Raw genomic sequence first — 230,686 nt, forward strand, 5'->3', positions numbered from 1 at the left:
CCGAGCCCGGACAACCTCGTCTACTCGGATCCGAACCTGATGCCCGGCGGGCCGGGCGGAGTCCCCCCCATCCCGACCGATCCACCCGCAGTGTCGGCGTACACCGGCGCGGGCGACATACCACCCCCTCCGGGATGGGAATTGCCTCCGGGTCCCCCGGGAATTTACGCCCCCAACGGATTACCCGCGGACCCTTCGCCAGCGCTGTTCCCCCGTGCGCCAATCCCACCGGGAGTGCCCCGGCCAGCCGCAGCGGCCCCCGGCCCGGCCAACCTGCAGGACATGCTGCTGCCGGCTGGTCCGCAACCACCGCTGCCGGCCGCACCGCAGCCCGCCGGAGGCACACCATGATCGACTTGCGATCAACGCGTCGTCTCGCAGCGATCGCGTCATGGGTGGTGTTGACGGCAACCGGATGCGCCTTCGATGGCCTCAATTCACTGCCTCTGCCCGGCACTGTCGGACGCGGCCAGGACGCGGTGACCTATCACGTCCAAATCGCTAACGTCGGTACCCTGGAATCCAATTCGCCGGTTATGATCAACGACGTCGTCGTTGGCAGCGTGGGCAAGATGACGCTGCGCGACTGGCACGCCGACGTGGATATCTCGGTGCGTCCCGACGCCGTGGTGCCGGCCAACGCTATCGCCAGGATCGGCCAGACAAGTCTGTTGGGCTCGATGCACCTGGAACTGAACCCCCCACCGGGCGTGCCCGCGGCCGGCAGGCTCGCACCCGGGGCGACCATCGGTCTGCAACGCTCCTCGACCTATCCATCCACCGAGCAGACCCTGTCTTCGCTGTCGGTTGTCGTCAACGGTGGGGGACTGGGCAAGGTCGGAGGCCTCATCAATGAGTTCAACGCGGCACTGGGCGGGCGCGAGGACAAGATCCGCGATCTGCTGACGCATTTGAACGACTTCGTCGGTGTTTTGGATTCCCAGCGTGACAACATCAACGCATCCATCACGGCACTGAACGCGCTGGCCGGCACCCTGGCCGGACAAAGCGGCGTCATCACCCAAGCACTGCAACGGATTCCGCCCGCACTGGACGTTCTGATCCAAGAGCGGCCCAGGATCACAACCGCGCTGGAAAAATTCCGGGTGTTCAGCAACACCGCCACCGGATTGATCAATGCCACGCACGCCGATCTGGTCGCCAACCTGAAAAACCTGGAGCCGACCGTACGCGCACTCGCTGACGTCGGCCCGAGCCTCGACACCGTCCTGGCCTTCGCGCCGGCCTATCCGTACCCGCAGAACTTCATCGACCGCGCGATCCGGGGTGACTATTTGAACGAGTTCATCACATTCGACTTCACCATCCCGCGGCTCAAGAGGGGACTGCTGCTGGGCACGCGATGGGGGCAGGAGGGAGCCACGCTGGTGCCCGCTCCGGGTGACCCCTGGTATGCCACCTTCACCAAAGATCCGCTCAACGCCCCCCTCACGGCCCCGCCCAACGCGGTAGCCACGCCCCCCATGGCCGCTCCGCCAACGCCAGCCGGCGCCCCGGTGATCAGCCAGCAGCTCAGCCAGCCACCGATCCCGGCGCCGACCGATTTCGTGCCACAGGATGTGGGGGACCGCTGATGTTGACGCGCTTCGTCCGAATTCAGCTGACCATCTTCACCATCGCGTCGGTCATCGGGATGACCGTGATGATCGTCGAATACCTGCAAGTGCCCACCCTGCTGGGCGTCGGCCGCATGCGCGTCACGCTGGAATTGTCGGGCACCGGCGGACTCTACCGGTTTTCCAACGTGACCTATCGAGGAGTGGAGGTCGGAAAAGTCACCGACGTGCGGCCCACCCGCGCCGGCGCCGTGGCCACACTGTCGTTGAACACCAGCCCGAAAATCCCGGCGGATCTGCGCGCGGAGGTGCTCAGCGTGTCGGCGGTCGGAGAGCAATATGTGGACCTGCAGCCAGCGACGGCGGCAGGACCTTACCTGCACGACGGCTCCATCATTCCCGCGGCGCACACCTCGATCCCACAGGCCGTCGGACCGATGTTGGATCAAGTCAGCGCACTGATCGACAGCGTCCCCAAGACCAAGATCAGCGGCCTGCTCGACGAAACGTTCAAGGCCTTCAACGGATCCGGGTACGACGTCGGGTCACTGCTGGACTCCTCGTCACAACTCATCGGCGACGCCAACGCCAACGCCGAGCGGTCACGCACTCTCATCGACGACAGCCGGCCCCTGCTCGACGGCCAGGCGCAATCTGGCGACGCCATCCGCACGTGGGCACGCAGTCTCGCCGGCATCAGCCAACAACTTGTCGTCGATGACCACCAGACACGGACGCTGCTGCGCGCGGCACCAGGGGCGGCCGATGAGGCGTCACGCCTGTTCAACCAGGTAAAGCCGACGCTGCCGATGCTCTTGGCGAACCTCACCACGCTGGGCCAGGTCGGTGTCACCTATCACCCCTCCCTCGAGCAGCTGCTGGTGTTGCTGCCGCCCACCATCGCCGCCACTCAGTCCTACGGCGCACCCAAGAACAATCCCACCGGATACTCCCTGGGCGACTTCACCCTTACCATCGGTGACCCGCCCGCATGCACGGTAGGGTTCTTGCCGCCGTCGTCGTGGCGGTCACCAGAGGACACCACGGTGATCGACACTCCCGATGGCCTGTACTGCAAACTGCCGCAGGATTCACCCATCGGGGTGCGCGGCGCCCGGAACTACCCGTGCATGGGCCATCCCGGCAAGCGCGCGCCCACGGTCGAAATCTGCAACAGCGACAAACCTTTCGAGCCGTTGGCGATCCGCCAACACGTCCTGGGTCCCTACCCCCTCGATCCGAACCTCGTCGCGCAGGGCGTCCCGCCCGATGACCGCGTCAGCTTCGGAGACCAAATCTTCGGACCACTCGAGGGCACCCCGCCGCCAGGACCGCTGGCGCCAGCGGCCGGCCCCGCGCCCGCGCAGCCGGATTCGCCGCCGCCCGCCCCGGCCCCAGCGCCGCCACCCGACGGTTCCGAGGGGCCAGCACCGGCTGCCGCGCCGAGTGCCTACACACCCCAGCGGCCCGGCCCATCGGTTGCCGTCGCAACCTATGACCCGCGAACCGGGCGGTACGCCGCCCCCGACGGCACCGTGTATCGGCAATCCGACCTGGTCCCCCACGCCGGTACGCGGTCCTGGAAAGACCTCTTCCCCACATGAGCAGCCGCTCACGCCGACGTCTTCGGATCGCAGCCCTCATCGGCGCCGTCGTGGTCGCGATGCTGGGCACCGCACCCCCCGGCAGCGCGACCGGCGACTGGGGCCTCAACGGCACCTACACCGCGACGTCCAACGGGGAGTGGGCCAAGACCAACGAAATCTTTCACAACGAGGCCAGCATCCGAAGCATCTGGACGATCAACACGACCTGCAGTTATCCCACCGAATGCACCGGCACGGTAGTCAGTGACTGGGGCTGGCGGGCACCGATCTATCAAACCGGCGGTGTCTGGTTCGTCAAGCACATCGTCGACAACTGGCAGCCCTGCCCGGACGGAACCGCGGTTCAGGGATTCCAGGTCTTCAGATTCGCCCCCACCAACCCCGACGGAGATGCCGTCGATCCAACCTCGGCCGTTCTCACCGGCGCCGACGAGACGACCGGCGTCAGCGGCGCCTGCGGACGAAGTAAGACATGGTTCATCAGCATGCCGTTCAAGCTCGTCAAGACGGGGTGAGGGGTCGAGAATGAAACCGTACATCCCCTTGCAGCATTCGGGTCGTCTTGCACTCCCACGCCTCAAAAGCATCGCGACGCAAGCGATCCTGCCCACAGCCATGGCGGTGACGGCCCTCGTGGCGTGCACACCCGTCCACGCGTGGGCCGAACCGTCCGCATGTGACAACCCATCCTGCGTCCCGGGTATCACCGGAGGTGTCGTGCTGGGCGCGCCGTGCCCGGACACCACCCACTTCGTGTTCGGCACCACCTCGTGGGGCCGGTTGGTCTTCTGCGGATCTCCGCGGCGTTATGAACCGCGATACTTCCGTTCCCCCTCGATGTGGGGAATCAAAGATGAGAACTCGAACTGCGAGGGCTTCGAAAACTCGGTCGCACAAGCCCCCGATGGCCTGTTCCTCACCTGCGTGTCTGTCGACGGTGCACCCCGGTGGGTTCGTGGCGACACGTAAATCACCCCACGTGACCGTGGCGAACAATATGCTCAGGCGCCCCGCGCAGTCCCTCGCCGGGCTGGCCGCGACAATTCTCGTTGCGGCGGCCGCAGCCGCAACGCCGGTCACCCGCGCTGACGAGCCGGTGCTGCACCACGTCACCTACACCGTCACCGCGCAGCGCCGCGTCACCGCAGACATCTACTTCCGGGACGCCGATCCACCCGGCTGGGCCGAATATAGCCACGACCCCTACCAATTCAGTCCCAAGGTCGAGGCCGACGTGGGTCCAGGCACACGGTGGACGCGGGACGTCTGGTTGGCAACTCCCGATGAATGGGCCATGGTCATCGCCACCAGCGGGATGTCGCCGGCCACGCCGGACTTTCACTGCGAACTCGCCGTGGACGGGACAGTCGTGGCCACCAACAACGGCGCCAAAGGCGCGCTGTGTTCGGTGCGTCACTGGTAACTCGGCGGCCACCGGTACCCAGGTGAATGCTCACTGAGCGGGAACTACAGTCCACGACCGTTTCGCCGAGGCCTACCGTGTGCTCTATTAGCCGCTGGTATCAACCAACCGCCGGGTCGGCTTCCCTCATACCCGGTGGAAACGGAGAGAGGACGGCAATGCCCGCCACGAATTCATCCCCGAAACGTGACGCCGGCCCTCTCGATGTCACCTCAGAGCGGGCCGATGATGCAGACCTCATCGAAGCAGCGGAGGCAGCAGCTGCCGAAGCCGAAGCACTCGCTGCGGCTGCGCGCGCCCGCGTCCAGGCCATCCGGCAACGCCAACAGGCCGAAGCAACCGACACCGCATCGGCAGAAACCGCTGAGACCTCCGGCGAGGATAGGGCAGCAACCCCCACTGACGAAATAACCTGCGCTGCAACCCTACTCGCCGATCCCGAGCGCACCTATGGCACCGAACCGCCTGATCAAGGCGGGGCGCCACCCCGACGGCGCAGGAAGACACACTTTCGCCGCCCGAAACTACCCACAATGGTGGCTGTCATCGGGATACTGAGCACCGCGGCGCTTCTCGCAGCAAGCGCGGTCATGGTCCGACACCACGATCAGCTGCTCAGCAAGCAACAACGGGCCGCGGAATTCACGGCTGCCGCGCGACAAGCCGTCGTCACCCTGATGTCGATTAGCGCCGACAGCGCTAAAGACGACGTACAGCGCATAATCGACAGCTCGACCGGCCAGTTCAGAGATGACTTCCGCGGCGCGGCCGACGAGTTCGTCAAAGCCGCGCAGACTGCGAAAGTCTCGACCAAGACAACCGTGCAAGCCGCGTGCCTCGAGTCCATGACCGCGGACACTGCGGTCGTGGCCGTTGCTGCCAGCTCCACGCTCACCAATACCAACGACGCCGCCGAGCAGCCACGCTCGTGGCGGTTGAGCGTCAAACTGGCCCGCGACGGTGGGAAAATCAAAATGTCGAGCATGGAGTTCATCCCATGACCATCGGACAGCTCGAACACCACAACCCCACTGACCTTGAACTCACCCTCGCAGCGGCCGGCGACGACCAGCGCGACGACATCACCGGTGACGATCAACGGACGACCGCGAACGACGCCACCAACACGCGCCGCAGCCCGATACGAACCGCACTATCGCACTGGCCACTACTGATCATCGGCCTGCTGTTGGTCGCGGCCGCCATCGCAGCCGCCACCCTGTACTTCGGTCAATATCGACACGACCAGCAAACCAACGACGCCACAGCCAAGTCGGTGATCAGTGCGGCAAGCGAGGGAACCGTCGCGCTGCTGTCGTATACGCCCGACAAACTCGACAGCGACCTGGCCGGCGCAAAGTCACACCTGACCGGCGACTTCTTGACGTACTACAGCAAATTCGCCGACCAAATCGTAGCGCCCGCGGCCAAGCAGAAAGCCGTCAACACCCAAGCCGCGATCCAGCGCGCCGTCATCAGCGAATTGCACCCCGACACCGCCAGGGTATTGGTCTTCCTCGACCAAACCACAACAAGCAAGGATGCACCTGAGCCGGTTCAGACCGCCAGCAGTGTCATGGTCAGCTTGACCAAAGTCCGTGGCGCATGGCTTATTTCGGAATTCGACCCCATCTAGAATTGCCGTCGCTCCACCGGGGCGGGATTGATTCCGCTGAAGGAAACATTCATCATGCATAAGTTATCGGCCACGAGACAATGACCGGTGTCGCATTCTCATTGAGGAGATGATTGATGGCCACCCCTGAGACCCCGTCCCGCTACACTGTCATTTCCGCGGATACCCACGCCGGCGCCGACCTCCTCGAATACAAGCCGTATCTCCCGCAGGCTTTCCATGACGACTTCGACGCGTGGGCCAAGACGTATGCGAGCCCTTTCGATGACTTGATCATCGCCACCGCGAAGCGCAACTGGGACCATGAGTTGCGTATCTCCGAAATGGACGCTGACGGGGTCGCAGCGGAGCTGTTGCTGCCCAACACTGTTCCTCCCTTCTTTCCGACATCCCCCAACATCACCATCTCGTTGCCCGAGAACCGAGCGGAATTCGAACACCGCTGGGCGGGCGTGCAGGCGCACAACCGATGGCAGGTCGATTTTTGTTCGCTGGCACCCGCACGCCGGCGAGGATTGATCCAGGTATTCCCCAACGACGTTGACGCCGCACTGGACGAAATCCGTTGGGGCAACGAGCAAGGCTGCTTTGGTGGAGTGTTGCTGCCCCCGGTATCGCCGGGCGACCCCAATGTCGCCCCGCTGTTCCACACTCGATATGAGCCGATTTGGCGGTTGTGCAGCGAACTGGATCTGACGATCGTGCAGCACGGCGGCCCCGGAAGTCCGGCAATGCCCATGGATCAGCCGGCATCCAACGCCGTGCTCATTACGGAAATGGCGTTGTGGGCACAGCGGACCCTGGGACATCTCATCCTGGCCGGGGTTTTCGAGCGTCACCCCACGCTGAGGTTCGCCCCCACCGAGCAGGGCACACTGTGGGTGCAGCAGCAACTGATGATGCTCGATGCGATGGTGCCGACGATGAAGTCCGAAGCCGGCAACCGCACGTACGGTATGTTCGGTGGTTCCTCGGTCGATGGGCTTACCCTCACGCCGAGCCAGTACGCCCAGCGGAACTGCTACCTGGCCAGCGAATTGGCGCCCTTCGAATCAGTCATGATCGACTTCATGGGTGCAGACCACATCCTGTGGGGAAGTGACTACCCGCACGAGGAGGGCTTCGCTCCTCAATCCAAGCTGGCCATCCGGTGGGCGCTACACAACAGATCAGAAAGCGAGTGCCGAAAAATCCTCGCCGAGAACGCGGCTCGGCTTTACCGATTCGACCTCGATACTCTGGCGCTGATCGCAGCTGAGATCGGGCCGACCGTAGCCGAAGTGCATACGTCCCTTGCCGACACCGGCTACCGTGCTCCGGCGGCGTTCGGCTACCGCCCCTTCGAGGGCGGACTCGCGTTGAAGCGCCTCGCTCCCCAACGCCAGTAAACGCACTCTGATCCGAGAGTCTCGGAACTCCAGTGCAAAAAATTTGCCTGGAGCTAGACCCGCTCCACCGGAGAGAGCGGTCTTCTCCAGCGCGCTGTTCAGATGGCACCCTAGGACTTGACGCAAGCGCAACTTCTCCGACCTTATGCGGCAGTTTGTTTCGCCTGAGACCGATGGTCAGAGGTGGTGATGGGGGCAGCCCGGCGCAACCGTACGGTTCTAGGATCCGCCATCAAGATGAGAAAATCCGGTCCTCCATTTTGATGAGAATTCTGCAAACCCAAAGGTGGAACGGTCGCGATCCGCCGGTCAGGCCGGGAACCTACATGCGTCCTCCCATCGCCGAGACGCAGTAGATTAGCGGGTAGCGCCTGCGCGTAAATGGCATCGCGGTCCGCGATGTCGAGCAATGGGTATCAACGCGCTGTTCAAGATGATCACGGGCTGGGACCACTGAGCTTGAGTTGCCCGCCAAGATTGGCGATGGTGTTAGCGACGCTGGCGCCTCGTCGCCGTCGGCGAGCGCGCCCACTAAAGTCGGAGAGGAAATCGCCAAGTGACCATCAAGAACCATGCCGAGGCAGCGCTTTCGATCTGCCGAAGCCGGGGGGCCACTCGATGAGTGCCGACTTGCGACTGGCTATTGCGTCCGCCCCCATGTTCGACGGGCTGAATAGCAAGCACGTCGACCTGCTGGCCGCACAGAGCCGCGCGATCTTCCTGCCCGCTGGCCAGGTGCTGTTCCGTAAAGGGACCCCATCGACCGGCTTCTACATGGTGCGTGACGGCCTCATGCAGCTGTCCGTTTCCAATTCGGAAGGCGTGGTCAAGGTGGTGGAAATCATCAGGCCGGGCGGCGCTTTCGGGCATGCCGTCATGTTCGTCCACGAGCCCTATCCGGTGGACGCCACCGCGCTGGTCGACACGCATCTGGTGTTCGTCCCCGCAGCCGCGGTCGACCGGGTCCTCGACGAAGAGCCCGCGATGGCGCGCATCATGCTGGCGTCGATGGCGCGGCGGCTGCAAAGCAAGATTCAGGACATTGCCATGCTGTCTCTGCAATCCGCGACGCAGCGGATCGTTGCCTACATCCTCGGCGCGATAGGCGCGGGGACTTACAGCGTGGGTGGGGGAGCCGGCGTTTCCGAAAGCGATGCGAGCCAATTCGCCCCCTCGGCCAGCGTTGAACTACCCGCCCTCAAGCAGGTGCTGGCGTCGCGGCTGGGTATGACGCCCGAGACCTTCTCCCGCGCCATGCGGACCCTTACCGAAAAGGGCCTGATCCGGCTGGACGGCGCGGTCGTGCAGATCCCGGATATCGCGGCGTTGGACGCGTACGCCCAGAGCGTCTCGATTCTGTGACAAGCCCCACAGGCTTGACTTGATCTAGGTCAAACCCAGCGCTCCCGGCGGTTCATAGCGTGAATTCGTCAATCGCCTATCGCCGCCGGAGGAGACCCAATGTTCTGCTATCAGTGCGAACAGACCGACCGCACCGACTCACCTGACCGCCCCAATCTGCTGGCCTTCGGTTGCGCCAGCACGAAGGGGAATTGCGGCAAGGATGCCACCACCGCGGCGCTGCAGGACGTGTTGGTTCACGTCAATCTCGGCATTGGACAGTACGCGCGGCAGGCCCGCCGGCTCGGGGCCGCCGACCCGCGATTCGCCGCACACGCCAGTTTCGACCTGTTCACCACACTGACGAACGTCAACTTCAATCCCACCCGGTTCATGGCTTTGATCTCCGCGGCGGTCGACATGCGAGAGCAGGCGAAGCAAGCCTATGAGAATGCCGCCCGAGCCGCCGGCGCGGAGCCCGAAACCCTCTCCGGTCCAGCACAGTTCGCGCCGGCTACAACGATTGCGGAGGTGGTCGCGCAGGCCGCCGCCGTCGGGGTGGACGCCGACCTCGACACTCTTGGCCCCGATGTGGTAGGCCTGCGGAACCTCAATCTGTATGGCTTGAAAGGTGTTTGCGCGTACGCGCACCACGCCCACGCCCTTGGATACCAAACCGAGACGACCGATGCGGGCATCGAATCCGCTCTGGCGTTCCTGGCGGACGCACCCACTGATCCCCAGGCCCTGCTTGCCCACGCGCTTGAGCTGGGCTCGGTAAACCTCAAGGTGATGGAGATGCTCGACGCGGCCAATACCGGCAGCTTCGGTAGCCCCGTGCCCACACCGGTGCGGATTACGCCAGTCGTCGGCAAGGCCATCCTGGTATCCGGTCATGACCTGCACGACCTGCAGAAGATACTGGAGGCCACCGAGGGCACCGGGATCAACGTCTACACCCATGGCGAAATGCTGCCCGCACACGGATATCCCAAACTGCACGCGTACAGCCACCTCGCCGGCAACTACGGCGGCGCCTGGCAGGATCAACAGCGCGACTTCACCGGCTTTCCCGGGCCGATCGTGATGACCTCCAACTGCCTGATCGAGCCTCAGCCGGCCTACCGCAACCGGATCTTCACCACCGGGCCGGTGGGCTGGCCGGGCATCCGTCACCTGGACACCGCCGACCTTTCCCTGGTCATCAGGGCCGCACAGTCCCTGCCTGGATTCACCACCGAGGTGCCGTCGGAAACCATCACCACCGGATTCGGGCGTGAGGCGGTGTTGTCGGTCGCCGACACCGTCATCCAGGCAGTCAAAGACGGTGCGATCAAACGCTTCCTGCTCATCGGGGGATGCGACGGCGCCGCACCAGGACGCAGCTACTACGCCGACGTCGCCGACGGCGCGCCCGAGGACACGGTGCTGCTCACCCTCGGTTGCAACAAGTTTCGTTTCAACACCCATGAGTTCGGCGACATCGGCGGCATTCCCCGGTTGCTCGATGTCGGCCAGTGCAATGACAGCTACTCGGCTGTGCAGATCGCATTGGCGTTGGCAAACGCCTTTGACTGCGGGGTCAACGACCTGCCGCTCAGCCTGTTCGTCTCGTGGTTCGAGCAGAAGGCCGCCGCGGTGCTCTTGACCCTGCTGTCATTGGGAATCCGCAACATCCGCCTCGGGCCGACACTGCCGGCATTCCTCAGCCCCGCCGTGGTCGACATCCTCGTCGAGCAGTTCGCGCTCAAACCGATCGGCGATCCCGAACAGGATCTCGCCGATGCGATGGCAGGCGCGTGATGACCGAGACTATCGCGCTACCCGTTGACGCCGAGTTATCAAGCTACGACGTCGTTCTGGTCACCAATGACGGCGAGGAGTCAACGATCTCCTGCGATTCGCAGACCACTGTGCTCGCCGCCGCCGAGCAGGCGGGCATGGTGCTGAAGTCAACCTGCCAGACCGGCGGGTGCGGAGCTTGTTCGGCCGTGCTCTCCGGCGGGCAGGTGGACATGGGCAAACACGACCCAGACGTGATCGAAGTACCCGAGAACCAGGGCGGAATCCTGTTGTGCTGCAGTGTTCCCCGCACTGATTGCCGCATCGAACTGCCCTATGACCGCGGCCAGGTCATTGCTGCGCCACCGACACAACAGCAAGCCCGGGTCACCGGGCTGACGCTCGTCGCCGACGAAGTGATGCACCTGAAGGTCGGTCTGGACGGCTCGACGCCCGCAGACTTCGACTCAGGCCAGTTCGTGCGTATCACCGTCCCGGGCACGGACTCCCGACGCGCCTACTCACCGGCAAACGTCGCCAACTGGGACGGAGAGCTCGAGTTCTACATCCGACTGCTGCCCGGCGGCCTGATGTCGCAATACTTAACCGAGCAAGCGGCCGTCGGCGACGTGCTCACCGTCTCCGGTGCGCAGGGATCGTTCACCCTGGCCGAAAACGGTCTGCGACCCCGCTGGTTCCTGGCAGGGGGCACGGGATTGTCGCCGCTGCTGTCGATGTTGCGTCGAATGGCCGAATGGGGCGATCCGCAGCAGGCGCGTCTGTTCTTCGGCCTCACCCGCTATACGGAGGTTTTCGCCCAGGACGAGCTCGCCGAACTCGCAGGGTTGATACCCGACTTTCGGGCCGACACCGCGGTCTGGCAACCGGATCCTCGGTGGACGGGCGCCACCGGCAACCCGGTCGATCTCGCAGCGGCCGAAGTCCCGATGCTTGACGAAAGCCCAGATGTCTATGTGTGCGGGCCACCGCCGATGATCGAGGCCGCCTACACCGCGCTCACCGCCGCCGGTGTGCCCCGCGACCAAATTCATGCCGAACGGTTTTTCACCACTGCCTAAAACCAGCACGAACTTCGCGCGGTAGGTGGAAAGCGCTGTTCTACGTCGGCCGTGCAAGTTGACGTCGCACAGCAAATTGGCCTCGCTTTGCCGGATAGCCGTCGGGGGCCACCGCGCGCGGTCTAAGGCTCGAAACGCTGGGCGGAAGGCAGGAGTGAACAGGCTTGGTCAGAAGCGGCCCCATGGTCATCGCACCGAGGCACGAGGTTCGCTCGCTCGGGCCGGCCGTTCGCCCTTCGTGTCCAGCTATGTTTGCTCCACGGACCTGGATTTCCGCTCAACGCCGTTAAGCACTAGTTTCCCTAAAGTGATGTCGTCAGCTGCTAGCGCTCTCGCGCGCTGGATTGCTCCCTTCCTGACCGTTGCGGGCATTGCCTGCATGGGTGTTTCGGCCGGCCCACCGCAGGTCGGCTCCGCCCCGACGGTGCGCTTGGCCAGCGACGGGGACCCGTTGGCGGGGGCGCCGTTCTACGTCAATCCCAATTCGGCGGCCATGCGCGCCGCGCAGAGCGCCGATCCGCCGAGTCCCGAGCTGACCGCGATCGCCAACACGCCGCAGGCCTATTGGATCGTCCCGGGCTCGTCGGCGGGCACGGTCGGGAAGTACGTTGGCGACGCGAACGCTGCCGGCGCCATCCCGGTTCTGGCGCTTTATGGAATCCCGCACCGGGATTGCGGCAGCTTCGCCGCGGGCGGCATGGGGTCGGGCGCGGACTACCGAGGCTGGATCGACGGCATCGCATCCGGCGTGGGAGCCTCGCGGGTAGGGATCATCGTCGAGCCCGACGCTCTCGCGATGGCCGACTGCCTGTCGGGTGATCAGCGCCAAGAGCGCTATGACTTGGTTCGCTATGCCGTCGACACGCTCACTCGGGACCCGAACGCGGCCGTTTACGTCGATGCCGGCCACTTGCGCTGGCATAGCCCCGAGGACATGGCCGCCAGGCTCAACCAGGCCGGCGTCGGTCACGCGCGGGGCTTCAGCGTCAACACCGCGAATTTCTTTACGACCGAGGACGAAATCGGCTACGGCGAAGCGATTTCGGCGCTCACGAATGGTGCCCATTACGTGGTCGACACGTCGCGCAACGGCGCCGGACCAGCGCCGGACGGCGACCTCAACTGGTGCAACCCCAGCGGCCGGGCACTGGGCACTCCGCCCACGACGGCCACCGCGGGTGCGCACGCCGACGCCTACTTGTGGATCAAACGCCCCGGTGAGTCCGATGGATCATGCGGCAAAGGTGATCCGGCGGCGGGCACGTTCGTGAGTCAGTACGCCATCGATCTGGCCCATAGGGGCGGGCAGTAATCGGAGCCTCGGAATCCCGCACCGATCGCCTCCTCGCGCAACCGGCGTTGACCATGCCTAGCCGCCGGCCAGATCCGGGCTGACCGTCCAGGGCTGTGGCCGCAGGGAATTGTCGGGGCTCAGATCTTCAAATAGCCTTTGTCGGCGGGGATCTGGGCGGCGGTGACCAACGAGGAGGCGTCGCTGGCCAGCCAGACCACGATGTCGGAGATCAGGTCGGGGGCGGCCAGCGACTCGGTCGGCAGTGCGCCCGGCGAGAAGCTGTGGATGTAGTGCGGATGGTCTTGGAAGGTCTGGTACATCGACAGGTCGTTGCCCATCGGCGTGTCAGTGCCGTAGGGATGCACCGAGTTGACGCGGATGCCGAACTCACCGAGTTCCACCGCCAGCGAGTTGGTCAGCCCGACCACACCGAACTTGCTGGCGCAGTAGTGCCCGCAGCCGGGGACGGCCTTGATGCCCGCCGCGGAGCTGATGTTGATGATCGATCCGCCATTGCCGGCGGCGATCATCGGCGGGACCACGGATTTCATGGTGTTCCACAGCCCGGTCAAGTTGGTGTCGATGGTCTCCTGCCATTGCTGAGCCGAAATTTCCCATAGCCTGCCCCAATTCAGCACGCCGGCGTTGGCCACGACGATGTCGAGCCGGCCGAATTGTTCGATCGCGTTCGCCACCACTCGTTGCTGGCCCGCCAGGTCGCGGACGTCGACCTCGTCGGCGAGGATCTTGCGGCCCTCGCCCTCGACCAGGTTGACGGTTTCGGCCAGGTCCTCCGGGAGCGCCGGGGGGTAGCCGTTGTGTTCGGCGACCGGCGCGCAGGCGTCGATCGCGATGATGTCGGCGCCAGCCCGGGCCAGCCGGACGCAGTGGGAGCGGCCCTGGCCGCGGGCGGCCCCGGTCACGTAAGCGACCTTGCCGGCCAGCGGGGCGACGGGATCGGTCATGCCGAGAGCTCCTCTGCTTGAGACGTTGCCTGAGAATCACCGGCACGTTGATAGCTGAATTCGTAGTCCGACAATGGGGACCGCCGGCTGAACCGGCGCGACGCGGTGATGGTTTGCGGCCGGTGATACACGGTGTCGCGCTGCGAATTGACGAAATACGTGGAAAGGCGGGGGTTGCACGCCGTCAGGTACAGGTGGACGGCCTTGCCTTGGCGGTGCATCTGTTCGTTCCACCGGTCGAACGCCGCCGGGCCGACGGCAACGCTCGTCGCGCCGCGACGCCGGGTCTCGTCGATGAGGCGCACCGCGTGCGCGGCCATCGTCTCGACGAAATCGGGCCAGGCGAAGCCGACGAAGCCGAGCGGTCCGACGATTTCCCACCGGTTGGGCAAGCGCGGATGCGCCGTTCCGGCGTAGCTGCGCAAGCCATGAGCGCGGTAGTCCTGGGCGAGGTCGAACCCGTTCTCGCCCAGTATCGTTCCGGGACGGTACGTTTCGGGATCGGTCCACAGCTCGTAGCCGGTGGCCAGCACGATCAGATCGGCCGGGTGGTCGACGCCGTCGGTGGTGCGGATGCCGGTCGCGGTGATCCGATCGATGGGAGCGGTGATCAGGTGAGTGCCCGCGTGGTTGAACACCGGCAGGAAGCTGCTGGAGATGACGGGACGTTTGGCGAGCAGGCCGTACCGGGGGACGAGAGCGCGACGTGTCCGCGGATCCTTGACCACCGAACGCACCAGCAGCCGGTAGAGCACCCGGCACCACGCGTCGTATAGGGGCATGAGCCGCACCAGCATTCGGTCGGGGAGCCGCGACAGCACGTGCACCAGCGGCGCGACCATGAGGGCATCCATTCCCGCCCGGCCCAGCGCGTTGATGGCATCGACCACACCCGGCAGGCGCAGCGCGAAGCGCATCCACGGCCTGATGTCGAAGTCGATCTTGGGCAAGACCCATGCGGGGGTGCGCTGGTAGATGTCAAGGGTGGCCGCCCGCGCCGACACGGCCCCGGCGATCTGGACACCGCTGGATCCGGTACCGATGATCGCGATGCGCTTGCCCGTGGTGTCGTAGTCGTCGTCCCACGCGTTGGGACGCAGGACGGTCCCGGTGAAGTCGTCGACGCCGGCGATGTCGGTGACGTCCTTGGCGTTGACGTAGCCGCCGACCGAGTTGATCACGAACCTCGCGGACACCGAATCCCGGCCGTTGAGCTTCAGCCGCCATCGGGACGCCTGCGCGTCCCACTTCTGTTGGACAACTTCGGCGTTCGGGCGCAGGTACGCGTAGAGCCCGAGGCGCGCGGCGGTGTCACGCAGGTAACGGTAGATCTCGGGGCCCGGCGCGAAGAACCTCGTCCAGTTGGGGTTGGGCGCGAACGACAGCTGGTACCAGAGCACGGGGATGTCGACGGCGAGGCCCGGATAGTGGTTGTCTCGCCAGGTGCCGCCAAAGTCATGGCCGCGTTCGAGGATGACGAAATCGGTTATCCCCTTGTCGCGCAGGAGCTTGGCCGCGGCGATGCCGCCGGGGCCGGCGCCGATGATTGCGACTTCGTAATCGGGGTCAGGCACGTTGCGCCCCGATCAATCCGGTGATCATGTGATCGCTGACGAACCGCCGGACCGCCCGAGGATTGTCGAGGTTCACCGAGATGGGCGGGATGAGCTCGAAACTGAACAACATTCGCACGATCCATTCACTGGCGCGCACGGGGTCGATGTCGGCTCCGACTTCCCCGCTGCGCTGGGCGGCTTTGACCAACGGCTTCCACAGCTCGATCGAACGGCGCATCAACTCGTCGCCACCGTGCTCCAGCAGCAAGACCAGGATGCTCTGATTGATGCCGCGGGACGTCGACAGCGATCGCTGACGATGCGCACAGATCAGCACCGCGACGGCCGCGGCCTGGTCGGCCAGCGTGCCTTCCTTGGCGACCTCCACGGCCATGGTGGCGATGAACCCGGAGGCCAACTCGTTGAGCGCCGCGGCGATGGCGTTGTCGCGGGTGCCCAACAGGTTGTGCACGGTGCCACGGGACACGCCGGCGGCCTCGGCCACCGCCGTCAGGCTGAATCGCCGCGGCCCCAGGTGGCGCAGTGTGTCGGTCGCGGCCGTCAACAACGCGGTCGGTACGGGTTTGACGGCGTCCACCGGCATTTGGACACATTAGCGATTTGTGTTCAAAGCGGTCAACGGTTGACCGATGCCCGAGGCATCGGGCATGCGCTTTGCGTCGTCGTGAGAGCGATCGGAATGCTCGAACGGGCGGCGTCGTTGGTTGCCGATATGCCCACCGGAATCATCCTGATGGCGCGCCCGGATGCCGCCAATCTCGTCGACGATGTGATCGCGCAAGCCCGAGGAGCTTATGAGCACGGTGTCACCCAGGTGTGGCTGCCTCAGCAGCAGAACTACGACGCGATCGCGCTGGCGGCGCTCGTCGGCGCCGCCGTCCCCGGACTGGGCGTCGGGACCTCGGTGGTGCCGATCAACCCGCGCCACCCGCTGATTGTCGCCTCGCTCGCGCAGACGGCACAGGCCGCCGCGCACGGCAACTTCAGCCTGGGTCTCGGCCTGGGTGCCCGCCAGATCGAGCGCCAAACTTTCGGCACCGACTGGCCCAACGGGATCATTCGGCTACGGGAGCATCTGACGATCCTCGGCTCGGTGTTCAACACCGCCGGCGTCGACTTCCACGGCAGCGAACTCAGTGCGAGCCCCACTTGGCCGGTACAGGTCGCGGGCGGGACGCCCATCCCGGTCTACGTGGCGGCGATGGGCCCAAAGGCGTTGCGGGTGACCGGCGAACTGGCAGACGGGACGTTGCCCAACCTGGCCGGGCCCCGGACGATCGGCGAATTCATCGTGCCGGAGATCACCAAGGCGGCAGCCGACGCGGGGCGTCGCGCCCCGCGGATCATCGCCGCCGTGCCGGTGTTGGTGTCCGAAGACGTCGACGGCGCCCGTGCCATCGCCGCGCGACAGTTGAGCTTCTACGAGAGCATCCCGTCGTATCGCAACGTGATCGCCAGGGAACAAGTCGCCGGCGCCGTCGAACTCGCTGCCATCGGACCGGAAGACCTTGTCGTGCAACAGTTGCGCCGCTATCTCGATGCGGGTGCCACGGATCTGGTGATCAGCCCGATCGACCGCTCAGCGTCGGTTGACCGCGAGGCGCTGTGGAGAGTCACGGCCGCGGTGTGAACCGACGGGTGTCAACCGGCGACTGATCGCCGAACAGGACCACCTCGAGCTGGTGCGTGGTCGAGTGATTCACCGCCATATAGCGGCGAGCGCGGGCCGGAGATCGGCCCCCCACTTCGGCCACGCTGCGGCTACGGTGATCTGTATGCCGCCGGCCAGCCGCTCGCCTACCAAGGAGGTCAAGCGGCGCCCCAAAGACCGCAAGGCACAGATCGCCCGCGCCGCCGCCGACGCCTTCAGTGAGCTGGGCTACCACGCGGTCAGCATGGAAAACATCGCGGCTCGGGTCGGAATCTCGGCGGCGGCCCTGTACCGGCATTCGCAGGGCAAATACGACCTCTTCAGGGACGTCTTCCTTGCGCTCGGTCAACAGCTCGTCGACGCGACCGCCTTCGCCGACGCACTGCCGGCCGACGCCGACCCCGAGGAGACGCTGCGCGCCGTCGTCAGCGCGCTCATCGATTCGACGATCGTCAACCGCACCGCCGGGGGGCTGTACCGGTGGGAGGGGCGTTACCTGCGTGGCGACGATCAGATCGCGCTTGCCGAGCAAGTCAAATTGCTCAACCGGCGCCTGCAGCGGCCGTTGGTCCAGCTCCGCCCGGAGCTGACATCGCGGCAACGTTGGATCCTGTCCGCCGCGACCCTGAGTGTCATTGGCAGCATCACCGATCATCGTTCACGACTCGGCATTGCCGAGATCCGGGCGACGCTCTCCGACATCGCGGACGCCGTGTTGCAGGCGGACTTGCCGGCGTCACGCACGAGTACGCCCGAGCCGGTACGGCCGGCCACGCTTACCATCGCCGCCGGCAGCTATGAGCTGCTCCTGCACGAATCGATGCGGCTCTTCAACGAACGGGGCTACCGCGAAACCGGCATGGAAGACCTCGCGGCGGCCGTCGGCATACCGGTCGCAAGCATCTACCAGTACTTCCCGAGCAAGGCCGCCATCTTGGCCGTCTCCTACCGGCGCGCCGCAGACCAGCTGTCCGGTGACCTCTCGACGATCCTGGCCACCACCAGTGATCCCGACCGGGCACTGGCCCAACTGATCGACGCGTACGTCACGCGATCGTTGGCGAATCCCGAGTTGGCCTGCGTGTATTACACGGAACGTCATAACCTGCCCGACACGGATGCCGTACTGCTGTACAACATCCAACGCTCCACCGTCGAGTCCTGGGCGCGGCTCGCGGTGGCGGCCCGGCCCGATTTAACGCTGGGCCGGGCGCGGTACGCCATCCACGCCGCGTTCGCCCTCGCCGTGGACATCGGGCGACTCGTCCTGCCCGACCCGAACCAGCCCGCTCGCAACACGGTACGCCGGATGATGGAGGTGACCGTCTTGGGCAGACCCCTGACCACGTTCGGTAGCCCGCACCGCTCCAGCACGCGCCGCCGCTGACCGACGCCGATTGCACCGGCAGTCGGTCAAAGATTCCACCATCAAATAAGAGCCGGCGCGAGAATAACTACCCACTTGCGCGGCGGAGCCGTCTCGCGGTCTGCGGTTGACCAAGGCTAGGGAAACCCCAAACCTGTTGACTGGGAGCAATTCCGCTCAAGCGGCCAAAGTCATGTCTCGGCAGTAGCCATGACCATGCTCTTCACAAACCAGCCGAATAGCGATTAACATAGCTGCCATCTGACCCACCCGCCGCGGCGCGGCGACATTCACGCCGTCGTGCGCCGGCGCGACCCGGTTCGCCCGCGCGAAAGGCACATCCGATGCTCGACAAGATTCGTCGCCTGCTCGACTACCAGCTGACGATCGCCGAGCTGCTGGGCCTGGCCGTGCTGCTGGGCACGCCGTATCTGATCGTCGGGGTGATCTGGTCGTCCACTCACACGGCGCACCTGCGCGACATGCACGGCGTCGACCTGGTGGTGTCTTTCCTCGGCTCGATCGTGTCGTGGCCCGTGCTGATATTCGCCAACGTGTGCATGACCTAGGGGAGTGACATGACCAGACGTGGACCGCTGATCTTCGCGGTGGCCGCAGTAGCCCTGGCTATCGGGCTGGGCGCCTTACGGTTCCCCGTGTTCATCGACGCCTACGACCAGTTCGGCTGGCAGGTCAAATGCGGTAGCGGTTTCACGACCGACCTCACCCAGGCGGCGGTCGCTGACAACAGCAACGGCCACGGAGCACCCGCGCAACCCGCCCGGTCCAGCACCAACTACGTCGGCCAATGCGACGACGCGCTGCTGATTCGGCGCGCGTGGGCTATCTCCACTGCGACGGTCGGTGGCCTCACGTTGATGGGGCTGGCGGCCGCGGCGCTCGCCCAGGACCGCCGGCGGGCCGGGGGCTGAGGCGCTTCCGCTGTACGGCGCCGCTATGCGTGGCTGCGCAGCCTAGCGCGTGCTTTCATCGGCCGTGTCATGGCGGGACTGCTGCAACCCGGGCGCGTCCGGGTCATCGTGCTGATGCTCGAGTTGTTCCTGCAGCTTGCGCTGTTCCTCGGTCGCCTGCCTGGCATCCTCGGGCGCGGGCGGCGGGTCGACATTGACTTGCTGGTCCACGTGAGATCTCCTCTGGCCGGTGCTGTCGCTCCAGGCAGGGTCTCCCGAATCGCGCGCCGCGAAACCTGGCGGCGTCCGGGCGCTAGCCGAGGTGCGCGGACAGCAGCCAGGCCCGCATCGACTTGCGGCCGTTGCCCTCGTCGCGGATGTCGGTGCCGGCGACGGCCCCGAATCCGTCCAGGACGCTGTCGGGAACGTTGGCGTGGATGCGTGCCGGCCGGATCTCGTCGATCACCCAGTATTTGGCGACCACTTCGCGCAGCTCGTCCTCGGTCACCGCGTTGATCGGGCTGTCGGCCGGCATGCCCTCACGGTCGAAGACCAGCACGAAATAGGAGGCGCCGGGTGCGGCCGCCCGCACGATGGACTGCTGATAGCGCTCGCGCAGCTCGACGGGCATCGAGTGGAAGAGGGTGCTGTCGACGATGGTCCCGAAGCGACCGTCGTAACCGCCGAACGCGCTGATGTCCGCGACATCGAAGGTGGCATTGGCAAGGCCGCGCCTGGCCGCCTTTTCGCGGGCCAACTTGATGGCGGTGGGCGACTGGTCCAGGCCCACCGTGGTGAAGCCGCGCTCCGCGAGGAACAACGACACCGCCGCCTCCCCGCAGCCGGCATCGAGGACGTCGCCGTGGAACTTCCCGGCCTCGATCAGCGCCGCGATCTCCGGCTGCGGTTCGCCGATGCTCCACGGCGGGCGGTTGCCCTCGCCCATCTCCGGGGCCTCGCCCCGGTAGGCGGCTTCGAACATTTCGTGAGTCGGTTGAGACATGCCACCGTTATATCAACCACGCTGATATATGTCAACGGGATTGATATGGTTTCCGGTTTCCTTATCGCAGGGTTGCGGTCAGGTAACCGGAATCCTCGCCGAAGGAAGCCAGCTCATCGTCGGGAACGTCGAATCCGTGGGCGGCGAAGGCCTCCTCGGTTGTCCGGATGTCGACGTGCCAACCATGCGCCGCCAGGTATTCGGCGGCGGTATTGCGGTCGCCGGTGTAGAAGAGCTCGGCCAAATTGATGTCGGAGCCCAGGCGTTGTGACCGCTCGGTCAACTTCTGCGCCCAGTCCGTCGGGATGTTGCGCAGATCCATGTGTTCGGTCGCGATCCGGCTGCCCGGCGCGGACAACGCAGCGATGTTGTCGAACAAACGGTCCTGCGCCTCGGGCGGCAGGTAGACGAGCAGGCCTTCGGCGCTCCACGCCGTCGGGGCGCCGGCGTCGAAGCCGGCCCCGACCAGGGCGGCCGGCCAATCCCCGCGCAAGTCGATCGCCACCGTGCGGCGCTCGGCGGCCGGCGCGGCGCCCAAGTCGGCGAGCACCCGCGTCTTGAACTCGATGACGTCGGGCTGGTCGATCTCATAAACCAGCGTGCCGGCCGGCCAGGGCAGGCGGTAGGCCCTGGTGTCCAGGCCGGAGGCCAGGATGACCGCCTGGCGAATGCCGGCTTCGGTTGCCTGCATGAAGAAGTCGTCGAAGTAACGGGTGCGGACCGCGATCTGCTCGTTGACGGCCTGGCGGTTGAGCAGGGGATCGTCGGAGCGGTCGATCTCGTTGTCGAGGAGCTTGACGAAGACCTCGCTGCCCACCGCGCGCACGAGCGGATCAGCGAAGGGGTCGTTCAGCAGGGGCCGGGGCCCCTGCGAAGCGATTGCCCGCTGTGCGGCGACCGCCGTTGCCGTCGCTCCGACGCTGGAGGCCAGGTCCCATCTGTCGTTGTCGGTGCGGGCCACACCTCATCCCCTCTCCAATTAGTTAGCTCGTTTAAGCGATACCGTCCACTCTACGCGTCCCGCTGGGGGATGACTGCGGCGCGAGGACGTGTTGAGATCGGGTATGGCCGACGAGATCGAACTGAGCCCTAGGGACTGGGTGCGCGACCAGACCGAGCAAATCCTCAAGCAGGGCACGACCGACGGGGTCGAGATTCTGGGTCGGCCCGTCGTGCTGGTGACCGTGACCGGAGCAAAGTCCGGCAAGAAGCGGTACGTGCCGATGATGCGCGTCGAAAACGACGGCCGTTACGCCATGGTCGCGTCGAAGGGCGGCGCCCCCGCCCATCCATTGTGGTACTCCAACCTCAAGGCCAACCCGGACGTCACACTGCAGGACGGCGAAAAGGTGTTCGCGCTGAGGGCGCGCGAACTCGAGGGGGCCGAGCGCGAGCAGTGGTGGCAACGGGCGGTCGAGGCTTACCCTCCCTACGCCGAATATCAGGAGAAGACAACGAGGCGGATACCCGTCTTCGTCCTGGAGTAGATGCGCTGCGCCGCAGGTGATTTCGTCGGGTGGCGCGAAGCAGGGGTCATCGACACCCCGACCGTTCTGCGCGGCAAAAGATTTGCATTCGATATGCGCCCGGACCGTCGGGTTGCGACCGGGTTGACCGGCCCATACCGTCGATACGCATAGGCAGGGCACGCTGAGCAGAACAACGACGTTCCCGGCGGCGGTGATCCATTGTGCCCCAGATGTTTACAGTGCGCTCTTGGCGCGTCACGGGTGGCTACCCGAACGCGCCCCTCATTGCATATCCCAGGGAGGGCCGATGCTACCCGCCGGGCGGCCACGCGAAAACGACAGCGAGGGGGCGGAACCGACGCGCGCCGATCGGTCGCGCGCGGTCATGCAGTACGACCTGCCGGCGTCGTTGGTGGTCTTTTTGGTGGCGCTTCCATTGTCGCTGGGGATTGCGATCGCATCCGACGCCCCCGTGCTGTCCGGCTTGCTCGCGGCGATCGTCGGAGGCATCGTCGCGGGGTGCCTCGGCGGGTCACCGTTGCAGGTCAGTGGTCCGGCGGCCGGACTCACGGTCGTCGTCGCCGATCTGGTCTCGCAGTTCGGCTGGGCGGTGACATGTTTCATCACCGTCATCGCCGGAGCGCTGCAAGTCGTGTTGGGACTCAGCAGAATCGCACGGGCGGCTCTGGCGATCTCACCGGTTGTGGTGCACGCCATGCTCGCCGGAATCGGGATCACGATCGCGCTGCAGCAGGTGCACGTATTGCTGGGTGGTGAATCGCAGAGCTCGGCCTGGACGAACGTCGTCGGCCTGCCCGCGCAAATCGTCGGTGCGCACCGGCCCGGGGTCGTCCTAGGCCTGCTTGTCATCGGCATCCTGGTCGCCTGGCGCTGGGTCCCGCCCCGGGTGGCCAAGATCCCGGGCCCGCTCGTCGCCATCGTCGCCGCCACCGTTCTCTCGGTTGCGTTGCCGTTCAACGTCTCCCGCATCAGGCTGGACGGCTCGGTGCTGGAGGCGCTGCGGCTGCCTCAGCTTCCCGAGGGCGACTGGGGGGCGACGGTGATCGCGGTGATCACCGTCACGCTGATCACCAGCGTTCAAAGCCTGCTGACCGCGGTCTCGATCGATCGCATGCACACCGGGGCGCGCACCGACTTCAATCGCGAGCTGATCGGGCAGGGGGCGGCGAATATGGCGTCGGGCGCGATCGGCGGGCTCCCGATCGCGGGCGTGATCGTGCGCAGCGCGGCGAACGTCAACGCGGGCGCCAAAACTCGCGCCTCGACGATCATGCACGGGGTCTGGATCCTGTTGTTCGCCGTGCCCTTCGCGGGGCTGGTCGAACAGATCCCCACCGCGGCGCTGGCGGGTTTGCTCATCGTCATCGGAATCGAGCTGTTGAAGCCGGCCCACATCGAGACCGCTTTGCGCAACGGCGATCTCGTCGTCTACCTGGTGACCATTGTCGGCGTCGTCTTCCTCAACCTGCTGCACGGCGTGATGATCGGTCTCGTCGTGGCGGTTGTCGTGACCGGGTGGCGGGTGGTGCGCGCCAAAGTGGAAGCCAAGCCGGTGGGTGACGAATGGCACGTGATCATCGAAGGGGCGTGCAGCTTCCTCGCCCTGCCCCGGCTGACGGGCGTGCTCGCGACGATCCCCGAACGCACCACGGTCACCGTGCACCTGCTGGCCAACTACCTCGATCACGCGGCGCACCAGGCGATCAGCGACTGGCAGCGCCGGCATTGCGCGACCGGCGGAGAGGTCAAGGTCCACAACGGGCTGATGGAACCTCATGGGCGCGTGCGCAAGCCGTCGAAAGCCCACCGCGCCGTCCACCTGAGCCTGGTCGAAGCGGAAGCCGGTTAGCCGCTACTTCAGGTCGGCCGCGACCCGCTCCAGCGCGGCGAGGTGGTCGTCGACGGTCGCGAGCCCCGCGTTCATGGTGTTGACCGACAGGTGGGTGGCGCCCGCGGCGCGCCAGGCCGCGATGTCGGCGGCGGCCTTGTCGCGGTCGCCGGTCCAGCTGACCCGGCCTTCCATGCCGAGGCCGGCCGCGTCCCGGCCCGCGGCCGCGGCGGCGCGCTGCACCTGCGCGCGCGCATGGTCCAGGCCCGGTCCCGGAGCGGTCATCGGGAACCAGCCGTCGGCGAGCCGTCCCGCGCGTTCCAACCCGCGGTCGGAGGCCGCGCCGATCCACACGGGAATCGGGCGTTGGGTGGGCAGCGGCGCCAGTCCCGCGGCGGTGACCGTGTGGTATGTGCCGTCGAAGGTGACCGATCGTTCGGTCCACAGCCTGCGCAAAAGCTCGATCTGCTCCTCGGAGCGCCTGCCGCGATTGGTGAACGTCTCGCCCAGCGCCTCGTATTCCACGGCGTTCCAGCCCAATCCGATGCCCAGGCGGAACCTGCCACCGGTCAGCAGATCGGCTTCGGCGGCTTGCTTGGCCACCAGTGCCGTCTGCCGTTGCGGCAGGATGATGACACCGGTCACGAGTTCCAGTGACGTGATCGCGGCCAGGTAGCCGAACAGGACGAACGGCTCGTGGAACGTCGAGTCGATGTCGTAGGGCCCGTCCCAGCCCCGGTGCACGCTCGGGTCGGCGCCCACCACGTGGTCATAGGCGAGGATGTGGGTGAAGCCGAGCCCTTCGACTGCCTGCCCGTACGTGCGGACGGCCGCGGGGTCTCCGCCGAGCTCTGTTTGCGGGAACACGACTCCGATGCGCATTCGTGTTGCAACCGCACCGCAGCGCCGTTGCTTCCCGCACGCGCCGAAAAAGTTTGGGACGGTGCCGTCTTCGCGCCTCTCGGCAAGTGGTCGCTCGAAGCGACGATTCTGAAGTGGTACCCGGGGGAATGTCCGACACCGTCGCGGTTGACAACGACGGCCGGCGCCCGGATATTTCCCCCACACTCGATGATGGAGAGGTGACCAGAACAAAGATCATGAGCGCGGTGCGGGTCGGCGCCTTCGAGCCGACCTTCGAAGCCGAGCTGAGCGCGCGCTACGACATCGAGAGGCTTCCCGACGGCCCCGGGCGGGCCGCCTTCCTGGCCGACCACGGGGCCGACGTCCGGGTGGTGATCACATCCGGCTCACCCGGCATCGACGCCGACATGATCGCGGCGCTGCCCAACCTCGAGGTGATCGTCAACAACGGGGCCGGGGTGGACCTGATCGATCTGCGGGCGGCGCAACGCCGCGGCATCGGCGTCAGCAACACCCCCGACGTCCTGTCGGAAACCGTGGCCGACACCGCCCTGGGCCTGATCCTGATGACCCTGCGCCGCTTCGGCGCCGCGGACCGCTACGTGCGGGCGGGTCGATGGGTACGCGACGGCCCTTTTCCCTATGGCCGCGACGTCAGCGGTCTGCAGGTCGGGATATTGGGCCTGGGCCGGATCGGGTCGGCCATAGCGACCCGTCTGCTCGGATTCGACTGTGCCGTCGCGTATCACAATCGCCACCGCATCGACGGGTCGCCGTACCGCTACGCCGGCTCGCCGGTGGAGCTCGCCGAGTCGGTCGACATACTCGTCGTGGCCACCACCGGCGACCACGAGACCCGCCATCTGGTCGACCGCACGGTCCTCGAGGCGTTGGGACCGGAGGGCTATCTGATCAACATCGCCCGCGGCAGCGTCGTCGATCAGGACGCGCTCGTGGAGTTGCTGGCCGGCGGGGCGCTGGGCGGGGCGGGGCTGGACGTCTTCGCCGACGAACCGCACGTGCCGGCCGAGCTGTTCACGCTCGACAACGTGGTGCTGTTCCCGCACATCGGCAGCGCGACCGCCAGAACCCGCAGGGCGATGGCGCTGCTCGCGATCCGCAACCTCGAGAGTTACCTCGACAGGGGCGAACTGGTGACACCCGTGCTGCGACCGCGCAGGTGACGGGGCCGGCGGATCATGTCAGATGCCTCACACCGGATGGTCCGCCCGCGGGATAACGGGTATCTGGCCATCCACCATGAGTGAGACCACCCAACGCCAGCTCGGGCAGACGGACAGTCCGATCGAGGACGAGCTCGAGGACGCCTTCAGCAGGATGCTGAGCGAGGGCACCCAGCGCCTGCACCGCACCTGGCGCGGCGTGCTGGTCACCGGCTTCTTCGGTGGCACCGAGGTGGGAATTGGGGTGCTCGCCTACCTGGCGGTGCTGGACGCCACCCACCGCCCGCTGCTGGCCGGCGTGGCGTTCTCGATCGGATTCCTCGCGCTGCTGCTGGGCCGCAGTGAGCTGTTCACCGAGGGTTTCATCATCCCCGTCGTCACTGTGGCCGCCAAGCGCGCCAGCCTCCCGCAGCTGTTCAAACTCTGGGGCGGCACCATGTTCGCCAACCTGGTGGGTGGTTGGGTGATCATGTGGCTGATCATGACCGGATTCCCCGAGCTGCATGCGCAGACCATCGAATCCGGCACCCACTTCGCGACCGCGCCGCTGTCCGGCCAGAGCATGGCGCTGGCCGTTCTCGGCGGCATGGTCATCACGCTGATGACCCGGATGCAACACGGTACCGATTCCGTCCCCGCCAAGATCGCCGCCGCCGTCGCCGCCGCCTTCCTGCTCGCCGGGCTGCGGCTGTTCCATTCGATTCTTGATTCGCTGTTGATCTTCGGCGCGCTGGCCACGGGCAAAGCGCCGTTCGGCTACCTGACCTGGCTGGGTTGGTTCGCCTACACGGTGGTGGGCAACATGCTCGGCGGCCTTCTGTTCGTGACGTTGCTGCGGTTGTTGCGCAGCAAGGATCGGCTCGAGGAGGAGCGCGCCGACGCCGAGTCCTCGTGACGAGCTTCTGTGCGCGTCAAAGCAGTTGCGGCATGACCTCGCTCGCCACCAACTCCAGATGCGCCAGATCGGACAGGTCCAGCAACCGGGTATAGACGCGCTGCACGCCGATGGCTTTCCAGGCGTCCAGCCTGTCGACGATCTCGGCGGGCGTGCCGACGAGTGGGCTGGTTGCCGCGCATTTCGCCGCCAGCTGCGGGGTCCGTTTGGCCTGATGCTCGTTCTCGAACCGGCCGCCGCCCAAGCCGAATTCGACGCGCCCCGAGCTCATCTCGTCCACCTGCGCCACCGCGATGGCCAGCGGGCCCGGATAGCGGAACGCCGCGGAGGTCACCAGGGTGCCCAGCCGGATGCTCGATGTCTCTGTATGTCGTTGGACGGCAAGCCGATTCCCAATGGCTACCCGGCCGTGGCCAAAGCGAGACGGCCAACAAGTTAACACCACGCCCGCAATTGGGTATGCCCTTAGCATGACCTCACTTCTTCCACCCACGGTCGTGACTCCCGCGCGGTTGACCTGCGCCGGTGCCGCCGACGCCGTGACGGCGGCCGAACTGCGGCGCGCCCTGCGCCGGTGGCTTCAGGAGGTGACTGAGGCCCCCGCGGAGGTTCGCGACGACATCATCCTCGGCGTCAACGAGGCGCTGGCCAACTGTGTCGAGCACGCCTACCGGACCCACCGCGCGGCCGGCACCATGAAACTGCAGGCCAGCCACGACCCCGCCGCCCAGTCGATCAGCGTGTGCGTCAGCGACCGCGGATCGTGGCATCATCCCTCGCGGCAGCGCCTCAGCGATCCCCGCCGGTCTCGCGGCATCATGCTGATGCACGCACTCGCCGACCACTGCACCATCAACGCCCGCCCCGACGGCACCACGGTGTGCCTGGACTACACCACCCGGCCCCAGGCGTCCTAGCCCGTCACCCGGTTACACCCCGACGGCGCGCTCGAGGTCCTTCAGCGACGTCTCCAAGTGGCCCAGCAGCCGCTGCAGGTGTGGCACGCTGCGCCGGCAGCCCACCAGGCCGAAGTCGAGGTTGCCGGCGTTGTTGGTCACGGTGATGTTGACCGCCTGCCCGTCGAGCGGAATGGACAGCGGATAGTTTCCGTCCAGCCGCGCACCACGCCAGTACAGCGGCTCCGAGGGTCCGGTCGACACGTTGGAGATGACGATGTTGAACGGCGGTGACGCCGCTGACAGGTAGCCGGGGATCAGCCCGAAGAACAGGCCACCGATGTTGAATGCCGACAGCGCCAGCTGCTGAACCGGGGGCAACTGCTGGAACACCTCTTTGGTGTCGCGGATCGAAGTGCCGATGATCTCGAGGCGCCGCGCCGGGTCGTCGAGGTCCGTGGCCAGGTTGCACAGGAATGTGCCGACCTGGTTGCCTCCGCGGTCGTCGTCGGCCTTGCGGAGATTGACCGGCACCATCGCCGTCAGCGGGGCGTCCGGCAGCGCGCCCTGCTCGAGCAGGTAGGCGCGCAGCGCCCCGGCACACATGGCGAGCACGACGTCGTTGATCGTCACCCCGGCCGTCGACTTGACCGCTTTGATCCGGTCCAGCGACCACGACTGGGCGGCCACCCGGCGGGCGCCGCCGATCCGGACGTTGAACATGCTGCGCGGCGCCCGGAACGGCAGCGTGAGCTGTTGCTCGAGCAGCGCGGCCCGGGCCAGCTTGAGCGTGGACGGCGCCAGGGCGAGCGCCGAACCGGCGACGTCGCCGGCGCGCCCGAGCAGCGACCGGCGCTGGTGCCCCCCGCCACGTTTGCGCGGACCGAGACTCCACGGGACGCGCACCTCGTCGTCGTGCGGGTCGGGGGTGAAGGCGCGCTGCACCAGCCGCATCGCCGACACGCCGTCCATGAGGGAGTGGTGGTACTTGGTGTAGACCGCGTACCGGCCGTCCTGCAGGCCCTCGACCAGGTGGGCTTCCCACATCGGGCGGTGCCGGTCGAGGAGGCTGCCGTGCAGCCGGGACACCAGCTCCAGCAGGTCGCGGACCCGGCCAGGCTCGGGGAGGGCCGAGCGGCGCAGGTGGTAGTCGAGCTCGACGTCCTTGTCGAACGACCACGCGAGGTTGGTCAGACCGCCGAAGAAGGCCGGATGCTTGCGGAACGTCGGTTGCACGTCCGTGCACTCGAGCATGGCCTGGTAGGACTCCCGGACGAAATGGGGTCCGGCGTCCTCGGGCGGTTCGAAGAGTTGCAGCGATCCCACGTGCATCGGGTGTTCGCGCGACTCGCCGATGAGGAACAGCGCATCGGTCGGCGATATCGGTTCCATGGTCAACCCCGTTCTTTCGTTGCGCCGTCCACGCGGCACACGCCCATGTCGTAGTAGCCGCAGCGCGCGTTTGTTAATCGCGAATCACCGCGCCGAATCCGGTCACCGGCCGAAGCGCTTGCGGGCGCGGCAGTTTGGGCGCATGCGCGCGAACCGGGGGCGGTCGAGGGGTGAAGGTGCCGGCGAATGCCCGAAACGGGACGGACGGGTGCTGCGGCTATCGCGACTTGCGGAAGGCGGCGGTGATCTCGGCGACCCGGGGGTCGGCGCGTAGCTCCTCGAGGGTGGCCGGTAGCGGAAGCCGCCAGTTCGGATACTCGTCGATGGTGCCCGGCAAGTTCGGCTGGCGGGGTTCGGCCAGCACGTCGTATGGCGAGATCAGCTTCAGACGGCTGGGGGTGGCCGCCAGCAACCGGTGCATCGCGGCGATGATCGCGGTTTCGTCCTGGTCCGGACCCGTCAGCAGGCCCTCGGCGCGCAGCAGCTCCAGCCACTCGGCGCGTTCCTTGTCGGCCACCGACTGCTCGCCCGCGACGTCGTCGAGCAGGCCCAGGTCGGCGCGCACCCGCACGTGTTCGCCGCGCAGGAATCCGGCCGCCGTGGGCAGGTCGTGGGTGGACAGGCTGGCCGCCGCCCGCGACGGCCACTTCGCCGGCGGAAGCAGCGGCTCGCCGGGCGCGGACTGGTCGCGGGTGAACCAGGACACCGCGCACCCGAGCATCTCGTTGTCGGCCAGCGCCTGGGTCACCTCCGGTTCGACGGTGCCCAGGTCCTCGCCGACGACGGTGGCGCCCGCCCGGTGCGCCTCCAGCGCCAGGACCGCCAGCATGACGTCGGCGTCGTAGTGCACGTAGGTGCCGCGATCCGGGCCGTCGCCCGGCGGAATCCACCACAGCCGCCACAGCCCGGCGACATGGTCGATCCGCAGACCGTCGGCGTGGCCGAGCACCGCCCGCAGCATGTCCCGCAGCGCGGCATAGCCGGTGGCGGCGAGGCGGTCCGGCCGCCACGGCGGCAGTCCCCAATCCTGTCCCCGCGGGGTGAAGTTGTCCGGTGGCGCCCCGACGCTCACCCCGGCGGCCAGCACGTCGGCCAGCGCCCACGCGTCGGCGCCGTTCGCGTCCACGCCCACCGGCAGGTCGTGCAGCACACCGAGCGCCATTCCCGCGTTCCGAGCGGCGTCGCGCACGGCGGCCAGCTGCTCGTCGCAGCGCCGCTGCACCCAGGCATGGAACGCCACCCGCGGCGCCAGCTCGCGCCGGGCCGCCGCCACCGCCGGCCCGGCGACGTCACGCAGCGGCGCGGGCCATCGGGTCCACCGGCCGCCGTGGCGCTCGGCCAGCGCGCAGTACGTGGCCCAGTCCCCCAGCCCCGTCCCGGCGGCCGATTCGTCCAACGGGTTGGGCCGGCCTTCGGCTCGCCACAGCAGTTCCAGGGCCGACCGTTTGGCCACCCACACCAGGTCATAGTCGATCCGCTCGGTGGTGGCCGAGACCCGCAGCGCGTCCACCTCCGCGCGGGTGTCCGGATCGGCCCGCCGGTACGCGTCGAGGTCCTCGACCCGCAAGGCCAGCGGAGTGGCGAACCGCCGGCTCGACGGGGTGTAGGGGGACGGCTGCACCGGATGCGTCGGACCGGGCGCGTGCAGCGGGTTGAGCAGCACCGCGCCGGCCCCGTGTTCGGAGGCCGTCCACTCAAGGAACTCCCGCAGGTCGCCCAGGTCGCCCACGCCCCAGGACCGCGCCGAGCGCAACCCGTAGAGCTGCAGCATCCACCCCCAGGTTTCCGGCGTCGGCGGCACGCGCGGCGGCGCGGCCACCAGGGTCGCCTCCTGGCCGTCGCTCAGGTGCAGCCGATACCAGCCCGGGGTCAGGTCACCGGGCAGCTCGTCGCGCACCTCGATCCGGTCCCCGTCCTCGCTGACCAGCAGGGCGGCGCGGGGCATCGGCCGGGGGCGCCCGTCCACCCGCACGGCGACGGTCGGCGCCAGGGCGCCGGCGCGGTCACGCTCGGCCAGTCGGGCCAACTCGCGGCGCCGGTCGGCTTCGCTCGCGGCCTCGACATCGAGCAGGCCGAGCACCCGGATGACGACCTCGGCGTCGACCTGCACGGGCTCCCGCCGCTCGTTGCGATAGGAGGTCGCCACCCCGTGTGCCGCGGCCAACCGGCGAAGGTCATCGGGAACCGGCTTGGGCTGCGCCGTCAACGCGGCGGCCCGGGTGGGGCGTCCGCAGGGGCGGCGGGACGGCGGTGACGCTGAAGCACAACGCTTATATACCCAGGCCGGGGATTCTCACACGCCCCACCCAAAGGCGTTCGCCGTCAGCCGCTTTCGCCTAGTGAACGCGAAACGGCCGCGTGAGCAACGGATTTCAGGTGTCTCGGCGGGAGGGCTACCTGACGTCGTCGGCCAGCTCCCGCGCCTCCTGTTCACTTTCCACCGCGGGCCCGGAACCGGGCAGCGGCTTGCCGGCCACCTCCGGTGTGAACAGCAGCGTGACGGCGCCCACCAGGCCACCGAAGATCAGCATGTAGGCGGGCGCCATGACGTTGCCCGTGCCGGAGACCAGCGCCTGGGCGATCAGCGGCGTGGTGCCTCCCACGGCCGATATCGAGATGTTGTACGAGATGGCCAGCGCCCCGTAGCGCACGTTGGTGGGAAACAACGCCGGCAGCATGGCGGGCGCGGTGCTGTCGAAGCACAGCTCCATCGCCCCGATCAGGAGAACGCCGAGGAAGATCACCGGGTAGATGCTGCCGAAGCGGATGAGCAGGAACGCGGGGATGGATCCCACGATCAGCAGTGCACAGCCCGTCCACATGATCGGTTTGACGCCGATGCGATCCGACAGCGCGGCGACCAGCACCACCGTGACCATCAGGATCGCCAGCGTCACCACGATCATCACCAACCCGGCGGTGTGACCGACGCGAACGAACAACTTGAGGTACGTCGGCAGGTAGCCGGTCAGCATGAAGTCGGCGACCTGTGAGGTGAGCACCAGGGACGCGCAGATCAGCAGGCCGCGCCACTGGTCGACGACCGTGCGCCGAAACTGCTGCCGGCCACTCTCGGGCGGGTGCGCGCCGTCGGTCGCGGTCTCGTAGGCGGAGGACTCCTCGAGCCGCAGCCGCAGAAACAGCGCGAACAGGCCGAAGGGCAGACCCAGCAGCAGCGGAATGCGCCAGCCGTAGGTCAGCATGTCGTTCTCGGGCAGCCAGGTCTGCAGCCCGGTCACCAGCATCCCGGCGAGCACGAACCCGACCAGGTTGCCCATGGGCAAAAACCCGACCATCATGCCGCGTTTGTGGTCGGGCGCCTGCTCGACCAGGTAGGTCATCGCGCCCACGTACTCGCCGCCCGTCGACAGGCCCTGACAGACGCGGGCGACGACCAGCAGGACCGGCGCCCAGATGCCGATGACGCTGTACCCGGGCAGCAAACCCGTCACGGTGGTGCTCACCGTCATCATCAGGATGGTGACGACAAGGACCCGGTGCCGTCCGATGCGGTCGCCGAGCGGGCCGAAGATGAACCCGCCGAGCGGGCGCACCACGAACGCCGCCGCCAGGGTGCCGAAGGTCGCGAGGAGGTGGACGCCACTGACGCTCTTACCGGGATAGAACACCTGAGCGATGGTGGTGGCGATGTAGCCGTAGACGCCGAAGTCGTACCACTCCATGAAGTTGCCGATGGCCGTGCCCATGATGGTCTGGCGCATGGCCGGGTCGGCGACCCTGATCTCTTTGCGTGCCCATTTCCTCCGGCGGCCCCGTGCACTCATCGACGAATTGCGTACCCAGAAGTGTCGCGGGCCGAACAAATCTCACTCCCAACCGGCTCTATCGTCTCCACCCGACCGGTGGCCGATGGTAGCGACCCGGGCCGGGTCGACGGGAATTCACTGACCTTTCAGGCCGCCGATGCGAAGCGAGAAATCCCGCGGCGGCGCGGACCGTTCCCGTGGCGCGGACCGCCCGCCGGCCTCGATGTCCTCGACGTAGCGTTGGGGGTCGCGGTCGACGATCGGCAAGCCCTCGGTGGTGGGATGCTCGGCCATGAACTCGCTGTATTGGCGCCCCAGCGCTTCACGAAGGCCGATGGGGGCGCTGCGACGGAAGTCCGACAGCCCTTCTCGCTCCTCTTCACCCATGTGGTCGTCGTTGGCCTCACGGGTGCGCCCGACCGCGGCCCACCACTCTTCGTCGCCGACTTCGGCGGCGTTGGCGTCGCGCACCCCGTCGCGGATGTCGTTGTGGTCCCCGATGGCGTCGAGCGTCTCGCCTTCGGCGTCGTCGGAGCCCCGCGTCAGCAACTGCGGGTAGAAGATCTTCTCCTCGATGTAGGCGTGCACGTCGAGCTTGTCGGCCAGGGGGCGCCACACCCGCGCCAGGGCGGCCTGGTCGGTCGGTGTCTGAGCCTGCAGGTCGTCCAGCCTGGCGAACTGTTCGCGGAACCACTCGTGGTCGGCGAGGATCAACATGGTGATGTCAGCCATCGCGACGCCCCACCTCCCTCACCGCTACGGTTCGCGGCCATGGTGTCCCATGGCGCCGAACCAGTCAACCGGGGGAACGCGCCGACGGGGCGGCGCAGACCGTGCGGATACACTGGGGCACCAGCATGCCGATCGACAGCGATCGCACGCCGTTAAGCCCCACCGATGTCAGAGGTTGTTTGTGCCGGAAAATCGCAGCGAGCCCGCAAGCCTAGAGCCGCATTTCGAGGACGTTCAGGCCCACTACGACCTGTCCGACGAGTTCTTCGCGCTCTTCTTGGACCCGACGCGGACCTACAGCTGCGCCTACTTCGAACGCGACGACATGACCCTCGAGGAGGCCCAGCTCGCCAAGGTCGACCTGTCACTGGGCAAGCTCGGGCTGCAGGCGGGCCAGACGCTGCTCGACATCGGCTGCGGCTGGGGTACCACCATCGTGCGGGCGCTCGAGCGTTACGACGTCAACGTCGTCGGCCTGACGCTGAGCCGCAACCAGCAGGCACACGTGCAGCAGCGCCTGGACCAGCACCCCAGCCCGCGCAGCAAGCGCGTGCTGCTGCAGGGCTGGGAGCAGTTCGACGAACAGGTGGACCGCATCGTGTCCATCGGCGCCTTCGAGCACTTCGGCCGCGACCGCTACCCCGACTTCTTCAAGATGGCGTACGAGGCGCTGCCCGCCGACGGGGTGATGATGCTGCACACCATCATCAAGCCCAGCGACGAGGAATTCGCCGAGCGCGGACTGCCCATCACCATGACCAAGCTGCGGTTCATGAAATTCATCATGGACGAGATCTTCCCGGGCGGTGACCTGCCGCAAGCTAAGAACGTCGAAGAGCACGCGACCCGCGCTGGCTTCAGCCTCAAGCTCGTCCAGCCACTGCGGCTGCATTACGCGCGCACCCTCGACACCTGGGCGGCCGCCCTCGAGTCGCGCCGCGACGAGGCCATCGCGATTCAGTCCCAAGAGGTTTACGACCGGTACATGAAATACCTGACCGGCTGCGCCGACCTGTTCCGCGAGGGCTACACCGACGTCGCGCAGTTCACCCTGACCAAGGGCTGACAATCCGGGCGAGCCGCAGGCGCGCCCGGATCGGTTTATCAGCCCCGGTCCCGGGGTAAATCCACGAGCAACAACCTGTTTGGGTGCGCGTCGACCGTCGTCGGCGCAAAACCGCAGGGAAGGATGATCGTGAGTGCGAAGCATCGAATGACCGCGGCGCCAGAGCAAAGACGGCCAGCGGATCCTGCGGCGCGGCGGGGCTCGGGTGTCGCGGGCCTGTGTGACGTCATCTCCGCCTCGATGCTGTGCGCGGCGGCCCTGACCGCCCTGGTACTCAACGCGCCCCACGACGAGAAGCGGACCGTCGAGGCGAGGCAGGAGTCGCCGCCGCCCGCGTCCCAGTCGGTGCGGCAGGAGGGCACCGTGATCGCCGTGTCGGAGGGCTCGGTCACCGCGCGCAGCGCCAACGGGTACACCCAGACCTATCTCGTCACCCCCGGCACCACCCTGATCGCTCACGGCGGCGTCCAATCCGGCAGCGCCACGCCGCGTTTCACCGTCAACGACCACGTCGAAATCGTCGGGACCATTCAGGACGGCACCGCCTTGGCCACCGCGGTCGCCGACCGCGACGTCGCCCACGGGGACGGGCCGCCGATGGATTTCCTTGACGGGCAGGTGGTTCCGGCGGGGCGCACCTGACGTTCGCCCGGTCTAAGCGCCGAACCGACGAATAGCCCTGCCGCGCAACGTGTCCAGCGCGCGGCCGTTTTCGGTGGATCCCCCCTTCTCCTGTTCGGCCTCCCGGCCTAGTCTGTATGCCATCCAGCGCCAGAGGAGGCCCCGTGAGCGACCACGAAGTAAAGATGATCGTCCTGTCGACCGACGACCTCGACGAGTCGATCCGGTTCTACAGCGAGACCCTGGGCATGCCGCTCAAATTCCGCGACGGAGCGCACTTCGCCGCCCTCGACGGCGGCCCGGTGACGCTCGCGCTGGCGACGGCGGTGGACCATCCCATACCTGGCCAGGTCGTCGTCGGCATCAAGACCGCGGACGTCGACGCCGCGGCCAAGGCGGTGGAGGCCAGCGGCGGCGGCATCGTCAAGGGGCCCTACGACGACGCGCACGAACGCCGCGCGGTGGTCTACGACAACAAGGGCAACGGCCTGGTGTTCTACAAGTCGCTGGGCCGCTGACGGGCGCGCTCATTTGCCGGTGCGCTCGCGGTGCTTGCAACCCGGCCAGCAGCACGGCCGGCGCTTGCCCTCTTCCAGCTCCTCCTGCGTCCGGCGGATGCGGCGCTGACGGGTCGCCTCCTGCTTGGCGTCCTCGACCCAGCAGATGAACTCGTTGCGGGCCAACGGGGTGATGTCCTTCCATGCGGCGAGCGCCGTGGCGTTGCCGATCAGCGACTCACGCAGGTCCGCGGGAAGCTCGTGCACCACTCCGCCGGGTATCCGCTGGCTGCTCATGGGCTCAGGCTAACCCGGTCAGGACACGTCGTTTGCGGGCAGTCGCCCTCAGCAAGGAGGACACATGACCCCCGACCGGCGTGTGAGCGTGGTGGTGATCACCTCAGTGGGTCCGCCCGCACGCGCTAGGAGGTCAAGTGCGCGCTGTCGTCGTGCAATTCGTCGCGGCGCAAGGTCATCGGGGTGAGGTCGGGAACATCGCCCCCGGAGACCACGGCACGGGTGATCGGCGTGAGCGCCCGGAACAGGGTTTCCACCTCGTCGTCGCTGAGCGCATCGAGTGCCGACAGGGAAAGCGCGTCGGTGGATCGTTCGATGTGGTCTTTGAGTTCGCGGCCGGCCATCGTCAGCGAGCCATCATCGGCGAGCAGGCCCCGCTCGGCCAGCCGCCGTGCGTGGTGCGCCCATGCCGCCTCGTCGTAATCGCGGGTGCGCGCGATGTACTCGCGGGGCACCCCGCCCGCGGCGGCATGCAGCACGTTGGATTCCCGGCCCGAGATGCCGGCGCTGGCCAGCACCGCCACGTGTCCGTCGCCGCGGTGCTCGCGCAACAGGGTCGTCGCGTGCCACAGTGCGGCCAGCGGATCGTCCGGCCAGGGCAGCGCCAGGTTCGCGGCGAACAGCGGGCGCCCGTCCATCGGCGCCTGCCGCGCCGCCTTCCCTGCTAAATCCGCTGCCGTGCGGACGTTTTCGTCCGCGCCCAGTCCGTAACGGCGCAGCGCGGCGACGGCGGACTCCTGGCGGGCGCGCAACGTCGCGTCGGGATCGGCGACCTGCCAGGCCGCCGGGAGAGCCTTGGCGACCCGCTCGGGGGCGAAGTTGTAGAAGATGGCGGTGACCACCTCGCGCGGCACCATGCCCAGCGGCGCGGACCGGGCCGCGAAGTAGCCCATCCAGAAACCGCGGAAACCGAGCGCGTCCAGCGCCGCACGCGCCTCCGGCGCGAAATACGTCACCGCATGCACCGGCTCGAACCGGTCGAAGAAGCGCCGCGCCAGCATCGGTTGTCTTTGCATCGTCGCAGTCAATCACAGGGCGGGAGCGGGCGGCGGCGTCAAAGCCTCAGCAGGCGCTCGGCGTTGCGGTGGGCGATCTTTTCCCTGTCGTCTTCGCTGATGGGCATCCGATCGAGAAACTGCCGGCAGGCGTTGATGTTTCCGTAGGGATAGTCGGCGGTGAACACGACGCGGTCGATGCCGATGACGTTCACCATCGCCAGATAGGCGGTGAAGGACAGACTCCAACTGGGATCCATCGCGCCGGGCTCCTGGGTGAAGAAGTCACCGGCGAGGATGCCGCCGTAGAAGTTCTCCCGAAGGTATTCCTTGACGGTGCGCTTGAGGCCGCTCACCTCTGCCGGAAACGAGTAGTCGGTCCGCCATCCCATCCAGCTCAGCGCCTCGAAGTGGTGGCCCACGATGATCTGCAGCGCGGGGAAACGGTCGAACACCCCACCCAGGATCAGCCGCAGGCAGTGCACTCCCGTGTCGAGGTGCCAGCCGACGCCAGCCCCCGCCAACCGAGCCGAGACCTTGCGGTCGAAGCCGGCGTAGTAGGCGTCGATGACCGGCTGTGGCGGCATGGTGGGGTGCAGAAAGATTGGCACGCCCAGCGTTTCGGCCGATTCGAACACCGGCCAGAAGAAGGTGTCGTCGAGATAGCGGCCGTTGACGTGACCGTTGATCAGGGCGCCCACGAAGCCGTGATCGCGGACGGTGCGTTCGAGCTCGCCGGCGGCTGCCGCCGGGTCGCGCATCGGCAGGGTGGCGAAGCCGCGGAATCGGTCCGGGTGCCGGGCGATCGCGGCCGCCACCGCGTCGTTGGCCCGGCGGGCCAGCTCGATCGCCGCGGCGGGCTCCAGCGTCTCGGGTCCCGGGACGGAGTGGGAGAGGATCTGCACGTCGACGCCCGCGGCGTCCATCGCGGCGATCCGGCCCTCGCCCAGGTCGTTGATGCCCGGCGGCCATTCCCCGTCCGGCCCGGGGGAGCCGTAACCGGCCTCCTTCAGCAGACCGGTCGCCGCGTCCTGCCCCTGCTTCTCGTGTTCTTCGGCGATGGCCGGGAGCTTGTAGTGCTCTTCGAAACCGATGACCTTCATCCTTCTCCTCCCGTACATGCACACCTACGACACCGGAGCGCCGGCCGTTCACCGGGGGTACCCGCGCCGGGTGCCGTCTGTCGGCGCGGCGACCGTTCGTGGGCCGCGCCGGCGACACCCCGCATAGTCTGCAACCGTGACGATCCCGTATGACGAGGCGCTGCGCGAGCGGATCAGGGGCCATCTGGCGGCCCACGACCGTCGCGAGTTGACTGACCCGACGAAGCGGCACGCGGCGGTCGCCGTGGTGTTCGTCGACTCGACCCTGGGCGAGGACCGGGTGGATCCGGCGCCGGTGGACGAGTGGATCGGAGGTCGTCCCATGCCGGAGCCCGGCCTGGACGGCCGGATGGTCGGGGTGTCCGGCGGCGCGGCTTTCCTGTTGTGCCGCAGGGCGTCTCGCCTCAATTCTCATTCGGCGCAATGGGCGCTGCCGGGCGGCCGGCTCGACCCGGGCGAGACCGCGGCTGACGCGGCGCTGCGGGAAATGCGCGAGGAGGTCGACATCGACCTGCCGGGCTCGGCGGTGCTGGGCCTGATGGACGACTATCCGACCCGATCGGGCTATGTCATCACGCCGGTCGTGATTTGGGGCGGCGGGCGCCTCGATCCCCGCCCGGCGCCCGACGAGGTGGTGGCGGTGTACCGGGTGGGGCTACACCAGCTGCAGCGCGACGATTCTCCGCGTTTCATCTCGATCCCGGAGAGCCCCCGCCCGGTCGTGCAGATCCCGCTGGGCAACGACCTGATTCACGCACCCACCGGCGCCGTGCTGCTGCAACTGCGGTGGTGGTGTCTGGAGGGCCGTCACGACCCGGTCGACGAGCTCGAGCAACCGGTCTTCGCGTGGAGGTAGTCATCGATGTGATGTCGCACCCAATCTCGGCCGCTCACTCCTTCGCCCCCGCGGAGAGCCGGTGCTCGATGACGGCCAGCGCGCGTTCGGCCCATCGAATGTTCTCTTCCTCGAACGTGATTCCGCGCAGCAGGGTCAGGTAGGGGCCGACCCGTTCGGCGTGCGCCAGGTATTCCTCCTCGTCGCGCCCGTTGAGCACGCGCGCGCGCAACCGTTCGTAGCGTTGCAGTTTGGCCGTCGACCACTGCAGGCGTTCCCAGATGGACTCGCGCACGGCGGCGGTGTCGCCGGTGTCTGCGGCCTGCACCTTGACCAGCAGGTCGTCGCGGATCGCCAACGGTTTCGGCGGCTTGCCGGTGAACTCCCGGATCGCGTCACGGCCGGCATCGGTCAGTGCGAAGAGGCGTTTGTTGGGCCGGCGTTCCTGGTGCACGAGGCGCGCCCGAATGAGGCCTTGCTCAGCAAGCCTGTCGAGCTCGCGATACAACTGCTGCGGGGTGGCCATCCAGAAGTTCGCGACCGACGCATCGAAGCCTTTGGCCAGGTCGTAGCCGGACGACTCGCCCTCGAGGAGGGCGGCCAATACCGCATCACGCAGCGCCACCGAAGAAGGCTACAACGATATGAGTAGTCAACAAAGTGATTAATCGCACTATGGACACCTCGGGGTGGACGGCATAGCGTCAACGACACTTGGCGAAACGAGAGGCGAGGTGTCGGATGCATCCCTTCCGCAAGGCGGTCGAAGAACGCGACGAGAAGGGCATCCAGGCGCTGCTGGCCGACGATGTGGTGTTCACCAGCCCCGTGGCGTTCAAGCCCTATGTCGGCAAGCCGATGACGGCGGCGATCCTGCGCGGGGTGTTGCGCATCTTCGAGGACTTCCGCTACGTCCGTGAGATACACGACGGCAGCGGCCGGGACCACGCGTTCGTGTTCGAGACCGGACTCGCCGGGGCGCCCGGAGTCAAGATCACCGGTTGCGACTTCCTGCACTTCAACGAGGACGGCCTCATCGACGACTTCATGGTGATGGTGCGGCCGCTGTCGGGCGCGAAGGCGCTGTCCGAGGCGATGGGTGCCCAGTTCGAGCGGATCCAGCAGGACGCGCTCGAGCTGGCCGACGAGTTAGCCACCGCGTAGGCGAACATGCGAATCGGACTGGGCATCAACTATGCGGGCGGTTTCAAGGACGTCGCCGCCGAAGTGGCCGATCTCGAGCGCGCCGGGCTCGACATCGTCTTCGTCCCGGAGGCGTATTCGTTCGACGCGGTGAGCGCGCTCGGCTACCTGGCCGCCAGCACCGACCGGGTCGAACTGGCCTCGGGCATCATGCAGCTCTACACCAGGACGCCCACGCTGACCGCGATGACGGCGGCCGGCCTCGACTACGTCTCCGACGGCAGGTTCACCCTCGGACTGGGCGCATCCGGTCCGCAGGTCATCGAGGGGTTCCATGGCGTCCCCTACGACGCGCCGATCGCCCGGACCCGCGAAGTGATCGACATCTGCCGCCAGGTGTGGCGCCGCGAGACCGTGCAGCACCAGGGCAAGTACTACACCATCCCGCTGCCCGCCGGGCAGGGCACCGGGCTGGGCAAGCCCCTCAAGCTGATCAACAAGCCTGTCCGAGAACGTATCCCGATACTCGTCGCGGCGCTCGGGCCGAAGAACGTCGAGCTCGCGGCCGAGATCGCCGAGGGGTGGCAGCCGATCTTCTACCTGCCCGAGAAGTCGCAGGACGTCTGGGGTGAGGCGCTGGCCGCCGGCCGGGCCAAGCGGGACCCCGGTCTGGGCGAGCTCGAGATTTTCGCCGGACCGGTGCTGGCCATCGGCGAAAACGTCGAGGGGCTAAGGGAATTCGTCAAACCCCACCTCGCCCTCTACATCGGCGGGATGGGCGCCAAGGGCAAGAACTTCTACCACGCCCTGGCGACCAAGTATGGCTACGGGCCGCAGGCCGATCGCATTCAAGAGCTCTACCTGGCCGGCGACAAGGACGGCGCGGCCAAGGTGGTGCCCGACGATCTCGTCCGCGACGTGAACCTGATCGGCAGCCGCGAATTCGTGCGGGACCGCGTGGCCGCGTTCGCCGAAGCGGGGGTGACCACCCTCAACGTCGCACCCATCGCGTCCACACCCGCCGAGCGGATCAAGCTGATCGAGACGCTGCGCGAACTCGTCTGACGCCGACGAGGCGCGGCCGAAAACCCCACCGCCAGAACGGCGAACGGCCGCGTGGTTGAGAGAGGCGAACGGCTAACCCTGGCGGTGGGCGTCGCGCCGGAGCCGAACCGCCCGGCTCACTGCCGTCAGCAGCGCCAGTGCCGCCATCACCGCGAGGATGGCCGTCGACACCGTCCGCCCGACCGTCGCCAAGATCAGTGGCAAACCGAAACCGATGTACGTCACCACGTAGAACGCGCCAACCAGCCCGCCGCGCAAGCGTTTCGGCGCCGCGGCCTCCAGGTCGATCAAGCCCTCGCGCAGGCAGAGGCCGGACGCGCACCCCAGCACCACGAACAGCGGCACCCCCAACGCCAGCGGGATGGTCGGCGGGGCCAGCGCGGTGACCGCGTAGCCGAGCGCGGCCAGCGCCGCGCCCGCGGTGCCGGCCTGCGGACCCCACCGGCGCGCCCGCGCCAGCACCTGGATCAGCCCGCTGACGCCGTTGACCATCAGCGTCGCGGTGCCGGCGGCCAGCGGAGCCGCCAGCCCGGTGTGCACGCGGCCGGGAATCGCGATGAAACCGAGTGTCGCCGAGGCGAACACCCACGGCGCCAGCGGCATGGCCCAACTCAACGCCGGCGCCACGCCCTGCTCGGCGGGCGTCGGCGGCTCCCACACCTCAGTGGTTGACCGCGCGGCGGCCCCCGAGTGCCGTGCCGTGACGACCACGACGGACATCGCCGCCACGCCGACGGCGGCCGCGATGCCGAACGACAACCGGATGCCGGCCGGCCCGGCGGCTGCGATCACGGCTCCCGCGAACGGGCCGATCGCAAAACCGGCCATCAACGCCGCACCGGCGGCCGCCGCCCCGGCGGGGCCATTCAGATCCGAGGCCCAGGCCGTGCACGAACTCATGGCCAGCCCGACCCCGAGCCCGACGATCAATCGTCCGATCAGCAACGCGTCGTACTGCTGTGAGCACAGCATCGCGATCGTCCCCGCCACGGCGGTCGCCGAGCCCGCCAGCGCCACCGATCGCCGCCCGAACGCATCCGATGCGCGCCCGCCGACGAGCAGGCCGGGCAACAATCCCAGCGCGTACACGCCGAAGATCACGTCGAGCGTGGCCGGGCTGAGCTGCTGACGAACGCTGAGCAGGGGCATCAACGCGACGAAGTGATTGGCTACCCAGCCGACGGACAACAACAGCACCAGCACACCGGCCAATACGCCCCGCGTCGACGCGGGACCGCCGGCGATCGCCGGCGTGACCAATGTCGACCGCGTTGAACCGTTGGACCCCGACACAGTCGTTTTCCCTCCTCGGGCCAGGGCGCGGCCGCACCGGCCCACCACGGAAGACGCCTGAACGACGATGCGGGCGACGCGGTTATTCCCGTCAGCCCGCCAATTGCCCGCGCCGCAAACCCGAGGAGCTGTCGGGCAACTCGGCTGTGGGGGTTTCAAATCGACCGATTTGGTGTACAGATACCACTACTGAAGCTCCAGGAAGGCAAACAATGAAGCAAATCGCGGCTGCCACGTTCGCGATCGCCGTACTCCTGTCCAGCGCGTGCTCGGCGTCACAGGTCATCAACACCGGCGGCGACACCAAGTGCAAGGACTTCACCTCGCAGGACGAGAAGAAGCAGAACGACGAGGTCAGCAAGATGCTGAAGGACAAGAACGGCACCGACCCGTCCAATGCCGAGATCTCGGCCACGCGGCTCTCGGCGTTGACGTACTGCCAGACGCTGGGCAAGCCCGACACCAAGATCTCCGACGCGCCGCACGGCTGACCGCCCGGCCCGCGCCTATCCGGTTATCGGCGATCGGCGGTAATGCTCTCCTGTTGCCGGCGGCCGACATAGGCCTCGGCGTGCATCCGGTCCACCATGTGCGGGTAGTGCAGTTCGAAAGCCGGGCGTTCCGAACGGATCCGGGGCAGCTCGGTGAAGTTGTGTCGCGGCGGCGGGCAGCTGGTCGCCCACTCCAGCGAGTTGCCGTGACCCCACGGGTCGTCCACCAAGACGGGTTCGCCGTAGCGCCAGCTCTTGAACACGTTCCACACGAACGGCAACACCGAGGCGGCAAGGATGAACGCACCTACCGTGGAGACGAGGTTGAGCGTCTGAAACCCATCGGTGGGCAGGTAGTCGGCGTAGCGGCGCGGCATCCCGGAGTTGCCCAACCAGTGCTGGACCAGGAAGGTGGTGTGGAAGCCGATGAACGTGAGCCAGAAGTGCAGCTTGCCCAGTCGCTCGTCGAGCAGGCGCCCGGTCATCTTCGGGAACCAGAAATAGATGCCCGCATAGGTCGCGAACACGATGGTGCCGAACAGCGTGTAGTGGAAATGCGCGACCACGAAATAGGTGTCGGTGACGTGGAAGTCCAGCGGCGGGCTGGCGAGCAGCACGCCCGTCAGTCCGCCGATCAGGAACGTCAGCAAGAAACCGATGGCGAACAGCATCGGTGACTCGAACGTCAACTGGCCCCTCCACATGGTGCCGATCCAGTTGAAGAATTTGATGCCGGTGGGCACCGCGATCAAGAACGTCATGAACGAAAAGAACGGCAGCAGTACGGCTCCGGTGGCATACATGTGATGGGCCCAGACCGCAACCGACAGCGCGGCGATCGACAGCGTCGCGTACACCAGCGTGGTGTAGCCGAACAGCGGCTTGCGGGAGAACACCGGGATGATCTCGGAGATGATGCCGAAGAACGGCAGGGCGATGACGTAGACCTCGGGATGCCCGAAGAACCAGAACAGGTGCTGGAACAGCATCACCCCGCCGTTGGCCGGGTCGTAGATGTGTGCCCCGATGCGACGGTCGGCTTCGAGGCCGAACAACGCGGCGGTCAGCAGTGGAAAGACCGCCAGCACAAGCACGCTGGTGACCAGGATGTTCCAGGTGAAGATGGGCATCCGGAACATGGTCATGCCCGGCGCGCGCAGGCACACCACCGTGGTGATCATGTTGACGGCCCCCAGAATGGTGCCGAGGCCGCCGATGCCCACTCCCAGAATCCACAGGTCCCCGCCCACGCCGGGGCTGTGCACCGCATTGGACAGGGGCGTGTAGGCGGTCCACCCGAAATCGGCCGCGCCGCCGGGAACGATGAAGCCGCCCAACGCGATCAGCGCTCCGCAGACGAACAGCCAGAACGACAACGCGTTCAGCCGTGGAAACGCCACGTCGGGTGCGCCGATCTGCAGGGGCAGCACCAGATTGGCGAATCCGAAGACGATCGGGGTCGCATAGAACAGCAACATCGCCGTGCCGTGCATGGTGAACAGCTGGTTGTACTGCTCATTGGACAAGAACTGCAGCCCCGGCTGGGCCAGCTCGAGGCGCAGCAGTAGCGCCATCAGGCCGCCGATGAAGAAGAAGATGAAGCACGCGACCATGTACATGATGCCGATCATCTTGTGGTCGGTGGTGTTGATGACCTTGTAGATCAGGCTGCCGGTGGGGCCCAGTCGCGGGGGAAACGGCCGACGGGCCTCCAGGGCAAGGGCGGGCGGCGCCTCAGCGGTCATGGGTAACCTCCACACATCCGGATGCCGGACCTTAATCGTCAAGCCGCCCAAGTATTCCGAGCCGGCGCCGCGCGGACCTAGGGCCAAACGTCCCTAAATCCGCGCGAATCCTCCTGCCCTGGGACGCAGGAAGGGAAGCCTTCCCAATGCAGACAACGAATTTCGGGCCGATCGCGGGATTTGGTGTTGACCGGTGACCCCTGAACGACGAACATCGACCCAACGCGGCGAGCATCTCCAGCCCGGAGAGGCCGGCACCCCACAATCGGCAACCGCACCGTAGGAGAACCGTATGAGCACCCGAATCATGGACGAGGCCGCGCGGGTTCTGGCCGATCCATCGGCTTACGCCGACGAGAAGCGGTTACACGAGGCGCTGACCTACCTCCGGGCTCACGCGCCGGTCTCCTGGGTGGAAGCCGAAGGCTACAAACCGTTTTGGGCGATCACCAAGCACACCGACGTGATGGACATCGAACGCCAGAATGACCTGTTCACCAACGATCCGCGGCCGCTGTTGATGGTCTCGGAGGGCGAAGACGTGCTGCACGCCCAGATGGAGGCCGGCATTGGCCTGCGCACGCTGATCCACATGGACGACCCGCACCACCGCGACATGCGAAAGATCGGCGCCGACTGGTTCAGGCCGAAGGTGATGCGGGAGTTGAAGTGTCGCGTCGACGAGCTGGCCAAGATCTACGTCGACAAGATGGTCGAGGCGGGACCCGAGTGCGACTTCGTCCAGGAGGTCGCGGTCAACTACCCGCTGTATGTGATCCTGTCACTGCTCGGGCTGCCGGAGTCCGACTTCCCGCGCATGCTCAAGCTCACGCAGGAGATGTTCGGCGGTGATGACACCGAGTTCCAGCGGGGCGCCACCACCGAGGACATGCTGGCCGTGCTGCTGGACTTCTTCAACTACTTCGCCGCGCTGACTGCGTCGCGCCGCGAGCACCCGACCGAGGACCTGGCCTCGGCGATCGCCAACGCCACGATCAACGGCGAACCGTTGTCGGACATGGACACCGCGTCGTACTACGTGATCGTGGCCAGCGCGGGCCACGACACCACCAGCGCGGGCATCGCGGGTGGCATGCTGGCGCTGCTGGAAAACCCCGGTGAGCTGGCGCGGCTGCAGAAGGACATGGGGCTGATGGGCACCGCGGTCGAGGAGATGATCCGCTGGGTGGTGCCGGTCAAGGAGTTCATGCGGACGGCGCAGGCCGACACCGAGGTGCGCGGGGTGCCGATCGCGAAGGGCGAATCGGTGTTGCTGTCCTACGTTTCGGCCAACCGTGACGAGGACGTGTTCACCGACCCGTTCCGCTTCGACGTCGCGCGCGATCCCAACAAGCACTTGTCGTTCGGCTACGGGGTGCACTTCTGCCTGGGCGCCGCGCTGGCACGGATGGAGATCAACAGCTTCTTCTCCGAGCTCGTCCCGCGGATCAAGTCGATCGAGCTGGCCGGTGCGCCGGAGCTGATGGCCACAACGTTCGTCGGTGGCCTCAAACACCTGCCGATCCGCTACTCGCTGAAGTGAATTCCGGCCGACTCAGGTAATGGCCAGGCAGGCCGCGCCGGTCGCGTCGGCGCCCGCGTAGGTGAACCGGGTGTGCGGGGCGAAGTCGACGCCGAGCGGACCGAAAAGCGCGGGCGTCCGCGCCCCCGCGCAGACCAACACCCGATCGCCGTGCAGCACGGCGCCGGCCTGCGTCATCGCCGCCGCGACCTCGTCGCCGGGGCCGGCGGCGATGAACCCCTCCGGCCCCAGCAGCCGGCCCACGCCGAGTTCGGCCTCCCAGCGCTGCCAGCCGGCCCGGGCGCGTAGGGCGAGCCGGCACAACGCCGCGCGTCGGTGCGCGGTCCGGAAGATACGCGCCCGGCCCGCGGACTGCTCGCCGAACGGCCTGCCGCGCTCCAGCACGATGGCGGACTCCCCGCGCCGCGCCAGCTCATCGGCGGCGGCGAGCCCACACACCCCGACGCCGACGATCACGATCACGCGGTCGGCATACCCACGCGCCTAGAAGAAGAACCCGGCATGTGGCGCGTCCGGCACGGCGAACAGCCGGTCCGCGGTGGCGATCGCAGACGGGTCCTCGGCCCGGGCCAGGCCCGCGACGGCAAGGTCGCGCCACGTCGTTCCGCCGAGCAGGACGGCGGCCAGCCCGTCGACGTCGACTTCGACGTCGGCTCGGCGTCCGGTCGGTTCGGCACCGCCCCCGCTGACCGTGAAGCGGGCCGAATTGGCCGGCAGCAAGGCGTCGTTGACCGCAACGGTGACGTCTCCGTCGCCGCCGCAGTAGTGGCGCGCATCCAGCGCCCGTGCCACGTCCACGACACGCAGCCAGGTCTCGTCGTGCACCGCGGTGACCCGGGCCGCCCGCCGGTCGGCCAGCAACCAGGGCAGCGGGTCGTCCATCGGCAACATCCAAAACACCACCCGGTCAATGAGATCCAACTCCAGCAGGAAGCGCAGCAATCCGAGATAGGCCTCCGCGGTGGGTGCGAAGAAATCCTCCACCGCGATGGTGCGCTGGTCGCTGACGAACCACCGTTCGGTGTCGACGGGTCGGTAGCGCGCGAAACCCGATTCGGACCCCGGCTCGCCGTGGACCGCGAAATACACAGGGCCGGGCGAGTGTTCGGTGCGCAGGCGCAGGCTCTCCCACCACGGCTCCGGCCGGTCGATCGTTCCCGGACGCGACGGGCGATTCCGGGCATAGATGCCGGGCAGCAGCTCCCAGGCGTGTGCGGCGTCGACCAACCGCACCGGGCCGCCGGCGGCGACGTCGCGGCGCAGCGCGGCGCGCGCCGTGTGCACCTCCACCGTCTGCGACGAGCTGGCGACGCCGTAGCCGTACCGGCCGTAGATCGTGGCCTCCGACGCCCGCAACGACGCCACCACTTCGCCGCGGGCGGCGATGTCGCGCAACTGATGACGAATCAGCTCCGTGGCGACACCTTGCCGGGTGAAGGAGGGCAGCACCCCGATGTGCGTGACGGCGGCGTGCCCCACCATCGCCCCGCCCGGAAGCGTCATTCGGCTGGTCACGGCGTCCGCGGTGCCGACGATTTGGCCGCCGACGAACGCCCCGACGGTGCGGCCGGGTTCGAGCAACTTGGCGATCTGCCCGGGCGGCAGGTCCGGCAGCGGCGGGAAGCCGATCATCGCAACGCGGAACACGTTGGCGGCGGCGAGCAGGTCATCCTCGCTGTCGAGCGTCCGGATCTCGGTGGTCATCCGGCCATCATGTCTGGTGCCCGCCGGGAGGTGGGCCGCGGGATGCGGCCGCTAGCGAATCTGCAAGCCGGTCAGCGCCCGCGAGATCACCAGGCGCTGGATCTCGCTGGTGCCCTCGAAGATGGTGAAGATCTTGGCGTCGCGGTGCATGCGCTCCACGGGATAGTCGCGGGTGTAGCCGTTGCCACCCAGGATCTGGATCGCCTCGTCGGTGACATAGACGGCCGTCTCGCTGGCCACCAGTTTGGCCATCGACCCCTCGGCCGCGTCGAAGGACTGGTTGTTGCGCGCCATCCACCCGGCCCGCCACACCAACAGACGGGCGGCGTCGATGCGGCTCCTCATGTCCGCCAACTTGAACGCCACGGCTTGAAACTCACCGATCTTGCGGCCGAATTGCTCACGCTGGCAGGCATAGTCGAGGGCGTACTCGTAGGCGGCACGCGCGACACCGACGGCCATCGCCCCGACCGTGGGGCGGGTGCGCTCGAAGGTCTTCATCGCCGCCTGACTCCGCGCGGAGGCGCCCGACTTGACGCGGGCGATTCGCGCCTCGAACTTCTCGCGGCCGCCGAGGATGTGGTCCTCGGGCAGGCGCACGTTGTCCAGCACCACCTCGGCGGTGTGGGAGGCGCGAATCCCGTGCTTCTTGAATTTCTGGCCCTGCGCCAGCCCGCTGACACCCGCCGGCACGACGAACGTGGCCTGCCCGCGGGTCCCGAGCTCGGGATAGACCGACGCGACCACGATGTGCACGTTGGCGATGCCACCGTTGGTGGCCCACGTCTTGGTGCCGTTGAGCACCCATTCCCGGGTGGCCTCGTCGTAGCGCGCCCGGGTGCGGATCGCGCCCACATCGGACCCGGCGTCGGGCTCGGATGAGCAGAACGCGCCCAGCTTGGGCTCGTCGGCGGTGCCGAACATCTCGGGCAGCCAGCGACCGAGCTGTTCGGGAGTTCCGTTGCCCGCCAAGGCCGCAGCGGCCAACCCGGTGCCCATGATGGACAGCGCGATGCCCGCATCGCCCCAGAACATCTCCTCGAAGGCGGTCAGCATGCCCAGGCCCGTGGGCTCGGCCGCCTGCTGCGCGAAGAAGTCGGGGGAGTACAGGCCCACCTTCGCGGCCTCGGCGATCACCGGCCAGGGGGTCTCCTCCCGTTCATCCCATTCGGACGCGGCGGGGCGGATGACGTCGGCGGCGAACTTGTGCACCCAGTCGCGCACCTCGATGACGTCGTCGGTCAGCTGCAACGAAAAACTCACGGTTCTACTCCTGAAAGGTTGTGTTGTTCAACGTGTTCCGTATTGCGAGAGGACACTGACGGTCTGGCTGACCCACGCCTCGAAGTAGCGCTCCTCGTCGATGTTGCCGGGCAACCGGCCGGTCAGCGCCTGCAACGTCGCGGCGTAGGACAACGATCCGATCGCGACGGCGGCGGCCGCCTCCGGGTCCGGGATGCGGGTGCGGCCGGCGCGATTCGACGCCGCCAGTTCGTCGGCGAACCGCTGGTAGGCGTTGTCGGTGATGACCTGCCAGGTCTTCTCGTCCAGGTCACCGAGCTCCTCGGGCTCACGCAGCATGACCTTGAGCAGGTCCTCGCTCTGCTTGAGGTTGCTCCAGATCAGCTGGCCGGCGGTGCGCACCGCCTGTTCGACGCTGCCGGGCTGCCCGGCGTCGTATTCCTCCCGCGCCGCCACGATGCTGTCGATCCGGTACGCGACCGCGGCCTCGAGCAGCTCGCGTTTGGACCCGAAGTGCTTGTACAGCGCGCCCGATCCGGGCGCCAGGCCCGAGGCCCGCTGAATGTCGGCCACCGACGTCGCCGCGTAGCCCTTCTCGGCGAAGAGCCTGAGCGCCGCGGCCAGCAGCCGATCGCGTCCAGAGGCGAGCATGGTGAGAGAGTACTCACTCACCTCCCCCGCGGCCAAATGTTGCCGGTCGCCGGGACGGGAGTTCAACGCCGGGCGCTAGATTCTCTGCAAAACGCCACGGCGCCTGGACGCGGCGAACCGGTATCGGTGTGAGGGTGGTGGTCAGGTGGTCGGCGCGTCGCCGGCCCGGTGCCACGAACCGCACAGAGGAGCGTGACATTCGCGTGTTACCGCACGTGCAGCTGCCCATGCGGGTGTTGTCGCTGCGCACCATCGTCGTCGTCGCCGCGCTGTCGGTCATCACCCTCGTCGTCCTGTTGGGCACCTGGGTGTGGGTGGGGGTCACCAACGACCAGTACAGCCAGCTCGACCGTCGGCTGGACTCGGTCAGCAGCCTGGGCGACATCAACTCGCTGCTCAACAATGTGCAGCACGCCAGCCCCGACCAACCCATGCCGGACGGCAACCTGGTGCGCACCGCTCGCATCGGCGACCAGACGGTCTCGGTGCCAAGCAACCTCGTGCTGCCCAAGCTGCCCAACGGGTATGCGAACACCACCATCGACGGGGTGCAGTACCGCGTCCGCACCTTCTCCGCGGGCCCCGCCTCGATCGCGCTGGCCGCGCCGCTGGCCGAGGCCCAGCACAGGATCAACGAGCTGCACCTGCGGGTGCTGCTGATCTGCGCCAGCGTCATCGGCGGCACCGTGGTGGTCGGCTGGGTGATCTCGCTGATCATGGTGAACCCGTTCCTGCTGCTGGCCCAGCAGGCCCGCGCCATCAACGCCCAGTCCAGCCCCGATGAGGTCCAGGTCCGCGGGGTGCGCGAAGCCGTGGAGATCGCGGAGGCGGTCGAGGGCATGCTCGCGCGCATTGGTAACGAACAGCAGCGCACCAAGGCCGCGCTCGAGTCGGCCCGCGACTTCGCCGCGGTCGCCTCGCACGAACTGCGCACCCCGTTGACGGCCATGCGCACCAACCTGGAGGTGTTGTCCACCCTGGACCTGCCCCCCGAGCAGCGCCAGGAGGTCATCGGCGATGTGATCCGCACCCAGAGCCGCATCGAGGCGACGCTGACGGCGCTGGAGCGGCTGGCGCAGGGCGAGCTCACCACCGTCGACGATTTCGTGCCGTTCGACATCACCGAGCTGCTGGACCGCGCCGCCCACGACGCGCTGCGGATCTATCCCGACGTTGAGGTGTCACTGGTGCCGTCGCCGACCGTATTGATGGTCGGGTTGCCCACGGGGTTGCGCCTGGTGATCGACAACGCCATCGCCAACGCGGTCAAACACGGCAACGCGGGCAAGATCCAGCTCACCGTGAGCAGCTCCAGCGAGGGTGTCCAGATCGCGATCGACGACGACGGCACCGGCGTCCCGGAATCCGAGCGCGCCACCGTCTTCGAGCGCTTCACCCGCGGGTCGACGGCGTCGCGCTCGGGCTCCGGTCTGGGGCTCGCCCTGGTCGCCCAGCAGGCCGAATTGCACGGCGGCACAGCGGCGTTGCAGACCAGCCCGCTCGGTGGCACCCGGCTGTTGCTCAATCTGGCCGGCGACGGCCGCGGCCCGGCGTAGCTTTCGGCCGCTATTAACGCAGCGGAAAATTGCTGCCAAGGCCCGGTCAATTCGTCTTTGAATCGGCAACAATATGCGCGGCGGAGATCCCTTGTTCGACCACGGTTTACGTTGGCCATAACTGCCAGGTATTTGCATGACCCACGCACACTGAAGCTTTCGCCCGTGAACCCGTGACCACAGTGTCTGCAGTGGCACAGGAGGTTGTTTGACGGATGACCCGGAACGGGAATACGGCTGACCAGAACAAACACGTAATTTCCGGGCGCAGCCCGGGAGGAGCGAGTGAATACGCGAACCGTCGGATCGCACTAGACTGATGCGCCAAGCCCGTCTTTATGACGCTGAGCAATCGGAGGGAAATCATGACGATGTCGATGCAGCCAGAGGCGGTTCTGGCATCGGCAAGCGCGGAGTCGGCCATCAGCGCCGAAACGGAATCAGCGGCGTCGGCGGCGGCGCCGGCTCTGCTCGGGGCGATGCCGATGGGCGGCGATCCGGACTCGGCGATGTTCGCGGCGGCGCTAAACGCTTGCGGCGCCAGCTACCTGGGTGTGGTGTCCGAACACGCAGCGCAGCGCGGCTTGTTCGCCGGGGCGCAGGGACTGGCCTCGGGCACGACCGTCGCGACGGAAGCCGCTCGCCAGGCGGCGCTGCTGGCGACCGCGGCAACCAGCCTCTAAAAGGGGAAAGTACGCATGGCCGATCCGGGGTGGGCTGCGCGTACACCTGAGGAAAACGATCTACTGCTCAAGGGCGGCGCCGGGGTGGTCACTCACCTGGCCAACCAGGCCGCCTGGATGGCTCTGGCAGCCACCCACCACGCCTCAGGTATCGCGTCTGCGATCAACACGGCTGCGACATCAGCCAGCTGGCTGGGCGCCGGCTCGGCGGCTTCGGTGGCCAACGTCACGATGCTCAACGCGTCGCTGCACGGGCTGGCCGGCTGGGTCGATGTGAAGCCGCCGGTCGTTGCCACCGCGATCTCCGCGTACCAGATGGCGTACGGCACGATGCGCCCCGCTCCCGAATGCATCGCCAACCGCGACGAGTGGGGAGTCGACAACGGGATCAACCCGCTGGTGCTGGGCGCCCTGACCCCCCGAATCGTGTCGCTCGACGTCCAGTATTTCGGGGTGATGTGGCCGAACAACTCGGCCGTCGGGGCGAGCTACGGTGCGATCCTCACGTCGCTGAGCGAAAGCCTTGCCATTGCGCCACCGGTGGCGACCATGGGCGCGTCGCCGGCGGCACCGGCGCAGGCGGCCGCGGCCGTGGGCGAGGCGGCGGCGCAGGTCGGGGCCGGCGACGGCATGCGCTCTGCCCTGCAGGGAGCGCAGCAGGGCACCTCGAGCGCCGGTCAGGCCGCATCGGGCGGACAGGACTTCATGAGTCAGGCGGGCTCGTTCATGGAGCCGGTGCAGTCGATGATGGGGGCCGTCCCGCAGGCGATGCAGGCGCCCATGCAGATGATGCAGGCGCCGATGCAGATGATGCAGCCGCTGCAGTCGATGATGGGCATGTTCGCCAATCCCGGCGCCATGGGCGGGGCGGCGCCGGGGGTGTCGGCGGTCTCGGCAACGGAGATGTCGGCCGTCGGCGCATCGGGCGGCGGCGGGGCCGCCTCGCTGGGCAGTGCGGGCATGCCCGCGACCAGTTTCACCCGTCCCGTCAGTGCGTTCGAACCGGCCGGCAGCGGAAGGCCGGTTGGGTTGCGGCCGAGCGGGGCGTTGGGCGCCGAGGCCATGCGTCCGCAGACCACGACGGTCGGCGGCGGCACACCGATGGGCGGCATGCCGGTGGGGCATGGGGCGGGAGGAGAGCGCGGATCCCGAGACAAATCCGAACAGCCCGCGACCGTGCGGGTAGTGGACACCAGAGTGTGAAGCCGGCCCGGCCAAGGGTGAATCGACAGGTATAAATAGCCGCCATACACTTCGCTCCATGCCCCAGGCATTTACGGGGGGCGGCCAACCGGAGAAGGAGAATTCAGTGACAATCAAGGTGACACCGCAAATGCTGCGCGATACTTCCAACGCCATTCAGGCGAACATGGAACATGCGATTGGGATCGGCCAGGGATATGTGGCCAATCAGGAGAATGTGATGAACCCGTCGACCTGGTCCGGTGACGCGGTGGTGGCGTCGCACGCGACAGCCATCGAGGTGCAAAACGACCTGAACAAGGTGCTGAACGGCGGCACCCGGCTGGCGGAGGGCCTCAAGCAGGCGGCGGCCCTGATGGAAGGTCACGAGGCTGATTCCTCACACGCTTTCAGCGCTCTGTTCGGCCACGGCGGATCCTGACTCCCGCCCACCTAATTTGTGATTCCATAACCGGTTTTCTGAAAGGAAGTTAACAATGTCTGATCCAATTACTTACAACCCCGGAGCGGTGGCCGACTTCGCCAGCGACGTCGCTTCTCGCGCCGGACAGCTGCAGGGCATTTTCGATGACACCTCGAACCGGACGAACGCGTTGCAGGAATTCTTCGCCGGGCACGGGGCGTCGGGCTTCTTCGAGGCGCAGGCGCAGATGCTGTCGGGGCTGCAGGGCCTCATCGACACGATCCGCCAGCACGGGCAGACGACGTCGCACGTGCTCGACGGCGCCCTGAGCACCGACCAGCACATCGCCGGCTTGTTCTGACTCCGGCCGAGGGCCAGTGAAGGTGGGGCAGGCGCGCCCGAGCGTGTGTGCCCCACCTCTGGTGTCCTGCCACCGAGGGGAGAGACATGCTGACAACGACGGTCGACGGCTTGTGGGTGCTGCAGGCGGTCACCGGGGTGGAGCAGACCTGCCCCGAGCTCGGCTTGCGCCCGCTACTCCCGCGGCTCGACACCCCCGAGCGGGCGCTGCGCCACCCGGTGGCGGCGGAGCTGAAGGCCGCCGGCGCCCTCGACGACGCCGGCAACGTCGACCCGATGATCCGCGAGTGGCTGACCGTGTTGTTGCGGCGGGACCTGGGGCTGCTGGTGACCATCTCGGTCCCGGGCCGCGAGGCCACTCGCGCGTCCATTTGCCGATTCGCCTCCTGGTGGGTGGTTTTGGAACGCCACGGTGACCTGGTCCGTCTCTACCCAGCCGGCACCGCCAGCAACGAGAACGGGGCCAGTGATCTGGTGGTCGGCCAGGTCGAGCGGCTGTGCGGGGTGGCCGAGGTGGCGCCGCTGAAGCCGGTCACCTTGGACACCGAGCAGTTGCTCGCCTCGGTGCGCGACGCCGCCAGCTTGCGGACGTTTCTGCTCAGTCAGAACCTCGACGTCGACCAGCTCCAGATCGTCATGATGGCGGCCGATCCGGCGCGTTCCGCGCACGCGGCCATCGTGGGCCTGCAGGCCGGGGTGGGACCGGACGAGATGGCGCGGATCGCCGTCGGCGATTCGACCGTGTCCATCATCGACACCCCGGCGGGCCGCGTCTGCGTGGAGAACGTGACTTCGGGGCAGCGGCGCTATCAGATCGTCTCGCCGGGGTCGCGCAGCGACATCAGTGGCGCGGTGCAGCGGCTCATCCGCCGGCTGCCCGCCGGTGAGGAGTGGTACTCGTATCGGCGCGTGGTCTGACCGGAGCCGGATTCTCAACTGACCCAAGATAAGTCGGTTAACCAATGCCGTGGAATAGCAAGCGCTTACGCACTTGTAGGGGTTTGTTGATCGGTAAACGCGGTATCGCCAAGCGTGTTAGCATCGCGACGTGACGAGCCCTTGGAATAACCCGAATATGCCGGACGAAGGGGCGCTCAGACGGGGGGAACCGTCAGGGGGCCGCAACTTCCCGGATTCGGTATCCGACACCATGCGCATTACCGATCTGGCCGCGCCTCGAAAGATTCCTCCGGGCTCCGGTTGGCGGAAATTCATCTACGTCATCTCTTTTAAAAAAATTAACCCCGGAGAATCGCCCAGCGAGCGGCACTACCGGGACTTGCAGAACCGCATCCGACGGCATATCCGGCGGCAGTACGTCATCACGGTCGTCTCCGGCAAGGGCGGGGTCGGCGTTTCGACGATGGTCGCCTGCATCGGCGGGGTGTTCCGAGAGTGCCGCCCGCAGAACGTGATTGCGATCGACGCGGTCCCGGGTTTCGGCACGCTGGCCGACCGCATCGACGAGTCGCCGCCGGGCGACTACACCGCCATCATCAACGACACCGACGTCCAGGGTTACGCGGACATCCGTGAACACTTGGGGCAGAACCCGATAGGCCTCGACGTGTTGGCCGGAAACCGCACGTCGGATCAGCCCCGCCCGCTGGTGCCGGCGATGTTCTCCGGCGTCCTGTCGAGGCTGCGGCGAACCCACACGGTGATGATCGTCGACACGTCGCCGGATTTGGAGCACGAGGTGATGAAGCCGGTCCTGGAGAACACCGACACCCTGGTGTTCGTCTCCGGCATCACCGCGGACCGGTCGCGGCCGGTGCTGCGGGCCGTGGACTACCTGAGGTCGCAGGGCTACCACGAGCTGGTCTCGCGCAGCACCGTGATCATCAACCACACCGACCAGATCACCGACAAGGATGCGCTGGCTTACCTGACCGAGCGGTTCAGCAAAGTCGGCGCGACCGTCGAAGAGATGCCGTTCGATCCGCACTTGGCCAAAGGCGGGCTCATCGACACGGTTCATGAATTGAAGAAAAAGACGCGGTTGCGGCTTTTTGAAATCACCGCCGGCTTGGCCGACAAATACATTCCGGATGCGGAGCGGACGGCGCCGTGACATCAGCGCATAAGGTCGCCTTCCCGGCGCGCTGTGCGGTCAATATTTCCTACGAGAAGCATCTGTGCTCGCAAGTGTTCCCCGCCGGAATTCCGGTGGAGGGATTCTTCGAGGGAATGGTCGAGCTTTTCGACGCCGACCTGAAGCGCAAAGGATTTGACGGCATTACGCTGCCGGCGGGCAGCTACGAACTGCACAAGATCAACGGCGTCCGGCTCGACATCAACAAGAGCCTGGACGAGCTGGGCGTGCAGGACGGCGACACCCTGGTGCTGGTGCCCCGGGTAGCCGGCGAGTCCTTCGAACCGCAGTATGAGTCGCTGTCGACCGGCTTGGCGGCCATGGGCAAGTGGCTGGGGCGGGACGGGGGCGACCGGATGTTCGCCCCGGTGACGCCCCTGACGGCCGCCCACACCGCAATCGCCATCATCGCGATGGCGGCCGCGGTGATCGTGGCCCTCACGCTGCGCGCGCGGACGTTCACCGACGGCCCGGTCCCGGCGGCGGTGGCCGGCGCCGTCGGGATCCTGCTGACGGTCGCGACCTTCGTCGTCTGGTGGGGTTGGCGCGAGCGGCGCGACATGTTCAGCGGGTTCGGCTGGCTGGCCGTCGTGTTGCTGGCGGTGGCGGGCGCCTGCGCGCCGCCGGGTTCGCTCGGCGCGGCCCACGCGGTGATCGGCCTGGTGATCGTGATTTTGGGGGCCATCGCCATCGGTGTGACGACGCGCAAGCGCTGGCAGACCGCGGTCGTCACGGCGGTGGTGACGGTGTGCGGCATCCTCGCCGCGGTCGCCGTCGTCCGGATGTTCCGGCCGGCCTCGCCGCAGGTCCTGGCCATCTGCGTGCTGGTCGGACTGTTGATCCTGGTCAGGATGACCCCGCTGATCGCGTTGTGGGTGGCGCGGGTGCGGCCGCCGCACTTCGGATCGATCACCGGGCGCGACCTGTTCGCGCGTCGCGAGGGGATGCCCGTCGACACCGTCTCCCCGGTCAGCGAGGACGAGTCCGAGGACGAGGACAACGAATTGACCGACATCACGGCGCGCGGCGCGGCGATCGCCGCATCGGCCCGGCTGGTCAACGCGGTCCAGGTCGGGGTATGCGTCGGGGTGTCGATCGTCTTGCCCGCCGCCGTGTGGGGAGTGCTGGCGCCCGGACGTACGTGGGCCTGGTTGGCGCTGGTGGTGGCCGGGCTGGTGGTGGGCATCTTCATCACCCAGGGCCGCGGATTCGCCGCCAAGTATCAGGCCGTCGCGCTCGCCTGCGGCGCCTCGGCCGCGGTATGCGCGGGAGTGCTCAAATACGCTCTCGCCGAGCCGAAAGACGTTGCAAGCGGCCTGCTGTGGCCCGCGGTAGCCATCGCCGCCTTCGCCGCATGCGGTTTGGCCGCGGCACTGCTGGTGCCCACGGTGCGGTTCCGGCCGTTCATCCGGCTGACCGTGGAATGGGTGGAGGTGTTGGCGTTCATCGTCTTGCTGCCGGCGGCGGCGGCCCTGGGAGGGCTCTTCACGTGGATTCGCCACTGAAACGGGTCGCGGCGATGACCGCGGCCGTCACCCTCGTCGCGCTGGCTGCGAATGTCCCTGCCGCCCAAGCCATCACGCCGCCGCAGGTGGATCCGGGATTGGTGCCGCCGGATGGACCGCCCCGATCGGACCAACCGATGCGCCGCGCCAACAGCTGCTCGACGCCGATCACCGTGCGCAACCCCGACGTGGCGCAGCTGGCCCCGGGCTTCAACCTGCTCAACATCAGCAAGGCATGGCAATACAGCACCGGCAACGGGGTACCGGTGGCGGTGATCGACACCGGTATTTCACCCAACCCGCGGCTGCCCGCCGTGCCCGGCGGCGACTACATCATGGGCGAGGACGGCCTGTCCGACTGCGACGCGCACGGCACGATCGTCGGCTCGATCATCGCCGCTGCGCCGCAAGGGGTTCTGCCCATGCCACGGCCGATGCCCTCGACGCCGGCTTTCCCTCCGCCGGCCGGACCGCCACCGGCCATCGGCGCGCCGCCGCCACCCGTGGAGGTGCCGCCGCCGGTGGCGCCCCCGCCACCGCCCCCGCCGGTGACGATCACCCAGGTGATTCCGCCGCCGCCCCCGCCGCCGCCCCCCGAGGGCGGGGGGGCCACCGCCGCCTCCAACGGGCCGGCGGATCCGCAGACCGAGGACGAACCCGCGGTGCCCCCGCTACCGCCGGGAGCGCCCGACGGGGTGGTCGGGGTCGCCCCGAACGCGACCATCATTTCAATCCGCCAGTCGTCCAGGGCCTTTGAGCCGGTCAATCCAGGGCCGGGGGACCCCAACTCCGACGAGAAGGTCAAGGCCGGCACACTCAACACGGTCGCCCGCGCGGTGGTCCACGCGGCCAACATGGGCGCGAAGGTCATCAACATCTCGGTCACCGCCTGCCTGCCGGCGTCGGCGCCCGCCGACCAACGCGCACTGGGCGCGGCGCTGTGGTACGCCGCCACGGTCAAGGACGCGGTGGTCGTGGCCGCCGCCGGAAACGACGGGGAAGCCGGCTGCAACAACAACCCGATGTACGACCCGCTGGATCCGTCGGATCCCCGGGACTGGCATCAGGTCAAGGTCGTCTCCTCACCGTCATGGTTTTCCGACTACGTCCTGTCGGTCGGCGCGGTCGATGCCACGGGCGCCGCGCTCGACAAGAGCATGACCGGCCCCTGGGTGGGTGTCGCGGCGCCGGGCACCCACATCATGGGTCTCTCCCCGCAAGGGGGCGGGCCGGTCAACGCCTACCCGCCGTCGAGGCCGGGCGAAAAGAACATGCCGTTCTGGGGCACCAGCTTCTCGGCCGCCTACGTCAGCGGCGTGGCGGCCCTGGTGCGGGCGAAATTCCCGGACCTCAGCGCGCACCAGGTGATCAACCGGATCGTGCAGTCAGCGCACAATCCGCCCGCGGGAGTCGACAACAAAGTCGGCTACGGGTTGGTCGATCCGGTTGCGGCGCTGACGTTCAACATCCCGCCGGGTGACCGGATGCCCCCCGGCGCGCAAACCCGGGTCATCAGGCCCGCCCCGCCACCCCCGCCGCCGGACCACCGGGCCCGCAACATCGCGATCGGGTTCGTCGGGGCGGTGGCCGCCGGCGTGCTCGTGGCCGCCATCGCGGCGCGGCTCAGGAGGACGCGGTGAGGCCCACGCTGACCGGGTTCAGCCGCGGCAGCAACCGGCGGGTCGTCGGGGTGTGGGTGGTGTTCCTGCTCGCGGTGGCGAGTTGGGCTGCGGGCGGCTACATCGCCGCCGCGATCGCCGTGGTGATCGGCATCGCCGTGGTGTTCGTCCGGTGGTGGGGCCAGCCCGCGTGGTCATGGCTGGTGTTGTGGCGCCGCGGCCGCCGCCCGATCACGTGGGACGCTCCACTGACCGTGGCCAACAATCGATCCGGCGGTGGCGTCCGGGTGCAGGACGGTGTCGCGGTGGTGGCCGTGCAGTTGCTGGGCAGGGCGCACCAGGCCACCACGGTGACCGGTTCGGTGACCGTGGAGACCGACAACGTCATCGACGTCGTCGAATTGGTGCCGATGATGCACCAGGCGCTGGGTTTGACGCTCGACTCGATCAGCGTCGTCTCACTCGGCTCCCGGCACGGCACCATCGGCGACTATCCGCGGGTGTATGACTCGGAGATCGGCACCCCGCCGTACGCGGGCCGGCGCGAAACCTGGTTGATCATGCGGGTGTCGATCATCGACAACACGCAAGCGCTCCGCTGGCGCACGACCGTTGGCGCCGCGGCCATTTCGGCGGCACAGCGCATCGCGGGGCTGCTGCGCTGCCAGGGGCTGCGGGCCAGGGTGGCCAACGCCACCGACCTCTCGGAGCTCGACCGCAGGCTGGGATGTGACGCGATCGAGGGGGACACGCAGAGATGGAAGGCCATCCGCGGCGAGGGCGGCTGGATGACCACCTACGCGTACCCGGCCAAGGCGATCAACTCGCGCGTCCTGTCGCAGGCGTGGACGCTGCGCGTCGACGAGGTCATCCAGAACGTGACCGTGTACCCGGACGCGACCTGCACCGCGACCATCACCGTGCGCACACCCACACCGGCTCCCACCCCGCCCAGCGTGATCCTGCGACGGCTCAACGGGGAACAGGCCGCCGCCGCCGCGGCCAACATGTGCGGACCGCGGCCCCACCTGCGGGCGCTGCACCCGAGCCCGCTGCCCGAGCACCTGCTCACCGAGATCGGCCCGTCGGGAGTGCTGATCGGCAAGCTGAGCAACGGCGACCGGCTCATGATCCCCGTCACCGATGCCGGCGAGCTGTCAAGGGTTTTCGTGGCCGCCGACGACCCGGTCGCCAAGCGCATCGTGATCCGCACCGCCGGCGCCGGCGAGCGGGTCTGCGTGCACACCCGCGACACGACGCGCTGGGCCACCGTGCGGATGCCCGAGATCAGCGTCGTCAGCACCGTACGGCCCGCGCCGCGCACCACCGTCAGCGTCGTGGAGCACGTCGCTCCGATCTCGCCCACCCCCCGACCCGCGACCGTGATCACCATCGCGCCCTCGGGCACCAGGCTGCCCGAAGGGCACCGGCACAACTTCGAGGTGATCATCGAACAGGTCGGCCCCGCAATGGTGCGGGTCAGCGCGGCGGGCAAGGACTGGCTCGTCGAGATGGACATGTTCCGCGCCGAGAACCGCTACGTGAGTCTCGAGCCGGTCACCATGTCGATTACCTAAGACGTCAACGAGTTTGAGGCATAGTTCCATGAGCGCACACGATGGGTGATCTACAAACTGCCCGCAGGCATTTCGACCGGGCCATGGCCGTCAAGAGCAGGCAGGGCCGGGCGGCGGCGCTACCCGAATTCGTCGCCGCCACCGACGCCGACCCGTCGATGGCCGACGCGTGGCTGGGCCGCATCGCGTGCGGCGACAACGACCTGGCGTCGCTGAAGAAGCTCTACGCCACCAGCGAATGGCTGCACCGCGAGACGACGCGCATCGGGCAGACGCTGGCGGCGGAGATCCAGTTGGGCCCGTACATCGGGATCACGGTGACCGACGCATCCCAGGTGGGGCTGGCGTTGTCGTCGGCGCTGACCATCTCCGGCGAATACGCCGAGGCCGACCGGCTGCTCGCCAATCGCGACCTGCTGGATTCGTGGGCCAACTACCAATGGCACCAGCTGGCCCGGGCGTTCCTGATGTACACCACGCAGCGCTGGTCGGACGTGTTGCTGGCGGCCGCAGAAGAGCTGCCCCCGCAGGCCATCATCATGTCGGCCGTGACGGCGTCGATCTGCGCGCTGGCGGCCCACGCCGCCGCGCACCTCGGGCAGGGCAGGGTCGCGCTGGACTGGCTCGACCGCGTCGACGTGATCGGGCAAACCAACGCCTCCGGCCGCTTCGACGCCGACGTGCTGACCGCCTCGATCGGGCCGGCCGACATCCCGCTACTGGTCGCTGACCTGGCCTATGTCCGCGGGATGGTGCACCGCCAGCTGCGCGAGGAGGACAAGGCTCAGGTCTGGCTGTCCAAGGCGACCATCAACGGCGTCCTGACCGAGGCGGCGAAGGCGGCGTTGGCCGACCCCAACCTGCACCTGGTCGTCACCGACGAGGAAACCATCGCCAGCCGCACCGATCGCTGGGACGCGTCGACGGCCAAGAGCCGCGACCAGCTCGACGACGACGCCACCGCCGGGCGGCGCGCCGAGCTGCTCGCCGAGGGCCGCGCCCTGCTCGCCAAGCAGGTCGGGCTGGCGGCGGTGAAGCAGGCCGTGTCGGCGCTCGAAGACCAGCTCGAAGTGCGGATGATGCGCCTCGAGCACGGCCTACCGGTGGAGGGACAGACCAACCACATGCTGCTGGTGGGTCCGCCAGGCACCGGTAAGACCACCACCGCCGAGGCGCTGGGCAAGATCTACGCCGGCATGGGGATCGTGCGTCACCCCGAAATCCGCGAGGTCCGCCGGTCGGACTTCTGCGGCCACTACATCGGGGAGTCGGGACCCAAGACCAACGAGCTGATCGAAAAGTCGCTCGGGCGAATCATTTTCATGGACGAGTTCTATACCCTGGTCGAGCGGCACCAGGACGGCACGCCCGACATGATCGGCATGGAGGCCGTCAACCAGCTCCTCGTCGCGCTGGAAACGCACCGCTTCGACTTCTGCTTCATCGGTGCGGGCTACGAGGACCAGGTGGACGAATTCCTCACCGTGAACCCGGGTTTGGCGGGCCGGTTCAACCGCAAGCTGCGGTTCGAGTCGTATTCGCCGGCCGAGATCGTCGAGATCGGGCAGCGCTACGCGGCGCCGCGCGCCAGCAAGCTCGACGACGCCGCGCGGGAGGCGTTCCTGGACGCGGCCACCACCATCCGTAATTACACGACGCCCGGCGGGCGGCACGGCATCGACGCCATGCAGAACGGCCGGTTCGCCCGCAACGTCATCGAACGCGCGGAGGGATTCCGGGACACCCGGGTGGTCGCACAAAAGCGCGCCGGCCAGGAGGTGACGGTCGAGGATCAGCAGATCATCACCGCCCCCGACATCGGGGCCGCGGTGCGCAGCGTGTGTTCGGACAACCGTGACATGGCGGCCATCGTCTGGTAATCACCACCCATTCGACGACCGGTGGACATCCGCCGTTCCGGTGCCGTTCACATTTCGCCCGCGCGGGGAAAAGCGTGCCGCGGCGGCTCTTTGGGGGGTTCCCGGCGCCGCCGGACGTAACCTGGCGCACTCTGGAGGAAACGCGTCATCGACGCGGCCGGGCATGCTTAAGATGCAGGCGGCGCCACGTCCGCGAATACTGCTCACGAATAGTCGGCGGGCAGGACCGGCGCCGCGGCTGATCGAAATGGAGTGTCCGGCGGTGCACCGTATCTGGCTGATCACGGTGACCCTGACGATCGTGCTGTTCACCGCGCCCCCCGCGTCGGCGGTCGCCCCGCCCTCGATCGACCCGGCCGCGATGCCGCCGGACACGACGGGACCTGACCAACCACTCGAACAGCGCCGCGTCTGCAAGGCACCATTGACCTTGCCGGGAACCAACTTTCACGACCCGACGTGGTCCGACGCGTACCTGGGCGTCGGCGCGGCACACCGGTTCGCGACCGGCGCCGGCGTCACGGTGGCGGTCATCGACACCGGGGTGGATCCCTCGCCTCGGGTCCCCGCCGAGCCGGGTGGCGACTTCGTCGTTGCCGACGGCGACGGGCTCACCGATTGCGATGCGCACGGGACGCTGATCGCGTCGATCATCGCCGGCCGGCCCGCGCTGACCGACGGATTCGTCGGCGTCGCACCGGATGCCCGGCTGATCTCGCTGCGCCAGACGTCGGAGGCCTACGAGCCGAAGGACAACCAGGCCAACCAGAACGACCCCAACGCCTCGCCGGCGGCCGGATCCGTCCGCAGCCTGGCCCGGGCGGTGGTGCATGCCGCCAACTTGGGCGCCAACGTGATCAACATCAGCGAAGCGGCCTGTTTCAAGGTGAGAAAGCCGGTCGACGAATCCACTTTGGGTGCGGCCCTCAATTACGCGGTCAACGTCAAGAACATCGTGGTGGTCGTCGCGGCAGGCAACACCGGTGGCGACTGCGCGCAGAACCCACCGCCCGACCCGGCCATGCCGAACGACCCCCGCGGCTGGCAGCAGGTGCAAACCATCGTCACACCGGCGTGGTACGCGCCGTTGGTGCTGACCGTGGGCGGTGTCGGCCAGAACGGCGCGCCGAGCCCCTTCTCGATGCACGGCCCGTGGGTGGGTGCGGCGGCGCCGGCGGAGAACATCGTCGCGCTCGGTCCTGACGGCGAGCCGGTCGACGCGCTGCCCGGCAAGGACGGTCCGGTGCCGATCGCCGGGACTTCGTTTGCCGCCGCGTATATCTCCGGGCTCGCGGCGCTGCTTCGGCAGAGGTTCCCTGAGTTGGCGCCGGCGCAGGTCATCAACCGGATCACGGCCACCGCGCGCCACCCCGGCGGCGGCGTCGACGACGCTGTCGGGGCGGGCACCGTCGATGCATTCGCGGCACTCACGTGGGCTATCCCGGCCGGCGCCCCGGCGGCTAGCCCGTTGATTGTCAACCGGATTCAGCCCCCGGCCCCTGTGCCGCCGCCTGATCACGGGCCCATCACCGCCGTCGTCGCGGGCATCTTCAGCCTGCTGGTCGCGTTGGGGCTGGCTACCCTGACCAGACAAGCCCTGCGAAGGCGCTGAATCCCATGAGGGCGTTCCGGTTACGGTTCTCCAGCGGCCACGCATTGTGGTTCGCGGCGATCGCGCCGCTGTGCATCCTCTTGTTCATGGGAACCCGCTACGAATGGGCGGGGCCCACTCTGGTGGCGGTGGCCGCGGTGGTCGCCTTGGTGACGTTCCGCGGTCACCGGCTGACCGGTTGGATCGGTACTGCATGCTCCTGGCTGGTGCGGCGCCGCAGGGAGCCCGACGTTCCCTCCGAGCCGGCCGTCGGCGCCACCGTGCAGCCGGGAGAACATGTGGCCGTGCGCTGGGAGGGCGAAGTCCTGGTCGCCGTCATCGAACTCATCCCCCGACCGTTCACGCCGACGGTCATCGTCGACGGGCATGCGCACACCGACGACGTGGTGGACACCCGGCTGCTCGAGCAACTGTTGGAGATCAACTGCCCCGACCTGGAGGCCGACATCGTCTCGGCCGGCTACCGGACCGGTAAGCCGGCGTCGGCCGAACTGCTCAGCCTCTACCAGCAGGTGACCGGCACCGACCCGGCTCCAGCACACCGGCGGACCTGGATCATGCTGCGCGCCGAGCCGCAGCGCACCCGCCGCTCGGCGCAGCGGCGCGACCATGGAGTCGCTGGGCTGATCCGCTACCTGGTGTCGTCGGCGACGCGTATCGCCGACCAGCTCGCCGGGCACGGCGTCGACGCCGTCTGTGGACGCAGCTTCGATGATTACGACCACGCCACCGAGATCAGCTTCGAGCGCGAGCGCTGGTCAAAGATCAAGGGGAGCAACAACTTCACCGCGGCCTACACCGCGATCGGAGGCCCGGACGTGTGGTGGTCGGTGCACGCCGACCACACCATCACCCGGGTCCGGGTGGTGCCCGGCAGCACACCGCAGTCGACGGTGCTGCTGACCACCTCGGAGTCGCCGAAGAAGCCGCGGGGATTCACCCGCCTGTCCGGGAACCAGCGGGCCGCGCTGCACGGCCCGTCCCTGGTCCCCGACCGGCACTATCAGCTCCCGATCGGGTCGGCGGGCGTCCTGGTGGGCGAGACGGCGAACCAGTATCCGGTGTACATGCCGTTCGACGACGTCGACACGAGCATCAATTTCGGTGATGCACGCGCATTCATGCAATTCGCGGTGCGGGCCACCGCCGCGGGCGGCAGCGTCACCCTCGGGCCGCGTTTCGCCGAGTTCGCCGGGTTGATCGGTGCCCACGTGGGGTCGGAATCGAAGGTGGCGTGGCCCCACGCGACAACCTATCTCGGGCGTCACCCGGGGGTGGCGCGGGTGAGCCTGCGCCACAACGTGATCAGCACTCCGAGGCATCGCCAGCTCCCCATCCGACCGGTATCGCCGCCCGAGGAGAGTCGCTACCAGAGCGCGCTGCCCCGCTAGGGAAACGGCCGGCAAACTCCGGGTTTCATCGGACAAACGGCCAGGGTGTGCGGCGGGCAACAAGCCAAAAAGCCGTCACTGACCGGCGCCGGGTCACCCTAGACTGAGGGCCTGTGGTGGAGCGAGGCCATATTGGTAATCGGCCACGCAGCCAGGCGTCCCCGAGATTGAAGGAACCTCGCACATGACTAGCAGGGAACCACACCCGCAGGTTACAGAGACGTTGGCGCAGTTCGAGCGGTTCAACAAGGCCCTCGAGGACCAGATGCACCTTACGAACACCGAATCATTCACGGCATCGGACGAGACGGAAACCGTGGAAGTGACCATCAACGGGCATCGGTGCCTCGTCGACGTGCATATCGAAGACGGGCTGCTGCGGCTGGGCGCCGAAACGGTGCAGCGGCGCATCAACGAGGCGCTGGCCAACGCGCAAGCCGGCGCGACCGAAGCCATCCAAGCTCAGCAAGCGCAACTGGTCGCCAACCTCACCGACATTCTCGGCTCGCTGCAAAACACCGTGGGCATGAGCTGAGTAGCTCCACGACCGGCGACGCTGTTTGATGCGCGCCTGACACCCACGCGGGAGACGGCCGTGCAACTGTTCGTCACGGGGCCACCACGATCCGGGATGACCATGGTGACCCAGTTCCTCAACCACCACGGCAACATCAAGATTTTCGACGAGATCGATCTGCTCCAGGTCGGCAGGTACGGCGAGTCGGTGATCGGCACGCTGCAAGCGTTTTTGTTGGAACGAGGCGTCTACCAGGACTACCGGCGTCGCGCAGGGGAAACGGCCGACCCGGCACTGGTCCTGCGTACGTTGATGGGCGAGATCGCCGGCCCGGGCGTCATCTGGGGCGAAAAGAACCCCAGGTACGCGACCCAGCTGGCGGCCCTCCAGCGCAGCTTTCCGGAGGCCGCGGTGCTCTTCGTCCTGCGCGATCCCCGAGAGGTCGTGAATTCCTGTCTGGTGCATCGGGAATCGCCATACCGGACACCGATGGACTTCTGGATCAAGGATTCGGTCGCCGAAGCGCTGGCGCTGGTGCAAAGCAGCTTGGAGCCGCTCGAGGCCGACGACGCCGATTTGGTCGTCCTGCGTTACGAGGACTTCGCGGGGCGGCCGACGGCGACGCTCGACGCGGCCCTGCACCGGTGGAGCCTCACCTTCTCCGACAGCGCCGTTTCGCTCGCCCATTCAGCGCCCGAAACCGTCGGCGACCACCAGTTCTCGCGAGACGGTGTTGCGCTGCCGTGGAAGGTCGGCAACCTTTCGCCCTTGCGCCAAGCACCAACCATCCGGGACCGGGTCGACGCCGGCGATCGGGTCTGGGGCCAGGTTGAAACCCTTGCGCGGCGGTTCGGTTACGACTGAACGGGTCCCGCGGATGCTGGCAGAGTCTAAGCTCTGCCGGAGGATGGTCGGTTCTGAGCGAAACCCCAGGATCCCCGGGCCGGACTCGGTAGCCGCCGGGCGTGGCCTGCCAAGGGATCTGCTGCGGGCGGGCACGCCCGCAGCATGTTTCGTGTCCAATATCGGGGACTCCCTGTTGACGTTGCCGGCGCTGAGAGCGTTGGCCGAAATGTTCACCTCGCCACTCACGCTGATCTGCCCCAAGGTGGTGTTCGACCTGTGCTTCCGCGAGATCAGCGACCGGCATGTGGACACCACAGGATTGCCCCTGGCGGGACCGCACCCCTTACCGGGATCACTGCCCCGAGCCCGCGATTACGAAACCCTGGCGGCGGAGATCGGCGCCGTCGATGTCTTCATCGACACCCTGACGTGGAGCGCCTTGTCCAGCACCGTCATTCGGCCTCTGGTTGAACGCCTGGCGCCGACGACGACCATCGGCTTCTCGACCGACTATGGCTACGACTTCGTGGTCCCCAGGGAACAGGTCCACTACGCCGACTTGATGTTCAAGTTGCCGCGCCTGTTCGACCCTTCGCTGCGAATCGAGAGCTACGCCCAGCCGGTACCCATCCCACCATCGGTGCAGGAACAGGCACGGGCGATCCGCGCGGCCGTACCGGCGGGGGTCAAGGTGCTCGTCGTGCACGCCGACACCGATTGGGAGGAAAAACGTTGGCCGGCGACCAGGTTCATCGATCTGCTGGACCGGTTCTTGTCGCGCCGTCCCGATTTCGTGGCCTGGGTCGTGGGGATGGGGCATGAGGAGCTCAACGTCGGGCGTGAGCGCGACCGGGTGATTCCCCGGCTTGGGCTCCCACTCGACCTGACCATGAGCATGGTGGCCAGCGCGGACCTTTTCGTGGGGATCGATTCGTGCATGTTGCATGCCGCCGACCTGGCTCGGGTCCCGGGCGTTGGGTTGTTCGGTGTGACGCGGGCCGAGACCTGGGGCTTCCGGTTTGGGCCGCACCGGCACCTCGACATGCCGGTGATGGCGGATATCACCGTCGAGGCGGCGCTCGGTGCGATGGAGGATCTGGCCGGAGAGCGCGGGTAAGCGATGCCCGAACCGGTTTCGCCGGTACACCCGTGGTGAGGGCCGAAGCCGCCGGCTAACGCGACGCGACACGGTCGGCTTATGGTTCTAAGCTCTGGCGAAGGATGGTCGGATTGCGCGAAATGACGGTGCTGCAGGGCGGTCACGCGGTCACGGTTGAACGTGGCATGCTGAGCCAGTTGCTGCACGCGCGTACGCCCACGATTTATTTCTCCACCCTTATCGGCGACTCGGTGCTCACGCTGCCGACCCTGCGCGCGTTGGGCGAGCTGTTCACCGCCCCGCTTACGCTGGTCTGCCCGAAGGTCGCCCACGACCTGTGCTTCCGCGAAGTGGATTCCCGCCTTGTCGACATCACGGGCTCGCCGCCGGTCGGGCCCTCGTTGGGGCCCCCCTCAAACCGAACCCTCGACTATGACGCCGTGGTGTCCGAGATCGGTCCTGTCGATCTGTTCATCGATGCCGTGCCGTGGGAGGTGCCTTCGAACGCGTTCCTGCGGCCTCTGCTGGAACGTCTCGCACCCGCGACGAGCATCGGCTTCCCGACCGGCGTTGCGTACGACGTCGTGGTGCCGCGCGATGTGCCGCACTCGGCCGACCTGACGTTCAAGTTGGCGCTGCTGTTCGATCCTTCGGCGCGGATCGAGACCTACGCGCAGCCGGTGCCCATCCCAACGCCGGTTCAGCACGACGTTCGATCGATCCGTGCCGCTTTGCCCCGCGGGACGAAAGTCCTTGCGGTGCATGCAGATACCGGCTGGGTGAAGAAGCGGTGGCCGGTTGTCCGGTTTGTCGAACTGCTGGACCGGTTCTTGTCACGCCATCGCGATTTCGTGGCCTGGGTCGTGGGGATGGGGCATGAGGAGCTCAACGTCGGGCGTGAGCGCGACCGTGTCTTTCCCCATCTCGGGGCGCCGCTCGACCTCACCATGGGCCTGGTCGCCGAGGCCGATCTTTTCGTGGGGATCGACTCCTCGATGCTGCATGCGGCCGATTTGGCCCGCGTGCCGGGGGTCGGGCTCTTCGGCGCGACGCAGTCGGCGACGTGGGGTTTCCGGTTCGCGCCGCACCGGCACATCGATGCGGACAGCATGCTGGACATCACCGTGGAACGGGTGCTCAGCGCGATGGAGGAGCTGGCCGAAGAGCACGTCTATACCGCGGCGCGACTTCGCGACGGCGCACCCGCTGGCGTACAAGACGATTCGCCCGACGCGGAGCTATTGTCCGCGGTGCGGCAGTTCCACGACACCGCGCTGTCCTGGCATGGCGCCGACCCCGCCACCGCCGCCGATGACGGCAGCATCGCCGCCAAAGCCCTGCACCTGCACGCGATGAACTTCGGCTTGTGGCATCACGAAGACGCCGTTCGCCGGCCCGGTGCCGGCGACGACGAGGTGGCTCGCCGGAAACGTTGCATCGACGACCTCAACGCCCGGCGCAACGCGGCCATCGAAGACATCGACGCCGCCCTGCTCGCTCGTCTCAATCCCAACCGCAGCGCCGCGCTGCACACGGAAACCCCCGGCACAATCGTCGACCGACTTTCCGTCCTGACGCTGCGGATCTTGCACACAAACCGATCAGAACGCGGCGCATCGCACCTCGGGGTGCTCGGAGAGCAGTACGACGACCTCCTGCGCGGGCTCGAACGGTTCCTCACCCGGATGCGAGACGGCGACCTCAGATTCAAGCTGTACAGGCAATTCAAGTCGGCAGATCAGCGAGGTTACTGTGCGCTGTTCGAGTCCCGCGACGCGTGACGGCCAAAGGATCAATAGGCCGCCGAGTTCCACCATTCTTCCCAGTCCAGGTACGGGTCCTTGTGCTCTTCGTATTGAAGGTGCAGCGCCAGCGAAGGTATCGGGGTGAAAAGTGTCACCTGCTCCCGCCAGATCACGTTGATCGTCGAAGCTTCGAAGATGTGATTCGCCACGCCGTAGGGCGTGCTCGAGTATCGCCCGAGCCGGTCGAAAAGCTCCCAATTTCTCCGCAACGTCCCGGCTTCAACCCAGCAGGTATTCGTGGTGTGCGTATTGGTACGCCAATGCCTTTTCGTGCCGTACACCACGCGACAATCCTCGCGACTGAATATCATGCTCCAATAATTCTTGGGATCGTCGTACGGATGCAGCGCCACTTCCCGCCCGCCGAGCTTGTCCTTGAACAACGCGTGCGCTGCCAGCATCTCCTCGATGGCCGAAGGCGAATGCAGGTAATCGTCCTCGACGAAATAGACCACCTCGCGAGCATCCTCGCGCGCCCGGGAAAACGATGCCAGACAGGATGCGTTGTAGCCCCGGTCCTCGAGCGCGACGAATTCAACCGGGTAGGTGCATGTCGAAAGTATCCGGCGCAGAACCGAGACGGTCTCGGCCGAGGAGTGGTCATCGAAGACACGCAAAACGATGTCCCCGTCGGCTTGATTGATCGATGTCACGAGCGATCGCGCGCACCGCAGCATAATTTCGCTTTTCGGGGCGCCGACGTATCGATGCGGCCCGTGCACGCTTATGTCGGAATGGGTCTGAAGATGTATGTCGAGTTTCACTGCCGGCTAGCCTAGCCGGTTTCGGGCTGAGCCCGTGTTGTGGCCGATGCGCCGGGCCGGCACTGATGGCGTGTTAGCGTTGCCCGGTGTATTGGATCGCGAATGGTCCCGATATCGCGGTGAGACGCCATTTTACCGAATCCGACTGGAACCGCACTCTGGTGAGTGAACTCCAATGCCGCCGGGTGAACGTCGTGTTTGATGTCGGCGCCAATTCAGGACAATACGCTGCCGGTCTCCGTGCGGCCGGCTTCGAGGGCCGCATAATCTCTTTCGAACCGCTGTCCGGGCCGTTCGCCGTTTTGGAACGCGCGGCATCGGGTGATCCGCTTTGGGATTGCCGGCAGTGTGCGCTCGGCGATCATGACGGGACGATCGAGATGAACGTCGCCGGCAACGCGGGTGCCAGTAGTTCCTTGCTACCCATGCTGAAAAGCCATCGGGATGTCTATCCCGAGGCGAACTATGTCGGGACCGAAGATGTGGCGATATGCCGACTTGATTCGATCGCGCCGGCTCTGCTGCGGCCGGGCGATGTGGCCTTTCTCAAGGCCGACGTGCAGGGGTTTGAGAAACACGTGATCGCCGGGGGCGAGTCAACGGTCAATCGCCACTGCACCGGGGTACAACTCGAATTGACCTTCGTGCCTTTGTACGAGGGCGGCATGCTCGTCCAAGAGGCCCTTGACCTGGTGCAATCTCTGGGCCTTACCCTCAGAGGGTATTCGCCCTTTTTCATCGACGTCCGTGATGGCCGAGTATTGCAGGCCGACGGCGTCTTTCTCCGCGGCGACGAATGATCCGAAATGCTCGGAGAACCGGTTCGCGACCCCACTGACCTGCGGCGGCCGGTCGAGCGCGGCCCCGGCGCAGGCCGCAATGGCGAGAATCGCCCCGCCACACGGCGTTCCGCCTCGGTCCGCGCTTGCCACGATCCGAATTTCCGGTGCGCGCCGGCACCCGGATCGATGCACCGCAAAGCCGCACCAACCGGCGTCATTAGACAAAAAATCGCCGCGCGTGGGCCCTGTTCGGTGGAATAGGATGACACACGGTAGTGGCTGCGGCGTCACTGCACCGCCCGCATGGCCGGCAAGACGAGAGGGGTGGTGGTCGGTGGTTGCGCGATCTCTGCCTGCCGGTGTCGTCGAAGCGGGCGTGCTCCTCGGCGGCACCCACGTTGTGTCGCACCGCCGATTGCGGGATCGCCCGGGTTCCGGGCTCACGCGCGACCGTTCCCCCGATGGCGTACCAGGACGTGATCAACCGAGGATGCTGGCTTCAGCACAAGGAGAATGAGCCGACATGACGCAGACGCTGAACGTGGAATACCAAGAGCTCATGGCGCGCGCGGACGAAATCGAGCGACCCCTTCCCGCAATCCCTTCCACCAACCCACCGGGACCGTGCGACATCTCTTTCGTCAAGGATGCCGCCGTACAGCTTGCGCAAAACGCGGACCAGATGCGGACGTATCTCAAGGCTTGCCAACGGGAATGGCAGACCCTGGCGAAATCGCTGCGGAATGCGGCCAAGGCCTACGAAGAGGCCGACGAGGGATCCGCGGCGGCCATCGACAAGACCATGAACGACGGCTCGGGAGGGACGTCGGCTTCCGCGGGCGCAAGCGGACAAGTCTCGGCCCTGTGCGATCCGGACGAGGACTTCAGCGGATATCTGCCGCCGCCGCCCCCACCGCCACCGGCCTTCCAATATCCCTATTACGAGGTCCGGCAGGCCGCGAAGGATATCGAAGCCGGCGACCAGGGCAGAGCGTTCCGGGCATTCGCGACCGAATGGGATACCTTCCAGCTGAATTTCCAGCGGGAGACCAGCGACCGGTTCCGCCCCTTTGTGTCCTGGGAGGGCGACGCCAGGACCACCGTTGAGACGAACTTCGCCCAACAGCGGCAATGGATATCTTCGATGGTCGCGAAGTGCCGCCAGCTTGCCAAACAGGCCAACATCGTCGTGGACGCCCACAAAAGGGCCACCCTCACGACCGGCTACGAAAACCAGCACGCGCAGGAAGGCGCGCATCCCACCACATACGAGGTATCGCAATGCGATTATTGGTACCAGCGTTATACGCAATATAGCCAGTGGTACATTTCGCTCGCCATCGAATGGTACGAGAAACTGCAGGCACAGTCCGAATCGGCGCTGGCCCAATACGTTTCGAACGGACAGATACCGCTGGCGCAGATCGTTCCCGACAACCCGGTCCCGGCCACGCGCATAGACGCCCCCAAGACCGACGACGGCACCAAGGATCCCAGCAAGCCCGACAACCCGCTCGATCCCAACAACCCGTTCGACCCCAACAACCCATTCGACCCGAACATCCCCCTCAACGAGGGGGGCTCTCCGTCGGCCGCCACGCCCACCGTCCCGTCGGTTCCCGGCATGCCCACAGCGCCGCCGGGGGCGGACACCGCGAAGCTGGACCAGGCCGTGAAGGACTTGAAGAAGGGGGCCGCCGGCATGAAAGGAGGGGTCAAACCGGCGTCGCTCGGGGGCGGTGGAGCCGGCATGCCCTCGGTGCCGTTACAGCCCGCGATGGAAACCGGCGCGGCTGCCGGTCCCGCGTCGGCGGCCCCGGGGGCCGCGGCGGCTGCGGGCCGCGGGCTGCCGGGCGTGGGCGGCGCGATGGGCGGCGGCATGGGCGGCGGCATGGCGCCCATGGGCGGTCAAGGACAACAAAATGCCGGCAAGGGCAAACGCGTGCAGTCCGAGGACGAGTCGATGTACACCGAAGAGCGGCAATGGACGGAGGGCGTCATCGGCAATCGACCACGCAAGGCCGGCCCTGACAAGTAGTCAATGCCCGGCCGGTCGGTCATTTTGCCGCAGTTAGCCTGTCCCCACGTCGATTACGCTTATTACCCATGAGCTTCGGCACCCGCCAACTCCCCAGTCCGCCCGTGCCGGCGGCATGTTCGGAGAGGGGAGAGGAGTAGCCGATGGGTATTGCGAAGCCGACCGGTGCATACGCCGAGCAGATGCTCGAGCCGGGCGGGTGGCCGGAAGTTGATGAGGATGCCCTCTATGACCGGGCAGTGGAGTACACCCAGGTGTTGCGGGAAGTCACAGACGTCTTGGACACCTGCCGGCATCAACGGAACGAGATCTTCGGTGGCGGTGTCTGGTCGGGCGGCGCGGCGAGCGCCGCGGACGGCGAGCTGGGGACGAACATCAATGAGTTGATGACGCTGCAAAACGGGCTGGCCACCGTCATCACCTGGGATCGGTATACCGCCCAGTCGATCGAGCAGGCCAAGTCGGACATCACCGACAACGTCGAAACCGCACAGCAGCAGATCAGCATTCTGGAAAACGATTCCGCCCTGGACGCCGCCGAACGCACCACCGCCATCAACAACGTGGTCATGACGACGCTCGGGGCCAACGTCAGCACGATGGAAGGCACGGCGGAGCGAATCCTGGCGAGCAAGGCGTGGAAGCCACCGCCCAACGCCCTGGACGACCTGCTCGACCAGAAGACGCCGCCCCCGCTCACGCTCCCCGACGCGACGCCACAGACCCCGCCGGTCGAGGAAGACCGCCCGCGGCCCGGCCCCGAACATCCGAGCACGATACCGGCCGCGCCGGCGCCGCCGATGACGCCCGCGCCGTCCCTGCCCGGGATGCCGACGCCGGGCGGTGGCATCGGCGGCGGTCCTCAGCCGACTCCGGTAGCACCGCCCGCCCCCGACGGGCCGCCTGTGCCAGGGGCCCCCGCCCCCGGCGCCCCCGCCCCCGGGACGCCAGGCCCCGCGGCGCCGGGCGCCCCGGGGGGTCCCGGCGGTGGACCGTCGGCTCCCGCGGCCCCGTCGGCTCCCGCGGCCCCGCTGGGTCCGGCGGCTCCCGCCGCTCCGCTGGGTCCGGCGGCCGCGGCTCAACCCACCGCGGGTGGCGGCAGCAAGGGCATGGCCCCCGCGTCGGCGTCGGCGACGTCGTCATCGACGGCGGCTCGCGCGGAGGAGTCGTCGACGACGGCCGCACCCGCGGGAGCGACCGGCATGCCGGCAGGGCCGATGGCGGGCGGATCGGGTGGGGCCTCCGGCGGCTCGCGCGCGGGGTCGGCGGGCCGGCCGGCCGCCCCGGTCGGGCAGAAGCCGCCGGGTGGGTCGCCCACGATGCGACCCGCCGCGGCTTCGCGGACGACGCCGCGGCCCGCGGCCGCCGCGCAGGCGCAGTCCCCCGACCCGGCGGAATCACCGGATGTCGTTGTGCCACCGCCGATCATCCCGGTTTCGGCGGCGCGGGCAGAACGCGACGCCATCGCCGATGCCGCGACCGCTGACGCGGCCCGGCGCGGCGGGACCGACCCGCTACAGGTGGCGCGTCGGATAGGGGCGGCGCTCAACGCCCCCGGCAGCGGCGGTACGGCCAATCTCAACTTCTTCTGGGTGACCGCGGTGACCACAGACGGTTCGATCGTGGTGGCCAACAGCTATGGGGTGGCCTACATACCCGATGGCGTGCAATTGCCCGAACAGGTGCACATGGCCAGCGCCGACGATGCGATCGCAGCTGACGAGCGGGCGCGGTGGGCCACCTACCCGGTGATGGCCGTGCAAGGTTGGGCGAACCACCACGACACGAAGCTGCGAGCGGTGATCGCCACCGAGGAGCAGTTCGCGAAGTCCGATCCCGGCGCGGCCAAGATCGTGTTGACGCCGGAGGACATCCCAGACAGCGGTGCCATGGTCGGCCGATCCCGGCTGGAAGTGGTGGATCCCTCGGCGGCGGAACGTTTGGCGGCGACCAGCGACGCGCGATTGGTCGACCTGTTGCCGGCAGCGCCGGCGGGGGCCGAGCCGGCCGGGCAACACCCCACCTCCGAAGTGACGGATCCCGCGGGGGCGGCTGAGCTGGCGGCCTCACTCGGCGCGGGCACGGTCGACGCGCAGCAACTTCTGACCACGTTGCCGGCGGCGCCCGCGGACCCGAGTCCCCCGCTGGACGAGCGCCCGATGCTGTGGTTTGACGTGGTAAAGCCGTTGGCCAGCAAGGCCTCTGGCCGCTCAGCCGCCCACCTGCGCGCATTCCGCACCTACGCTGCGTACGCTCAAGAAGCCCTGCTCGCCGAGGCGCGTACCGAAGTCGACCTTGATGTCCAGCGCTCGGCGGTCGCCGACTGGCTGTACTGGAAGCACATCACCGCGTTGCTCGACGAAGCCCTGGCCGAGTCGTCCTAGAACGGGCCGCACATCCCGACGTGGCTTTGGAATCCCTTGCACCGCACACGAAGCCGACGTGACCGCCGCTGACTCAGAGCCCGACCTCCGAGGGCTCCGGGCGGTGCGCAGTGGTGGGCCGCACCGGGGCGGTCCCTGACCCCCGATCACCGGGCGTGGCACCGCTGCCCGGCGATTGGTCCCCCTCGGACTTCATCTCGTCGACCAGTTGCGTTTGGCCGTCGGCTAACTGGTCGTTCTTCGTGGTGTCGTCGGCGAGCTGCGCCGGTGCCGCTCCGGCGCCACCCATGCTGCCCGTGGCCTGCTGGACGCTCGACATGATGGTCTGCATGCCCTGCGTGACAGGCCCGAGGGCCTGCCCCATTCCGCTGAGCTGTGCCACCGGTGCGGCGATGTCTGCCGGCTGACCCTTTTTGTCGGGCTGTGGTTTTGGCTCGGGTTCGGGCGCTTTACCGTCTTTGTCTTTCGATTCGTCTGCGGTGGCACGCAACAGCTGACCGGTCGGCTGGCCGGTTGCAGGCGTTTGCGCGGCGGCGAGGAACCGGGCGCCACCGACATGCTCGCCCAGCGCCTGATCCGTCTCGGCATACATTCCGGCCGCCGAGACGATGCTCGAGCCGGTTCTGGTGACCGCCGATTCAACGGCGGGCAACCCCTTGATAACGGGCGATTCAATCACTGGCAGAGTTTCGTTGATCGCGGCCGATACCGCGTCCACGCCCGGCGCGAATATGGGTGGCGGAGCTGACGGAAAAACAAGCGTTTGCAACGTCGCACCCGCAGCCTTTAAACGTGAAGAATCGACCACCAGTGGCTCAGTCATTGCCCAATCCTCTGTCGACGGTGTTACGACAATCCTAGTGAATGGGCCGCATCCCGAACTGCGCCACTTTTTCGGAGATATTGCGCCACCCGAGTGGCTCAGAAGCGAATATTGCGAACGGTGTCATAGACGCCGGTGATCCATAGCAGCATGGGGATGATGGCGGCGACAATGGTGCCGTCCAACAATTCCAGAATCCGCTTCGTGACCGGCGAAATCCGGCGGACGGCGACCGTCGCCGCGACGACCGCCACCGCGACCAGGCACACGGCCAGGTAAATCGTCAGGAAAAGCCAAGCCTTGGTCGGATACCAGAGTCCGAGCCGGACCATCACTCCCGTCGGCACGGCGATGGCAGCGGTCAGCAGGGCCCACGCGCACCAGCGTTCTGCGTAGAGTCGGGACCTGAACCCGCACGCCGCCGCGACGAGACCGGCAACGGCGAGAGTGTGTACGAAAAAGTGTCCGCGCACGACCAGCGCGATTGTGCCGACCGTCAGGACCAGGGTGCCGGCCAGCACGTACCCGGTGAGCAGTTGCTTGGCCAGGTGGCTTCGTTCGGTGAGGCGCACGGCAGAGTCGGGAACCGACGCGATGATCGCCTGCCAGGTCCGGTTTTCGCCCTGGTCGCCGGCCTCCTCGCCCTTGACTGCGTCGAGCAATTCGTCGTGCTCGACGGCCTCGCCGGGCGCGGGGATGGGTGGCAGCGCAATGCGCGCGACGGCGACGGTGAGCTTGGCCGCGTTCGTAATGGTGAACAGGCCGAACACGATGGCACCCGCAGGCACCCACTCTTGCCAGCCGTAGCCGAAGCAGATGGCCGCTGCGGTCACCGCGATCGCCGTGACCTCCACGAACGATGCAAGTTCGAACCGCCGCCGGGGGCCGCCGCGCACCATCAGCGTCAAGAACAGGACGGTGGCAGCGGCGCTCGCGAGTTGGGGTGCGCCCAACGAGTCGACCCGGTGCGGCCGGGGGGTGGCCAGCGCCACAGCGACCGCGATCAGCGGATACGCCGCCGCCAGCAAACTCTCCGACAGGTTCGCATTGCGGTAGAACCTGCTGGCGGCCCAGCCGCCGACCAGCGCGAGAAGTCCCCCGACGCCCAGGCCCAGCGCCCACCACACGTGACGTCCGGTGTGCTCCCAGGTCAGCGCCGCCAGCACGACGACGACCAGGGCCACCGCCGGGATCGCCACCGCGATGAGGCGGTTCAGCGCGGGCCGATCGAACTGCGGCGATTCGTCGAGGACCGCGATCGCGTCGATGACGTCCTCGACGAGCGGCCGGTACCGCTCCGTCCTACTCACGGACACCAGCGTCAGCAGCGACCCGTCGACGACTCCGGCGTCGTCCAGTGATTGGTCAACCGGCAGCGGCGGGGCCCCCGGACGGGCGAACGTCCATGAACCCTGCGCGGAGAACTCAAAGCCGGCCAGCACCTCCGCCGGTGTCTCCTCGAGCAATTCGGCGAGCACCGCGACGGTGTCATCGACGTAGGTCTCGATCGGCGCCACCGAGGGCAGCACGACGTCCGTCATCCGCTTCCCGGTCAGGATGGTGACCCGAGTGGTGGCCGGCTTCGTCGGGGGTGCCGCGGCGGTCGCCGGGGCCGCGGCAGCGGCGGTGGCGGTCGACGCGGTCAACGACGTTCACTCCTGTCGAAATCGTCGGACAGTGCTGCGGCTAGTTCGATGATCTTACGCTGGTAGGCGGTGCTGAGCAGGGCGAATTGCACCTCCGTGCCTGCGGCGATGTGCTCGTCCCACGGCAGCACGATAACGCGGCCTGGCTGGACGTGCCGCTGAAACTGTCGCACCACGTCGCTGTCCGCGTTCGTGGAGTCGCCCGGCACGACGTGATTGATGACGACACATGCGCGATCGAGCAGAGCGCCGTAGCCGTTGTTGCGCAACCAGTCGAGCGCGACCGCCGCCTGCCGGACGCCATCGACTGAGGCAGTGGACAGAACGACCAACCCTGACGCCACCGCAAGCACGCCATGCGCGGCCGGGCTGAACAGGTCGGCTCCGCAATCGGACACCACCAGGTTGTAATACCTGGGCACCATCCCAAGAGCGCGTTTCCACTCCTCGGCGCTCAATAACGGCCGCGTCCCGTTGTAGTCCGCGGCGGACAGCACTTCGAGGTTGACGGCGTTCACGCTGGTGTGGGCGCGGACGTCGTTGTAGTGCGACAGCGCTCGATTCGCCACGAGATCCGCGACGGTGGCGGCGGTCTGACGCCCGACCCGGTTGACGAGGTCTCCCGAAACGGGGTCCGCATCGACAGCCAGGATCCTGTCGCCGCGTACCTGAGCGAACGCCGAACCGAGCGCGGCCGTCACGGACGTCCGACCGGCGCCGCCCTTGAGGCCCAGCACCCCGATCTCGTACGAACCGTGAATGGGGCGGCGGATTCGGTTCTGCAGTTCGAGCGCGTATTTTTCGTCGCGCGACAGCCCGAGGTTGATCCGGGTCAGGGTACGGACCCAGCGCCGCCAGCCCCGCCGCGACACCGGTCGCGCGGCTGGTTTGCCGGCCGTCGGCCTTGTCGCGGGTTCGGATGACGCGGTGGCCGGGGCGGAATCGGCATGGGCTGAGATGAGCGGGCGCGACGGGAGCGACGGGCCGGGCGCGTTGCCCTTGCCGGGTTGGGGTGCGGCGCGGTGGCTGTTGTGCGACCTGGCGCGCCCGAGTTGCAGGTTAGGCACTTCGGCCGGGCCTTGACGCGCATGCCGCGGCGGCTGTTTGGCGACCTGGTTGCGCTCCTTGGGCCCGGGTGGTTCCGGCCGCGTCGGTGGGGGTGGCGCGGCGGTCAGGTCGACCGGCATCGGCGGGTGCTCGGGTGGGGATTGCTCGGGCCAGTGGACGGGCATCGGCGGCGGTGTCTGGCCGTTGGGCTTCGGCGCGTTCGTCGGCGTGGGCGGGGTCGGCGCTGGGACATCGGGGTCGTAGGTTGCGTCCGCGCCGGGCCCGTCCGATGTGTCGGTGCCGGCGGGGGGCTCGAAAAGCCGGTCGTAGTCGACGGGCATGGGCGGTCGGGCCGCCGCCGGGGGCGGCGGGGCGGCCAAGTCGACCGGCATCAGTGGGTGTTCGGGTGCGGCCGCTGGCGGCGGCTGCACGGGCGGGTCGATGGGCATGGGCGACGCGCCGTGCCCGTTGGGCTGGGGTGTGCTGGGCGGCCCCGGCGGCGTCGGGAACGGACCGTCCACGTCGAAGTCACCGTATCCGCCGGCGTCCTCGGCCGCATCAGCCTCGTCGGAAGGCTGAAAGAGCCGGTCGTAGTCGGCCGCCATCAGAACCTCTCAGACACTCGCAGCCGCGAAAGCACGAGAAGAGGCGAGATCTCCCACGCGGTCGAACTCGCCCAGTCTCGTGCTTCGTCGTGGTTGCTGGCTTATGAGAACATTCCCGTGACGCCGGACTCGGTTTGTGCCATCGTCTGGCTGGCTTCCGTGATGCGGGCCGCCAAGTTTTTCAACGAGTCGTTCAGCTCCGTGGAGCTCTGGTCCCAGCGCTGCTGGACGGCCTGGTAGGCCTCCGAACCGCTACCGCCCCAGGCCGCGGAGAGCTTCTGCAGCGAGCTCTTGCCCTCGTCGAGCAGGCCCTGGGTGGCCGCCACGGCCCCTTGGATCTGGCTCGCGCCGCCTTCGATGCCCGCGAAATTCCATGACTGTTCGCTCATGTTGTTTGCTCCGTTCTTTTTACTGGTGAGGGGTTGTCAGGGTCAGAAGTTCATTTGTGACGACAGCGAGCTGGCCTGCTCGTCGTCGGCCTTGGAGTACTCGATGCCGGCACCGTGGATGTTCTGCGAAATGTCGCTCAGTGCCTTGATCTGCGCCTGGCCGGCTTCGTGGAAGCGCGCCAGCGCCTGCTGGGCCGCCGCGCCGGCCTGCCCGCGCCAGTGGCCGGCCAACTCGCCGCCGGTCGACTCCACCTGTCCGATGACCTGCTGGAGCTCGCTCGAGATTCGGTCGAAGTTGCTGGCCTCCGCGCTGAGGGTAGCGGCGTCGGTTCTCATCTCTGCCATGTTCGCTACTTTCTGTGTTGCTCTTCCTCGCCAAGTGATGGCAAGTCTTCCGGCCCGGGCGGCCGGGAAGTCTGATTTCTAGGTGGTCGTCACCAGTCGTCGTCGTGATCGTCGTCTTCCTGATGCTCAGCGGTCAGCACCGCGGGGGCACCCAGGCTGGGTCGAGTGGCCCCGGACCCGGATTGCGCACCGTGGCCCATCGCGCCCATCGGGGCGGCGCCACCCATCGCCGATGATCCGGCGCCCGCTCCGCCTGCGGCGGGCGCGACCGCCCCCGCCGCAGGCTTGTCGATCAATTGGCTCATCAGCGATGTGCGGGCCGAGGTCCCGCCCGCTCCGGGCAGTGCTTCGGAATGCATCAACCCCAGCCCCGCGCTGGGGCCGGATCCGCCGGCCAAGGGATGACTCGACAGGGGACCGGCACCGAGCAGGCCTACCTGGCCAGGTCCGACACCGGCCCCGCCCGTGCTCGTTCCGGCGCCGGGCAGACCGCCGCTCGGGCCGCCCATCCCGCCGGTCTGGCCGGCCAGCGACGTCATTTGCTGCAGCGGCTGCATCAGCTGCTGCATCGGCGCACCTAATTGACCTAACTGCCCCATGTACTGCGGAATTTGTTGTGCGGGCGGAACGGTCACGTCGGGGGTGGGGACGTCAGGCGTCGGGACGTCCGGGCTGGGGACCTCGGGAGTGTCGGAGGGAATGTCGTCCCCTGCCTCGTTCGCGAGCGCGCGCAGCGTCCCGGCAGCCTCGTCGGCCGCCATGCTCGAGAGCAGGGCCGACGCCTGGGCCGCCACCGCCTCGCCCACCCCCGGTTGCACAACGGGCTTCACTGGGGGAAGTGGCTCGAAGACGGTGTTTGCCATCGTTTCCGCCAGGTAGACATCCATGGAGACGGCGGCCTGATTCCACATGCGCACGAAGTAGTCGGTCTCGTTCAAGCCGATCGGCACCATGTTGATGCCGAGAAAGTTGGTGGCCGTCAGCACGCCATGGGTGATGTGGTTGGTCGCAATCTCGGGCAGCGACGGCGTCATCGCCAACGCCTTCGTGTACGACGCGGCCTGGGCCATTGCCCGCATCCCCCGTTGCTGGGCGTGCTCGGCCGCGGTGTGCAGCCAGGCCACCATCGGTGTTGCCGCGGCGATCGCACGCTCGCTGCCGGGCCCCGTCCAGGCAGCTTTGAGGGCCATCAGGGCTGCGCTCAATTCCAGCGCCTGAGCTTCCAAGGCGCCTCCCAGAGCTTCCCACCCCGCGGCGGCCTGCAGCATCGGCGCTGGACCCGCTCCGGCCATCAGCCGAGCGGTGTTCAGCTCCGGTGGCATTGCGTGCCACAACATGCCTACGGTCTCCTTTGTTTAAGACGGGTCGCTTGCGGTTATCTTCTGGTTGACTTCGGGGTCGCTAATTCACTCCGTTTTGGTTTCGGGTCCGCGCCGCCCCTAAATCAAGTGAACACAAACAAAAATCCACGTGAACCCAAACCAATTCGGGTAATGGCGACACGCAGCACGTGCTAGGTGCCCCGATTCGGTTGTCGCCCTTTGGTTCACCGGTTTCTTTATCGAGCGACGGGATAATCCTAACCGCCCTATGGTGCTGGTGGATGCACTTCTTCTGGCGGATCGATGTAGACCGCCTGGATGACCTCTTTCCCGTCTGGAGCGACCAAGAATGCCTGGCCCGGGGGCCGGCGTTTGACCTGAATTTCCCGTGACGGGAAGTCCTGCTTGTCGCCCGAGAGGAACAGGGTCGGGGATCCGGCGCCGTAAGCCGCACCGACGAACTTGTCCATAGTCGATTTGTATGCGTAGCTCATTTGGCAAGTGACGATGATGTGCAGCCCGATGTCCGTGGCCGCGGGCAATAACGGGGCCAGCGGTCCCATCGGGGGCATGCCGCCGGCGGCGGCCACGATCATGTGCCAGTCGTCGACCAACAGAACCACGTCGAATCCGGTCCACCACGAGCGCGCCCGCAACTGCGCGGTGGTGAGATCGGCCGGCGGCAACCGCTTCTTCAGGTTGGTCGCCAACGCTTTGATGGCCTCGTCGAGCGTGGTGCTGTTGCGGTTGATCGCCCCCGCGTCGAGCAGATGGCTGTCCGGCACTGCGTCCAGCAGCCCGGAGCGGTAGTCGGCCAACATGAACCGCACCTGTTGCGGGCTGTTGCGCGCGCAGATGGCCCGTGCAATCGCGTGGGCCGTCCGTGTCTTGCCCGATTTGGCCGCACCGAAAATCAGTAGGTGCGGGGTCGTATACATGTTGGCGTGGGCCACCGACAGGTCCGTTTCGCGCAGGCCGATGGGAATCGTCCAGCGCGTGCGGTAGTCAGACTCCGGACCGGGTGGGTTCGGGTCGAGTTCGTGAAGGTAGATCCGCTCCGGCAGGACCCGGACGCGCGGCGCCCGGTCGGTGTGCAGGGCAGCGATCTCGTTGACCGCCGCCGTCATCGCCTCGACCAGGTTGTCCGTGCTGTGCACGCCGTCCAACCTCGGCACGCCGATCATCAAGTGGTGCTTTTCCACCGACATCGCGCGGCCAGGTCGGTTCGCCGGGATCTCGCGCACCGTCCGGTCGATCTGGGTGTCGTTGACGTCGCCGAGCCGGAACTCGATCTTGGTGCCCAGATAATCCCGGACGCGCGACTTCAACTCCGTCCACCGTGGCGTGGTGATCACGGTGTGGACGCCGAACGACAAGCCCTGGGAGGCCAACTCCTGGACGGGGGCTTCGAGGTCGGGGAATTCGGCGACGAAAGCCGGCCACCCGTCGACGACCAGGAACACGTCGCCGAACGGGTCGTCCGCGACGGGCTGGTCGGGGTCTGCGCGCAGCTGCCGGTACATCGCGATGGACCCGACCCGGTGCTCCTTGAAGGTGGCCTCGCGCTGGCGCAAAACGGCTTGCACCTCCGCCACAACCCGCATGACCCGATCGGGCTCCGACCGGGTCGCCACCCCACCGACATGGGGGAGGTTGTCGAGATAGATCAGGCCGCCGCCACCGAGGTCGATGCAATAGAACTGAACCTGCCGCGGCGTGTGGGTGGCGGCGGCCGACATGACCATGGTTTGCAGCAGGGTCGACTTCCCCGTTTGCGGCGCGCCGCCGATGGCGATGTTGCCGCCGGCTCCGGAGACGTCGACGCCCCACACTCCCTGCAGATGCCGGCGCGGCTCGTCCATGATGCCCAGCGGGAAGCGCAATGCCTGGCGCTGATCGTCGCGCGCGACAAGCTCGTTGAGCGGCGTCGGATCCTTCAGGGGCGGGAGCCACATCTTGTACGCCCGCGACTCCGTGGTGCTGAGTTGGTCCAGCACCACTTCGCTGAGCGCCCGTACCTTGGGTTCGACCGTCACGACGTCACCACCTTCTCGAGGATGGGCGCGGCGGTGAACCGGTGAATCCGCACATCCTTCGGTCCCGCCTGTGGGCCCGCCCCGTTGCCTTCGCCGTCCGGCTCGTCCCGTGTCGGCGGAACATAGGGCGCGCCGGTGTAGAGGGTGCTGAACTTGACCGGATCTTCCATACCCACCCGCAGAAACCCGACGCCACTCTCCTTATTGGTGATGTACTGCGCCTCGGGGGTGCCGATCACCATCTTTGATTCGTGAGAGCTGGTGGTGCGCAACGCGATACGGTATGTGAGGTTGGGCTCGAGCTTGTCGATGCGCGCGCCTCCGGTTTGCAGCGACTGCGTCGCCAACAACAGGTGCACGCGCAACGAGCGGCCCACGCGGCAGATCCGGTCGAAGAGGTTGATGAAGTCCGGGTGACTCTGCAGCAATTCGGCGAACTCGTCGACGACGACGAAAAGCGTTGGTAGTGGCGTCAAATCGGCGCCACGCTCGCGATACTTCTCGTATTCGGCCACGCCGGAGAGCGCACCCGTGGCACCCACCTGTATGCCGGCCTGGCGCAGCAGCGACTGGCGCCGGTCGAGTTCCCCGGTCAGCACCTCGCCCATCCGGCTCACCAGCTCGGCTTCCTCGGCCATGTTGGTGATCACCGCCGCGGTGTGCGGAAGCTTCTCCATGCCCAGGAACGTGGACCCGCCTTTGAAGTCGGTGAGCAGGAGGTTGACCTGATCCGGATGGTGCATCGCCACGAGGGACAAAATCAGCGTGCGGAGGAATTCCGACTTCCCGGACCCGGTCGTCCCGATGAGCATGCCGTGCGGACCGCCGCCGAATTCGGCACCCTCCTTGATGTCGAGGTACATGATGTTGCCGGTCTTGAGCTCGTGACCGAATGGGATCTTGAGGCGGTCACGGTCCTTGTCGGTGTACATCCGCCAGCGGGCGGGTGTCACCTCCTCGACGCTGTGCGCGCCCACCAGCTGATGCCACTCCGTGGCGACCTTCTTCTGGGTGCCAACGTTCTTCTTGTCGATGATGGTGCCGGTGATGGACCAACCGGCGAGTTTGCGCGCGATGCGGGCGGCTTGTTGCGGGGAGAGGCTGTCGGTGCGCGACGTCACCTGACGGAACGATTGGCTGGGCAGCCGGTCGTCGGCGGTGCCGTCGTCGGCGACCCGGATGCGGTAGTTCGAGCCGCGATGATTACCCAGGGTGATGACCGTGACGCCGGCCCTGCCGTCCGGCGGGAAGCCGGCCTTTCCCCCGGTCAGGTCGACTACGACGACGTACGGGCCGCCGGGCAGGGCATCGGGCGAGTGTGGACCGCGCGCGGCGAGATCGGACAGCCCGTCGGGACGGGTGTAGATCATCCGAACCGGCCCGGCACCGTCGGTGTCGGTCGGATGCTGAAGGTGCGGTAGCCACTTGAGCCACGACCAGTCCGGATCGTCGGGTTCGTCGGTGAGCACCCGCAGTTGCAACAGGTCCGGGGGATGAAAGACGGCGAGATGGCACACCATCGCCGCGACCAAGCCAGCTGACCCGGCGGTATCACCGCCCACGGCGATCGTCGGAAAGGTGCGCAACTGCACGAGTTTCGGGCAGTCGTGGATCAGGCCGTGGGTGCGTAAGAACTTGACCGCCCACATGTTGGCGACCGGTTCGAGATATGGCTGCGGCGCCGCGGTGGGGCCGGCCAGCTCGCCCCCGGCGGACGGCTTCATGAGCCGGTCCACTGCCGGCTGGTCGCCGATTCCGATCCGCGTGGCGGCGTAGAAGTCGGCGTTGGCCGGGCGTGACCACTGACGCGGCGTACCGACGATCGACAGCAGATCGTCCGGGTGCGGTGCGTGGAAGCTGAAGAACGCCACCTGTGCGCTCGCCGAAGACGTCACCCTGGGACGCAGCCCCGCCAGGTACCGCAGGTACTCCTTGCGGTCGGCATTGATTTCAGGCACCTTTTTCCCGCCACCGCCGCCACCCCCGGCGACCATGCTCAACGACATCATGATCATCATGAGCGGCATCATCAGCATGTATGGCGAGAGCGCCCGGGTGCCGGTGAGCACCATGATCGCGATCATGCCGAGCATGCAGACGCCCATGACGTACGGAAGCGCTTTTTGAATGCCCGACGGCGGGATGTCGACGCCGAGGTCCTCCGGGGGGGTGAGGCTGATTTCGCCGGGCGTCAGCCGGGGACCGCGGGTGACCGCGGGGGTGAATTTCTTGGTCGTCATGAGGCCGCTCCTGGGGCTGCGCCGGGCAACTTGCGGGGGCTCGGGTCGGTCGGCAGCGTGTCGTGCTCCAGCAGGGCGGCGTCCTTCGATAGCACCGGCCCGTCCACCAGCAGTCGGACGATTTCCCACGGAGCGGTCTTGGGCGACGGGAGGCCGAGCGACGACGCCGTCTGCTGGTCCGGTATCCCATAGCGGACCCCTTGTGGGTCAACGTAATACAGAGCTTCGCCGTATCGTGGATCCGGTGACTGTAGCTGCACGAATTTCCCGCCGTCTAGGTAAATCGTTGCGGAGCCTTGAATTTGCTTGATCCCGGTGCTCATCGCCGACGCGGGTATTGGCAGATGGCGGCCGGTCAGCACCGCGGTTCTCGGTGTCTGCTCGCCGGGCTTGCGTTCCCACGTCCAGCACAGCGTGGGGTCGTCCGGTCGCGAGACGATCTTGATCGGTTCGTCGGGCAGGGGTGAGTTGTACACCAATTCGGGAATGTTGACGATCAGGTTCGGAGGCAGCGAGGGGGGAACCACCAGCCCGTACGATTGATTCGCGCGCAACGCGGCCGCCGTGTTGGCATTCACGGGTGCGACCCCGTCCTGCATCACGACGAAGTAGCTCACGCCTAGGGTCGTGTGCACCTGCAGTACCGATCCGACGACCAGCTCATCGGGCAGCCCCAGCGTGTTCGGGGCCCCCGCGTTGGCTACGGGCGGCAACTGCCAGGAGCCGGCATCGGGCAACGCATTGAACATGGCGGTGGAGAGGGGGCTGGGCTTGGCGGTGCCGCGAATGCCCACCGCGAAGGTCATGGGGCGGTCGCTGAGGTTGGTGGCGTGCCTGCCCTTGCTGGTGATGACCCAGTCCTTGCCCTGATACGACGCCAGCAGCGCCTCGTTGGGCAGGATGGGGTCGATCGCGGGATGCTCGATCGCCACCGGCATCGCGATGATCTCGGTTCGCACTGTGGGATTGGTGCTCTCGGCCCGCACGACGGTGTCGCACAGCGTCCAGGCCGAGGAGGAATCCGACGACACCGGGGTGGCATAGGGGGCGCCGGGGATCCCGATGGATTGGCCCTTCGGCAGGCGGTTCAGTCCGGCGGATTTCACCGTCGCGGGTTCGGCCGGGTTACCCAGCACCAGCCGCGCCGAGGTGAGGTTGTAGACGGGATGGAGTTCGCCGCCGACTTTGAGGTAAAGCTGGTTTGTCGCGCGGTCGACGAACAGATTGCCGTTACCGAGCTTGCCCTGCGGTTTGAAGTAGGCCATCGCGAGCGCACCGACCACGACCAACACCGAGACGACGACGCCGAGCGCCACCGACCGGCTGTAGAACTGCAGCGGGTCGTCGAACATGCGGGTGTCGCGCCGGACGATCGCGTGCTCCAGACGCCGGAGCAAAAAGCGCCAGCCACTGACTTGCACCTTGGTCGTGAGCCGGAAACTTGCCATACGTCACTCGACGATGTTGAGGCGTCCGTGCACGGCCTCGATCGCCTCGGCCATGTCCTCGCCGTTGATCTCCCGCAGGCGGTCCTCGTCGAGGCTCTCGAAATCGACCGCCCGGGTCAGACGGATGTCACGGTACTGTTCCCCCGCCTCCACCAGCTGGCGCGCGTAGCGGCCGTTGCCGGCAATGTCGAGCGCGGGCTTGCCGCGGACCGTCCGCTCACTCAGCACCTTCGCCGCCGCCAGCAGGTTGTCCTCGGCTTCCGCGCTCAGGGTGGAGTCGTTTCCGGCCGCAATGACTTTCGCGATTTCCAGGATCTCCTCCGGGGAGTAAGAGTCGAATTCGATACGGGTGGCGAACCGGGACCGCAGGCCCTCGTTCGTCTCCAGCAGCCGGTCGATATCGGAGCTGTAGCCGGCGATGATCACCGCCAGCCGGTCCCGGTCGTTCTCCATCCGGGCCAGGAGGGTGTCCAGCGCCTCTTGTCCGAACGGGTCGGTCCGTCCATCCCGTTCCTGCACGAGGGCATAGGCCTCGTCGATGAAGAGCACGCCACCCAGGGCGCGATCGATCGTCTTGGTGGTCTTCACCGCCGACTGCCCTTCGTATTCGGCGACGAAATCCTTGCGTGCCGTCTCGACGAGTTTGGGTTCAGGGATGACGCCCAGCCCCGCCAGGATGTTGGCCACGACCCGCGCGATCGTCGTCTTGCCCGTGCCGGGCGGTCCGGTGAAGATCATGTGCTTGCTGGGCTGTGCGACCTTCATGCCGCGGGCGGCCCGAACCCGCGCCATCTGGGTGGCGGCGCGGTATCGCTCGACTTGGTCCTTGACGCGGCTGAGCCCGATCTGCCGCTCCAGCTCGGCTTCCGCCTCGGCGAGCAGCTTCTCTCGTCCCGAGGTGTCGGCCACGACGGTGGACGCGTCCCAGGGGTCGGTGCGCGCGGCGATCTGCTCGGCGCTGGTGGTTTTCAACCGGTATGACGAATCCTTAAGGGCGGCGGTGACTTTAGGCTCTGGGTGGGTGGTCTGCAGCCACTCCAGCAGCGCCACCGCGGCCTCTTCGTTTCCCTGGCCGCGGCGCGTCATCGCCAGGTACCAGGCGATGGCGCGCGCACAGGCCTCTCCGGCGGGCGACGCGTTGGCCTCGGTGAGCCGGCGCTCGGCTTCGGTGAACAGGCCGAGGTTCGCCGCGGCGACCCCGTGCGCGACGCCGGCCGCGGCGGCGAGGAAAGTGTCCGGCCATCTGCCGGCGCCGCGCACCTCTTCGATCACTTCCGTCCAACGTTGCGCCTCGCCGTAGACGACCGCCTTGACCCAGGACAGCAGGTGCTCGGCACCGGTTGCCGGGCTTGCCTCCAAGGCTTCCATGGCGTCGGCGTAATTGCCCTGGGCCGCCTCACTTGCTGCGAAACCCAGCGTGATCGCCAGTGGCGAGTTGACCGGGTAAGTGATGTCGCCGTACAGGCCACCGATCGCGATCCGTGCGTTGACGGCGTTCATCGATATCTGCGCGGCCCCGGCCAGTTGCCCGAAGTTGGTGCGGGAATACCAGGCGCGGAACAATGTCACCCGATCGGTGTCACCGCAACGGATGCGGCCGATCCACGCGTCGCAAGCCGACTCGTCGTAATTGGTGATCTCGGTGAACAGGTCCAGCGCCCGAGCCTCCGAGATGGGCAGCATGCCGACCGCACTTTCGAACAGGCCGGCCAGCTGAGCGTTCATTTGTCGGTTTCGTCATTCGTGTATCGGGCGGCAAAGACCTCCGCCTGTGCCATGTCGGCCTCCTCGGCCGTCGGCAACGGGTACACCGCGTCCATGAACTCTCGTATGACGTCGGTGTCGGCTATTCCCAGCTGGTCGAGGCTTTCCGTCACGGTTTGGTCTTCTTGCAAGAACGTGCGTTGGCCTGCCAGCCCCTTTTGCCGGGCCAGGTCCGCGAGAACGAGGACCTCCTCTGCGAGTTCCGATTCGGTCATGTTGGTCGCCTTGGGCGACAGGGTGACCCGCTGCGTCCGCCCGTCGATGAGTGACGACACCGACACCGTATCGGGAGGGTTGGTCACCGTGAAGAGCGCAAGACCGTCTTCTTCGTCTTCTTCCCCGGCCGCTTCTTCGGCCTCGGTCAGCGAGGCGATGGCGTCCAGCTCCGTTTCGGTGTCTTCGGCGAAGGAAAAATCCAGGGCATCGGAGTGATCCAGGCCGTGATCGTCGGAGTCGGACTGGTGCGCGGAGAAGTCGAGGGCGGAGAGGTCATCATGGTCGTCGTGCTGCGGCATGAAGGTTCTTCTTTCTGGATTCCGTGCTGAATAGATAACGGCAGAATCAACCCCGGTACGAGGCTTCGGCGGCTCCGACGTGATCGAACCAGGCGCCCGCGGGGAGGAACTCGAGCAGCCCTTCCAAGGCGCGTTGCAGATTCTCCTGCGTGCCGGACAGGAAACTCCCGTACAACTCGCCGCCGACGCGACGGGGCAGCGACACCAGCCGGCCCAATGCCGAGTCGAGGACACCGGCGGCCACGTCGGTCTGCGTGGACGTGCCGCCGGGGTGGCGTTGGCCGGCGATGATTTCCACCCAGCTGCTCGGGTTGGTGATGATCTCGGCGTAGATACGGGCCGACGGCGCCTCGAGGCCGTGCGCGGTCAACTGCGCCGCGGTGGTGCATTTGGCGAGTTCGTCGGCGAGGCCCGTCAGCGGTTCGACATTGGCGGGTTCGGCGGTGCCCAGCACGGTGGTCACCATGCCCGCCAGACCCACCTGAGGAGCCACCAGTTGCAGCACCATCAGGTCGCCGTCTCGCGCGGCGATGACATGACGTTCGTCCTTGCGGCACAATGCGAATCGCACCATGACACCGCCGAGATCGCGCCGCCACCACCGGCCCTCCAGCGTCCGGTCCGGTCTGCTGAGGGTGTCGACCATCGCTGCCACCGTCGGGTGAGGCTCGCCGTTTCGATCGAGCACCCCCTGCGCGGTGAGGTCACGTTGCACCTGATTCCAGACCAGGTCGCGCAGGTCCTCCTGCGGGATGTTTGGCCGGATCCCGAGCGCGGTGGGGAAATCGACCAGGTGCAACCGGTCGGCGATGACCAGCATCCCGTCGATGGTCACCTCCACGCCGACGACGTCATCGACGAGGCCGGCGCGACCGCCAGTGAGGGGACCGGACATGGTTACTGGTCAAGCATTTGGCTTTTGAGGTTGCCGCTCAACTCGCTGTCGACGCCCTTGTAGGCTGCTTTGGCGCCGCGCAGTTTCGCGGCGAGTTCGTTGGCGGCGGCCGAAAGGTTCTGTCCGGCGGTGCGTCGCGCACCTTCCGCGCCGCTGAACGCTGCGTTGGAGCATCCGCTGATGACACCGTGAGTCACCCAGACCGCGACGGTGAGATTGGAAGTTGCGCCGGCTGCCTCCGCGGCGACGCCCTTCGCCGCATCCTGCTTGCCTGCCAGCGTCTCCAAGTAATCCGGTGTGACATTCAATGCTGTCATTGGTCGTTCCTCCTGTTCTACCGCTAACGCGTTGTCCCGCAAAGATTGTGAAGTGCCAACGGCATCACAGGACGCGGCCGGGCCTATCGGCCCCGGCCTCGGTGCCGACCTCCGCGACTTCCACAGGAGCACGCTCGGCGCCGGCTGCGCCCGAGGCCGCGCCGGCCTCGTCGGCGGCCGCGTCGCCGACCGCCCCCTGGCCTCTTGCGGAGGCCGCGAGCTGCTGCGCCTGTCCCACCGTCTGGCTGACCGTCTGGCTCACCTGGTTCACGGGCTGGGACAACGCCGACGAGGCTTGCGCCATTTGAGTCATCTGCGCGGGACTGGGTGGCGCGAACGCCGGTGCCGCCGGTGCGGCCGGCGCCGTTTCACTCGGGGCCTGCGCCGCCGCGTCAGCCGAACTCGTCGCGTGAGCTTCACTCGCGGCGTCCAGCAAAACGCGTTGCGCCGGCGAAGCGGACTCGCGGCCCAGGCTAGTGTTGGCCAACGATTGGATGGTCGGCGCGGCGGCGAAGGCCGACAGGCCGTCGGAGACGGCCGTGAAGCTGGAGAGCTGGGACGCGGTCTGCGCCGCCACCTTGCCCTTGATTTCGCCGAACGTGCCCGCCATCTCGGTCTGCGCCCTGCCGGCGAGCTCGCCATAGCTGATGGACAGCGCGTCGACCGAGTGGGAAATCGACATCGAATTGGACAGCGTGAACATCTCGAACGCGAACACCGATGCGCATGCCCCGAAGGCAGCCAGGATCTGGAACGCACACGATATTTCCGGGCCGGTGATGGGGATCAGGTACAGGGCCATCGCAACACCCAGGCAGCCGGTAAGTACCAGCGTCGATACCGTTACGCACATGTGCGCCTGCTTGACCTTGCCGGCCTGATCGGCCACCAGGTCCTTCATCTGCTTGTCCAGGTCTTCCATCTGCTGCACAAGTGATCTCAGCGTGTCGTTCATGGCCTTGTAGGCGTCGGCTGCCTCACCGGTCCAGCGCAGTTCGTCCGGACTGGCCGCCTCCAGATTGAGCTTGACGTTTTCGTACTTGTCTTTGGCGGTGCTGAATGCGGATCCGGTGTCGGGGGACGAGAGTCCATTAAGTAAGTCCACGAGAAAGATCGCCAACATAGCGCCGTCGATAATCGCCGTCGGCGTCGGCAACACCTTTTTCCCGACTTTATCCAACGCGTCCTTGAGTCCGGTTTTCGTCTTGGCGAAGTATTCGACAGCCTTGCCCGCGGCGGCGGCGCCGCCCGCTGCTGCGGCGACCCAGTCCCCGCTGTAGGCGGCCCCACCCGCGCCTTGAAGTCGTTGCACCACGGTCGCCAGAGAACTTCCACCTGCAAGCCAAGCCACGTCGACTTCCCTTCACGCTCGTTGCTCCCATGCTGATCGTGCGCACGGTGAGTCGAGCGTAACAGCGCGCCGAGCCCCCTTGATGCACGAATTTTGTAATAAGCCAGGGGTTTCGGGCCGGTCGGCGCGTGCGGGCCGACACGAAGATTGCCGGGCGGTTGCCGGGCGGTGAACGACTGGATTAGACGGACTTCACGGCCGCAGCCGATCTGGCGACGATCGCCCGATCGTATCGGCGGCCGCGCATCCGCGATCCCTGGCAGGGCGCGCCCGGCTGATCGCGATCGTCGCTTCGCCCGGCACCGGACTACCGGGCCTTGTACCTACGAGATCACCGCAGCCACAGGCAGATTGGGTCCGCCGGACCGCGTTCGGCCGTCCCCCACTCGACGCCCGCTTGGCATGCGAATCAACCGGGCGCGAGCGGGGCGACGGCCCGCTCCTGGGTCCGCGTTGCCGGGGGAAGGAGTCACGGCGGCATGCGGCCTCCGGCCGCGTGTCAGCGGGCGGCCGGGCCGAGAGCTCTGTCGCATGGCGTATTCCCGGCCTCGGCGAAGGGGTTGTGCGCGCCGGCGGGGGATTAAAGGGGGGAGCGAAGTTCCGCAGAATCGCGGGGAAACAAAGGCGCTTTCGGCCTTAATGGATTTGGCCGATCAACCTTTCCAGCGCCGTGGCAGCGTCGTCGGGTAATGGGTCGCCGGCTTCGGCGCGAACAACGTCCTCCTCGGACACACCGGCCGCTTGTGCCGTCTCCTGGGTGGACAGGTTGGCCTGTCGCCGCATCGCGTAGAGGCGCGGGGCCAATGGCGCATCGGCGGCGCCCGCGGCGAGTGTCATGAGTTCGTCGTAATGTCGGCGAACCTGGGCTAGCGCCTTGATCAGTTCAGGGGTCATCGTGCTGATACGGGCCGCCCGGACGGCGATCGTCTCCAGTTGCCGCAGATCGAACAGGATGGGCTCCGCGCGGTCGATGAACTCCGGATCGTGGACCGCAGGCAACGCGGCGACGGCCAGGCTGCAGCCGTCGACCGCGGCGACGACCGCCTGCGCGATCAGCGACTCCGCGCTCTCGGATGCGGGGCCGGCCGCGGACCGCCTGTCGGGAACGGTCTCCTGCTGAGAGGAGGGCCCGGGCATGGTGCCCTCCTGGCGGATCCGCGCGATCGTTCCTGTGGGCCACTGCAGAACTTCCTCGAGCTTCGCGCGGGTTCGCTCGCGGGGCCAGCTGCGTCCCTTCTCGAAAGCGATGAGAGCGCCCGCGTTGATGATCCCGTCGGCCGCCAGGCTGCGCTGGCTGATGTCGAGTTCGCGGCGGCGGGCGGCGGCGGCGGCTCCGGCACGGACCAGGCCCGGGTCCGGTTCGCCGGTCTGCGAGCCGGTGTGGCGCCCGTCCGACTCGTCGAGCCCCTGCCGCCCAAGTGTCTTCGATGGCCCGGTCATTTCGATTTCAACGTCCCCCCCGCTGGATCGGCGAACCACGCACGATCGTTTCCCTGTGCGCCGAGCCGACGGACTGCCGCCCGGCGCCGAGCCGCCTGCATCCCCGGTGATTCCTCGCTCGTGAACAGCGCGGCGGACCCTCCGCCCTGCCAATTCTAACCGTTGCACCCTGGTATCCCTATCGCAGATGCTACGTTTCTCGGCCGTCAGAACTGTGCAAGGGTCCGGCGGTGGGTCGCCGAGAAGCGCGCCCGGCGCTACGGTTGGGCTCGCGACGACCACCGACGCACGCGACCGTTGCGCTCCCGGATGTCACAGGCCGGCGTGCGGTCAATCGTTCCCCAACATTTTTACTTGCCGGTCACGCGGTTGCCGCTTTAAGGTGCTTAACTGCGCATGTATCAAATAAGGTAGGGCGCGCGGGAGTCACGTGTTCGGACGCTTAACTGTGGCGTTGCAGCGCTTCGCGCGCTGCGGCCTCTGCTGCGCGGCGGGCAATGCCGCGATGACTCGTGCCGGGACGGCGGAATGACCCCGGGCGAGCACGGCTTCTGGCAAGGGGCGTGCACGCAGGATCCCGAGCGTTGGACGACGGCGCCCGACGCCGAGGCCAAGGCAGTGTGTCGAAGGTGTCCGCGCCGGTGGGCGTGCGCCCGGGAGGCGTGCGAGCTGCCCGGAGCCGAGGGGTTGTGGGCCGGTGTCGTGATTCCCGAAGGGGGGCGTGCGCGGACTTTCGCGTTGCGCCAGCTGCGCTCGCTCGCCGAGTTGCACGGGTACCCCGTGCGAGAACACAGCGCTTCGACGAGGTCGGCGTAACGGCGTGTCCGCTACGGTTCGCCCGGGGCGGCTTTGGAGTGCCCACGGTCGGCTGAAAAACCAGGTCACACGCGTAATCGCGGCCGCGCGGCCGACCCGACGACACACGGGGCTGCGCCGCCCGCGACATGCCAAAGCGCCTATCGCGGCGGAGTCGTCTGGGCCATTCTTCAAGAAACCGTTGCATTGACACGGTTAGCGCTATAGTTTGTGAGGTGTAAGGCACTACACCGCTATGCCAGAAGGGCGCGCGACATGACCGCAACACCTTTGTTCAACATCCCGCTCGGCGCCTGCACGCAGGACCCCGACCGCTGGACCACCGCACCCGACGCCGAGGCGATCGCCCTCTGCCGGGCGTGCCCGCGTCGCTGGATGTGCGCCCGGGATGCCGTGGAGTCGGCGGGCGCGGAAGGGTTGTGGGCCGGGGTGGTGATTCCCGAAGGGGGCCGTCCGCGCGCATTCGCGCTGCGCCAACTTCGATCCCTGGCCGAGCGCAACGGATACCCGGTGCGCGAGACCGCGAAGTCGGCCTAGCCCCGGCTGATGGCCGCCGATCGTGAACCACCGGTGGGTGGTGGCGGCGTAAACCGCTGCAGCGCTTTCGCTTTGGGGCGACCGATCCGGCGGCCGCTACGCCGGCTCGAAGCGGAAGACGGCGAGTCGCCCCGCCAGTGCTTCGAATTCGTCGGCCGTTCCGTCGCGCACCATCCCGGATCGCTTCGCGAACGCCACTCCCACGGGGACCTTGGCGGGGAATTCCCGCAGCACCGGCCGCGCTTCGGTGGCGGAGAGTTCGACGATCCGGACTGCCCATGACCGCCGGCCGCGGCTGAGCGTGCCGGTGCCCGCGGCCCTCGCGTTCGCCGCCCAGTCGGCGCCGGGATAGCCCGCCACCACATACCTGCCGCCCTCGAATTCGAACGGCGTCATCGGGGTTTTGCGGGGCCGACCCGACTTGCGGCCGGGCACCGTCAACACCATCGCCGGACCGGTGGGAATCCCGAGCCGTTGGGCGGCCATCATCAACCTGTTCATGGGTTTGAGGTAGCGCGGCGGACGCGGTTGCGACATCTGATTCTCCTGTTATTTCGCAGCGGCAAAAGCGGCGCGGTGCTCGGCGACCCACTGGGCGAACGGCAGCGCCGGTCGCCCGAGGACCTTCTCCACGTCGTGGGTGACCAGTGCCGGCGCATCGAGCGTCGCGGCCAGCATGGCGATGTAGGCGTCGGCGAAGCCGGCGGTGAAGCCCAACCCCAGAAACCGTTCACGGACCGCGCTATTCGGAATCTCCCGATACTGCAGCGAGCGACCCAGCTCGGCCCCGATGAGCTCGACGAGCTCCGAGTTGGTGAATGCCTGCGGGCCGGTCAGCGGGATGCGCTGCCCGACAAGCTCGTCGGTGAGCAACGCCCGCGCCGCGACCTCCGCGATGTCGGTCTCGACGATCGGCGCCGTCGATGCCGCGGCGGATGGCCCGAAGACCATGTCGCCCGCCCGGATCTGGGGCGACCACATCCCGGCGAAGTTCGTCGCGAACACCGTGGGCCGCAGGCTCACCCAGGCCAGGCCGGAGTCGACCGCGAGCTGTTCGACCTCCTTGTTGCGGTCCCCGCGGAAGCGGGACGGCTGGCGGGAGAAATCGTCGTCGGCGTTGATCGCCGACAGCGCAACCAGCTTGGTGACGCCGGCGCTCACGCACTGGGCCACCACCGTTTCCAGGTCCGCGCCCAGCGCGCGAGAGTTGAGGAACACCGCCGACGCGCCGGGCAGCGCCTCGGCCGCGGAGCGGACCGGTTCGACGCCGGGCCGAAACCCGGCCGCCTGCGGCGTGCGGGTCACCGCCCGCACCGGCGCTCCCGCGGCGGCCAGCGCGCCGACAAGGCGGCGCCCGACGTTGCCGGTGGCCCCGGTTACCACGATGGTCATGGCATCGCTCCTTTCGGAAAATTTCTGCGGTGCTCCAAGGACGGGGCGAAAGGTGGAAAAGTTACACCGCGAAACCCGTAACTTTTTGCCGCAGCAGATCGTCGAAGAGACATGAACCAGTCGCAGTCAGCGGGAGACCGGGTCGCCGAGGCCTGGCGTCGTCACCGCCCTTATCTGGTCAACCTTGCCTACCAGATGCTTGGGGACGTCGGTGACGCGGAAGACGTTGTGCAGGAAGCATTCCTGCGGCTCTCACGGACCGAGGCCGGCGAGATCGAGGACGTCCGGGGCTGGCTGACGGTGGTGGCAAGCCGGCTGTGTCTCGACCAGGTGCGGTCGGCCCGCGCCCGCTACGAACGCCCGGGCGAGGTGCAAGAGCTGCCGGCGCCGCACCGCTCCGACCCGGCCGACCGGATCACCCTCGACGACGAGATCCGGACCGCGTTGCTGGAGGTCTTGCGCAGGCTCAGCCCCGCGGAACGGGTCGCCTTCGTCCTGCACGACGTGTTCGGCGTCCCGTTCGACTCGATCTCGGAAACCGTGGGCCGCCCGGTCGGCACCTGTCGTCAGCTCGCGCGGCGAGCACGCTCCAAATTCCTTGCTGCACAACCCAGAACCAACGCGATCGCGTCCACCGAGCATCAGCTCGTCACCGACAAATTCATCACCGCGTGCGCCAACGGTGACATCGCCGGCCTGGCCGCCGTGCTGGACCCGACGGTGTGGGGTGTGGGCACGATCCTGGCCGACCCGCCGCCGCCGCCGCAGATCAATCATGGGCCGCAGGCGGTGGCCACCAACCTGCTGCGCTACCTGTGGCCGGACGTGACGTTGGTCGTCGGTCCCGCCGGGGGGCCCGCCCTGCTGGCCTTCAGCGACGGCCGCCTGTTCGCCGTCATCGTGCTGACCATCCGGGAGTCCCGGGTGGTCAAGATCGAGGCCATCGCCGACCCGTCGGCCCGGGCGGGCCGGGCGGCCGAGCAGGCCTAGACCGTCGGCCGGTCCGCGGCGCGCGCCGCGAAGTATCCCGCGATCGTCGCCGTGACCTCGAGGAATCTCCGCCGCGTCGCGGCGGCCATTTCGTGGCTCACGTCGATGACGCCGCCGGGCCGTAGGTGCGGATCGAAAGGCACTTCGATCACCGGCCGGCCGTGATCGATGAACTCGCGGGCCAGCAGCGCTCGCGTGCGCTTGTCGGCATGGCCGTCCGAATCGTTGAGCACGACGACGCTGTTCTCCAGCAGGGTTGCGAAGCCCTGATCGGCCAGCCACTCCAGGGTCCTGGCGGCGGCATTGGCCCCGTCCGCCCACGGCGAGGACACCACGATCAGCGCGTCCAGGTCACGCAGCGCTTCCTGGGTAACCGGGGCGTCCATCGTGGACCCGCAGTCGATGACCGAGATCTCGAAGTGGCGATCCAATCGCAGCGCGGCCTCCCGGTATATCGCGGAGTCCAGAACGCGGCGGGGCCCGGCCGCCGGCTCGCCGCCGAGCACGTACAGCCCGGCGGAGTTGCGACCCAACCGCGCGACCACATCGCTGAACGACTCCAGGTTCTTATCCGCGGTGAGCTCCCAGAAGGACCCGGTCGAGCGTGGGTCGATGCGGCTGCTGAGCCGGCCGAAGGCGGTGTCGGCGTCGATCGCCACGACGTGGTGTTGCCTGCGGAGCTCGGCGAACAGGGATCCGACGCTGGCGGCCACCGACGTCTTGCCGACGCCGCCCTTGCCCAGGACGCCGACCTTGAAGTTGCCGGCCAGGCGGGTCCGGATGGCCGCCTCGAACTGGGCGTCCTGCTGTTGGGCGGGCGACGGACCGAGCTTGACCAGGTTGAAGGTCATCAGCCGGAGAAGGCGCCGCCAACCGCGGTCGGTTATCGCGCCGAAGCGCGCCGGCGCCGGCGACACCGCGCCGGCGGGTGCGGGCGCCTCTGCGGGAGGCGACATCGCGGGTTGCCTCCGGAACGCGGGCGCAGGTGCGGGGTGTCGAGGCGGACCGGGTGGGTGCTGGGGAGGCGCCGGTGGTCGGGCTGGGGCTGGGGCCGGGGCCGGCGACGGGGGCCGCGGCGCGGGTCGCTGACCGACCGGAGGCGGCGGCGGCGCACTCGTGGCCGGCGCGCCGGTCGGGGGCTGCAGGCGGTCCCGCAGGAATTCGTCGCGCTCGTTCATGGGCTCCTCAGGTGCCAGGCGATCCTCGGCGGTCAGGCGGCTCGTCCGGGGCCAGTGATGAGCGCCACGGCCACGCCACCATCGCCGGATACGGACCAGTACGCGTCCAGTATCTCCTCCACGCCTCGCGTCGGTACCGTGCAAACTTAGCAGTGCTCACCGCCACGGGGCCGGGGTGGCGTGAGTCGTGCGCTGAGCACGATCAGGCGAGCCGATGCCGGGGCGGTGGGCACGCTCGCAGACGCAGGCAGCAAACACGTTCCGGGGTCGGGGTCCGGCGCACCGGATCGCTGAACGCGGCGCGGTTGTGACCAAGATTGCAGCCCCGGAACAGCAGGTCGGCGGGGGTGCCGCCCGTCGGCCTCCGCGGAATTTACGGTGCTGCCAGCTCGCGGTTAGACTTGACGAAGTTGGCATGTCAGGCGGGTATTGTCATATCGTTTTACGACTTGTCGAGACCTGGCTTCCAGGCCACCGTTCAGCGCTGCACGGACGCATCCCTAGCGGGACCGTCTCCGCCTGGGGGACAGCCTATCGAGACAAGACCGAGGTCTGTAGCCCGCAACCTCCGGGTAGGACCTCATCGAAGCAGCCGTTAACGCCGCTCGAAACGTTCAGGTGAAGGGTCAGGTGCATATGACGCCCAAGCGCGTCGGGTTATACAACCCCGCGTTCGAGCACGATTCGTGCGGGGTAGCCATGGTCGTCGATATGCACGGCCGTCGTAGCCGCGACATTGTGGACAAGGCAATCACCGCGCTCCTCAACCTCGAACACCGCGGTGCTCAGGGCGCCGAGCCGCGCAGCGGCGACGGCGCCGGCATCCTCATTCAGGTACCGGATGAGTTCCTGCGTGCCGTCGTCGACTTCGAGTTGCCCCCGGCGGGCAGCTACGCCACCGGCATCGCCTTCCTGCCGCAGTCGTCCAAGGACGCCGCGGCCGCCTGCGACGCGGTGGAGAAGATCGCCGAAGCCGAGGGCCTGACGGTGCTGGGCTGGCGCAACGTGCCCATCGACGACTCCTCGCTGGGCGCGCTGTCCCGCGACGCGATGCCGACGTTTAGGCAGGTGTTCTTGGCCGGCGCGTCGGACATGACGCTGGAGCGCCGGTGCTATCTGGTCCGGAAGCGGGCCGAACACGAACTGGGCACCAAGGGCCCCGGGCAGGACGGTCCGGGTCGCGAAACCGTTTATTTCCCAAGCCTTTCCGGTCAGACCCTGGTCTACAAGGGCATGCTGACCACTCCGCAGCTGAAGGCGTTCTACCTTGACCTGCAGGACGACCGGCTGACCAGTGCGCTGGGCATCGTGCACTCCCGGTTCTCCACCAACACCTTCCCGTCCTGGCCGCTGGCCCACCCGTTCCGCCGGGTCGCGCACAACGGGGAGATCAACACCGTCACCGGCAACGAGAACTGGATGCGGGCCCGCGAGGCGTTGATCAAGACCGACGTCTTCGGGTCCGAAGCCGACGTGGAGAAGCTGTTCCCGATCTGCACCCCGGGCGCCTCCGACACGGCGCGGTTCGACGAGGCGCTCGAACTGCTGCACCTCGGCGGCCGCAGCCTGGCCCACGCGGTGCTGATGATGATCCCCGAGGCATGGGAACGCAACGATGCCATGGACCCGGCCCGGCGGGCCTTCTACCAGTACCACGCCTCGTTGATGGAGCCGTGGGACGGCCCCGCGTCGATCACGTTCACCGACGGCACGATCGTGGGCGCCGTGCTCGACCGCAACGGCCTGCGCCCGTCGCGGATCTGGGTGACCGAAGACGGCTTGGTGGTGATGGCCTCCGAAGCCGGCGTCCTGGACCTGGACCCGGCCACGGTGGTCCGCCGGATGCGGCTGCAGCCCGGCCGGATGTTCCTGGTGGACACCACGCAAGGGCGCATCGTCTCCGACGAGGAGATCAAGGCCGAACTCGCGGCCGAGCACCCCTACCAGGAATGGCTCGACCGGAACCTGGTTCCCCTCGAGAAGCTACCGCAGGGCGACTACGTGCGGATGGCCCACGATCGACTCGTCAAGCGGCAGTTGACATTCGGCTACACCTATGAGGAGCTCAACCTGTTGGTGGCGCCCATGGTGCGCACCGGCGCCGAGCCGATCGGCTCGATGGGCACCGACACCCCGGTCGCCGTGCTCTCGCAGCGGCCGCGGATGCTCTACGACTACTTCCAGCAGCTCTTCGCGCAGGTGACCAACCCCCCGCTGGACGCCATCCGCGAAGAGGTGGTGACCAGCCTGCAGGGCACTACCGGCGGCGAGTGCGACCTGCTGACGCCGACCGAGCACTCCTGTCACCAGATCGCGTTGCAGCAACCGATCCTGCGCAACCACGAGCTGGCCAAGCTGATCAACCTCAATCCCGATGACGAGGTCAACGGGCGTCCGCATGGCATGCGGTCCAAGGTGATTCGCTGCCTGTACCCGGTCGCCGAGGGCGGCGCAGGATTGGCCGCGGCGCTCGACGACGTGCGCGCGCAGGCGTCGGCCGCGATCACCGAAGGCGCGCGCCTCATCATCCTGTCGGACCGCGACTCCGACGAGCGGATGGCGCCCATCCCGTCGCTGCTGGCCGTTGCCGGCGTGCACCACCACCTGGTGCGCGACCGGACGCGCACCCAGGTGGGTCTGGTCGTCGAGAGCGGTGACGCCCGCGAGGTGCACCACATGGCGATGCTGATCGGGTGCGGGGCGGCGGCGATCAACCCCTACCTGGCCTTCGAGTCGATCGAGGACATGCTCGACCGTGGCGCGATCGACGGCTTCTCCGATCGCCAAGAGCGCGAGAAGGCGCTCAACAACTACGTCAAGGCCGCGGGCAAGGGCGTGCTCAAAGTGATGTCCAAGATGGGCATCTCGACGCTGGCCTCCTACACCGGCGCGCAGCTGTTCCAGGCCGTCGGCGTCTCCGAGGACGTGCTCGACGAGTACTTCACCGGCCTGAGCTGCCCGATCGGCGGGATCACCCTGGAAGACATCGCCGCCGACGTCGCCACCCGCCACCGGCTGGCCTACCTGGACCGCCGGGACGAGCGCGCGCACCGCGAGCTGGAGGTGGGCGGCGAATACCAGTGGCGCCGCGAGGGTGAGTACCACCTGTTCAACCCGGAGACCGTGTTCAAGCTGCAGCACTCGACGCGCACCGGCCAGTACAAGATCTTCAAGGACTACACCCGCCTGGTCGACGACCAGAGTGAGCGGATGGCCTCGCTGCGCGGCCTGCTCAAATTCCGCGGCGGTGTGCGTCCCCCGGTTCCGCTGGAGGAGGTGGAGCCGGCCAGTGAGATCGTCAAGCGCTTCTCCACCGGGGCGATGAGCTACGGCTCGATCTCGGCCGAAGCGCACGAGACGCTCGCCATCGCGATGAACCGTCTGGGCGGCCGCTCCAACAGCGGTGAGGGCGGTGAGGACGTGAAGCGTTTCGACCGCGACCCCAACGGCGACTGGCGGCGCAGCGCGATCAAGCAGGTCGCCTCCGCGCGCTTCGGCGTCACGTCGCACTACCTGACCAACTGCACCGACATCCAGATCAAGATGGCTCAGGGCGCGAAACCCGGTGAGGGAGGCCAACTTCCCGGGCACAAGGTCTACCCGTGGGTCGCCGAGGTGCGCCATTCCACCCCCGGTGTCGGCCTGATCTCGCCGCCGCCGCACCACGACATCTACTCAATCGAGGATCTGGCACAGCTGATCCATGACCTGAAGAACGCCAACCCGTCCGCGCGGGTGCACGTCAAGCTGGTCTCCGAGAACGGGGTCGGCACGGTGGCCGCCGGTGTCTCCAAGGCGCACGCCGACGTGGTGTTGATCTCCGGCCACGACGGTGGCACCGGCGCGACCCCGCTGACGTCGATGAAGCACGCCGGTGCGCCGTGGGAATTGGGCCTGGCCGAGACGCAGCAGACGTTGTTGCTCAACGGCTTACGTGACCGGATCGTGGTGCAGGTGGATGGCCAGCTCAAGACGGGCCGGGACGTGATGATCGCCGCGCTGCTCGGCGCCGAGGAATTCGGCTTCGCCACCGCGCCGCTGGTGGTGGCCGGCTGCATCATGATGCGGGTGTGCCACCTGGATACCTGCCCGGTCGGCGTGGCCACCCAGAACCCGGTGCTGCGTGAGCGGTTCACCGGTAAGCCCGAGTTCGTCGAGAACTTCTTCATGTTCATCGCCGAAGAGGTGCGGGAGTACATGGCGCAGTTGGGCTTCCGTACCCTCAACGAGGCCGTCGGCCAGGTGGGCGCGCTGGACACCACCCTGGCGCGCGCGCACTGGAAGGCGCACAAGCTGGATCTCGCGCCGGTGCTGCACGAACCGGAGTCGGCATTCATGAACCAGGACCTGTACTGCAGCTCCCGGCAGGACCACGGCCTGGACAAGGCGCTCGATCAGCAGTTGATCGTGATGAGCCGCGAGGCACTCGATTCCGGCAAGCCGGTACGGTTCTCCACCACGATCAGCAACGTCAACCGGACGGTGGGCACCATGCTCGGCCACGAGGTGACGAAAGCCTATGGCGGCCAGGGGCTTCCGGACGGGACCATCGATATCACCTTCGACGGGTCCGCGGGCAACAGCTTCGGGGCCTTCGTACCGAAGGGAATCACTTTGCGTGTCTACGGCGACGCCAACGACTACGTCGGAAAGGGTCTGTCCGGTGGCCGGATCGTGGTGCGGCCGTCCGACAACGCCCCGCAGGACTACGTGGCCGAGAACAACATCATCGGCGGCAACGTGATCCTGTTCGGCGCCACCAGCGGGGAGGCGTTCCTGCGCGGAGTGGTCGGCGAACGGTTCGCGGTCCGCAACTCCGGCGCCCACGCCGTCGTCGAGGGTGTGGGCGACCATGGATGCGAATACATGACGGGTGGTCGGGTTGTGATTCTCGGGCCGACCGGCCGCAACTTCGCGGCGGGAATGTCAGGCGGTGTGGCTTACGTGTACGACCCGAACGAGGAACTGCCGGACAACCTCAACATCGAGATGGTCGACACGGAGAGCCTGGACTCCGATGACGCCGAATTCCTGCACGGCATCATCCAGGCGCACGTGGACGCCACCGATTCCGCGGTGGGCCAGCGGATCCTGGCTGACTGGCGTACCCAGCAGCGCCACTTCGTCAAGGTGATGCCGCGCGACTACAAGAAGGTGTTGGAGGCGATCGCCCGAGCCGAGCGCGACGGCACCGATGTGGACAAAGCGATCATGGCGGCCGCGCATGGCTGATCCGAGCGGCTTCCTCAAGTACACCCACCGGGAACTGCCGAAGCGCCGGCCCGTCCCGCTGCGGTTGAAGGACTGGCACGAGGTCTACGAGGACTTCGACGAAGACACCCTGCGCGAGCAGGCGACCCGCTGCATGGATTGCGGGATCCCGTTCTGCCACAACGGATGTCCGCTGGGCAACCTGATCCCGGAATGGAACGACCTGGTACGCAGGGGCCGTTGGCGCGACGCGATCGAACGGCTGCACGCCACCAACAACTTCCCGGACTTCACCGGCCGGCTGTGCCCGGCACCGTGTGAACCGGCGTGTGTGCTGGGCATCAACCAGGATCCGGTGACGATCAAGCAGATCGAGCTGGAGATCATCGACCACGCCTTCGAGGAAGGCTTCGTCGTGCCGCTGCCCCCGGACAAGCTGACGGGGAAGAAGGTCGCGGTGGTGGGCTCGGGCCCGGCCGGTCTGGCCGCCGCCCAGCAGCTGACCCGTGCCGGCCACACGGTCACCGTTTTCGAGCGGGCGGACCGCATCGGTGGGCTGCTGCGCTACGGCATCCCGGAATTCAAGATGGAGAAGCGGGTCCTCGACCGGCGCCTGGACCAGATGCGCGCCGAGGGAACCGAATTCCGCGCGGGCGTCAACGTCGGGGTGGACATCACCGCCGAGCAGTTGCGCGCCGACTTCGATGCGGTGGTGCTGGCCGGTGGCGCCACGGCCGGGCGGGACCTGCCCATCCCGGGCCGCGACCTGGACGGGATCCACCAGGCGATGGAGTACCTGCCGTGGGGGAACCGGGTGCAGGAGGGCGACGACGTCCTGGGGCCCGACGGACAACCGCCCATCACCGCCAAGGGCAAGAAGGTCGTCATCATCGGGGGCGGTGACACCGGGGCGGACTGCCTGGGTACCGCGCACCGGCAGGGCGCGACCGTCGTGCACCAGTTCGAGATCATGCCGCGCCCACCGGACACGCGCGCCGAATCGACGCCGTGGCCGACCTATCCGCTGATGTACCGGGTGTCATCGGCACACGAAGAGGGCGGCGAGCGGGTGTTCTCGGTGAACACCGAGCGGTTCATCGGCGAGGACGGCCGCGTGACGGCGCTCAAGGCGCACGAGGTCACCATGCGGGACGGCAAGTTCGTCAAGGTCGACGGCTCCGACTTCGAGCTCGAGGCCGATCTGGTGTTACTGGCCATGGGCTTCGTCGGCCCCGAACGCGAGGGCCTGCTGACCGACCTCGACGTCAAGCTGACCGAGCGCGGCAACGTGGCGCGCGGAGCCGACTTCGACACGTCCGTCCCCGGTGTGTTCGTGGCCGGGGACATGGGTCGCGGGCAGTCGTTGATCGTCTGGGCGATTGCTGAAGGCAGGGCCGCGGCCGCCGCCGTGGACCGGTACCTGATGGGCGCGACCGCGCTGCCTGCGCCGGTCAAGCCGACGGCCGTACCACTGCAGTAGTCACACCAGTCACACCAGAAACACGCCGAGAATCGTTCGGCGAGCCTGCCGTAGTTTGCCAGGCTGCGGGTGTCTAATGGACCGCTGTGGGCTTCATGCCACAGAGGCCCCGGCTGGACAGACCGTCGCAGGAGTGGTCACTGTGCATATGAATCCATTACCTCGATCGCGGGTGGGTCGAATGGCCTGGTCATGGCTGCGTCACCCAGTCAAGAGTCGCGAGTTTCCCGCCAAACACGAACGCCTGGTTACGGCCGAGGATCTGCTGATCTTCGGCGTGTGACCGCCCTGACGGGGCCGTGCACGTCGCTCGAGGGGTTTGCCGGAAGTTATCCGGGGCGGTCGGTCGGCGATCAGCCGTCCAGCAGGCCCGAATCGCGGATGGCCTCGGCCAGCGGTTCCAGGACGGCCGGGTCGTGTGGCGGGTTGATGTACACGATGCCCAGGTCGAGCCCCTCGGCCGCCAATCCCGCCGCCTGCTCGATGGCCTGCTGGTAGTTGCGCTCCTGCTCCAGGCGCAGGTGGGCCGACAGCGTGATCTCCTTGGGGTCGCGCCCGATCTTCTCGCACTCGGCGGCCAGCACGTCACGCTTGCGCGCGAACTCCTCGGGCGGACCGCCGACGAAATTCCAGTGCTGCGCGTAGCGGGCCGTCAGCGGCAGCGTTCGTTTCTCCCCGCTGCCACCGATGCAGATCGGGGGGTGGGGGCGCTGCACGCCCTTGGGCTCGTTGCGGGCCCCCTTGAGCTGGTAGAACTTGCCGTCGAAGTCGGTGGTCTCCTGGCTGAGCAGGCTGATCAGCACCTGACACGCCTCCTCGAACCGGTCGAAGCGTTCCCGCAGGCTGCCCAACTCGATGCCGTAGGCGCCCGACTCCTCCTCGTTCCAGCCGGCGCCGATGCCCAGCTCGAGCCGGCCGTTCGAGATGATGTCGAGCGCGGCTGCCATGTTGGCCAGCACGGCCGGGTGGCGGTAGTGAATCCCGGTGACCAGGGTGCCCAGCCGCAGCCGCTTGGTCGCCTGCGCCAGCGCGGTGAGCGTCGTCCAACCCTCCAGGCAGGGCCCGGCGCTGTCGGAGAAGATCGGGTAGAAGTGGTCGAAGGTCCACCCGGATTCGAAGACGTCGATATCGTCAGCGGCCTGCCAGACGGCGAGCATGTCGGCCCACGTGGTGTTCTGGGGTGAGGTTTTGAACGCGAATCGCATGGAATCGACGGTAGTCGATCTTTATGAAGGGCAACTAAACTCAGCGGGCGATGAGCTACTCCCTCGGACTCGACACCAAGGTCACCCTGCTGGCGGCCGGCCTGATCTTTCTGCTCGCGCTGATCCTCGGGGTGTGGAAGTACCGGCAGATCATGGCCGCCGCCGACCACCGCGCCCATCCCTACGTCGACATCGCGCACCGGGCGGCGTTGCTCTACTCGTTCGCGACGCTGTTGCTGGCCGTCTTCGTCGAGCTCAGTGCCTGGCCGACGTGGGTCAACCTGACGGCTGCCGGCGTGGTCGTCTTCTTCTTCGTGGGCGCCATCCTGAGCTACATCGGACACGGGGTGCGCCGCGACACCGTCAACCAATTCGCGGATCCAGCCCCCGGGACCGGGCTGGTCATGGCGTTGCTCATCGCCGGCGAGATCGGGGGCTTCGGTGTGTTGCTCGCCGGATTCGTCGCCGGTCAGTTGCTTTGACGGGGCCAGGCACACTGGAACCATGGATCCCGTCGAGGCCTTGCGGCAGATCGCCTACTACAAGGACCGCAGCCGCCACGATCCCCGGCGCGTGATGGCCTATCGCAACGCCGCCGACATCATCGAGGGTCTCGACGAGGCGGCGCGGGAACGGCACGGCCAGGCCAACAGCTGGCAGTCATTGCCCGGCATCGGGCCCAAGACCGCGAAGGTGTGATCGACCAGGCCTGGTCCGGCCGCGAGCCCGACGTTCTCGTCGAATTGCGTTCGGCCGCAGAGGATCTCGGCGGAGGTGACATTCGCGCGGCGTTGCGCGGCGACCTGCATCTGCACTCGAACTGGTCGGACGGGTCTGCGCCGATCGACGAGATGATGGCGACCGCGTCGGCGCTGGGGCACGAGTACTGTGCACTGACCGACCATTCGCCGCGGCTGACGATCGCCAACGGGCTGTCGCCGGAACGGCTGCGCGCGCAGCTCGACGTCATCGACAGGCTGCGTGACCAGTTCGCCCCGATGCGCATCCTCACCGGGATCGAGGTGGACATCCTCGAGGACGGTGGGCTCGACCAGGAGCCCGAGCTGCTCGAACGACTCGACGTCGTCGTGGTCAGCGTCCACTCGAAGCTGTCGATGGATGCCGCTGCGATGACGCGGCGCATGGTCCGGGCCGTCTCCAATCCGCACGCCGACGTGCTGGGCCACTGCACCGGGCGGCTCGTCTCCGGAAACCGCGGCATCCGGCCGGAGTCGAAGTTCGACGCGGAAGCGGTGTTCACCGCCTGCCGCGACCATGGCACCGCGGTGGAGATCAACTCTCGCCCCGAACGGCGCGACCCACCGACCCGCCTGCTCCAGTTGGCGCTGGACATCGGCTGCCTGTTCACTATCAACACCGACGCGCACGCGCCCGGCCAGCTGGACTTCCTGGGCTACGGCGCGCAGCGTGCGGTGGACAACGACGTGCCCGTCGAACGCATCGTCAACGCCTGGCCGGGCGAGAAGCTGCTGGAGTGGACGGGGTCGAACTGAGACGGCTCAGACCGACACCGTCTCCGCGTCTTGGGGAACCGGTTCGTCGCCGCGGCGCGGGCTTTGCAGCAGGTTGGCGCCGGCGACGGTGGCACAGGTTGCGGCCGGGATGAGCAGGGAGTAGCCGCCCAATTCGGCACCGAACACGATCCCGGCTACGCCGCCTCCGAGAAACAGCACCAGCGTCGTCGCCAGGATGGCGGTCTTCAACTTCTGAATCCCGTGTTGCCGGCTGCGGCCGAGGATGAGCCCGAGGTCGGTGACGGTTCCGGTGAAGTGGGTGGTGCGGATCGCCATGCCTCGGAAGCTTGAGGTCATGGCGTTTTGCAGGCCGAGTGCCATGGCGGCGAACAGCGCCTGTACGGCCGTCTGCTCGATCCCGAGTGCATTGATCTGAGCCTTGACCACCGTTTCCTCGACGCCGGCGGCGGCGAGCACGAGCAGCGCGGCCTCGAGGAACAGCACGGCGGCGTGGCGTGGACCCGCGAGGGCTTCGGTGGGAGCGAGGATCGCCCCGGCTATGGTCGCGCCCGTCAGGAAGCCCACGAAGATCGCTCCGAGGACGTGGCCCTCATAGAGCCAGGGGTTGGCTGTGTTCATGCCCAGCTGGGTGGTGATCGCGGTCAGGTTGCCGACGGGCATGGCCAGGATCAGCAGCGCCACCGCGTTGACGAAGCCCGCAGACAACGCGAGTATCGCGCTGTAACCGAGTAGGAGGCCATCGTGGGGCGGTCCGCTTTCGCGGGCTTTGTCCAGCGGCGGCATTGTGTTCGGTTACTCACTTTCGAGGTCGGGTCTTTCGCCACCCTAACAAGCAGGACGTCGGGCAAGCCGCCGTCTCATGCCTTTCACATCAACTTCAAAACATCGAAAAGGTCTGCAGCGGAGGCGAATTAGCTGGCGCGCCGGGATCGGTCAGTCGGGAAGGTGCGGCATTTCTGTACCCAGATCGCGGCCGATCAACACGCCGCGCATCACGGCGGATTTGCCGAAGCGCTCACGCACCTGGTCGACGGCGGCGTCCACCGCGAGCGATTCCCGGTCAATCGGCAGCATCAATTGCTGAGCGCCGGTGCGGTCGATGCCCGACACCGCGAAGCCGACCAGCGTGAGCCCGCGCTGCGCGATCAGGGGTGCTGCCGCCGCGACCAGCCGCCGCGCGGCCGCCAGGATCGGCTGCGTCGAGGACGTCGCCCAGGGCAGCGTCCGCGACCGCGTCGCCCGGCCGAAGTCGTCGAACCGCAGGCGCAGCGTCACCGTGCGCCCGGTGCGCCCCGCGGCGCGCATCCGGCCGGTGATGCGGTCGATCAGGTTGACCACCACCGCGTCGATCTCGGCGGGTGACATGGTGTTGCCGTCGCGGCCGAGCGCCCGTTGCGCTCCCACCGACCGGCGGCGCGCACCGGTGGTCACCCGGCGGCGATCGATGTTGCGGGACAGCGCGAACAGCTGGCGGCCCATGGCGCCGCCCAGCAGCGAGGCCAGCGTCGACTCGCTCAGCTCGGCCACGTCGGCGACGGTCAGCAGACCGTGGGCGTGAAGTCTGTCGGCCGTTTTGGCGCCGACGCCCCACAGCCGCCGCACCGGCAGCGGGTGCAGGAAGGCCAGCTCCTGGTCGGGCGGCACCAGCAACAGCCCGTCCGGCTTGGCCTCCTGGCTGGCCACCTTGGCGAGGAACTTCGTCCGGGCGATGCCCACCGTGATGGGCAGCCCGACCCGCTCGCGCACGTCGGCACGCAGCCGCGCGGCGATCTGCACCGGCGTCCCGGAGACCCGGTGCAGCCCGCCGACGTCGAGAAACGCCTCGTCCACCGAGAGCGGTTCCACGATCGGCGTGCAGTCGCGGAAAACCGCGAACACCGCCTCGCTGGCGCGGCTGTAGGCCCGCATCCGCGGCGGCACCACGACGGCGTGCGGGCACAGCCGTCGGGCCTGGCCGCCGCCCATCGCGGTGCGGACGCCGTAGGCCTTCGCCTCGTAGCTGGCGGCGAGCACCACCCCGCCCCCGACGATCACGGGGCGGCCCCGCAACGTCGGGTCGTCGCGCTGTTCGACGGACGCGTAGAAGGAATCCAGGTCCGCGTGCAGGATGGACGCATCGCACCGCACGAACATATGTTCGCACGGGCGGGTGACGCCTTCCTATGGTTGCGACCTGGGGGCACCTCCCGCTTGCGGGGGACTTCGCCCGGCTACGCCGCGCGTGCGATCGCCACTATCCGATGGTGGCGACCTGGGGGCACCTCCCGCTTGCGGGGGACTTCGCCCGGCTACGCCGCGCTTGCGATCGCCACTTAGCCCGATTCGCCGTAGATGCTGGTCACCCAGATGTGGGTGAGGGTGTCGACCACCCGGTCCTCGTCCACCGCCGGCGTCTCGGCGGACAGCGCGGCCATCATCGTGCGCTCGTTCATCTGGTTCAGCGAGGTCGCGAGGTCTACCGCCGGAATCGTCTCCGGAGCGGCGCCGCGAGCGCGTTCGGCGGCGATCATCGCCGCCGTCTGGTCGATCCACTTCTGCATGAACCCCAGCCAGACGGCGCGCAACTCGGAGCTCGTGGCCAGCGCCTCGGTGGCGGCGCGGGCCAGCCGGCGGTGTGAACTGAACGCCATGAAGAACGCCTTGATGCCGTTACGCCACACCCGGCGGGGGTCCTCCGGGAGTCGCTGCACGGCGCCGTCGAACTCGGAGTCGGCGCGCGCGATCACCGGCTCGAGCAGTGAGAGCAGCACCGCCTCCTTGGACTTGAAATAGAAGTAGAACGTCGGACGCGACAGGCCCGCCCCCTTGGCCAGGTCGTCGACGGAGATGTCGGTGAACGAGCGCTGCTCCAGCAGCCGTTCTGCGGTCGCGAGGATCGCCTGCTCGCGGTCGTCGCCCGAGGGGCGGACGGTGCGGCGGCCACGCAGGGCGCGGGTCTGGCCGGCGGTAGTCACGCCCGCTACTTTACACAGCGTCGAAACTTTCGACACAGCGTTGACTGCATCGACAGGGCGTTGATAGCGTGGCGGGATGACTGAGCACCTTGACGTGATCATCGTGGGCGCCGGCATTTCCGGGATCAGCGCGGCGTGGCACCTGCAGGAGCGTTGCCCGACCAAGAGCTACGCGATCCTCGAACGCCGCGACGACCTGGGCGGCACCTGGGACCTGTTCAAATACCCGGGCATCCGGTCCGACTCCGACATGTTCACCCTCGGCTTCCGGTTCAAGCCCTGGCACTCAGCGAAGTCGATCGCCGAGGGCGCCGACATCAAGCAGTACATCAGGGAGGCCGCGGTCGAGAACAAGATCGACCGGCACATCCGCTACCGCCAGCGCGTCGTGGCCGCCGATTGGTCCGACGCCGACAACCGCTGGACCCTGACCGTCGAGTCCGATGGGGAGCAGCGCGAGCTGACCTGCTCCTTCCTGTTCGCGTGCACCGGCTACTACAACTACGACGAGGGGTATTCGCCCACCTTCCCGGGCGCCGAGGACTTCGAGGGCCGGATCGTCCATCCGCAGCACTGGCCGGAGGACCTGGACTACACGGGCAAGAAGATCGTCGTCATCGGCTCCGGGGCCACCGCGATCACGCTGATCCCGGCCCTGGTGAACACGGGCTCCGGCCACGTCACGATGCTGCAGCGCTCGCCGACCTACATCGGCTCGCTGCCCGGGGTCGACCCGTTCGCCGAGCAGACCAACCGGCTGTTGCCGGGCCGCTTGGCGCACATCGCGAATCGCTGGAAAGCCATCGCCTTCAGCACCTTCCAGTACCAGCTGTCGCGGAAGCGCCCGGCCTACATGCGCAAGACGCTGATGACCATGGCCAAGCGGCGCCTGCCCGAGGGCTACGACGTCGAAAAGCACTTCGGTCCCCGGTACAACGTCTGGGATCAGCGGCTGTGCCTGGCCCCCGACGGCGACTTCTTCCGCACCATCCGGCACGGCAAGGCCGACGTCGTCACCGACACCATCGACCGGTTAACCAAGACCGGGATCAGGCTCACCTCGGGCGAGGAACTGCAAGCCGACATCATCATCACCGCAACGGGATTGAACATGCAGTTGCTGGGCGGCGTGCGGCCCACCCGAAACGGTGAACCGATCGAGCTGACGTCGTTGATGACCTACAAGGGCCTGATGTTCTCCGGGGTGCCGAACTTCGCGATCACCTTCGGCTACACCAACGCATCGTGGACGCTGAAGGCCGACCTGGTCTCGGAGTTCGTCTGTCGGCTGCTGAACTACATGGACGACAAGGGATTTGACTTCGTCGAGCCGCAGCACCCAGGAGCTGACGTCGACGAGCTGCCGTTCATGGACTTCAACCCCGGTTATTTCCAGCGCTCGATGCACCTGCTGCCCAAGTCGGGGTCGCGCGCACCATGGCGGCTCAAGCAGAACTACTTCTTCGACATGCGCACGATCCGGCGCGGCAAGGTCGACGACGAAGGCCTGCGATTCGCGAAAAAGCGTGCGGCGGTTGCGGTTTAGGGCTTGACGACGACGATGCCGTCGTCGTCGCTGTAGGCGATCTCACCCGGGGAGAACGTCACCCCGCCCAACGTGACCTCCACGTCGCGCTCGCCGTCCCCGGTCTTGGTGCTCTTGCGGGGATTGGTGCCCAGCGCCTTGATGCCGATGTCGAGGCCGCGCAGCGCGGCGGCGTCACGCACCGCCCCGTGGACGATCAGGCCGGCCCAGCCGTTCGCGCGGGCCAGTTCGGCGATGACATCCCCGACCAGCGCCGAGTGCAGGGAACCGCCGCCGTCGATGACCAGCACACCGCCCGCACTCGGCTGGGAGAGCACCGATTTCAGCAGCGCATTGTCTTCGAAGCAGCGCACCGTGCTGATGGGCCCGGCGAATTGGTGGCGGCCACCGAACTGGCGGAATTGGACGTCGCAACTGCGCACGTCGGGTCCGATGTCGTCGACGAGGTCGGCGGTCGGCTGGAATGACACGGTCACGTCTGACACGGTAGCGGCTAGGACTACCGTCAGTGGCGCCGCAGCTGCCGGATCAATAGGATCGCCAGCAGGCTGACGGCCAGGGCTACGATCAACGGCACCGGCGACTGGCTCAGGACCGAAGCCGGGACGTCGGGAGAAACCGGGTTGTTGGCGGCGTCGACTGTGGATTTGGCTTGTGCCGCAGCATCTTTGGCGGCCGCCGCGAGGTCACCGTTGCTTTCGATTCGCTGCTGCACCTCGAGCGGTGGCTCGGCGGCCTTTGCGGGGGGCTGGGCGGCCTTGGCGGGCGCCTTCTTCGCCGGTGCTTTCTTCGCCGGTGCTTTCTTGGCGGGTGCTTTCTTGGCGGGTGCCTTTTTCGCGGGCGCTTTCTTGGCGGGAGCTTTCGCGGCCTTCTTGACCGCCTTGGCCGGAGGCTGCTTCTCCGGCGGCGGGTTCGATGCGCCGTCGGGTTCGCTGTTGGGTTGGTCCTGCGGGTCTGCCATGCGGCCGCTCCTTGAGCTTTCCTCAGTAGTTTTCTAGCCCACGCTGGTTCTTCGAACCCATCATGCCAGCACGGCTGCGACCGCCTCGGCCGCCGGTCACGGTCGGCGCCGCAGGGCCCACACGGCGCCGCCGGCGACGAGCAGCGCCGCCACCGCGACGAACGGCCACACCGGGACCCCGGTGTCCCGGCCACCGGGGGGGCCGCCGCCCGCCGGGGGTCCCGGCGTGCCGGTGCCCGGCACGGTCAGCCGAAACGACCAGGATCCGGAGACCACGTGACCGTCGGCGGAGGTCACGCGGTAGTTCACGGTGTAGGTCCCGGCCGGCCCGAGGGGTCGCAGGCCGATGCCGACCACCGCGCCCCGCACGGTGGGGTCGCCGGCGGACCACACGTTGCCGTCGGGCCCGACGACGGTCATGGCCGCGAACGTGGTCTGCAGCTGTTCGTTGAAGGTGGCGCTCACCCGCTCGGGCCCGGTCGTGAGGACCGCGTTGTCGGCCGGATCGGTGGCGATGCGAGCGGCGTGCGCCGAGACCGGCGGTGCCGTCAGGGTGGCGATCACCAGCAGGGCGCCGACGCATGCGGCGGTCGCCAACCGCCTCATGCCCGTCGGCGGATCAGCGCAATGAAGACTCCCAACGCGGCGACCACCAGGGCCGCCCCGCCCAGCAGCCGGGCGGTGTTGTCCGCGGATCTGGGCTGCGGCGCCGCGGTCGCGTGCTCGGCCGGCTGCGCCGTGTGGTGGTCGTGCGATGCCACGGGTCCGGCGGCGAGTGTCAGTGCGGGCGCCGGGTATTCGGGCTCACCGCCGCCGGGCTGCGGCGGCTGGTCCCACTTCACGACGGTGCCGTCGGAGTAGGTCTGCGTGGTCGGGAAGCTGACGGTCTCGGTGTCGGGCAGCTTCACCGAGAGCCGGAACAGCGCGAATTGGTCGGCGCCGATCCCGCCGCCCGGTGCGGCCGTCCACGTCACCGAGTGCACGGTGCCCGATGCTGCGTCGCGGTCGAGCTTGGCCGTCCACCCCGGCATGCTCTCCGCCCGCGCCGAGGCCACGTTGGGCAGGGCGACGCTCAACGCCGTGGTCACCGCGCCCGTGTTGGATTCGTTGGGGACCTGAAAGGTGACGACCGCCACGGCGCCGCGCACCGCGTCGTCGCTGCTGGCGTGGACGTGCGCCCACGCCGCCGGAAGGTGCGCCGCCGCGCCGAGGTAGAGCGCGATGGCGGCGGCCGCCGCGATCGGGAAGCGGGCCATCGTCGACAATCTGCGCCGGTGCATCGCTGGTCAGCCCAGACCCAGCCGGGCCATCAGGTCCGCCTCGATACCGTCGAGCTGCGAGGCGATCGCGGCATGGGCAGCCCGGCGTCGCGCGGCCGGCATGTTCTCCGCGGCGGTGACAGCCGCCGACAGATCGGTGAGCCGTTCGCTGATGGCCGCCACGAACTGTTTGGTCTCGGCGTCCTTGGGTTTCTTGTCCTGGACGGCCCGCAGGGACTTCTCCGCTCCGGCGATCCGGGCCGACAGCTGCGCGCCGCGGCCGGAGAACTGCCCGATCTGGGCGAGCGGGATCCCGAGTCGGTCCGCGCGGCGCTGATCGATCAGCGCACGCGCCGAGACGGCGCCGCGATAGATGACCGGCGTGAGGATCGGCGCGAGCAACCGGGAGACGGTCAGCGTCCGCCTGATGCGCGCCGGCGACAAGATCTTGCCTTCCCGCGCCGCTTTGAGCTCGGTCTCGGCGACTTTCAACGCGGTCCGGTCGCTGTCCCGTTGGGCCTTGATCTGCGCTTTGAGGGCCTTGGCCTCGGCCCGTTGGGCCGCCTTGTAGCGGCGGGTCTCGTTCTTGGCGGCGAGCTTGGCCTCCAGCTTCGCGCGGGCCTTGATCGCACGGGCTTCGGCGCGACGCGTCGCGCGACTTTTTCGCTTGGGGAACAGGCCCATTCCCTCACCCTAATCGGAATGGGCGGGAGGAAGCCCTCCAGGTCGGGGCCGGCGGCCGCGTTCGGGCGCGGCCCTGCGCTATGCGTCCAAGTGCTCCGCGCGGCGAAGCTCGTTCACCCGCTGCATGACCTCGTGCTGGGCCTCGGGGGACAACTCGGATGCGCGCACGGCGATGCGGCGCACCCCGTCGTCGCGCATCGTGGCCAGCAACGACAACTCCTTGTCGAGCTTCTCGTAGTACTCGTCGTCGGTGAAGTAGGCCGGTTTGATGCGGAAGAAGTTGGCCAACGCGGCCATGGTCGCCGCCGACGGGTTGGTGCGGTTCCCCGACCGCAACTGCGAGAGGTAGGGAGCCGACATCGTGACGCCCTCTGCCTTGAGCGCCGCGATCACTTCCGCGGAGGTGTGCGGCCCGCGTCCCGGGGGATACACCGTGTCGAACAGGCGGTTCAGGCGAGCAGCGAACGTCGTGCTCATTGGATATGACCTCCACTTGGCTGTAGAAGTGAACTATTACCTAGGTGTATTTGCTGGTCATGGTAGCGAGGGTTGGTATGCCTAACCAGGTGCAAACCCCCACGTAGTCGGGCCGGGCGTAGCTGAAGCTTGCCGATGCCACACTTTACGAGCGTCTAACTGATTCGCTGAGGTGTCCACTAAATAGTCGAAACTCACAGGTTATACGCAGAATTGGACCGCGAACCCACGGTGGCGGGGCGGCGGCGGAGTCCTCGGCGAAGTGTAATATGCGGACGTGCTGGGTGGTCGCACCGCAACCGAGCAGCAATTTATGATTGCTTAACGCCTTATTTGCTGTCGAGTCCGTCGCGCGTCCGGAAATCGGTGGCCGTGGCCGTGTCGGGAATGCGAATCGGCGTTCTCCATCGAGGTGTCTCTCCCGGCGCCGTGCTCTTTCGCCGGGCCCGCAGCGCTGAAGCCGGTTACGGAATCCGCGAGCGACCGCCGTCGACCGGCGCCACCGCGGCACGCCCGCGAACCGGCCGACCGTGACCGCGAACCCTTCAACCCGGTGGCGTCGGCGCGCGTGACGGGCGAGCGGTTATGCCGCAAGCAGCATCGCCAGAATGGCGGTGTCCGGGTGGGAGATGGGGTCGACGCCGACTCGGCTGACCATGGACGTGATCGTCCCGTCGGCTTCGGCTTCCACCCAGGCCGCCCGGTGCTCGAGACCCAGGTAGGGCAATCCCGGGAGCAGGACGCATCCCGACGCCGCACCGCTGCACTCCGGCAGGGAAGGCGTGGTCTCCGAGGGCGGATGCAACATCAGCAGCGCCGGGGGCTGATGATCGGCGAAATAGCCTGGCTGTATTGCCGATTCACCGAAGACCGTGCCTTCGGCGAGCACCAGGCCGACGGTGCCCGGCTCCGGCGCGTCGGGTAGCTCCTCCCGGGCGCCGAACACCGTTGTGGTGGAGAGCAATCCGGGCAACGACGCCACCCTGACCGCGACCATGAGCAGCTGGGCCCACTCCTTGGTCGAATCGGGCCAACGCCCGGAGATCACGAACCCTTTCAGGGCACCACGAGCATGGAAAGGGGATACCCCTATCGGGCGGTCAGACCCAGTCTCCATTTCGACCTCCGCGCGACGCCTCCGTCCGATTAACCACACTGGTAGCTCGAATGATTCAGCATGCCTGCGGGTTCGGCACCGTGCAAGCCGACACGGCTAGTGGCGCACATGTTCTCGGAATGCCCGATTCCGGGCCAAGCAAACGACAGGGGCGCCGCGCAAGCCGCGCGACGCCCCTGCCGATCGATGTGGACTCAGCCGGCGATCAGCCCCGTGGTCTTCGAGGTTGCCGCCGCGTAGCGATCCTGGACGTCCGCCCAGTTCACGACATTCCAGAACGCCTTGGCGAAGTCCACCTTGACGTTCTTGTACTGCAGGTAGAACGCGTGCTCCCACATGTCGAGCAGAAGCAGCGGGATGATCCCGAGCGGGAAGTTGGACTGGTGGTCGTACACCTGGAAGATCAGCAGCTTGTTGCCCAGCGTGTCCCAGCCGAGCGCGGCCCAGCCCGACCCTTGCACGGTGGTGGCGGCCGCGTGGAACTGTGCGCGGAAGTTGTCGAACGACCCGAAGGCATCGTCGATGGCTGCGGCGAGCTCACCGGTCGGCTTGTCGCCACCGTTGGGGGAGAGGTTCTTCCACCAGATGGTGTGGTTGACGTGACCGCCCAGGTTGAACGCCAAGTTCTTCTCGTTCAGCAGGATCGCGGCGTGGTCGTCCTTGGCGCGCGCCTCCTCGAGCTTTTCCAGGGCAGCGTTGGCGCCATTGACGTAGGTGGCGTGGTGCTTATCGTGGTGAAGCTCGTTGATCTGGCCGGAGATGTGCGGTTCCAGCGCTCCGTAGTCCCAATCCAAGTCGGGCAAGGTGTATACGGCCACGGCATTCCTTTCTTCGGTTATCGTCTTGGCGCTCATGCGCGCGGGGCTGCCACGCGGCGGCCAGCCATATTCAACCCTGCTCCATGACCGGGCACACCGCAAGGACGGCAGCAATGGGGCGCGGACGCCGGATACCCGCTTAACGGGGTCTCAAGCCAAGGCCGTCAAGACAAGACGATGAGGAGGAGAATCGCCAGCAACGCGAGGGCGATCAGCCCGGCGCGCAATGCGGCGACGCTGTAGCTGTGGTTCCACGCGGGCGAGCCGGAGTGCGACCTCGAGGGGGCCGGTGAACCCGGACCGAACGAATGCGTGGCCATCAATCGCCTTTCACCCGCCCCTCACCTCACGACAGTGAGGTGAGTCACAAACAATTTTTCGCGAACGCGATCATAGCGCCTCAAGCCGCGCTTGGAAAACAACGCACTGAACTGCGCATTGGCGGAGGAGACCCGGGCGGGGATGTGACCGGCGGTCACTCAAGCCGCGCGCCGAGTGCTTAGGAAGGCAACCCATTTCGCTCGGTGGCTCTGGCGGGCTGTCGATGACGAGCCCGTGAGACCGCGGTGTTATCCACATGTGGAATCGCCGGTGGCCGGTAGCGCTGTGGTAATGCTGTCCTTACCCAAGATGGCCGTGTGGATAAACCTGTGGAAACTGTGGATAGTCACAAGCCGCGAACTAGATAGCCGACGGCCTCGCGCTCCAGCCCGCTCGCCGCGTCCCGCGGCGCGCATCGTCGCGAGGCGGTGCTGAATTGCCCCGCTTCTCTACTCGCCGCGTCCCGCGGCGCGCATCGTCGCGAGGCTAGGCTAGTCCGGTGATCCAGGTGTGCTCCCAATGTGGCACTCGGTGGAACGTTCGCGAGCGGCAACGCGAGTGGTGTCCCCGTTGTCGGGGAGCGCTGATGGCACCCTTGCCGGACGCGCCGGCGCCCGACCCGCGGTGGGGCGCACCCGGCGCCGCGCCGGCCAGTCGGCCGTCCGCGCCCCGGGGATGGCAGCGCACCCCGCCGCGGCTGCCGCCGGGCTTCCGATGGATCGCGGTCCGTCCCGGCGCCGCTCCGCCCACCAGGCACGGCCGGCGGCCGCTCGGCCCCACTCCGCGCTATGCGGTGATGCCGCGCTGGGGCCTGACCGACCGTGTGGAGCAGACGCCGGCGGCAGCCCAAGCGGAGACACATGCGCCGTCCGCGCCGATGATCCGCACCACGCTGTTCGTCAGCGTGCTCACCCTCGGCATCGCCGCCCTGGTCTACGCGGTGCGGTACGTGCTGCTGATCATCAACCGGAACACCTTGTTGAACTCGTGGGTGGCCGCAGGAGCGGACTGGCTCGGCATCCTGGCCAGCGTGGCGGCGATCGCGGCGGTGTTCACCTCCGGGGTCATGCTGATCCGCTGGCTCATCGCCCGACGCGCCGCCGTATTCGCCTACCACGGTCTGCCCGAACCGCGGTCCACGCGAACGCTGTGGGCCGGGTGCGTCGTGCCGGTGGCCAACCTGCTGTGGGCCCCGGTCTACGTCATCGAGCTGGCGATCCTGGAGGAGCACTACGGCCGGATACGTCGACCCATCGTGCAGTGGTGGATCGCATGGGTCGCCAGCTACCTGGTCTCCGTCTTCGCCATGGCCACCAGCTTCGCCAGCGACGCCCAGGGCATCGCCAACAACACGATGACGATGGTTTTCGCCTATCTGCTCGCAGCGCTCACGGTGGCCGCGGCCGCCCGGGTCTTCGAGGGCTTCGAGCGCAAACCGGTCGAGCGGCCCGCGCACCGCTGGGTCGTGGTCTCCGACGACCCGGCGCCGACATCGCGCCCGGTTGAGCTGGAGGGGCAGGAAGCGGCAGCATTAGGCGTATGACGTGGGCCGAGGAGGTGCTCGCCGGGCACCCCTTTGTGGTAGCCCACCGCGGCGCGTCGGCCGCCCGGCCCGAACACACGCTGGCCGCCTACGATCTCGCCCTGAAAGAGGGCGCCGACGGCGTGGAATGCGACGTGCGCCTGACCCGCGACGGCCACCTGGTCTGTGTCCACGATCGCCGGCTGGACCGGACTTCGACCGGGGCCGGCTTGGTCAGCACGACGACCCTCGCCGAGCTGCGCGAGCTCGAGTACGGCGCGTGGCACGACAGCTGGCGTGAAGACGGCACCCACGGTGACACCAGCCTGCTGACGCTGGACGCTCTGGTCTCGCTCGTTCTGGACTGGCGCCGCCCGGTGAAGCTCTTCATCGAGACCAAGCACCCGGTCCGGTACGGCTCGCTGGTGGAAACCAAGCTGCTGGCGCTGCTGCACCGCTACGGCATCGCCGCCCCGGCCTCCGCCGACCGGTCCCGCGCCGTGGTGATGTCGTTTTCGGCGGCCGCGGTCTGGCGGATCCGGCGGGCCGCTCCGCTGCTGCCGACCGTCCTGCTCGGCAGGACGGCGCGCTACTTGACCAGCGGCGCGGCCACCGCCGTCGGCGCCACCGCCGTCGGGCCTTCGTTGGCGACGTTGAAGGAGTATCCCCAGCTCGCTGACCGCGCGATCGCCCAGGGCCGGGCCGTGTACTGCTGGAATGTCGACGAGTACGACGATCTCGACTTCTGCCGTGACGTCGGCGTGGCCTGGCTTGCCACCCACCACCCGGGCCGGACGAAGGCCTACCTGCAGAACGGCCGCGCCGGCGAGCGCGTCGACTAGCCCGCCGGAGTCGTCGGCACGGGCGCGTCCGAGGCCAGCGCCTCGAACAACCGGCTGGCCTCCTCGTGGTTCCACACCACCACCGATCCGGCGTCGCCGTCGCTGAACTCCCCGATCGGGACGGTCACGGTGGTCGGCGAGCCGTGCAGCCCCCAGCCGAGCCGGGCCAGGTCCCATACGTGGTCGCCGCGGTCAACGGTCAGCGCGTCGGCGACCGCGCGCGGCACCGAGTACCAGCGCCACGGGTTCAGCCACACCGTGGGGCTGCCTGCGGCGCGCAGCAGCGCCGCGACGAATTGCCGCTGGTTGACCATCCGGTCCAGGTCGGCGCGCGGGGTGTCGCGCGTCCTGACGTACCCGAGGGCGTTGCGGCCGTTGAGTTTCTGGCAGCCCGCGGGCAGGTCGATGCCGGCCAACGGGTCGTTGACCGGCGCCGTCGGACACACCGTCACCCCGCCCAGCGCGTCGACCACGGCGGCGAACCCGCCGAATCCGATCTCGGCGTAGTGGTCGAGGCGCAACCCGGTGGCCTGCTCCACCGTCTGGACCAGCAAGGTGGGGCCGCCCATCGCAAAGGCCGCGTTGATCTTGTCCTTGCCATGGCCGGGAATGGGGACGTAGGAGTCCCGCGGTATCGACACCATCGCCACCCGCCCACCGGACCACGGCTCGGGCAGGTGTACCAGCAGGATGGTGTCTGTCCGGCTGCTGCCGATGTCACCGCCGGTGGCCAGGGCCTCCTGCTGCTCGGGGGTGAGACCCTGGCGGCTGTCGGAGCCGACGAGCAACCAGTTCGTCCCTCGGCCCGCTCCCGGGCGTCCCGGGTAGTCGGTGAGAACGTCGTCGCGGTGCAGCCTGCTGTCGAACCACACGGCCCCGCACACCGCCCCGATGCCGGCCAGTAGGACGCCGATCATCAGCGCCGAAGCGAGGGCCCGCGTCCAGCGGCGCCAGCCGCGTCGGCGCCGCGCGCCCGGCGGCGTGGGCCGGGGTGGCGGCCCGGCCGGTTCACGGGTGCGCGGCGCCGGTGGGACGGGGCGCGGCGGGTCCACGGGGCGCGGCGACGGGGGCGGTGGGGGCGTGGCCCGCCGCAGCGGCGTGGTCTGCTCTGCGGGTGTCGCAGGCCGCGCCCCGCGGCGAATCACCGGCGACGGCTCGGTACGCGGGTCGGGCCGCTGCGCTGGTCGATCGCCGTTCACCTGGTTAACGTACGCGGCCGGGGCGGCCCGACACGACCGGTTCGGCTACCGGCGGGCGCGCAGGCCGTTGATGAACGGGCACCCCATCAGCACGCGGATGGCCTGGCTCAATCCGGTCATGTCGTCCACCGGCTTGTGGAACGGCAGACGGACGTCGTGGTCGCGGTCCTCGCCTTCGACGCGGAATCGCACACCGTAGCGGTCCAGGCCGAGCGGGCGGACCTGCCCGCGCCGCAACGGCGCCGGGAGCCGGGACACCAGCCGCGCGACCACATCGCTGTGGGCGGTGTCCAAATGCCACAGCAGGTTCGACTCGATCTCACAGAACGGGTCGGGCCGGGCCGCGAGGAGAGCCTCGACGCTGACGGGCTCGGCGCCGGTGGCGTCGGTGACGACGACGGACGCGATCTCCAGCCGGACCAGCGTGTACCGCGGCTCCTGCCCGTCCCACGGCGCGCACCGCGGGGTGTCGACCTGGAGCAGGGCCGGGTGCGGCCACTCGGCGGCGATCTGGTCGACGGTGGCGGCGACCTCGGCCGGCTGGAATTCGCGCAGGCGCCCGCGTACCCACACCAGCGAGCGCACCGGTTCCCGCAGCGGCAGCGGTGCGTAGTCGGTCAACTCGAGGAGCGCCTGCGATCCGGCGACGCCGCTGTCGGGTTGGCCGTCCCCGGCATTCGGGAGCGCCAGCGCGAACGAGCCGTCGGGCAGCAGGTGATGGACGGGCGTGACGACCGGATCCTGGCGCGCGTGCGGGGCTTCCAGCGCCAGGAGCGCGCCGCCGGCGCGCACGCACGCGCTGCGGATACGTTCGGCCGTCGTCGGGGCGGGGCACGTCAGCGGTAACACCGTTCTCCTTCAGTTAGGTAAGCCTAAGTTAACTCAACGGCGTGGATGCCGCAAGAGCCGTCCGGCGCCGGTCGCCGCTAGGGTTGGGGCGTGGTCGGCATCGCTTATCTCGGTCCGGAAGGGACCTTCACCGAGGCGGCGCTGTTGCAGATCACGGCCGCCGGCCTGATTCCCGGCCAGGGGCCCGGCGAGGTCCGGCGCTTGCCGATGGACAGCACCGCCGCGGCGCTGGACGCCGTCCGCGATGGCAGTGCCGAATACGCGTGTGTCCCCATCGAGAACTCGATCGACGGGTCTGTGACCCCCACCCTGGACAGCCTGGCCACCGGCTCGCCCCTGCAGGTATTCGCCGAGACGACCCTGGATGTCGCGTTCACGATCGTCGTCAAATCCGGTCGCGCCGCCGGCGATGTGCGCACGCTGGCGGCATTTTCCGTGGCCGCCGCGCAGGTGCGGCACTGGGTCGCCACCCACCTGCCCGGCGCCGAGCTGCGGCCCGCGTACTCCAACGCCGACGCGGCGCGTCAGGTGGCCGAGGGGCAAGCCGATGCCGCGGTGACGTCGCCGCTGGCCGCCACCCATTGGGGGCTGGCCGCCCTGGCCGACGGTGTGGTCGACGAGCCCAACGCCTGCACCCGCTTCCTCCTGGTCGGCCTGCCGGGGCCGCCGCCGGCCCGCACCGGCGCCGACCGGACGTCGGTGGTGCTGCGCATCGACAACGCGCCCGGTGCGCTGCTCGGCGCGCTGACCGAATTCGGCATCCGCGGCATCGATTTGACCCGGATCGAATCCCGCCCGACCCGGACGGCCCTGGGCACGTACGTGTTCTTCGCCGACTGTGTGGGCCACATCGACGACGACGCCGTGGCCGAGGCACTCAAAGCGCTGCACCGGCGTTGTGCAGATGTGCGATACCTGGGATCTTGGCCGACGGGCTCGCCCGCCGGCGTGCTGCCGCCGCCTGCCGACGAGGCGGCCCGCTGGCTGGCGCGGCTGCGAGAGGGCAAACCGGAAACCACGGCCGGGGGGAGCGAGCTATGACGGGCCGGCTGGTGCTGCTGCGACACGGCCAGTCCTACGGCAACGTCGAGCGCAGGCTCGACACCCGGCCGCCCGGGGCGGAGCTGACGCCGCTGGGCCGCGACCAGGCTCGCGCCTTCGCCCACGGCGCGGGACGGCCGGCGCTGCTCGCTCACTCGGTGGCGATCCGCGCGTCGCAGACGGCCGCGGTCATCGGGGGCGAGCTGAAGTTGGACGCCACCGAGGTGGCCGGCATCCACGAGGTCCAGGTCGGCGTGCTGGAAGACCGCAGCGACGACGACGCGGTCGCGGAGTTCAACGCGATCTACGAGCAATGGCACCACGGTGACCTCGACGTCCCGCTACCCGGCGGGGAAACCGGCAACGACGTCCTGGACCGCTATGTGCCGGTGCTCACCGACCTGCGGCTGCGGTACCTCGACAACCATGACTGGACCGGCGACATCGTCGTCGTCAGCCATGGCGCCGCGATCCGGCTGGCCGCCGCGGTGCTGGCCGGGGTGGACGCCGGCTTCGCGCTGGACAACCACCTGGACAATGCCGAATCCGTGGTGCTGGCTCCCATCACCGACGGGCGGTGGAGCTGCGTGCGGTGGGGAACCCTGACGCCGCCGTTCTACCCCGAGACCGACGCCACGCCCGTCGCGGACGCGGTGCACTCGAGCACCGACCCGATGGGCTGACCGTCGATCAAACGGCCAGCGCGACGGATTCGCAGCACTCGCAGCCGACCGCGTCGCAGTCGACGACGAAGGCGTGCGGCAACAACTCGGGACTGAAGCAGTCCGGCTCCGTGCATTCCGAGCGGCGCAGGGCATGGCGAATGATGGTGCCGTGACAGTGCTCTAGGCCCGCCCGGCAGTCGCGGCAGTCAGCACTCATAAGCCGTTCATAGCACCGGCCGCGGACAAATCCGGGATGCCGCGCCCATAAAGTCGGCGCCGCTGGTGTTGTCAGGCCCAGCCCAGTTCTTCCAGCCGGTCGTCGTCGATGCCGAAGTGGTGGGCGATCTCGTGGATCACCGTGATCGCCACCTCCTCGACCACGTCGTCGTCGGACTCGCAGACGTCCAGCAGCGCCTCGCGGTAGATGGTGATCGCATCCGGCAGCGACCCGGCGTAGTCGGAGTCACGTTCGGTCAGGGCGACCCCTTCGTACAGCCCCAGCAGCTCGCCGTCCTCGGGGTGACGGTCGTCGACCAGAACGACGACGTTGTCCATCGCCGCCGCCAGCCCGGGCGGGATCAGGTCGAGCGCGTCGGAAACCAGTTCGTCGAACCGCTCCGGATCCATCCGCGCGGGCACGCGGTCAGCCCCCGGGTGCGGGCGCGGCGGGTGGGGCCTCCGGCGCCGGGGGCGCTCCGGCGTCCGCGGGAGGGGGAGGCGCCTGAGGGGGCGCCCCGGCGTCCGCGGGGGGCGGCGGTGCCTGGGGGGCCGGGGAATCCGATGCCGGCGCCTGGGGCGGCGCCACCGCCGGCTGCTGGCCCGGGAGGTGCTGATTGTTGGGGGGGATCTCGGGGGCGGAGCCGGCCGGGCTCGACGGCGACTGAGCCGGCACCTGGAGCGGGATCGGTGTGAGCCGCTCTTCGGGAATGTCGGGCGGCGGCACCGGCGGCTGACCGTTGATGAGCAGCTGTCCCTTGGCGCTGTTGACCAGCGTGGCCCAACCGCCGTTGCCCAGCGTCGCGCCGATGCTGCAGGCGACCTCGCGGCTTCCGGCCGTCCAGCTGGCCAGTGGGACGGTGGGGTAGATCAGCGTCAACGTGGTGGTGCGCAACTTGACCGGCGCCAGGTAGGCGTCCGTCATCTTGGTGCACTGATCCTTGATGAAGCCGTCCTGGTCGGGCTCCGCCGGCAGCGCGCCGGGGAACTTCTCGGCCAGGTTGACCGTGCCCGTCACCTCCATCGCGTGCGGGGCGGCGCACTCCACCGGGGCGTCGATCGGCTGGTTGGTGGTCGCGTCGATGCCCAGGCAGGTGCCGGCCGGCCAGACCTTGGACTGGTCGACGTCGGCGACCTTGCCCTTGAAGGCCTGTTGCTGATTGTTGGTGCCCGGCAGTTGCAACCCGCACAGCATGCGGCGCTCGCCGGACTGGCGCCAGGCCCGGTCCCCGGGCCACAGCAGGCTTACGGTGAACTTGCTGTTGGGATCGAACTTGGGGCCCAGGTAGTTGCGCACCGCGACCTCACACTGCTCCTGGGTGATCTGCTGGATGCGAGCGGGCGACGGGGGAGCGGCGTTGGGGCCGTACTCGGAGCCCGGGAACGTCCGCATGTCGATCGATTCGGCGACCTCGAACTTGTGGTCATCGGCGCAGTTGACGATCTTCGCCGACTCCGGGGTGGCGTCCGGCCACATCAGGCAGTCACCCCCGGAAGCCTTGTTGAAGGCGGCGTCGCTCCTGGTTCCGGTGGTCGGCACCGGGTTCCCGTCGAGATACCCGGACAACCGGCCCTGCCCGGTACCGCCGATCGGCAGCGCGGTGACCAGGCCGGCAATCAGCAGGGCACCCAGCGCGGTGAGCAGCAGGGCGCGCCTGGTCGCCTGCGCCTGCAGACTCCGCGGCCACCGGAAGCCGGCGGGCGGCTGTTCCGGCGTGGCGGTGGGGGCCTCGGGGGCCTCCGTCTCGGGCGCTTGCGACATCGGCTCCATTCTGACAGCAGCGCTCGGCGTGGCGTGACAAAAGTTACTGATGTGAGTCCTGGGATGAGTCCGGGTGGACGCTCTGCCATCGGCCCGGAGGCGAAAAAGTAGTGTCAGGGCCGTGATCGACCTGAAGTTGCTCCGGGAAGACCCCGACGCCGTGCGCCGCTCCCAGCTCAGCCGTGGGGAGGATCCGGCGCTGGTCGACGCGCTGCTGCAGGCCGACACCGCGCGCCGGGCGGCGATCTCGTCGGCCGATGCGCTGCGCGCGGAACAGAAATCCGCCAGCAAGAGCGTCGGCGCCGCGTCCCCCGAGGAGCGCCCGGCCAGGCTGGCCCGCGCCAAGGAGCTGGCCGAGCAGGTCAAGGCCGCCGAAGCGGAGCAGGCCGAGGCCGAGGCGGCGTTCACCGCGGCGCACATGGCGATCTCCAACGTCGTGATCGAGGGGGTGCCCGCCGGCGGGGAAGACGACTACCGCGTGCTCGACGTCGTGGGCGAGCCCGCCGCGATCGACCACCCGAAAGACCACCTCGAGCTCGGCGAATCCCTCGGGCTCATCGACATGCAGCGCGGCGCCAAGGTGTCCGGCTCGCGCTTCTACTTCCTGACCGGCCGGGGTGCGCTGCTGCAGCTGGGGCTGCTGCAGCTCGCGCTGCGCCTGGCCGTCGACAACGGCTTCATCCCGATGATTCCGCCGGTGCTGGTACGCCCCGAGGTGATGGCCGGCACCGGTTTCCTGGGCGCCCACGCCGACGAGATCTACCGGGTGGAGGCCGACGACCTCTACCTGGTCGGCACCTCCGAGGTGCCGCTGGCCGGCTACCACGCCGACGAGATCCTGGACCTGTCCGGCGGCCCGCTGCGCTACGCGGGCTGGTCGTCGTGCTTCCGGCGGGAGGCGGGCAGCTACGGCAAGGACACCCGCGGCATCATCCGGGTACACCAATTCGACAAGGTCGAAGGGTTCGTCTACTGCACCCCCGCCGAGGCCGAGGCCGAACACGAACGGCTGCTCGGCTGGCAACGCGAGATGCTGGCCCGCATCGGGGTGCCGTATCGGGTGATCGACGTCGCCGCGGGTGACCTCGGCTCGTCGGCCGCCCGCAAGTTCGACTGTGAGGCCTGGGTTCCGACCCAGGGCACCTACCGCGAGCTGACGTCGACGTCGAACTGCACGACCTTCCAGGCGCGCCGGCTGTCCACCCGCTACCGCGACGAGGGCGGCAAGCCGCAGACCGCGGCGACGCTCAACGGCACGCTGGGCACCACCCGGTGGCTGGTCGCCATCCTGGAAAACCACCAGCAGCCCGACGGCAGCGTGCGGGTGCCCGACGCGCTGGTGCCGTTCGTCGGCACCGAGCTGCTCGAGCCCGTCGGCTAACCGGCCTTCGTCACCGACCGGCCCGGGGTGTGCCCGAACGCCCGCCGATAGGTGTCGATGAAGGCACTCGCTGTGGCCCAACCGCATTCGGACGCCACCGAGGTGACGTCGCGGCGCTCGGCGAGCAGCGCCAGGGCGCGCTGCAGCCGCAGCTGGGTGCGCCACTGCGGAAACGTCATCGCCAGCTCGTCGCGGAACAGGCGGCTCAAGGTGCGCTGGCCCACGCCGACCCGATGACCGATCTGCTGCAACGTCAACGGTTCGCGCAGGTGGTCGGCGATCAGCGCGCACGCTTGCCGCAGCCGGCCATCGACCGGAGTGGGAATCCACAGTGGCTCAACGGCACTGATGGTCTGCAACTGGTCGTGCAGCACGGCCAGCATCCGGTGGTGCTCGGCGGTGTCGGTTGCGCCGGTTTGGGAGCAGGCGATGATGAGTTCGCGCATCAGCGGGTTGACCGCCAGCACGGCCGGTGCCGTGGGGCCGCGGCGATAGCGGCCGGGGTCCAGCGCGACACCGTGAAACTGCGTGTGGCCGTGGAACTTGTGTTGATGCCAGCAGCCCGCCGGTATCCAGATGGCCCGATTCGCCGGTGTGATCCAGGTGCCCGCCGGCGTGGTGACCGAGACCGCGCCCGACGACGGGTAGACGATCTGGTGCAGCGGGTGCCGGTGCCGCTCGATCCGGGCTCCCGGCGGCAGGGCCTGTGCCGACGTTGCCGGCCCGTGATGGCTGATTCCCGACATATCACGGCAGATTATCGGAAGTCCGCAACGCGCTACTCGCCTAGCGTGGGTGATATGGCGATGAACTTGGTGCACCGGCGCCGGTGCAGTTCGGCGGGCTGGGAGAAGGCCGTCGCCGAGCAGCTGCTCCCGTGGGCATTGGAAGGCGTCGAATTGGGCGCGCGGACATTGGAAATCGGCCCCGGCTACGGGGCCACGCTTCGGGCGCTCGTCGAGCGCACCGCCTCGCTCACCGCGGTGGAGGCCGACGCCGCGATGGCCGACCGCTTGCGACACCGCTACGGCGAACGCGCCCGCGTCATCCACGGCGACGGCACCGACACCGGGCTGCCCGCCGACCACTTCACGTCCGTGGTGTGCTTCACGATGCTGCACCACGTTCCCGGCGCCGAGTCGCAGGACCGGCTGTTCGCCGAGGCGTTCCGGGTGCTGCGACCGGGCGGGGTCTTCGCCGGCAGCGACGGCGTTCCATCGCTGTCGTTCCGGCTGCTCCACCTCGCCGACACCTACAACCCGATCGCGCCGAAGGACCTCCCGGGGCGGCTCGAGGCCGCGGGATTCACCGAGATCCGCTCGGGCGTCAGCGGCCGTCGTCAGCGGTGGCGGGCCACCAAACCGGTGGGCCGGGCGACGGGCTAGGCGTCCACCGTCTCGCGGGCCTGTTGGTGCCGGCGCTGCCGCTCCATGGTCGCGAAGTAGAACGCGAACCCGAACGTGAAGCTGGTGAAAAGGCTGGACACGAAGTACAGCCACGGGCGCTTCAAACCGCGGCGGTAGCCGTCCACGATGGTGAACAGCGGCAACAGAATGACATTCGCGATGGTGTAATCCTGGCTGGCGGAATCCGCGGCGGGATTGGTGAACATCAGCCGGATGTATTCGGCCCAGCTGCCGTGCTCGCCCCACAACGGATTGGTGGACCCGTGCGAGTACTGCTGGACGTAGGTGATGTTGAAGTACCAACCCAGGGCTACCGAGGCGATGCCGATGACGTAGTACAGGCATTCCAGCGGTGTGAACAGCGGCCCGGCGGCCGGCCGGGCGAACACCTTCGAGTTCGAGGCGACGATCCAGCTGATGACACCGAACCCGAGCACTGCATGCACAAGAAGCGAGACCATGGGCGCAGTCTCACCCCGGACCCAAAGTTTTGTCAATACTGACAAAAGGCGGTTGGGGTACCTTACTTGCATGGTCCGGCCGGCGCAGACGGTGCGCAGCGAGCGCACGCGAGAGGCGTTGGTCCAGGCCGCCATGGTCCGATTCCTCGCCCAGGGCGTCGAGGAGACGTCGGCCGAGCAGATCGCCGCGGACGCCGGGGTGTCGCTGCGGACGTTCTACCGTCACTTCAAGTCCAAGCACGATCTGTTGTTTGCCGACTACACCGGGCTGAACTGGTTTCGGTCCGCGCTGGACGCCCGGCCCGCCGATGAGCCGATCATCGATTCGGTGCAGTCGGCGATCTTCTCGTTCCCGTATGACGTTGAGGCCGTGACGAAAATCGCCGCGCTGCGGGGCGGCGAGCTCGACCCCGGCCGCATCGTGCGGCACATGCAGGAAGTCCAGGCCGACTTCGCGGGTGTCATCCAGGCGCAGCTGCATAGGCGTAGCTGCAGGGCGGGCGGGACGCTGGACGGGCGGCTGCGGGCCGCGGTGATCGCGCGCTGCATCGCCGCTGGCGTTTTCGGTGCGATGGAGTTCTGGATGCTCGGCGACGATCGGTCGCTGGGCGAACTGGCGCGGATGTGTCACGCGGCGCTGGAATCGCTGCGCGCGGGGATCACCGACGCCTGGAACACCGACGACGGATAGAAGTTTCGTCATAATTGACAAAACTTCGGCGCCGTGCCAGCCTCCTGTCGTGGAAGGCAGGAACATGACACGGTATGACGCGATAGTTATCGGTGCGGGACACAACGGCCTGGCGGCGGCGGTGCTGCTGCAGAAGGCCGGCTTGCGGACGGTGTGCCTGGATTCCAAGCTCTATGCGGGCGGGATGGCGTCCACGGTGGAGCTTTTCGACGGGTATCGGTTCGAGATCGCCGGTTCGGTGCAGTTCCCCACCTCGAAGGTGGTGGTCGACGAGCTCGGCCTGGACACCCTGCCGACGCTCGACCTGGACGTGATGTCGGTGGCGGTGCGCGGCATCGGTGACGACCCGCTGATCCAGTACAGCGACCCCGTCAAGCTGTTCACCCACCTCAACGAGGTGCACGGGGCGGACGCGGTCAATGGGATGGCGGGGCTGATGGCCTGGAGCCAGGCGCCGACGCGCGCGTTGGGCCGGTTCGAGGCGGGGACCCAACCCAAGACTTACGACGAGATGTATGCCTGTGCCACAAACGAATTCGAGCGCTCGGCCATCGACGACATGCTGTTCGGGTCGGTCACCGACGTGTTGGACCGCTACCTACCCGACCGCGAGAAGCACGGCGCGCTGCGCGGCTCGATGACCGTTCTGGCCGTCAACACCCTCTATCGCGGGCCCGAAACCCCGGGCAGCGCGGCCGCGCTGGCCTTCGGGCTGGGCGTCCCCGACGGGGACACCATGCAGATGAAGAAGCTGCGCGGCGGCATCGGGGCGCTCACCTCGCACCTCGGCGAGCTGCTGGAGAGCCACGGCGGCGAAGTGCGGCTGCGGACCAAGGTGACCGAGATCGTGGTCACCGACGGGCGAGTCACCGGGGTGCGCACAGAGGGCGGCGAGGAGTTGACCGCTCCGATCGTCGTCTCCGGCATCGCGCCCGACGTCACCCTCAACGAGCTGATCGACCCGGCCTTGCTGCCCGGCGACATCCGGGAGCGGTACGCCCGGACCGACCACCGCGGCAGCTACCTGCAGATGCACTTCGCGCTCGAGGAGGCCCCGGAGTTCGCCCCGCCCTACCAGGCGCTCAACGATCCGGCCATGCAGGCGTCGATCGGCCTGTTCTGCACGCCGGAGGAGGTCCAGCAGCAGTGGGAGGACGCCCGGCGCGGCATCGTGCCCGCCGACCCGACCGTCGTGTTGCAGATCCCCACCCAGAACGACCCCGACCTGGCGCCCGCGGGCAAACACGCGGCCTCGGCGTTCGCGTTGTGGTTCCCGATCGAGGGCGGCGCGGACTACGGCGACGCGAAGGTCGAAATGGGCCAACGGGTGATCGACAAGATCACCCGGTTGGCGCCGAACTTCGAGCGCAGCATCATCCGGCACACCACCTTCACGCCCAAGCACATGGGTGTGATGTTCGGCGCCCCCGGGGGCGACTACTGCCACGGACTACTCAACCCCGACCAGATCGGGCCGAACCGGCCCGGGCCGAAAGGCTTCCGCGGCCAGCCGATACCGGTCGAGGGCCTGTACCTGGGCAGCGCGGGCTGCCACGGCGGACCGGGCATCACGTTCATCCCGGGCTACAACGCCGCCCTGCAGGCGCTCGCCGACCGCAACGCCTGACGGTCCGCCCCGGCGCCCTCAGCGCCAGGCCGCACAAAGCGCCCCACAGCGACGCGGGCTAGGCTACCCACGAACCCCAGCACCGCCGGTGTTCGGCGGATCCCGCCGATACGCAGTCAGCTGCCGTTCTCCACGCAGGGCCGTCGGTGCTGAAGCACGGGAGGTAGCAGTGCGGATCGGCCCATTGGATGTCTCCACGGTCGACGACTGGGCGCCGGCGCCCGGCACGTTGTTGTCGTGGCACCCGTCGCCGGCCGCGCGGGAGAGGGCCCTCGCGGCACCGGCGAGCGCCGTGCCGCCCAGCTACGTGCAGGCCCGGCACCTACGGAGCCTGTGCGAACAGGCCGCGCGCGGCCTGGACCATTCGCGGCTGTTGATCGCTTCGGTCGAGGTGCCGGGCCGCTGCGACCTGCGGGCCATGACCTACGTCATCAACGCCCACCTGCGCAGGCACGAGACCTACCGCAGTTGGTTCGAGTACCGCGACGCCGACCACATCGTGCGGCACACCCTCGCCGACCCCGCCGACATCGAGTTCGTCCCCACCGAGCACGGCGAGCTGACCAGCGCGCAACTGCGCGACCACATCGTGTCCACCCCCGATTCGCTGCAGTGGGATTGCTTCAGCTTCGGGGTGATTCAACGCCCGGACCGCTTCACCTTCTACGCCAGCATCGACCACCTGCACGCCGACGGGCAGTTCGTCGGGATGGGACTCCTGGAGTTTCAGACGATGTACGCCGAGCTGACAGCGGGAAATCCGCCGGTCGAACTGGCGCCGGCGGGCAGCTATGCCGACTACTGCCTGCGGCAGCGCGACTACACCGAGGCCCTGACCGTCGACTCGCCCGAGGTGCGCGCGTGGATCGACTTCGCCGAACTCAACGACGGGACGTTCCCCGCGTTCCCGCTTCCCCTCGGCGACCCCGCCGCGCCCTACGCCGGTGACCTGCTGGGCGCGACGCTGCTGGACGAGGAACAGACGCATCGATTCGAGACCGCCTGTGTGGCGGCCGGTGCCCGATTCGTCGGCGGCATGTTCGCGTGCCTGGCTCTCGCCGTTCACGAGTTGACCGGCGCCGGAACGTATTTCGCTATCACCCCGAAAGACACCCGCAGCACTCAGGAGGACTTGACGACGCAGGGTTGGTTCACCGGACAGATCCCGATCGCCGTTCCCGTCGCCGGATCGTCGTTCAACGTGATGGCGCGAAGCGCCCAGGCGTCCTTCGATTCGGGCGCGGACCTGGCGCGGGTGCCCTTCGAGCGGGTCGTGGAACTCGATCCGTCGCTGCGCAGGCCCCCGCCGCTGTTCTCGCTGGTGAATTTCTTTGACGCGCAAGCCAGCCCGCTGTCGATGATGACCAAGCTGTTCGAGGGACTGACCGTCGGCGCGCACAGTGACGGCAGGGTCACCTACCCGCTCAGCACCATGGTGGGGCGGTTCGACGAGACGGCTGCGAGCGTGCTGTTCCCCGATCACCCCGTGGCCCGAAATAGCGTCAGCCGTTACCTGGGTGCCCTAAAATCCGTGTGCGTCCGCATCGCCGACGGCGGGGCGGCCGACGGTGCGCGTAACGTCGCCGGGCTGGACCGGCAGGCGGCGTACTGACGCTTGGCGAAGAATGCGGTTTTCCATGTCACTAGCGAAGACTGACCGGGACGACCCGGTGGGCGTCTTCCCCCGCCTCGGGCGCCTGGCCGCGCGAAGGCCGTGGCTGGTGATCGGCGTCTGGATCGCGCTCGCGGGAGTCCTTGCGCTGACCGCGCCGTCGCTGGAAGAGATCTCCCAGCAACACCCGGTCGCCATCTTGCCGTCCGACGCGCCGGTGCTGACCGCCACCCGCACCATGAACGCCGCCTTCGGCGAGGCGGGACTGCAGAGCATCGCCGTGGTGGTGCTCAGCGACGCCAAGGGCCTGAGCGCGGCCGACGAAGCCACCTACCGCAAACTCACCGAAGCCCTGCGCCGGGACACCCGAGACGTGGCGATGCTGCAGGACTTCTTGACCACGCCGCCGCTGCGTGAGCTGATGACCAGCAAGGACCACCAGGCGTGGATGCTGCCCGTCGGCCTGCCCGGCGACCTGGGCTCCCCCCAGTCCAAGCAGGCGTACGCGCGAGTGGCCGACACCGTGCGGCGGACCGTGGCCGGATCCACGCTGACGGCCAACCTGACCGGGCCCGCGGCCACCGTCGCCGACCTGAACGTCACCGGCCAGCGGGACAGGACGCGGATCGAGCTCGCGATCGTCGTGCTGCTGTTCGTCATCCTGCTGGTCATCTACCGGAACCCGGTCACGATGGTGCTGCCGTTGCTGACCATCGGCATGTCCGCGGTGGTGGCCCAGCGGTTGGTGGCCCTGGTCGGATTGGCCGGCCTGGGCATCGCCAACCAGACGGTCATCTTCATGAGCGGGATGATGGTGGGCGCGGGAACGGATTACGCCGTCTTCCTGATCAGCCGCTATCACGACTACGTGCGCCAGGGCGTCGACTCCGACCAGGCGGTCCTCAAGGCGCTGGCCTCCATCGGCAAGGTGATCGCGGCGTCGGCGGCCACCGTCGCGGTCACGTTCATGGGGATGATCTTCACCCAGTTGGGAATCCTGCGAACCGTCGGGCCGGTGCTGGGCATCTCGGTGGCCGTCGTGTTCTTCGCCGCCATCACGCTGCTGCCCGCCCTGCTCGTGCTCGCCGGGCGCCGCGGCTGGATCGCGCCGCGCGGCGATCTCAGCCGCCGCTTCTGGCGGCGGTCCGGCATCAACATCGTGCGGCGGCCCAAAGCGCACCTGCTGGCCAGCGCGCTGGTGCTGGTGATCCTGGCCGGGTGCGCGGGCCTGGCCCGGTACAACTACGACGACCGCAAGGCCCTACCGGGCAACGTGGAAAGTTCGGTGGGCTACGCCGCGCTGGAAAAGCACTTCCCGGCCAACCTGATCGTCCCCGAGTACCTGTTCATCTCCTCGCCGCAGGACCTGCGCACGGCCAGGGCGCTGGCCGACCTCGAGCAGATGGCGCAACGGGTCAGCCAGGTGCCCGGCGTCGCCATGGTCAGGGGCATCACCCGGCCCACCGGGCAATCCCTGGAGCAGGCCAAAACCTCGTGGCAGGCCGGCGCGGTCGGCGACCAGCTGGACGCGGGCTCCAAGCAGATCGTCGACCACACCGGTGATCTCGACCGGCTGGCGGGTGGCGCGAACGTGATGGCGGGCAAGCTCGGCGACGTGCGGACCCAGGTCAACCAGGCCGTGTCCGCGGTCGGCGGCATGGTCGACGCGCTGGCGGCCCTGCAGAACATCTTCGGCGGAAATCGGGCGCTGGCCGAACTCGATGGCGCCGAACGGCTGGTCAACGGCATGCGTTCGCTCGGCGATGCGATCGGCGCGAACGCCAACTTCGTTGCCGACAACTCTGACTGGGCCAACCCGGTGCTGGCGGCGCTCGACAACAGCCAGATGTGCAGCGCCGAGCCGGGCTGCGTCAACGCGCGCGACGAGCTGCAGCGGCTGGTGACGGCGCGCGACGACGGGACGCTGGGCAAGATTTCGGAGCTGGCCCGCCAGTTGCGGGCGACGCAGGCCATGCAGACCCTCGCGGCGACGGTCTCCGGGTTGCGCCGGGCATTGTCCGCCGTCGTCGGCGCGATGGGCTCGTTGGGGATGGGCAGCCCGGGCGGCATGCGGGCGAAGATCACCTTCCTGCAGCAGGGCACCAACACTCTCGCCGACGGCAGCCGCCAATTGGCCGACGGCGTGCAGCAATTGGTCGACCAGGTCAAGAAGATGGGCTTCGGGATGGGCGAGGCATCCGCGTTTCTGCTGTCGATGAAGAAAGAGGCGACGACGCCGGCGATGGCCGGCTTCTACATTCCCGCGCAAGCGTTGTCGTACGCCACCGGTGAGGGCGGCAAGCCGGGGGCGTTGCCCGGCGAAGTGCGGGGCCTGCTCGGGGGCATGACCGCCGACCAGCTGAAAAAGCTTGCCGGCGCGTTTGTTTCGTCCGACGGACACGCGATGCGGTACTTGATCCAGACCAATCTCGATCCGTTCAGCACCGCGGCGATGGACCAGGTCAACGCGATCAGGGCCGCCGCGCAAGGCGCCCAGCCGAATACCACGCTGGCCGATGCCAAGGTATCGGTGGTGGGGTTGCCCGTCGTGCTCGAGGAGACGCGCGACTACTACGACCACGATCTGCGATTCATCATCGCGATGACCATCTGCGTCGTGCTGCTGATCCTGATCGCCTTGCTACGCGCGGTGGTCGCGCCGCTGTATCTGATCGGGACGGTGATCGTCTCGTACTTGTCGGCCATCGGCATAGGCGTCATCGTCTTCCAGCTGATCTTGGGCCAAGAAATGCATTGGAGCGTGCCCGGTTTGACGTTCGTCATCCTGGTGGCGGTCGGGGCCGACTACAACATGCTGCTGATCTCGCGGCTGCGGGAGGAATCCGCATCGGGAATGCGCTCGGGTGTCATCCGAACCGTGTCCTCGACCGGCGGAGTGATCACCGCGGCGGGTCTGATCATGGCCGCATCGATGTACGGCCTGGTCTTCGCGAGCCTGTCCACCGTGGTCCAGGGCGGCTTCGTGCTGGGCACCGGTCTGCTGCTGGACACGTTCCTGCTGCGGACGGTGACGGTGCCCGCGATCGCCGTGCTGGTCGGGCGGGCGAACTGGTGGCGGCCGCCGCTGTGGGCGGGTGCGAGGCGGTGGGCGCAGCGGTGGCACCGCGGACCGGTGAGACGCAAGCCGCTGCTGCCCGACGCAGAGAAGTCACCGCCGTGGCTGGCCGAGCAGCTGGTCGGCTTCTCGCCGCACGAGGGGCTCAGGCTCTAGCCGGCCCTACTTCTTGGCTTTGAGCACCACGCGCACGAGTTTGGGCAACAGGCCCTTGCCACCCCGGCCGAGTCCCGGTCCCGGCGTCACGTTTCGGGCCAGGTTTGCCACCGCGAACGAGTTGGTGGCCAGGTTGATACCCGCGGTCGCACCGCGGACGGGCCAGACGGCGGCGGAGATCGCCGTCGGGATGTGGGCGAGGCCGTTGATCATCTGCACCGGGTTGTGCGCCGGGCCCGGGTCGTAGGCCCTGTCGATCAGCGGCCGCAGCGCCGCGTCGATCGGGCCGACCGCCTCGGGCGGCATGCCCGCCCCGTCGACCAGCGCCCGGGCCAGCGGCAGTTCGGGATTCCGGATGAAATACGTCGTCGAGGTGGCGCCCAGGCTGTTGGTCGTCCTCTTGACGTCCCAGGGTGCGACGCGGGACGGGTCGGAGAACGCCGTGGCGGTATGGCCGTAATATCCCCCGGCCGCGACGGCGTTCAGGTCGGCCAGCAGGTTGCCGGGGTGGTTGGGCGGGTCGGAGAACGGGTCGTACTGGCCCACGATGCTGATCGTGTCGTACTGGCTCTCCACCGGAGCCGGGACCGTGTAGTCGATGATCGGCACGTGCGTCCCCGGCCCGAACGCCTTGTAGAGCAGGTTGTTGGGGTTGCCGGCTTTGATGAACGTGAGCTGGTCCGGCGGCGGTGCGGTCGGATCGTGCGCCAGGCGCGCCTGCTCGCGGTCGAGCGCCAGCGAGCCCTGCGACAGGCCGGCCACCGAGATGGGCCCCTGGGTGTTGCGGATGGCGGCGTCGAGGTTGTTCGCACCGGTGTTCACGGAGCTGTTGACGGTCGGCGAATCCAGGCCGGTGACCGGCCAGAAGCTGCCGGGGTAGGGCACGATGCGCCGGACGGCCGCGGGACTGTAATAGTTCTGGTCGATCTGCGGCTGCATCGCGGGATCGAAGTGATACAGCGATCTGAGCGGGCCGTACGGAGAGGGTGCCGTGCCCGGCACTATCAGAGCGGTGTCGGCGTCGGCGACGCCGTCATCGAAAATCGTTGCGCACGTCAGCATTCCCACGGCAAAGGCCCCGGCGAGCAGTTTGTTCACGAACTCCCCTCGGACCTGTCGGTAGAGCTATAGCAGGGATGCTACCCCGCGCCGGCGCCGGTCAACCCGAGCACCAGCATGAAACAGCCTCCGGCCGCGACCAGGACGGCGACGTCGCGGTGGCCGCGGGAGCGCAGCCAGGTTTGCAGCGCGGCCATCAAGGCCCGCGTTTTCTGCGGGGCTGCCAGGTAGCCGATCAGCGGGATCTCGGCCACGGTGAACGCCACCAGGTTGAAGGCCAGCAGGGCCTGAACCTGTGCGACCGGAGCGGCGTGCGAGGCCAGGATGGCCGCCATCGAGCCCATGTAGTTCGCCGACGGCAACGACGCGCCCATCCCGCTGACCGCTGCGACGCTGAGGGAGTCGCCGCCCAGGAACACGCGGGCCCGCTCGGCCAGCCGCTTCCGGGCGCTCGGTGCCTCCCGCTGAAGCAGCACGACGCCCCCACCGCCATCGCCGCTCGCCGCGGCGGGGCGGACGAGGTTGCGCAGCGACCAACGCGTGGCCAAGACGACGGCGATCAGCAAAGCGACCGCCCCGGATGCGATCTGGACCTGCGGCACGCTCAGGTGGCCCACGACCGGCGCTGCCCTGAGCACGAAGAGCACCACCAGACCCGCTCCGACCCCCAAGGCGAAGCCGCCACACAAGAAGACCAGCAGCTGCAAAAGCGGGCGCCGCCTGCTGAGGAGGAGGATCACCAAGCCGAGCCGTATCGGTTCGAAGATCACCGAGCCGGCCAATACCAGCACGGTGATCCACATGCTGGGCAACCGTACCGGACGCGGCCGGGCCCCGTCGGGTAACCCATCCGGCCGAAACCGTCGGCCGCTGATCACGCGCCGACGGCGAATCTCGACGCCTTGCGTTCAGCTGGACGTCATGCAGGCGTAACGCTCCCAAGAGGCTTCACAGTGCGGGTTCAGCCAAAGCGGTTATGCTGAGGATTCCGCAGCTCCATTGCGGCTGGAGAAATCCTGGGGGCGACCGGGCCTTTCCGTTCGGTGCCCGCCGTTATTTGGTGTCCACCAAGGGATTTCGTGGCGGAGCCTGACCACGTCCGGCCGCGGGCAGCGGCGGGCGCGGCTCCGTGGCGGCAGCGCGGACCGTAAGTTGCCTGAAGCATCGCTTTGCGGGGCCGCTCAGCCTGGGGCGATGCCGAGCCGAATAGTGCGGAGGTGCAGGGGATTCAGTGTTTGGCATAACGACACTTCGGGACTGGACACCGCAAGCAAACGCCGTCATCTGCTGGCATGCCTCCGCCGCGGCGAAGGCGAAAGCCGCAGAAGCACCGGTCAGCCCGGTGCCGCCCAGCTATCAGCAAACGCAACATCTTCGGCGCTACAGCGATCACGCGGCGCGGGGCCTGGACATGTCGCGCCTGATGATCTTCACCTGGGACGTCCCGGGCCGCTGCGACGTCCGCGCGATGAGTTACGCGATCAACGCGCACATTCGTCGACACGACACCTACCACAGCTGGTTCGAGTACCGCGATGCGAACCACATCGTGCGGCACACGATCGCCGACCCCGCCGACATCGAACTCGAGCCGATCGACCATGGGCCACTGACCCCGGAAGAGCTACGCGACCACATCTCCACCCCACAACCGCTGCAGTGGGACTGCTTCTTCTTCGGCGTGGTGCAGAGCGACGACCGTTTCACCTTCTATGCGAGCATCGCCCACCTGTGCGTCGACCCGATGATCGTCGGCGTCCTCTTCACCGAAATCCATCTGATGTACGCGGCCCTGGTCGGCGGCGACGCCCCCCTCGAACTCCCGGAGGCCGGCCGGTACGGCGACTACTGCGTCCGGCAGCGGGAGGAGATGGACGCGTTGACGGCCGATTCTCCCGAGGTGCGGGCGTGGATCGAGTTCGCCGCCGGCAACGGTGGAACGCTGCCGTACTTTCCGCTGTCCCTCGGCGACCTCTCGGTGCCCTACGCCGGAAAGCTCGTCACCGAGACGTTGCTGGACGAGCGGCAGACGGAGCGGTTCGAGCGAGCCTGCGTCGCCGCGGGCGCTCGCTTCAGCGGCGGGGTGTTCGGCTGCGCCGGCCTCACTCACCGTCAATTGACCGGCGCCGACGCGTTTTCCGTGGTGACCACCACCGACACCCGCAGGACGCCGACGGAATTGATGACGACCGGCTGGTTCACCGGCTTGGTCCCGGTCACGGTCGGTGTGGGCGCGGGCCTTTTCGAGGACGCGGCGCACTCGGCGCAGACGTCGTTCGATTCGGGCATCGAACTCGCGATCGTCCCGTTCGACCGGGTGCTGGAGCTGGCGCCCCCGGAAGCCGGGCTGAGCAGGCCACGGCCCGGCAACTTCGTGATGTCGTTCCTGGACGCGAGCATCGCCCCCCTGTCCTCGGTTGCCAACTCGGACTTGAACTTTCGGATCTACGACGAGGGCAGGGTCTCCCATCAGGTCTCCCTGTGGGTGATTCGCCTTCAGCACGAGACCAAGGTGACGGTGCTCTTCCCCGACAACCCGGTCGCCCGAGAGTCGGTGGGCCGGTACATCGAGGCCATGAGGTCGGAATACGTCCGGGTTGCCGACGGCAGAAGCAGCCAGGCGGTCGCGCACTCGCGCGCGCCGCTAACCGCGCTGACTTAGCAACTCGTCCAAAAGTGCGGTGAACTCCTCCGGCCGTGCCGGTGTGAAGGCCGGGCTGGGCCGAATTCCCGGCACGTCCAACGTGACCAACGTCGATTTGAACGGCCTGCCGACGTCCAGCGGCAGCCAGCGCCGGAAGTCGGAGCTGCCCCAGATCCGGAATCGTTGCGTGAACAGCCCCAGCCCCTCGGCCTTGTACCCCCGGACCTTGTCCAGCGCGATGACTTTCGACGTGCCGGACGGAAAGTGGTAGCGGCGCAACGTGATCGCCGCACGGTCCAGCTGGATCAGGCCGTCGTCGTAAGACTGGCCGCTCATGCCCGCGAACTTCGCAACTGGTGGCCCCGCGCGGTCAGGCAGTGCCCGTCGTCCAATCGCCACTGCCAGCCGTGCAGGTTGCAGGTCAACGTGTTTCCCTCGACCACACCGAATTTCGACAGGTCAGCCTTCAGGTGCGGGCAGCGGCGCTGGATCTCCCAGCCCTCCAGCGTGACCGACGACGAATCGTCATGCGTCTCGGCGAACCAGCCGTCGGCGTAGGCGATCCGCTCGTCGGTCAGACACTTGAAGAAGGTGTACAGGTATTCGTTGTAGCCGCCGACGCGCCACGCCCGGAAGCGGGTGGACAAGAAGATGGTGTTGACCCAGTCCGGTTCCCGATCGCGCAGCACGGTGCGGACCAACTCCGGCGCGATCGCGAACCCGTAGCGGCACTTCTCGTCGGGAATGCGTTCGCGCACAGCACGCTTCGGGAAGTCGAGGACGACGGTCTCCGGGCCGATCACGAGTTCGACGGGATAGCCGATGCCGTCGCAGATCTCGTCGCTTTGCGACATGATCGGCTCGAACAGCGCACGCAGCGGCTCGAGCAGTGGCTCTCCGGTGGCGGGCGCCCAGCTCGCCCGTTCCGCGGCCACGACGGGAGCCATCCGCTCGGCGTAGTCGGCGATGTAGGCCTGTTTCCCGGTGGTGAAGATCGCCTCGACCTGGTCGTCGGGCAGTGGGTGGCGCAGCGAGTTCAAGGCGGTGCCGGCGAAGTCCGCGGTGGAGCCGGGAATCATCAGCAGGCCGCCGTCGTGCCCGTGGCTGCGCATCTGGTCGAGGAACACCATCTGGTCCGGAAAGATGTTGGCCGCATCGCCGTGGTCGTCGTTGAGATGACGCAGCTCCGGGTCCAGGAAGCACGGCGGGCCGGCCGACGGGATGACCCACGTGGCGCCCACCTGCGCGATGTACTGGCGGGCCCGGTCCATCTGCCGCTGCCGCTTTTGGACACCGAACGACTCCTTGGCGCGGGCCGGCATGTCGTAGACCATCGGGTACCAGATCGCGCCGGAGTACTGCAGCATGTGCACGTCGATGCGCCCGAATGCGGATTCCAACACGTCCAGGTCGACCGGCCGGGCGTCGTTCATGTTGAAAGCCGTTGTCTCCCCGTCGGAAACCACCAGCGCCGAGTCGCCGAGCGGGCCATCGGCCGGCGCGCGCAGGGCGATGATCATGACGTCGATGTCGCCCTTCGGGCCGCTGACCCGGTGCTTGACCGAATTGGTGGTCTCGAAGAACCGGTGGAAACCGAGCTCTTGCAACGCGTTCCGCAAGTCCGGCACCGGAAAGTCGGGCAGCAGGACGACCGCGTCCTTGTTGACGTGTTCGGCCAGATTCTTGGGGTCGAAGTGATCCTTGTGCAGGTGCGAGACATACAGGTAGTCGCAGTCGCCCAGCCCGTCCCAGTCCAGCGCGCTGTTGTCCGGGAAGGGGAACCACGACGCGAAGTACGCCGGATTGACCCAGGGGTCGCAGAGGATGCGGCCCGCGGGGGTCTCGATGAGAAACCCGGCGTGACCTACGCTGGTGACCTGCACAAACACCTTCCTGGGGTCCGTGACGGCCGATGGCCGGGTAACGGTTTTCCAGCCCCCGAGCTTAGCGCGAGGCGGCATGGTCGGCCCGTCCCACGCCTCGGTGGAACTCGATGCGTCCGGGCCCGGCTCCACGCCGGGGACGCGACGCAACCCGGCTTCAGGCACTCCGCCTCGCCGGCAACGTCCGCGACGCCGGCGCCGGCGACCGTGACGGACCCGGCGCCCGAGTGTTCACCGCCGTTCCGGGCCGCCATGAGCCCGGGTTCGCCGGCCCCGACGACGGCCACCGCCCCGGTGGCGGCAAACCGGCGGAGGATCGCAGGCGTCGGAACGGGGAACGTCGGGGAGGCCAACGGTCGGCCGCTTTCCGGCACTTGGGGTGACTCACAGCCGGGAGCACTAGGCTGAACAGCTGTGGAACCGGTATACGGGACTGTCATTCAGCTTGCCCGCTTGGTCTGGCGCGTACAGGGTCTCAAGATCACCGTCGTGGGCGTCGAAAACCTGCCCAAGAACGGCGGTGCGGTCATCGCCATCAACCACACCGGCTACCTCGACTTCACGTTCGCGGGTCTGCCCGCCTACCAGCAGGGTCTGGGCCGCAAGGTGCGGTTCATGGCCAAGCAGGAGGTGTTCGACCACAAGATCACCGGGCCGATCATGCGGAGCCTGCGGCATATCTCCGTGAACCGGCAGGACGGGGCCGCGTCCTACGAGGAGGCGGTCAGGCATCTCAAGGACGGTGAGCTGGTCGGGGTCTATCCGGAAGCCACCATCAGCCGCAGCTTCGAGATCAAGGAATTCAAGTCCGGGGCCGCCCGGATGGCGGTCGAGGCCGGGGTGCCGATCGTTCCGGTGATCGTCTGGGGTGCGCAGCGCGTCTGGACCAAGGGGCACCCCAAGAAGTTGCTGCGCCCGAAGGTGCCCATCATCGTGATCGTCGGTGAGCCGATCGAACCGACGCTGGGGGTCGAGGAGCTGAAAGGGCTGCTGCACTCGCGGATGCAACACCTGCTGGAGCGGGCCCAGGAAATGTACGGGCCGCATCCGGCCGGGGAGTTCTGGGTGCCGCGCCGGCTGGGCGGGAGTGCCCCGTCGCTGGCCGAAGCCGCCCGGATGGACGCCGAGGAGGCGGCCGCTCGCGCGGCGCGGCGCGCCCGACCCGCGGGAGCGCCGGAGTAGCCAGCGATGGTGGAGCCGACCTTCCGCACGCTCGAGATTCTGGCTCGGCTGTCGGTTCTGGCCACCGGCACCCGAATCTCTTACGGCGGCGAGGAGAACATCCCGGATACCGGCGGCGCCGTGATCGCGATCAACCACACCAGCTATGTCGACTTTCTGCCGGCCGCGCTGGCCGTGCATCGCCGGCGGCGCCGGCTCAGGTTCATGATCAAGGCCGAGATGCAGCAGGTGAAGATCGTCAACTTCCTGATCAGGCACACCCGGACCATCCCGGTGGACCGGGGTGCGGGGGCCGGCGCGTACGCGGTGGCCGTGCAGCGGCTGCGCGAGGGTGAACTGGTCGGCGTGTATCCCGAGGCCACGATCAGCCGCAGCTTCGAGCTCAAGGAGTTCAAGACGGGCGCCGCCCGCATGGCCATCGAAGCGGACGTCCCGATCGTCCCGGTGATCGTCTGGGGTGCACACCGGATCTGGACCAAAGACCACCCGCGCGCGCTGGGCCGCGCCAAGGTACCCATTAGTGTGCAGGTGGGGGCGCCGGTGCTGGCGGCCGAAGACATCGCGCGGACCGACGCCGCGCTGCGCGAATCGATGACCGAGCTGCTGCACCAGGCGCAACGGGGTTACCCGCACGAGCCCGGGGCGTACTGGACGCCGCGCCGGCTGGGCGGAGGTGCACCGACCGTGGCGGAGGCTGCCCGGATGGAGGCAGACGAGGCCGCGGCACGGGCCGCGGGCCGCAGTGGGCGGCCGTCGCGGTAGGCGAAGGAGAAGGCATGCCCGAGGGGTTTTACCGGCTGTGCGAGTGGATCGTGCCGCCGATGGTCGCGATGCAGGGGACGACGTTCACCTATCGCGGCCTGGAGAACATTCCCGACCGCGGCGGCGCCCTGCTGGCCCAGAACCACACCAGCTACCTCGACTGGCTGCCGACGCTGCTCGCCGTGCGGGAACGGCGCCGGCGCGCGTATTTCATGATCAAGGCGGAGATGGCCGACGTGAAGGCGGTCAACTACGTGATCAACCACGCTCGGCTGATCCCGGTGGACCGCAGGGCCGGGCACGACGCGCTCGAGGTCGCCGCGCAGCGTTTGCGGCAGGGCGAGCTCATCGGGATGCATCCCGAAGCCACCATCAGCCGCAGCTTCGAGCTCCGGGAGTTCAAGACCGGCGCGGCCCGGATGGCGCTGGACGCGCAGGTGCCGATCGTTCCGATCATCGTCTGGGGTGCCCACCGGATTTGGCCCAAGGATCATCCGAAGAAGGTGTGGCGCAACAAGGTTCCGATCACCGTCGCCGCGGGGCGGCCGCTGCCGCCGGACGGCACGCCCGAGCAGCTGAACGCGGCGCTGCGCGGCGCGATGAACGCGTTGCTGTACCGCGTGCAAGAGGAGTACCCGCACCCCGAAGGCGAGTTCTGGGTGCCGCGGCGGCTCGGCGGCGCCGCGCCCACCCAGGAGGATTCGCGGGCGATCCGCCTGTCGGAGTTGCAGGCGCGGATGCAGAAATTCGGCACCGACGGCGTGACGCGTCCGGGACAGAACCAGAGCGGCGTCCATTGATCAGACCGGCGAGCGGTGAAGGCGGACCGTCACGATGACCCTGCCGGCGCTCATAGCCTGCGACGTCGACGGCACCCTGTTCGACGACAACGAGACCATCACTCCGCGCACCCGCGACGCCGTGCGCGCGGCCGTCGCCGCCGGCGCGACCTTCGTCGTGGCGACCGGCCGGCCGCCGCGGTGGATACGCCCCGTCGTCGACGCGCTCGGCTTCGCGCCGATCGCGGTGTGCGCCAACGGTGCCGTCATCTACGACCCCGCGGCCGACCGGGTGGTGTCGACGCGCACGCTGCCGGTCGACACCCTGGCGGAACTGGCGGAGCTCGCGACGCGCGTCATCCCCGGCGCCGGCCTCGCCGTGGAGCGGATCGGCGAGCGCGCCCACGATACGGCGACGCCGCAGTTCGTCAGCTCGCCCGGCTACGAGCACGCCTGGCTGAACCCGGACAACACCGAGGTCTCGATCGAAGACCTGCTCAGCGCGCCGGCGATCAAGCTGCTGATCCGCCGCAGCGGGGCCCGCAGCGCCGACATGGCGGCCGAACTGGCCAAGCATGTCGGCCTCGAGGGCGACATCACCTACTCCACCAACAACGGCCTGGTGGAGATCGTGCCGCTGGGCACCAGCAAGGCCACCGGGGTGGATGAAATCGCCAGGCCCCTGCAGATCACCAGCGAGGAGGTGGTGGCGTTCGGCGACATGCCCAACGACCTGCCGATGCTGCGCTGGGCCGGTCATGGGGTGGCGATGGGCAACGCCCATCCCGAGGTGCTCGCCGCGGCGGACGAGGTCACCGCCGCCAACAACGACGACGGGGTGGGCCGGGTGCTGGAGCGCTGGTGGCTTTGACCCGCTTCTCGCTAAGTGGCGGACGGGTGCGCCGGCAGCGAGAAGTGTTCGGGCGCCACGGTCGGGCCGCTCGGTGACTGCGTCGCGAGTGGAGTCGTGATTCCCTCCGCGACCTCGGTGACGTTGCCGGTGAGCCGTTCGTAGTTGAGCGTCCCGTGTTGGAAGTTCTGCGTAATCTGTAGCGGCTCTTGGATTTCCGCGCTGGTGGGCAAGCCGAGCGGACCGCGTTCGTAGCTCAGCGACGCCCAGGCGTCGTAGATCGCGCCGGTGACGGGTTGGGCACCGGTTTCGGGTGACCAGTACATCGCACCCCGGGCGAACGTCACGTACCGCGCGTCACCCTCCGCGCTGTCTTCCGGGGACGTCGGCGCGCCCAGCACGCTGTTCATGCCGCCGATCGCCTGCCAGTGCTCATAGATCGCGCCGCCCTGCAGGGCCTTGATCAATTCCTCCGGGGGGTCGTTGAAATGCGATGCGACGTCGCGCACTTCGTCCATCAGCGCGTAGGCGGCGTTGCCCGGGCAATCGGTGTTGCCGACGTCGCGGTGGGTGAAGATGGTCGGCAGCGTCGCCACCGAACCCGCCGCGAAGGTGGTGTAGTGACTTCCCGCCGATTCCAGCTGCACCGTGCCCTTCGGATCGACGCCGTCCAGGCCCAGCCGCCAGCCGAGGAGCCGGCCCACCGTGCGCAGCTGGATGGGCGTCGGCGGTACGTCGTCGAAATTCCCGATCATCGCCACACCCCAGGTGTTGCGGTTGAACCCGCCGGTGTGGAAGGCCTCGACCGCTTTGGTGAGCCCCCCGGCGCTGCCCTCGAAGACCTGGCCGTACTTGTCGACCAGGGCGTTGTAGGCGATGTCGCACCAGCCCAGGGTCTTGCTGTGATACGTGTAGATGGCCTTGACGATCCCGGCTGATTCCAGCGGCGAGTAGTCGTTGCTGCCCGCGGTGTGGTGCACGACGGCCGCGCGAATCCCGTTGTCGTACTGCGGGCTGCCGCATCGCAGCGACTCGTCGGCGCCCCATTCCGCCCGGCTGATGATCGCGGGCGCCTGGCCGGGCATCAAGACCCCCGACGGCGGAGTCCATTGCTTCCTCGCCGGCGATTGCGGCGGGGAGATGAGGATCGCGGAGATGTTCTGCCCGAAAGGTTGTTCCCGCGACGCCGGCTTGTAGCCGAGACCGGCGTCAGTGGTGGGTGCGGGCGGTCCCTGGGTCACCGGGGCATCGATCGGACGGGTGACCGCGATCTGGACGGTCGTCGTGCTGCCGACGAACACCGGGTCGGTGCCCCTGGGTCCCTCGAGTGACCCGGCCGCCGTCACCCCGTCGGGCGCCGCGGTCTCGTACTCGGTCTGATACCAGGGCCCCCACGAGCCGTCGGGGTGTTTCGCCCGCACCCGGGTCGACGTGCCGGCGAGGTCGCCGGTGAGGGCCACCAGTGAAAACGGGGCGGCCTGGCTGATCTCGCGCACCGTGACGCCGCCACCGAGCCCGATCAGCGGCTGTTCGGCCAGCTGGGTGTCGTGGGCGGGTGGGGGGCCGATGGTCCCGCGCTCGTGGGTGGTGTCCGCCACCCAGGACACGATGACGACCGTCGCCGCGATGGCGGTGAGCAGCGTCGTCGGCCCGCGACTGGGAGGCACCAGGTGATGTTACTTGTGTTTCTAATGTTAATGATGAGGCGACACGACCTGGGCGGCGGGAAACTGCACAAAATCGACGGCACCGCAGAAACAATCTGCGGTGCCGTCTGGGTTGGAGGTTCCCCGGAGGTCTAGACGGGAGGCAGGGCCGGTGCCGCGGCCGCGGCGGCCGGCAATGCTCCGGCGGCGCCCGCGGCGGCCGGCAGGGCACCCGCGGCGGCACCCGGCAGGACGCCCGCGGCACCCGGCAGGGCACCGGCGGCGGCCGGCAGGGCACCGGCGGCGGCGCCGGGCAGGGCACCGGCGGCACCCGGGAGAGCGCCCGCGGCGCCCTGCTGCATGCCTTGCGTGATCGCCGGCATCACCAAGCCCTTGAGCAGGTCGATGGCCTGACCGGCACCCAACTGGTTGGCCGCCTGCATGACGTCGTTGACCAGGCCACCACTGCCACCGGAGCTCCCGCTGCCGCCGCCGAGTCCGGTGCCGCCGAGGGGCGAACTGGGCCCGAAGGAGGACGGGTCGCCGAGTATCGGGTAGGTGCCGTCGGCGCCGGGGTCCAAGCTGGCGGGAGCGGTGATCGGCACTTCGCCCGCAGCCGTCGGGCTAGTGAGGCCCGGTGTGACCCCGGCCGGGCTGGTCAGCCCGGGGTTGGAAAGCGCAGGGTTGAGTCCCGCGCCCGGGGTCGCCACCCCGGCGCCCGGTGTGGTCGGCAGCGCACCCGGCGCGGTCAGGCCCGGCGTCGCAGGTGTCAGGCCCGGGCTCGTCAGGCCGGGGCTGGTCAAACCGGGGCTGGTCAAACCGGGGCTGGTAAGTCCCGGGCTGGTCAGGCCGGGGCTCGTCAGACCGGGGCTGGTGAGCCCCGGCGTCCCCAGGCCCGGCGTCCCCAGGCCCGGCGTCCCCAGGCCGGGGCTCGTCAGGCCCGGAGTGCTGGCCGCGCCCCCGCTGAGCGCGGGCACCGGCGGCAGGTTGATGCCGAATTGCGACAACCCCTGCGACAGCGCGCCCATCAGCTCCCCGGGCAGGTCGGTCATCACGGCCGCCTGCTTGAAGTCGTGGTGCTCGGCCGGCTTGCTGCCGGCGGTCGATTCGTAGACAAGGAAGTATGCGCAAGGACTCGCCACTGCCACGGCGGCGACCGCGCTCATGGCTGTCGAAAGCTTGCGTCGGCGTCGGTTCGGCACGGAAGTCTCCTCAATCTGGACAACTCAATCTCAACTTGTTGTGTCGGTGCGCTCCGCCGTCCTTCCTGGCGAGATCCACACAGAATCGATGGTACGAGTGAGATTCTTGTGACTAGAGTGGTGATATTGAATCGTGAGGTAATTGCGACCCCGACTGTGATCGCCGCGGTCGAAGCGCCCTGACGGGCCGTCATCGGGCCGAACGCCGATTGCGGGCCTCGCCAAATGGGCTAGGCCCACGCGGTCGGATACCCTAAGCAACCGATGACCGCTCGATTCGACCTCCTCGTCGTCGGCTCCGGATTCTTCGGCCTGACCATCGCCGAGCGCGTGGCTACCCAACTCGGGAAGCGCGTGCTCGTCGTGGAACGCCGCCCGCACATCGGCGGCAACGCCTATTCAGAGGCCGAGCCGCAGACCGGCATCGAGGTCCACAAATACGGTGCCCACCTGTTCCACACCTCCAATAAGCGGGTCTGGGACTACGTGCGGCAGTTCACCGACTTCACCGACTACCGGCACCGGGTGTTCGCCATGCACAACGGGCAGGCCTACCAGTTCCCGATGGGCCTGGGGCTGGTGTCGCAGTTCTTCGGCAGGTACTTCTCTCCGGAGGAGGCCCGCCGGCTGATCGCGGAGCAGGCCGCCGAGATCAAGACCGAGGACGCGCAGAACCTCGAGGAGAAGGCGGTCTCGCTGATCGGTCGGCCGCTCTACGAGGCGTTCGTCAAGGGCTACACCGCCAAGCAGTGGCAGACCGATCCCAAGGAACTGCCGGCCGCCAACATCACCCGGCTGCCGGTGCGGTACACCTTCGACAACCGGTACTTCAGCGACACTTACGAGGGCCTGCCGGTCGACGGGTACACCGCCTGGCTGCAGAACATGGCCGCCGACGACCGCATCGAGGTCAGGCTGAACACCGACTGGTTCGAAGTCCGGGACCAACTGCGTGCGGAGTCACCGTCGGCCCCGGTGGTCTATACCGGCCCGCTGGACCGCTACTTCGACTACTGCGAAGGGCGGCTCGGCTGGCGCACACTGGATTTCGAGTTGGAGGTGCTGCCGATCGGGGATTTCCAGGGCACGCCGGTGATGAACTACAACGACCTCGAGGTCCCGTACACCCGAATCCACGAGTTCCGCCACTTCCACACCGAGCGCGACTACCCGACCGACAAGACGGTGATCATGCGAGAGTTCTCGCGGTTCGCCGAAGACGACGACGAGCCCTACTATCCGATCAACACCGAGGCCGACCGCGCGCTGCTGGCCGCCTACCGGGCGCGAGCGAAGGCCGAAACCTCCTCAGCGAAGGTGCTTTTCGGTGGCCGGCTGGGCACCTACCAATACCTGGATATGCACATGGCGATTGCCAGCGCACTGAACATGTACGACAACACCCTCGCGCCGCACCTGCGCGACGGTAAAGCTCTAGTGGAGGAAGGCGCGGGGGGATGACTGCGGTAAGCCTGCTTTCCAGAATCATCCTGCCGCGTCCGGGCGAGCCGCTCGACGTGCGCAAGCTGTATCTGGAGGAATCGACCACCAACGCCCGGCGGGCCCACGCGACCAGCCGCACCTCACTGGAGATCGGCAAAGAGTCCGAGGTGTCGTTCGCCACGTACTTCAACGCCTTCCCGGCCAGCTACTGGCGCCGCTGGTCGATCTGCACGTCGGTCGTGTTGCGGGTCGAGCTGACCGGAACCGGGCGCGTCGACGTGTACCGCACCAAGTCCACCGGGGTGCGAATCTCCATGGAGGGCCGCCAATTCGTCGGCACCGAAGATCAGCCGGCCGTCGTCGAGATCGAGGTTCCGCTCAAGCCGTTCGAGGACGGCGGCTGGATCTGGTTCGACATCACCACCGACACCGCGGTCACCCTGGTGAGCGGTGGTTGGTATTCGACCGAGCCCGCCCCGGGCACGGCCAACATCGCCGTCGGCATCCCCACCTTCAATCGACCCGCAGACTGCGTCAACGCGCTGGCCGACCTCACCGCAGATCCCTTGGTGGACGCCGTGATCGGCGCGGTCATCGTTCCGGACCAGGGCGTCCGCAAGGTGCGCGATCACCCGGACTTCGCGGCCGCGGCGGCCGGCCTGGGCAACCGGCTGTCCATTCACGACCAGCCCAACCTCGGTGGTTCCGGCGGTTACAGCCGCGTCATGTACGAAGCGCTGAAGAACACCGACTGTCAGCAGATCTTGTTCATGGACGACGACATCCGCATCGAGCCCGACACCATCCTGCGGGTGCTCGCGCTGCACCGCTTCGCCAAGGTGCCGATGCTCATCGGCGGCCAGATGCTCAACCTGCAGGAGCCGTCGCACCTGCACATCATGGGCGAGGTGGTCAACCAGGCGAACTTCATGTGGACCGCCGCGCCGCACGCCGAGTACGACCACGACTTCGCGGAATTCCCGTTGAACGACAAGAACGCTCGCAGCGCGCTGCTGCACCGGCGCATCGACGTCGACTTCAACGGATGGTGGACGTGCATGATTCCGCGGCAAGTCGCCGAGGAGCTGGGCCAGCCCCTGCCGCTGTTCATCAAGTGGGACGACGCCGAATACGGCCTGCGCGCGGGCGAACACGGGTATCCGACCGTCACGCTGCCCGGCGCGGCGATCTGGCACATGGCCTGGAGCGACAAGGACGACGCGATCGACTGGCAGGCCTACTTCCATCTGCGCAACCGGCTGGTGGTGGCGGCGATGCACTGGGACGGTGATGTGTCGGGTCTGGTCCGCAGTCACCTCAAGGCGACCCTGAAACACCTTGCCTGCCTTGAGTATTCGACGGTGGCGATCCAGAACAAGGCCATCGATGACTTCCTGGCCGGCCCCGAGCACATCTTCTCGATCCTGGAATCCGCGCTGCCCGAGGTGCACCGGCTGCGCAAGGAATACCCCGACGCCGTCGTGCTGCCCGCGGCCAGCGAACTGCCGCCGCCATCGCACAAGACGAAGGCGATGAAGCCGCCGGTGAACCCGCTGTCGATCGGGTACCGGCTGGCCCGCGGCATCGCGCACAACGCCACCAGGGCCGACCCCGAAGCCCACCAGCGCCCGGAGTTCAACGTGCCGACGCAGGACGCCCGCTGGTTCCGGTTGTGCACGGTCGACGGCGTCACTGTGACGACGGCCGACGGGTGCGGGGTGGTCTACCGGCAGCGCGATCGGCGCAAGATGTTCGAGCTGCTGTTCGCCTCGCTGCGCCGGCAGCGCCGGCTGGTGAGCCGCTTCGACGAGATGCGCAAGAGGTACCGGGACGCGTTGCCGTTGCTGTCCAGCAAGCAGAAGTGGGAGACGGCGCTGCTACCCGCGCACGCCGAACGCGAGCATGCCTGACGTCCCTCCTTCGACGCCCCCGACGGGCGAGGTGGCCGCGTTGGTGGCCGTGCAGTCCGCGCTGGCCGGCCGCCCCGCAGTGCTGGCGGCCGCGCGGGGGCTGTCCCATTTCGGCGAGCACAGCATCGGCTGGCTGGCCGTGGCGGCGGTGGGCGCGGTGCTGATGCCGAAGCGCAGCTGGGATTGGCTGGTGGCCGGGGCCGGCGCGTTCGCCGCCCACGCGGCCGCCGTACTGGTCAAGCGGGTGGTACGACGCAAGCGGCCGCACGATCCGGCGGTCGTGGTGAACGTCGGGACCCCGAGCCAGCTCAGTTTCCCGTCGGCGCACGCGACTTCGACGACGGCCGCGGCCATCCTGATGGGCCGGATCACCGGGCTGCCGTTGCCCGCCCTGCTGGTGCCCCCGATGGCGTTGTCGCGGATGCTGCTGGGGGTGCACTATCCCAGCGACGTGGCCTGTGGCATCGCCCTCGGCGCCGTCGTCGCGCGAACAACCGTTCGGCTGCAGGGCCGGGCGCGGGAGGTCTGGGCGAATGAGTGAGGACGTGGTGACCGGGCCGTCGGGCAACCTGGTGGTGGGCGTGGTCAAGGCGATCCGCCCACGGCAGTGGGTGAAGAACGTCCTGGTGCTGGCTGCGCCGCTGGCCGCGTTGGGCGGCCCCGTGCACTACCAGTACCGCGACGTGCTGGACAAGGCCTACCCGGCCCTGGGTGCGTTCGTGGCGTTCTGTCTCGCCGCGTCGTCGATCTACCTGGTCAACGACGCGCGCGACGTGGAAGCCGACCGGGAACACCCCACCAAGAGGTTCCGCCCGATCGCCGCGGGCGTGGTGCCGGAGTGGCTGGCCTACGCGCTGGCGGCGGTGCTGGGAATCGCCTCGCTGGCCATCGGCTGGTGGATCACACCGAATCTGGCGTTGGTGATCGCCGTCTACCTCGCGATGCAACTGGCCTACTGCTATGGCCTCAAACACCAAGCGGTGATGGACATCTGCATCGTGTCGTCGGCTTATCTGCTGCGTGCCATCGCCGGCGGCGCGGCCACCGACATCCGCCTGACCCAGTGGTTCCTGCTGGTGATGGCGTTCGGATCGCTGTTCATGGTGGCCGGCAAGCGCTACGCCGAGCTGCAACTGGCCGAGCGTACCGGGGCCAAGATCCGCAAGGCGCTGGAAAACTACACGAGCACCTATCTGCGGTTCGTCTGGACGCTGTCGGCGACCGCGCTGGTCGTCTGCTACGGCCTGTGGGCGTTCGACCGGGAACGCGGCGCGGCGGGCTGGTTCGTGGTTTCGATGGTCCCGTTCACGATCGCCATCCTGCGCTATGCGGTCGACGTGGACGGCGGGCTGGCGGGGGAGCCCGAGGACATCGCGCTCCGCGACCGGGTCTTGCAGCTGCTGGCGGTGGCGTGGATCGCGACAGTCGGAGCCGCTGTTGCCTTCGGCTAGCCCCGAACTGCAGGCCCTCAAAGCGCGCATGATGCGCAGCCGGCCGGTCGTCAGGCGGTTGGGCTGGCCGGTGTTCCCGTACACAATGCTGGTCCGGGTCAGCCTGTGGATCAGCGTGGCGGTGGTCGCCGTCCTGTTCGCCTGGGGCGCGTGGCAGCGGCGCTGGATCGCCGACGACGGGCTGATCGTGTTGCGCACGGTGCGCAACCTGCTCGCCGGCAATGGCCCGGTCTTCAACCAGGGTGAGCGGGTCGAGGCCAACACGTCGACCGCCTGGACCTATCTGATGTACGTCGGCAGCTGGGTCGGCGGGCCGATGCGCATGGAATACGTCGCGCTGGCACTGGCGCTGACGCTCTCGGTGGCGGGCGTTGCGCTGCTCATGCTCGGGGCCGCCCGGCTGTATGCGCCCAGCCTGCGCGGTCGCAGGGCCGTCATGCTGCCCGCCGGCGCGCTGGTCTACGTCGCCCTGCCGCCCGCGCGTGACTTCGCCACCTCCGGTCTGGAGACCGGGCTGACGCTGGCCTACCTCGGGTTGCTGTGGTGGATGATGGTCTGCTGGGCCCAGCCGGTGCGGAACCGCCCCGACCGCAGGATTTTCCTCGGTGCGTTGGCGTTCGTGGCCGGCTTCAGCGTCCTGGTCCGGCCCGACCTGGCGCTGATGGGTGGGCTGGCGCTGATCATGATGCTGGTCGCCGCGCGGACATGGCGCCGCCGGGTGCTGGTCGTGGTCGCCGGGGGATTACTGCCGGTCGGGTACGAGATCTTCCGGATGGGTTACTACGGCCTGCTGGTGCCCGGCACCGCCCTGGCCAAGGACGCCGCCGGGGACAAGTGGTCCCAGGGCTTGATCTACCTCTCCAACTTCGATGCGCCCTACGCGGTGTGGGTGCCGGTGGTGCTGCTGGTGCCGCTGGGGGTGCTGCTGCTGGCCGCGCGCCGCCGGCCGTCGTTCCTGCGCCCCATGCTGGCACCCGACTACGGCCGGGTGGCCCGGGCGGTCCAAAGCCCGCCGGCCGTCGTGGCCTTCGTGCTGGTGAGCGGGCTGGTGCAGGCGCTCTACTGGATCAGGCAGGGCGGCGACTTCATGCACGGGCGGGTGCTGCTGGCGCCGCTGTTTTGTCTGCTGGCCCCGGTGGCCGTCATCCCGGTGGCCATACCGGACGGCCAGGACTATTCACGCGAGACGGGGTATTGGGTGGCCGGCGCGGCCGGGGCGCTGTGGCTGAGCGTGGCCGGCTGGTCGCTGTGGGCGGCGAACTCGCCGGGGATGGGCGACGACGCCACCCACGTCACCTATACCGGGATCGTCGACGAGCGCCGCTTCTACGCACAGGCCACCGGGCACGCCCATCCCCTGACCGCCGCCGACTACCTGGGGTATCCGCGGATGGCGGCCATCCTGACCGCGCTCGACAACACCCCGGACGGCGCGTTACTGCTGCCCTCGGGAAATTACATCCAGTGGGACCTGGTGCCGATGCTTAAGCCGCCGCCGGGCAGCACCGACAAGTCCCTCGAAAAGCCGCAGCACACAGTGTTTTTCACCAACCTCGGCATGGTGGGCATGAACGTCGGGCTCGACGTCAGGGTGATCGACCAGATCGGATTGGCGAATCCGCTTGCGCAGCACACGGAACGGTTGAAACACGGCCGGATCGGACACGACAAGAACCTCTTCCCGGATTGGGCGATCGCCGACGGGCCGTGGGTGAAGGTCCCTCCCGGGATCCCGGGATACCTGGACCAGCAGTGGGTCGCGGAGGCGGTCGCGGCCCTGCAGTGCCCCGAGACCAAGGCGGTGCTGAGCTCGGTGCGCGCACCGATGACCCCGCACCGATTTTTCTCCAACCTGCTGCATTCCTATGAATTCACCAAGTACCGGATCGATCGGGTCCCGCGCTACGAGCTCGCCAGGTGCGGGTTACCCCTGCCCGCAGAGGCGCCGCCGCCGCCCCGCGAGTAAGCCGCGCGCAGAAGAATTTTCGACCAATTTCGAAATGATCACGACCGGCGGCCGGTGAAAAATTGCCAGCAACTTCACATTTGGGTGTTTACCAGCTGGCAATGGAGCTCGAGCACATGCGAAAACGCCGCCAAATTGGTCGGTGTTTGGCCTGGAAATCACTGGGTACCGAAGCGCGAGCGGCGCTTTGCGGGCCCGCCTCGATGCGACCCTCGGGGTGAAGGTGTGGTTGACTACACGAGCACTGCTGCGCGGAGATCGTATGCAGTACGACCCAAATCATGGACGCGTCCGGATTTACGGGCGCGCCGAAAGGATGAGGAAGCAAGGATGACGCTTGTCGACAGGTTTCGCGGCGCCGTGGCCGGTATGCCGCGGCGGCTCGTGGTGGCGGCCGCCGGCGCGGCCCTGCTCTCGGGCCTGATTGGCGCCGTGGGGGGCTCGGCGACCGCTGGTGCCTTCTCGCGCCCCGGTCTGCCCGTGGAATACCTGCAGGTTCCCTCCGCCGGAATGGGGCGGGACATCAAGGTGCAGTTCGAAAGCGGCGGCGCCAACTCGCCCGCGCTGTACCTGCTCGACGGGATGCGCGCGCAGGACGACTTCAACGGCTGGGACATCAACACCCCGGCGTTCGAGTGGTACAACCAGTCGGGCATCTCGACGGTCATGCCGGTCGGCGGTCAGTCCAGCTTCTACTCCGACTGGTACAAGCCCGCCTGCGGTAAGGCCGGCTGTGTGACCTACAAGTGGGAGACCTTCCTGACCAGCGAGCTGCCGGAGTACCTGTCGTCGCAGAAGCAGGTCAAGCCGACCGGCAGCGCGGTAGTGGGGCTGTCGATGGCCGGGTCGTCCGCGCTGATCCTCGCCGCCTACCACCCGCAGCAGTTCGTCTACGCCGGTTCGCTGTCCGCGCTGCTGGACCCCTCCCAGGGCATGGGCCCGTCGCTGATCGGCCTGGCCATGGGCGACGCCGGTGGCTACAAGGCCGCCGACATGTGGGGCCCCAAGGAGGACCCCGCCTGGGCGCGCAACGACCCGACGCTGCAGGTGGGCAAGCTGGTCGCCAACAACACCCGGATCTGGGTGTACTGCGGTAACGGCAAGCCGTCCGACCTCGGTGGCGACAACCTGCCGGCGAAGTTCCTCGAGGGCTTCGTGCGGACCAGCAACCTGAAGTTCCAGGACGCCTACAACGCCGCCGGTGGCCACAACGCGGTGTGGAACTTCGACGCCAACGGCACCCACGACTGGCCCTACTGGGGCGCGCAGTTGCAGGCCATGAAGCCTGACCTGCAGTCGGTGCTGGGCGCCACGCCGGGCGCCGGTCCCGCGACCGCCGCCGCTGCCGCCGGGAACGGCCAGGGCGGTCAGGGCGGCCAGGGCACCTAAACCCAACAGATCGCCACTAGCGGCGGGGACCCTTCGGGGTTCCCGCCGCTAGTCGTCTTGGTGTGTGACTTGTTTCACTACCCCGCGGGCGGGGGAACTACGGCGCTGGCTAGTGTGCAGACAGCGACTAGACGATGGAGGGTGGAGATGAGGGTCGTGCGGGGTATGTCGGCGGCGCTTCTTCGGGTGTTCTCCGTGGCGGCGTTCTCGGTCGGATTGATCGCCGTGACCGTGACGGGCGGGCCCGCCGGGAAGGCGCGGGCCGCCGGTTACGAGAGCCTGATGGTGCCGTCGGCGGCGATGGGTCGCGACATCCCGGTGGCCTTCCTGGCGGGCGGTCCGCACGCGGTCTATCTGCTGGACGCCTTCAACGCCGCCCCGGATGTCAGCAACTGGGTCACCGCGGGCAACGCGATGAACACGCTCGGCGGCAAGGGGATCTCGGTGGTGGCACCCGCCGGTGGGGCGTGGAGCATGTACACCAACTGGGAGCAGGACGGCAGCAAGCAGTGGGACACGTTCCTGTCCAGCGAGCTGCCCAACTGGCTGGCCGCAAACAAGGGCCTGGCACCCGGCGGCCACGCGGCCGTCGGCGCCTCGCAGGGTGGTTACGGCGCGATGGCGCTGGCCGCCTTCCACCCCGACCGCTTCGGCTTCGCCGGTTCCCTGTCGGGATTCCTGTACCCGTCGAGCACCAACTACAACGGTGCGATCCTGGCCGGCCTGCAGCAGTACGGCGGCGTGGACGGCAACGGGATGTGGGGCGCCCCGCAGCTGGGCCGGTGGAAGTGGCACGACCCCTACGTGCACGCCTCGCTGCTCGCGCAGAACAACACCCGCGTGTGGGTCTACAGCCCGACGAATATGGGCGGTGACGACGCCGCCATGATCGGTCAGGCGGGCGCGGCGATGGGCAGCTCCCGCGAGTTCTACCAGCAGTACCGCAGCAACGGCGGGCACAACGGCCACTTCGACTTCCCCGGCGGCGGTGACAACGGCTGGGGCTCGTGGTCGGGCCAATTGGGAGCCATGTCGGGCGACATCGTGGGCGCCATTCGCTAGCGGCGATCGCGAGCGCGGCGTAGCCGGGCGAAGCGGGTCGCCGCCGATTCTGTAGCGGCGATCGCGAGCGCGGCGTGGCCGGGCGAAGCGGGTCGCCGCCAAATTCGGTAGCGGATCGCCGCCGTTCGCGGCCGCGCTGGCCGGGTCGCCGGAGCCGGTACCGTGTAGGGGGTGCAGCAGGGGTCGGGAGGACCGCTTGGCTGCGATCCACCGACTCTGCTAGCGGGAGAACATGGCCACCAACGCCCGGCGCAAGCGCCACCGAGCCCTCGCCTGGACCGCCGCCTTGGCGATGGCGGGCGTGGTGTTGTTGGTCATCGTGCTGGTGGTGGTCTTGCTGCGCGGCCACGAGGCGCCGCCCAGCGCGGTGCCGCCCGGCGTGCTGCCTCCACCGTCGACGACCACCCACCCCCACAAACCCCGGCCGGCTTCGCAGGACGCGTCCTGTCCCGATGTCCTACTGGTCAACGTCCCCGGCACCTGGGAGTCGGCCCCGCAGGACAATCCGGTTAACCCCATGCAATTCCCCAACGCTTTGCTGCACAAGGTGACCGAGGCGATAACCCAGCAGTTTCCCCCGTCCCGGGTGCAGGAGTACACCACGCCCTACACCGCGCAGTTCCACAACCCGCTGAGCGGTGACACCCAGATGTCCTACAACGAGAGCCGCGCCGAGGGCACCCGCGCGACAGTCCAGGCGATGACCGACATGAACGCCAAGTGCCCATTGACCAGTTACGTGTTGATGGGCTTCTCGCAGGGCGCGGTGATCGCCGGTGACATCGCCAGCGACATCGGCAACGGCCGCGGGCCCGTGGACGACGACCTCGTGCTCGGTGTGACGTTGATCGCCGACGGCCGCCGCCAGCCCGGAGTGGGCAAGGACGTCGGGCCGAACCCGCCGGGGGAGGGCGCCGAGGTGACGCTGCACGAGGTGCCCGTCCTGTCCGGGCTGGGTCTGACCATGACCGGAGCGCGGCCCGGCGGGTTCGGGGCGCTCGACAGCAAGACCAACGAGATCTGCGCACAGGGCGACCTCATCTGCGCGGCCCCGGAAGAGGCGTTCAGCGTGGCCAACCTGCCCAACACGCTCAACACCCTGGCCGGCGGTGCCGGACAGCCCGTCCACGCGCTGTACGCGACGACGCAGTTCTGGAACCTGGACGGCCAGCCGGCGACCGATTGGACGTTGAATTGGGCGCAGGGACTGATCGCCAACGCCCCGCATCCCAAACATGGATGACCCGGCCGCGGGACACAGCCGTCAGGAGCCCGTTGCCGGTGCAGATCAGCGGTACCTTGTGATTTGGTGTGCCGCGGGCCGCCCCTTAACATTAAGAGGAATTTAAGAGCTATAACACTTTTTTGCGGACCCGGTCCTGGTAGCAGCCCAGGGATGAGCAGGAGCCGGCGCCGGTGGCGCCGCGCGAGGACTGGCCCGCGTAGAGATGGAAACCGTCGGCGTGGCCGACCAGAACAAAAAACGCCGGCGTAGCGCCGGCCTAAAACAGGTGTGACAGGAGAGCGGAATGCCGTACCACAACCCGTTCATCGTGAATGGAAAGATCAGGTTCCCCGACAACACCAACCTGGTCAAGCACGTTGAGAAGTGGGCAAGGGTTCGCGGCGACAAGCTGGCCTATCGGTTCCTCGACTTCTCCACCGAGCGCGACGGCGTCGCGCGCGACATCGTCTGGCGCGATTTCAGCGCCCGCAACCGGGCCGTCGGCGCCCGGCTGCAGCAGGTCACCCAGCCCGGGGACCGCATCGCCATCCTGTGCCCGCAGAACCTGGACTACCTCATCGCCTTCTTCGGCGCGCTCTACGCCGGGCGGATCGCGGTGCCGCTGTTCGACCCGGGCGAGCCGGGCCACGTCGGCCGTCTACACGCGGTGCTCGACGACTGCACCCCCTCGACGATCCTGACCACCACCGAGGCCGCCGAAGGCGTCCGCAAGTTCATCCGCGCCCGTTCGGCCAAGGAGCGGCCCCGCGTGATCGCCGTCGACGCGGTGCCCAACGAGGTGGCCGCCACCTGGGTCGAGCCGGAGGCCGACGAGAACACCATCGCCTACCTGCAGTACACGTCCGGCTCCACGCGCACCCCGACCGGTGTCGAGATCACCCACCTGAACTTGCCGACCAACGTGCTGCAGGTCCTCAACGGGCTGGAAGGCAAGGAGGGTGACCGCGGCCTGTCCTGGCTGCCGTTCTTCCACGACATGGGTCTGATCACGGCGCTGCTGTCACCGGTGATCGGGCACAACTTCACCTTCATGACGCCGGCCGCGTTCGTGCGTCGGCCCGGCCGGTGGATCCGGGAGATGGCGCGCAAGCCCGAGGACGCCCCGGACAGCGAGGTCATCACCGTCGCGCCGAACTTCGCGTTCGAGCATGCCGCGGTGCGCGGTGTGCCCAAGGAGGGTGAGCCGCCGCTGGACCTGAGCAACGTCAAGGCGATCCTCAACGGCAGCGAGCCGGTGTCCCCGGCGTCGATGCGCAAGTTCTACGAGGCGTTCGCGCCCTACGGCCTGCGCGAAACCGCGATCAAGCCGTCCTACGGCCTGGCCGAGGCGACGCTGTTCGTGTCCACCACCCCGATGGACGAGGCGCCCAGGGTCATCCACGTCGACCGCGACGAGCTGAACAAGCAACGTTTCGTCGAGGTCCCCGCCGACGCGCCGAACGCCGTCGCGCAGGTTTCCGCGGGCGTCATCGGCGTCGATGAGTGGGCCGTCATCGTCGACCCCGACACGGCCAGCGAGCTGCCCGACGGGCAGATCGGCGAGATCTGGCTGCACGGCAAGAACCTGGGGCTCGGCTACTGGGGCAAGGAGGCGGAGACCCAGGAGACCTTCCGCAACATCCTCAAGTCGCGCATCAGCAAGTCGCACGCCGAGGGAGCCGAGGACGACGGGCTGTGGGTTCGCACCGGTGACTACGGCACCTACCACAACGGGCACCTCTATATCGCCGGCCGCATCAAGGACCTGGTCATCATCGACGGCCGCAATCACTACCCGCAGGACCTGGAGTACTCGGCGCAGGAAGCCAGCAAGGCCCTGCGCACCGGCTATGTGGCCGCGTTCTCCGTCCCGGCCAACGAGCTGCCCCAGGTGGTGTTCGACAACCCGCACACCGGCCTCAAATACGACCCCGAGGACGGCTCCGAGCAGCTGGTGATCGTTGCCGAGCGCGCGCCCGGCACGCACAAGCTCGACTACCAGCCCATCGCCGACGAGATCCGCGCGGCCATCGCCGTGCGGCACGGGGTCACCATCCGCGACCTGCTCCTGGTGCAGGCCGGAACCATCCCGCGTACCTCGAGCGGCAAGATCGGGCGTCGCGCGTGCCGCGCCGCCTACCTCGACGGCAGCCTGCGCAGCGGCGTCGGGTCACCGACCGCCTTCGCCAGCTCCACAGACTGAATTCACGAAAACCATGGCTGAGACTGATCACTCCGAGAACCCAGAGAACACCGGCGGCGACGTCCCCGCCAAGAAAGCCGACCTGCGCGCCGGCGACGATGCAGTGGGGGCACCTCCCGCTTGCGGGGGACGAAGCGATGCTGAGGAGCGGCGCACAATGACGGTCCCCGAGATGCGCGAGTGGCTGCGCAACTGGGTGGGCAGGGCCGTCGGGCGCTCACCGGACGACATCGACGAGTCGGTGCCGATGGTGGAACTGGGGCTGTCGTCGCGCGACGCCGTGGCGATGGCCGCCGACATCGAGGACATGACCGGTGTCACCCTGTCGGTCGCGGTGGCCTTCCAGCATCCGACCATCGAGTCGTTGGCGACGCGGATCATCGAGGGCGAGCCCGAAGTGGACACCAGCTCCGACGACGTCTCGGACTGGACGCGCAACGGCCCCGCCGAGCGGGTCGACATCGCGATCGTCGGCCTGTCCACCCGGTTGCCCGGGGACATGAACACCCCTGACGAGACGTGGCAGGCGCTGATGGAGGGCCGCGACGCCATCACCGACCTGCCGGAAGGCCGCTGGGAGGAGTTCCTCGAGGAACCGCGGCTGGCCGAGCGGATGGCGAAGGCCCGCACCCGCGGCGGCTACCTGAAGGACATCAAGGGCTTCGACTCCGAGTTCTTCGCGGTCGCCAAGACCGAGGCCGACAACATCGACCCGCAGCAGCGGATGGCGCTGGAGCTGACCTGGGAGGCGCTCGAACACGCCCGCATCCCCGCGTCCAGCCTGCGCGGCGAGTCTGTCGGCGTGTACGTCGGCGTCTCCAACAACGACTACAGCTTCCTGGCGGTGTCCGACCCGACGGTCGCGCATCCCTACGCGATCACCGGCACAGCGACGTCGATCATCGCCAACCGGGTCTCCTACTTCTACGACTTCCGCGGCCCGTCGGTCGCGGTCGACACCGCGTGCTCGAGCTCGCTGGTCGCCATCCACCAGGCCGTCCAGGCGCTGCGCAACCGGGAAGCCGACGTCGCGGTCGCCGGCGGCGTCAACGCCCTGGTCACGCCCGTGGTGACGCTCGGCTTCGACGAGATCGGCCAGGTGCTGTCGCCCGACGGCCGGATCAAGTCGTTCTCCTCGGACGCCGACGGCTACACCCGCTCCGAGGGCGGCGGCATGCTGGTGCTCAAGCGGGTCGACGACGCCCGCCGCGATGGCGACCAGATCCTGGCCGTGATCGCCGGCAGCGCGGTCAACCACGACGGCCGGTCCAACGGCCTGATCGCCCCCAACCAGGACGCGCAGGCCGACGTGCTGCGCCGCGCCTACAAGGATGCCGGCATCGACCCGCGCACCGTCGACTACATCGAGGCGCACGGCACCGGAACCGTCCTCGGTGACCCGATCGAGGCCGAGGCGCTGGGCCGCGTCGTCGGCCGTGGCCGCCCCGTCGACCGCCCGGCCCTGCTGGGTGCGGTGAAAACCAATGTGGGCCACCTGGAGTCGGCGGCCGGCGCGGCCAGCATGGCCAAGGTGGTGCTGGCGCTGCAGCACGACAAGCTGCCGCCGTCGATCAACTTCGCCGGCCCCAGCCCCTACATCGACTTCGACGCGATGCGCCTGAAGGTGATCGACCGGCCCACCGACTGGCCGCGGTACGGCGGCTACGCGCTGGCCGGGGTGTCCAGCTTCGGTTTCGGCGGGGCCAACGCGCACCTGGTGGTGCGCGAGGTCCTGCCCCGCGACGTGATCGAGCGTGAGCCCGAGCCCGAGTCGAAGGTCACCGCCGAGGCGGCCTCGGAAGCCGCTGAGCCCCCCACCATGGAAGCCCACGCGCTGCGCTTCGACGACTTCGGCAACATCATCCCCGACGCCGAAGTGCCCGAGGAGGAAGAGCCCGAACTGCCGGGCGTCACCGACGAGGCGTTGCGGCTCAAGGAGATCGCGCTGGAGGAGCTGGCGGCGCAGGAGGCCGCCGAGCCCACCAAGCCCCTGATCCCGCTGGTCGTGTCGGCGTTCTTGACCTCGCGCAAGAAGGCCGCGGCCGCCGAGCTCGCGGACTGGATGGAAAGCCCCGAGGGGCAGGCGTCGTCGCTGGAATCGATCGGGCGGGCGCTGTCGCGGCGCAACCATGGCCGCTCGCGCGCGGTGGTGCTGGCCCACGACCACGAGGAGGCCGTCAAGGGTCTGCGCGCGGTGGCCGAGGGCAAGCAGCGGCCGGGCGTGTTCAGCGTCGACGGGCCGGTGACCAACGGGCCGGTGTGGGTGCTGGCCGGCTTCGGCGCGCAGCACCGCAAGATGGGCAAGAGCCTGTACCTGCGCAACGCGGTCTTCGCCGAGTGGATCGAGAAGGTCGACGCGCTGATCCAGGACGAGCTGGGCTACTCGGTGCTCGAGCTGATCCTCGACGACTCGCAGGACTACGGCATCGAGACCACCCAGGTCACCATCTTCGCGATCCAGATCGCCCTCGGCGAGCTGCTCAAGCACCACGGGGCCAAGCCCGCCGCGGTGGTCGGGCAGTCGTTGGGCGAGGCCGCGTCGGCCTACTTCGCCGGCGGGCTGTCGCTGCGCGACGCCACCCGGACCATCTGCTCGCGCTCCCACCTGATGGGTGAGGGCGAGGCGATGCTGTTCGGCGAGTACATCCGGCTGATGGCGCTGGTGGAGTACTCCGCCGACGAGATCAAGACGGTCTTCGCCGACTTCCCGGACCTGGAGGTGTGCGTCTACGCCGCCCCCACCCAGACCGTCATCGGCGGCCCGCCCGAGCAGGTGGACGCGATCATCGCCCGCGCCGAATCCGAGGGCAAGTTCGCCCGCAAGTTCCAGACCAAGGGCGCCAGCCACACCCAGCAGATGGACCCGCTGCTCGGGGAGCTCGCCGCCGAACTGCAGGGCATCAAACCGACGAGCCCGACGGTCGGGATCTACTCGACCGTGCACGAGGGCACCTACATCAAGCCCGGCGGCGAGCCGATCCACGACGTCGACTACTGGAAGAAGGGGCTGCGCCACAGCGTCTACTTCACCCACGGCGTCCGCAACGCCGTCGACAGCGGCCACACCACCTTCCTCGAGCTGGCGCCCAACCCGGTGGCGCTGATGCAGGTGGGCCTGACCACGGCCGCGGCCGGCCTGCACGACGCGCAGCTGATCCCGACGCTGGCCCGCAAGCAGGACGAGGTCGAGTCGATGATCTCGACCATGGCGCAGCTCTACGTCTACGGCCACGAGCTGGACATCTGGACGCTGTTCAGCCGCGCCTCGGGGCCGCGGGATTACGCGAACATCCCGCCGACCCGGTTCAAGCGCAAGGAGCACTGGCTGGACGTGCACTTCGCGCACGGCAGCAGCTCGGTGCTGATGCCGGGTAACCACGTCGCGCTGCCGGACGGCCGCCACGTGTGGGAGTACAACCCCCGGGGCCTGACGGACCTGCCCGCGCTGGTGAAAGCCGCTGCGGCCGAGGTCCTTCCGGACGCGCAGCTGGCGGCGGCCGAGCAGCGTGCGGTTCCGGGTGAGGGCGCCCGCCTGGTGACGACGCTGACCCGGCACCCGGGCGGCGCGTCGGTGCAGGTGCACGCCCGCATCGACGAGTCCTTCACGCTGGTGTACGACGCGCTGGTCACCCGCGGCGGCGACGCGGGCGTCGCCCTGCCGACCGCGGTGGGCGCGGGCGCGGCGCTTGCGGCGTCCGCCAACGGGGCTGTGGCCGCGCCGCAGGAGCCCACCGACGAGCCCGAAGCCGAGACCCTGACCGACAGCCTGACCAACCGGTACTTCTCGGCCAGCATGGGCAAGTGGTCGCCGGAGTCGGGCGAGACCGTCGCGGAGCGCCTGGGCCTGATCGTCGGCTCGGCCATGGGCTACGAACCCGAGGACCTGCCGTGGGAGGTGCCGCTGATCGAGCTCGGCCTGGACTCGCTGATGGCGGTGCGGATCAAGAACCGCGTCGAGTACGACTTCGACCTGCCCCCGATCCAGTTGGCCGCGGTGCGTGACGCCAACCTCTACAACATCGAGGAGCTGATCAAGTACGCGGTCGAGCACCGCGACGAAGTCGAGCAGCTGCACGAGCACCAGAAGACGCTTACGCCCGAGGAGATCGCCAAAGAGCAGGCCCAGCTGCTCAGCGGGGCAACGCCGACAACGGTGGCCGCACCCGCGCCGGACCCGCTGGGGGCACCTCCCGCTCGCGGGGGAGCCGAGCCCGAGACTCAGCCGGCACCGTCGGCGTCGGACGCGACGATCCCGCCGCCACCGACGGATCCGTCCGGCCCGAAGGGGGCGGCGACCAACGGCGCGAAGCCCGATCTCGCGGGGGCGCTCAGCCAGGAGGCGGTGTCCAAAGCGCTGAATTCCGATGTGCCGCCGCGTGATGCGGCCGAGCGGGTCACGTTCGCCACCTGGGCGATCGTCACGGGCAAGTCGCCGGGGGGCATCTTCAACCCGCTGCCCAAGCTCGACGAGGGCACCGCGGCCAAGATGGCGCAGCGGCTTTCCGAGCGCGCCGACGGCGCCGTCAGCGCCGAGGACGTCCTGACGTCGGACACCATCGAGGCGCTGGCCGAGAAGGTCCGCCAGTACCTGGAGGCCGGCCAGATCGACGGCTTCGTCCGCACCCTGCGGGCGCGACCCGAGGGCAGCTCGAAACCGGCGCTGTTCGTGTTCCATCCCGCCGGCGGTTCGACGGTGGTCTACGAGCCGCTGCTGAACCGGTTGCCCGCGGACACGCCGATGTACGGGTTCGAGCGCGTGGAGGGCACCGTCCAGGAGCGGGCCGCCCAGTACGTGCCGAAGCTGTTGGAGATGAACGCGGGCAAGCCGTTCATCCTGGCCGGCTGGTCGCTCGGCGGCGCGCTGGCGTACGCGTGCGCGATCGGCTTGAAGCGCGCGGGTGAAGACGTGCGCTTCGTCGGGATGATCGACACCGTGCGCGCCGGTGAGGAGATCCCCCAGACGCAGGAGGAGACCCGCAAGCGCTGGGACCGGTACGCAAAGTTCGCCGAGCGCACCTTCAACGTCGAGATTCCGGCGATCCCCTACGAGCAACTCGAAGAGCTCGACGACGAGGGTCAGGTCAAGTTCGTGCTGGACATCGTCCAGCAGAGCGGCGTGCAGATCCCGGGCGGCATCGTCGAGCACCAGCGGACGTCCTACCTGGACAACCGGGCGCTCGAGACCGTACAGATCGAGCCGTACGACGGCCACGTCACCCTGTACATGGCCGATCGCTACCACGACGATGTGATCGAGTTCGAGCCGCGATACGCGGTCCGCCAGCCCGACGGCGGCTGGGGCGAGTACGTGGCCGACCTCGAGGTGGTACCCATCGGCGGCGAGCACATCCAGGCCATCGACGAACCGATCATCGGCAAGGTCGGTGCTCACCTCTCCGACGTGCTGAATAAGGTAGAGGCCGAAACCAGTCAGACGAGTGAGGTGGGCAAGTAGTGACGGAGATGGCGCCAGCTCCTATTCAGCACACCACCGCCGAGAAGCTGGCCGAGCTCTACGCTCGCCTGGAACTGGCCAAGGAGCCCGGCGGCGAGAAGGCCGTCGCCAAGCGCGACAAGAAGGGCATCCCCAGCGCCCGCGCCCGCATCCACGCGCTGGTCGACCCGGGCACCTTCATGGAAGTCGGCGCGTTGGCCAAGACGCCGAACGACCCGAACGCGCTCTACGGCGACGGGTGTGTCACCGGGCACGCCATGATCGACGGGCGGCCGGTCGGGGTGTTCTCCCACGACCAGACGGTGTTCCAGGGCACGGTCGGCGAGATGTTCGGCCGCAAGGTGGCCCGGCTGATGGAGTGGTGCGCGATGGTCGCCTGCCCCATCATCGGCATCCAGGACTCCGGCGGGGCCCGCATTCAGGACGCCGTCACCTCGCTGGCGTGGTACGCCGAGCTGGGCCGCCGCCACGAGGCGCTGTCCGGGCTGGTGCCGCAGATCTCCCTCATCTTCGGCAAATGCGCCGGCGGAGCGGTGTATTCGCCCATCCAGGACGACCTGCTCGTCTCGGTGCGCGACCAGGGCTACTTCTTCGTCACCGGCCCCGACGTGATCAAGGAGGTCACCGGCGAGGAGGTCACCCTCGACGAGCTGGGCGGCTCCGACGCGCAGGCCCGCTACGGCAACATCCACCAGGTGGTGGACTCCGAGGCCGAGGCGTTCCAGTACGTGCGCGACTTCCTGTCGTTCCTGCCGTCGAGCACCTTCGGCCAGCCGCCGATCATCAACCCCGGGCTGGAGCCGGAGATCACCCCGACCGACCTGGAGCTCGACACGATCGTGCCGGATTCCGACAACGCGGCCTACGACATGCACGAGATCCTGCTGCGCATCTTCGACGACGGGGACTTCCTCGACGTCGCCGCGCAGCACGGCCCGGCCATCATCACCGGCTACGCGCGCGTCGACGGCCACCCGGTGGGGGTGATCGCCAACCAGCCCATGTACATGTCGGGGGCGATCGACAACGAGGCGTCCGACAAGGCGGCGCGGTTCGTCCGGTTCTGCGACGCGTTCAACATCCCGCTGGTCTTCGTGGTGGACACCCCGGGCTTCCTGCCGGGCGCCGAGGAGGAGAAGAGGGGCATCATCAAGCGCGGCGGCCGGTTCCTCTACTCGGTGGTCGAGGCCGACGTGCCGAAGGTGACCATCACGGTGCGCAAGTCCTACGGCGGCGCCTACGCGGTGATGGGGTCCCGGCAGCTGACCGCCGACTTCAACTTCGCCTGGCCCACCGCGCGCATCGCGGTGATCGGCGCCGAGGGGGCCGCGCAGCTGCTGATGAAGCGCTTCCCCGATCCGACCACGCCCGAGGCGCAGCAGATCAAGAAGGACTTCATCGAGGGCTACAACCTCAACATGGCGATCCCGTGGACCGCCGCCGAGCGCGGGTTCATCGACGCGGTCATCGACCCGCACGAGACCCGGCTGCTGCTGCGCAAGTCGCTGAAGCTGCTGCGGGACAAGCAATTGTGGTTCCGCACGGCGCGCAAGCACGGGCTGATCCCGGTCTAATCATCACCGTGAGCAGACACAAAATCGCCCAATCTTGGCGATAGACGGGCGATTTTGTGTCTGCTCGCGAAAGCTAGCCCGTGAACGCGCCGTCGACCAGTTCGTCGAAGCGCTCCAGCGCGTCGTCGCGGTCGTCGTCGATGCCGCGCAGCGCCCCGCGGTCGGCGAGATACCGCTGGGCGTGCAGCCGGGCGACCAGCGCCTTGCGCTCCCCGCCGCGGGCGGCACGCTCCCAGGCGGCCTGCTCGGTGAGCAGCGCGCCCGCGTAGACGTCGCCCATGAATTGGGCCAGCGGGAACAGCCGCGCCTCGGCCAGGTCGCGGTCCAGTTTGGACCAGGCCGTGATCGCCGCGTCCAGGTCCTCGACGCGCCCCGCGACCAGCCGGGTGGTGTCGTCGTCGTCGGACACCGAGACCGCGTCGCGCAGCCGCGCCAGCAACGCCTCGTGTGCGCGGGCCTGCTCGATGCCGCGCCGCACATCCAGGCATAGGATGTTGTCCGGCCCCTCCCAGATGGTGTTGACCTGGGCGTCGCGCAGCAGCCGGGCCACCGGCCAGGTCTCGATATAGCCGTTGCCGCCGTGGATCTCGATCGCATCGGACGCCGCGGTGATCCCGAGCCGGCATACCTTGAGCTTGGTGACCGGCACCGCGATGCGCTGCCGCATGCCGCGGGGCTGGCGGTGATTGGTGGCGCCGGTGCCGTCGAAAACCATTGCCTGCGCGGCTTCGACGTCCACGATCAGCTCGGCGAGCTTGCGCCGCATCAGCGGCTTGTCGATGAGCGCGCCGCCGAACGCGTGCCGCCGCCGGGCATAACACAGCGACTCGACCAGGGCACGGCGCGCGTTGCCGAGCCCGAACAGGGCGATGCCCAGGCGCGCGGCGTTGGTCAGCTCCATCATGCGGCCCAGCCCCTTGCCGTCGGACGGGCCAGCCTCCCCGGTGGGCTCGCCGGACAGCAGAAACGCTTCGGCGTCAACGAATTCCACTTCGCCGGACGCCACCGAGCGGGTGCCGAGCTTGTCCTTGAGGCGGCGCACCCGCACCCCGTTGCGCGACCCGTCGCGGCGGGTGCGCAGCACCAGGAAGTTGGCGACGCCGCGCGTGGAGTCGGGCGCTCCCTCCGGCTTGGCCAGCACGACGAACGCCTCGCCGGCGCAGTTGGAGGCAAACCACTTGAAGCCGTTGAGAATCCAGGCGTCGCCGGCGCGCGTCGCCGTGGTCTCCAGCGCGCCCAGGTCCGAACCGCCGGTGCGTTCGGTCAGCAGCTGCGCCGTCTCGCCGGCCCACTCGCCCGAGGCGAATTTGGCCAGCACGTGGTCTCGCACGTCGGCGGGCGCGTAGGCGGCCACCAGCGACTGGACCATGCCGCCGCCCGTGCCGAGGGCGCAGCCCATCCCGATATCGGCCTGGTTGAGGAGATAATTCGACGCGAACAGGCCCAGACCCGAGCTCACCTTGGCGCCCCGCGCGTCGTTGCGCAGGGCCTGCTGGGCGTCCAGGACCGCGCGCTTGGACTGGGTGAAGGAGGCCGGCATCACGACCTCGCTGACGTCGTGCCCCCAACGGTCGTAACGCTCCAGCCGGGGCGGGTTGCGGTCGGTCTCCTCCGCCCATCTCGCGACCGGTCCGCCCATCAGCTCGCCCATGCGCACCAGGTGCGGCTCGACGACCGCAAGCTCGTCGGGCTGCAGGTAGTACGCCATGGTGAACTGCAGCGTGGGATCGGTGAGGTACCAGTTGAGACCCAGGGCCCCGCGGTAGTTCTCGGTCCGGTAGCGCTGCGCCTTCTCCTCGGTGGAGAAGGGCAGCCGGTCCACCGCCTCAACGGCGTAGTCGCTCATGGCAGAGACGCTACGCGTTGGCGAGGAAAAGCAGGCGCACCCGGCCGAGCTGGATTTCGTCGCCGTCGGTCAGCACGGCGGAGTCGACGGCCTCGCGGTTGAGATACGTGTGGTTCATACTGCCCACGTCGACGATGCGGAATTCGCCGCCCTCGCTGAGGAATTCGGCGTGCCGGCGGCTGACCGTGATGTCGTCGAGGTAGATGTCGCTTTCCGGATGCCGGCCCGCCGACATGACGGGTTGGGTCAAGGCGAACCGTGACCCGGTGTTGGGCCCGCGCGTGACGACGAGCAGCGCTGAGCCCGGGCTCAACGCGGGCCGGTTCTCGACCACCGCGTCCGCGGCTGCAGTTGCCGGTGCGTCGAACTCGGCGGTGACGGCGGTGCCCATGTCGCCGGTCAGCTCCTCGGAGCCCTCCCGCTCGTTTGGTCGGGGCGGCGTCGACTCCTCGTCGCTCACGCGGCGCGCGGCAGGTCCGGATTCGCCGCTGCCGCTTGCGAAGTCGGCCGCTGCGGTGCGGGCGCCCAGCCGACGTAGGTCAGGTAGAGGCCGACGAAGGCGAAGACCACGCACAACGCGATCCACCAGGCCTGCGCGCCGATCATGTCGCGCGCCAACGAGGTGAAGAACTTGGGAAAGGCCACCAGCAGCACCCCGCGCAGCACGATCAGCCAGCCGAGCAGGGAAACGATGACGGCCGCGGCGCCACGCCAGCTTCGGTGAGCCGCAACGATGCTCAGGCCGAACAGCAAGATGAAAGCGCCCGACACGAAGGTCCACATGGAATTCGCCTCGAACTGCGACAGCAGCGACTGCATGTCCGAGGCGCGCGCCACCGCCGTTACGTCGACGATGACGAGGAAGGGACCGAGCACGCGCGAGAAAAAGCGCGTCGCGGTCTGTGACTGGGGTGAATCGTTCATTGCCGTGCCTCTCATCCGTCGCGGGTCATTCGGCGATCCCCTTTATCGGAGCACTTGACCGAGGCGGCGAGATAGGGACTTTTGGCACTCCGTCCGCGGACCGAAGTTATGGCGGGGCGGCGGTTATACCGGCGCCACGAACTCGGAGGTGTAAAACTCCGCCGGATTCTGCGAGTTTCCGTTTCGCCGCTCGATAATCACCCACACGCCGGTCGTGCCGGGCCGAATGGTGTCTTGCACGGTCGTCGTGCCGTTGCCCGCCGCGTCGGTGTCCATGCCGGAGAAGGCGGTGCCCGGGTCGCCGGGTCCGCAGGTGCTCGCCGCCGGCCGGGGCATCTGGATCAGCCCGACGTCGAAGTGGGTGCCGGGCTCGGGTTCGTCGTACAGATGCACCTCGGCGACCGCCCTCGATCCGGAGGTATTGATCAGGGCGGAACCGGTGCCGAGCATCGGGCGCGGCACCTGGGGCGCGACGCTGACGCGGCTGAAATCGCAGCGCCGCAAGTAGTTGTCCAGGGCGACCGTGGTGCCGCCCTCGGCCGCCGCCCCGATGATCCCGAACGTCGCCGCCGGGGTGATCACCGTGATGGTCACCGTGGCACATGTTCCCAGCCTGCTCAGCGCGCTCATGGGGCCACCTATTGTTCCCGTGTGAAGTGGATCACAGCGGAATAGGTATTAGCCCGGGTGCGGTGAAATTAAACCTCTTTCAGACAATTACTGGATCGTCAATTTCCGCGCTTTATTTGGCGGCTGACGAATTATGGCCGGAATCCGATAAAGCCCGTCAGGGCTTAATGCGGATGGGCCCCGGGGACCACCAGCCGCTGCGGGTCGCGGTGCCGAGCTCGAGCTGCGCGGGCTGGGCATCGGCGACGGTCTCGAACTTGCGCAGCGAGCCCCAGTCCCGTCCCCAGTCGTGGGACAGGTAGGTCGACATCACGTGGGCCCGTAGCAGCAGGTCGGTGATGCCCAGCAGGCCGCCGTTCACGCCGTCCTGCCAGGTGTCGGTGTCCTGCTTCTTGGCGTTGTAGTCCGGCGTGATGCGGAACTTGGGGATCTCGGTGACGCCGTTGACGTGCAGCATCGGCTGCTGGCACGGGAAGGCCAGCCCGACCGCCCAGTCCATCAGCACCGGCTGTCGGGAACCCACGTACTCCTGCAACGAGCGCAGTTCCGGCACGCGCGGCGGGGTCAGTGCGATCCAGTCATCCGGCGTCAGGGACAGGTCCTCGGCGACTACGCGCACCGCGACCGCGTCGGCGGGGATCTGGGAGCGGGGGAAGCGAAGGTTGCGCCACACCTTGGGCTGCTGACCGTACAGGTCGTAGGGCACCAGCCTTCCGGCCGGCAGCACGGAGCCGTCGGGACCGGGCCTGCCGATTTCCAATTCCACGGTCTGCCCGTTGGTGTGGTGATGCAGGATGCTGTTGCCGGCGATCGTGCCCGCGGCGGTCACCACCACCAGCGGGTGGGCGTCGTCGGGCTTCGGCAGCTGGTACCACGCCGAGGTCAGCTTGCTCTGCTGTTGCGCGCCGGTGGTGTAGCTGCCGGCCAGCGGAATCTGATCGGGGTTGAGGCCATAGGGCAGCGGCACCGTCGACCCGTTGATGCCCGGCGCCGCCAGTTTGAGCGGCGCGTCCCAGTCGTAGTCGGTGCCGGGCTGCGGCACCGATGTCTCCTTGACCGACTCGGCCAGGGTGCGGTCCGGCACGCCGTTGGGGGTGAAGCCGGTGGGGTTGACACCGCCCAGCGGGCCCAGGGGGCCCCAGTTGCCGGGCAGGGCCGCCATGAAGCCCGCGTTGCTGTCAGGCTCGACGAGAATGTCGTCGGCCAGCCCGCATCCCCCGCTGAACTCGCGCAGGTTGTCCCAGGCGTTGGAGTAGGTGGGGTACTGACGGACGATGCCGGCCACCATGGAGGCCACGAACACCAACGCCATGAAGCCCGCGGCAATGGGGATGGGCGCCGCCGTCAGCGCTCGCGCCAGTCGGCCCTCGCCATGGCCGGTGTCGGCGAAGTGCAGCCACGCCGCGTACACCGCGGCGATCACGAACAGCGCGAAAAATATTGTGCTGACGGTGATTCCGCCGACCTTCGGCATGCTGCTGTTGAACGGCACACCGTAGCTGGAGACGTACCACCAACCGTTGGTGGTGGCGAAGCACAACGCCAGGATGAACAGCACCGCCGCCAGGAACGCCATCCGGTTTCGCGACCAGCGCAGCACCTTCGGCGACACCAGCACCGTCGTCAGCGCCGCCATCGCGGCGCCCACCGCCGCGAACAGCCCGAAGTGGTGCACCCACTTGGTCGGGGTGAACATCAGGAAGAACATGGTGCCGAAGATGACGCCCATCAGACGCCAGGCCGGTCCGCGGGCGACGCCGGGAACCCGCTTGCGCCGCAACATGATGAACATGGCGGTGAAGAGGCACAGCGCGGTGATCAGGAAGCCGAAGCGGCGCGAGAGCGAGCCGTCGACGGTGGGCAGGATCAGGTAGTAGTAGCGCAGGTTCTCGGTGTACCAGGCCTGGCTGGGCCCGATGTCGGTGCGAATCCTGGTGGCCTCCAACACCGTTGCCAGCGTCTGGTCGGCGAACACCACGGTCAGGATCACGGTGCCGGCCGCCAGTATCGGAGCCACCAGCGGCAGCGTGCCGACCAACCGGTGGCGGCGCACCAGGATGCGCAGGATCGGGCGACCGCCGGCGACCAGCGCGGCGACCGCGATCAACCCGGTGGGCTGGACACCGAGCGTGAACGCCGCGGTGATGACCGCCAGCGCGGCGGGCGTCAGCCTGCTGTAGCGCATCGAGCGCTCGATCAGCACATAGGTGACCAGAGAACCGAGGGCGATGATCGGCTCGGGGCGCAGGCCGTTGTCGAAGGGCATCCACGCGGTCAGCAGCACCATGCCCGCCGCCCAGTTCGCGGCCTTGCTACCGGCCACCGCCGGACCCAACCGGGGGAGCACCTCACGCGAGAGCAGTAGCCAGCACAGGATTCCCGCGATCAGGTCGGGTAGCCGCATCCACAGGCTCGCGTCGGTGACGTGGGTCATCAGCGCCAGCAGGTTGTAGTACCAGCCGAAGGGGTCCTCGGGGCTGCCGAACCAGCGGAAGTAGTTCGACATGTAGCCCGCGTGGTCGGCGACCCGGGCCATGCCCAGGATGTAGCCGTCGTCCGACGAGTTCGCCCCGATCACATGCCAGAGCACGAAGCCGAAGATCACCACGACGTCGGCCAGGGTGAACGTGCGCCAGTTCGCGGGGATGAGCCGCCGCATTCGGTGGCCGTCCAATTGGTCGAGGCGCCACAGCGCGACCAGCGCGATGATGGTGGACACGATCGCCAGCACCATCGCAGCCAGTTTCAGCGTCGTCGGCGTGGTGGAGAACCGGGTGTCGATGGTCGCCGAGAACTTCAGGCCGGGCGGGGCGGGGCCGCTGAGATCGGTGAACACCCCGACGATCTGCGGCCGCAGGTTCGGGTCCGGGAAACCGCCGCCGATCGGTCGGCCCGCCGAATCCTTCAGCCCGACAAAGGTGGCGAAGGCGCCGGCCTTCGTCGAGGTGATCTCGATTCTGGAACATCCGGGGGCACCTGCGGCTCCTGCCACCTGATCCCGCGGCGCGCTGGCGATCACCACGTTGCGGTCGGTGACGTCCACGCGCTTGCCGTTGACGACGACGAACAGCGCGTTGAGCGCGGCGTCCTTGCCCTTCTTGGGCGCCGTGCTCAGCACGACGCCGCCTTCCGGCGGCAGGGCTCGCACCGCGGAGCAGGGCACGGTCGCGGTCACGTCGACGGGGGTCAGCGAAATCAGCGGTGCCGTAACGCTGTTCAGCAGGCCGTTCTGTGGCCAGTTGAGGGTCGCGGTGGTCTGCACGACCGGCAACAGCGGGGTGGCCACCGACAACACGAACCCGATCAGGCCGGCGATGGTCGCCACCCAGCGCGTCGTCCGCACGTCCCTGTCGGCCGTCGTCACGCTCATGGGAGTGCCCGAATCGGTCCCTGCCGGCTCCAGCCGTGCACTGTCATCACACCCTGTTCGATCACGGCGTCCGGCGCCTGGTCAGCCGGCACCAGCCGGAAGTACTGCTCGACGGATCCCCAGTCGCGGTACCAGTCGCCACGCAGATACGTCGAGATCGTCGACGTACGAAGCATCGCCTGGGTGACCAGGAACGGGCCACCGGCCTCGCCGGCCTCCCACCCGTTCGACGACGATGCCGTCTGCTTGTGGTCGGGCAGGATGCGGTATTGCGGAAGTTCGGCAACGCCAAGGTGTTCGGAGAACGGCCGCTGGCACGGGAAGTTCGCCGCCGTCGCGATGTCCAGCAGCACGGGCGCGCGCGACCCCATCAGCTGCTGCAGGGTTTCCAGCACCGGCACCCGCGGCGGCGTGAACGCGAACCACTGATCCGAACTCAGGTTCGGGTCGTAGGCGACGATGCGCGCCACGTTGGCCTCGGGCGGCGCCCAGGTCAGCGGGAACCGCAGATTGCGCCACGCCGGCTCGGGGCCGATGTCGATCGGTTGCACCTCGGCCAGCGGCTGGGTGGTGCCGTCGGGGCGGGCCAAGTCGCGGTGGCCCCACTGCAGTTTCAGCGACTGCCCGTAGGTGAAGGTGCCGTCCTCTTTGTAGGACCAGATCGCGCCGGACGCCGACACCACGACGATCGGGCGTTCCGGGGTGCGCGGGGGCAGCTGATACCAGGCCGAGGTCGCCGTGGCGGCCAGCGAGTTCTCGCCGTAGCTGCCCATCACCGGGGTGCGGGCCGGGTCGAGGCCGAACGGCAGCGCCGCGTGTGAGCCGTTGACTCCGGCCGGCCCCTTGCCGCCGGCCGTGCCCGCCGAGTCGCTCATCGCGGCGTTGGGCTTGTTGGGCGACGCATCGGAATTCACCACGCCCGGCTTGGTCACCACCGGATACGACCTCAAGTCATCGCCCACGCCGTCGGGTTTGAAGCCCACCGGGTTGAGCCCGCCGAGCGGGCCGTCGGGGCCGAAGGTCTGCCCGGGCACCGGCGCCAGCATGCCGGCATTGGGGTCGGGCTCGGTGAGCACGTCGTCGGCCATGGCGCAGCTCTGCGGGGACAGCCCCGAGCTGATGGCGGCGAGATTGGCCTTGGCGGTGGTGTAGAGCGGGTAGCGGAACACCGCGCCCTTGGTCAGCGAGGCGACCTCGCCGACCACCATGATGGTCGCGACCACCAGCAGCGGGGTCGAGGCCAGGACGCGGTTGCGGCGGTTGTCCTCGACTTCGGTGTGGCCGGCGTAGTCCATGCGGAAGTGCTGCCACGCGGCCAGCAGCCCGGTGAGGATGGACAGCGTCAGGAACATCGACGTCACCGGATGGCTCGCGATCACCGGCTGGATGTCGTACCACGGCACCCCGTAGTTGCCGACGTAGAACCAGCCGTTGACGCCGGAGGTGGCCCACGCCAGCACGAACAGCAGCGCGGTCACGTACAGCGTCAGGTTGCGGCGGTTGTGCAGGCCAATGCGCGCGAGGGCGAACGCGGTGACCGCGCCCAGCGCCCCGGCCAGTCCGGCGAAGGCGCCGAACTGAACGGCCCACTTGGTCGGGGTGAACGTCAACAGCAACAGGCCGAGCGCGGTGGTGCCGATCAACCGCCACGCCGGGCCGCTGGCCAGCCCCGGGACCCCGCCGCGGCGCAGCAGGATGACCAGCATCCCGAACAGGCACAGGAAAAGGACGAGCACCGCGAATCGCCTGGACATGGACCCGTCGGGGTTGGACTCCACCGTGAGGAAGTAGTAGCGCAGCCAGTCCTGGTACCAGGCGATCGTCGGCCCGACCTTGTATTTGATGCGCGCCGATTCGGCGACAGTGGCCAGCGTCTGACGGTGGAACACCACGACGGTGATCAAGGACAGCGACGCCACCAGCACGGCCAGCGGCGCCAGCAGCCCGTCGGTCGCCCGGCGGCGCCGGATCGTCCGGGCGATGGCGCGTGAGCCGGTCAGCAGCGCGGCGACGGCGATCAGGCCCTGCGGTGCCAGCGTCGCCGTGAGCATCGCGACGAAGACGGCCACCGCGGCCGGGGCCAGGCGTTGCAGCGCGATCGAACGTTCGACCAGGATCCAGGTGACCAGCACGCCGAGGGCGATCAGCGGCTCGGGCCGCAGCCCGTTGTTGAACGGCAACCAGGCGGCCAGGAACACCGCACCCGCGGTGAATACCGCCACCCGGTTGGCCGCCAGGCCGCCCCGGCCGGGCCCCAGCCTGCGCAGGATCCAGTGGCTGATCACCAGCCAGCAGGCGATCCCGGCCAGCGTGGCCGGCAACCGCATCCAGACGCCGGCGGTGCTCACCGACGCCAGCCTGGACAGCACCCCGAGATACCAGTCGAACGGAGCGTCCGTCGCGCCGAAGTAGCGGTAGTAGTTGGCGATGTAGCCGGCCTTGGGGGCGACGCGGGCGATGGTCAGGTTGTAGCCGTCGTCGGACGAGGTGGCGCCGATGACGTGCCAGAGCAGCAGTGTCGCGATCACCCCGGCGTCGGCGATCCAGGTGGCGATGCTGACGCGCCGCCAGGAGCTCCACCGCACCCGGGGGCGGTACCGGGACAGCCTGGCGATCGGTGTCCGCCAGTTGACCAGCGTGCCGCCGCGGCTGTGCCGGTCGAGCGCGGCGAGCGCGACGACGGCGGTCAGGACGGCCAGGGTGCCCACCAGCATCGCCAGCCGCTTGAGGGCGGTGGGGGCGGTGATGAATCGGGTGTCGATGTCGACGCGGGCGGACAACCCCGGCTGGGCGGGCACCTTCAGGTCGGTGAAGATCCCGCCGACCTGCGGCTTCTTCTCCGCGGACAGGGTTCCGGAGGCGCCGGGGATGCCGACGAACTCCGCTCCCGTCCCGCCGGTGTTCGCCCAGGCGTGCAGCACGCTGCAGCCCCCGCCGGCGACGGCGGGCCGCGGCGCCACCGCGGCGACGGTGTCGCGGAACGCGACCACCACCGAGTCCTTGTCGGCGCGCACGAACAGCCCGTTCTTGCCGGCGTCGATGCCCCCGGCGGGCAGCGTCGAGACCACCAGGCCGCCGCCGGCGGGCAGGGTGGCGATCGCCGCGCACGGGACGGAGATGTCCAGCGCGCGGGGCGCACCGGACACCAGGGGCGCGGTGACCTGGGCGACGTGCCCGTCCACGGTGCCCTGCGGCCACAGCACCGTCGCAGTGGTTTGGCTGACCGGGAGCAGCGGGACGAGCACGCACAACAGCAGTCCGACGACCCCGGCGCCGGCGGCCACCAACCGTGGGATCCGCTGCGATCGCTGATTACCGTCGGGGGACACGAGGCTCGATGGTAAGCGAAGCCGCTTTGTCCGCTGAGGACGCGGGGCCGGGGGCGGGCCGCGCAGGTTCAGCGGACGAGCCGCGCGGCCAGCGTCTGCAGCCCGGGGCCGGCGAGGTCGGCCAGGGCGGCGGGCCGGCCGGTCATCGCCATGAGGAGCGCCTCGCCGGGCCCGGTGACCTCCGGTCCGTGGCCGTGTTCCCAGTCGACGTCGGTGGCGCGCAGGCGCAGGCCCCGGATGCGGCGGCCGGCGCCGAGCCTGGGGTTGCCGGGCACCAGGGCCAGGACCTGCTCGAGCCGGTCGGCCGGGACGGTGCGCGGCCGGCCCAGCGCGCGGCGGATGTCCTGATGATGGATGGTGCCGTCGACGAGCGCGATCATCCCGCCGAAACCGGCCGTCAGCCCGCGCGGTTGAAGGTGGGCGCGCAGAAAGTCGAGCAGCTGTGGGGCACTGAAGTCGGCGAACTCGTCGACGCCCACCTGGTTGGCCCGCACGACCCAGCCCTTCGCGAAGCGCTTGAGCAACCCCAGCGTGCCGAGCTCTTCGTAGCTGATCATGTGCGCGACAACGTCTTTGACCGTCCAGTCGGCGCACAGGCTGGGCGCCTCCCAGTCCTGCGGCGTCAGCGTCGCCAGAAATTCCGCCAGGTCGGCCCGCTCGTCGCGGGCCATGCTCATCAGGGTCATTGCCGGCTCCCGGAGGGCAGCAGGCGGGCGTAACGATCGAGGTACAGCGGCCAGCCCGCGTCACCGGCGACGCCGTCGGCGACGGATTCCCATCCGGGGCCGTGGCGGTCGAGGTGGCGATGCTCGAGGTCGACGCGGGTGCGGTTGTCGGATTCCGCGGTGAAGCGCACTTCGACCTCGCTGGTCCTCGACGGGTCGGGCTCCAGTTGCCAGGTGGGGCCGATGTCCCAGGTGAACACCAGGCGGTGTGGCGGCTCGTAGGCCAGGACTCGCGCCCAGCGGCACACGCTGCCGTCGACGCCGCGGTCGTAGATGTGCCCACCGACCCGGGGCTCGAAGACCGTCTCGGCGATCGGGACGGCCAGCAGGTTGTGCTCCCGGGGCTTGAAGTCGCCGAACTGCGCGGTGAAGACGGCGAACGCCCGCTCGATCGGGGCGTTGACGACGACGTGGTGTACGACGTTCGGAATGCGCTGCGTCACAAGTCTTCTCCTTTACCCTCATCGATCTTCTGCGCGTAGCCGGCCAGCGCTCGCGTCCAGAACCGGTCGAGGTCGGCGCGCAACGCCTCCAGGCCAGACGGGTCGAGTTGATAGACGCGACGGGTGCCCGCGGCGCGGTCACGCACCAGTCCGGCGGACTTGAGCACCTTGAGGTGTTGTGACACCGCAGGCCGGCTGACGGGCAGGTCGCGAGCCAACTCGCCGACCGCCGACGGGCCGTGCGCGAGACGTTCGACGATGGCCCGCCGCGTTCCGTCGGCCAGGGCCAGCCACACGTCGCCGCTTTGGTAAGTGGCCACGAACGGTAAGTCTACGCTTACGGATGAGTCCCGGGCAAGGCCTGGCCGACTAGGTCTTGCGCAGCGGCGCGGGATTCCACAGGCCGCTGCGGGTGGCCGTCCCGAGCTGCAGGCGCGCGGGCTGGGCGTCGGCGTAGTACGGCGTCAACCGTTGCAGCGAGCCCCAGTCGCGCGACCAATCGTCCTTCAGGTAGGTGGCCATGGTCGTCGCCTTCACCAGCAGCTCGGTGACGCCCAGCGGGCCGCCGCCGTTGTTGTCCATCACCGGCGAGTTGGCTTCGGCGCCGAAACGGTCCGGCAGGATGCGCCATTTCGGGGTCTCGTCGACACCGTTCTGGTGTCCGAACGGCCGCTGGCAGGGGAAGGCCAGGCCGACCAGCCAGTCCAGGAACACCGGGTCTTTGGAGCCGACCACGTCTTGCAGCGTGCGCAGCTGCGGAATCCGTGGCGGTGTGAGCGCGATCCAGTGCTGCGGCGCCAGGTCTTCGTCGTCGGCGACCAGCCGGATCTGGGTGGCGCTGCCGGGGATGGCCGACAGCGGCAGTCGCAGGTTGCGCCACGCCGGGGAGGCGCCCACGTCGGCGAACTGGAACGACCCGCCGGCGTGTCCGCTCGCGGCTTCCTGGTCGGTGGCCCACTGGACCTGGACCTCGCGCGGGTCGAAACGGCCCGCCGCGCTCACCACCAGCAGCGGCCGCGCCTGGTCGCGGGTGGGCAGCCGATACCAGCCCGACCGCAGGTGGGCCGGCACCTGTATGCCCGGGCGCCAGCTGCCCAGCACGGGCGTGCGGGCGGGATCCAGGTTGTAGGGCAGCTGGGCGACCGAACCGTTGATCCCCGGCGCCGGGGTGGTGCCGCCCTCGGTACCGGCCTCGGCGCCGGTGACGAGCTTGTCGTCGTTGATGAAGCTGCGGTCACCCGGCCGCTCCATTACCGGGTCGGCCCGGACGTCGGCGGGAATCCCGTTGGGCACGAAGGCTTCCGACAACCCCGCCCCCAGGGCGTCACCCACCGGCGCGCTCACCGGTGCGAGCATTCCGGCGTTGGGGTCCTGCTCCACCAGCACGTCCTCGGCGAGTCCGCAGGACTTGCCGGTAAGCGCCTCCAGATTGGACCGACCCACCGACCACGCGGGGTACTGATCGACCATCGCCAGGGTCAGCGACGCGACTTCGAACACCACCAGCGCCCACGTCGCGATTGCCAACGGGGACTGGATGATTCCCGCTGCCCGCGCCCCGTACCGAGTCCGTGGTGGGCCGTTATCGGGCGACACGAAGTGGAACCACGCCGCCAGCGCCAGCACCACGACGGTCAGCCCGAGCAGCGCGGTGGCGAACGCATAGTGCCATGCCGGGAACGAGTTCGACCACGGCACACCGAAATTCGATACGTACCACCAGCCGTTGACGCTGGCGAACGACAGCGCCACCAGGAACAGCACCGCCGCGGCGAACATGGTGCGGTTGCGCCGGGACCGCATCGCCACCGCGGTCACGGCGACCGCGGCCAGCGCACCCAGCGACCCGGCCAGCCCGGCGAACACGCCGAAGTGGTGGGTCCACTTCGTCGGGGTGAACATCATCGCGATGAACGAGATGATGGTGATCCCGACGATGCGGCGGCTCGGCCCCGCGGCCGTGCCCGGAATCCGGCCCTTGCGCAACGACATGGCGACCGTGATGCCGAGCGCCAGGACGAGCGCCAACACGGCGAAGCGGCGGGCGACCGATCCGTCGGGGCTGGCCATGAACAGCCGCTCGTAGCGGATGTGTTCGTCGAACCAGCTCAGGCTGGGCCCCACGGCGCGCTTGAGCATGCTGGCCTGCACCTCGCCGGCCAGGGTTTGGTCGCGGAAGATCAGGATGGCGGTGACGGTGACCGCGGCGAACAGGGGCGCGACCAACGGCAGCGCGCCGAACAGTTTGGATCGGCGGTGCAGGATGGTCCGCAACGGCCCGATCGCGACCAGCAGGGCACCGATCGAGGCGATGCCCGTCGGCCCGGAGAACAGCGTCAGGGCGCCGATGATGCAGGCGACCGCCACCGGCAGCAACCGGCTGGTGGCCACCGCGCGTTCGACCGAGCACCAGGTCAGCAGGATGCCGAGCGCGATGATCGGCTCGGGCCGCAGGCCGTTGTTGAGCGGCAGCCACACGGCCAGGAACATGCCGGCCGCCGTCCAGGCCGCCCCGCGGTTGTGTTTGACGGCGTGGCCCAGGCGGGGAATGACCTCGCGGCTGATCACCCACCAGCACGTCAGCGCCATCGCCAGGGTGGGCAGCCGCATCCAGATGCTGGCGGTGCTGACGTGCGCCCACAGGGCCAGCAGGTCGTAGTACCAGCCGAAGGGGGCCTCCGGCGTGCCGAACCAGCGGTAGTAGTTGGCCATGTAGCCGGCGTGCTCGGACACCCGGGCCATGGTCAGGATGTAGCCGTCGTCGGAGGTGTTGGCGCCGACGAACTGCCACCACACCAGCACCGCGATCACCAGCGCGTCCAGCGCGCTGACCGACCACCAGCGCGACGGCAGGAAGCGGTGGTGCCGGGTGCCGTCGGCGGTGTCGAGCAGGTGCAGCGCGACCAGGGCGGCGGCGGTCAGCACCACCCCGAGGATCATCGCCGCCATCTTCAGCTGGCTGGGGCTGCTGCTGTAGCGGGTGTCGATGGTCGCCGAGAAGCTCAGGCCCGCCGGCGCCGGCCCGGTGAGGTCGGTGAACACGCCGACGATCTGGGGCCGGAAGTCGTAGCCGCTCTTCTCCCCGCGCAGCGGCGAGCCGGGGTGTTGTGCGTTGGGGCCCTGGGTCAGCCCGACGAACTCGGCGGTGACCTTCTCGGCGTGCGCGGTGAAGGTCAACCGCTGGCAGGCCGGGCTGAGCACCTGGCTGAGCGGGGCGGTCACCACCGCGACGTTGCGCACCACGACCACCAGGTAGTCGTTGGCGCGCTGGATGAGCAGCCCGCGGTCCACGGCCTTGGGGGCCTGCTTGGGCACCGTCGACAACAGCACCGTCTTGCCGGCGTTCTGCGGGCCGGTCAGTCCGGCGGCGGCCTGGCACGGCACGGTGACGCTGAGGTCGGTGGCCACGTACCCGATCAGCGGCGCGTCGACGCTGCCGAAGGCGCCGTTCTGCGGCCAGTTGAGCTGCGCGGTGGTCTGGTTGACGGGCAGCAGTGGGGTGGCGATGGCCAGCAGCGTCCCGAGCAGCCCCGCGACGGTGGCCACCAACCGGGCGATCCGGTGGTTGGCACCCCTGTCGGTCACGGTGGTAGATGCTAGTTCTTCGACGCCCGGCGGCGAGGTGTCGGTGCTCATCAGCGGGCCCGTCAGTGGCTTGCCGGAGGTTTGCGGACGGCCACCACGAACGGGCCGGCGCCGTGGACGACGAACTGGGGGCTGTCGAAGAGTGCGGCCCGCAGATCGACGGTGTAGCGGCGGACGTTGGGCTGGTTGGGGTAGACGTCCTCGGCGAGCCGCAGCGTGTAGTTGCCGTTCGCACCGCGGCGCATGAGGAAGACCGTGGGCGGCGGCCAGGGGCAGGTGTCCAGCGCGTGGATGAGCTCGTCGGCGGACTTGAGCTTGGACCACTTCTTGATCTGGGCGGCCCGCAGGTCGAACTGCGCCAGCGGGTTGGCGTAGTGCGACGTCAGCCCCTGGAATCCCCAATAGGGATAAAAGGACAGGAAGCTGTAGTCGGCGGTCATCACCACGGTCTGGTCGCGGGGCCTGCCGGTCACGGTCGCAATGGTGTGGTCGATGTCGGGATAGAACTTCTCCGAGCTCGGCGGCCGCCGGTCGCCGCGCTGGCCGTTGCCGTCGGTGTCGGTGTAGGCGATGGTGAGATCCGGGCGCAGCACGTCGGGAATGTCCTGGCTGAACGCGATCGCGGCGGCCAGGCCGACGGCCCCGGCGACGGGAAGGGCGGCGCGGCTCCGCGCGGACAGGGCCCGCGCCGCCTCGACGAACCCGAACGCCCCCGCGGCCACTAGCAGCACGGTCAGGGTGGGCTGGAGCCGGAACGACAGCAGCGTGGTGCGCGCCAGCGTGGTCAGCATCGACAGCAGCGACCACACGTAGACGGCCAGCACGCCGATGGCCAGGGCGCCGGCCCGCACCGAGGATCGGGCGCGCAGCACCAGCCACAGGGCGCCGAGCAGGCAGATCGCGCCCAGCAGGGAGAACTGCAGCATCGGGAAGGTCAGGACGGCGCCGTCGGCCGGCAGATAGTGAAAGGCGCTGCCGGAGTTGCTGATCGGGCTTCCGGTCGCGCGGACCAGGAACGGCAGCCAGGTGGTGGCGGCGATGACCGCGGCCAGGACGGCGATGACGGCCAGCCGGCGCAGCGGGTCGAGGGCGGCCCTGACGCCGCCCGGCCTGTTTTGATGCCAGCGCAGGACCGCCAGCCACAGCGCCATCAGCGCGACGGTGAAGGCGCCGAACCCGAACAGCAGCGAATACCAGGTGGCCGTCCAGCCGAGGAACAACCCGCCGCCCGTGACGGCGGCCCAGCCGCCCCCGCGCTCGCCGCCGCGCAAGCCCGACCACGTCAGCACCAGCACCGGGGGCAGCAGCACGGTGATCATCGCCGAGTAGGGCTCGGGCGAGCCGTAGGCGAGCGTGGCCGCCGCGGTCGCCGTCGTGACGATCAACGCGTACTCGAAGCGGACCATCCGCCACCACAGGACCAGCGCGACGGCGACGGCGACGGTGATCGAGGTGATCGCCCACGGCTTGTAGATCTCCCAGGCGGGCGTGCCGCTCAGCGCCGCGGCCCGACCGCCGATCCAGAACCAGCCCGGCGGGTAGAACGGCGGCAGCCCGAGGTAGGTCATGTCGCGCAGGGCCGGGCTGTCGGCGAACCGGGTCAGGTACTCGGTGCGGAACTGCTGGTCGACCGAGATGCCGAACAGGTAGAGCTTGGTCGCGCCCAGCGGCATGCCCAACGTCACGACGGTGAACGCGGACACGAAGGCCAGCCCGCCGAGCTGGGCCGCCCAGCGGTACCGGCCGGACCGCCCCCACGCCCAACCGACGGCGACCAGGCCGGCCAGGCAGCCGACCTGCCCCACCGTGGTCAGCGCGTGCAGCTGGTTGGAGGACGGGAAGGCCGGCCACTGCACGCGGGCGATGGCCGCCAGCGACACGGCCGCGACGGCGACGGCCACCGCGGCCGCCAGCGCCATCTGGCCCAGGGCGGCCAGCGCATTACGCATGATCAGATCGGCAGCTTGCGGAACACGCTCCGCGGAATGTGTCGCAACACCATCATCACGTAACGGAATGCTGCCGGCGCCCAAACCAATTCCTTACCCTTTGCGGCGGCGGTCACCGCGAGGTTGGCGACATACTCCTTGTCCACGGTGAGCGGGGCCTCCTTGACGTGCGCGCTCATCCGGGTACGCACCTGACCCGGGCGGATCACCAGAACGCGAACCCCGTACTCGCGCAGCGCTTCCCCGAGTCCCAGATAGAAGCCGTCCAACCCCGCCTTGGTGGAGCCGTAGACGAAGTTGGATCGCCGCACCCGCTCCCCGGCGACCGTGCTCATGGCGATGATCTGGCCGAACCCCTGGGCGCGCATCTTCTCGCCGAGCAGCACCCCCACCGAAACGGCGGCCGTGTAGTTGATCTCGGCGGCCAGCACGGCCTTGTGCTGGTCCTGCCACAGCTCTTCGGCGTCGCCGAGGATGCCGAAGGCGACGATCGCCACATCGACGTCACCGTGGGCGAACGCCTCCTCGATCATCTTCGGGTGGCTGTCGGGGTCGGTGGCCTCGAAGTCGATCAGCTCCACCGACCGCGCGCCCGCCGCCTTCATCTGGGCGACGGCGGCGTCGCGGCCCGGGTCATTGGGCATGGCGGCCAGCACAATTCGGGCGTGCGCGTTCTGCAGGTAGCGCTCACAGATGGCCAGCCCGATCTCGGACGTGCCGCCCAGCAACAGGATGGTCTGCGGGTTCCCCACGGCATCTAGAACCATTGACGCACCATTTACAGCAGCTCCAAACGTCGGGCCATGTCCGATGCGAACACCCCGGAGGGGTCCACCTTGCGCCGCACGGCGATCCATTCGTCGATGCGCGGGTACATGGCGTGGAAGGTCTCGGCACTCACCCGGGAATCCTTGGCGGTGTAGACGCGGCCCCCGAATTCCAGTACACGCCGGTCGAGTTCGTTGAGGAACTCGTTGATGCCCGGCTTGTTGGGGAAGTCCATCGCGACGTTCCACCCGGCCATCGGGAAACTCAGCGGCGCGCGGTTGCCCGGGCCGAAAAGTTTGAACACGTTCAGCGCCGAATAGTGGCCACGGGTCTGGATCCAGCGGATGATGGCCTTGAATTCGTCCATCGCGTCCGGCGGCACCAGGAACTGGTGCTGGGCGAAACCCATTGGGCCGTAAGCGTTGTTCCAGCCGCTGACCAGGTCGAGCATGTGGTAGAACTGCGACAGATTCTGGATCTTGCCGGTGTAGTTTCCGCCCAGCCGGTAGTACACCTCGCCGATGGCCATGAACGAGAGCTTGTTCATCGCGCTGACCGGGAACACGTCGGGCACCGTGAGCAGTTGCGGCGCATCGAATTTCAGCGGGTTCTTGGCCAGCTTCTTGGGCAGTTGGTCCAGCTTGGCCAGGCTGCCGCGGCTGATGGCGGCGCGGCCCAGCTTGGGCGGCGGGCTGATCAGGTCGAACCACGCGCTGGAATAGGTGTAGTTGGCCTCGCTGCCGTCGAGGTGGGCCGCGACCGTCTCGTCGAGGTCCTTGGTGGCCAGCCCGTCGGCGATGAAGTACGCCGTCTCCGTCGGCGTCATCTCGATGGTGGCGCGCAGGACGATTCCGGTCAGGCCGTTGCCGCCGACGGTGACCCAGAACAGCTCGGCGTCGTCCCCGTCGGGGGTGAGGGTGCGGACGGTGCCGTCGGCCATCAGCAGGTCCATCGAGCGCACGTGGTTGCCGAAGCTGCCCGCGCTGTGGTGGTTCTTGCCGTGGATGTCGCACGCGATCGCGCCGCCGACGGTGACCTGGCGGGTGCCCGGCAGCACCGGAACCCACAGGCCGAACGGCAGGGCGGCCTTCATCAGCTGGTCCAGGCTGACGCCGGCGTCGACGTCGACCAAGCGGGTGTCGGCGCTGATCGAGTGGATGCGGTTGAGCCCGGTCATGTCGATCACCAGGCCGCCGCCGTTCTGGGCGTTGTCGCCGTAGGACCGGCCCAGGCCGCGCGCGATCACGCCCCGCCCGTGCGGGCCGCCGGATTCGGCCACCCGGGCGACCGCCTTGGCGATCAGCTCGGGGTCGCGGGTCGAGAGCACCTCGGCCACCGACGGCGCGGTGCGGCCGAAGCCGGTCAGCCGGGTGGTGGTGGTCGGAACGTCGGTGCTCAACATCGTCAAAGAGGGTACCGCTTGCGGACGTCGGCTCAGCGGATGCGGAAGATTACCGCTCGCTGGACGATGAAGTTGATCACCGTCGCGGTGCCCTGGGCGATCACGAACGCGACCGGGATCGCCCACCCGCGGTAGTGCAAAAGCGCCAGGCACAGATGGTTGAGCCCGACCTGCACGGCGAAGGTGATGGCGTAGAGGACCATGACCGCGACGAAGCGTGCGGTGCTCGGGGCCGCCTGGAACGTCCACCGGCGGTTGATCAGGTAGGCGGTGATGGTGCCGACGACGAAGCTGGTGGCCTTGGCCAGGTCGACCTGGACGCCGACCGCCTTGTAGAGGATCAGGTACAGGCTGAAGTCCACGACCCCCGCCAGGCCGCCGGTGACGACGAACCGCGTCACCTGTGTCGTCAGGCTCAGCTGCGGGCTGGGCGGCGCGGCATCGGGCAGCGGGGCAACCATTGGGGGGAGTCTATCGGGGCGGCCGGAACGGCCGGGGACGCGTCAGCGGGGGAGTTTGACCGCTATCAACTCGACCTGCTCCTCGCCCTGCGGCGTCGAGTAGGTCACCGTGTCGCCCGCCTTGTGCCCGGTCAGGGCCTGGGCCAGGGGGCTGCGCGCGGTCAACGTCTCGCCTTCCCCGCCGGCGGGCGTCTCCTCCACGATCGAGATCACGCGCATCGTGACCACCTCACCGTCGGAGAACCGCAGGGTGACCTCGGTCCCGCCGGGCAGCGTCTCGGATTCGTCCGGTTGCGACGGCCCGGCCCGCAGCCGGCGGTCCAGCTCATTGATCCGGTCGCTGAGCCCGACCAGCTCCTCGGCGCGCTGGATCGCCTCGGCCGCATCGCCGTGATCGCCCACCATGCCGCGGTCGTTCCTGACCTCGACCTCGAGGCGGTCGCGCCGCTGCCGCAGCCGCTCCAGCTCCGCGGCCAGGCTCTCCCGTGCCGCGTCCGCCGCTGATTGGACCTTCTTGCTCACGTCGATGGACCTTTCGTCCAGTTTGCTCAGGTGGCGTTCCAGTGTTGCACCACGGCGCGGCGGCCGCCACCATTATCGGGCAAGCGCCCATCCGCGTTGCGTAACCGATATTCGAGTGGTTTGCGGGATCCCACAACGACTTCTCGGAGCCGCCCACCGGACGCCGCGGTCCCTATCGTTGTCACTATGAACGTCGATCTCCGGGCACTGGGTGCGGGCCTGCTGTGCGCCGCGGTGTTCTGCTCGCCCCCGGCGGCGGCGGATCCGCCCGACGACGCCTTCGTCGGGGCCTTGGCGGAGAACGGGATCGTCATGAACGACCCGGACACCGCGATCTCGATGGCCCACACCGTCTGCGCCGGGCTCGACAAGAAGCAGAAATCGAGCGTCCTGGCGATGAAGGTGATGAAGGACGCCAACCTCTCGGCCCGGCAGGCGGGGTTCTTCGTCGGGGCGTCCGTCTCCGCCTATTGCCCGCAATACAAAGGGCAGACCGACGGTTCCCTGGACTGGCTGAATCCGGGGCCGCCGCTGATGTGAGCCGGCGGCTACACCCAGTACGGCACCCGGGCGCGGTACTGGCGCATCGCGAACGCCGCCAGCACCCAGCCGACGACCGTCAGCGCCACCACCACCGCCCAGTGCCGCAGCTCCTGGTGGGCGCCCAGCAGCGGGGCGCGAACGATGTCCAGGTAGTGCAGCAGCGGGTTGAGCTCGACGATGCTCGACCACCGGCCGGCGCCCTGCTGCCGCAACGTGTCGTCGTTCCAGATGATCGGCGTCATGAAGAACAGCAGCTGCACGACCGAGAACAGCAGCGGACCGATGTCGCGGTAGCGGGTCGCCAGGATGCCGAAACACAGTGATACCCATATGCAGTTGAGCACGATCAGCCCCAGCGCGGGGATCACCGACAGGTCGGCCCACGACCACGGCTTGGGGAAGATGACCGCGATGACGACGTAGATGACGATGTTGTGCGCGAACAGGATCATCTGCCGCCACACCAGCCGGTAGACGTGCACGCTCAGCGGCGTCGGCAACTGCTTGATCAGTCCCTCGTTGGCGACGAAGACGTCGGCGCCCTCGAGGATGGCGGCGTTGATCAGGTTCCAGATGATCAGGCCCAGCGTGACGTACGGCAGGTGCACCGAGAGCTCGAGGTGAAACAGCTTGGAGTACAGGCCGCCCATGGCGACGGCGGTGGTGCCGGTCGCGATGGTGATCCAGAACGGTCCCAGCACCGAGCGGCGGTAGCGCTGCTTGATGTCCTGCCAGCCCAGGTGCAGCCACAGCTCGTGCCGGCGGAAACCGGCCACCAGATCGCCCCGGGCACGGGTGAAGGTCCGCGACTGGGCCGCGGCGTCGAGAAACGTCACTGGGGTCCTCCAGGTTCCGATGGTGGCGACCCGCTTCGCCCGGCTTCGCCGCGCTCGCGATCGCCACGAAGTTCCGATGGTGGCGACCCGCTTCGCCCGGCTTCGCCGCGCTCGCGATCGCCACGAAGTTCCGATGGTGGCGACCCGCTTCGCCCGGCTTCGCCGCGCTCGCGATCGCCACGAAGTTCCGATGGTGGCGACCCGCTTCGCCCGGCTTCGCCGCGCTCGCGATCGCCACCAGGCTTGCCGAATTGCTCGTGGCGTCCCAAGCGGCGCAAGCGAATCCATTCGGCCAGGCCCTTGGGATCGCGCCGGGTCACCAGGAAGTACCAGCCGAACCGAACCCACTCCTGAATCAGGAGCTTGCGCAGGCCGGGTTGTGCCAACAGGTAGCCGCGGTTGCGATAGGTGTAGAACCGCTTGTTGGGGTCGTCGGGGTATTGGGTGTGCATGCGACCGCCCAGGATCGGGCGGAATTCCGCCGAACCGCACGGGTGCAGGTAAACCGCGTCCAGGCAGGTGCCGAACGGCAGGCCCGATCGCACCAGCCGCCGGTGCATCTCGACCTCGTCGCCCCGGATGAACAGCCGCAGGTCGGGGACGCCGATCGCTTCGAGGGTGGTCGCCCGGAACAGCGCGCCGTTGAACAGCGAGGCTATCCCGGGCAGCAGGTCCTGTCCCGCTTCGGTGCGCAATTCGCTTGCGCGCCTGCGCCATACCAGGCCGCGGCGTAACGGGAATGCGAGCCGCTCCGGGTCGTCGGAGTTGCACACCATCGGCGACACCTCGGCCAGCGCGTGCCTCTCGGCGCATGCCAGCAGGGTGGCCAGCACGTGCGAGTCCTGTGGGCGCCCGTCGTCGTCGGCCAGCCACACCCAGTCGGCGCCCTGGGCCAGCGCGTGCAACATCCCCAGCGCGAAACCGCCTGCGCCGCCGAGGTTTCGGCGGGAGGCCAGATAGGTGGTCGGGATGGGTTGGCCGGCCACCAGATCGCCTACCCGGCCGGAACCGGGGCCGTCGTTGTCGATCACGATCAGGTGGTCGGGCAACCGGGTCTGGCTGCTCAGCGTGCCCAGCGACTTGGCCAGCTCGTCGGGGCGCCGGTGGGTGACGACGACGGCGATCACGGTCTCGGTCATATCTCGTTGCGCGTTTCGGCCAGCACCTCGCGCACGTGCCGGGCCGCGTCCTCCCCCTCGTAGGCGCGCACCACCTCTTCGATTCCGCCGGCCATCCGGATCACGCCGTGGTCGATCCACATCGCGGTCTTGCACAGCCGCGCGAGGAATTCGTTGGAATGGCTGGCGAACACCAGGATTCCGGACCGTTCCACCAGGCTCTGCAGCCGGGACTGGGCCTTCTTCATGAAGTCGGCGTCGACCGCGCCCAACCCTTCGTCGAGCAGCAGGATCTCGGGGTCGATGCTGGTGACCACGCCCATCGCCAGCCGCACCCGCATTCCGGTGGAGTAGGTGCGCAGCGGCATCGACAGGTAGTCACCCAGTTCGGTGAACTCGGCGATCTCGTCCACCTTGGCCATCATCTGCTTGCGGGTCTGCCCCAAAAACAGCCCGCGGATGATGATGTTCTCGTAACCGGAGATCTCGGGGTCCATCCCGATCCCCAGGTCGAAGATGGGAGCGACCCGTCCGGTGACCTCCGCCCAGCCGCGGGTGGGTTCGTAGATGCCCGAAAGCAGCCGCAGCAGAGTCGATTTCCCGGCGCCGTTGTGGCCGACCAGGCCGACCCGGTCGCCCAGCTCGAGCGACAGGGTGATGTCCCGTAGCGCCTCGACGACGACCACGTTGGAGCTGTTGCGCCCGATCGTGCCGCCCGCCTTGCCCAGGAACGCTTTCTTCAGGGAGCGCGACTTCGCGTCGAAAATGGGAAATTCCACCCACGCGTTGTGCGTCTCGATGTGAGGACCCGCCACCGTGCTGCGCTTTACAGGTACTGACCGTGTCCGGATCCGCCGGGCTTGCCGACGCCGGGGGGCAGCGCGCCCTGACGCATGTTCTCCAGCTGCGCGCGGGCGGCCATCTGCTGGGCGAACAGCGCAGTCTGGATGCCGTGGAACAGCCCTTCCAGCCAGCCGACCAATTGGGCCTGGGCGATGCGCAGTTCGGCGTCGGACGGCGCCGCGTCCTCGTTGAACGGCAGGGTGAGGCGGTCGAGCTCTTCGCGCAGTTCCGGCGCCAGGCCCTCCTCGAGTTCGCGGATGCTGGTGGCGTGGATCTCGCGCAGGCGGTTGCGGCTGGCCTCGTCGAGCGGTGCGGCGCGCACCTCCTCGAGCAGTTGCTTGATCATGGTCCCGATGCGCATCACCTTGGCGGGTTGCTCAACCAGATCGGTCAGGGAGCGCTCGTCGGAGTCGTCCTCCGTCACCGCCGTGGTCCGCGGGTCGACGTCGCCGATGATCTCGATGCCATCGTCGTCGTTGCGGGTACTCAATCCATCACCATCCTTTGCGGACTAAGAGTGCGGCGCCGCGCCGCTTCCGCGCCATTCGTAGATTCGGGCTCCACCATTGTCGTAGATCAGCGCCCACGACGGTGATTTATCCAGTGACACTAGTCCGTCGGGTACGGCGAACCCGCGGACCGTCGGCCGGCTGGTGTAGATGTACCGGATATTGAGCGCTTTGATCGCCTCGACCACCCGCGGGTCGGACTCGCCCTTGCGGGCGTAGGCCCAGAAGATGTAGCGGTTGGGGCCCGGGCCCATCTGCTGGGGGTAGTCGTAGTGGGTCCACAGCGGGTGCAGGTCGGCGACGGCGTACATCCACGCGGTGCCGTCGGTGTTGGCGTTGCCGATCACGGTGTTGTGCGCGCCGGGCAGCGTGGCCAGATAGGCCATGGCCATCAGGTCGCGTTGGTCGATCATCACCGAGTCGTACTTGTCGCCGAACAGGAACAGGTGTCGATAGAAGTAGTGGCGGGCGGTCAAGACGGTCGTCGCCACCAGCAGGACCGCCGTGGCGGCGGTCCACACCGGTGCGGGCTGGGGGCACCTCCCGCTTGTGGGGGACGGTTTGAATCGGCCGGCGACCCGTTTGGCGCCGGCCACCACCACCATGACGATCACGAACAACGCGACCCCGGCCATCGGTTGCAGCAGCAGGGTGATCGCGGCCGAGATCCGACGCGGGTCCTTGTAGAAGAACTCCCCGAACGCGCCGGCGATCGCGCCGACCGGGCCGCCGAGCGGGGTTCCCGCGTCGACCTCGACCACGACGAGCAGGAGCCACACCGCCAGCGGCCACCAGATCCTCTTGTAGGCGAAGAAGGCGCCGCCGATGATCGCGAGCGCCATCAGCCCGTACTGGTACGGGAAGTCGTTGAGGTGGCGCGAGTGCTGGAAGACGGCGTCGAACAGGCCTCGCTTCTTGCTGAGGTAGGTGAGGAACGAGTGCCCGGCGATGATGTCTTCCTGCTGACGGACGCTGATGAACTGCGGCAACAGGATCAGCGCGGTGGCCACGGCCACCCCGGCAAGCGTCAGGGCGTCGGCGACGCGGCCGCGGACCGGGCGCCAGAGCACGTCCAGCATCCACCAGGCGACGACGAACAGCACGACGATGAACCCGCCGGTCAGGTGGACCGACATCACCCCCACGAAGGCCAGCACGGCGGCCGGGATCCGGTCGCGGTGGCGCAGCGTCGAGGCGATGAGCACGAACGTCGGCACGACGACCCCGTAGGCCGCCAGGTTGGGCATCGCGGCGACACCGAATTCGACATAGGGGAGGGCGGTGAACGACACCGACAGCGCGGCGGTGGTGGCGGCCGCGCCGGCGGTGAGCCATTGGCCCCAGTGCGGGCGCAGCAGCCGCCAGGCCAGCATCGCCGCGCTGGTGGGGAACAGCCAGACCGACACCGCCACCGAACCCAGCGTGTAGCCGGTGGTCGGCGCCGCCCCGGTGAGCTGACAGAACACCGCCACCCACGCGTGGAACACCGACGGGTAATACAGGGTCTGGTGCGTTTCGACGTTGCGCAGCTCGCCCATGTGGGTGGATGACGCCTGCCCGGTGTCGAGGATGAAGCGCACCTCGTTGGCGTGCCAGACGGCGTCCCAGGTGCTGGGGATGGTCTGCCAGTGGGTGGCCAGGCCGCGGTAGGCCGCCCACATGATGAGTAGGGCACCCAGCAGCACCCCGGCCGCCACCGTGATCGCGGGCCAGCCCCCGATGCCGCGGGCTTCGGCCGCGGTGTCGCGATAGCGGCCGAGCAGTAGCTGCAGGACCGTCATCACCAGGCACACCACGACCAGCGTGGCCAGCGCCGTCCAGCCGTTCCAGGGGATTCCGACCGCGCCGAACGGGATGATCGCCAGCGCGACCGCACCGTAGGTCAGCGCCGGGCCCACCGCGACCGCGATGGGCCAACTCAGCTGACTGACACGTGCGATGATCGCTCCGGGCGCTATCAGCAAAAACAATGCGATCAGCGTTCCGAACCAGAGCCCCACTCGACTAGTATGGCTGGCCGGGTGTCCTGGCTCGGGAAGCCACCGGCTGGCCGCAACGGCTCGAGCGTTCCGGGCACCCGCTACCGTCACGGTTTCGCCGAAATGCGCAAGCTCTAAGGTGGCTGGCATGGCTTACGACGTCGCCCGGGTGCGCGGACTGCATCCGTCATTGGGTGACGGGTGGGTGCACTTCGATGCGCCTACCGGGATGCTGATCCCCGATTCGGTCGCGACCACCGTTTCGACGGCCTTCCGCAGGTCCAGCGCCACCACGGTCGGTGCGCATCCCTCGGCGCAGCGCAGCGCCGCCATCCTGGAGGCGGCGCGGGCGGCGGTGGCCGACCTGTTCAACGTGGACCCGGCGGGCGTGGTGCTCGGGGCCGACCGCGCGATCCTGCTGTCGGCGCTGGCCGAGGCGTCGTCCTCGCGGGCGGGGCTGGGCTATGAGGTGGTGGTCAGCCGCCTGGACGACGAGGCGAACATCGCCCCCTGGCTGCGGGCGGCGCACCGCTACGGCGCCAAGGTCAAGTGGGCCGAGATCGACATCGAGACCGGCGAGCTGCCGACGTGGCAGTGGGAGGGCCTGATCGGCAAGTCGACCAGGCTGGTGGCCGTCGCATCCGCGTCCGCGACGCTGGGCACGGTCACCGACCTGCGGGCGATGACCAAGCTGGTGCACGACGTCGGCGGGCTGGTCGTGGTCGACCATTCCGCCGCGGCGCCGTACCGGTTGCTCGACGTGCGGGAAACCGACGCCGACGTGGTGGCGGTGAACGCCCTGGCATGGGGCGGTCCGCCGATCGGCGCGGTGGTGTTCCGCGACCCGGCGCTGCTCAATTCGTTCGGCTCCATCTCGACCGACCCGAAGGCGACCGGCGCGGCGCGCCTCGAGATCGGCACGCACCAGTTCGGTCTGCTGGCCGGGGTGGTCGCCAGCGTCGAGTATCTGGCGGCGCTCGACGAGTCGGCCCGCGGCAGCCGACGCGAACGCCTGTCCGTGTCGATGCAATCGGCCGGTGCATATCTGAACCGGGTCTTCGATTACCTGATGGTGTCGTTGCGGTCACTGCCGTTGGTCATGGTGATCGGCCGTCCGGAGGTGCGGATCCCCGTGGTGAGCTTCGCCCTGAACGGCGTGCCCGCCGAGCGGGTGGTGCAGCGGTTGGCCGACAACGGGATTCTGGCCGTCACCAACGAGAACTCCCGCGCGCTCGACGTGCTGGGCGTCAACGACGTTGGCGGTGCGGTGACCGTCGGGCTGGCGCACTACTCGACGACGGCCGAGGTCGACCAGCTGGTGCGCGCGCTGGCGTCCCTGGGCTGAGCCGCTCAGACCGTTAGCACTCGAGAGTGCAGCCATGGCTTTCGGTGTGCGCTCACGGCGGGGATGCCGCCAAAATGGCGCCCGCACAGCACGCTCGAAGCCCTAGGCGCACACTCGACGGGCCGGGCTCGGTAGAAGTCGCGAGCCGCTCAGACCGTGAGCACGATCTTTCCGGTGACCTCGCCCGACGTCAGCCGTTGGTGCGCCTGAGCGGCCTGCTGAATCGGCATGCGCGCGCCGATGATCGGCCGGACGCGGCCCTCGGCGATCATCGGCCACACCTCCCCGATCACCGCCTGCACGATCTCGGTCTTGCCGTTCGGCCCGGTCACCGGGCGGGCACGCAGCGTGGTGCCGATGACGCGGGCGCGCTTCGCCAACAGCTTGCCGATGTTCAGCTCGCCCTTGATGCCGCCCTGCATGCCGATGATGACCAGCTGCCCGTCGGTGGCCAGGGCGTCAACGTTGCGGTCCAGGTAGGCCGCCCCCATGATGTCGAGGATCACGTCCGCGCCGCCGCTTTCGCGCAGCCGCTCGACGAAGTCCTCGTCGCGGTAGTTGATGGTGATCTCGGCGCCGAGCTCGCGGCAGAATTCCAGCTTCTCCGGCGAGCCGGCGGTCACGGCCACCCGGGCGCCCAGCGCCCGCGCGACCTGGATCGCGTGGCTTCCGATGCCGCTGGCGCCGCCGTGCACCAGCAGCAGCTGGCCCTTGCCCAGGTGGGCGGTGAGCACCAGGTTCGACCACACGGTGCAGGACACTTCCGGCAGCCCGGCCGCGTCGATCAGGTCGACGCCGTCGGGGATCGGCATCACCTGACCGGCGGGGACGGCGACGTACTCGGCGTAGCCGCCACCCGCCAGCAGCGCGCAAACCTGTTGTCCGGCAGACCAATCGGTGACCCCGTCACCGGTGTCGGCGACCACACCGGACACCTCCATGCCGATGATGTCGCTGGCGCCCGGCGGCGGGGGATATTTGCCGGCGGCCTGCAGCAGATCGGCCCGGTTCACGCCCGCAGCGGCGACCTTGATCAGCACCTCGCCGGGCCCGGCGGATATGTCCGCCACGTCTTGCCAGGAAAGCTGATCGGGGGATTCGGCGACGATGGCGCGCATGGGGCCACGCTACCGACCCCCGTTACCCTTATCAGCGGTGGCGTGGCAGAGCGGCCTAATGCACTCGCCTTGAAAGCGAGAGACGGCTAACACCGTCCGGGGGTTCAAATCCCTCCGCCACCGCGCGTGTCAGCCGGCGCTCTGGTGCAGCGTCGGCGCGTAGCGAAGCAGCGCGCCGACCCCGTCGGCCGGGGCGATCCGCTCGTCGGTGCGCACCAGTGACGCCCCGACGGAAATCGCGAACAGCGGCAGGGCCTCGTCGGCCCGCAGCGTCTTGGCCGCGGCCGCACCCTGCTCGGACAGCACGTTCGCGTTGGGGGCGACGGTCGTCAGACGCTCGTCGGCGACCACGGTGGCGTCGCCCACATCGCCGACGATCAGCGTGTCGACCGCGCCCTGGCGCAGGGCGGAGCAGACCGCGTCGAGGCCCTCGGCGGCCAGCCCCGATTGCCGGCCCACCTCGGCGGTGAACCGGTCGGCCGCGTCGTCGATGACCTGAAGCCGTCGGCCGACGAACTCGGCTTCGATGGCCCGCTGAACTTCTTCGTCGTCGTGACCGCTGTGTCGCGCACCCACCTGCAGCTGAATTGCCCGGTTGCGCAGTCGATTCGGCAGGGCGGATAGCAGATCGGAGCGTGACCGCACCTCGCCGACGACGAAGATCAGCTCGATGGACTTGGCGTCGTCGAGCTCACCGACCCGGTCGGCGACGGCACGCACATTCTTGCGGGCGGCCTCGTCGGTGCGCAGTTGCGGGTCGCCGTACCCGGCGGTCTCGGCGCCGGCGGCCTTGTGGACGGGGTACCCGCCGCCGTCGACGGTTTCCGTCCGCCGGGTGCCGTTGACGTGCGTGGTGATGTCGGCGCCGGTGTGGTCGACCACCACCAGCAGGTAGTCGGGATAGTCGAAACCGAGTTCGACGATCGGCAGGACGAACGGCAATTCGGACACGCGGACGACGGTCTCGGCGGTGGGCCGGGTGAGGTGTTCGTTGAGCAGCACGCCGTCGGCGGCGGCGACCACGCCGCGGCCGCTGCGGCCGATCGGCGGGCGCAGGCCCAGGACGGCACGCCCGATATCCTCGATCACCGCCGTATCGGCGCCCTGTCTTCCCAGTTCTTCTTCCAGCCCACGCCATTTCAGCTCGAGCTGAGCTTCGGCGTCGTGGGTGTCGTGCGAGTCGTCGAAGTAGAGCGAGGCGAATGGTGCGGGGGCCTCTAGCAGCTTGCGGAAGCGTTCAGAGTCCATGTCTTTTCGGGTGCCCCGCGTGTCGGGGTGCAAAACCCTAGTAGCTGCGGTCGCCTTCGCTGTGGTCGAAGAAGCGCCATTCGCCGTTGGCCTCGACTTCCATGCGCCAGCCCAGTTCGTTACCCTCGACGGCCTCGTCGGCGAACCACGCGTGCGCCTTGTCGGCGCTTTCGATGTCCTTGGTCGCGACAACGTCGCCCTTGGGGTTGAGCACTCGGTAGGTAGCCATGGCGGCAGTGTTCCCACCGTCGGGTGCCCTCAATCGGTGGGGATCTCGGCGGCGATGGTGTCGATCAGGGCGGTGTAGCGCTTGGCTTCCGGGTCGCGCCCGGGCTTGCCGCTGCTGATCACGCCGGCCGCCAGCCCGCGCGCGGGGTCGGCCCAGATCGCGATGTTGACCAGGCCGAGGTTGCCGAACGCGTGGGGAGCGTGCAGGCCGAACGGCCCCCACCGGTCGGTCCCCAGGATGAAGCCGGTGCCCCAGCGCGCGGGTTGCAGCCCGACCGCGAAATCCGGTCGCAACCGTCGGCATTCCCTGACCGCGCCGTACATCGTCTCCGGGCTCACCACCCGCACGCCGTCGAGATTGCCGCCGCGACGCCAGATTTCGGCGAACCGGGACATTTCGTCGGCGGTCGACACCGTGTTGGACGACGGGATGATCGTGTTGAGAAAGAGCGGGGTGTTGGTGATCGGGATCATCTCGTGCACGGTTCCGCCGATCGCCTTGCGGAAGATCTGCGCCACTATCGGCGGAAGCGGGCGGCCCGTCGCGTGGCTGGGCGCGACCAGGGGCAGGTCCTCTTTGGCGACACCGAAATTCGTCCACCGGAAGCCGAGCGGATCGAGGATCTCCGTCGCGAGGATCTCGCGAATCTCCTTGCCGGTGGCGGCGTACACGATCTCGCGGACGAGCGGGCCCCAGGTCAGCGCATGGTACATGTGGAACAGCCCGGGCCGGTAGATCGGCCGCAGCTCGCTGAGCTTCTGCTGCGCGTATTCGTGGTCGTCCGCGCGTTTGACGTCCGGCTTGGGCCCGGTGGGGAAGGGCAGCCCGGCGCTGTGCGTCATCACGTGCCGAATGGTGATGCGGTGCTTGCCGTGACTGGTGAAGGTGGGGATGTAGTCGCAGACGCGGTCGTCGAGTGAGAAGACGCCGCGCTCGACGAGCATGTGCACCACGGTCGCCGCGATGCCCTTGGCGGCCGAATAGACGCAGAACGGCGTGTCGGTCGTGACCGGGATCTTCTCGGCGTCGGGTGCGTCGCTCGGGGCGTTGCCCCAGCCGTGGCCGATCGCCCGGTTGAGTACCACGCGCCCGTGCCGCCGGATGCACAGCTGGATGGCCGGGTGGAAGCCGGCCTGGTACCAGTGGCGCGTGGCGGCCCAGATCCGCTCGACGGCGGCGCTGTCGATCTCCGAGTGGTCCTCGTCGCCGATCGCCGTCACGGCGTCCAAGTCGGCCGGGAGGCGGATCTTGCCGTCTGGTGTCGTCACCTCAGCGAGGGTACGTGGCCGCGGATCACTCCCCGGTGAACTGCGGGGGGCGCTTCTCGAAGGTCGCCGCGATGCCCTCGGTCAGGTCCTTGGAGGGCAGGAAGGCGGCGTTCCATGCGGCGACGTAGCGCAGGCTCTCCGATACCGCGGCGGTGCGCTGCTGGTCGAGGACGTCCTTGACGCCATGGACGGTCAGCGGCGGGTTGGCGGCGATCTCGGCCGCGGTGGCGCGCGCGGCCGCCAGCGCGGCCTCGGCGTCGGCGTAGACGTCGTTGACCAGGCCGATCTTCTCGGCCCGGGCCGCGTCGATGTCCTTGCCGGTCAGCGCCAGTTCGCGCAGGTGCCCGTCGCTGAGGATGTACGGCAGGCGGGCCAGGCTGCCGACGTCGGCGACGATGGCCAGCTTGACCTCGCGCACCGAGAATTTGGCGTCGGCGCTGGCGTAGCGGATGTCGACGGCGGAGATCAGGTCGACGCCCCCGCCGATGCACCAGCCGTGCACCGACGCGATCGTCGGGGTGCGGCAGTCCGCGACCGCGGTGATTGCGCCCTGCATGCGCTTGACCTCGCGGTGGAAGACCGCGCGCGGGCCGGCCAGGGCGTCGCCGGACAGCAGCGGGGTGAAGGAGCCGCCCATCGCGGGTACGTCCAGCCCGTAGCTGAAGTTCTTGCCCGAGCCGGTCAGCACGATGGCCCGCACCTCGGGGTCGGCGTCCAGGGTCGCGAACAGCTCCGGCATCTCCGACCAGAACGCCGGGCCCATCGCGTTGCCCTTGCCCGGCCCGATCAGCGTCACCTGCGCAACGTGATCTTTGGTCTCCACCGTCACGGATTCGTATGCTTGCGCCATATCGAGACCGTAGCGTGGCAAAGATGGCTCCTGATTTGCGGCCCGGCCCCCATTCCCCGCCCACCGACGAACTGCACAGCGCCGAGGACACACTCGGGGTGTTGCAGCGGGTGCTGCACACGATCGCGGCCGACGACCTGCCGCGGCGGACGCCGTGCGCCGAGTTCGACGTGGCGCAGCTGACCGAGCATCTGCTGAAGTCGATCGCCGGGCTCGGGGGCATGGTGGGCGCGGAGATGCCGGCGCGCGAGCAAGGCGATTCGGTGGAACGGCAGGTGGTCGCCGCGGCCCGGCCGGCGCTGGATGCCTGGCATCGGCGCGGGCTGGACGGCACGGTGCCGTTCGGCAACAGCGAGCTGCCCGCCAAGACGGCGTGCGGCATCTTCTCGGTCGAATTCCTGGTCCACGCCTGGGATTACGCCGCGGCGGTGGGCGACGAGGTCAACGCCCCGGAACCACTGTCCGAATACGTGTTGGGGTTGGCGCACACCATCATCCGGCCGGAGATCCGCGCCGGGGCCGGGTTCGACGACCCGATCGACGTCCCGGCCGACGCCGGCGCGCTCGAGCACCTGGTCGCGTTCACCGGGCGTGACCCGGCACGGTAGCTCGAGGGGCTCTGCCATCTCGGTGTGCGACTAGGGCTTTGAGTGTGCACGCAGGGCGGGGTTTGGCTCCGATTCCCGCCTTCGACGCACACACGAGGCCGTCAACGCACACCCGAACGGCCGGCCCGACACACCGGAAGGCTGAGGCGCTACACCCGCTCGAGGTAGAAGTAGTAGTACCGGCCGTTATCCCGGACGCCCTTGCCGTTCATGATGCCCATGACGGCGTTGTCGTCGATCTTCTTGAAGTGGTCGTGCACGGGCTGGCCGTCGTAGACCATGGTCGCGGTGACCTCCCCGCGGAACTCTTCGAGCCAGAGGCTGGCCTCGCCCTTGCCCATCTCGACGTTGGAGAACTTGTTGCCGTCGGCGTCCAGGCAGACCAGCGGCTGCACGTCCCGGGCCGACTTGAAGGTCTTGCCGAACCACCCGGCCTTCTCCAGCTGCCCGTTCATCCGGTGGCCGGTGCGGAATTCGCCGCCCTTCCACTCGCCCAGCATCCCCTCGATCGTGGCGGGCTCGAGGCCGGCCCAGAAGTCGTCGAGATCAGTGTCGGGGATGTCACCGCCGCGCTCCTTGAACTCGGTGAACAGTTTGCGCGCCAAGTCCAACGGAGTCTCCTTACGGTTCGGTGCGGGAAATCCACTCCCGGGCGAAGTGCAACAGGGCGTCATTCTCCTCCACGGCGCCGATGGTGATGCGCACCCCCTCGCCGGCGAACGGTCGCACCACCAGTCGCGCGTCGGCGGCCTGCTCGGTGAAGTCCGTGGTACGAGAGCCCAGCGGCAGCCAGATGAAGTTGGCCTGCGACGGCGGCAGGGTGAACCCGGCGTCGCGCAGCGCGGTGCTGACGCGGGTGCGCTCGGCGACCAGTGCGTCGGTCCGGGCCATCAGCTCGTCGGACGCCTCCAGTGACGCGATGGCGGCCGCCTGCGCGACGTTCGTCACGGCGAACGGCATGACGACCTTGTCCAGCGCGGTAATCAGCTCCGGGTGACTGATCGCATAACCGACGCGCAGGCCGGCGAGCCCGTAGGCCTTCGAAAAGGTCCGCAGCACAACGACATTGCTGCGGGATAAGGCCAACTCCAGGCTGTTGGGCACGAGGCCGTCGCGGATGTACTCGACGTAGGCCTCATCGATGGCGATCAGGATCTCCGGCGGCACCGCCTCCACGAAACGGGTCAGGGCGTCCGGATCGACGACGGTCGACGTCGGATTGTTCGGGTTGCAGACGAAGATCAGCCGGGTGCGATCGGTGATCGCGGCAACCATGGCGTCGAGGTCGTGGGTGTGGTCGGTCAGCGGCACCTTGACCGCGGTCGCGCCGGACACCTGGACGATGGGCAGATAGCACTCGAAGCTGCGCCAGCCCATGATCACCTCGTCGCCGCCCGCGGACGTGATCTGCACCAACTGCTGACACAGGCTGACCGAGCCGCTACCGACCGCGATGTGCTCGGGCGCGACGTCGGAACCCAGGTGCATGGCCAGGGCCGCCTTGAGGTCGACGCTGGCGTTGTCGGGGTAGCGGTTGACGACGGCGACGGCGCGCTCGATCGCCGCGTGCACACTGGGCAGCGGACCGTACACGGTCTCGTTGCTGGCCAGCTTGATGGAGCCCGGCACGTTCTTGCCGGGGACATAGACTGGCAGTCCGACCAGTTCGGGACGCAAGCGGGCGGTCACTTCGACAGTTTATGTCGCGGATGTGTACGCTATGGCCGGTTCCGCGAGACCGGAAAGGGGTCGGGTACCCTCGAACAGTCCAAGGGAGGCGTGCCAGAGCGGCCGAATGGGGCTCACTGCTAATGAGTTGTCCCCCTCAAAGGGGACCGGAGGTTCAAATCCTCTCGCCTCCGCCAAGGAACACGACGCACGACAATTGAACACGGGCGCCCGTAGCTCAACGGATAGAGCATCTGACTACGGATCAGAAGGTTAGGGGTTCGAATCCCTTCGGGCGCGCTCACTGCCTGTATGACGTTCGTTGGCGCTCGACATTTCACCTTCGGCTGATCCTTGACGACCGGAGTTCCCGCGCGCCGAAGCGGTCTAGTGAGACGCGCGGTGCGTCGCCCTTAGGGGCGACGTGTGAAGCTACCCCTGTTGTCGGTTAGGTAGCGACGTTGCAGCCGACTGACGAAAATCTGCGCGGCTCCAAAGCCTGCGCGGATCGCTGCCAGGTCCGCTAAGCGAATTGGCGCGTCGGGGCGCTCTTGAGGTATCGGCTCTGTAGCCGGTTGATGTGCGCCTGCGCTTCGGCGATGTCCCGGTGCAGGGCGGCCGCTTCGGCCCCAGCGCCGCGGGCTTCCAGCCAGGTCAGTTGGCGGGTCATTTTGTCCAGCACCTCGCACAGAGCCCGGATCAGCTCGACGGCTTGGGCGGTATCGCTTTCACCCATCAGAAGATCGTTGCACCAACGGCCTGTTGTTGACAGGGCAATGGCCGATTTGGAACACGGTATTTAACGGAACGTAAAGCGCAGTAGCTGATGCGTCGCAACGGATAACGTTCGAGCCGTTGACACCAGACGGCTGCGAATACACCAGCCTTGTGGATCAACAGGTTCGGGGTTCAAATTCGCTCGGGACAAGGCCGAGGATCTAGCGACCGCCGGACGGACCCCCGAAGGGGCCGCGGCGCTGTGGGACGGTCACGGTCTGGGTGACGGTGCTGGTTTCGGTGCTCGGCGTATCCGCTGTGGTGGGGGTGGTGGTGACAGTCGTGGACGCGGTGGTGGTGGCCGTCGCCGCTGCGGGGCTGCGAGCGGACGAAGCGGTCGCAAGCTTGACCACCGTGAAAGCCGGCGCGGCGAGCACGATCACTCCGATCGCGCCGGTCGCGACCAGCGTGGCCGGACGGTACCAATGTGTCGGCGGCTCGGTTCGGGCGTCGGCTCGTCGGGATACCCGCCATACCGGGTGGCCCGGGTGGGTTCGGAGTAGGGATCGGGTGCTTCGCGATAACGCGGCAGGACACGGAGTTGCCGGGGGATCAGGGCTCGTTCTCGATGAGGCCCAGCGCGCGCTCGAACAGGTGAACCGTGGCCGCGTGCAACTGGTCGCCAACCTCTTTCTCGGCCTTGCCCGCACAGGCCCGGGCGAGCGTGCCCTCGATGACGATCCCCAGCTTGAAGCAGGCCAGCACGGTGTACCAGGTGATGTGCGACAGGTCGCGGGTGGTGTTTGCCGCATAGCGCTCGAAGAGCTCGTCGGTGCTGGCCAGCCCCTCCTGCCCGCCGAGGGCGTGGCTGAACACGCTCGACCCGTCGGGCTGGCGCCAGGTGGCCAGCAGCCAGCCCAGGTCCAGCAGCGGATCCCCGATCGTGCACATCTCCCAGTCGACGATCGCGACCACGTCCGGGCCGGTGTTGGAGAACATCACGTTGGCGGCGTGGTAGTCGCCGTGCATGATCCCGGGCGCCCACGTGGCCGGCCGATGGCGCTCCAGCCAGGCCGACACTTCCGCGATGCCCGGGATCTGCGGCCCGGGGTAGCCGTCGTACTCGTTGTAGGAGTCCAGCTCGGCAAGCCAGCGTGGAACCTGGCGTTCCAGGAAGCCCTCCGGTTTCCCGAAATCGCCGAGACCCACCGCGACATGGTCGACGGCGCCCAGCTTGGCCAACGCATCGGCCATTGAGAGGCCCATGCCGTGCCGCACGCCGGGATCGCCCGTATGCAGCGGCGGCAGTCCTTCGCCGGCGTTGAATCCCTCGACCGGGTCCATCAGGTAGAAGACGGCGTCGCCCAGCACGGCGGGGTCCTCGCACGCCGCGATCAGGTGGGGGTGCGGCACGTCGGATCCGGCCAGGGCGGCAAGGACTTTCGTTTCCCGCAGGATGACGCTGTTGCTCCGGGGACGCAGGTGCCGCGGGCCCCGCCGCAACACGTACGGCCGGCCGGCCCTGGTGAACCGGATCATGACGTTCTGGGTTCCGCCCGTGACGGCGGTGACGTCCTCCAGCGGGCCCTCGCCGAGTCCCCGCCCCGACATCCAGGCCGCGACGGCGTCCAGGTTCACGGCATCCACGTTCAGCCGATACCGATCTCGTCCATGTCAGCGCTCCTCCGCAACCCTGTGGGCAGTCTGGGAAAAAGCGTAAGCCACCGCCGGGAACGGGCTTCGGGCGGCGGAGCCTGGAACAATAGTGTGCGCAACTAACTGAATCTTGCTCCTGAAGGGACTGGCGATGCCGCGTACCGACAACGACTCCTGGGACATCACCCAAAGCGTGGGGGCCACCGCATTGGGTGTCGCGGCGGCGCGGGCCGCCGAGACGGAGAGCGAGAACCCACTCATCAGCGACCCGTTCGCGCGCGTGTTCGTGGACGCGGCCGGCGAAGGCATGTGGAGCATCTATGCCGATCCTGAGCTGCTGGCCAAGGCGGTGGAGCTCGAGCCCGACGTGCGCACGCGCATCCAGCTGATGATCGACTTCATGGCCACGCGGACAGCCTTTTTCGACGAGTTCTTCCTGGGCGCCGCCGAGTCCGGCGTACGGCAGGTGGTGATCCTGGCCGCCGGGCTGGACGCCCGCACCTGGCGGCTGCCGTGGCCCGACGGCACGGTCGTCTACGAACTCGATCAACCCAAGGTCCTGGAGTTCAAATCCACCACGCTGCGCGAGCACGGCGCGCAGCCCAGGGCGCGGCTGGTCAACGTGCCCATCGACCTGCGGCAAGACTGGCCGAAGGCGTTGCAGGAGGCCGGGTTTGATGCGTCGAGGCCCGCCGCCTGGTCGGCCGAGGGCCTGGTGCGTTACCTGCCGGCGCAGGGCCAGGACCTGTTGTTCGAGCGCATCCATTCGCTCAGCGCCGACGGCAGCTGGCTGGCTTCCAACGTGCCGGGCGAAGGGTTCACCGACCCCGATCTCGTCCGGCGTCAGCGCGAGGAGATGCGGCGCATGCGGGCAGCGGCGGCCAAGCTGGTCGATTCCGAGATCACCGATTTGGACGACCTCTGGTATCCCGAAGAGCGCACCGCCGTCGACGCCTGGCTGCGGGAGCGCGACTGGGATGTCGCCACGGCGACGTTCGCCGAACTGATGGCTCGTTACGGTCGCAGCGTTCCTCAGGACTCCGAGGGCGCGGTGCCGCCCACCCTGTACGTGTCCGCGCGGCGACGTTAGCTAGCGCGTCAAACCACTTCGATTCGGTCCCCGGGCTCCGCTGGCGCACTGCCGAATTCACCCGCGACGAATGTTTAGACATAAGTCGAATGGGTAACTATGCTCCACGAGAAATTTTTCTCGACCACATTGGAGGGCACCATGCGTGGCAGCGGAATCATCGGCACCCTCGCCCTGGTATGGCTGCTCATCGGGGTATTCGCGGCATGGCAACGCGACTACTTCAAAGGTGACTCGACCAGCTGTGTCACGGCGGGCAACATCGCGTTGACCGTCATCGCGGGGCCTTTGAATTACGGGGGCGTCAACCCGAAAGTCAAGGACTGCCATGTTCCGCAGCCCAGTTCAATGCCTGGTGTTTTACTGCCCCTCACCTAAAGGAGTCGTCATGATTGTCTTGGGCGTAGTCCTGCTTATTCTCGGGTTTGTATTCAGCGTCCCATTGCTGTGGGAAATCGGCGTCGTCGTGTTGGTCATCGGCGCCGTGTTGTGGATCATGGGCTCGATCGGTCGTCCAGTCGCCGGCCGGCGCTATTGGTATTAGCCACCACGCCGGGAAACGGGATCGCGCGACTGTCCGGCAGTCGCGCGATCCCGTTCACAGCTGGCGCAAAGCTGCGCCATAGCGGCGGCTCAGCACGGTGCGGATACTGGAACTCGTGACACAGCCCCGCGCCTCCGTCGAACGGGTGGTCATGTGTCGCGCGGACGGCAATCCGATCAATGTGTTGGTCGTGGACGACGAGTCCGTCCTGGCCGAAATGGTGTCGATGGCGCTGCGGTACGAGGGGTGGAACATCGCCACCGCCGGCGACGGTGCTTCGGCCATTGCCGCCGCCCGGGCCCAGCGCCCCGACGTGGTCGTCCTCGATGTGATGCTGCCCGACATGAGCGGGCTCGACGTCTTGCACAAGCTGCGTGAAGAGAACCCGCAGCTCCCGGTGCTGCTGCTGACGGCGAAGGATGCGGTGGAAGACCGCATCGCCGGGCTGACCGCGGGCGGCGACGACTATGTCACCAAGCCGTTCAGCATCGAAGAGGTGGTGCTGCGGCTGCGCGCGCTGCTGCGGCGCACCGGGGTGACGACGCTGGACAGCGGCGCGCAGCTGATGGTCGGCGACCTGGTGCTCGACGAGGACAGCCACGAGGTCACCCGGGCCGGCGAGCCGATCGCGTTGACCTCCACCGAGTTCGAGTTGCTGCGTTTCATGATGCGCAACTCCAAGCGGGTGCTGAGCAAGGCCCAAATCCTCGACCGGGTATGGAGCTACGACTTCGGCGGCCGGTCGAACATCGTCGAGCTCTACATCTCCTATCTGCGCAAGAAGATCGACAACGGGCGCGACCCCATGATCCACACGCTGCGGGGCGCGGGTTATGTCCTCAAGCCGGCTCGCTAGGAGCGATCGCAAGCGCGGCGAAGCCGGGCGCAGCGGGTCGCGATTTTTGGCTAGGAGCGATCGCAAGCGCGGCGAAGCCGGGCGCAGCGGGTCGCGATTTTTGGCTAGGCGCGCTGAGCCGCGGCGGGCCTGGTCGCTGCGGCTGCGGCTGCTGGTCGGGCAGATCGTCGTGCTGGCCTTGGTGTGCGTCGGAATCACCGCGGTGACCGAACTGGCGCTCAACCACCACCTGGTCAAGCAGCTCGACGGGCAGCTCGCCGGCACGTCGTTCCGTTCGGCGCTGATGTATCCCGAACCGAACCACCCGGGATGGCGGCGCGAGCACTCCTACTATCCGCGGCCGGGCCCCGGCCCGCGATTCCTGGACGCCCCCGGCCAGCCGGCAGGCATGTTGGCCGCGGTCGTCAATCACGGCGAGATCGTCGACGCCGGCTACCTCACGAGCAGCGGCACCCGCGCCGCGCTGACCCCGACGGCCCAGAGCCAGCTGGAACGGATAGCCGCCAGTCGCGCGCCGGTCACCGTGGAACTGGACGGCCTCGGCCGATACCGGGTGGTAGCGGCCCCGAGCCGGAACGGCGCCGACACGATCGTCACCGGCCTCTCGATGTCCAACATCGACGCCACGCTGATCCGGATGCTGATCATCTTCGGCCTCGTCACCGTGGTCGCGCTGGCGGCCGCGACCATCGCCGGGGTGATCATCATCCGCCGGGCGCTGGCGCCTCTGCGCCGCGTCGTGCAGACCGCGAGCAAGGTGGCCGACCTGCCGCTGGATCGCGGGGAGGTTCAGCTGCCGGTCCGGGTGCGCGAATCGGACGCGAATCCCTCCACCGAGGTGGGCCAACTCGGGTCGGCCCTCAACCGGATGCTGGACCACATCGCGTCCGCGCTGTCGGCGCGGCAGGCCAGCGAGACCCGCGTCCGTCAGTTCGTCGCCGACGCCAGCCACGAGCTGCGCACCCCGCTGGCCGCGATCCGCGGCTACACCGAACTCACCCAACGCATGGGGGACGACCGCGAGGCGGCGGCGCACGCGATGAGCCGGGTCGCCTCCGAGACCGAACGGATGACGCGGCTGGTCGAGGACCTGCTGCTGCTCGCCCGCCTGGACTCCGGCCGCCCGCTGGAACGCGAACCGGTCGATTTATCGCGGGTGGCCGTCGACGCGGTCAACGACGCGCATGTCGCCGGGCCGGACCACCAGTGGGAACTCGACCTGCCGGAGGAACCTGTGATCGTCACCGGTGATGCGGCCCGGCTCCACCAGGTGCTGACCAACCTGCTCGCCAACGCCCGCCTGCACACCGGCGCGGGCACGGTGGTGACGACGCGCCTGGGCACCGAGCCTGATCACACCGTGCTGCAGGTGATCGACAACGGCCCCGGCATCCCGGTGGCACTGCAATCCGAGGTGTTCGAGCGGTTCGCCCGCGGCGATACCTCGCGCTCCCGCAAGGGCGGCAGCACCGGGCTGGGTCTGGCGATCGTGTCCGCGGTCGTCAAGGCCCACAACGGGACCATCACGGTGGACAGTTCACCCGGCCATACCGAGTTCACGGTGCGGTTGCCACTCAACGGGTGGCAACCGCCCGCAACCTCGGCTAGCTAGAGCAGGTGACGTCGATTTCGAACGGCTTGTTCACAGGCTGCATGGGGTTGGCCATGTCGACCCCGGTGGCCGTTCCGGTGATCTTGTAGCTGTTGCCGTTCTTCTCGGCGGAGGCGTTGCCCTGGCCGGTTCCCGAGGTGTACCCGAGCGTCACACCGTTGACGTTGCCCAGGCCAACGGATTTCACCTGCGGCGGGTTGGCGTCGGTGAGCACGGCGGCGATGCCGGTCGCTGCGCCACCGATCGCGATGTTGACGGTGCCGCCCGCGGACGTGCACACGACGGAGCCGCTCACGTTCTGGTCCTTGCCGTCGATGAGGACCTTGGTTCCGCTGGCGGCGCCCGCCGAGGTGTTCACGGCGGAGGTGGTGCCCGAACCGCCCGAACTCTGCTTGTTACTCGAACAGCCGGAAACTCCGGCGGCCAGAATTGCCGCTCCAGCCACCGCGACGATCAGTCCACGCTTCACGTGTTCTCCTTTGCCCGATAGTTGCGGCCCTCGGCATTGAGGGCCGTGGGGGCAGTATGCGGGTTAACTAGTCCGCGAATCCAGGGTTCCGGGTAATCGGTTTTTGTGTCCATTGGCCACTTGACGAGATCCGGTGGAATGGCCCCGGTCAACGGCACGTCGGTGGCACTGTATTGGCGTGCAGCACAAACCCCCCACCGCAGTCATCGAGGCGGCGCACCGCGCACACGCGCTGCCCTTCGCTGACGACGCGGACTTCCACAACGCTGACCGCGGGTTCATCGCCGCCCTGTCGCCGTGCGTGATCAAGGCGGCCGACGGCCGGGTGGTGTGGGACAACGACGCCTACTCCTTTCTGCGCGGTCAGGCGCCGGCGTCGGTGCACCCCAGCTTGTGGCGGCAGTCGGCACTGGCCGCCAAACAAGGCCTCTACGAAGTGGTGCCCGGCATCTACCAGGTCCGTGGCTTCGACATCTCCAACGTCACGTTCGTCGAGACCGATACGGGCGTCATCGTCATCGACCCATTGGTGTCCACCGAGGTCGCGGCGGCGGCGCTGGCGTTGTATCGCGCCCACCGGACGGGCGAACGCCCCGTCGTCGCGGTGATCTACACCCACAGCCACGTCGACCACTTCGGCGGCGTGCTGGGAGTCACCTCACAGGCGGACGTGGACGCCGGCACGGTGGCCGTGCTGGCGCCGGAAGGCTTCGCCGAGCACGCCGTCCGGGAGAACGTCTACGCCGGTCCGGCCATGGCGCGGCGGGCCACCTACATGTACGGCACCCTGCTGCCCCGCGGGCCGCAGGACCAGGTCGGTTGCGGCCTCGGCCAGGCGCCGTCCACCGGTGAGGTGGCGATCATCGTCCCCACCATCGACGTCCGCGAGACCGGCGAGAGGCACACCATCGACGGCGTGGAGATCGAGTTCCAGATGGCACCCGGCACCGAGGCGCCCGCCGAAATGCACTTCTACTTCCCGCGTTTCCGCGCTTTGTGCATGGCCGAGAACGCCACCCACAACCTGCACAACCTGCTGACCCTGCGCGGCGCCCTGGTGCGCGACCCGCACGCCTGGTCCGGTTACCTCACCGAGGCGATCGACACCTTTGCCGACCGCGCCGACGTGGTGTTCGCCTCCCACCACTGGCCCACCTGGGGCAGGGAGAGCATCGTCGAATTCCTTTCACTGCAGCGCGACATGTACGCCTACCTGCACGACCAGACGCTGCGGTTGCTCAACCGGGGCTATACCGGGGTCGAGATTGCGGAGATGTTCCAGATGCCGCCGGCGCTCGAGCGCGCGTGGCACACCCACGGGTATTACGGTTCGGTCAGCCACAACGTGAAGGCCGTCTACCAGCGTTACATGGGCTGGTTCGACGGCAACCCGGCCAGGCTGTGGCCGCATCCGCCGGAGGCCCTCGCTCCCCGCTACGTCGAGGCGATGGGCGGAATCGACCGAGTGGTCGAGCTGGCTCGGACGGCGTTCAACTCCGGCGACTTACGTTGGGCGGCAACGCTGCTGGACCATGCCGTCTTCGCCGACAGCGCTCATGCCGGCGCGCGTGCGCTCTACGCCGACACGCTCGAGCAGCTGGCCTACGGTGCCGAGAACGCGACGTGGCGCAACTTCTTCCTCAGCGGCGCAACCGAATTGCGGGACGGAAACTTCGGCACCGCGACTCAGGCCACCTCGCCCACCATGCTGTCGCAGCTGACCCCGGAGCAGATCTTCGACAGCCTCGCCATCCGGGTGGACGGGCCGCGCAGCTGGGATCTCGACCTCGCCATCGACATCGCCTTCGCCGACCTGGCCGTCAACTACCGGCTGACCCTGCGCAACGGGGTGCTCGTCCACCGCAAGGCGGCGGCCGAGCCCGCGACGGCGACCGTGACGGTCCGGCTGGACGGCAAGTCCCGGCTGCTGGCCGCGGCGCTGGGCGACTTCGGCTCGCCGGGTCTGCAGATATCCGGCGACCAGGCGGCGCTGCGGGCCTTCCTGGGTGCGCTGGACCAGCCCGACCCGGGCTTCAACATCGTCACCCCGTGACGCCGAGATTGCCTCGAGGGCTGTTGGCGGCGGGCAGGTCACGACCACGGCGGCAATCTCGGTGCTACGCGCATTCAGACGTCGATGACGACCTTGCCCAACACTTTGCGGTCGGCCACGTGCCGCAGCGCGGCGGCGGTTTCGGACAGCGGGAACCGCGCACCGATGTACGGACGAATCGTGCCGGCGGCGAACATCTGCGAGAGCTCCCGCATGTCGCGGGCGGCCTCGTCCGGGTGGTCGGTCATGAAGGTGCGGATCTCCATGCCCCGCACGCAGATGTCCTTGAGCAGAACGAGATTGAGCGGGATGGCCGGTATGGACCCCGCGGCATAGCCCAAAGTGACGAAGGTGCCACCGCGGGCCAGCGCCCGCAGCGCCGGCTCGGCGTACGGCCCGCCGACGGGGTCGATCACCACTCGGGCGGCATCGCCGGTGAGGTCGCGGATGCGCGCCTTCAAGTCCTCCCGGTCATAGTCGACGGTCGCCTTGGCGCCGCGTCGACGGCACAGGTCCAGTTTCTCGGGGCTCGACGCGGCGGCCAGCACCCGGGCTTTCATGGCGACGGCCAGGTCGACCGCGGCCAGCCCCACGCCGCCCGCGGCGCCCAGCACGACGACCCAATCCCCTTCCGCCACCGCCGCGGTCGAGCGCAACGCGTGATACGCGGTGCGGTACGTCACGCCGAAGGCCGCGGCCGACGCGAAGTCGGCGTCGTCGGGAATGAGCGACGCCTGGCCCGCATCGAGCAGTGCGCGTTCGGCGAACGCCCCGAAGGTGGTTCCGGACACGCGCTGGCCCGGCGTGAACGGCGCGCCGGCGCCGGTGGCGATCACCTCGCCGGCGATCTCGTTGCCCGGGATGAATGGCGGCGGGATCTTTACCTGGTACTTGCCGGCGATGAACAGCACGTCGGGGAAATTGACAGCGGCGGCATGCACCCGCACCAGCAGCTGCCCGGGCGCCGGAACCGGCTCGTCAACGTCCTCGAGAACCAGATCTTCCGGTGAGCCATAGGAGCGGCAGACGATCGCGCGCATCAGCTGACCCCCAGACCACGCAGGCAGAATCCCACCAGGTGTGCGATGTCGTCGGACCCGGGCCGGTCGGCCGAGCCCACGTATCGTCGCATACTCGCCGCCGTGCAACTGAACACCGCTTCGACGTCGCGGTCGACGTCTCTGCTGCCCAGTGCCGCAACGGGTTCGACGAGCAGGTCGCGCAGCGGCCGCAGCATCTCCCGGTCCACCGCTCGCCAATCCGACAGCTGTCCGGCGGCCGCCCGGCTCATGCTGATCAAGTGCGGGTCGGCGACCTGCGCCAGCGTGCCCTCGATCCAGCGAGCGACCCGCTCGCGCGGCTCGCTCTCCTTGGCCATCTGGTGCTCGAGGTAGGACACGACGATGCTGACCCCGCGCTCCATGACGGCCAGGATGAGATCGTCCTTGCCGGCGAAATAGCGGTAGAACGCCTTGTTCGACGTGCCGGCCTCGGCGACGATGTCGCTCACCCGCGGCGGCTCGGGCGCGACCCGTTCCATGACTCGCACCGCGGCAGACAGGATGCGCTCCACCTCTTCGGTGGCCTCCCGCTGGCGGTCGTCGAGCGCCCGCTCGACCGCCGCGGTCACCCTGCTGCTCACGGCGAATCGGGCAGCGCCGGAACGCGGTCGACGAGGTCGCCGTACTTGGTGCGGGCGGCCTCCCGACGGATGTCCAGCAGCTCACTGGGCCACTCGGGGTCCTCGGCCTCGTATCCCTTGAGCAGCAGCCGGGCCAGGTTGACCTTGTGGGCCTCGGTCGGCCCGTCGGCCAGGCCAAGCGCCACCCCGCCGAGCAGCACGTTGACCAGCGGCAGCTGGTCGGTGGTGCCCAGCGCCCCGTGCACCTGGATCGCGCGCAGCCCAATGGATTTGAGCACTTGTGACGCCAGGATCTTGCAGGCGCCGATCTCGGCGCGGGCCGCATGTTCGCCGGCGGTGTCGATCAGCCACGCGGCGTGCAGCACCGCTAGCCGGAACGGCATCAACTCGGTGTAGGAATCGGCGATGAATGCCTGCACCAACTGTTTGTCGGCCAGCGAACTGCCCTGAGTGAAACGGCTTTTCGCGCGGCGGGCCATCATCTCCACCGCGCGTTGGGCGACCCCGATCGATCGCATCGCGTGGTGCAGCCGCCCGCCGGCCAGCCGGGTCTGCAGGATCATGAAGCCCTGGCCGGGTTCACCCAGCAGCGCGTCCGACGGCACGCGCACCCCGTCGTAGTGCACCAGCGAATGCCCGGGTTCGTGCGGCAGCGCACCGACCAGATGATGGGTGGCCTCGATGGTCAGGCCATCGGTTCCGGCCGGCACCAAAAACGTCGACGCGCCGCGGTGGACCGGCACGTCCGGGTCGGTGATCGCGACGACGATGAAGAACGAGGCCACGGAGGCGTTGGAGGAGAAGTACTTTCGCCCGGTGATCACCCAGTCGTCGCCGTCGCGGAACGCGCGCGTCCGGAAAACCCGCGGGTCGGCGCCGCCCTGCGGCTCCGTCATGGAAAAGCAGGAGAAGATCTCCCCGGACAGCAGGCCCGCGAGGTAGCGGTCCTTCTGCCGCTGGGTTCCGAAGCGGGCGATGATCTCCGCGTTGCCGGTGTCAGGCGCCTGCGTGCCGAACACGATCGGCGCCCACGGGCTGCGGCCCAGGATTTCGTTGATCAACGTCAGCTTGACCGCGCCGAAGCCCTGTCCGCCGAGTTCGGGCCCCAGATGTGGTGCCCACAAACCCTGGTCGCGCACCCGCTGTTTGAGCGGGTCGACGATCCGGCGGCGCTCGTCGTTCAGCGGCAGGAACTCGCAACCCGGGAACAGCACCTCGAGGGGTTCCACCTCTTGGCGGACGAACTGCCGGATCCACTCCAGCTTCTTCTCGAACTCCGGTTCGGTGGAGAAGTCCCACGACATTCGGATACTCCTATTCGTTCATTGGCGCGACCCCGCCGCGTCACGGAATTCCGCCGTCGGCGCGCAGGATCGAGCCGGTGGTGAAACTGGACGCGTCGGATGCCAAAAATAATGCCGCGCCGACGATTTCGGCCGGATCCCCGGCGCGCTGCAGTGCCAGGTGCCCGAACGGCTTGCCCTCGGCCGCCTCGAGGTTCCAGGCCTTGCTCACATCGGTCAGAAACGGTCCGGCCATCAGTGTGTTGACCCGCACGGCCGGCCCGTAGGCCTTCGCCAGCGCCTCGGTCATCGCGTTGAGCCCGGCCTTGGCGGCGGCGTAGGGGATGATGTCGGGCGTGGGGCGCAGCGATCCGGCCGTGCTCACGTTGATGATCGACCCGCGTCCGGCCGCCACCATCCGCTCGCCCACCAAGGCCGACAACCGGAACGGCCCCTTGAGGTTCAGGTTGACCACCGCGTCGAACAACTTCTCGGTGACATCGGTCAGCTTGTCGTACAGCGGTGACATCCCGGCGTTGTTGATCAGCGTGTCGACCTTGCCGAAGCGGTCATAGGTGGCCTCGACCAGCCCGTCGAGCTGATCCCAGCGACCGACGTGCACCTGATACGGCATGGCGGAGCGACCGGTTTCGGCTTCGATCTCCTTGGCGGTGGTCACGCAGTTGTCCATGTTGCGGCTGGCGATCACGACGTCGGCGCCGCAGCGCGCGGCGGCGAACGCCATCTCGCGGCCCAGTCCGCGGCTGCCGCCGGTGACCAGCACGACTCGGTCGGTGAGATCGAAAAGCTGGTCGGCGTAACCCATTTCAGTGGCCCCCGGAGGGCAGCGAGCGCGCGAGCTCGGCCGCGGTCGCAATCAGCTGCGGGATCATCGTCCCGAAGGCGTCCTGGATCTTGGGGTCGACCTTTCTGGTGCGCACCCCCGCAGCGTAAGTCTTTTCCAGCACGATGCCGAGCTTCCAATTGGCCAGCACCAGGTAGTAGTCGATGTTCTCGGTCGACAGCCCGCTGACCGTCTCGTAGTGCGCCAGCAATTCGCTTCGGCGGGGCATGCCGCTCATGTCCAGATAGAACCCGTCGGCGCGCGGCTCTTCACCGTCGTAGCCGAGCAGGCACCACGCCAGGTCCAGCAGCGGATCGCCGACCGTCGTCATCTCCCAGTCCACGATCGCGGCGAGCCGCGCCGGCGCGCCGTGGGCGAACATCACGTTGGCGAATTGGTAGTCGCCGTGCATGATGCCCGGTCGGTACTGCGCGGGCCGGTTGTCGCGCAGCCAAGCCGCGGCCTCGTCCAGGCCGGGCAGCTCGCGCACCTGGTAGGCGCTCAGGAACGCCAGCCAGCGATCGACCTGCCGGTCGTGGAATCCGTCCGGGCGGCCGAAGCCCTCCAGCCCTTGGGCGCGCCAATCCACCCGGCCCAGCTTGGCCGCGCCCTCGACGAGTTCGAAGGCCAGCCCGCGGCGGGCGTTCAATTCGGTGTCGAACGGCGGTTGCCACCCGCCGTCCATCGGGCTCCAGCCGTCGATGGCCTGCATGACATAGAAGGGCATCCCGAGGACGGTGCCGGTGTCGTCGGCCGCGATCAGCGCCGCGTGCGGGACGTCGGTGCCGGACAGCGCTCGCACCAGCCGGATCTCGCGCAGCAAGCCGTCGATGCGGGCGGCGTCGGCGCGGGCACCGGGCATTCGCAGCACCATCCGCTCGCCGCCGCGCTCGAGCAGGTACAGCGTGTTCTGCGAACCGCCCTTGAGCTGTTGCAGCCGCGGTTCTTCGCCGCTTCCCGGTGCGTCGTTCGCATCCAGCCAGCGACCGAGCATGCCCGCATCCAGTTGGGACTGGTCTACCGTCGTCATTCGCACACCCCGCTCTCTGTGCGGAGAATAGCATTCTCCCGACGGACCGCCGACCTTTCGGCTCCCGCGTGCGCCCGCATTTTGCGGCGGCCGGTCCGCGTGCTTTGAATGAACACGTCGCGCCCCGCACAGACAGGAACCAACACATGCAATTGCTTCTGGTCCGGCACGCGCTGCCGCTGCGCAGCGAACACGGCGAGGGTTCCGATCCCGACCTGTCGGACGAGGGACTGGCGCAGATCGAGCGGCTACCCAGGGCGCTCGACCGCTTTCCGATCTCCCGGGTGGTGAGCAGCCCCCAGCGGCGCGCCATCCAGACCGCCCAACCCGTCGCGACGGCGCGGGAACTCACGGTGGAGATCGACGAGCGATTCGCCGAATACGACCGTGACCTTCCCCTGTACATCCCCGTCGAGCAGATCCGCGAGGAAATGCCCGAGGAGTGGGCGCGCCTGGCCCAAGGGCACCTGCCCAGCGCGGTCGACGAGGACGCGTTCCTGGCGCGGGTGCGCGCGGCCGTCGACGACCTCGTCGTCGCCGCCGAACCCGAGGACACCGTCGCGGTGTTCAGCCACGGCGGGGTGATCAACGTCCTGCTGCACCAGATTCTGGGGACGTCCCGGCTGTTGTCGTTTCCGGTCGACTACGCGTCGATCACCCGGTTGCTGTTCTCCCGATCCGGTCAGGCGACGGTGGCGGGGGTCAACGGGGTCGAGCACGTGTGGGACCTGCTGCCGCGAAATCAGAGGTGGTAAACAAGTCCGGTGACTTCAGCTGACCAACTCGAAGGGCTGGACCTGGCCTCGCTGGACGCCTACCTGCGTTCGCTGGGCATCGGGCGCGACGGTGAGTTGCGCGCGGAGTTCATCTCCGGTGGCCGCTCCAATCTGACGTTCCGGGTCTACGACGACGCGACCAGCTGGCTGGTGCGGCGCCCGCCGCTGCACGGGCTGACCCCGTCGGCGCACGACATGGCGCGCGAGTACCGGGTGGTCGCCGCGCTGCGGGACACACCTGTACCGGTGGCGCGCGCGATCGCGCTGTGCGAGGACGAATCCGTGCTGGGCGCCCCGTTCCAGATCGTCGAATTCGTCGCCGGCCAGGTGGTGCGCCGCCGCGCGCAGCTGGAAGCCTTCAGCCACACCGTCATCGAGGGCTGCGTCGACTCGCTGATCCGGGTCCTCGTCGACCTGCACAACGTCGACCCGGCGGCCGTCGGCCTGTCCGATTTCGGCAAGCCCAGCGGTTACCTGGAGCGCCAGGTGCGGCGGTGGGGCTCGCAGTGGGCGTTGGTGCGGCTGCCCGACGACCGCCGCGACGCCGACGTCGAACGTCTCCATTCCGGCTTGCAGGAAACCATTCCCCAGCAGAGCCGCACGTCGATCGTGCACGGCGACTACCGGATCGACAACACCATCCTGGACGCCGACGACCCGACGAAGGTGCGCGCCGTCGTCGACTGGGAGCTGTCCACCCTCGGCGACCCGCTGTCCGACGCGGCCCTGATGTGCGTGTACCGCGACCCCGCGCTGGACCTGATCGTCAACGCCCAGGCCGCCTGGACCTCGCCGCTGCTGCCGACGGCCGACGAGCTGGCCGACCGGTATTCGTTGGTCGCCGGCCTGCCGCTGGCGCATTGGGAGTTCTACATGGCGCTGGCCTACTTCAAGCTCGCGATCATCGCCGCGGGCATCGACTTTCGCAGGCGGATGTCCGACCAGGCCCGCGGGATGGACACCGACCACATGCCGGAGGTCGTGGCGCCGCTGATCTCCCGCGGGCTGGCCGAGCTGGCCAAGCTGCCCGGCTGAGGCGCGCTAACCCTTACGCGCCGCCGCGTGGTGCTTCTTGGCCGCCCGGCGCAGCTGCAATATCCGCGCGGTGCCGACGGCCACCGTGATCAGGCCGCCGACCACCGCCGCCAGCAAAATGGCCACCCCCAGCGGCAGGCGCCAGTGCCAGCCCAAGAACGTAAAGGGGGTCTCCGCCGTGTTCTGGGTGATGAAGATCAGCAACAGAATCAGGATCAGGAAGCCGCCGATCAGGGACGACCACAGCGCACCGGCGCGGGTGAACCCGATCGCCGGTTCCTTGGGCGCGGTGCCCGGTGTGGGCGCCGCGGCGGGTTTGGCGGGCGGCTGGCTGGGCGAGGCAGGGGTGTGGCTGCTCATAGTGTCATCTTGGTCCCATCGGGCGAGGAATGAAACCAAACCGCGCAACCGGCCTGCCGGGTCCCGGCGCCCGCGCGATTCTGCCGTTAGTGTCGGCGGTATGACGATGCCGTCGCGCGCGCACCGCGCGAGCATCCAAACGGCGGTGTGGCTCACGGCGATCTGCGTTCTCGCGGCGTGCAGCAGCTCCGACCCGCTGGGCGGCGCGGTCAGCAGCCCCAAATCCATCGTGGTGGGGTCGGGTGACTTCCCGGAATCTCAGATCATCGCCGAGATCTACGCACAAGCATTGCAGGCCAACGGTTTCGACGTGGGCCGGCGGATGGGGATCGGCAGCCGGGAGACCTATATTCCCGCGCTCAAAGACCATTCCATCGACCTGGTGCCCGAGTACATCGGCAACCTGCTGCTGTACTTCGCGCCCGAGTCGACGGCGACCATACTGGACGCCGTCGAGTTGGAACTCGACCGCAAACTTCCCGGGGACTTGGCGATCCTGACTCCGTCGCCGGCGTCCGACACCGACACCGTGACCGTGACCGGTGACACGGCTAATGCCTGGAAGCTGAAGACGATCGCCGATTTGGCGGCCTATTCGGCGGATGTGAGGTTCGGCGCGCCCTCGGCGTTCGCGACCCGGCCGGCCGGACTGCCGGGTCTGCGGCAGAAGTACGGACTCGACATCAGGCCCGGCAACTTCGTCGCCATCGACGACGGCGGCGGCGCGGTGACGGTGCGCGCCCTGGTGGAGGGAAGGGTCAACGCCGCAAACGTTTTCACCACGTCACCGGCCATCCCGCAGAATCACTTGGTGGTGCTCGACGACCCCGCGCACAACTTCTTGGCCGGCAACATCGTGCCGCTGCTGAACTCGCAGAAGAAGTCGGACCGGCTCAAGGAGGTGCTGGACGCCGTGTCGGCGAGGCTGACCACCGCCGGGGTGGCCGGACTCAACGCCGCGGTGGCGGGGAACTCCGGCGTCGATCCAGATCAGGCCGCGCGGAAATGGCTGCGGGACAACGGCTTCAATCATCCGGTCGGCCAATGATCGTCTTCGACGAAGTGAGCAAGGCCTTCGCCGACGGAACCACCGCGGTGGACCGGTTGAGCCTGACGGTCCCGAGCGGGGAGTTGACCGTCTTCGTCGGTTCGTCTGGCAGCGGAAAGACCACGGCGCTGCGCATGATCAACCGCATGATCGAGCCGACATCCGGTGTCATCACCGTCGACGGGGTGGACGTGTCCACCCTCGACCCGGTGCGGCTACGCCTCGGCATCGGCTACGTCATCCAGCACGCCGGACTGATGCCGCACCTTCGGGTGATCGACAACGTCGCAACGGTTCCGGTGCTGAAGGGGCAATCTCGGCGGTCGGCCCGCGCCGCCGCCTACGGGGTGCTCGAACGCGTCGGGCTGGACGCCCGGCTCGCCGGCCGCTACCCCACGCAGCTGTCCGGCGGTGAGCAACAACGCGTCGGCGTGGCCCGTGCGTTGGCCGCCGACCCGCCCATCCTGTTGATGGACGAGCCGTTCTCGGCCGTCGACCCGGTCGTCCGGCTCGATCTGCAGAACGAAATCCTGCGGCTGCAAAGCGAATTACACAAGACGATCGTGTTCGTCACCCACGACATCGACGAAGCGCTCAAGCTCGCCGACAAGGTCGCGGTGTTCCGGGCCGGGTCGTTACAGCAGTACGACGACCCGGCGCGGTTGCTGTCGCGCCCGGCCAACGATTTCGTGGCAAGGTTCATCGGCCTGGGCCGGGGCTACCGCTGGCTGCAACTCATCGATGCCGCCGGCCTGCCGTTGCACGACGTGCAGCGCATCCCGGCGGATGACCTGTCCAGGATCTGCCCGGCGGATGGCTGGGCGGTGGTGGTGGATGGCGCCGGCGCGCCGCTGGGCTGGATCGACACCGAAGGGGTGCGCCGGCATCGCGGGGGTGCGTCGTTGTCCGACAGCATGAGCGGCGTCGGCTCGCTGTTTCGTCCCCACGGCAACCTCAGCCACGCGCTGGACGCGGCGCTGTCGTCGCCGTCGGGGGTGGGCATCGCCGTCGACGATGGCGGCAGGGTCATCGGCGGTGTGCTCGCCGGCGACGTGCTGGCCGCGGTGGAAGCCCGACGGCGGGGCTGAGCGATGCACTACCTGCTCACCCACCTCGATGACGCCTGGGCGCTGACTCTCGTCCATCTGCGGCTGTCGTTGGTGCCGGTGCTGATCGGCCTGGCGATCGCGGTCCCACTGGGCGCGGCGGTGCAGCGTGCGCCGGTTGCGCGACGGCTGACGACGGCCACCGCGAGCGTGGTGTTCACCATCCCGTCGCTGGCGCTGTTCGTGGTCTTGCCGATGATCATCGGGACCCGGATCCTCGACGAGGCCAACGTCATGGTCGCGCTGACCGCCTACACCGCGGCGCTGCTGGTGCGGGCGGTGCTCGAGGCGCTGGACGCGGTGCCGGCCCCGGTGCGTGACGCCGCCACCGCGGTCGGCTACTCGCCGATCACGCGAATGCTGAAAGTCGAACTGCCGCTGTCTGTTCCGGTTCTGGTGGCTGGGCTGCGGGTGGTGGTGGTGACCAACATCGCGATGGTCTCGGTGGGTTCGGTGATCGGCATCGGCGGCCTGGGTGCCTGGTTCACCGAGGGCTACCAGACCAACAAGAGCGACCAGATCCTCGGGGGCATCATCGCGCTCTTCGCGCTGGCGATCGTCATCGACGCGTTGATCGTGGTGGCGGGCCGGCTGGTCACACCGTGGGAGCGGGCCGCGCGCCCGCCGCGCCGACGGTCGGTGGTGGCCCCGATCGTGGGCGGCGCGCGATGAACTTCGTGCAGGGCGCCGTCGCCTTCCTGTTGACCGCCGAGAACTGGACGGGTCCGGTCGGGCTGGCGGCGCGGGTCTTGGAGCATCTCGAGTACACGGCGCTCGCGGTGGGCGCCTCGGCCCTGATCGCCATTCCCGCCGGGCTGATCATCGGGCACACCGGCCGCGGCACCCTGCTGGTGGTGGGCGCGGTCAACGGGTTGCGCGCCCTGCCGACGCTGGGCGTGCTGCTGCTCGGAACGCTGCTGTTCGGGCTCGGCGTTGGGCCGCCACTGGTCGCCCTGATGCTGCTGGGTGTCCCGGCGCTGCTGGCCGGCACGTATGCGGGGATCGCCAACGTCGAGCCGGCCGTGGTCGACGCCGCCCGCGCGATGGGAATGACGGAGGCTCAGGTGCTCCGGGTGGAGGCGCGCAACGCGCTGCCGTTGATCCTGGGCGGGTTGCGCAGCGCCACGCTGCAGGTGGTCGCCACCGCGACGGTCGCGGCCTACGCGAGTCTCGGCGGGCTGGGCAGATACCTGATCGACGGAATCAAGGAACGCGAATTTCACCTCGCCCTGGTCGGCGCCTTCATGGTGGCCGCGTTGGCGCTCGCGCTCGACGGGCTGCTGGCGTTGGCGGTGTGGGCATCGGTGCCGGGCGGCGACCGCCTGCGCATGGCCGCCGGCCGGCGCGAGCGCCGGGCAGGTACCCGACCGTCGACGGGCACGATTACGGTAGATGAGTGAACACAGATTCCTCTGATTCGAGTCGGCGCGTATGGCAGGCGATGCTCACCTGGCGTGCACAGGACGTATCGCGGATGGAATCGGTACGAATTCAGGTGTCCGGCAAGAGAATCAAGGCCAATGGCCGCATCGTGGCCGCCGCCACCGCAACCAATCCGGCGTTCGGCGCGTACTACGACTTGCAGACCGACGAGACCGGTGCCACCAAGCGGCTCGGCATGACCGTCACGCTGGCCGAGCGGGAACGTGTGATCTCCATCGCCCGTGATGAAGAGAACATGTGGCTGGTCACCGACCATCAGGGCGAGCACCGGGCGGGGTACAACGGAGCCCTCGACTGCGACGTGGTGTTCAGCCCGTTCTTCAACGCGTTGCCGATCCGCCGGCTCGGCCTCCACGAAAGGCCGGACTCGGTCACACTGCCGGTGGTCTATGTCAATCTGCCTGACATGTCCATCACCGCGGACGTCGTGAGCTACAGCAGCTCGGGCGGCCTCGACGGCATCAAGCTGCGCTCCCCGGTCGCCGATACCGTCGTGAGCGTCGACGAAGAGGGGTTCATCGTCGACTATCCAGGCTTGGCAGAGCGGATCTGATCACCCCGCCCGCCCGGCCGGCGGCGGCCAGCTCCTCGCGCCAGTTCTCGGCGCCGATGACGACGTGGAAAATCTCGGAACGCGGGAAGTTGTCGTAGCGCGTCCGGGCGGCGTGCCCGGCCTCGACGAGTTCGGCCACCGAATTGTTCCCGACCAGGGATTCACGGGCCCGGCTCAGCAGCTCGATGACCCGGTCGGCGGCCGGCACCAGCTGGTCGGAGTTGCCCTCACACATCGCGCGCACCAGGTCGGGGGCGGTGGCGGCCACCCTGGTGCCGTCGCGGAAAGATCCGGCGGCCAGCGCGAAGGCCAGCGGGACCTCCCCGGCGATGACCGCCAGGGCCTCGGCGAGCAGGTGCGGCAGGTGTGAGATGGCGGCCGCCGCGGCGTCGTGGTCGTCGGACTTGGCCGGCACCACCACCGCGCCGCAATCCAGCGCCAGCGTCATCACCATCGACCACACCGCCGGGTCGACGTGGTCGTCCACGCTGACCACCCACGGCGCCCTGGTGAACAGGCCGGGGTTGCCCGCGCCCCAGCCCGAATGAGCGGTGCCGGTCATCGGGTGACCACCGACGAAACGTTCCTGCAGACCGGCCGCGACGACCTCGTCGAGCACCGCCCGTTTGACGCTGGTGACGTCGGTCAACGGACAGTTCGGGGCCAGTTCGCCCACGTGGGCGAGCATGCCGGCCATCGCCGGCATGGGCACCGCCAGGACGATCAGCGCGCCGGTTTCGGCTGCGCGGGTCAACGTGACCGTCAGGTCGGTGCTGGCGTCGAAACCGTCGGCGGCGGCTCCGCGTGCACCTTCCACCGACCGGTTGTAGCCGAACACCTCCCGGCCCGCCGCCTCGGCGGCCCGCATGATCGAGCCGCCGATCAGGCCCAGCCCGAGCACGCACACCGGTGGTTGAGAAACGGGGCTAGCCACAGACCAAGGTTGGCACAACCCGGCGGCGCGGTGCGGTCAGACGTTGCCGCGTTTCGCTCCATCTGGTCAGGGGGCCTCGTCTGCGACTACCGTAAGCGGCCATGGGAGCACAACGGGCCCCAGCCCAAGGCCCGTCCGCGGATACGCCGGACGGTTTCGGCGTAGCGGTCGTGCGCGAAGAGGGCCAGTGGCGGTGTTCCCCGATGGCCCGGAAATCGCTGATGAGCCTCAAGGCCGCCGAGACGGAGCTGCGGGAGCTGCGCAGCGCCGGCGCGGTGTTCGGGCTGCTGGACGTGGACGACGAGTTCTTCGTGATCGTGCGCCCGGCGCCGTCGGGCACGCGGCTGCTGTTGTCGGACGCCACCGCCGCGTTGGACTACGACATCGCCGCCGAAGTGCTGGACAAGCTTGACGCCGACATCGACCCCGAGGATCTGGAGGATTCGGATCCTTTCGAGGAGGGCGACCTCGGGTTGTTGGCCGACATCGGCCTGCCCGAGGCGGTGCTGGGCGTGATCCTCGACGAGGCCGACCTGTACGCGGACGAGCAGCTTGGCCGCATCGCCCGGGAGATGGGCTTCGCCGACCAGCTGTCGGCCGTGATCGACCGCATCGGTCGGTGATCGCGAGCGCGGCGAAGCCGGGCGATGCGGGTCGCCGCCATCAGGCCCGGTCGGTGATCGCGAGCGCGGCGAAGCCGGGCGATGCGGGTCGCCGCCATCAGGCCCGGTCGGTGATCGGTGACGAAGACCTGATCCGTGCCGCGTTGTCGGTCGCGGCGACGGCGGGTCCCCGCGACGTGCCCATCGGTGCGGTGGTCGTCGGGGCCGACGGAACCGAACTGGCCCGCGCGGTGAATGCCCGGGAAGCTCTGGGCGATCCCACGGCGCACGCCGAGATCCTGGCGCTGCGCGCGGCCGCCGGCGTCCTCGGCGACGGCTGGCGGCTGGAGGGCGCCACTCTCGCGGTCACCGTCGAACCGTGCACCATGTGCGCCGGCGCACTGGTCCTGGCCCGCATCGGCCGGCTCGTGTTCGGCGCGTGGGAACCCAAGACCGGAGCGGTCGGATCCCTATGGGACGTGGTCCGCGATCGGCGGCTCAACCATCGGCCGCAAGTACGCGGCGGCGTGCTCGCCGAAGAGTGCGCCGCACCGCTGGAGGCCTTCTTCGCCCGCCAGCGATTGGGGTGAGGGGCTCACGGTTAGGTAAGCTGCTCGGCGGTGGCGTGTCCGAGCGGCCTAAGGAGCACGCCTCGAAAGCGTGTGACGGCTAACACCGTCCGAGGGTTCAAATCCCTCCGCCACCGCCAAAGCTGTCAGCGCGTTCGCGTAGCTAGACAGCCTGTTTTTCTGTTCGCTGGGCGCCACCGCGGCCGCCTCGTGAGCACACTTTGAGCGCATTCCTGCGTGAATGTCTGGCACAAAGCGTCGCAGCGACGGTCGCTTCCCCGGAGCATTCGCTCAGCGCTGCCTAGCCGGGCCCAGCCTCGCCGGCCGGCGGCCAGTACCCCGTGGAGCCCCAGCTGCAGGCATTCTCGCCCACGCCGCCGACGAAGCCACCGGGCGGCGGTCCCGCATGGAGTCGAGCCACTGCGGACGCGCGGCCAGCTGACTCATTCGCGTGCTGCAAGACTTCGAGCGCCGATTCTGCCGTGGCGGAGCACGACCCGAAGCGTCATCGCCCGGTTAACTGGCTGGTGATATCAACGCCGGCCCCGGGGTCGTGGTGGTGGTCGTTCGGATCGCGACATTCTCCATACAGGAGAATCTGCCCTCGGCTGTGGTCCGAAGGTATGTACCCCAAGTTGGCGGTGACACCGTCTTTATTGAGGGTGGTGCCGTGGAGGTGCTGTCCTGGCGGGGCGCCATCGTTCCAGCCGTTTGCGCGCATTGCATCGCGGACGTGCTGGAAGTAGCTGTCGGGGTCTCCCTGCAGCAAAAACCCGATGGTGACCCTGCCTTGATAAGGGGGATCGCCCTGATCGTTGCACGAGGCGAAGGAGAATCCGCCGTCCACGCCTTGAAGATTGGCGATGGCCACGATTTGTTTGGCGGGTTCGATGACTTGTGCCATGGTCTGGTCATCGGTGAGTGGGTGGGCTGAATCATCGAATGGATTTGTCGATGGACCCGAAGAATGCGGTTTGTTCATCACCAGTGCACACCCTCCCAACAGCATGACGATGAGTGCGAGGGCAGCAAGCCCCGCTTTCTGCGGCCCCCTGCCTGGGGACTCAGTGGTGGTGTTCAGCATCGAAGTAATGATCGCTGGTAACGGATCCAGGTGAGCGGTCCCACTCCGGGTCGACAAATGCCGGCGTCTGGGGGCCTACATTGACCGGCCCGAGCCCGGGAATATTGATCTGCACGCCCGGCTGATGACGATGCCCCGCCGTCATCCCGTCGGCTTGCAGTGCATCGCCATGACCCGAGGCGATGTCGGCCATACTGTGTAGCGCCTCGCCTCCGAGGTTGTAGTACTGCGAATGGTCGTGCCGGGCGTTGATGCCGTCAGAACCGGGTACTTCCGCGCGGAACCGAACCGATCCGAAGCCGTCGGCGGCCGGATCGACCCCCAGGCCCGGGTCCGTGCCGAGCCACTGGCCACCGATGTCTCCTCCAAATATGGACTTGCTCAGACCATTTGATTCGCCGATCAGACTGATCGGGTCGGTGGACGCCGCTCCCACATAAACGTGGCCGCCATCGAGGTGGAAGTCGGCAGCGCTGTGGGCCATGTCGGTTCCGGGGCAGCCGATGAGCACCGCGTCGTTTGCGTGCATATTGTGCATGGCGAAGGCATCCGCGACCGTCGTCGAGCCGTAAGAGTGGCCCAGCACCGTGACGTGTTGGCCGCCGCCTAGGTGCGTAGCCCACAGGCCGTTCACATCTTGCGTCAGCGCCTCGCTGCCGGTGCGGGCGAGCATGGGTGTCGAGATGCGTTGGAGGTCTTTGAAGTCGTTAGGAGCGTCATAGCCCATCCACGCAATCACCGCCGTGGGGTTGTTCGGGTCGGCGGCGTTAGCTTGTCCGTAGAGGTTCAGTGCGTCGTTGTGGCCCTCGTGCAGCCAGCCGCCTTTGACGCTGCTGCTGGTGCCGGGGACGATCACGGCGGTGTTCTTGGCCGTGTCGGGGTTGCCGATGCAGACCGCAGCGCGTCCCTTGCCTCCGAATGCCGTGGGATCGTATGCGAAGAGGTAGACAGGGTTATGGCCGTGATCAGAGTCGTGGTCGAGGCCCTGCTTGGTCTCGTCGGCGTTGTGGTAGCGGGTGATGTCGGTGTCGGACAGTCCGTATTTCCCGGGGTCACGGAGGACATCGTCGACTGAGACCCCGCTGCGGTTGGCGATGTCGCGCACGCGGCTGAGGTCTTGGTTCATCACTGAAATGTTGGCGTCACTGCGGGCGAGGACTGGGACGCCGTTGAGGTTGCCGATCTTGTCGGGGTGCTCAGCGATGAACCTCTGGCGTTGTTCGGGTGTCAGGGATGTCCACCACCGGTTCACGTCCTCTGGCTTCGTATTCGGCGGCGGGATTTGAGGATCTGCGTCCGCTTGCTCGAGATCCTCCGGGGCAAAGCCATCGGTGCGTAGATTCCCCAGTGCCGACTCCAGCGTTGCCGAGTATCCGTTGCGGATGGAATTCACCTGGTTGAGAGCATCTCGTGTTTCATCGACGGCATCGGCCTTGGCGTCGTTGATCAACGATTGCAGTTGAGACCGGCTGTGTGCGTCAAGTGTGGGATCGTCCAAATCCTTCTTCGCTGCGCCGATTAGTTTGTCGAGCAATTGCAGCTGACGCTCCAGCGCAGCGATGACCTGGCTTCCGGCTTTTTGCGCCTCGGCCAACGCAGCTGCGATGTTTTCCAGATCAGCCCCGATCTTGGGCAGCTGAAGGGACTGCGCGCCAAGCGATTTGACCACCCGCTGAACCTCGGCCGAGTCGTTGATCGGGTGGTCGCCATTCTGGTGGTTCCACGCGGCGTCAAATCGGCTGCGGGCGAACTGGAAAGCGTGTTCCGCCTCCTCCGTGCACCGGCCAGCGTCATGAAAGGCCCCAGCTAGACGAGAGATCTCATACGGGCTGCCAGCCTGCAGGCTGTCATTGACTGCCCACGGATCACCGCCGGCCCCCGCGATTAATTCTGCTTCGCTCAGGTTTGCAAGCTGCATCGCATCGGCTGCGGCCGGCCAGCACTGACGAACACGGTCGCCCCCTTCTGGGTCGATGTAACCGTACTGCTGTGGTTCCAGCGGTCAAGTCACTGATGCCGTCCCGACCTGTTCGATTCGTGTTCCGCGAACCATCATCGCGAGGAGCATTAGATCACGGTTGGGGCTAATGTCACGCAGTCTGCGCTATGTTGACGATTTCGGATTTTGACTTTGATCGAATGATGTAGGTCGTCCTGCTCTCGCCCATCGGCACCCATTCGTCGTGCAGCCAAACTGCGGCAACGTAGACGCGCGGCGCTCGACGAGGCTGACGAAGAGCTGCGCCAGCTCATCCGCGAGGGATTCGAGCACGGAATCTCGCGCGAGAAGACGGCCGAGGCGGCGGGCGTGTCATTGCCGCACGTCCCACCAACTCCGCGACGGCCGCTAGATCACCGGCCTCACGCCTTGGCGAAGCAGTACATCCGGTATTCCATAGGTCCGCCGCTTTGCAGGCCCTGGTACGTATTCCATACAAATTGGTACCCACGGGTGACGGCGAAGCTGCGCGCGAAGGCCGGCACAAGTGCGTTGACCACCGCCATCCACCACTGTGAGTTCTTCTCCATCCCGCGCATGACCTCTGAATTGATCATCCGCTGCGAAAGAATCCGCATCGGCGCCTCGGCTAATTCTGCTTCCCAGGTGGCAGTGCCCGCGGTGAGGCGGAAATCGGCGTAGAGGAAATGCCCGCCGGGGCGCAGCACACGTACAACCTCGGAGAGGAATCGGGGAAACTGCGCGTAGAGGTGTGAGGATTCGATGTTGATCACCGCGTCGAACGATTCGTCCGGGAAAGGCAGGTTCTCGGCGTCACCTTCCACGAACTTCAGGCCGGCAAGATTGTGCCTTTCCCGGCAAAAGGCCACACCGGCCGGATTCAAATCCAGTCCCGTGTATGACGCTGGGTGCAGGGTGCGGGTGAGGTAGGAGGCTCCGCCGCCGTGACCGCAACCGACCTCCAGCACGTCCTTACCGCGGAGGTCGACCTGAGTTGCCGTGCGGTGATAAAGCTGGATGAAATACCGGTTCGGTTCGTCGGAGGGCGCCAGCGGAACGCCCATTGGTGGATCTTCTTCATAACCGTAATTGAGGAACACAACGTCATTGACGGACAGCTTGCGTGTTAAGTAGCGGTAGAAAAACTTCTGATAAAAGTACTCGTGAATATACTGCGCGTACTTCGCGCTGGCCTTATCCCACAGGAGGCGGCGAAAGCCGCGCTGTTGACCCTGCAGCGCCATGGCCGGAGCATAGCAAAAGCCAGCTTGATCCTGATCGGATTCAGCGCGATCGACTTAACCCGGCTTCCGCCAGACCGGCGGCCGTTCTTGAGTGCGGTGCCACCGTTTTCTGGATGGGTTCAAAAGTGCACCAAAGGTGTTCGGCCCTGAGTGGGCCGCCGCCCGTCACGAGCGAGGCCGACCCCGTACCAGAGGGGGCCGGTGGATGCGCTCGGCCGCCCGATGGGGACCTTCCCTGCAGCGAATGGGTTGTGATTCCCGGCAGTCCCGGCCGAAGGTGGATAGCATTGCCTCACGGACAACTGCACGGCGCGCAGTAAGAGGCCACATGACGAACAAAGTCGCGATCGCCGCCATCTTCTCGTCTTGCTGTGTCCTCATGGTGGCTGTGGGCACGGCCGCTGAATTCGTGGCGCACGCAGACGATTCGGTCGCTGTCCTGTACAGCGGCGTCAACGGGCTTCGCCAACCTTGCGGGCCGCTCACAGACGACCCGCGTTTGAGGGTGGCGGCGCAGTGGCACGCCGACGATATGTTGCGCACCGGTTTAAGCGGCCATATCGGTTCCGACGGGTCTTCGCCGCGGACGCGCATCGCAGAAGCCGGCTACACCCGGGCCCCCGCCACGGGTGAGATTGTCTTCTGGGGCACCGGCTCAGCCGCGAATCCCACCCAGGCCCTCGACTCGTGGATGCAAAGCCCTCCGCACCGAGGGATCATCATGAATTGCGCCTTCACCGCGGCCGGCTTCGCCACCGCCTGGGATGGCAACAAGATGACCGTGGTGGGTGATTTCGCGGCTTCCTAGCCCTTGCTCTGCCGGACATTCGTTGCTCGACCAGACCAGCGACGCAGGGTCGGCCCGCGGCGTCGGTTGGTCGGTGTCTCGGTTCGCGCGGCTCGCTGTCGTCGCGGTCCTCATGATGACCGCGGGTGTCAGTACGTCTCACAAGCACGAATCGGCCTCGAGATCGGCGACGATGGGCCGATAATCCATGCCCGAAGAGTGCAAACCTGCCGAGGGGCAACGGATGAAGTGTCGGTGACGGTGGCGGGATGCTGCCAATCAAATGCGCTCAGGCGGCGTCTACACATGGGGCAGCCAACCGGAGCCGTGTGGGGACAGCACAAATCCGCGACCTTGCGCGTCTTTGCACGCGGTGGTGCCGGAGTTATCCACCCCGCA

At 68.1% G+C, this 230,686-nt stretch carries 205 protein-coding genes, 4 tRNA genes and 6 pseudogenes (2 of these 215 cut by a window edge); 107 read left to right on the plus strand and 108 right to left on the minus strand.

The window, feature by feature from the left end; genetic code table 11:
• The 13 genes from U8D42_RS22625 to U8D42_RS22685 all read left to right on the plus strand — a co-directional run.
• Positions 1-351: the end of an MCE family protein gene (locus U8D42_RS22625; protein WP_431523805.1), read on the plus strand. Its footprint begins 1,140 nt before the window's first position; 351 of the gene's 1,491 nt are visible here — the last part of the coding sequence; its start codon lies beyond the left edge, outside the window; the stop codon is at positions 349-351.
• Complete coding sequence (locus tag U8D42_RS22630; RefSeq protein WP_322858158.1) at positions 348-1,595, plus strand: MCE family protein; 1,248 nt, start codon at positions 348-350, stop codon at positions 1,593-1,595. Before U8D42_RS22625 ends, U8D42_RS22630 begins: the two co-directional genes overlap by 4 nt.
• Complete coding sequence (locus U8D42_RS22635; protein WP_322858157.1) at positions 1,595-3,181, plus strand: MlaD family protein; 1,587 nt, start codon at positions 1,595-1,597, stop codon at positions 3,179-3,181. Before U8D42_RS22630 ends, U8D42_RS22635 begins: the two co-directional genes overlap by 1 nt.
• Positions 3,178-3,699 carry a hypothetical protein gene (locus U8D42_RS22640; protein WP_085242645.1) on the plus strand — a complete coding sequence of 174 codons (522 nt, stop codon included), beginning with the start codon at positions 3,178-3,180 and terminating at the stop codon, positions 3,697-3,699. Before U8D42_RS22635 ends, U8D42_RS22640 begins: the two co-directional genes overlap by 4 nt.
• Before the next feature lie 100 nt (positions 3,700-3,799).
• Positions 3,800-4,153 (plus strand): hypothetical protein, encoded by a 354-nt coding sequence (locus U8D42_RS22645; RefSeq protein WP_085242646.1) that lies wholly within the window; start codon positions 3,800-3,802, stop codon positions 4,151-4,153.
• 28 nt (positions 4,154-4,181) lie between these two features.
• On the plus strand, positions 4,182-4,607 hold the full coding sequence (locus tag U8D42_RS22650) for a hypothetical protein (RefSeq protein WP_085242719.1): 426 nt from the start codon (positions 4,182-4,184) through the stop codon (positions 4,605-4,607).
• Positions 4,608-4,765: 158 nt separating this feature from the next.
• Positions 4,766-5,608: a hypothetical protein gene (locus tag U8D42_RS22655; RefSeq protein ID WP_322858156.1), complete on the plus strand. Its 843-nt coding sequence runs from the start codon at positions 4,766-4,768 to the stop codon at positions 5,606-5,608.
• Positions 5,536-6,243, plus strand: a complete 708-nt coding sequence (locus U8D42_RS22660; RefSeq protein WP_322858155.1) for a twin-arginine translocation pathway signal — start codon at positions 5,536-5,538, stop codon at positions 6,241-6,243. The genes U8D42_RS22655 and U8D42_RS22660 overlap by 73 nt, the downstream gene beginning before the upstream one ends.
• Before the next feature lie 116 nt (positions 6,244-6,359).
• A complete protein-coding gene (locus U8D42_RS22665; protein ID WP_322858154.1) occupies positions 6,360-7,631 on the plus strand; it encodes an amidohydrolase family protein in 1,272 nt (423 codons plus the stop codon).
• A gap of 657 nt (positions 7,632-8,288) precedes the next feature.
• On the plus strand, positions 8,289-8,993 hold the full coding sequence (locus tag U8D42_RS22670; protein WP_322858153.1) for a Crp/Fnr family transcriptional regulator: 705 nt from the start codon (positions 8,289-8,291) through the stop codon (positions 8,991-8,993).
• A 99-nt stretch (positions 8,994-9,092) separates the two neighbouring features.
• Complete coding sequence (gene hcp / locus U8D42_RS22675) at positions 9,093-10,775, plus strand: hydroxylamine reductase (RefSeq protein ID WP_090419309.1); 1,683 nt, start codon at positions 9,093-9,095, stop codon at positions 10,773-10,775.
• Positions 10,775-11,833, plus strand: a complete 1,059-nt coding sequence (locus U8D42_RS22680; protein ID WP_090419306.1) for an FAD-binding oxidoreductase — start codon at positions 10,775-10,777, stop codon at positions 11,831-11,833. Before hcp ends, U8D42_RS22680 begins: the two co-directional genes overlap by 1 nt.
• Positions 11,834-12,140: 307 nt before the next feature.
• Complete coding sequence (locus U8D42_RS22685) at positions 12,141-13,145, plus strand: glycoside hydrolase family 6 protein (protein WP_322858152.1); 1,005 nt, start codon at positions 12,141-12,143, stop codon at positions 13,143-13,145.
• Between the two features lie 119 nt (positions 13,146-13,264).
• Here U8D42_RS22685 and U8D42_RS22690 read toward each other — a convergent pair whose 3' ends face one another.
• Genes U8D42_RS22690 through U8D42_RS22700 form a run of 3 tightly spaced genes read right to left on the minus strand, consistent with a single transcriptional unit; the run spans position 13,265 to position 16,252 of the window.
• Positions 13,265-14,092 (minus strand): mycofactocin-coupled SDR family oxidoreductase, encoded by an 828-nt coding sequence (locus U8D42_RS22690; protein WP_090419235.1) that lies wholly within the window; start codon positions 14,090-14,092, stop codon positions 13,265-13,267.
• Entirely contained in the window at positions 14,089-15,666 is a 1,578-nt protein-coding gene (locus U8D42_RS22695) for a flavin-containing monooxygenase (protein ID WP_322858151.1), read from the minus strand. Before U8D42_RS22695 ends, U8D42_RS22690 begins: the two co-directional genes overlap by 4 nt.
• On the minus strand, positions 15,659-16,252 hold the full coding sequence (locus U8D42_RS22700; RefSeq protein WP_085242684.1) for a TetR/AcrR family transcriptional regulator: 594 nt from the start codon (positions 16,250-16,252) through the stop codon (positions 15,659-15,661). Before U8D42_RS22700 ends, U8D42_RS22695 begins: the two co-directional genes overlap by 8 nt.
• A 129-nt stretch (positions 16,253-16,381) precedes the next feature.
• On the opposite strand from U8D42_RS22700, the gene U8D42_RS22705 reads away from it, so the two are divergent.
• From U8D42_RS22705 to U8D42_RS22720, 4 genes are all read left to right on the plus strand, one after another.
• On the plus strand, positions 16,382-17,299 hold the full coding sequence (locus U8D42_RS22705) for an LLM class F420-dependent oxidoreductase (protein ID WP_090421388.1): 918 nt from the start codon (positions 16,382-16,384) through the stop codon (positions 17,297-17,299).
• A gap of 145 nt (positions 17,300-17,444) precedes the next feature.
• Positions 17,445-18,707, plus strand: a complete 1,263-nt coding sequence (locus U8D42_RS22710) for a TetR/AcrR family transcriptional regulator (RefSeq protein WP_322858150.1) — start codon at positions 17,445-17,447, stop codon at positions 18,705-18,707.
• Positions 18,708-19,030: 323 nt separating this feature from the next.
• Positions 19,031-19,255: a hypothetical protein gene (locus tag U8D42_RS22715; RefSeq protein ID WP_085242686.1), complete on the plus strand. Its 225-nt coding sequence runs from the start codon at positions 19,031-19,033 to the stop codon at positions 19,253-19,255.
• Between the two features lie 9 nt (positions 19,256-19,264).
• A complete protein-coding gene (locus U8D42_RS22720; protein ID WP_322858149.1) occupies positions 19,265-19,618 on the plus strand; it encodes a hypothetical protein in 354 nt (117 codons plus the stop codon).
• 42 nt (positions 19,619-19,660) lie between these two features.
• Here U8D42_RS22720 and U8D42_RS22725 read toward each other — a convergent pair whose 3' ends face one another.
• The 3 genes from U8D42_RS22725 to U8D42_RS22735 all read right to left on the minus strand — a co-directional run bounded on the left by U8D42_RS22725 (position 19,661) and on the right by U8D42_RS22735 (position 21,561).
• Positions 19,661-19,828, minus strand: coding sequence for a hypothetical protein (locus U8D42_RS22725; RefSeq protein ID WP_167542648.1), 168 nt, complete (start codon positions 19,826-19,828; stop codon positions 19,661-19,663).
• Positions 19,829-19,910: 82 nt separating this feature from the next.
• On the minus strand, positions 19,911-20,600 hold the full coding sequence (locus tag U8D42_RS22730; RefSeq protein WP_322858148.1) for a class I SAM-dependent methyltransferase: 690 nt from the start codon (positions 20,598-20,600) through the stop codon (positions 19,911-19,913).
• Positions 20,601-20,661: 61 nt separating this feature from the next.
• Positions 20,662-21,561 carry a class I SAM-dependent methyltransferase gene (locus tag U8D42_RS22735; RefSeq protein ID WP_322858147.1) on the minus strand — a complete coding sequence of 300 codons (900 nt, stop codon included), beginning with the start codon at positions 21,559-21,561 and terminating at the stop codon, positions 20,662-20,664.
• Positions 21,562-21,664: 103 nt separating this feature from the next.
• Between U8D42_RS22735 and U8D42_RS22740 the strand changes: the two genes are divergently transcribed.
• Positions 21,665-22,087: a nitroreductase family deazaflavin-dependent oxidoreductase gene (locus U8D42_RS22740; protein ID WP_090419219.1), complete on the plus strand. Its 423-nt coding sequence runs from the start codon at positions 21,665-21,667 to the stop codon at positions 22,085-22,087.
• Between the two features lie 289 nt (positions 22,088-22,376).
• Positions 22,377-23,939, plus strand: coding sequence for a SulP family inorganic anion transporter (locus U8D42_RS22745; RefSeq protein ID WP_322858146.1), 1,563 nt, complete (start codon positions 22,377-22,379; stop codon positions 23,937-23,939).
• A 3-nt stretch (positions 23,940-23,942) separates the two neighbouring features.
• Here U8D42_RS22745 and U8D42_RS22750 read toward each other — a convergent pair whose 3' ends face one another.
• Positions 23,943-24,800, minus strand: a complete 858-nt coding sequence (locus U8D42_RS22750; protein WP_322858145.1) for an LLM class F420-dependent oxidoreductase — start codon at positions 24,798-24,800, stop codon at positions 23,943-23,945.
• A 218-nt stretch (positions 24,801-25,018) separates the two neighbouring features.
• Between U8D42_RS22750 and U8D42_RS22755 the strand changes: the two genes are divergently transcribed.
• Together U8D42_RS22755 and U8D42_RS22760 are read left to right on the plus strand one after the other, a co-directional pair.
• Positions 25,019-25,966: a 2-hydroxyacid dehydrogenase gene (locus tag U8D42_RS22755; protein ID WP_322858771.1), complete on the plus strand. Its 948-nt coding sequence runs from the start codon at positions 25,019-25,021 to the stop codon at positions 25,964-25,966.
• A 76-nt stretch (positions 25,967-26,042) separates the two neighbouring features.
• Positions 26,043-26,861 (plus strand): formate/nitrite transporter family protein, encoded by an 819-nt coding sequence (locus U8D42_RS22760; RefSeq protein ID WP_085242693.1) that lies wholly within the window; start codon positions 26,043-26,045, stop codon positions 26,859-26,861.
• Between the two features lie 16 nt (positions 26,862-26,877).
• On the opposite strand, the pseudogene U8D42_RS22765 reads toward U8D42_RS22760, so the two are convergent.
• Positions 26,878-27,225: pseudogene (locus tag U8D42_RS22765) on the minus strand (LLM class flavin-dependent oxidoreductase); the annotation flags it as partial.
• Between the two features lie 106 nt (positions 27,226-27,331).
• Here U8D42_RS22765 and U8D42_RS22770 point away from each other — a divergent pair.
• Positions 27,332-27,778 (plus strand): ATP-binding protein, encoded by a 447-nt coding sequence (locus tag U8D42_RS22770; RefSeq protein WP_322858144.1) that lies wholly within the window; start codon positions 27,332-27,334, stop codon positions 27,776-27,778.
• 12 nt (positions 27,779-27,790) lie between these two features.
• Here U8D42_RS22770 and U8D42_RS22775 read toward each other — a convergent pair whose 3' ends face one another.
• From U8D42_RS22775 to U8D42_RS22790, 4 genes are all read right to left on the minus strand, one after another.
• Entirely contained in the window at positions 27,791-29,149 is a 1,359-nt protein-coding gene (locus tag U8D42_RS22775) for a WS/DGAT/MGAT family O-acyltransferase (RefSeq protein ID WP_322858143.1), read from the minus strand.
• Between the two features lie 217 nt (positions 29,150-29,366).
• Positions 29,367-31,313: a 4-alpha-glucanotransferase gene (gene malQ, locus U8D42_RS22780; protein ID WP_322858142.1), complete on the minus strand. Its 1,947-nt coding sequence runs from the start codon at positions 31,311-31,313 to the stop codon at positions 29,367-29,369.
• 229 nt (positions 31,314-31,542) lie between these two features.
• A complete protein-coding gene (locus tag U8D42_RS22785; protein WP_085242696.1) occupies positions 31,543-32,871 on the minus strand; it encodes an MFS transporter in 1,329 nt (442 codons plus the stop codon).
• A gap of 180 nt (positions 32,872-33,051) precedes the next feature.
• Positions 33,052-33,648 carry a hemerythrin domain-containing protein gene (locus U8D42_RS22790; protein ID WP_322858141.1) on the minus strand — a complete coding sequence of 199 codons (597 nt, stop codon included), beginning with the start codon at positions 33,646-33,648 and terminating at the stop codon, positions 33,052-33,054.
• Between the two features lie 181 nt (positions 33,649-33,829).
• On the opposite strand from U8D42_RS22790, the gene U8D42_RS22795 reads away from it, so the two are divergent.
• The 3 genes from U8D42_RS22795 (at position 33,830) to U8D42_RS22805 (ending at position 35,853) form a co-directional block, all read left to right on the plus strand.
• Entirely contained in the window at positions 33,830-34,714 is an 885-nt protein-coding gene (locus tag U8D42_RS22795; protein WP_322858140.1) for a cyclopropane mycolic acid synthase family methyltransferase, read from the plus strand.
• Between the two features lie 123 nt (positions 34,715-34,837).
• Positions 34,838-35,356, plus strand: a complete 519-nt coding sequence (locus U8D42_RS22800) for a hypothetical protein (RefSeq protein ID WP_322858139.1) — start codon at positions 34,838-34,840, stop codon at positions 35,354-35,356.
• A gap of 143 nt (positions 35,357-35,499) precedes the next feature.
• The gene (locus tag U8D42_RS22805; protein WP_085242700.1) at positions 35,500-35,853 is read left to right on the plus strand and encodes a VOC family protein; all 354 of its coding nucleotides are present in this window, start codon (positions 35,500-35,502) and stop codon (positions 35,851-35,853) included.
• A gap of 9 nt (positions 35,854-35,862) precedes the next feature.
• Here U8D42_RS22805 and U8D42_RS22810 read toward each other — a convergent pair whose 3' ends face one another.
• From U8D42_RS22810 to U8D42_RS22820, 3 genes are all read right to left on the minus strand, one after another.
• Positions 35,863-36,129, minus strand: a complete 267-nt coding sequence (locus U8D42_RS22810; RefSeq protein ID WP_085242701.1) for a YdeI/OmpD-associated family protein — start codon at positions 36,127-36,129, stop codon at positions 35,863-35,865.
• Positions 36,130-36,254: 125 nt separating this feature from the next.
• Entirely contained in the window at positions 36,255-37,145 is an 891-nt protein-coding gene (locus tag U8D42_RS22815) for an SCO6745 family protein (protein WP_322858138.1), read from the minus strand.
• Between the two features lie 38 nt (positions 37,146-37,183).
• Complete coding sequence (locus U8D42_RS22820; RefSeq protein WP_322858137.1) at positions 37,184-38,227, minus strand: amidohydrolase family protein; 1,044 nt, start codon at positions 38,225-38,227, stop codon at positions 37,184-37,186.
• A gap of 136 nt (positions 38,228-38,363) precedes the next feature.
• On the opposite strand from U8D42_RS22820, the gene U8D42_RS22825 reads away from it, so the two are divergent.
• Positions 38,364-39,083 carry an NUDIX hydrolase gene (locus U8D42_RS22825; protein ID WP_322858136.1) on the plus strand — a complete coding sequence of 240 codons (720 nt, stop codon included), beginning with the start codon at positions 38,364-38,366 and terminating at the stop codon, positions 39,081-39,083.
• A gap of 34 nt (positions 39,084-39,117) precedes the next feature.
• On the opposite strand, the gene U8D42_RS22830 is transcribed toward U8D42_RS22825, so the two are convergent.
• Positions 39,118-39,687 carry a PadR family transcriptional regulator gene (locus U8D42_RS22830; protein ID WP_322858135.1) on the minus strand — a complete coding sequence of 190 codons (570 nt, stop codon included), beginning with the start codon at positions 39,685-39,687 and terminating at the stop codon, positions 39,118-39,120.
• Between the two features lie 116 nt (positions 39,688-39,803).
• On the opposite strand from U8D42_RS22830, the gene U8D42_RS22835 reads away from it, so the two are divergent.
• Positions 39,804-40,226 carry a nuclear transport factor 2 family protein gene (locus U8D42_RS22835; RefSeq protein ID WP_322858134.1) on the plus strand — a complete coding sequence of 141 codons (423 nt, stop codon included), beginning with the start codon at positions 39,804-39,806 and terminating at the stop codon, positions 40,224-40,226.
• A gap of 6 nt (positions 40,227-40,232) precedes the next feature.
• The gene (locus U8D42_RS22840; protein WP_322858133.1) at positions 40,233-41,270 is read left to right on the plus strand and encodes an LLM class F420-dependent oxidoreductase; all 1,038 of its coding nucleotides are present in this window, start codon (positions 40,233-40,235) and stop codon (positions 41,268-41,270) included.
• A 72-nt stretch (positions 41,271-41,342) separates the two neighbouring features.
• Here the strand turns inward: U8D42_RS22840 and U8D42_RS22845 are convergent, their stop codons facing one another.
• Positions 41,343-42,530: an MFS transporter gene (locus U8D42_RS22845; RefSeq protein ID WP_431523888.1), complete on the minus strand. Its 1,188-nt coding sequence runs from the start codon at positions 42,528-42,530 to the stop codon at positions 41,343-41,345.
• Between the two features lie 245 nt (positions 42,531-42,775).
• Between U8D42_RS22845 and U8D42_RS22850 the strand changes: the two genes are divergently transcribed.
• Positions 42,776-43,054 (plus strand): hypothetical protein, encoded by a 279-nt coding sequence (locus U8D42_RS22850; protein ID WP_085242708.1) that lies wholly within the window; start codon positions 42,776-42,778, stop codon positions 43,052-43,054.
• A 23-nt stretch (positions 43,055-43,077) separates the two neighbouring features.
• Here the strand turns inward: U8D42_RS22850 and ctaD are convergent, their stop codons facing one another.
• Positions 43,078-44,799, minus strand: coding sequence for an aa3-type cytochrome oxidase subunit I (gene ctaD, locus U8D42_RS22855; RefSeq protein WP_322858131.1), 1,722 nt, complete (start codon positions 44,797-44,799; stop codon positions 43,078-43,080).
• Between the two features lie 292 nt (positions 44,800-45,091).
• Here ctaD and U8D42_RS22860 point away from each other — a divergent pair, with 292 nt between their 5' ends.
• Positions 45,092-46,342, plus strand: coding sequence for a cytochrome P450 (locus U8D42_RS22860; RefSeq protein ID WP_085242710.1), 1,251 nt, complete (start codon positions 45,092-45,094; stop codon positions 46,340-46,342).
• 21 nt (positions 46,343-46,363) lie between these two features.
• Here the strand turns inward: U8D42_RS22860 and U8D42_RS22865 are convergent.
• From U8D42_RS22865 to U8D42_RS22880, 4 genes and pseudogenes are all read right to left on the minus strand, one after another.
• Positions 46,364-46,804, minus strand: a pseudogene (locus tag U8D42_RS22865) (FAD-dependent oxidoreductase); the annotation flags it as partial.
• Positions 46,805-46,825: 21 nt separating this feature from the next.
• The gene (locus U8D42_RS22870) at positions 46,826-48,046 is read right to left on the minus strand and encodes a GNAT family N-acetyltransferase (RefSeq protein ID WP_322858130.1); all 1,221 of its coding nucleotides are present in this window, start codon (positions 48,044-48,046) and stop codon (positions 46,826-46,828) included.
• 51 nt (positions 48,047-48,097) lie between these two features.
• Positions 48,098-49,309 (minus strand): acyl-CoA dehydrogenase family protein, encoded by a 1,212-nt coding sequence (locus U8D42_RS22875; RefSeq protein WP_085242712.1) that lies wholly within the window; start codon positions 49,307-49,309, stop codon positions 48,098-48,100.
• A 27-nt stretch (positions 49,310-49,336) separates the two neighbouring features.
• Positions 49,337-49,939, minus strand: coding sequence for a TetR/AcrR family transcriptional regulator (locus U8D42_RS22880; RefSeq protein ID WP_085242713.1), 603 nt, complete (start codon positions 49,937-49,939; stop codon positions 49,337-49,339).
• Between the two features lie 227 nt (positions 49,940-50,166).
• Between U8D42_RS22880 and U8D42_RS22885 the strand changes: the two genes are divergently transcribed.
• The 17 genes and pseudogenes from U8D42_RS22885 (at position 50,167) to U8D42_RS22965 (ending at position 70,066) form a co-directional block, all read left to right on the plus strand.
• The gene (locus U8D42_RS22885; protein WP_322858770.1) at positions 50,167-51,495 is read left to right on the plus strand and encodes a sensor histidine kinase; all 1,329 of its coding nucleotides are present in this window, start codon (positions 50,167-50,169) and stop codon (positions 51,493-51,495) included.
• A 365-nt stretch (positions 51,496-51,860) separates the two neighbouring features.
• Positions 51,861-52,091, plus strand: a pseudogene (locus tag U8D42_RS22890) (PE domain-containing protein); the annotation flags it as partial.
• A gap of 102 nt (positions 52,092-52,193) precedes the next feature.
• The gene (locus U8D42_RS22895; RefSeq protein ID WP_322858129.1) at positions 52,194-53,381 is read left to right on the plus strand and encodes a PPE family protein; all 1,188 of its coding nucleotides are present in this window, start codon (positions 52,194-52,196) and stop codon (positions 53,379-53,381) included.
• A gap of 58 nt (positions 53,382-53,439) precedes the next feature.
• A complete protein-coding gene (locus U8D42_RS22900; RefSeq protein WP_090419178.1) occupies positions 53,440-53,802 on the plus strand; it encodes a WXG100 family type VII secretion target in 363 nt (120 codons plus the stop codon).
• Between the two features lie 55 nt (positions 53,803-53,857).
• A complete protein-coding gene (locus U8D42_RS22905) occupies positions 53,858-54,145 on the plus strand; it encodes a WXG100 family type VII secretion target (protein WP_067920541.1) in 288 nt (95 codons plus the stop codon).
• Between the two features lie 86 nt (positions 54,146-54,231).
• Positions 54,232-55,062, plus strand: coding sequence for an ESX secretion-associated protein EspG (locus U8D42_RS22910; protein ID WP_322858128.1), 831 nt, complete (start codon positions 54,232-54,234; stop codon positions 55,060-55,062).
• A 130-nt stretch (positions 55,063-55,192) separates the two neighbouring features.
• Positions 55,193-56,218: a MinD/ParA family ATP-binding protein gene (locus tag U8D42_RS22915; RefSeq protein ID WP_322858127.1), complete on the plus strand. Its 1,026-nt coding sequence runs from the start codon at positions 55,193-55,195 to the stop codon at positions 56,216-56,218.
• Positions 56,215-57,744: a type VII secretion integral membrane protein EccD gene (gene eccD / locus U8D42_RS22920; RefSeq protein ID WP_085242716.1), complete on the plus strand. Its 1,530-nt coding sequence runs from the start codon at positions 56,215-56,217 to the stop codon at positions 57,742-57,744. Before U8D42_RS22915 ends, eccD (U8D42_RS22920) begins: the two co-directional genes overlap by 4 nt.
• A gap of 14 nt (positions 57,745-57,758) precedes the next feature.
• Positions 57,759-59,384, plus strand: a complete 1,626-nt coding sequence (mycP, locus tag U8D42_RS22925; RefSeq protein ID WP_322858769.1) for a type VII secretion-associated serine protease mycosin — start codon at positions 57,759-57,761, stop codon at positions 59,382-59,384.
• Positions 59,381-60,940 carry a type VII secretion protein EccE gene (gene eccE / locus U8D42_RS22930; protein ID WP_090419166.1) on the plus strand — a complete coding sequence of 520 codons (1,560 nt, stop codon included), beginning with the start codon at positions 59,381-59,383 and terminating at the stop codon, positions 60,938-60,940. The genes mycP (U8D42_RS22925) and eccE (U8D42_RS22930) overlap by 4 nt, the downstream gene beginning before the upstream one ends.
• 41 nt (positions 60,941-60,981) lie before the next feature.
• Positions 60,982-62,820, plus strand: a complete 1,839-nt coding sequence (eccA, locus tag U8D42_RS22935) for a type VII secretion AAA-ATPase EccA (RefSeq protein WP_322858126.1) — start codon at positions 60,982-60,984, stop codon at positions 62,818-62,820.
• A gap of 262 nt (positions 62,821-63,082) precedes the next feature.
• A complete protein-coding gene (gene mycP, locus U8D42_RS22940; RefSeq protein ID WP_322858125.1) occupies positions 63,083-64,432 on the plus strand; it encodes a type VII secretion-associated serine protease mycosin in 1,350 nt (449 codons plus the stop codon).
• 5 nt (positions 64,433-64,437) lie between these two features.
• Positions 64,438-65,823, plus strand: a complete 1,386-nt coding sequence (gene eccE / locus U8D42_RS22945; protein WP_322858124.1) for a type VII secretion protein EccE — start codon at positions 64,438-64,440, stop codon at positions 65,821-65,823.
• A gap of 223 nt (positions 65,824-66,046) precedes the next feature.
• Positions 66,047-66,358 (plus strand): YbaB/EbfC family nucleoid-associated protein, encoded by a 312-nt coding sequence (locus U8D42_RS22950; protein WP_322858123.1) that lies wholly within the window; start codon positions 66,047-66,049, stop codon positions 66,356-66,358.
• 96 nt (positions 66,359-66,454) lie between these two features.
• The gene (locus U8D42_RS22955) at positions 66,455-67,204 is read left to right on the plus strand and encodes a sulfotransferase (RefSeq protein ID WP_085242731.1); all 750 of its coding nucleotides are present in this window, start codon (positions 66,455-66,457) and stop codon (positions 67,202-67,204) included.
• Positions 67,205-67,247: 43 nt separating this feature from the next.
• On the plus strand, positions 67,248-68,303 hold the full coding sequence (locus U8D42_RS22960; RefSeq protein WP_322858122.1) for a glycosyltransferase family 9 protein: 1,056 nt from the start codon (positions 67,248-67,250) through the stop codon (positions 68,301-68,303).
• 122 nt (positions 68,304-68,425) lie between these two features.
• Positions 68,426-70,066 (plus strand): DUF4254 domain-containing protein, encoded by a 1,641-nt coding sequence (locus U8D42_RS22965; protein WP_249025932.1) that lies wholly within the window; start codon positions 68,426-68,428, stop codon positions 70,064-70,066.
• 11 nt (positions 70,067-70,077) lie between these two features.
• On the opposite strand, the gene U8D42_RS22970 is transcribed toward U8D42_RS22965, so the two are convergent.
• Positions 70,078-70,854: a glycosyltransferase family A protein gene (locus U8D42_RS22970; protein WP_322858121.1), complete on the minus strand. Its 777-nt coding sequence runs from the start codon at positions 70,852-70,854 to the stop codon at positions 70,078-70,080.
• A 113-nt stretch (positions 70,855-70,967) separates the two neighbouring features.
• Between U8D42_RS22970 and U8D42_RS22975 the strand changes: the two genes are divergently transcribed.
• The 3 genes from U8D42_RS22975 to U8D42_RS22985 all read left to right on the plus strand — a co-directional run bounded on the left by U8D42_RS22975 (position 70,968) and on the right by U8D42_RS22985 (position 76,058).
• Entirely contained in the window at positions 70,968-71,654 is a 687-nt protein-coding gene (locus tag U8D42_RS22975; RefSeq protein WP_322858768.1) for an FkbM family methyltransferase, read from the plus strand.
• 505 nt (positions 71,655-72,159) lie between these two features.
• Positions 72,160-73,674, plus strand: coding sequence for a PPE domain-containing protein (locus tag U8D42_RS22980; protein ID WP_322858120.1), 1,515 nt, complete (start codon positions 72,160-72,162; stop codon positions 73,672-73,674).
• Between the two features lie 143 nt (positions 73,675-73,817).
• On the plus strand, positions 73,818-76,058 hold the full coding sequence (locus U8D42_RS22985) for a secretion protein EspK (protein ID WP_322858119.1): 2,241 nt from the start codon (positions 73,818-73,820) through the stop codon (positions 76,056-76,058).
• Positions 76,059-76,131: 73 nt separating this feature from the next.
• On the opposite strand, the gene U8D42_RS22990 is transcribed toward U8D42_RS22985, so the two are convergent.
• The 15 genes from U8D42_RS22990 to U8D42_RS23060 form a co-directional block, all read right to left on the minus strand.
• Entirely contained in the window at positions 76,132-76,881 is a 750-nt protein-coding gene (locus U8D42_RS22990; protein ID WP_322858118.1) for a hypothetical protein, read from the minus strand.
• Between the two features lie 98 nt (positions 76,882-76,979).
• Positions 76,980-78,527: a type VII secretion integral membrane protein EccD gene (eccD, locus tag U8D42_RS22995; RefSeq protein ID WP_322858117.1), complete on the minus strand. Its 1,548-nt coding sequence runs from the start codon at positions 78,525-78,527 to the stop codon at positions 76,980-76,982.
• Entirely contained in the window at positions 78,524-80,179 is a 1,656-nt protein-coding gene (locus U8D42_RS23000) for a MinD/ParA family ATP-binding protein (RefSeq protein ID WP_322858116.1), read from the minus strand. Before U8D42_RS23000 ends, eccD (U8D42_RS22995) begins: the two co-directional genes overlap by 4 nt.
• Positions 80,180-80,280: 101 nt before the next feature.
• Positions 80,281-80,568: a WXG100 family type VII secretion target gene (locus U8D42_RS23005; RefSeq protein WP_085240223.1), complete on the minus strand. Its 288-nt coding sequence runs from the start codon at positions 80,566-80,568 to the stop codon at positions 80,281-80,283.
• A gap of 42 nt (positions 80,569-80,610) precedes the next feature.
• Positions 80,611-80,913: a WXG100 family type VII secretion target gene (locus U8D42_RS23010; RefSeq protein ID WP_067917004.1), complete on the minus strand. Its 303-nt coding sequence runs from the start codon at positions 80,911-80,913 to the stop codon at positions 80,611-80,613.
• Positions 80,914-81,002: 89 nt separating this feature from the next.
• Complete coding sequence (locus tag U8D42_RS23015; protein ID WP_322858115.1) at positions 81,003-82,250, minus strand: PPE family protein; 1,248 nt, start codon at positions 82,248-82,250, stop codon at positions 81,003-81,005.
• Between the two features lie 251 nt (positions 82,251-82,501).
• Complete coding sequence (gene eccCb, locus U8D42_RS23020; protein WP_322858114.1) at positions 82,502-84,271, minus strand: type VII secretion protein EccCb; 1,770 nt, start codon at positions 84,269-84,271, stop codon at positions 82,502-82,504.
• The gene (gene eccCa, locus U8D42_RS23025) at positions 84,268-86,511 is read right to left on the minus strand and encodes a type VII secretion protein EccCa (RefSeq protein WP_085240220.1); all 2,244 of its coding nucleotides are present in this window, start codon (positions 86,509-86,511) and stop codon (positions 84,268-84,270) included. The genes eccCb and eccCa overlap by 4 nt, the downstream gene beginning before the upstream one ends.
• The gene (gene eccB, locus U8D42_RS23030; protein ID WP_322858113.1) at positions 86,508-87,959 is read right to left on the minus strand and encodes a type VII secretion protein EccB; all 1,452 of its coding nucleotides are present in this window, start codon (positions 87,957-87,959) and stop codon (positions 86,508-86,510) included. The genes eccCa and eccB overlap by 4 nt, the downstream gene beginning before the upstream one ends.
• Positions 87,960-87,962: 3 nt before the next feature.
• Positions 87,963-89,684, minus strand: a complete 1,722-nt coding sequence (eccA, locus tag U8D42_RS23035; protein ID WP_085240218.1) for a type VII secretion AAA-ATPase EccA — start codon at positions 89,682-89,684, stop codon at positions 87,963-87,965.
• Positions 89,681-90,238: a hypothetical protein gene (locus U8D42_RS23040; RefSeq protein WP_085240217.1), complete on the minus strand. Its 558-nt coding sequence runs from the start codon at positions 90,236-90,238 to the stop codon at positions 89,681-89,683. Before U8D42_RS23040 ends, eccA (U8D42_RS23035) begins: the two co-directional genes overlap by 4 nt.
• Before the next feature lie 46 nt (positions 90,239-90,284).
• The gene (locus U8D42_RS23045; protein WP_322858112.1) at positions 90,285-91,133 is read right to left on the minus strand and encodes an ESX secretion-associated protein EspG; all 849 of its coding nucleotides are present in this window, start codon (positions 91,131-91,133) and stop codon (positions 90,285-90,287) included.
• Between the two features lie 2 nt (positions 91,134-91,135).
• Positions 91,136-91,450: an ESX-1 secretion-associated protein gene (locus U8D42_RS23050; RefSeq protein WP_158089960.1), complete on the minus strand. Its 315-nt coding sequence runs from the start codon at positions 91,448-91,450 to the stop codon at positions 91,136-91,138.
• Between the two features lie 64 nt (positions 91,451-91,514).
• Positions 91,515-92,765, minus strand: coding sequence for an EspA/EspE family type VII secretion system effector (locus tag U8D42_RS23055; protein WP_322858111.1), 1,251 nt, complete (start codon positions 92,763-92,765; stop codon positions 91,515-91,517).
• Positions 92,766-93,437: 672 nt separating this feature from the next.
• Positions 93,438-94,241, minus strand: a complete 804-nt coding sequence (locus U8D42_RS23060; protein WP_249025856.1) for a transcriptional regulator — start codon at positions 94,239-94,241, stop codon at positions 93,438-93,440.
• A gap of 528 nt (positions 94,242-94,769) precedes the next feature.
• Here U8D42_RS23060 and U8D42_RS23065 point away from each other — a divergent pair.
• Together U8D42_RS23065 and U8D42_RS23070 are read left to right on the plus strand one after the other, a co-directional pair.
• Positions 94,770-95,057: a WhiB family transcriptional regulator gene (locus tag U8D42_RS23065; RefSeq protein ID WP_085240213.1), complete on the plus strand. Its 288-nt coding sequence runs from the start codon at positions 94,770-94,772 to the stop codon at positions 95,055-95,057.
• Between the two features lie 255 nt (positions 95,058-95,312).
• A complete protein-coding gene (locus U8D42_RS23070) occupies positions 95,313-95,594 on the plus strand; it encodes a WhiB family transcriptional regulator (protein ID WP_085240212.1) in 282 nt (93 codons plus the stop codon).
• A gap of 96 nt (positions 95,595-95,690) precedes the next feature.
• Here U8D42_RS23070 and U8D42_RS23075 read toward each other — a convergent pair whose 3' ends face one another.
• The gene (locus tag U8D42_RS23075; protein ID WP_322858110.1) at positions 95,691-96,131 is read right to left on the minus strand and encodes a nitroreductase family deazaflavin-dependent oxidoreductase; all 441 of its coding nucleotides are present in this window, start codon (positions 96,129-96,131) and stop codon (positions 95,691-95,693) included.
• 12 nt (positions 96,132-96,143) lie between these two features.
• On the minus strand, positions 96,144-96,986 hold the full coding sequence (locus tag U8D42_RS23080; protein WP_322858109.1) for an NAD(P)H-binding protein: 843 nt from the start codon (positions 96,984-96,986) through the stop codon (positions 96,144-96,146).
• Positions 96,987-97,097: 111 nt separating this feature from the next.
• On the opposite strand from U8D42_RS23080, the gene sigI reads away from it, so the two are divergent.
• Positions 97,098-97,976, plus strand: a complete 879-nt coding sequence (gene sigI / locus U8D42_RS23085) for an RNA polymerase sigma factor SigI (RefSeq protein ID WP_322858108.1) — start codon at positions 97,098-97,100, stop codon at positions 97,974-97,976.
• Here sigI and U8D42_RS23090 read toward each other — a convergent pair.
• Positions 97,973-99,154 (minus strand): MinD/ParA family ATP-binding protein, encoded by a 1,182-nt coding sequence (locus U8D42_RS23090; protein WP_322858107.1) that lies wholly within the window; start codon positions 99,152-99,154, stop codon positions 97,973-97,975. The genes sigI and U8D42_RS23090 overlap by 4 nt on opposite strands.
• Positions 99,155-99,790: 636 nt before the next feature.
• Here U8D42_RS23090 and gltB point away from each other — a divergent pair.
• Positions 99,791-104,386, plus strand: coding sequence for a glutamate synthase large subunit (gltB, locus tag U8D42_RS23095; RefSeq protein WP_090421377.1), 4,596 nt, complete (start codon positions 99,791-99,793; stop codon positions 104,384-104,386).
• On the plus strand, positions 104,379-105,845 hold the full coding sequence (locus tag U8D42_RS23100) for a glutamate synthase subunit beta (protein ID WP_322858106.1): 1,467 nt from the start codon (positions 104,379-104,381) through the stop codon (positions 105,843-105,845). The genes gltB and U8D42_RS23100 overlap by 8 nt, the downstream gene beginning before the upstream one ends.
• A gap of 353 nt (positions 105,846-106,198) precedes the next feature.
• On the opposite strand, the gene U8D42_RS23105 is transcribed toward U8D42_RS23100, so the two are convergent.
• Complete coding sequence (locus U8D42_RS23105; protein ID WP_085240206.1) at positions 106,199-107,050, minus strand: LLM class F420-dependent oxidoreductase; 852 nt, start codon at positions 107,048-107,050, stop codon at positions 106,199-106,201.
• Positions 107,051-107,100: 50 nt separating this feature from the next.
• Between U8D42_RS23105 and U8D42_RS23110 the strand changes: the two genes are divergently transcribed.
• Positions 107,101-107,532 carry a hypothetical protein gene (locus U8D42_RS23110; protein ID WP_085240205.1) on the plus strand — a complete coding sequence of 144 codons (432 nt, stop codon included), beginning with the start codon at positions 107,101-107,103 and terminating at the stop codon, positions 107,530-107,532.
• A 22-nt stretch (positions 107,533-107,554) separates the two neighbouring features.
• A pseudogene (locus tag U8D42_RS23115) lies at positions 107,555-108,564 on the plus strand (PHP domain-containing protein).
• Positions 108,565-108,570: 6 nt separating this feature from the next.
• On the opposite strand, the gene U8D42_RS23120 reads toward U8D42_RS23115, so the two are convergent.
• The 3 genes from U8D42_RS23120 to U8D42_RS23130 all read right to left on the minus strand — a co-directional run bounded on the left by U8D42_RS23120 (position 108,571) and on the right by U8D42_RS23130 (position 111,500).
• A complete protein-coding gene (locus U8D42_RS23120) occupies positions 108,571-109,329 on the minus strand; it encodes a YoaK family protein (RefSeq protein WP_322858105.1) in 759 nt (252 codons plus the stop codon).
• Between the two features lie 150 nt (positions 109,330-109,479).
• Positions 109,480-110,679: a DNA polymerase IV gene (dinB, locus tag U8D42_RS23125; RefSeq protein ID WP_322858104.1), complete on the minus strand. Its 1,200-nt coding sequence runs from the start codon at positions 110,677-110,679 to the stop codon at positions 109,480-109,482.
• Between the two features lie 179 nt (positions 110,680-110,858).
• Positions 110,859-111,500 carry a TetR/AcrR family transcriptional regulator gene (locus U8D42_RS23130; protein WP_322858103.1) on the minus strand — a complete coding sequence of 214 codons (642 nt, stop codon included), beginning with the start codon at positions 111,498-111,500 and terminating at the stop codon, positions 110,859-110,861.
• Between the two features lie 76 nt (positions 111,501-111,576).
• Here U8D42_RS23130 and U8D42_RS23135 point away from each other — a divergent pair, with 76 nt between their 5' ends.
• Positions 111,577-113,046: a flavin-containing monooxygenase gene (locus tag U8D42_RS23135; RefSeq protein ID WP_090419110.1), complete on the plus strand. Its 1,470-nt coding sequence runs from the start codon at positions 111,577-111,579 to the stop codon at positions 113,044-113,046.
• Here U8D42_RS23135 and rraA read toward each other — a convergent pair.
• The 9 genes from rraA to U8D42_RS23180 form a co-directional block, all read right to left on the minus strand.
• A complete protein-coding gene (gene rraA / locus U8D42_RS23140) occupies positions 113,043-113,522 on the minus strand; it encodes a ribonuclease E activity regulator RraA (RefSeq protein ID WP_085240199.1) in 480 nt (159 codons plus the stop codon). The two genes, U8D42_RS23135 and rraA, sit on opposite strands and share 4 nt — an antisense overlap.
• Positions 113,523-113,551: 29 nt before the next feature.
• Entirely contained in the window at positions 113,552-114,007 is a 456-nt protein-coding gene (locus tag U8D42_RS23145; protein WP_322858102.1) for an Rv3852 family protein, read from the minus strand.
• Between the two features lie 96 nt (positions 114,008-114,103).
• The gene (locus U8D42_RS23150) at positions 114,104-114,613 is read right to left on the minus strand and encodes a copper resistance CopC family protein (RefSeq protein ID WP_322858101.1); all 510 of its coding nucleotides are present in this window, start codon (positions 114,611-114,613) and stop codon (positions 114,104-114,106) included.
• Positions 114,610-115,263: a YcnI family protein gene (locus tag U8D42_RS23155; RefSeq protein ID WP_322858100.1), complete on the minus strand. Its 654-nt coding sequence runs from the start codon at positions 115,261-115,263 to the stop codon at positions 114,610-114,612. The genes U8D42_RS23150 and U8D42_RS23155 overlap by 4 nt, the downstream gene beginning before the upstream one ends.
• Before the next feature lie 30 nt (positions 115,264-115,293).
• On the minus strand, positions 115,294-115,950 hold the full coding sequence (locus U8D42_RS23160) for a DUF6474 family protein (RefSeq protein ID WP_322858099.1): 657 nt from the start codon (positions 115,948-115,950) through the stop codon (positions 115,294-115,296).
• Positions 115,951-116,028: 78 nt separating this feature from the next.
• On the minus strand, positions 116,029-116,427 hold the full coding sequence (locus U8D42_RS23165; RefSeq protein WP_085240194.1) for a helix-turn-helix domain-containing protein: 399 nt from the start codon (positions 116,425-116,427) through the stop codon (positions 116,029-116,031).
• A gap of 583 nt (positions 116,428-117,010) precedes the next feature.
• Positions 117,011-117,544 (minus strand): peptidase, encoded by a 534-nt coding sequence (locus U8D42_RS23170; protein WP_067925804.1) that lies wholly within the window; start codon positions 117,542-117,544, stop codon positions 117,011-117,013.
• Positions 117,545-117,738: 194 nt separating this feature from the next.
• On the minus strand, positions 117,739-118,362 hold the full coding sequence (locus tag U8D42_RS23175; RefSeq protein WP_085240229.1) for a superoxide dismutase: 624 nt from the start codon (positions 118,360-118,362) through the stop codon (positions 117,739-117,741).
• Positions 118,363-118,526: 164 nt separating this feature from the next.
• Positions 118,527-118,682 carry a hypothetical protein gene (locus U8D42_RS23180; protein ID WP_322858098.1) on the minus strand — a complete coding sequence of 52 codons (156 nt, stop codon included), beginning with the start codon at positions 118,680-118,682 and terminating at the stop codon, positions 118,527-118,529.
• A 500-nt stretch (positions 118,683-119,182) separates the two neighbouring features.
• On the opposite strand from U8D42_RS23180, the gene U8D42_RS23185 reads away from it, so the two are divergent.
• Positions 119,183-120,226, plus strand: coding sequence for a DUF4328 domain-containing protein (locus U8D42_RS23185; RefSeq protein ID WP_322858097.1), 1,044 nt, complete (start codon positions 119,183-119,185; stop codon positions 120,224-120,226).
• A complete protein-coding gene (locus U8D42_RS23190; RefSeq protein WP_085240192.1) occupies positions 120,223-121,047 on the plus strand; it encodes a glycerophosphodiester phosphodiesterase in 825 nt (274 codons plus the stop codon). The genes U8D42_RS23185 and U8D42_RS23190 overlap by 4 nt, the downstream gene beginning before the upstream one ends.
• Here the strand turns inward: U8D42_RS23190 and U8D42_RS23195 are convergent.
• Entirely contained in the window at positions 121,044-122,246 is a 1,203-nt protein-coding gene (locus tag U8D42_RS23195; RefSeq protein ID WP_085240191.1) for an LCP family protein, read from the minus strand. The two genes, U8D42_RS23190 and U8D42_RS23195, sit on opposite strands and share 4 nt — an antisense overlap.
• A gap of 45 nt (positions 122,247-122,291) precedes the next feature.
• Complete coding sequence (locus tag U8D42_RS23200) at positions 122,292-123,095, minus strand: DUF2470 domain-containing protein (protein WP_322858096.1); 804 nt, start codon at positions 123,093-123,095, stop codon at positions 122,292-122,294.
• Positions 123,096-123,185: 90 nt separating this feature from the next.
• Between U8D42_RS23200 and pheA the strand changes: the two genes are divergently transcribed.
• Together pheA and U8D42_RS23210 are read left to right on the plus strand one after the other, a co-directional pair.
• Positions 123,186-124,136, plus strand: a complete 951-nt coding sequence (gene pheA / locus U8D42_RS23205) for a prephenate dehydratase (RefSeq protein WP_085240189.1) — start codon at positions 123,186-123,188, stop codon at positions 124,134-124,136.
• Entirely contained in the window at positions 124,133-124,819 is a 687-nt protein-coding gene (locus U8D42_RS23210; protein WP_322858095.1) for a histidine phosphatase family protein, read from the plus strand. Before pheA ends, U8D42_RS23210 begins: the two co-directional genes overlap by 4 nt.
• Positions 124,820-124,826: 7 nt before the next feature.
• Here the strand turns inward: U8D42_RS23210 and U8D42_RS23215 are convergent, their stop codons facing one another.
• The 3 genes and pseudogenes from U8D42_RS23215 to U8D42_RS23225 all read right to left on the minus strand — a co-directional run bounded on the left by U8D42_RS23215 (position 124,827) and on the right by U8D42_RS23225 (position 126,779).
• Positions 124,827-125,018, minus strand: coding sequence for a hypothetical protein (locus U8D42_RS23215; protein WP_090419100.1), 192 nt, complete (start codon positions 125,016-125,018; stop codon positions 124,827-124,829).
• Positions 125,015-125,440 (minus strand): annotated as a pseudogene (locus U8D42_RS23220) (metallopeptidase family protein). Before U8D42_RS23220 ends, U8D42_RS23215 begins: the two are co-directional and overlap by 4 nt.
• Before the next feature lie 4 nt (positions 125,441-125,444).
• Positions 125,445-126,779, minus strand: a complete 1,335-nt coding sequence (locus tag U8D42_RS23225; protein WP_431523806.1) for a septum formation family protein — start codon at positions 126,777-126,779, stop codon at positions 125,445-125,447.
• A 121-nt stretch (positions 126,780-126,900) separates the two neighbouring features.
• Here U8D42_RS23225 and serS point away from each other — a divergent pair, with 121 nt between their 5' ends.
• On the plus strand, positions 126,901-128,160 hold the full coding sequence (gene serS / locus U8D42_RS23230; protein WP_085242459.1) for a serine--tRNA ligase: 1,260 nt from the start codon (positions 126,901-126,903) through the stop codon (positions 128,158-128,160).
• Here the strand turns inward: serS and U8D42_RS23235 are convergent.
• Positions 128,157-128,906, minus strand: coding sequence for an AraC family transcriptional regulator (locus U8D42_RS23235; RefSeq protein WP_085242460.1), 750 nt, complete (start codon positions 128,904-128,906; stop codon positions 128,157-128,159). The two genes, serS and U8D42_RS23235, sit on opposite strands and share 4 nt — an antisense overlap.
• Positions 128,907-128,960: 54 nt before the next feature.
• Here U8D42_RS23235 and U8D42_RS23240 point away from each other — a divergent pair, with 54 nt between their 5' ends.
• Positions 128,961-129,545 (plus strand): class I SAM-dependent methyltransferase, encoded by a 585-nt coding sequence (locus tag U8D42_RS23240; protein WP_322858093.1) that lies wholly within the window; start codon positions 128,961-128,963, stop codon positions 129,543-129,545.
• On the opposite strand, the gene U8D42_RS23245 is transcribed toward U8D42_RS23240, so the two are convergent.
• Positions 129,542-130,027 carry a DUF2834 domain-containing protein gene (locus U8D42_RS23245; protein WP_085242462.1) on the minus strand — a complete coding sequence of 162 codons (486 nt, stop codon included), beginning with the start codon at positions 130,025-130,027 and terminating at the stop codon, positions 129,542-129,544. The genes U8D42_RS23240 and U8D42_RS23245 overlap by 4 nt on opposite strands.
• A gap of 70 nt (positions 130,028-130,097) precedes the next feature.
• On the opposite strand from U8D42_RS23245, the gene U8D42_RS23250 reads away from it, so the two are divergent.
• The 4 genes from U8D42_RS23250 (at position 130,098) to U8D42_RS23265 (ending at position 137,189) form a co-directional block, all read left to right on the plus strand.
• Positions 130,098-130,718 (plus strand): TetR/AcrR family transcriptional regulator, encoded by a 621-nt coding sequence (locus tag U8D42_RS23250; RefSeq protein WP_322858092.1) that lies wholly within the window; start codon positions 130,098-130,100, stop codon positions 130,716-130,718.
• Positions 130,719-130,782: 64 nt separating this feature from the next.
• The gene (locus U8D42_RS23255) at positions 130,783-132,345 is read left to right on the plus strand and encodes a phytoene desaturase family protein (protein ID WP_322858091.1); all 1,563 of its coding nucleotides are present in this window, start codon (positions 130,783-130,785) and stop codon (positions 132,343-132,345) included.
• A gap of 169 nt (positions 132,346-132,514) precedes the next feature.
• The gene (locus U8D42_RS23260; RefSeq protein ID WP_322858090.1) at positions 132,515-133,957 is read left to right on the plus strand and encodes a condensation domain-containing protein; all 1,443 of its coding nucleotides are present in this window, start codon (positions 132,515-132,517) and stop codon (positions 133,955-133,957) included.
• A gap of 13 nt (positions 133,958-133,970) precedes the next feature.
• Positions 133,971-137,189 carry an RND family transporter gene (locus U8D42_RS23265; protein ID WP_348636929.1) on the plus strand — a complete coding sequence of 1,073 codons (3,219 nt, stop codon included), beginning with the start codon at positions 133,971-133,973 and terminating at the stop codon, positions 137,187-137,189.
• Between the two features lie 6 nt (positions 137,190-137,195).
• On the opposite strand, the gene U8D42_RS23270 is transcribed toward U8D42_RS23265, so the two are convergent.
• Both U8D42_RS23270 and U8D42_RS23275 read right to left on the minus strand, forming a co-directional pair.
• Positions 137,196-138,287: a PE-PPE domain-containing protein gene (locus U8D42_RS23270; RefSeq protein ID WP_431523807.1), complete on the minus strand. Its 1,092-nt coding sequence runs from the start codon at positions 138,285-138,287 to the stop codon at positions 137,196-137,198.
• 41 nt (positions 138,288-138,328) lie between these two features.
• Positions 138,329-139,051, minus strand: a complete 723-nt coding sequence (locus tag U8D42_RS23275) for a GAP family protein (RefSeq protein WP_085242466.1) — start codon at positions 139,049-139,051, stop codon at positions 138,329-138,331.
• Positions 139,052-139,479: 428 nt separating this feature from the next.
• Here U8D42_RS23275 and U8D42_RS23280 point away from each other — a divergent pair, with 428 nt between their 5' ends.
• On the plus strand, positions 139,480-140,910 hold the full coding sequence (locus tag U8D42_RS23280) for a condensation domain-containing protein (protein ID WP_322858088.1): 1,431 nt from the start codon (positions 139,480-139,482) through the stop codon (positions 140,908-140,910).
• Here the strand turns inward: U8D42_RS23280 and U8D42_RS23285 are convergent.
• Positions 140,893-141,228, minus strand: a complete 336-nt coding sequence (locus U8D42_RS23285; protein ID WP_090419082.1) for a hypothetical protein — start codon at positions 141,226-141,228, stop codon at positions 140,893-140,895. The two genes, U8D42_RS23280 and U8D42_RS23285, sit on opposite strands and share 18 nt — an antisense overlap.
• A complete protein-coding gene (locus U8D42_RS23290; RefSeq protein ID WP_322858087.1) occupies positions 141,225-142,775 on the minus strand; it encodes an MBL fold metallo-hydrolase in 1,551 nt (516 codons plus the stop codon). The genes U8D42_RS23285 and U8D42_RS23290 overlap by 4 nt, the downstream gene beginning before the upstream one ends.
• A 414-nt stretch (positions 142,776-143,189) precedes the next feature.
• Between U8D42_RS23290 and U8D42_RS23295 the strand changes: the two genes are divergently transcribed.
• The 4 genes from U8D42_RS23295 to U8D42_RS23310 are packed head-to-tail and all read left to right on the plus strand — an operon-like array spanning position 143,190 to position 146,369.
• Complete coding sequence (locus U8D42_RS23295) at positions 143,190-143,957, plus strand: lysophospholipid acyltransferase family protein (protein WP_322858086.1); 768 nt, start codon at positions 143,190-143,192, stop codon at positions 143,955-143,957.
• 6 nt (positions 143,958-143,963) lie between these two features.
• On the plus strand, positions 143,964-144,719 hold the full coding sequence (locus U8D42_RS23300; protein WP_322858085.1) for a lysophospholipid acyltransferase family protein: 756 nt from the start codon (positions 143,964-143,966) through the stop codon (positions 144,717-144,719).
• Positions 144,720-144,733: 14 nt separating this feature from the next.
• Positions 144,734-145,519: a lysophospholipid acyltransferase family protein gene (locus tag U8D42_RS23305; RefSeq protein ID WP_322858084.1), complete on the plus strand. Its 786-nt coding sequence runs from the start codon at positions 144,734-144,736 to the stop codon at positions 145,517-145,519.
• Positions 145,520-145,553: 34 nt separating this feature from the next.
• On the plus strand, positions 145,554-146,369 hold the full coding sequence (locus U8D42_RS23310; RefSeq protein ID WP_085242472.1) for a Cof-type HAD-IIB family hydrolase: 816 nt from the start codon (positions 145,554-145,556) through the stop codon (positions 146,367-146,369).
• Positions 146,370-146,380: 11 nt separating this feature from the next.
• Here U8D42_RS23310 and U8D42_RS23315 read toward each other — a convergent pair whose 3' ends face one another.
• Together U8D42_RS23315 and U8D42_RS23320 are read right to left on the minus strand one after the other, a co-directional pair.
• The gene (locus U8D42_RS23315) at positions 146,381-148,015 is read right to left on the minus strand and encodes an LGFP repeat-containing protein (RefSeq protein ID WP_431523808.1); all 1,635 of its coding nucleotides are present in this window, start codon (positions 148,013-148,015) and stop codon (positions 146,381-146,383) included.
• 131 nt (positions 148,016-148,146) lie between these two features.
• Positions 148,147-149,196 carry a PirG gene (locus tag U8D42_RS23320; RefSeq protein ID WP_322858083.1) on the minus strand — a complete coding sequence of 350 codons (1,050 nt, stop codon included), beginning with the start codon at positions 149,194-149,196 and terminating at the stop codon, positions 148,147-148,149.
• Positions 149,197-149,460: 264 nt separating this feature from the next.
• Here U8D42_RS23320 and glf point away from each other — a divergent pair, with 264 nt between their 5' ends.
• The 11 genes from glf (at position 149,461) to U8D42_RS23380 (ending at position 168,874) form a co-directional block, all read left to right on the plus strand.
• Positions 149,461-150,657, plus strand: coding sequence for a UDP-galactopyranose mutase (gene glf / locus U8D42_RS23325; RefSeq protein ID WP_322858082.1), 1,197 nt, complete (start codon positions 149,461-149,463; stop codon positions 150,655-150,657).
• Positions 150,654-152,549: a glycosyltransferase gene (locus tag U8D42_RS23330; protein ID WP_322858081.1), complete on the plus strand. Its 1,896-nt coding sequence runs from the start codon at positions 150,654-150,656 to the stop codon at positions 152,547-152,549. Before glf ends, U8D42_RS23330 begins: the two co-directional genes overlap by 4 nt.
• Complete coding sequence (locus U8D42_RS23335) at positions 152,542-153,090, plus strand: phosphatase PAP2 family protein (RefSeq protein WP_085242476.1); 549 nt, start codon at positions 152,542-152,544, stop codon at positions 153,088-153,090. Before U8D42_RS23330 ends, U8D42_RS23335 begins: the two co-directional genes overlap by 8 nt.
• On the plus strand, positions 153,083-154,000 hold the full coding sequence (locus U8D42_RS23340; protein ID WP_085242477.1) for a decaprenyl-phosphate phosphoribosyltransferase: 918 nt from the start codon (positions 153,083-153,085) through the stop codon (positions 153,998-154,000). Before U8D42_RS23335 ends, U8D42_RS23340 begins: the two co-directional genes overlap by 8 nt.
• Positions 153,987-155,966: a terminal beta-(1->2)-arabinofuranosyltransferase gene (gene aftB / locus U8D42_RS23345; protein ID WP_276327148.1), complete on the plus strand. Its 1,980-nt coding sequence runs from the start codon at positions 153,987-153,989 to the stop codon at positions 155,964-155,966. The genes U8D42_RS23340 and aftB overlap by 14 nt, the downstream gene beginning before the upstream one ends.
• A 330-nt stretch (positions 155,967-156,296) precedes the next feature.
• Positions 156,297-157,355, plus strand: coding sequence for a diacylglycerol acyltransferase/mycolyltransferase Ag85A (ag85A, locus tag U8D42_RS23350; protein ID WP_322858080.1), 1,059 nt, complete (start codon positions 156,297-156,299; stop codon positions 157,353-157,355).
• 156 nt (positions 157,356-157,511) lie between these two features.
• On the plus strand, positions 157,512-158,417 hold the full coding sequence (locus U8D42_RS23355; RefSeq protein WP_322858767.1) for an esterase family protein: 906 nt from the start codon (positions 157,512-157,514) through the stop codon (positions 158,415-158,417).
• Between the two features lie 232 nt (positions 158,418-158,649).
• On the plus strand, positions 158,650-159,660 hold the full coding sequence (gene culp6 / locus U8D42_RS23360; protein ID WP_085242480.1) for a carboxylesterase Culp6: 1,011 nt from the start codon (positions 158,650-158,652) through the stop codon (positions 159,658-159,660).
• Between the two features lie 286 nt (positions 159,661-159,946).
• Positions 159,947-161,845: a long-chain-fatty-acid--AMP ligase FadD32 gene (gene fadD32 / locus U8D42_RS23365; RefSeq protein WP_322858079.1), complete on the plus strand. Its 1,899-nt coding sequence runs from the start codon at positions 159,947-159,949 to the stop codon at positions 161,843-161,845.
• A gap of 157 nt (positions 161,846-162,002) precedes the next feature.
• A complete protein-coding gene (gene pks13, locus U8D42_RS23375; protein ID WP_322858766.1) occupies positions 162,003-167,300 on the plus strand; it encodes a polyketide synthase Pks13 in 5,298 nt (1,765 codons plus the stop codon).
• Between the two features lie 8 nt (positions 167,301-167,308).
• Entirely contained in the window at positions 167,309-168,874 is a 1,566-nt protein-coding gene (locus tag U8D42_RS23380) for an acyl-CoA carboxylase subunit beta (RefSeq protein WP_322858078.1), read from the plus strand.
• A 73-nt stretch (positions 168,875-168,947) separates the two neighbouring features.
• Here the strand turns inward: U8D42_RS23380 and U8D42_RS23385 are convergent, their stop codons facing one another.
• From U8D42_RS23385 to U8D42_RS23455, 15 genes are all read right to left on the minus strand, one after another.
• Entirely contained in the window at positions 168,948-170,720 is a 1,773-nt protein-coding gene (locus U8D42_RS23385; RefSeq protein WP_322858077.1) for an acyl-CoA dehydrogenase family protein, read from the minus strand.
• A 10-nt stretch (positions 170,721-170,730) separates the two neighbouring features.
• On the minus strand, positions 170,731-171,180 hold the full coding sequence (locus U8D42_RS23390) for an FHA domain-containing protein (RefSeq protein ID WP_322858076.1): 450 nt from the start codon (positions 171,178-171,180) through the stop codon (positions 170,731-170,733).
• Positions 171,177-171,644 carry a hypothetical protein gene (locus U8D42_RS23395; protein WP_322858075.1) on the minus strand — a complete coding sequence of 156 codons (468 nt, stop codon included), beginning with the start codon at positions 171,642-171,644 and terminating at the stop codon, positions 171,177-171,179. The genes U8D42_RS23390 and U8D42_RS23395 overlap by 4 nt, the downstream gene beginning before the upstream one ends.
• A 123-nt stretch (positions 171,645-171,767) precedes the next feature.
• Positions 171,768-172,274, minus strand: a complete 507-nt coding sequence (locus U8D42_RS23400) for a hypothetical protein (RefSeq protein ID WP_322858074.1) — start codon at positions 172,272-172,274, stop codon at positions 171,768-171,770.
• A gap of 157 nt (positions 172,275-172,431) precedes the next feature.
• On the minus strand, positions 172,432-175,644 hold the full coding sequence (locus U8D42_RS23405) for an arabinosyltransferase domain-containing protein (protein WP_322858073.1): 3,213 nt from the start codon (positions 175,642-175,644) through the stop codon (positions 172,432-172,434).
• Entirely contained in the window at positions 175,641-178,973 is a 3,333-nt protein-coding gene (locus U8D42_RS23410; RefSeq protein WP_322858072.1) for an arabinosyltransferase domain-containing protein, read from the minus strand. Before U8D42_RS23410 ends, U8D42_RS23405 begins: the two co-directional genes overlap by 4 nt.
• A gap of 68 nt (positions 178,974-179,041) precedes the next feature.
• Positions 179,042-179,659 (minus strand): maleylpyruvate isomerase family mycothiol-dependent enzyme, encoded by a 618-nt coding sequence (locus tag U8D42_RS23415; RefSeq protein WP_322858071.1) that lies wholly within the window; start codon positions 179,657-179,659, stop codon positions 179,042-179,044.
• Positions 179,656-180,141 (minus strand): SRPBCC family protein, encoded by a 486-nt coding sequence (locus U8D42_RS23420; protein ID WP_090419038.1) that lies wholly within the window; start codon positions 180,139-180,141, stop codon positions 179,656-179,658. The genes U8D42_RS23415 and U8D42_RS23420 overlap by 4 nt, the downstream gene beginning before the upstream one ends.
• The gene (locus U8D42_RS23425; protein WP_085242494.1) at positions 180,138-180,461 is read right to left on the minus strand and encodes an ArsR/SmtB family transcription factor; all 324 of its coding nucleotides are present in this window, start codon (positions 180,459-180,461) and stop codon (positions 180,138-180,140) included. The genes U8D42_RS23420 and U8D42_RS23425 overlap by 4 nt, the downstream gene beginning before the upstream one ends.
• Before the next feature lie 49 nt (positions 180,462-180,510).
• The gene (locus tag U8D42_RS23430; protein ID WP_322858070.1) at positions 180,511-183,777 is read right to left on the minus strand and encodes an arabinosyltransferase domain-containing protein; all 3,267 of its coding nucleotides are present in this window, start codon (positions 183,775-183,777) and stop codon (positions 180,511-180,513) included.
• Between the two features lie 11 nt (positions 183,778-183,788).
• Entirely contained in the window at positions 183,789-185,675 is a 1,887-nt protein-coding gene (locus tag U8D42_RS23435; RefSeq protein ID WP_322858069.1) for a galactan 5-O-arabinofuranosyltransferase, read from the minus strand.
• A 2-nt stretch (positions 185,676-185,677) separates the two neighbouring features.
• Positions 185,678-186,442, minus strand: coding sequence for a decaprenylphospho-beta-D-erythro-pentofuranosid-2-ulose 2-reductase (locus tag U8D42_RS23440; protein WP_085242497.1), 765 nt, complete (start codon positions 186,440-186,442; stop codon positions 185,678-185,680).
• A gap of 11 nt (positions 186,443-186,453) precedes the next feature.
• Positions 186,454-187,845 carry an FAD-binding oxidoreductase gene (locus tag U8D42_RS23445; RefSeq protein ID WP_322858068.1) on the minus strand — a complete coding sequence of 464 codons (1,392 nt, stop codon included), beginning with the start codon at positions 187,843-187,845 and terminating at the stop codon, positions 186,454-186,456.
• A 32-nt stretch (positions 187,846-187,877) separates the two neighbouring features.
• Positions 187,878-188,306: a GtrA family protein gene (locus tag U8D42_RS23450; RefSeq protein ID WP_322858067.1), complete on the minus strand. Its 429-nt coding sequence runs from the start codon at positions 188,304-188,306 to the stop codon at positions 187,878-187,880.
• Between the two features lie 42 nt (positions 188,307-188,348).
• The gene (locus U8D42_RS23455; RefSeq protein ID WP_085242500.1) at positions 188,349-188,828 is read right to left on the minus strand and encodes a GreA/GreB family elongation factor; all 480 of its coding nucleotides are present in this window, start codon (positions 188,826-188,828) and stop codon (positions 188,349-188,351) included.
• 186 nt (positions 188,829-189,014) lie between these two features.
• Here U8D42_RS23455 and U8D42_RS23460 point away from each other — a divergent pair, with 186 nt between their 5' ends.
• The gene (locus U8D42_RS23460; RefSeq protein WP_322858066.1) at positions 189,015-189,368 is read left to right on the plus strand and encodes a DUF732 domain-containing protein; all 354 of its coding nucleotides are present in this window, start codon (positions 189,015-189,017) and stop codon (positions 189,366-189,368) included.
• An 8-nt stretch (positions 189,369-189,376) separates the two neighbouring features.
• Here U8D42_RS23460 and wzm read toward each other — a convergent pair whose 3' ends face one another.
• The 5 genes and pseudogenes from wzm to U8D42_RS23485 all read right to left on the minus strand — a co-directional run bounded on the left by wzm (position 189,377) and on the right by U8D42_RS23485 (position 194,677).
• A complete protein-coding gene (gene wzm, locus U8D42_RS23465) occupies positions 189,377-190,207 on the minus strand; it encodes a galactan export ABC transporter permease subunit Wzm/RfbD (protein ID WP_322858065.1) in 831 nt (276 codons plus the stop codon).
• A 233-nt stretch (positions 190,208-190,440) separates the two neighbouring features.
• Positions 190,441-191,346: pseudogene (gene glfT1, locus U8D42_RS23470) on the minus strand (galactofuranosyltransferase GlfT1); the annotation flags it as partial.
• Positions 191,343-192,140 carry a galactan export ABC transporter ATP-binding subunit Wzt/RfbE gene (gene wzt / locus U8D42_RS23475; protein WP_085242504.1) on the minus strand — a complete coding sequence of 266 codons (798 nt, stop codon included), beginning with the start codon at positions 192,138-192,140 and terminating at the stop codon, positions 191,343-191,345. The pseudogene glfT1 and the gene wzt, both read right to left, overlap by 4 nt.
• An 11-nt stretch (positions 192,141-192,151) precedes the next feature.
• On the minus strand, positions 192,152-192,658 hold the full coding sequence (locus tag U8D42_RS23480; protein ID WP_085242505.1) for a bacterial proteasome activator family protein: 507 nt from the start codon (positions 192,656-192,658) through the stop codon (positions 192,152-192,154).
• A gap of 21 nt (positions 192,659-192,679) precedes the next feature.
• A complete protein-coding gene (locus U8D42_RS23485; protein WP_322860869.1) occupies positions 192,680-194,677 on the minus strand; it encodes a DUF6541 family protein in 1,998 nt (665 codons plus the stop codon).
• Between the two features lie 127 nt (positions 194,678-194,804).
• Between U8D42_RS23485 and U8D42_RS23490 the strand changes: the two genes are divergently transcribed.
• A complete protein-coding gene (locus U8D42_RS23490; protein WP_085242507.1) occupies positions 194,805-196,001 on the plus strand; it encodes a cysteine desulfurase-like protein in 1,197 nt (398 codons plus the stop codon).
• 149 nt (positions 196,002-196,150) lie between these two features.
• Here U8D42_RS23490 and U8D42_RS23495 read toward each other — a convergent pair whose 3' ends face one another.
• On the minus strand, positions 196,151-197,119 hold the full coding sequence (locus U8D42_RS23495; protein WP_322860868.1) for an NAD(P)H-quinone oxidoreductase: 969 nt from the start codon (positions 197,117-197,119) through the stop codon (positions 196,151-196,153).
• Positions 197,120-197,155: 36 nt separating this feature from the next.
• Here U8D42_RS23495 and U8D42_RS23500 point away from each other — a divergent pair.
• A tRNA-Ser gene (locus U8D42_RS23500) sits at positions 197,156-197,242 on the plus strand.
• A 6-nt stretch (positions 197,243-197,248) separates the two neighbouring features.
• On the opposite strand, the gene U8D42_RS23505 is transcribed toward U8D42_RS23500, so the two are convergent.
• The 4 genes from U8D42_RS23505 to U8D42_RS23520 are packed head-to-tail and all read right to left on the minus strand — an operon-like array spanning position 197,249 to position 200,714.
• Complete coding sequence (locus tag U8D42_RS23505) at positions 197,249-198,367, minus strand: hypothetical protein (RefSeq protein ID WP_322860867.1); 1,119 nt, start codon at positions 198,365-198,367, stop codon at positions 197,249-197,251.
• 37 nt (positions 198,368-198,404) lie between these two features.
• Entirely contained in the window at positions 198,405-198,596 is a 192-nt protein-coding gene (locus tag U8D42_RS23510; RefSeq protein ID WP_322860866.1) for a hypothetical protein, read from the minus strand.
• 29 nt (positions 198,597-198,625) lie between these two features.
• A complete protein-coding gene (lipE, locus tag U8D42_RS23515) occupies positions 198,626-199,864 on the minus strand; it encodes a lipase LipE (protein WP_322860865.1) in 1,239 nt (412 codons plus the stop codon).
• Positions 199,865-199,889: 25 nt separating this feature from the next.
• Entirely contained in the window at positions 199,890-200,714 is an 825-nt protein-coding gene (locus U8D42_RS23520) for a crotonase/enoyl-CoA hydratase family protein (RefSeq protein ID WP_085242511.1), read from the minus strand.
• Positions 200,715-200,737: 23 nt separating this feature from the next.
• On the opposite strand from U8D42_RS23520, the gene U8D42_RS23525 reads away from it, so the two are divergent.
• On the plus strand, positions 200,738-201,322 hold the full coding sequence (locus tag U8D42_RS23525) for a TIGR03086 family metal-binding protein (RefSeq protein ID WP_322860864.1): 585 nt from the start codon (positions 200,738-200,740) through the stop codon (positions 201,320-201,322).
• Positions 201,323-201,471: 149 nt separating this feature from the next.
• Here the strand turns inward: U8D42_RS23525 and U8D42_RS23530 are convergent, their stop codons facing one another.
• Both U8D42_RS23530 and hisC read right to left on the minus strand, forming a co-directional pair.
• On the minus strand, positions 201,472-201,933 hold the full coding sequence (locus tag U8D42_RS23530) for a DUF4334 domain-containing protein (RefSeq protein WP_322860863.1): 462 nt from the start codon (positions 201,931-201,933) through the stop codon (positions 201,472-201,474).
• A gap of 10 nt (positions 201,934-201,943) precedes the next feature.
• Entirely contained in the window at positions 201,944-203,011 is a 1,068-nt protein-coding gene (gene hisC, locus U8D42_RS23535; protein ID WP_322860862.1) for a histidinol-phosphate transaminase, read from the minus strand.
• Between the two features lie 84 nt (positions 203,012-203,095).
• On the opposite strand from hisC, the gene U8D42_RS23540 reads away from it, so the two are divergent.
• Both U8D42_RS23540 and U8D42_RS23545 read left to right on the plus strand, forming a co-directional pair.
• Positions 203,096-203,187: transfer RNA gene (locus tag U8D42_RS23540), tRNA-Ser, on the plus strand.
• A gap of 30 nt (positions 203,188-203,217) precedes the next feature.
• Positions 203,218-203,290 (plus strand) — tRNA-Arg (locus tag U8D42_RS23545).
• Between the two features lie 223 nt (positions 203,291-203,513).
• Here the strand turns inward: U8D42_RS23545 and U8D42_RS23550 are convergent.
• Both U8D42_RS23550 and U8D42_RS23555 read right to left on the minus strand, forming a co-directional pair.
• Entirely contained in the window at positions 203,514-203,726 is a 213-nt protein-coding gene (locus U8D42_RS23550) for a hypothetical protein (protein ID WP_322860861.1), read from the minus strand.
• A gap of 593 nt (positions 203,727-204,319) precedes the next feature.
• Positions 204,320-205,318 carry a phosphotransferase family protein gene (locus U8D42_RS23555; RefSeq protein WP_322860880.1) on the minus strand — a complete coding sequence of 333 codons (999 nt, stop codon included), beginning with the start codon at positions 205,316-205,318 and terminating at the stop codon, positions 204,320-204,322.
• A gap of 196 nt (positions 205,319-205,514) precedes the next feature.
• Here U8D42_RS23555 and U8D42_RS23560 point away from each other — a divergent pair, with 196 nt between their 5' ends.
• From U8D42_RS23560 to U8D42_RS23580, 5 genes are all read left to right on the plus strand, one after another.
• A complete protein-coding gene (locus U8D42_RS23560; protein ID WP_085242516.1) occupies positions 205,515-206,453 on the plus strand; it encodes a class I SAM-dependent methyltransferase in 939 nt (312 codons plus the stop codon).
• Between the two features lie 129 nt (positions 206,454-206,582).
• Positions 206,583-206,831, plus strand: a complete 249-nt coding sequence (locus U8D42_RS23565; protein ID WP_085242547.1) for a hypothetical protein — start codon at positions 206,583-206,585, stop codon at positions 206,829-206,831.
• Between the two features lie 10 nt (positions 206,832-206,841).
• Positions 206,842-206,997 carry a DUF6131 family protein gene (locus tag U8D42_RS23570; RefSeq protein ID WP_090419013.1) on the plus strand — a complete coding sequence of 52 codons (156 nt, stop codon included), beginning with the start codon at positions 206,842-206,844 and terminating at the stop codon, positions 206,995-206,997.
• 151 nt (positions 206,998-207,148) lie between these two features.
• The gene (locus U8D42_RS23575; protein WP_090421362.1) at positions 207,149-207,853 is read left to right on the plus strand and encodes a response regulator transcription factor; all 705 of its coding nucleotides are present in this window, start codon (positions 207,149-207,151) and stop codon (positions 207,851-207,853) included.
• The gene (locus tag U8D42_RS23580; protein ID WP_322860860.1) at positions 207,831-209,465 is read left to right on the plus strand and encodes a sensor histidine kinase; all 1,635 of its coding nucleotides are present in this window, start codon (positions 207,831-207,833) and stop codon (positions 209,463-209,465) included. The genes U8D42_RS23575 and U8D42_RS23580 overlap by 23 nt, the downstream gene beginning before the upstream one ends.
• Here the strand turns inward: U8D42_RS23580 and U8D42_RS23585 are convergent.
• Positions 209,458-209,934, minus strand: a complete 477-nt coding sequence (locus U8D42_RS23585; RefSeq protein WP_322860859.1) for a lipoprotein LpqH — start codon at positions 209,932-209,934, stop codon at positions 209,458-209,460. The genes U8D42_RS23580 and U8D42_RS23585 overlap by 8 nt on opposite strands.
• Positions 209,935-210,106: 172 nt before the next feature.
• On the opposite strand from U8D42_RS23585, the gene U8D42_RS23590 reads away from it, so the two are divergent.
• On the plus strand, positions 210,107-211,987 hold the full coding sequence (locus U8D42_RS23590; RefSeq protein WP_322860879.1) for an alkyl/aryl-sulfatase: 1,881 nt from the start codon (positions 210,107-210,109) through the stop codon (positions 211,985-211,987).
• A 74-nt stretch (positions 211,988-212,061) separates the two neighbouring features.
• Here U8D42_RS23590 and U8D42_RS23595 read toward each other — a convergent pair whose 3' ends face one another.
• Genes U8D42_RS23595 through U8D42_RS23615 form a run of 5 tightly spaced genes read right to left on the minus strand, consistent with a single transcriptional unit; the run spans position 212,062 to position 216,786 of the window.
• On the minus strand, positions 212,062-213,027 hold the full coding sequence (locus U8D42_RS23595) for an NADPH:quinone oxidoreductase family protein (protein WP_322860858.1): 966 nt from the start codon (positions 213,025-213,027) through the stop codon (positions 212,062-212,064).
• The gene (locus U8D42_RS23600) at positions 213,027-213,629 is read right to left on the minus strand and encodes a TetR/AcrR family transcriptional regulator (protein WP_085242520.1); all 603 of its coding nucleotides are present in this window, start codon (positions 213,627-213,629) and stop codon (positions 213,027-213,029) included. Before U8D42_RS23600 ends, U8D42_RS23595 begins: the two co-directional genes overlap by 1 nt.
• Entirely contained in the window at positions 213,626-214,933 is a 1,308-nt protein-coding gene (locus tag U8D42_RS23605; RefSeq protein ID WP_322860857.1) for an acyl-CoA dehydrogenase family protein, read from the minus strand. The genes U8D42_RS23600 and U8D42_RS23605 overlap by 4 nt, the downstream gene beginning before the upstream one ends.
• A gap of 40 nt (positions 214,934-214,973) precedes the next feature.
• Positions 214,974-215,738, minus strand: a complete 765-nt coding sequence (locus U8D42_RS23610) for an SDR family NAD(P)-dependent oxidoreductase (protein WP_322860856.1) — start codon at positions 215,736-215,738, stop codon at positions 214,974-214,976.
• A 1-nt stretch (position 215,739) separates the two neighbouring features.
• Entirely contained in the window at positions 215,740-216,786 is a 1,047-nt protein-coding gene (locus U8D42_RS23615; protein WP_322860855.1) for a phosphotransferase family protein, read from the minus strand.
• 146 nt (positions 216,787-216,932) lie between these two features.
• On the opposite strand from U8D42_RS23615, the gene U8D42_RS23620 reads away from it, so the two are divergent.
• Positions 216,933-217,541, plus strand: coding sequence for a histidine phosphatase family protein (locus tag U8D42_RS23620; RefSeq protein ID WP_085242524.1), 609 nt, complete (start codon positions 216,933-216,935; stop codon positions 217,539-217,541).
• 9 nt (positions 217,542-217,550) lie between these two features.
• Positions 217,551-218,597, plus strand: a complete 1,047-nt coding sequence (locus U8D42_RS23625; RefSeq protein ID WP_085242525.1) for a phosphotransferase family protein — start codon at positions 217,551-217,553, stop codon at positions 218,595-218,597.
• 6 nt (positions 218,598-218,603) lie between these two features.
• Here the strand turns inward: U8D42_RS23625 and U8D42_RS23630 are convergent, their stop codons facing one another.
• Positions 218,604-218,957, minus strand: a complete 354-nt coding sequence (locus U8D42_RS23630) for a LapA family protein (protein WP_322860854.1) — start codon at positions 218,955-218,957, stop codon at positions 218,604-218,606.
• A gap of 100 nt (positions 218,958-219,057) precedes the next feature.
• On the opposite strand from U8D42_RS23630, the gene U8D42_RS23635 reads away from it, so the two are divergent.
• The 5 genes from U8D42_RS23635 to U8D42_RS23655 are packed head-to-tail and all read left to right on the plus strand — an operon-like array spanning position 219,058 to position 223,107.
• Positions 219,058-220,005 carry an ABC transporter substrate-binding protein gene (locus U8D42_RS23635; protein ID WP_322860853.1) on the plus strand — a complete coding sequence of 316 codons (948 nt, stop codon included), beginning with the start codon at positions 219,058-219,060 and terminating at the stop codon, positions 220,003-220,005.
• Positions 220,002-221,093 (plus strand): ABC transporter ATP-binding protein, encoded by a 1,092-nt coding sequence (locus tag U8D42_RS23640; RefSeq protein WP_322860852.1) that lies wholly within the window; start codon positions 220,002-220,004, stop codon positions 221,091-221,093. The genes U8D42_RS23635 and U8D42_RS23640 overlap by 4 nt, the downstream gene beginning before the upstream one ends.
• A gap of 3 nt (positions 221,094-221,096) precedes the next feature.
• A complete protein-coding gene (locus tag U8D42_RS23645; RefSeq protein ID WP_322860851.1) occupies positions 221,097-221,783 on the plus strand; it encodes an ABC transporter permease in 687 nt (228 codons plus the stop codon).
• Positions 221,780-222,511 carry an ABC transporter permease gene (locus tag U8D42_RS23650; protein WP_085242550.1) on the plus strand — a complete coding sequence of 244 codons (732 nt, stop codon included), beginning with the start codon at positions 221,780-221,782 and terminating at the stop codon, positions 222,509-222,511. The genes U8D42_RS23645 and U8D42_RS23650 overlap by 4 nt, the downstream gene beginning before the upstream one ends.
• 41 nt (positions 222,512-222,552) lie before the next feature.
• Positions 222,553-223,107: a putative glycolipid-binding domain-containing protein gene (locus U8D42_RS23655; RefSeq protein ID WP_420845686.1), complete on the plus strand. Its 555-nt coding sequence runs from the start codon at positions 222,553-222,555 to the stop codon at positions 223,105-223,107.
• Here the strand turns inward: U8D42_RS23655 and U8D42_RS23660 are convergent.
• Positions 223,070-224,014: a prephenate dehydrogenase gene (locus tag U8D42_RS23660; protein ID WP_322860878.1), complete on the minus strand. Its 945-nt coding sequence runs from the start codon at positions 224,012-224,014 to the stop codon at positions 223,070-223,072. The two genes, U8D42_RS23655 and U8D42_RS23660, sit on opposite strands and share 38 nt — an antisense overlap.
• A 128-nt stretch (positions 224,015-224,142) precedes the next feature.
• On the opposite strand from U8D42_RS23660, the gene U8D42_RS23665 reads away from it, so the two are divergent.
• The 3 genes from U8D42_RS23665 to U8D42_RS23675 all read left to right on the plus strand — a co-directional run bounded on the left by U8D42_RS23665 (position 224,143) and on the right by U8D42_RS23675 (position 225,352).
• On the plus strand, positions 224,143-224,664 hold the full coding sequence (locus U8D42_RS23665) for a tRNA adenosine deaminase-associated protein (protein WP_085242532.1): 522 nt from the start codon (positions 224,143-224,145) through the stop codon (positions 224,662-224,664).
• Between the two features lie 110 nt (positions 224,665-224,774).
• The gene (locus U8D42_RS23670; RefSeq protein ID WP_085242551.1) at positions 224,775-225,233 is read left to right on the plus strand and encodes a nucleoside deaminase; all 459 of its coding nucleotides are present in this window, start codon (positions 224,775-224,777) and stop codon (positions 225,231-225,233) included.
• Between the two features lie 29 nt (positions 225,234-225,262).
• Positions 225,263-225,352 (plus strand) — tRNA-Ser (locus tag U8D42_RS23675).
• 365 nt (positions 225,353-225,717) lie between these two features.
• Here U8D42_RS23675 and U8D42_RS23680 read toward each other — a convergent pair.
• The 3 genes from U8D42_RS23680 to mtf2 all read right to left on the minus strand — a co-directional run bounded on the left by U8D42_RS23680 (position 225,718) and on the right by mtf2 (position 229,500).
• Complete coding sequence (locus U8D42_RS23680) at positions 225,718-226,296, minus strand: hypothetical protein (RefSeq protein ID WP_322860850.1); 579 nt, start codon at positions 226,294-226,296, stop codon at positions 225,718-225,720.
• Entirely contained in the window at positions 226,277-228,214 is a 1,938-nt protein-coding gene (locus U8D42_RS23685) for an alpha/beta hydrolase (protein WP_322860849.1), read from the minus strand. Before U8D42_RS23685 ends, U8D42_RS23680 begins: the two co-directional genes overlap by 20 nt.
• Before the next feature lie 443 nt (positions 228,215-228,657).
• Positions 228,658-229,500 (minus strand): fatty-acid O-methyltransferase Mtf2, encoded by an 843-nt coding sequence (gene mtf2 / locus U8D42_RS23690; RefSeq protein WP_085241216.1) that lies wholly within the window; start codon positions 229,498-229,500, stop codon positions 228,658-228,660.
• A gap of 328 nt (positions 229,501-229,828) precedes the next feature.
• Here mtf2 and U8D42_RS23695 point away from each other — a divergent pair, with 328 nt between their 5' ends.
• Positions 229,829-230,308, plus strand: coding sequence for a CAP domain-containing protein (locus U8D42_RS23695; RefSeq protein ID WP_322860848.1), 480 nt, complete (start codon positions 229,829-229,831; stop codon positions 230,306-230,308).
• Positions 230,309-230,587: 279 nt separating this feature from the next.
• On the opposite strand, the gene U8D42_RS23700 is transcribed toward U8D42_RS23695, so the two are convergent.
• A protein-coding gene (locus U8D42_RS23700) for a hypothetical protein (protein ID WP_322860847.1) crosses the window boundary here: on the minus strand, positions 230,588-230,686 show its 3' portion. 408 nt of this gene lie beyond the right edge of the window; only the last 99 of its 507 coding nucleotides appear in the window; its start codon lies beyond the right edge, outside the window; the stop codon is at positions 230,588-230,590.

The organism is Mycobacterium europaeum (genome assembly GCF_034555895.2).
Classification (GTDB): domain Bacteria; phylum Actinomycetota; class Actinomycetes; order Mycobacteriales; family Mycobacteriaceae; genus Mycobacterium; species Mycobacterium europaeum.

Coding starts and splice junctions, on each gene's coding strand:
- U8D42_RS23450 (WP_322858067.1), bottom strand. CDS start 188,306: ATGGTTGCCCCGCTGCCCGATGCCGCGCCGCCCAGCCCGCAGCTGAGC.
- U8D42_RS22645 (WP_085242646.1), top strand. CDS start 3,800: ATGGCGGTGACGGCCCTCGTGGCGTGCACACCCGTCCACGCGTGGGCC.
- U8D42_RS23580 (WP_322860860.1), top strand. CDS start 207,831: ATGTCCTCAAGCCGGCTCGCTAGGAGCGATCGCAAGCGCGGCGAAGCC.
- U8D42_RS22755 (WP_322858771.1), top strand. CDS start 25,019: ATGAGCGCGGTGCGGGTCGGCGCCTTCGAGCCGACCTTCGAAGCCGAG.
- U8D42_RS23070 (WP_085240212.1), top strand. CDS start 95,313: ATGACCGCAACACCTTTGTTCAACATCCCGCTCGGCGCCTGCACGCAG.
- eccE (WP_322858124.1), top strand. CDS start 64,438: ATGAGGGCGTTCCGGTTACGGTTCTCCAGCGGCCACGCATTGTGGTTC.
- eccCa (WP_085240220.1), bottom strand. CDS start 86,511: ATGACGACCAAGAAATTCACCCCCGCGGTCACCCGCGGTCCCCGGCTG.
- U8D42_RS22720 (WP_322858149.1), top strand. CDS start 19,265: ATGACCAGACGTGGACCGCTGATCTTCGCGGTGGCCGCAGTAGCCCTG.
- U8D42_RS22900 (WP_090419178.1), top strand. CDS start 53,440: ATGCCCCAGGCATTTACGGGGGGCGGCCAACCGGAGAAGGAGAATTCA.
- U8D42_RS23415 (WP_322858071.1), bottom strand. CDS start 179,659: ATGACCCTGATGAGCATGGCCCGCGACGAGCGGGCCGACCTGGCGGAA.
- U8D42_RS23695 (WP_322860848.1), top strand. CDS start 229,829: ATGACGAACAAAGTCGCGATCGCCGCCATCTTCTCGTCTTGCTGTGTC.
- U8D42_RS23655 (WP_420845686.1), top strand. CDS start 222,553: ATGCTCACCTGGCGTGCACAGGACGTATCGCGGATGGAATCGGTACGA.
- U8D42_RS22840 (WP_322858133.1), top strand. CDS start 40,233: ATGCGAATCGGACTGGGCATCAACTATGCGGGCGGTTTCAAGGACGTC.
- U8D42_RS23000 (WP_322858116.1), bottom strand. CDS start 80,179: ATGGCGGCCGACTACGACCGGCTCTTTCAGCCTTCCGACGAGGCTGAT.
- U8D42_RS23385 (WP_322858077.1), bottom strand. CDS start 170,720: ATGAGCGACTACGCCGTTGAGGCGGTGGACCGGCTGCCCTTCTCCACC.
- U8D42_RS22650 (WP_085242719.1), top strand. CDS start 4,182: ATGCTCAGGCGCCCCGCGCAGTCCCTCGCCGGGCTGGCCGCGACAATT.
- U8D42_RS22990 (WP_322858118.1), bottom strand. CDS start 76,881: ATGACTGAGCCACTGGTGGTCGATTCTTCACGTTTAAAGGCTGCGGGT.
- U8D42_RS23045 (WP_322858112.1), bottom strand. CDS start 91,133: ATGTCCGGTCCCCTCACTGGCGGTCGCGCCGGCCTCGTCGATGACGTC.
- dinB (WP_322858104.1), bottom strand. CDS start 110,679: ATGTTCGTGCGGTGCGATGCGTCCATCCTGCACGCGGACCTGGATTCC.
- U8D42_RS23505 (WP_322860867.1), bottom strand. CDS start 198,367: ATGGACTCTGAACGCTTCCGCAAGCTGCTAGAGGCCCCCGCACCATTC.
- U8D42_RS23285 (WP_090419082.1), bottom strand. CDS start 141,228: ATGAGCGGCCAGTCTTACGACGACGGCCTGATCCAGCTGGACCGTGCG.
- U8D42_RS23300 (WP_322858085.1), top strand. CDS start 143,964: ATGGTGGAGCCGACCTTCCGCACGCTCGAGATTCTGGCTCGGCTGTCG.
- U8D42_RS23685 (WP_322860849.1), bottom strand. CDS start 228,214: ATGCAGCTTGCAAACCTGAGCGAAGCAGAATTAATCGCGGGGGCCGGC.
- U8D42_RS22705 (WP_090421388.1), top strand. CDS start 16,382: ATGCCCACCGGAATCATCCTGATGGCGCGCCCGGATGCCGCCAATCTC.
- U8D42_RS22750 (WP_322858145.1), bottom strand. CDS start 24,800: ATGCGCATCGGAGTCGTGTTCCCGCAAACAGAGCTCGGCGGAGACCCC.
- U8D42_RS23570 (WP_090419013.1), top strand. CDS start 206,842: ATGATTGTCTTGGGCGTAGTCCTGCTTATTCTCGGGTTTGTATTCAGC.
- U8D42_RS22715 (WP_085242686.1), top strand. CDS start 19,031: ATGCTCGACAAGATTCGTCGCCTGCTCGACTACCAGCTGACGATCGCC.
- U8D42_RS23135 (WP_090419110.1), top strand. CDS start 111,577: ATGACTGAGCACCTTGACGTGATCATCGTGGGCGCCGGCATTTCCGGG.
- U8D42_RS23170 (WP_067925804.1), bottom strand. CDS start 117,544: ATGGAGACTGGGTCTGACCGCCCGATAGGGGTATCCCCTTTCCATGCT.
- U8D42_RS22820 (WP_322858137.1), bottom strand. CDS start 38,227: ATGAAGGTCATCGGTTTCGAAGAGCACTACAAGCTCCCGGCCATCGCC.
- U8D42_RS22850 (WP_085242708.1), top strand. CDS start 42,776: ATGAAGCAAATCGCGGCTGCCACGTTCGCGATCGCCGTACTCCTGTCC.
- U8D42_RS22905 (WP_067920541.1), top strand. CDS start 53,858: ATGTCTGATCCAATTACTTACAACCCCGGAGCGGTGGCCGACTTCGCC.
- U8D42_RS23595 (WP_322860858.1), bottom strand. CDS start 213,027: ATGCGCGCGATCGTCTGCCGCTCCTATGGCTCACCGGAAGATCTGGTT.
- U8D42_RS23310 (WP_085242472.1), top strand. CDS start 145,554: ATGACCCTGCCGGCGCTCATAGCCTGCGACGTCGACGGCACCCTGTTC.
- mtf2 (WP_085241216.1), bottom strand. CDS start 229,500: ATGGCGCTGCAGGGTCAACAGCGCGGCTTTCGCCGCCTCCTGTGGGAT.
- ag85A (WP_322858080.1), top strand. CDS start 156,297: ATGACGCTTGTCGACAGGTTTCGCGGCGCCGTGGCCGGTATGCCGCGG.
- U8D42_RS23445 (WP_322858068.1), bottom strand. CDS start 187,845: ATGTTGAGCACCGACGTTCCGACCACCACCACCCGGCTGACCGGCTTC.
- U8D42_RS23245 (WP_085242462.1), bottom strand. CDS start 130,027: ATGGTCTCGCTTCTTGTGCATGCAGTGCTCGGGTTCGGTGTCATCAGC.
- U8D42_RS22960 (WP_322858122.1), top strand. CDS start 67,248: ATGGTCGGTTCTGAGCGAAACCCCAGGATCCCCGGGCCGGACTCGGTA.
- U8D42_RS23050 (WP_158089960.1), bottom strand. CDS start 91,450: ATGACAGCATTGAATGTCACACCGGATTACTTGGAGACGCTGGCAGGC.
- U8D42_RS23250 (WP_322858092.1), top strand. CDS start 130,098: ATGGTCCGGCCGGCGCAGACGGTGCGCAGCGAGCGCACGCGAGAGGCG.
- U8D42_RS22710 (WP_322858150.1), top strand. CDS start 17,445: ATGCCGCCGGCCAGCCGCTCGCCTACCAAGGAGGTCAAGCGGCGCCCC.
- U8D42_RS23555 (WP_322860880.1), bottom strand. CDS start 205,318: ATGTCGGGGCGGGGACTCGGCGAGGGCCCGCTGGAGGACGTCACCGCC.
- U8D42_RS23495 (WP_322860868.1), bottom strand. CDS start 197,119: ATGCGCGCCATCGTCGCCGAATCCCCCGATCAGCTTTCCTGGCAAGAC.
- U8D42_RS22880 (WP_085242713.1), bottom strand. CDS start 49,939: ATGCTCGCCTCTGGACGCGATCGGCTGCTGGCCGCGGCGCTCAGGCTC.
- U8D42_RS23235 (WP_085242460.1), bottom strand. CDS start 128,906: ATGTCGGGAATCAGCCATCACGGGCCGGCAACGTCGGCACAGGCCCTG.
- U8D42_RS23060 (WP_249025856.1), bottom strand. CDS start 94,241: ATGACCGGGCCATCGAAGACACTTGGGCGGCAGGGGCTCGACGAGTCG.
- U8D42_RS23155 (WP_322858100.1), bottom strand. CDS start 115,263: ATGGCCCGCTTCCCGATCGCGGCGGCCGCCGCCATCGCGCTCTACCTC.
- gltB (WP_090421377.1), top strand. CDS start 99,791: ATGACGCCCAAGCGCGTCGGGTTATACAACCCCGCGTTCGAGCACGAT.
- U8D42_RS23240 (WP_322858093.1), top strand. CDS start 128,961: ATGGCGATGAACTTGGTGCACCGGCGCCGGTGCAGTTCGGCGGGCTGG.
- U8D42_RS22670 (WP_322858153.1), top strand. CDS start 8,289: ATGTTCGACGGGCTGAATAGCAAGCACGTCGACCTGCTGGCCGCACAG.
- U8D42_RS23650 (WP_085242550.1), top strand. CDS start 221,780: ATGAACTTCGTGCAGGGCGCCGTCGCCTTCCTGTTGACCGCCGAGAAC.
- sigI (WP_322858108.1), top strand. CDS start 97,098: ATGAACCAGTCGCAGTCAGCGGGAGACCGGGTCGCCGAGGCCTGGCGT.
- U8D42_RS23110 (WP_085240205.1), top strand. CDS start 107,101: ATGAGCTACTCCCTCGGACTCGACACCAAGGTCACCCTGCTGGCGGCC.
- U8D42_RS22835 (WP_322858134.1), top strand. CDS start 39,804: ATGCATCCCTTCCGCAAGGCGGTCGAAGAACGCGACGAGAAGGGCATC.
- U8D42_RS22790 (WP_322858141.1), bottom strand. CDS start 33,648: ATGGCTGACATCACCATGTTGATCCTCGCCGACCACGAGTGGTTCCGC.
- U8D42_RS23615 (WP_322860855.1), bottom strand. CDS start 216,786: ATGACGACGGTAGACCAGTCCCAACTGGATGCGGGCATGCTCGGTCGC.
- U8D42_RS23120 (WP_322858105.1), bottom strand. CDS start 109,329: ATGCCGCCGCTGGACAAAGCCCGCGAAAGCGGACCGCCCCACGATGGC.
- U8D42_RS23105 (WP_085240206.1), bottom strand. CDS start 107,050: ATGCGATTCGCGTTCAAAACCTCACCCCAGAACACCACGTGGGCCGAC.
- U8D42_RS23490 (WP_085242507.1), top strand. CDS start 194,805: ATGGCTTACGACGTCGCCCGGGTGCGCGGACTGCATCCGTCATTGGGT.
- U8D42_RS22955 (WP_085242731.1), top strand. CDS start 66,455: ATGACCATGGTGACCCAGTTCCTCAACCACCACGGCAACATCAAGATT.
- U8D42_RS23080 (WP_322858109.1), bottom strand. CDS start 96,986: ATGACCATCGTGGTAACCGGGGCCACCGGCAACGTCGGGCGCCGCCTT.
- U8D42_RS23040 (WP_085240217.1), bottom strand. CDS start 90,238: ATGCCGCAGCACGACGACCATGATGACCTCTCCGCCCTCGACTTCTCC.
- U8D42_RS23010 (WP_067917004.1), bottom strand. CDS start 80,913: ATGGCAGAGATGAGAACCGACGCCGCTACCCTCAGCGCGGAGGCCAGC.
- U8D42_RS23015 (WP_322858115.1), bottom strand. CDS start 82,250: ATGTTGTGGCACGCAATGCCACCGGAGCTGAACACCGCTCGGCTGATG.
- pks13 (WP_322858766.1), top strand. CDS start 162,003: ATGACGGTCCCCGAGATGCGCGAGTGGCTGCGCAACTGGGTGGGCAGG.
- U8D42_RS22965 (WP_249025932.1), top strand. CDS start 68,426: ATGACGGTGCTGCAGGGCGGTCACGCGGTCACGGTTGAACGTGGCATG.
- U8D42_RS23525 (WP_322860864.1), top strand. CDS start 200,738: ATGGCTCCTGATTTGCGGCCCGGCCCCCATTCCCCGCCCACCGACGAA.
- U8D42_RS23265 (WP_348636929.1), top strand. CDS start 133,971: ATGCGGTTTTCCATGTCACTAGCGAAGACTGACCGGGACGACCCGGTG.
- U8D42_RS23460 (WP_322858066.1), top strand. CDS start 189,015: ATGAACGTCGATCTCCGGGCACTGGGTGCGGGCCTGCTGTGCGCCGCG.
- U8D42_RS22640 (WP_085242645.1), top strand. CDS start 3,178: ATGAGCAGCCGCTCACGCCGACGTCTTCGGATCGCAGCCCTCATCGGC.
- U8D42_RS22630 (WP_322858158.1), top strand. CDS start 348: ATGATCGACTTGCGATCAACGCGTCGTCTCGCAGCGATCGCGTCATGG.
- U8D42_RS23160 (WP_322858099.1), bottom strand. CDS start 115,950: ATGGGCCTGTTCCCCAAGCGAAAAAGTCGCGCGACGCGTCGCGCCGAA.
- U8D42_RS23640 (WP_322860852.1), top strand. CDS start 220,002: ATGATCGTCTTCGACGAAGTGAGCAAGGCCTTCGCCGACGGAACCACC.
- U8D42_RS23665 (WP_085242532.1), top strand. CDS start 224,143: ATGGGAGCACAACGGGCCCCAGCCCAAGGCCCGTCCGCGGATACGCCG.
- U8D42_RS22760 (WP_085242693.1), top strand. CDS start 26,043: ATGAGTGAGACCACCCAACGCCAGCTCGGGCAGACGGACAGTCCGATC.
- U8D42_RS23005 (WP_085240223.1), bottom strand. CDS start 80,568: ATGAGCGAACAGTCATGGAATTTCGCGGGCATCGAAGGCGGCGCGAGC.
- U8D42_RS23605 (WP_322860857.1), bottom strand. CDS start 214,933: ATGTCGTGGGACTTCTCCACCGAACCGGAGTTCGAGAAGAAGCTGGAG.
- U8D42_RS22870 (WP_322858130.1), bottom strand. CDS start 48,046: ATGACCACCGAGATCCGGACGCTCGACAGCGAGGATGACCTGCTCGCC.
- U8D42_RS23305 (WP_322858084.1), top strand. CDS start 144,734: ATGCCCGAGGGGTTTTACCGGCTGTGCGAGTGGATCGTGCCGCCGATG.
- glf (WP_322858082.1), top strand. CDS start 149,461: ATGACCGCTCGATTCGACCTCCTCGTCGTCGGCTCCGGATTCTTCGGC.
- U8D42_RS23575 (WP_090421362.1), top strand. CDS start 207,149: ATGTGTCGCGCGGACGGCAATCCGATCAATGTGTTGGTCGTGGACGAC.
- U8D42_RS23330 (WP_322858081.1), top strand. CDS start 150,654: ATGACTGCGGTAAGCCTGCTTTCCAGAATCATCCTGCCGCGTCCGGGC.
- U8D42_RS23680 (WP_322860850.1), bottom strand. CDS start 226,296: ATGCTGAACACCACCACTGAGTCCCCAGGCAGGGGGCCGCAGAAAGCG.
- U8D42_RS23400 (WP_322858074.1), bottom strand. CDS start 172,274: ATGAGCGCGCTGAGCAGGCTGGGAACATGTGCCACGGTGACCATCACG.
- U8D42_RS23380 (WP_322858078.1), top strand. CDS start 167,309: ATGGCGCCAGCTCCTATTCAGCACACCACCGCCGAGAAGCTGGCCGAG.
- U8D42_RS22680 (WP_090419306.1), top strand. CDS start 10,775: ATGACCGAGACTATCGCGCTACCCGTTGACGCCGAGTTATCAAGCTAC.
- U8D42_RS23145 (WP_322858102.1), bottom strand. CDS start 114,007: ATGGCAGACCCGCAGGACCAACCCAACAGCGAACCCGACGGCGCATCG.
- U8D42_RS22655 (WP_322858156.1), top strand. CDS start 4,766: ATGCCCGCCACGAATTCATCCCCGAAACGTGACGCCGGCCCTCTCGAT.
- U8D42_RS22985 (WP_322858119.1), top strand. CDS start 73,818: ATGGGTATTGCGAAGCCGACCGGTGCATACGCCGAGCAGATGCTCGAG.
- U8D42_RS23210 (WP_322858095.1), top strand. CDS start 124,133: ATGACGGGCCGGCTGGTGCTGCTGCGACACGGCCAGTCCTACGGCAAC.
- eccA (WP_085240218.1), bottom strand. CDS start 89,684: ATGAACGCTCAGCTGGCCGGCCTGTTCGAAAGTGCGGTCGGCATGCTG.
- U8D42_RS22785 (WP_085242696.1), bottom strand. CDS start 32,871: ATGCGCCAGACCATCATGGGCACGGCCATCGGCAACTTCATGGAGTGG.
- U8D42_RS22745 (WP_322858146.1), top strand. CDS start 22,377: ATGCTACCCGCCGGGCGGCCACGCGAAAACGACAGCGAGGGGGCGGAA.
- U8D42_RS23610 (WP_322860856.1), bottom strand. CDS start 215,738: ATGGGTTACGCCGACCAGCTTTTCGATCTCACCGACCGAGTCGTGCTG.
- fadD32 (WP_322858079.1), top strand. CDS start 159,947: ATGCCGTACCACAACCCGTTCATCGTGAATGGAAAGATCAGGTTCCCC.
- U8D42_RS22635 (WP_322858157.1), top strand. CDS start 1,595: ATGTTGACGCGCTTCGTCCGAATTCAGCTGACCATCTTCACCATCGCG.
- U8D42_RS23645 (WP_322860851.1), top strand. CDS start 221,097: ATGCACTACCTGCTCACCCACCTCGATGACGCCTGGGCGCTGACTCTC.
- U8D42_RS22730 (WP_322858148.1), bottom strand. CDS start 20,600: ATGTCTCAACCGACTCACGAAATGTTCGAAGCCGCCTACCGGGGCGAG.
- U8D42_RS23340 (WP_085242477.1), top strand. CDS start 153,083: ATGAGTGAGGACGTGGTGACCGGGCCGTCGGGCAACCTGGTGGTGGGC.
- U8D42_RS22860 (WP_085242710.1), top strand. CDS start 45,092: ATGAGCACCCGAATCATGGACGAGGCCGCGCGGGTTCTGGCCGATCCA.
- U8D42_RS22690 (WP_090419235.1), bottom strand. CDS start 14,092: ATGACCGATCCCGTCGCCCCGCTGGCCGGCAAGGTCGCTTACGTGACC.
- U8D42_RS22775 (WP_322858143.1), bottom strand. CDS start 29,149: ATGGAACCGATATCGCCGACCGATGCGCTGTTCCTCATCGGCGAGTCG.
- U8D42_RS22895 (WP_322858129.1), top strand. CDS start 52,194: ATGGCCGATCCGGGGTGGGCTGCGCGTACACCTGAGGAAAACGATCTA.
- U8D42_RS23510 (WP_322860866.1), bottom strand. CDS start 198,596: ATGGCTACCTACCGAGTGCTCAACCCCAAGGGCGACGTTGTCGCGACC.
- U8D42_RS23225 (WP_431523806.1), bottom strand. CDS start 126,779: ATGTCGCAAGCGCCCGAGACGGAGGCCCCCGAGGCCCCCACCGCCACG.
- U8D42_RS22885 (WP_322858770.1), top strand. CDS start 50,167: ATGCGGGTGTTGTCGCTGCGCACCATCGTCGTCGTCGCCGCGCTGTCG.
- U8D42_RS22815 (WP_322858138.1), bottom strand. CDS start 37,145: ATGCAAAGACAACCGATGCTGGCGCGGCGCTTCTTCGACCGGTTCGAG.
- U8D42_RS23190 (WP_085240192.1), top strand. CDS start 120,223: ATGACGTGGGCCGAGGAGGTGCTCGCCGGGCACCCCTTTGTGGTAGCC.
- mycP (WP_322858769.1), top strand. CDS start 57,759: ATGACCGCGGCCGTCACCCTCGTCGCGCTGGCTGCGAATGTCCCTGCC.
- U8D42_RS22770 (WP_322858144.1), top strand. CDS start 27,332: ATGACCTCACTTCTTCCACCCACGGTCGTGACTCCCGCGCGGTTGACC.
- U8D42_RS23405 (WP_322858073.1), bottom strand. CDS start 175,644: ATGAGCGTGACGACGGCCGACAGGGACGTGCGGACGACGCGCTGGGTG.
- U8D42_RS23520 (WP_085242511.1), bottom strand. CDS start 200,714: ATGGCGCAAGCATACGAATCCGTGACGGTGGAGACCAAAGATCACGTT.
- U8D42_RS23255 (WP_322858091.1), top strand. CDS start 130,783: ATGACACGGTATGACGCGATAGTTATCGGTGCGGGACACAACGGCCTG.
- U8D42_RS23635 (WP_322860853.1), top strand. CDS start 219,058: ATGACGATGCCGTCGCGCGCGCACCGCGCGAGCATCCAAACGGCGGTG.
- U8D42_RS22700 (WP_085242684.1), bottom strand. CDS start 16,252: ATGCCGGTGGACGCCGTCAAACCCGTACCGACCGCGTTGTTGACGGCC.
- U8D42_RS22810 (WP_085242701.1), bottom strand. CDS start 36,129: ATGAGCAGCCAGCGGATACCCGGCGGAGTGGTGCACGAGCTTCCCGCG.
- U8D42_RS23275 (WP_085242466.1), bottom strand. CDS start 139,051: ATGTGGATCACCGTGCTGGTATTGGCCGGCTCGGTGATCTTCGAACCG.
- U8D42_RS23560 (WP_085242516.1), top strand. CDS start 205,515: ATGCCGCGTACCGACAACGACTCCTGGGACATCACCCAAAGCGTGGGG.
- U8D42_RS23090 (WP_322858107.1), bottom strand. CDS start 99,154: ATGAACGAGCGCGACGAATTCCTGCGGGACCGCCTGCAGCCCCCGACC.
- U8D42_RS23435 (WP_322858069.1), bottom strand. CDS start 185,675: ATGCGTAATGCGCTGGCCGCCCTGGGCCAGATGGCGCTGGCGGCCGCG.
- U8D42_RS22665 (WP_322858154.1), top strand. CDS start 6,360: ATGGCCACCCCTGAGACCCCGTCCCGCTACACTGTCATTTCCGCGGAT.
- eccB (WP_322858113.1), bottom strand. CDS start 87,959: ATGGCAAGTTTCCGGCTCACGACCAAGGTGCAAGTCAGTGGCTGGCGC.
- U8D42_RS23550 (WP_322860861.1), bottom strand. CDS start 203,726: ATGGGTGAAAGCGATACCGCCCAAGCCGTCGAGCTGATCCGGGCTCTG.
- U8D42_RS22980 (WP_322858120.1), top strand. CDS start 72,160: ATGACGCAGACGCTGAACGTGGAATACCAAGAGCTCATGGCGCGCGCG.
- U8D42_RS22800 (WP_322858139.1), top strand. CDS start 34,838: ATGATCGTGAGTGCGAAGCATCGAATGACCGCGGCGCCAGAGCAAAGA.
- U8D42_RS23075 (WP_322858110.1), bottom strand. CDS start 96,131: ATGTCGCAACCGCGTCCGCCGCGCTACCTCAAACCCATGAACAGGTTG.
- eccA (WP_322858126.1), top strand. CDS start 60,982: ATGGGTGATCTACAAACTGCCCGCAGGCATTTCGACCGGGCCATGGCC.
- U8D42_RS22910 (WP_322858128.1), top strand. CDS start 54,232: ATGCTGACAACGACGGTCGACGGCTTGTGGGTGCTGCAGGCGGTCACC.
- U8D42_RS22740 (WP_090419219.1), top strand. CDS start 21,665: ATGGCCGACGAGATCGAACTGAGCCCTAGGGACTGGGTGCGCGACCAG.
- U8D42_RS23395 (WP_322858075.1), bottom strand. CDS start 171,644: ATGAACGATTCACCCCAGTCACAGACCGCGACGCGCTTTTTCTCGCGC.
- culp6 (WP_085242480.1), top strand. CDS start 158,650: ATGGCCACCAACGCCCGGCGCAAGCGCCACCGAGCCCTCGCCTGGACC.
- U8D42_RS23630 (WP_322860854.1), bottom strand. CDS start 218,957: ATGAGCAGCCACACCCCTGCCTCGCCCAGCCAGCCGCCCGCCAAACCC.
- U8D42_RS23180 (WP_322858098.1), bottom strand. CDS start 118,682: ATGGCCACGCATTCGTTCGGTCCGGGTTCACCGGCCCCCTCGAGGTCG.
- U8D42_RS23620 (WP_085242524.1), top strand. CDS start 216,933: ATGCAATTGCTTCTGGTCCGGCACGCGCTGCCGCTGCGCAGCGAACAC.
- ctaD (WP_322858131.1), bottom strand. CDS start 44,799: ATGACCGCTGAGGCGCCGCCCGCCCTTGCCCTGGAGGCCCGTCGGCCG.
- U8D42_RS23150 (WP_322858101.1), bottom strand. CDS start 114,613: ATGAGGCGGTTGGCGACCGCCGCATGCGTCGGCGCCCTGCTGGTGATC.
- U8D42_RS23165 (WP_085240194.1), bottom strand. CDS start 116,427: ATGAGCACGACGTTCGCTGCTCGCCTGAACCGCCTGTTCGACACGGTG.
- U8D42_RS23065 (WP_085240213.1), top strand. CDS start 94,770: ATGACCCCGGGCGAGCACGGCTTCTGGCAAGGGGCGTGCACGCAGGAT.
- U8D42_RS23215 (WP_090419100.1), bottom strand. CDS start 125,018: ATGAGTGCTGACTGCCGCGACTGCCGGGCGGGCCTAGAGCACTGTCAC.
- U8D42_RS23100 (WP_322858106.1), top strand. CDS start 104,379: ATGGCTGATCCGAGCGGCTTCCTCAAGTACACCCACCGGGAACTGCCG.
- U8D42_RS23430 (WP_322858070.1), bottom strand. CDS start 183,777: ATGAGCACCGACACCTCGCCGCCGGGCGTCGAAGAACTAGCATCTACC.
- U8D42_RS23335 (WP_085242476.1), top strand. CDS start 152,542: ATGCCTGACGTCCCTCCTTCGACGCCCCCGACGGGCGAGGTGGCCGCG.
- hcp (WP_090419309.1), top strand. CDS start 9,093: ATGTTCTGCTATCAGTGCGAACAGACCGACCGCACCGACTCACCTGAC.
- U8D42_RS23440 (WP_085242497.1), bottom strand. CDS start 186,442: ATGGTTCTAGATGCCGTGGGGAACCCGCAGACCATCCTGTTGCTGGGC.